This is a genomic window from Methylovorus sp. SPW-M1 (assembly GCF_053848825.1).
The window spans coordinates 1,784,709-2,015,394 of the sequence record NZ_CM132626.1; the positions used below are offsets into that span (position 1 = coordinate 1,784,709).

The 230,686-nt window shown below is 56.5% G+C and carries 212 protein-coding genes, 5 tRNA genes, 1 pseudogene and 1 riboswitch (2 of these 219 only partly in view); of the genes and pseudogenes, 99 read left to right on the forward strand and 119 right to left on the reverse strand.

What is annotated here, in order from left to right; all coding sequences use genetic code 11:
- On the forward strand, positions 1-387 hold the final stretch of the coding sequence (ada, locus tag ACWWD9_RS08360) for a bifunctional DNA-binding transcriptional regulator/O6-methylguanine-DNA methyltransferase Ada (RefSeq protein ID WP_455866753.1). 696 nt of this gene lie to the left of the window's left edge; only the last 387 of its 1,083 coding nucleotides appear in the window; its start codon lies beyond the left edge, outside the window; its stop codon occupies positions 385-387.
- Between the two features lie 114 nt (positions 388-501).
- Positions 502-2,010, forward strand: coding sequence for a polyphosphate:AMP phosphotransferase (gene pap, locus ACWWD9_RS08365; RefSeq protein WP_015829899.1), 1,509 nt, complete (start codon positions 502-504; stop codon positions 2,008-2,010).
- A gap of 53 nt (positions 2,011-2,063) precedes the next feature.
- Here the strand turns inward: pap and ACWWD9_RS08370 are convergent, their stop codons facing one another.
- The gene (locus ACWWD9_RS08370) at positions 2,064-2,717 is read right to left on the reverse strand and encodes a hypothetical protein (RefSeq protein ID WP_455866754.1); all 654 of its coding nucleotides are present in this window, start codon (positions 2,715-2,717) and stop codon (positions 2,064-2,066) included.
- 329 nt (positions 2,718-3,046) lie between these two features.
- Between ACWWD9_RS08370 and ACWWD9_RS08375 the strand changes: the two genes are divergently transcribed.
- From ACWWD9_RS08375 to ACWWD9_RS08390, 4 genes are all read left to right on the forward strand, one after another.
- Positions 3,047-3,358, forward strand: coding sequence for a DUF3301 domain-containing protein (locus ACWWD9_RS08375; RefSeq protein ID WP_455866755.1), 312 nt, complete (start codon positions 3,047-3,049; stop codon positions 3,356-3,358).
- A gap of 12 nt (positions 3,359-3,370) precedes the next feature.
- Complete coding sequence (gene gluQRS / locus ACWWD9_RS08380) at positions 3,371-4,264, forward strand: tRNA glutamyl-Q(34) synthetase GluQRS (RefSeq protein ID WP_455866756.1); 894 nt, start codon at positions 3,371-3,373, stop codon at positions 4,262-4,264.
- A 68-nt stretch (positions 4,265-4,332) separates the two neighbouring features.
- A complete protein-coding gene (hslO, locus tag ACWWD9_RS08385; protein WP_455866757.1) occupies positions 4,333-5,226 on the forward strand; it encodes an Hsp33 family molecular chaperone HslO in 894 nt (297 codons plus the stop codon).
- Between the two features lie 78 nt (positions 5,227-5,304).
- Positions 5,305-5,862 carry a DUF2062 domain-containing protein gene (locus tag ACWWD9_RS08390; RefSeq protein WP_455866758.1) on the forward strand — a complete coding sequence of 186 codons (558 nt, stop codon included), beginning with the start codon at positions 5,305-5,307 and terminating at the stop codon, positions 5,860-5,862.
- Between the two features lie 33 nt (positions 5,863-5,895).
- Here the strand turns inward: ACWWD9_RS08390 and ACWWD9_RS08395 are convergent, their stop codons facing one another.
- On the reverse strand, positions 5,896-6,678 hold the full coding sequence (locus tag ACWWD9_RS08395) for a TrmH family RNA methyltransferase (protein WP_455866759.1): 783 nt from the start codon (positions 6,676-6,678) through the stop codon (positions 5,896-5,898).
- Positions 6,679-6,881: 203 nt separating this feature from the next.
- Here ACWWD9_RS08395 and dhaL point away from each other — a divergent pair, with 203 nt between their 5' ends.
- From dhaL to ACWWD9_RS08435, 8 genes are all read left to right on the forward strand, one after another.
- A complete protein-coding gene (gene dhaL / locus ACWWD9_RS08400; protein ID WP_455866760.1) occupies positions 6,882-7,520 on the forward strand; it encodes a dihydroxyacetone kinase subunit DhaL in 639 nt (212 codons plus the stop codon).
- 52 nt (positions 7,521-7,572) lie between these two features.
- Entirely contained in the window at positions 7,573-8,562 is a 990-nt protein-coding gene (gene dhaK / locus ACWWD9_RS08405; protein ID WP_455866761.1) for a dihydroxyacetone kinase subunit DhaK, read from the forward strand.
- Positions 8,563-8,610: 48 nt separating this feature from the next.
- On the forward strand, positions 8,611-9,288 hold the full coding sequence (rpiA, locus tag ACWWD9_RS08410; protein WP_455866762.1) for a ribose-5-phosphate isomerase RpiA: 678 nt from the start codon (positions 8,611-8,613) through the stop codon (positions 9,286-9,288).
- 153 nt (positions 9,289-9,441) lie between these two features.
- Positions 9,442-9,927, forward strand: coding sequence for a DUF3617 domain-containing protein (locus ACWWD9_RS08415; RefSeq protein WP_455866763.1), 486 nt, complete (start codon positions 9,442-9,444; stop codon positions 9,925-9,927).
- 79 nt (positions 9,928-10,006) lie between these two features.
- A complete protein-coding gene (locus ACWWD9_RS08420; protein ID WP_015829891.1) occupies positions 10,007-10,720 on the forward strand; it encodes a pseudouridine synthase in 714 nt (237 codons plus the stop codon).
- Positions 10,721-10,890: 170 nt separating this feature from the next.
- Positions 10,891-12,516 (forward strand): DEAD/DEAH box helicase, encoded by a 1,626-nt coding sequence (locus ACWWD9_RS08425; protein ID WP_455866764.1) that lies wholly within the window; start codon positions 10,891-10,893, stop codon positions 12,514-12,516.
- Complete coding sequence (locus ACWWD9_RS08430; RefSeq protein ID WP_455866765.1) at positions 12,513-12,986, forward strand: YaiI/YqxD family protein; 474 nt, start codon at positions 12,513-12,515, stop codon at positions 12,984-12,986. Before ACWWD9_RS08425 ends, ACWWD9_RS08430 begins: the two co-directional genes overlap by 4 nt.
- Position 12,987: 1 nt before the next feature.
- A complete protein-coding gene (locus ACWWD9_RS08435; protein ID WP_013441983.1) occupies positions 12,988-13,527 on the forward strand; it encodes a lipocalin family protein in 540 nt (179 codons plus the stop codon).
- 70 nt (positions 13,528-13,597) lie between these two features.
- Here the strand turns inward: ACWWD9_RS08435 and ACWWD9_RS08440 are convergent, their stop codons facing one another.
- The 7 genes from ACWWD9_RS08440 to ACWWD9_RS08470 form a co-directional block, all read right to left on the reverse strand.
- Positions 13,598-14,104 carry a BON domain-containing protein gene (locus tag ACWWD9_RS08440; RefSeq protein ID WP_013441982.1) on the reverse strand — a complete coding sequence of 169 codons (507 nt, stop codon included), beginning with the start codon at positions 14,102-14,104 and terminating at the stop codon, positions 13,598-13,600.
- 191 nt (positions 14,105-14,295) lie between these two features.
- Entirely contained in the window at positions 14,296-14,574 is a 279-nt protein-coding gene (locus ACWWD9_RS08445; protein ID WP_159355786.1) for a hypothetical protein, read from the reverse strand.
- Positions 14,575-14,770: 196 nt separating this feature from the next.
- Positions 14,771-15,112 carry a BON domain-containing protein gene (locus ACWWD9_RS08450; protein ID WP_013441980.1) on the reverse strand — a complete coding sequence of 114 codons (342 nt, stop codon included), beginning with the start codon at positions 15,110-15,112 and terminating at the stop codon, positions 14,771-14,773.
- 292 nt (positions 15,113-15,404) lie between these two features.
- Complete coding sequence (locus ACWWD9_RS08455) at positions 15,405-15,656, reverse strand: hypothetical protein (protein ID WP_455866766.1); 252 nt, start codon at positions 15,654-15,656, stop codon at positions 15,405-15,407.
- 18 nt (positions 15,657-15,674) lie between these two features.
- Entirely contained in the window at positions 15,675-15,908 is a 234-nt protein-coding gene (locus ACWWD9_RS08460) for a BON domain-containing protein (RefSeq protein ID WP_015829884.1), read from the reverse strand.
- Between the two features lie 3 nt (positions 15,909-15,911).
- Entirely contained in the window at positions 15,912-16,427 is a 516-nt protein-coding gene (locus ACWWD9_RS08465; protein ID WP_013441971.1) for a BON domain-containing protein, read from the reverse strand.
- A 204-nt stretch (positions 16,428-16,631) separates the two neighbouring features.
- On the reverse strand, positions 16,632-18,035 hold the full coding sequence (locus tag ACWWD9_RS08470; RefSeq protein WP_455866767.1) for a sensor histidine kinase: 1,404 nt from the start codon (positions 18,033-18,035) through the stop codon (positions 16,632-16,634).
- A gap of 119 nt (positions 18,036-18,154) precedes the next feature.
- Between ACWWD9_RS08470 and ACWWD9_RS08475 the strand changes: the two genes are divergently transcribed.
- The 7 genes from ACWWD9_RS08475 (at position 18,155) to ACWWD9_RS08505 (ending at position 21,609) form a co-directional block, all read left to right on the forward strand.
- A complete protein-coding gene (locus ACWWD9_RS08475) occupies positions 18,155-18,316 on the forward strand; it encodes a DUF1328 domain-containing protein (protein WP_013441969.1) in 162 nt (53 codons plus the stop codon).
- 40 nt (positions 18,317-18,356) lie between these two features.
- Positions 18,357-18,779: a hypothetical protein gene (locus tag ACWWD9_RS08480; RefSeq protein ID WP_013441968.1), complete on the forward strand. Its 423-nt coding sequence runs from the start codon at positions 18,357-18,359 to the stop codon at positions 18,777-18,779.
- 50 nt (positions 18,780-18,829) lie between these two features.
- Positions 18,830-19,387, forward strand: a complete 558-nt coding sequence (locus ACWWD9_RS08485; RefSeq protein ID WP_159355789.1) for a ferritin-like domain-containing protein — start codon at positions 18,830-18,832, stop codon at positions 19,385-19,387.
- A gap of 38 nt (positions 19,388-19,425) precedes the next feature.
- Entirely contained in the window at positions 19,426-20,058 is a 633-nt protein-coding gene (locus tag ACWWD9_RS08490; protein WP_013441966.1) for a response regulator, read from the forward strand.
- 175 nt (positions 20,059-20,233) lie between these two features.
- On the forward strand, positions 20,234-20,623 hold the full coding sequence (locus ACWWD9_RS08495; protein ID WP_013441964.1) for a response regulator: 390 nt from the start codon (positions 20,234-20,236) through the stop codon (positions 20,621-20,623).
- Between the two features lie 120 nt (positions 20,624-20,743).
- Positions 20,744-21,058 (forward strand): DMT family transporter, encoded by a 315-nt coding sequence (locus ACWWD9_RS08500; RefSeq protein WP_455866768.1) that lies wholly within the window; start codon positions 20,744-20,746, stop codon positions 21,056-21,058.
- Between the two features lie 56 nt (positions 21,059-21,114).
- Positions 21,115-21,609 carry a hypothetical protein gene (locus ACWWD9_RS08505; protein WP_455866769.1) on the forward strand — a complete coding sequence of 165 codons (495 nt, stop codon included), beginning with the start codon at positions 21,115-21,117 and terminating at the stop codon, positions 21,607-21,609.
- A 21-nt stretch (positions 21,610-21,630) separates the two neighbouring features.
- Here the strand turns inward: ACWWD9_RS08505 and ACWWD9_RS08510 are convergent, their stop codons facing one another.
- Together ACWWD9_RS08510 and ACWWD9_RS08515 are read right to left on the reverse strand one after the other, a co-directional pair.
- Positions 21,631-22,497, reverse strand: a complete 867-nt coding sequence (locus ACWWD9_RS08510; protein ID WP_455866770.1) for a TraB/GumN family protein — start codon at positions 22,495-22,497, stop codon at positions 21,631-21,633.
- A 144-nt stretch (positions 22,498-22,641) separates the two neighbouring features.
- Complete coding sequence (locus ACWWD9_RS08515) at positions 22,642-24,801, reverse strand: YgiQ family radical SAM protein (protein WP_455866771.1); 2,160 nt, start codon at positions 24,799-24,801, stop codon at positions 22,642-22,644.
- A 120-nt stretch (positions 24,802-24,921) separates the two neighbouring features.
- On the opposite strand from ACWWD9_RS08515, the gene ACWWD9_RS08520 reads away from it, so the two are divergent.
- Positions 24,922-26,172, forward strand: coding sequence for an OmpP1/FadL family transporter (locus ACWWD9_RS08520; protein WP_455866772.1), 1,251 nt, complete (start codon positions 24,922-24,924; stop codon positions 26,170-26,172).
- Positions 26,173-26,291: 119 nt separating this feature from the next.
- Here ACWWD9_RS08520 and ACWWD9_RS08525 read toward each other — a convergent pair whose 3' ends face one another.
- Positions 26,292-27,197: an alpha/beta fold hydrolase gene (locus ACWWD9_RS08525; protein WP_455866773.1), complete on the reverse strand. Its 906-nt coding sequence runs from the start codon at positions 27,195-27,197 to the stop codon at positions 26,292-26,294.
- 203 nt (positions 27,198-27,400) lie between these two features.
- Between ACWWD9_RS08525 and ACWWD9_RS08530 the strand changes: the two genes are divergently transcribed.
- Entirely contained in the window at positions 27,401-28,009 is a 609-nt protein-coding gene (locus ACWWD9_RS08530; protein WP_455866774.1) for a TetR/AcrR family transcriptional regulator, read from the forward strand.
- A gap of 79 nt (positions 28,010-28,088) precedes the next feature.
- On the opposite strand, the gene ACWWD9_RS08535 is transcribed toward ACWWD9_RS08530, so the two are convergent.
- Positions 28,089-29,234 carry a mechanosensitive ion channel protein MscS gene (locus ACWWD9_RS08535; RefSeq protein ID WP_455866775.1) on the reverse strand — a complete coding sequence of 382 codons (1,146 nt, stop codon included), beginning with the start codon at positions 29,232-29,234 and terminating at the stop codon, positions 28,089-28,091.
- 87 nt (positions 29,235-29,321) lie between these two features.
- Positions 29,322-30,932, reverse strand: coding sequence for a sensor domain-containing diguanylate cyclase (locus ACWWD9_RS08540; RefSeq protein WP_455866776.1), 1,611 nt, complete (start codon positions 30,930-30,932; stop codon positions 29,322-29,324).
- Between the two features lie 274 nt (positions 30,933-31,206).
- Between ACWWD9_RS08540 and ACWWD9_RS08545 the strand changes: the two genes are divergently transcribed.
- The 5 genes from ACWWD9_RS08545 to aroA all read left to right on the forward strand — a co-directional run bounded on the left by ACWWD9_RS08545 (position 31,207) and on the right by aroA (position 37,055).
- Positions 31,207-33,213, forward strand: coding sequence for a Cache 3/Cache 2 fusion domain-containing protein (locus ACWWD9_RS08545; RefSeq protein ID WP_455866777.1), 2,007 nt, complete (start codon positions 31,207-31,209; stop codon positions 33,211-33,213).
- A gap of 57 nt (positions 33,214-33,270) precedes the next feature.
- Complete coding sequence (aat, locus tag ACWWD9_RS08550) at positions 33,271-33,966, forward strand: leucyl/phenylalanyl-tRNA--protein transferase (RefSeq protein WP_455866778.1); 696 nt, start codon at positions 33,271-33,273, stop codon at positions 33,964-33,966.
- Positions 33,953-34,696, forward strand: coding sequence for an arginyltransferase (locus ACWWD9_RS08555; protein WP_455866779.1), 744 nt, complete (start codon positions 33,953-33,955; stop codon positions 34,694-34,696). The genes aat and ACWWD9_RS08555 overlap by 14 nt, the downstream gene beginning before the upstream one ends.
- A 183-nt stretch (positions 34,697-34,879) precedes the next feature.
- Positions 34,880-35,746 (forward strand): prephenate dehydrogenase, encoded by an 867-nt coding sequence (locus tag ACWWD9_RS08560; RefSeq protein ID WP_455866780.1) that lies wholly within the window; start codon positions 34,880-34,882, stop codon positions 35,744-35,746.
- A 10-nt stretch (positions 35,747-35,756) separates the two neighbouring features.
- The gene (gene aroA / locus ACWWD9_RS08565) at positions 35,757-37,055 is read left to right on the forward strand and encodes a 3-phosphoshikimate 1-carboxyvinyltransferase (protein ID WP_455866781.1); all 1,299 of its coding nucleotides are present in this window, start codon (positions 35,757-35,759) and stop codon (positions 37,053-37,055) included.
- Positions 37,056-37,078: 23 nt separating this feature from the next.
- On the opposite strand, the gene ACWWD9_RS08570 is transcribed toward aroA, so the two are convergent.
- The gene (locus ACWWD9_RS08570; protein WP_013441949.1) at positions 37,079-37,285 is read right to left on the reverse strand and encodes a DUF2061 domain-containing protein; all 207 of its coding nucleotides are present in this window, start codon (positions 37,283-37,285) and stop codon (positions 37,079-37,081) included.
- Between the two features lie 102 nt (positions 37,286-37,387).
- On the opposite strand from ACWWD9_RS08570, the gene cmk reads away from it, so the two are divergent.
- From cmk to ACWWD9_RS08605, 7 genes are all read left to right on the forward strand, one after another.
- On the forward strand, positions 37,388-38,065 hold the full coding sequence (gene cmk, locus ACWWD9_RS08575; RefSeq protein ID WP_455866782.1) for a (d)CMP kinase: 678 nt from the start codon (positions 37,388-37,390) through the stop codon (positions 38,063-38,065).
- A 106-nt stretch (positions 38,066-38,171) separates the two neighbouring features.
- Positions 38,172-39,878: a 30S ribosomal protein S1 gene (gene rpsA / locus ACWWD9_RS08580; RefSeq protein ID WP_041362646.1), complete on the forward strand. Its 1,707-nt coding sequence runs from the start codon at positions 38,172-38,174 to the stop codon at positions 39,876-39,878.
- A gap of 12 nt (positions 39,879-39,890) precedes the next feature.
- Entirely contained in the window at positions 39,891-40,175 is a 285-nt protein-coding gene (locus ACWWD9_RS08585) for an integration host factor subunit beta (RefSeq protein ID WP_013441946.1), read from the forward strand.
- Between the two features lie 139 nt (positions 40,176-40,314).
- Positions 40,315-40,584, forward strand: a complete 270-nt coding sequence (locus ACWWD9_RS08590) for a LapA family protein (RefSeq protein ID WP_455866783.1) — start codon at positions 40,315-40,317, stop codon at positions 40,582-40,584.
- 4 nt (positions 40,585-40,588) lie between these two features.
- Complete coding sequence (gene lapB, locus ACWWD9_RS08595; protein ID WP_013441944.1) at positions 40,589-41,752, forward strand: lipopolysaccharide assembly protein LapB; 1,164 nt, start codon at positions 40,589-40,591, stop codon at positions 41,750-41,752.
- A complete protein-coding gene (gene pyrF / locus ACWWD9_RS08600) occupies positions 41,753-42,469 on the forward strand; it encodes an orotidine-5'-phosphate decarboxylase (RefSeq protein WP_455866784.1) in 717 nt (238 codons plus the stop codon). It abuts the gene before it with no gap.
- 87 nt (positions 42,470-42,556) lie between these two features.
- Entirely contained in the window at positions 42,557-42,856 is a 300-nt protein-coding gene (locus ACWWD9_RS08605; RefSeq protein WP_041362095.1) for a ComEA family DNA-binding protein, read from the forward strand.
- 103 nt (positions 42,857-42,959) lie between these two features.
- Here the strand turns inward: ACWWD9_RS08605 and metG are convergent, their stop codons facing one another.
- Positions 42,960-45,008, reverse strand: coding sequence for a methionine--tRNA ligase (metG, locus tag ACWWD9_RS08610; protein ID WP_455866785.1), 2,049 nt, complete (start codon positions 45,006-45,008; stop codon positions 42,960-42,962).
- A 133-nt stretch (positions 45,009-45,141) separates the two neighbouring features.
- On the opposite strand from metG, the gene apbC reads away from it, so the two are divergent.
- Together apbC and ACWWD9_RS08620 are read left to right on the forward strand one after the other, a co-directional pair.
- Positions 45,142-46,230, forward strand: coding sequence for an iron-sulfur cluster carrier protein ApbC (gene apbC, locus ACWWD9_RS08615; RefSeq protein ID WP_455866786.1), 1,089 nt, complete (start codon positions 45,142-45,144; stop codon positions 46,228-46,230).
- Between the two features lie 16 nt (positions 46,231-46,246).
- A complete protein-coding gene (locus tag ACWWD9_RS08620) occupies positions 46,247-46,984 on the forward strand; it encodes a class I SAM-dependent methyltransferase (RefSeq protein WP_455866787.1) in 738 nt (245 codons plus the stop codon).
- A 78-nt stretch (positions 46,985-47,062) separates the two neighbouring features.
- On the opposite strand, the gene pgl is transcribed toward ACWWD9_RS08620, so the two are convergent.
- Positions 47,063-47,776 carry a 6-phosphogluconolactonase gene (gene pgl, locus ACWWD9_RS08625; protein WP_455866788.1) on the reverse strand — a complete coding sequence of 238 codons (714 nt, stop codon included), beginning with the start codon at positions 47,774-47,776 and terminating at the stop codon, positions 47,063-47,065.
- Between the two features lie 117 nt (positions 47,777-47,893).
- On the opposite strand from pgl, the gene gnd reads away from it, so the two are divergent.
- The 6 genes and pseudogenes from gnd to ACWWD9_RS08655 all read left to right on the forward strand — a co-directional run bounded on the left by gnd (position 47,894) and on the right by ACWWD9_RS08655 (position 55,776).
- Entirely contained in the window at positions 47,894-48,805 is a 912-nt protein-coding gene (gene gnd, locus ACWWD9_RS08630; protein ID WP_015829859.1) for a phosphogluconate dehydrogenase (NAD(+)-dependent, decarboxylating), read from the forward strand.
- A gap of 154 nt (positions 48,806-48,959) precedes the next feature.
- Positions 48,960-50,438, forward strand: coding sequence for a glucose-6-phosphate dehydrogenase (gene zwf, locus ACWWD9_RS08635; protein ID WP_015829858.1), 1,479 nt, complete (start codon positions 48,960-48,962; stop codon positions 50,436-50,438).
- A 60-nt stretch (positions 50,439-50,498) separates the two neighbouring features.
- A complete protein-coding gene (gene dcd, locus ACWWD9_RS08640) occupies positions 50,499-51,068 on the forward strand; it encodes a dCTP deaminase (protein ID WP_013441934.1) in 570 nt (189 codons plus the stop codon).
- A gap of 256 nt (positions 51,069-51,324) precedes the next feature.
- Positions 51,325-51,423, forward strand: a pseudogene (gene dcd / locus ACWWD9_RS08645) (dCTP deaminase); the annotation flags it as partial.
- A gap of 332 nt (positions 51,424-51,755) precedes the next feature.
- A complete protein-coding gene (locus ACWWD9_RS08650) occupies positions 51,756-52,607 on the forward strand; it encodes a hypothetical protein (RefSeq protein ID WP_455866789.1) in 852 nt (283 codons plus the stop codon).
- On the forward strand, positions 52,597-55,776 hold the full coding sequence (locus ACWWD9_RS08655; protein ID WP_455866790.1) for a DEAD/DEAH box helicase: 3,180 nt from the start codon (positions 52,597-52,599) through the stop codon (positions 55,774-55,776). Before ACWWD9_RS08650 ends, ACWWD9_RS08655 begins: the two co-directional genes overlap by 11 nt.
- A 104-nt stretch (positions 55,777-55,880) precedes the next feature.
- Here ACWWD9_RS08655 and ACWWD9_RS08660 read toward each other — a convergent pair whose 3' ends face one another.
- Together ACWWD9_RS08660 and ACWWD9_RS08665 are read right to left on the reverse strand one after the other, a co-directional pair.
- Positions 55,881-57,032 carry a ribonucleotide-diphosphate reductase subunit beta gene (locus tag ACWWD9_RS08660; protein WP_455866791.1) on the reverse strand — a complete coding sequence of 384 codons (1,152 nt, stop codon included), beginning with the start codon at positions 57,030-57,032 and terminating at the stop codon, positions 55,881-55,883.
- Between the two features lie 98 nt (positions 57,033-57,130).
- The gene (locus tag ACWWD9_RS08665) at positions 57,131-59,944 is read right to left on the reverse strand and encodes a ribonucleoside-diphosphate reductase subunit alpha (RefSeq protein WP_455866792.1); all 2,814 of its coding nucleotides are present in this window, start codon (positions 59,942-59,944) and stop codon (positions 57,131-57,133) included.
- A 144-nt stretch (positions 59,945-60,088) separates the two neighbouring features.
- Positions 60,089-60,345, reverse strand: a riboswitch (cobalamin riboswitch).
- Between the two features lie 213 nt (positions 60,346-60,558).
- Between ACWWD9_RS08665 and ACWWD9_RS08670 the strand changes: the two genes are divergently transcribed.
- Entirely contained in the window at positions 60,559-61,431 is an 873-nt protein-coding gene (locus ACWWD9_RS08670) for an EamA family transporter (protein WP_455866793.1), read from the forward strand.
- 88 nt (positions 61,432-61,519) lie between these two features.
- Here ACWWD9_RS08670 and metE read toward each other — a convergent pair whose 3' ends face one another.
- On the reverse strand, positions 61,520-63,820 hold the full coding sequence (gene metE, locus ACWWD9_RS08675) for a 5-methyltetrahydropteroyltriglutamate--homocysteine S-methyltransferase (RefSeq protein ID WP_455866794.1): 2,301 nt from the start codon (positions 63,818-63,820) through the stop codon (positions 61,520-61,522).
- Positions 63,821-63,918: 98 nt separating this feature from the next.
- Between metE and ACWWD9_RS08680 the strand changes: the two genes are divergently transcribed.
- The gene (locus ACWWD9_RS08680; protein ID WP_013441927.1) at positions 63,919-64,830 is read left to right on the forward strand and encodes a LysR family transcriptional regulator; all 912 of its coding nucleotides are present in this window, start codon (positions 63,919-63,921) and stop codon (positions 64,828-64,830) included.
- A gap of 192 nt (positions 64,831-65,022) precedes the next feature.
- Positions 65,023-65,250 (forward strand): hypothetical protein, encoded by a 228-nt coding sequence (locus ACWWD9_RS08685; RefSeq protein WP_238525864.1) that lies wholly within the window; start codon positions 65,023-65,025, stop codon positions 65,248-65,250.
- 93 nt (positions 65,251-65,343) lie between these two features.
- Here the strand turns inward: ACWWD9_RS08685 and ACWWD9_RS08690 are convergent, their stop codons facing one another.
- From ACWWD9_RS08690 to ACWWD9_RS08730, 9 genes are all read right to left on the reverse strand, one after another.
- Entirely contained in the window at positions 65,344-66,288 is a 945-nt protein-coding gene (locus ACWWD9_RS08690; RefSeq protein ID WP_015829849.1) for an efflux RND transporter periplasmic adaptor subunit, read from the reverse strand.
- Between the two features lie 76 nt (positions 66,289-66,364).
- Complete coding sequence (locus tag ACWWD9_RS08695) at positions 66,365-66,565, reverse strand: DUF1656 domain-containing protein (RefSeq protein ID WP_015829848.1); 201 nt, start codon at positions 66,563-66,565, stop codon at positions 66,365-66,367.
- A 2-nt stretch (positions 66,566-66,567) separates the two neighbouring features.
- Positions 66,568-68,838, reverse strand: a complete 2,271-nt coding sequence (locus tag ACWWD9_RS08700) for an FUSC family protein (protein ID WP_455866795.1) — start codon at positions 68,836-68,838, stop codon at positions 66,568-66,570.
- A complete protein-coding gene (locus ACWWD9_RS08705; protein ID WP_455866796.1) occupies positions 68,835-70,406 on the reverse strand; it encodes an efflux transporter outer membrane subunit in 1,572 nt (523 codons plus the stop codon). Before ACWWD9_RS08705 ends, ACWWD9_RS08700 begins: the two co-directional genes overlap by 4 nt.
- 71 nt (positions 70,407-70,477) lie before the next feature.
- Positions 70,478-70,981, reverse strand: a complete 504-nt coding sequence (locus ACWWD9_RS08710; protein WP_159355819.1) for a MarR family winged helix-turn-helix transcriptional regulator — start codon at positions 70,979-70,981, stop codon at positions 70,478-70,480.
- 222 nt (positions 70,982-71,203) lie between these two features.
- The gene (hrpA, locus tag ACWWD9_RS08715; RefSeq protein WP_455866797.1) at positions 71,204-75,241 is read right to left on the reverse strand and encodes an ATP-dependent RNA helicase HrpA; all 4,038 of its coding nucleotides are present in this window, start codon (positions 75,239-75,241) and stop codon (positions 71,204-71,206) included.
- Positions 75,242-75,295: 54 nt separating this feature from the next.
- The gene (gene pbpC, locus ACWWD9_RS08720) at positions 75,296-77,665 is read right to left on the reverse strand and encodes a penicillin-binding protein 1C (protein ID WP_455866798.1); all 2,370 of its coding nucleotides are present in this window, start codon (positions 77,663-77,665) and stop codon (positions 75,296-75,298) included.
- A gap of 6 nt (positions 77,666-77,671) precedes the next feature.
- Positions 77,672-83,371: an alpha-2-macroglobulin family protein gene (locus ACWWD9_RS08725; RefSeq protein WP_455866799.1), complete on the reverse strand. Its 5,700-nt coding sequence runs from the start codon at positions 83,369-83,371 to the stop codon at positions 77,672-77,674.
- A 108-nt stretch (positions 83,372-83,479) separates the two neighbouring features.
- Positions 83,480-83,929: a hypothetical protein gene (locus ACWWD9_RS08730; RefSeq protein WP_455866800.1), complete on the reverse strand. Its 450-nt coding sequence runs from the start codon at positions 83,927-83,929 to the stop codon at positions 83,480-83,482.
- Positions 83,930-84,108: 179 nt separating this feature from the next.
- On the opposite strand from ACWWD9_RS08730, the gene ACWWD9_RS08735 reads away from it, so the two are divergent.
- A complete protein-coding gene (locus ACWWD9_RS08735) occupies positions 84,109-85,038 on the forward strand; it encodes a YihY/virulence factor BrkB family protein (RefSeq protein WP_159355821.1) in 930 nt (309 codons plus the stop codon).
- On the opposite strand, the gene ACWWD9_RS08740 is transcribed toward ACWWD9_RS08735, so the two are convergent.
- Positions 85,035-85,865: a class I SAM-dependent methyltransferase gene (locus ACWWD9_RS08740; RefSeq protein WP_455866801.1), complete on the reverse strand. Its 831-nt coding sequence runs from the start codon at positions 85,863-85,865 to the stop codon at positions 85,035-85,037. The genes ACWWD9_RS08735 and ACWWD9_RS08740 overlap by 4 nt on opposite strands.
- Before the next feature lie 220 nt (positions 85,866-86,085).
- Here ACWWD9_RS08740 and ACWWD9_RS08745 point away from each other — a divergent pair, with 220 nt between their 5' ends.
- From ACWWD9_RS08745 to ylqF, 5 genes are all read left to right on the forward strand, one after another.
- Positions 86,086-86,967, forward strand: a complete 882-nt coding sequence (locus tag ACWWD9_RS08745) for a DUF6662 family protein (protein WP_013441913.1) — start codon at positions 86,086-86,088, stop codon at positions 86,965-86,967.
- 78 nt (positions 86,968-87,045) lie between these two features.
- Positions 87,046-87,588, forward strand: a complete 543-nt coding sequence (locus ACWWD9_RS08750; protein ID WP_455866802.1) for an FMN-binding protein — start codon at positions 87,046-87,048, stop codon at positions 87,586-87,588.
- Positions 87,563-88,402: an FAD:protein FMN transferase gene (locus tag ACWWD9_RS08755; protein ID WP_455866803.1), complete on the forward strand. Its 840-nt coding sequence runs from the start codon at positions 87,563-87,565 to the stop codon at positions 88,400-88,402. Before ACWWD9_RS08750 ends, ACWWD9_RS08755 begins: the two co-directional genes overlap by 26 nt.
- A 12-nt stretch (positions 88,403-88,414) precedes the next feature.
- Positions 88,415-88,831: a hypothetical protein gene (locus ACWWD9_RS08760; RefSeq protein ID WP_238525359.1), complete on the forward strand. Its 417-nt coding sequence runs from the start codon at positions 88,415-88,417 to the stop codon at positions 88,829-88,831.
- A gap of 73 nt (positions 88,832-88,904) precedes the next feature.
- Positions 88,905-89,861, forward strand: coding sequence for a ribosome biogenesis GTPase YlqF (gene ylqF, locus ACWWD9_RS08765; RefSeq protein ID WP_015829835.1), 957 nt, complete (start codon positions 88,905-88,907; stop codon positions 89,859-89,861).
- A gap of 34 nt (positions 89,862-89,895) precedes the next feature.
- Here the strand turns inward: ylqF and ACWWD9_RS08770 are convergent, their stop codons facing one another.
- The 3 genes from ACWWD9_RS08770 to ACWWD9_RS08780 form a co-directional block, all read right to left on the reverse strand.
- Positions 89,896-91,056: a diguanylate cyclase domain-containing protein gene (locus tag ACWWD9_RS08770; protein WP_455866804.1), complete on the reverse strand. Its 1,161-nt coding sequence runs from the start codon at positions 91,054-91,056 to the stop codon at positions 89,896-89,898.
- A 159-nt stretch (positions 91,057-91,215) separates the two neighbouring features.
- On the reverse strand, positions 91,216-91,665 hold the full coding sequence (locus ACWWD9_RS08775) for an MEKHLA domain-containing protein (protein WP_455868148.1): 450 nt from the start codon (positions 91,663-91,665) through the stop codon (positions 91,216-91,218).
- 30 nt (positions 91,666-91,695) lie between these two features.
- Entirely contained in the window at positions 91,696-92,892 is a 1,197-nt protein-coding gene (locus ACWWD9_RS08780) for a GGDEF domain-containing protein (protein ID WP_455866805.1), read from the reverse strand.
- Between the two features lie 192 nt (positions 92,893-93,084).
- On the opposite strand from ACWWD9_RS08780, the gene ACWWD9_RS08785 reads away from it, so the two are divergent.
- Positions 93,085-95,082, forward strand: a complete 1,998-nt coding sequence (locus ACWWD9_RS08785; protein WP_013441904.1) for a UvrD-helicase domain-containing protein — start codon at positions 93,085-93,087, stop codon at positions 95,080-95,082.
- Between the two features lie 102 nt (positions 95,083-95,184).
- Here ACWWD9_RS08785 and ACWWD9_RS08790 read toward each other — a convergent pair whose 3' ends face one another.
- The 3 genes from ACWWD9_RS08790 to ACWWD9_RS08800 form a co-directional block, all read right to left on the reverse strand.
- Positions 95,185-95,892 (reverse strand): M24 family metallopeptidase, encoded by a 708-nt coding sequence (locus tag ACWWD9_RS08790; RefSeq protein WP_455866806.1) that lies wholly within the window; start codon positions 95,890-95,892, stop codon positions 95,185-95,187.
- 44 nt (positions 95,893-95,936) lie between these two features.
- Positions 95,937-97,019 carry an FAD-binding oxidoreductase gene (locus ACWWD9_RS08795; RefSeq protein ID WP_455866807.1) on the reverse strand — a complete coding sequence of 361 codons (1,083 nt, stop codon included), beginning with the start codon at positions 97,017-97,019 and terminating at the stop codon, positions 95,937-95,939.
- A 250-nt stretch (positions 97,020-97,269) separates the two neighbouring features.
- On the reverse strand, positions 97,270-99,147 hold the full coding sequence (locus tag ACWWD9_RS08800; protein ID WP_455866808.1) for a methanol/ethanol family PQQ-dependent dehydrogenase: 1,878 nt from the start codon (positions 99,145-99,147) through the stop codon (positions 97,270-97,272).
- Positions 99,148-99,392: 245 nt separating this feature from the next.
- Here ACWWD9_RS08800 and pdxR point away from each other — a divergent pair, with 245 nt between their 5' ends.
- The 9 genes from pdxR to ACWWD9_RS08845 all read left to right on the forward strand — a co-directional run bounded on the left by pdxR (position 99,393) and on the right by ACWWD9_RS08845 (position 112,823).
- Positions 99,393-100,826 carry a MocR-like pyridoxine biosynthesis transcription factor PdxR gene (gene pdxR / locus ACWWD9_RS08805; RefSeq protein ID WP_455866809.1) on the forward strand — a complete coding sequence of 478 codons (1,434 nt, stop codon included), beginning with the start codon at positions 99,393-99,395 and terminating at the stop codon, positions 100,824-100,826.
- A 151-nt stretch (positions 100,827-100,977) separates the two neighbouring features.
- Positions 100,978-102,114: an MFS transporter gene (locus ACWWD9_RS08810; protein ID WP_455866810.1), complete on the forward strand. Its 1,137-nt coding sequence runs from the start codon at positions 100,978-100,980 to the stop codon at positions 102,112-102,114.
- Between the two features lie 280 nt (positions 102,115-102,394).
- A complete protein-coding gene (gene kdpF / locus ACWWD9_RS08815; protein WP_041362091.1) occupies positions 102,395-102,484 on the forward strand; it encodes a K(+)-transporting ATPase subunit F in 90 nt (29 codons plus the stop codon).
- The gene (gene kdpA, locus ACWWD9_RS08820; RefSeq protein WP_455866811.1) at positions 102,484-104,292 is read left to right on the forward strand and encodes a potassium-transporting ATPase subunit KdpA; all 1,809 of its coding nucleotides are present in this window, start codon (positions 102,484-102,486) and stop codon (positions 104,290-104,292) included. Before kdpF ends, kdpA begins: the two co-directional genes overlap by 1 nt.
- 38 nt (positions 104,293-104,330) lie before the next feature.
- Positions 104,331-106,406 (forward strand): potassium-transporting ATPase subunit KdpB, encoded by a 2,076-nt coding sequence (gene kdpB / locus ACWWD9_RS08825; RefSeq protein WP_455866812.1) that lies wholly within the window; start codon positions 104,331-104,333, stop codon positions 106,404-106,406.
- A 39-nt stretch (positions 106,407-106,445) separates the two neighbouring features.
- Positions 106,446-107,033, forward strand: a complete 588-nt coding sequence (gene kdpC / locus ACWWD9_RS08830; protein ID WP_455866813.1) for a potassium-transporting ATPase subunit KdpC — start codon at positions 106,446-106,448, stop codon at positions 107,031-107,033.
- Between the two features lie 99 nt (positions 107,034-107,132).
- Complete coding sequence (locus ACWWD9_RS08835) at positions 107,133-109,853, forward strand: DUF4118 domain-containing protein (protein ID WP_455866814.1); 2,721 nt, start codon at positions 107,133-107,135, stop codon at positions 109,851-109,853.
- On the forward strand, positions 109,850-110,551 hold the full coding sequence (locus ACWWD9_RS08840) for a response regulator (RefSeq protein ID WP_455866815.1): 702 nt from the start codon (positions 109,850-109,852) through the stop codon (positions 110,549-110,551). The genes ACWWD9_RS08835 and ACWWD9_RS08840 overlap by 4 nt, the downstream gene beginning before the upstream one ends.
- Positions 110,552-110,762: 211 nt before the next feature.
- Positions 110,763-112,823 carry an AsmA family protein gene (locus ACWWD9_RS08845; protein WP_455866816.1) on the forward strand — a complete coding sequence of 687 codons (2,061 nt, stop codon included), beginning with the start codon at positions 110,763-110,765 and terminating at the stop codon, positions 112,821-112,823.
- A gap of 84 nt (positions 112,824-112,907) precedes the next feature.
- Here ACWWD9_RS08845 and ACWWD9_RS08850 read toward each other — a convergent pair whose 3' ends face one another.
- The gene (locus tag ACWWD9_RS08850) at positions 112,908-114,077 is read right to left on the reverse strand and encodes an MFS transporter (protein ID WP_455866817.1); all 1,170 of its coding nucleotides are present in this window, start codon (positions 114,075-114,077) and stop codon (positions 112,908-112,910) included.
- A 133-nt stretch (positions 114,078-114,210) separates the two neighbouring features.
- Between ACWWD9_RS08850 and ACWWD9_RS08855 the strand changes: the two genes are divergently transcribed.
- Together ACWWD9_RS08855 and ACWWD9_RS08860 are read left to right on the forward strand one after the other, a co-directional pair.
- A complete protein-coding gene (locus ACWWD9_RS08855; RefSeq protein WP_159355833.1) occupies positions 114,211-115,113 on the forward strand; it encodes a LysR family transcriptional regulator in 903 nt (300 codons plus the stop codon).
- A gap of 61 nt (positions 115,114-115,174) precedes the next feature.
- Positions 115,175-117,082, forward strand: a complete 1,908-nt coding sequence (locus ACWWD9_RS08860; RefSeq protein ID WP_455866818.1) for an ATP-binding cassette domain-containing protein — start codon at positions 115,175-115,177, stop codon at positions 117,080-117,082.
- Positions 117,083-117,179: 97 nt separating this feature from the next.
- On the opposite strand, the gene ACWWD9_RS08865 is transcribed toward ACWWD9_RS08860, so the two are convergent.
- From ACWWD9_RS08865 to ACWWD9_RS08890, 6 genes are all read right to left on the reverse strand, one after another.
- A complete protein-coding gene (locus ACWWD9_RS08865) occupies positions 117,180-119,282 on the reverse strand; it encodes a TonB-dependent receptor (protein WP_455866819.1) in 2,103 nt (700 codons plus the stop codon).
- A gap of 214 nt (positions 119,283-119,496) precedes the next feature.
- Entirely contained in the window at positions 119,497-120,219 is a 723-nt protein-coding gene (locus ACWWD9_RS08870) for a PepSY-associated TM helix domain-containing protein (RefSeq protein ID WP_455866820.1), read from the reverse strand.
- A gap of 56 nt (positions 120,220-120,275) precedes the next feature.
- On the reverse strand, positions 120,276-120,779 hold the full coding sequence (locus ACWWD9_RS08875) for a cytochrome b/b6 domain-containing protein (protein WP_455866821.1): 504 nt from the start codon (positions 120,777-120,779) through the stop codon (positions 120,276-120,278).
- Positions 120,780-120,781: 2 nt separating this feature from the next.
- Entirely contained in the window at positions 120,782-121,054 is a 273-nt protein-coding gene (locus tag ACWWD9_RS08880; protein WP_015829818.1) for a PepSY domain-containing protein, read from the reverse strand.
- Positions 121,055-121,068: 14 nt separating this feature from the next.
- Positions 121,069-121,749 carry a Fe2+-dependent dioxygenase gene (locus tag ACWWD9_RS08885; protein ID WP_455866822.1) on the reverse strand — a complete coding sequence of 227 codons (681 nt, stop codon included), beginning with the start codon at positions 121,747-121,749 and terminating at the stop codon, positions 121,069-121,071.
- A gap of 70 nt (positions 121,750-121,819) precedes the next feature.
- On the reverse strand, positions 121,820-124,132 hold the full coding sequence (locus tag ACWWD9_RS08890) for a TonB-dependent receptor (RefSeq protein WP_455866823.1): 2,313 nt from the start codon (positions 124,130-124,132) through the stop codon (positions 121,820-121,822).
- Positions 124,133-124,457: 325 nt separating this feature from the next.
- On the opposite strand from ACWWD9_RS08890, the gene ACWWD9_RS08895 reads away from it, so the two are divergent.
- On the forward strand, positions 124,458-124,634 hold the full coding sequence (locus tag ACWWD9_RS08895) for a PLD nuclease N-terminal domain-containing protein (protein ID WP_083801081.1): 177 nt from the start codon (positions 124,458-124,460) through the stop codon (positions 124,632-124,634).
- A 64-nt stretch (positions 124,635-124,698) separates the two neighbouring features.
- On the opposite strand, the gene ACWWD9_RS08900 is transcribed toward ACWWD9_RS08895, so the two are convergent.
- The 3 genes from ACWWD9_RS08900 to ACWWD9_RS08910 all read right to left on the reverse strand — a co-directional run bounded on the left by ACWWD9_RS08900 (position 124,699) and on the right by ACWWD9_RS08910 (position 127,397).
- Positions 124,699-126,399, reverse strand: coding sequence for a tetratricopeptide repeat protein (locus ACWWD9_RS08900; protein ID WP_455866824.1), 1,701 nt, complete (start codon positions 126,397-126,399; stop codon positions 124,699-124,701).
- Between the two features lie 192 nt (positions 126,400-126,591).
- The gene (locus ACWWD9_RS08905) at positions 126,592-126,894 is read right to left on the reverse strand and encodes a DUF1840 domain-containing protein (protein ID WP_455866825.1); all 303 of its coding nucleotides are present in this window, start codon (positions 126,892-126,894) and stop codon (positions 126,592-126,594) included.
- 101 nt (positions 126,895-126,995) lie between these two features.
- Positions 126,996-127,397 carry a hypothetical protein gene (locus ACWWD9_RS08910; RefSeq protein WP_013441884.1) on the reverse strand — a complete coding sequence of 134 codons (402 nt, stop codon included), beginning with the start codon at positions 127,395-127,397 and terminating at the stop codon, positions 126,996-126,998.
- A gap of 277 nt (positions 127,398-127,674) precedes the next feature.
- On the opposite strand from ACWWD9_RS08910, the gene ACWWD9_RS08915 reads away from it, so the two are divergent.
- Positions 127,675-127,953, forward strand: a complete 279-nt coding sequence (locus ACWWD9_RS08915; protein ID WP_455866826.1) for a hypothetical protein — start codon at positions 127,675-127,677, stop codon at positions 127,951-127,953.
- 99 nt (positions 127,954-128,052) lie between these two features.
- Here the strand turns inward: ACWWD9_RS08915 and ACWWD9_RS08920 are convergent, their stop codons facing one another.
- From ACWWD9_RS08920 to ACWWD9_RS08945, 6 genes are all read right to left on the reverse strand, one after another.
- Complete coding sequence (locus ACWWD9_RS08920) at positions 128,053-128,835, reverse strand: PEP-CTERM sorting domain-containing protein (protein ID WP_455866827.1); 783 nt, start codon at positions 128,833-128,835, stop codon at positions 128,053-128,055.
- Between the two features lie 149 nt (positions 128,836-128,984).
- A complete protein-coding gene (locus ACWWD9_RS08925; protein WP_455866828.1) occupies positions 128,985-129,512 on the reverse strand; it encodes a DUF2380 domain-containing protein in 528 nt (175 codons plus the stop codon).
- A 130-nt stretch (positions 129,513-129,642) separates the two neighbouring features.
- On the reverse strand, positions 129,643-131,001 hold the full coding sequence (gene chrA, locus ACWWD9_RS08930) for a chromate efflux transporter (RefSeq protein ID WP_455866829.1): 1,359 nt from the start codon (positions 130,999-131,001) through the stop codon (positions 129,643-129,645).
- Positions 131,002-131,153: 152 nt separating this feature from the next.
- Positions 131,154-132,824, reverse strand: a complete 1,671-nt coding sequence (locus tag ACWWD9_RS08935) for an ArnT family glycosyltransferase (RefSeq protein ID WP_455866830.1) — start codon at positions 132,822-132,824, stop codon at positions 131,154-131,156.
- Positions 132,825-133,049: 225 nt separating this feature from the next.
- On the reverse strand, positions 133,050-133,418 hold the full coding sequence (locus ACWWD9_RS08940) for a VOC family protein (protein ID WP_455866831.1): 369 nt from the start codon (positions 133,416-133,418) through the stop codon (positions 133,050-133,052).
- Positions 133,419-133,513: 95 nt separating this feature from the next.
- A tRNA-Arg gene (locus ACWWD9_RS08945) sits at positions 133,514-133,589 on the reverse strand.
- A 69-nt stretch (positions 133,590-133,658) separates the two neighbouring features.
- Between ACWWD9_RS08945 and ACWWD9_RS08950 the strand changes: the two genes are divergently transcribed.
- Together ACWWD9_RS08950 and ACWWD9_RS08955 are read left to right on the forward strand one after the other, a co-directional pair.
- On the forward strand, positions 133,659-134,225 hold the full coding sequence (locus ACWWD9_RS08950; protein WP_455866832.1) for a peroxiredoxin: 567 nt from the start codon (positions 133,659-133,661) through the stop codon (positions 134,223-134,225).
- A gap of 36 nt (positions 134,226-134,261) precedes the next feature.
- Positions 134,262-134,489, forward strand: coding sequence for a hypothetical protein (locus ACWWD9_RS08955; protein WP_455866833.1), 228 nt, complete (start codon positions 134,262-134,264; stop codon positions 134,487-134,489).
- 66 nt (positions 134,490-134,555) lie between these two features.
- On the opposite strand, the gene ACWWD9_RS08960 is transcribed toward ACWWD9_RS08955, so the two are convergent.
- Positions 134,556-134,915: a hypothetical protein gene (locus ACWWD9_RS08960; protein WP_455866834.1), complete on the reverse strand. Its 360-nt coding sequence runs from the start codon at positions 134,913-134,915 to the stop codon at positions 134,556-134,558.
- Between the two features lie 288 nt (positions 134,916-135,203).
- On the opposite strand from ACWWD9_RS08960, the gene ACWWD9_RS08965 reads away from it, so the two are divergent.
- Positions 135,204-135,824 (forward strand): lytic transglycosylase domain-containing protein, encoded by a 621-nt coding sequence (locus ACWWD9_RS08965; protein ID WP_455866835.1) that lies wholly within the window; start codon positions 135,204-135,206, stop codon positions 135,822-135,824.
- A 2-nt stretch (positions 135,825-135,826) separates the two neighbouring features.
- Here the strand turns inward: ACWWD9_RS08965 and ACWWD9_RS08970 are convergent, their stop codons facing one another.
- From ACWWD9_RS08970 to gspG, 11 genes are read right to left on the reverse strand one after another with little or no spacing between them, the layout of a single operon-like run.
- Positions 135,827-136,363 carry a type II secretion system protein gene (locus ACWWD9_RS08970; protein WP_455866836.1) on the reverse strand — a complete coding sequence of 179 codons (537 nt, stop codon included), beginning with the start codon at positions 136,361-136,363 and terminating at the stop codon, positions 135,827-135,829.
- A complete protein-coding gene (locus ACWWD9_RS08975; protein ID WP_455866837.1) occupies positions 136,350-136,784 on the reverse strand; it encodes a type II secretion system protein in 435 nt (144 codons plus the stop codon). The genes ACWWD9_RS08970 and ACWWD9_RS08975 overlap by 14 nt, the downstream gene beginning before the upstream one ends.
- Positions 136,759-137,232, reverse strand: a complete 474-nt coding sequence (locus ACWWD9_RS08980; RefSeq protein WP_455866838.1) for a type II secretion system protein — start codon at positions 137,230-137,232, stop codon at positions 136,759-136,761. Before ACWWD9_RS08980 ends, ACWWD9_RS08975 begins: the two co-directional genes overlap by 26 nt.
- The gene (locus tag ACWWD9_RS08985) at positions 137,229-139,244 is read right to left on the reverse strand and encodes a secretin N-terminal domain-containing protein (RefSeq protein WP_455866839.1); all 2,016 of its coding nucleotides are present in this window, start codon (positions 139,242-139,244) and stop codon (positions 137,229-137,231) included. Before ACWWD9_RS08985 ends, ACWWD9_RS08980 begins: the two co-directional genes overlap by 4 nt.
- Positions 139,245-139,272: 28 nt before the next feature.
- The gene (locus tag ACWWD9_RS08990) at positions 139,273-139,875 is read right to left on the reverse strand and encodes a hypothetical protein (RefSeq protein WP_455866840.1); all 603 of its coding nucleotides are present in this window, start codon (positions 139,873-139,875) and stop codon (positions 139,273-139,275) included.
- The gene (locus ACWWD9_RS08995; RefSeq protein ID WP_455866841.1) at positions 139,872-140,423 is read right to left on the reverse strand and encodes a hypothetical protein; all 552 of its coding nucleotides are present in this window, start codon (positions 140,421-140,423) and stop codon (positions 139,872-139,874) included. Before ACWWD9_RS08995 ends, ACWWD9_RS08990 begins: the two co-directional genes overlap by 4 nt.
- Positions 140,420-140,986, reverse strand: a complete 567-nt coding sequence (locus ACWWD9_RS09000; RefSeq protein WP_455866842.1) for a PilN domain-containing protein — start codon at positions 140,984-140,986, stop codon at positions 140,420-140,422. The genes ACWWD9_RS08995 and ACWWD9_RS09000 overlap by 4 nt, the downstream gene beginning before the upstream one ends.
- Position 140,987: 1 nt before the next feature.
- Positions 140,988-141,923 carry a hypothetical protein gene (locus tag ACWWD9_RS09005; protein WP_455866843.1) on the reverse strand — a complete coding sequence of 312 codons (936 nt, stop codon included), beginning with the start codon at positions 141,921-141,923 and terminating at the stop codon, positions 140,988-140,990.
- On the reverse strand, positions 141,901-143,580 hold the full coding sequence (locus ACWWD9_RS09010) for a GspE/PulE family protein (protein WP_455866844.1): 1,680 nt from the start codon (positions 143,578-143,580) through the stop codon (positions 141,901-141,903). Before ACWWD9_RS09010 ends, ACWWD9_RS09005 begins: the two co-directional genes overlap by 23 nt.
- Positions 143,577-144,764 carry a type II secretion system F family protein gene (locus ACWWD9_RS09015; protein ID WP_455866845.1) on the reverse strand — a complete coding sequence of 396 codons (1,188 nt, stop codon included), beginning with the start codon at positions 144,762-144,764 and terminating at the stop codon, positions 143,577-143,579. Before ACWWD9_RS09015 ends, ACWWD9_RS09010 begins: the two co-directional genes overlap by 4 nt.
- A 2-nt stretch (positions 144,765-144,766) precedes the next feature.
- The gene (gene gspG / locus ACWWD9_RS09020) at positions 144,767-145,252 is read right to left on the reverse strand and encodes a type II secretion system major pseudopilin GspG (RefSeq protein ID WP_159355914.1); all 486 of its coding nucleotides are present in this window, start codon (positions 145,250-145,252) and stop codon (positions 144,767-144,769) included.
- Between the two features lie 207 nt (positions 145,253-145,459).
- Here gspG and ACWWD9_RS09025 point away from each other — a divergent pair, with 207 nt between their 5' ends.
- The 3 genes from ACWWD9_RS09025 (at position 145,460) to ACWWD9_RS09035 (ending at position 148,894) form a co-directional block, all read left to right on the forward strand.
- On the forward strand, positions 145,460-146,053 hold the full coding sequence (locus ACWWD9_RS09025) for a hypothetical protein (RefSeq protein ID WP_455866846.1): 594 nt from the start codon (positions 145,460-145,462) through the stop codon (positions 146,051-146,053).
- Between the two features lie 96 nt (positions 146,054-146,149).
- The gene (locus ACWWD9_RS09030) at positions 146,150-148,144 is read left to right on the forward strand and encodes an alkaline phosphatase (protein ID WP_015829791.1); all 1,995 of its coding nucleotides are present in this window, start codon (positions 146,150-146,152) and stop codon (positions 148,142-148,144) included.
- 69 nt (positions 148,145-148,213) lie between these two features.
- Positions 148,214-148,894 (forward strand): FxDxF family PEP-CTERM protein, encoded by a 681-nt coding sequence (locus ACWWD9_RS09035; RefSeq protein WP_015829790.1) that lies wholly within the window; start codon positions 148,214-148,216, stop codon positions 148,892-148,894.
- Positions 148,895-149,063: 169 nt separating this feature from the next.
- Here ACWWD9_RS09035 and ACWWD9_RS09040 read toward each other — a convergent pair whose 3' ends face one another.
- The 6 genes from ACWWD9_RS09040 to ACWWD9_RS09065 form a co-directional block, all read right to left on the reverse strand.
- Positions 149,064-149,285, reverse strand: coding sequence for a hypothetical protein (locus ACWWD9_RS09040; RefSeq protein WP_013441854.1), 222 nt, complete (start codon positions 149,283-149,285; stop codon positions 149,064-149,066).
- Positions 149,286-149,439: 154 nt separating this feature from the next.
- Positions 149,440-149,703 (reverse strand): GIY-YIG nuclease family protein, encoded by a 264-nt coding sequence (locus ACWWD9_RS09045; RefSeq protein ID WP_455866847.1) that lies wholly within the window; start codon positions 149,701-149,703, stop codon positions 149,440-149,442.
- A 105-nt stretch (positions 149,704-149,808) separates the two neighbouring features.
- Positions 149,809-151,380 carry a cryptochrome/photolyase family protein gene (locus ACWWD9_RS09050; protein ID WP_455866848.1) on the reverse strand — a complete coding sequence of 524 codons (1,572 nt, stop codon included), beginning with the start codon at positions 151,378-151,380 and terminating at the stop codon, positions 149,809-149,811.
- The gene (locus ACWWD9_RS09055) at positions 151,377-152,726 is read right to left on the reverse strand and encodes a DASH family cryptochrome (RefSeq protein WP_455866849.1); all 1,350 of its coding nucleotides are present in this window, start codon (positions 152,724-152,726) and stop codon (positions 151,377-151,379) included. Before ACWWD9_RS09055 ends, ACWWD9_RS09050 begins: the two co-directional genes overlap by 4 nt.
- A 252-nt stretch (positions 152,727-152,978) precedes the next feature.
- A complete protein-coding gene (locus tag ACWWD9_RS09060) occupies positions 152,979-153,185 on the reverse strand; it encodes a hypothetical protein (protein ID WP_455866850.1) in 207 nt (68 codons plus the stop codon).
- Positions 153,186-153,239: 54 nt separating this feature from the next.
- Entirely contained in the window at positions 153,240-153,902 is a 663-nt protein-coding gene (locus tag ACWWD9_RS09065; protein ID WP_455866851.1) for a DUF3313 domain-containing protein, read from the reverse strand.
- A 118-nt stretch (positions 153,903-154,020) separates the two neighbouring features.
- On the opposite strand from ACWWD9_RS09065, the gene ACWWD9_RS09070 reads away from it, so the two are divergent.
- Positions 154,021-154,632, forward strand: a complete 612-nt coding sequence (locus ACWWD9_RS09070; RefSeq protein WP_455866852.1) for a TetR/AcrR family transcriptional regulator — start codon at positions 154,021-154,023, stop codon at positions 154,630-154,632.
- A 10-nt stretch (positions 154,633-154,642) separates the two neighbouring features.
- Here ACWWD9_RS09070 and ACWWD9_RS09075 read toward each other — a convergent pair.
- Both ACWWD9_RS09075 and ACWWD9_RS09080 read right to left on the reverse strand, forming a co-directional pair.
- Positions 154,643-154,729, reverse strand: a tRNA-Leu gene (locus ACWWD9_RS09075).
- Between the two features lie 225 nt (positions 154,730-154,954).
- Entirely contained in the window at positions 154,955-156,676 is a 1,722-nt protein-coding gene (locus tag ACWWD9_RS09080; protein ID WP_455866853.1) for a TolC family outer membrane protein, read from the reverse strand.
- A 307-nt stretch (positions 156,677-156,983) separates the two neighbouring features.
- On the opposite strand from ACWWD9_RS09080, the gene ACWWD9_RS09085 reads away from it, so the two are divergent.
- The gene (locus tag ACWWD9_RS09085; RefSeq protein ID WP_013441849.1) at positions 156,984-157,625 is read left to right on the forward strand and encodes a transglutaminase-like cysteine peptidase; all 642 of its coding nucleotides are present in this window, start codon (positions 156,984-156,986) and stop codon (positions 157,623-157,625) included.
- A 26-nt stretch (positions 157,626-157,651) separates the two neighbouring features.
- Positions 157,652-159,586: a bifunctional diguanylate cyclase/phosphodiesterase gene (locus ACWWD9_RS09090; RefSeq protein ID WP_455866854.1), complete on the forward strand. Its 1,935-nt coding sequence runs from the start codon at positions 157,652-157,654 to the stop codon at positions 159,584-159,586.
- A 147-nt stretch (positions 159,587-159,733) separates the two neighbouring features.
- On the opposite strand, the gene ACWWD9_RS09095 is transcribed toward ACWWD9_RS09090, so the two are convergent.
- The 14 genes from ACWWD9_RS09095 to ACWWD9_RS09160 form a co-directional block, all read right to left on the reverse strand.
- Positions 159,734-160,066: a hypothetical protein gene (locus ACWWD9_RS09095; RefSeq protein WP_159355922.1), complete on the reverse strand. Its 333-nt coding sequence runs from the start codon at positions 160,064-160,066 to the stop codon at positions 159,734-159,736.
- 19 nt (positions 160,067-160,085) lie between these two features.
- Complete coding sequence (locus tag ACWWD9_RS09100) at positions 160,086-164,711, reverse strand: retention module-containing protein (RefSeq protein WP_455866855.1); 4,626 nt, start codon at positions 164,709-164,711, stop codon at positions 160,086-160,088.
- Positions 164,712-164,809: 98 nt separating this feature from the next.
- Entirely contained in the window at positions 164,810-165,427 is a 618-nt protein-coding gene (locus ACWWD9_RS09105; protein ID WP_455866856.1) for a LuxR C-terminal-related transcriptional regulator, read from the reverse strand.
- A gap of 7 nt (positions 165,428-165,434) precedes the next feature.
- A complete protein-coding gene (locus ACWWD9_RS09110; RefSeq protein WP_013441844.1) occupies positions 165,435-166,847 on the reverse strand; it encodes an HlyD family type I secretion periplasmic adaptor subunit in 1,413 nt (470 codons plus the stop codon).
- On the reverse strand, positions 166,844-168,997 hold the full coding sequence (locus ACWWD9_RS09115; RefSeq protein ID WP_455868149.1) for a type I secretion system permease/ATPase: 2,154 nt from the start codon (positions 168,995-168,997) through the stop codon (positions 166,844-166,846). The genes ACWWD9_RS09110 and ACWWD9_RS09115 overlap by 4 nt, the downstream gene beginning before the upstream one ends.
- A 170-nt stretch (positions 168,998-169,167) precedes the next feature.
- On the reverse strand, positions 169,168-169,566 hold the full coding sequence (locus tag ACWWD9_RS09120) for a PsiF family protein (protein ID WP_455866857.1): 399 nt from the start codon (positions 169,564-169,566) through the stop codon (positions 169,168-169,170).
- 226 nt (positions 169,567-169,792) lie between these two features.
- Positions 169,793-169,868, reverse strand: a tRNA-Gly gene (locus tag ACWWD9_RS09125).
- 6 nt (positions 169,869-169,874) lie between these two features.
- Positions 169,875-169,948, reverse strand: a tRNA-Cys gene (locus tag ACWWD9_RS09130).
- Between the two features lie 69 nt (positions 169,949-170,017).
- Positions 170,018-170,093: transfer RNA gene (locus ACWWD9_RS09135), tRNA-Gly, on the reverse strand.
- Positions 170,094-170,150: 57 nt separating this feature from the next.
- On the reverse strand, positions 170,151-170,720 hold the full coding sequence (pgsA, locus tag ACWWD9_RS09140; RefSeq protein WP_013441840.1) for a CDP-diacylglycerol--glycerol-3-phosphate 3-phosphatidyltransferase: 570 nt from the start codon (positions 170,718-170,720) through the stop codon (positions 170,151-170,153).
- 42 nt (positions 170,721-170,762) lie between these two features.
- Positions 170,763-172,565 (reverse strand): excinuclease ABC subunit UvrC, encoded by a 1,803-nt coding sequence (gene uvrC / locus ACWWD9_RS09145; protein WP_013441839.1) that lies wholly within the window; start codon positions 172,563-172,565, stop codon positions 170,763-170,765.
- Positions 172,566-172,692: 127 nt separating this feature from the next.
- On the reverse strand, positions 172,693-172,875 hold the full coding sequence (locus tag ACWWD9_RS09150) for a tautomerase family protein (RefSeq protein ID WP_013441838.1): 183 nt from the start codon (positions 172,873-172,875) through the stop codon (positions 172,693-172,695).
- Positions 172,876-172,947: 72 nt separating this feature from the next.
- Positions 172,948-173,949: a cation diffusion facilitator family transporter gene (locus ACWWD9_RS09155; RefSeq protein WP_455866858.1), complete on the reverse strand. Its 1,002-nt coding sequence runs from the start codon at positions 173,947-173,949 to the stop codon at positions 172,948-172,950.
- 118 nt (positions 173,950-174,067) lie between these two features.
- On the reverse strand, positions 174,068-174,367 hold the full coding sequence (locus ACWWD9_RS09160; RefSeq protein ID WP_041362073.1) for an EF-hand domain-containing protein: 300 nt from the start codon (positions 174,365-174,367) through the stop codon (positions 174,068-174,070).
- Between the two features lie 178 nt (positions 174,368-174,545).
- Between ACWWD9_RS09160 and sodC the strand changes: the two genes are divergently transcribed.
- The 4 genes from sodC (at position 174,546) to ACWWD9_RS09180 (ending at position 177,297) form a co-directional block, all read left to right on the forward strand.
- Complete coding sequence (gene sodC / locus ACWWD9_RS09165) at positions 174,546-175,067, forward strand: superoxide dismutase [Cu-Zn] SodC (protein ID WP_455866859.1); 522 nt, start codon at positions 174,546-174,548, stop codon at positions 175,065-175,067.
- A gap of 18 nt (positions 175,068-175,085) precedes the next feature.
- Positions 175,086-175,931: a 23S rRNA (adenine(2030)-N(6))-methyltransferase RlmJ gene (locus tag ACWWD9_RS09170; RefSeq protein WP_455866860.1), complete on the forward strand. Its 846-nt coding sequence runs from the start codon at positions 175,086-175,088 to the stop codon at positions 175,929-175,931.
- Positions 175,932-176,015: 84 nt separating this feature from the next.
- Entirely contained in the window at positions 176,016-176,555 is a 540-nt protein-coding gene (locus tag ACWWD9_RS09175; RefSeq protein WP_455866861.1) for a TIGR00645 family protein, read from the forward strand.
- Positions 176,556-176,661: 106 nt separating this feature from the next.
- Entirely contained in the window at positions 176,662-177,297 is a 636-nt protein-coding gene (locus ACWWD9_RS09180; RefSeq protein WP_013441831.1) for a hypothetical protein, read from the forward strand.
- A gap of 3 nt (positions 177,298-177,300) precedes the next feature.
- On the opposite strand, the gene ACWWD9_RS09185 is transcribed toward ACWWD9_RS09180, so the two are convergent.
- From ACWWD9_RS09185 to ACWWD9_RS09195, 3 genes are all read right to left on the reverse strand, one after another.
- Positions 177,301-177,810 (reverse strand): DUF3016 domain-containing protein, encoded by a 510-nt coding sequence (locus ACWWD9_RS09185; protein WP_455866862.1) that lies wholly within the window; start codon positions 177,808-177,810, stop codon positions 177,301-177,303.
- 134 nt (positions 177,811-177,944) lie between these two features.
- Positions 177,945-180,509, reverse strand: coding sequence for a bifunctional aconitate hydratase 2/2-methylisocitrate dehydratase (gene acnB, locus ACWWD9_RS09190; protein WP_455866863.1), 2,565 nt, complete (start codon positions 180,507-180,509; stop codon positions 177,945-177,947).
- 279 nt (positions 180,510-180,788) lie between these two features.
- Positions 180,789-181,487, reverse strand: coding sequence for a S24 family peptidase (locus ACWWD9_RS09195; protein ID WP_041362071.1), 699 nt, complete (start codon positions 181,485-181,487; stop codon positions 180,789-180,791).
- Positions 181,488-182,160: 673 nt separating this feature from the next.
- Between ACWWD9_RS09195 and ACWWD9_RS09200 the strand changes: the two genes are divergently transcribed.
- On the forward strand, positions 182,161-184,188 hold the full coding sequence (locus ACWWD9_RS09200) for an EAL domain-containing protein (protein WP_455866864.1): 2,028 nt from the start codon (positions 182,161-182,163) through the stop codon (positions 184,186-184,188).
- An 88-nt stretch (positions 184,189-184,276) separates the two neighbouring features.
- Here the strand turns inward: ACWWD9_RS09200 and ACWWD9_RS09205 are convergent, their stop codons facing one another.
- Positions 184,277-184,585 (reverse strand): calcium-binding protein, encoded by a 309-nt coding sequence (locus tag ACWWD9_RS09205; RefSeq protein WP_455866865.1) that lies wholly within the window; start codon positions 184,583-184,585, stop codon positions 184,277-184,279.
- A gap of 328 nt (positions 184,586-184,913) precedes the next feature.
- Between ACWWD9_RS09205 and purB the strand changes: the two genes are divergently transcribed.
- Genes purB through ACWWD9_RS09250 form a run of 9 tightly spaced genes read left to right on the forward strand, consistent with a single transcriptional unit; the run spans position 184,914 to position 191,748 of the window.
- Complete coding sequence (purB, locus tag ACWWD9_RS09210; protein WP_455866866.1) at positions 184,914-186,284, forward strand: adenylosuccinate lyase; 1,371 nt, start codon at positions 184,914-184,916, stop codon at positions 186,282-186,284.
- 11 nt (positions 186,285-186,295) lie between these two features.
- Positions 186,296-187,123, forward strand: coding sequence for an NYN domain-containing protein (locus tag ACWWD9_RS09215; RefSeq protein ID WP_015829764.1), 828 nt, complete (start codon positions 186,296-186,298; stop codon positions 187,121-187,123).
- A complete protein-coding gene (gene wrbA, locus ACWWD9_RS09220; RefSeq protein WP_013441821.1) occupies positions 187,120-187,713 on the forward strand; it encodes an NAD(P)H:quinone oxidoreductase in 594 nt (197 codons plus the stop codon). The genes ACWWD9_RS09215 and wrbA overlap by 4 nt, the downstream gene beginning before the upstream one ends.
- A 42-nt stretch (positions 187,714-187,755) precedes the next feature.
- Positions 187,756-188,469, forward strand: a complete 714-nt coding sequence (locus ACWWD9_RS09225) for a HugZ family pyridoxamine 5'-phosphate oxidase (protein WP_013441820.1) — start codon at positions 187,756-187,758, stop codon at positions 188,467-188,469.
- On the forward strand, positions 188,466-188,855 hold the full coding sequence (locus ACWWD9_RS09230; protein ID WP_013441819.1) for a DUF2069 domain-containing protein: 390 nt from the start codon (positions 188,466-188,468) through the stop codon (positions 188,853-188,855). The genes ACWWD9_RS09225 and ACWWD9_RS09230 overlap by 4 nt, the downstream gene beginning before the upstream one ends.
- 53 nt (positions 188,856-188,908) lie before the next feature.
- On the forward strand, positions 188,909-189,652 hold the full coding sequence (gene surE / locus ACWWD9_RS09235; protein WP_013441818.1) for a 5'/3'-nucleotidase SurE: 744 nt from the start codon (positions 188,909-188,911) through the stop codon (positions 189,650-189,652).
- Between the two features lie 9 nt (positions 189,653-189,661).
- Positions 189,662-190,330, forward strand: a complete 669-nt coding sequence (locus tag ACWWD9_RS09240; RefSeq protein WP_013441817.1) for a protein-L-isoaspartate(D-aspartate) O-methyltransferase — start codon at positions 189,662-189,664, stop codon at positions 190,328-190,330.
- The gene (locus ACWWD9_RS09245) at positions 190,327-191,388 is read left to right on the forward strand and encodes a peptidoglycan DD-metalloendopeptidase family protein (RefSeq protein ID WP_013441816.1); all 1,062 of its coding nucleotides are present in this window, start codon (positions 190,327-190,329) and stop codon (positions 191,386-191,388) included. Before ACWWD9_RS09240 ends, ACWWD9_RS09245 begins: the two co-directional genes overlap by 4 nt.
- A 27-nt stretch (positions 191,389-191,415) precedes the next feature.
- Complete coding sequence (locus tag ACWWD9_RS09250; RefSeq protein WP_455866867.1) at positions 191,416-191,748, forward strand: hypothetical protein; 333 nt, start codon at positions 191,416-191,418, stop codon at positions 191,746-191,748.
- A gap of 94 nt (positions 191,749-191,842) precedes the next feature.
- On the opposite strand, the gene ACWWD9_RS09255 is transcribed toward ACWWD9_RS09250, so the two are convergent.
- The 6 genes from ACWWD9_RS09255 to ACWWD9_RS09280 form a co-directional block, all read right to left on the reverse strand.
- Positions 191,843-192,232: a thioredoxin family protein gene (locus ACWWD9_RS09255; RefSeq protein WP_013441814.1), complete on the reverse strand. Its 390-nt coding sequence runs from the start codon at positions 192,230-192,232 to the stop codon at positions 191,843-191,845.
- 116 nt (positions 192,233-192,348) lie between these two features.
- Positions 192,349-192,948 (reverse strand): nitroreductase family protein, encoded by a 600-nt coding sequence (locus ACWWD9_RS09260; RefSeq protein WP_013441813.1) that lies wholly within the window; start codon positions 192,946-192,948, stop codon positions 192,349-192,351.
- Between the two features lie 65 nt (positions 192,949-193,013).
- The gene (locus tag ACWWD9_RS09265; RefSeq protein WP_013441812.1) at positions 193,014-194,090 is read right to left on the reverse strand and encodes an alkene reductase; all 1,077 of its coding nucleotides are present in this window, start codon (positions 194,088-194,090) and stop codon (positions 193,014-193,016) included.
- Between the two features lie 70 nt (positions 194,091-194,160).
- Positions 194,161-194,736 carry a YceI family protein gene (locus ACWWD9_RS09270; protein ID WP_013441811.1) on the reverse strand — a complete coding sequence of 192 codons (576 nt, stop codon included), beginning with the start codon at positions 194,734-194,736 and terminating at the stop codon, positions 194,161-194,163.
- Between the two features lie 27 nt (positions 194,737-194,763).
- A complete protein-coding gene (locus ACWWD9_RS09275; protein WP_013441810.1) occupies positions 194,764-195,333 on the reverse strand; it encodes a flavodoxin family protein in 570 nt (189 codons plus the stop codon).
- Between the two features lie 57 nt (positions 195,334-195,390).
- A complete protein-coding gene (locus ACWWD9_RS09280) occupies positions 195,391-196,119 on the reverse strand; it encodes a pirin family protein (protein WP_455866868.1) in 729 nt (242 codons plus the stop codon).
- Positions 196,120-196,216: 97 nt separating this feature from the next.
- Between ACWWD9_RS09280 and ACWWD9_RS09285 the strand changes: the two genes are divergently transcribed.
- The 6 genes from ACWWD9_RS09285 to tadA all read left to right on the forward strand — a co-directional run bounded on the left by ACWWD9_RS09285 (position 196,217) and on the right by tadA (position 202,186).
- Positions 196,217-197,119 (forward strand): LysR family transcriptional regulator, encoded by a 903-nt coding sequence (locus tag ACWWD9_RS09285; RefSeq protein ID WP_013441808.1) that lies wholly within the window; start codon positions 196,217-196,219, stop codon positions 197,117-197,119.
- Between the two features lie 114 nt (positions 197,120-197,233).
- Positions 197,234-197,716, forward strand: a complete 483-nt coding sequence (locus tag ACWWD9_RS09290; protein ID WP_013441807.1) for a phosphate-starvation-inducible PsiE family protein — start codon at positions 197,234-197,236, stop codon at positions 197,714-197,716.
- 6 nt (positions 197,717-197,722) lie between these two features.
- Positions 197,723-198,643 carry an AAA family ATPase gene (locus ACWWD9_RS09295; RefSeq protein ID WP_015829755.1) on the forward strand — a complete coding sequence of 307 codons (921 nt, stop codon included), beginning with the start codon at positions 197,723-197,725 and terminating at the stop codon, positions 198,641-198,643.
- A 19-nt stretch (positions 198,644-198,662) separates the two neighbouring features.
- Complete coding sequence (locus tag ACWWD9_RS09300) at positions 198,663-199,640, forward strand: DUF58 domain-containing protein (RefSeq protein ID WP_455866869.1); 978 nt, start codon at positions 198,663-198,665, stop codon at positions 199,638-199,640.
- The gene (locus ACWWD9_RS09305; protein ID WP_455866870.1) at positions 199,637-201,598 is read left to right on the forward strand and encodes a transglutaminase family protein; all 1,962 of its coding nucleotides are present in this window, start codon (positions 199,637-199,639) and stop codon (positions 201,596-201,598) included. Before ACWWD9_RS09300 ends, ACWWD9_RS09305 begins: the two co-directional genes overlap by 4 nt.
- 60 nt (positions 201,599-201,658) lie before the next feature.
- Positions 201,659-202,186: a tRNA adenosine(34) deaminase TadA gene (gene tadA / locus ACWWD9_RS09310; RefSeq protein WP_455866871.1), complete on the forward strand. Its 528-nt coding sequence runs from the start codon at positions 201,659-201,661 to the stop codon at positions 202,184-202,186.
- Positions 202,187-202,302: 116 nt separating this feature from the next.
- Here the strand turns inward: tadA and ACWWD9_RS09315 are convergent, their stop codons facing one another.
- From ACWWD9_RS09315 to ACWWD9_RS09345, 7 genes are all read right to left on the reverse strand, one after another.
- The gene (locus tag ACWWD9_RS09315; RefSeq protein WP_013441802.1) at positions 202,303-202,995 is read right to left on the reverse strand and encodes a Bax inhibitor-1/YccA family protein; all 693 of its coding nucleotides are present in this window, start codon (positions 202,993-202,995) and stop codon (positions 202,303-202,305) included.
- 98 nt (positions 202,996-203,093) lie between these two features.
- Entirely contained in the window at positions 203,094-204,149 is a 1,056-nt protein-coding gene (gene nagZ, locus ACWWD9_RS09320) for a beta-N-acetylhexosaminidase (RefSeq protein ID WP_159355940.1), read from the reverse strand.
- A gap of 24 nt (positions 204,150-204,173) precedes the next feature.
- Entirely contained in the window at positions 204,174-204,884 is a 711-nt protein-coding gene (locus ACWWD9_RS09325) for a queuosine precursor transporter (protein WP_015829750.1), read from the reverse strand.
- A 51-nt stretch (positions 204,885-204,935) separates the two neighbouring features.
- The gene (locus ACWWD9_RS09330; RefSeq protein WP_455866872.1) at positions 204,936-205,724 is read right to left on the reverse strand and encodes an ABC transporter permease; all 789 of its coding nucleotides are present in this window, start codon (positions 205,722-205,724) and stop codon (positions 204,936-204,938) included.
- Positions 205,721-206,641, reverse strand: coding sequence for a nickel ABC transporter permease (gene nikB / locus ACWWD9_RS09335; RefSeq protein ID WP_455866873.1), 921 nt, complete (start codon positions 206,639-206,641; stop codon positions 205,721-205,723). Before nikB ends, ACWWD9_RS09330 begins: the two co-directional genes overlap by 4 nt.
- Entirely contained in the window at positions 206,622-207,116 is a 495-nt protein-coding gene (locus tag ACWWD9_RS09340; protein ID WP_455866874.1) for a L,D-transpeptidase family protein, read from the reverse strand. The genes nikB and ACWWD9_RS09340 overlap by 20 nt, the downstream gene beginning before the upstream one ends.
- Entirely contained in the window at positions 207,106-208,563 is a 1,458-nt protein-coding gene (locus ACWWD9_RS09345; RefSeq protein WP_455866875.1) for an ABC transporter substrate-binding protein, read from the reverse strand. The genes ACWWD9_RS09340 and ACWWD9_RS09345 overlap by 11 nt, the downstream gene beginning before the upstream one ends.
- Positions 208,564-208,753: 190 nt before the next feature.
- On the opposite strand from ACWWD9_RS09345, the gene ACWWD9_RS09350 reads away from it, so the two are divergent.
- Both ACWWD9_RS09350 and ACWWD9_RS09355 read left to right on the forward strand, forming a co-directional pair.
- Complete coding sequence (locus ACWWD9_RS09350; RefSeq protein ID WP_013441795.1) at positions 208,754-209,356, forward strand: cysteine hydrolase; 603 nt, start codon at positions 208,754-208,756, stop codon at positions 209,354-209,356.
- 6 nt (positions 209,357-209,362) lie between these two features.
- Positions 209,363-209,887: a GNAT family N-acetyltransferase gene (locus ACWWD9_RS09355; RefSeq protein WP_015829744.1), complete on the forward strand. Its 525-nt coding sequence runs from the start codon at positions 209,363-209,365 to the stop codon at positions 209,885-209,887.
- A 51-nt stretch (positions 209,888-209,938) separates the two neighbouring features.
- On the opposite strand, the gene rlmD is transcribed toward ACWWD9_RS09355, so the two are convergent.
- Complete coding sequence (gene rlmD / locus ACWWD9_RS09360; protein ID WP_455866876.1) at positions 209,939-211,312, reverse strand: 23S rRNA (uracil(1939)-C(5))-methyltransferase RlmD; 1,374 nt, start codon at positions 211,310-211,312, stop codon at positions 209,939-209,941.
- A 195-nt stretch (positions 211,313-211,507) separates the two neighbouring features.
- Between rlmD and ACWWD9_RS09365 the strand changes: the two genes are divergently transcribed.
- Positions 211,508-212,485, forward strand: coding sequence for a helix-turn-helix domain-containing protein (locus ACWWD9_RS09365; RefSeq protein ID WP_238525349.1), 978 nt, complete (start codon positions 211,508-211,510; stop codon positions 212,483-212,485).
- Between the two features lie 119 nt (positions 212,486-212,604).
- On the opposite strand, the gene aroG is transcribed toward ACWWD9_RS09365, so the two are convergent.
- A complete protein-coding gene (gene aroG, locus ACWWD9_RS09370) occupies positions 212,605-213,687 on the reverse strand; it encodes a 3-deoxy-7-phosphoheptulonate synthase AroG (RefSeq protein ID WP_013441791.1) in 1,083 nt (360 codons plus the stop codon).
- A 327-nt stretch (positions 213,688-214,014) separates the two neighbouring features.
- Here aroG and ACWWD9_RS09375 point away from each other — a divergent pair, with 327 nt between their 5' ends.
- Positions 214,015-214,935, forward strand: coding sequence for a J domain-containing protein (locus tag ACWWD9_RS09375; protein WP_013441790.1), 921 nt, complete (start codon positions 214,015-214,017; stop codon positions 214,933-214,935).
- Here ACWWD9_RS09375 and eutC read toward each other — a convergent pair whose 3' ends face one another.
- The 14 genes from eutC to ACWWD9_RS09445 all read right to left on the reverse strand — a co-directional run.
- Positions 214,936-215,751 carry an ethanolamine ammonia-lyase subunit EutC gene (eutC, locus tag ACWWD9_RS09380; RefSeq protein ID WP_455866877.1) on the reverse strand — a complete coding sequence of 272 codons (816 nt, stop codon included), beginning with the start codon at positions 215,749-215,751 and terminating at the stop codon, positions 214,936-214,938.
- 6 nt (positions 215,752-215,757) lie between these two features.
- Positions 215,758-217,155: an ethanolamine ammonia-lyase subunit EutB gene (locus ACWWD9_RS09385; RefSeq protein ID WP_455866878.1), complete on the reverse strand. Its 1,398-nt coding sequence runs from the start codon at positions 217,153-217,155 to the stop codon at positions 215,758-215,760.
- A 134-nt stretch (positions 217,156-217,289) separates the two neighbouring features.
- Positions 217,290-218,660 (reverse strand): ethanolamine permease, encoded by a 1,371-nt coding sequence (eat, locus tag ACWWD9_RS09390; protein ID WP_455866879.1) that lies wholly within the window; start codon positions 218,658-218,660, stop codon positions 217,290-217,292.
- A 70-nt stretch (positions 218,661-218,730) separates the two neighbouring features.
- Positions 218,731-219,636, reverse strand: coding sequence for a TorF family putative porin (locus tag ACWWD9_RS09395; RefSeq protein ID WP_013441786.1), 906 nt, complete (start codon positions 219,634-219,636; stop codon positions 218,731-218,733).
- Between the two features lie 128 nt (positions 219,637-219,764).
- Complete coding sequence (locus ACWWD9_RS09400; protein ID WP_041369963.1) at positions 219,765-220,172, reverse strand: allophanate hydrolase-related protein; 408 nt, start codon at positions 220,170-220,172, stop codon at positions 219,765-219,767.
- Complete coding sequence (gene atzF, locus ACWWD9_RS09405) at positions 220,169-221,557, reverse strand: allophanate hydrolase (protein ID WP_455866880.1); 1,389 nt, start codon at positions 221,555-221,557, stop codon at positions 220,169-220,171. The genes ACWWD9_RS09400 and atzF overlap by 4 nt, the downstream gene beginning before the upstream one ends.
- Before the next feature lie 3 nt (positions 221,558-221,560).
- On the reverse strand, positions 221,561-225,187 hold the full coding sequence (uca, locus tag ACWWD9_RS09410; protein WP_455866881.1) for an urea carboxylase: 3,627 nt from the start codon (positions 225,185-225,187) through the stop codon (positions 221,561-221,563).
- Positions 225,188-225,329: 142 nt separating this feature from the next.
- Positions 225,330-225,992, reverse strand: coding sequence for an urea amidolyase associated protein UAAP2 (locus tag ACWWD9_RS09415; protein WP_455866882.1), 663 nt, complete (start codon positions 225,990-225,992; stop codon positions 225,330-225,332).
- Entirely contained in the window at positions 225,989-226,717 is a 729-nt protein-coding gene (locus ACWWD9_RS09420; RefSeq protein WP_455866883.1) for an urea amidolyase associated protein UAAP1, read from the reverse strand. Before ACWWD9_RS09420 ends, ACWWD9_RS09415 begins: the two co-directional genes overlap by 4 nt.
- Positions 226,718-226,743: 26 nt before the next feature.
- Positions 226,744-227,217, reverse strand: a complete 474-nt coding sequence (nikR, locus tag ACWWD9_RS09425; protein ID WP_455866884.1) for a nickel-responsive transcriptional regulator NikR — start codon at positions 227,215-227,217, stop codon at positions 226,744-226,746.
- A 97-nt stretch (positions 227,218-227,314) separates the two neighbouring features.
- Positions 227,315-228,679 carry a type III glutamate--ammonia ligase gene (gene glnT, locus ACWWD9_RS09430; protein WP_455866885.1) on the reverse strand — a complete coding sequence of 455 codons (1,365 nt, stop codon included), beginning with the start codon at positions 228,677-228,679 and terminating at the stop codon, positions 227,315-227,317.
- A 63-nt stretch (positions 228,680-228,742) separates the two neighbouring features.
- Positions 228,743-229,513 (reverse strand): creatininase family protein, encoded by a 771-nt coding sequence (locus tag ACWWD9_RS09435; RefSeq protein WP_455866886.1) that lies wholly within the window; start codon positions 229,511-229,513, stop codon positions 228,743-228,745.
- A gap of 4 nt (positions 229,514-229,517) precedes the next feature.
- Entirely contained in the window at positions 229,518-230,432 is a 915-nt protein-coding gene (locus ACWWD9_RS09440) for an ABC transporter ATP-binding protein (RefSeq protein ID WP_013441777.1), read from the reverse strand.
- 6 nt (positions 230,433-230,438) lie between these two features.
- On the reverse strand, positions 230,439-230,686 hold the 3' end of the coding sequence (locus tag ACWWD9_RS09445) for an ABC transporter permease subunit (protein WP_455866887.1). 715 nt of this gene lie beyond the right edge of the window; 248 of the gene's 963 nt are visible here — the last part of the coding sequence; the start codon falls outside the window, past its right edge; the stop codon is at positions 230,439-230,441.

Sequence of the window (230,686 nt, forward strand, 5' to 3'; positions counted from 1 at the left end):
CAGGATTTACGTGCCCGATTCCCCCATGCCAGCGTCGTGGAACAGGATGCTGCGCTGGAGCAGCAGCTGGCATCGGTATTGCGCTTTATCGAGACACCGGCGCTGGGCCTGGATTTACCGCTGGATATTCAGGGCACGGCGTTTCAGCAGCGAGTGTGGCAGGCCTTGCGGGATATACCTCATGGCAGCACCATCAGTTACCGCCAGCTCGCCGAGCGCATAGGCGCGCCCAAGGCCATTCGCGCGGTGGCAAGTGCTTGTGCGGCCAATATGCTGGCAATGGCTATTCCATGTCACCGCGTGGTAGGCAGTGATGGGCGTTTAACCGGCTATCGCTGGGGAATTGCGCGCAAGCAGGAATTATTGAAGCGCGAAGCCAGTCAATGAAGAGGCTTCCATGTCATACGCCTGTCGACTTCGCGGGTATACACTGGAGCCCTTACCCTTAAACACACCGCCATGGCTGCGCACCCATGGCCTTATCACCGGAGCCACTTAGCCATGTTTGAATCCGCCGAAATTGGCCACAAGATAGACCGGGAGGAATACAAGAAACGCCTGCCAGCCCTGCGCGAAGCCCTGCTCGATGCGCAATACGATATGCTGCAAAGCCGCAAATTCCCGGTGATCGTGCTGATCGGTGGCGTCAACGGCGGCGGCAAGGGTGAAACCGCCAACATCCTCAACGAATGGTTTGATCCGCGGCACATCAATACCTTTGCCTTTGGCCCGGCCACCAGTGAGGAAAGCCAGCGCCCGCCCATGTGGCGTTTCTGGCAATCGCTGCCACCGCAGGGCGAAATCGGCATACTGTTTGGCTCCTGGTACAACGACCCCATCACGGATAAATCGCACGGCAAGATCAAGAAAAATGCGCTGGATAAAGCCATTGAAGACATTGTGCGGCTGGAACGCATGCTAACCGATGAAGGCACGCTGCTGATCAAGCTGTGGTTTCACTTGAGCAAGGACCAACAGAAAACCCGGATCAAAAGCCTGCAAAAAGACCCTGCCACGCGCTGGCGCATTACCGACCAGGATATGGCCGAGCTGAAACTCTACGACAAGATCAAGAATGTGAGCGGCCATGTGATCCGCGAGACCAGCACCGCGTTTGCCCCATGGGTGATCGTGGAAGGCTATGACGCCAACTATCGCAATCTGACGGCGGGCCAGGTAATCCTCGAGGCCATACGCAACCGGCTGGATAACAAGCCGCGTCCACCCAGCGCACTGGCAGCGCCCTTCATGCCGCCATTGGACCAGTTACGCATAGTCGACACCCTGAATCTGGATCAGTCGCTGGGCAAGGAAGAATACAGCCTGCAACTGGAAAAAACCCAGGGCAAACTGAACCAGCTGACCCGTCATCCTGCCTTCAGGAAAATTTCGGTGGTGATTGTGTTTGAAGGCGTGGATGCCGCAGGCAAAGGCGGCAGCATACGGCGCATTACCCAGGCGCTGGACGCCCGCAGCTACAACGTGGTGCCGATTGCCGCGCCCACGGAAGAAGAACGCCAGCATCCTTATCTGTGGCGCTTCTGGCGGCATCTGCCCCGCCGTGGGCGCATTACCATTTTTGATCGCAGCTGGTATGGCCGGGTATTGGTGGAGCGCGTGGAAGGTCTGTGCGCCGATGCCGACTGGCAACGCGCCTATGCCGAGATCAATGACTTTGAAGAGCAGATCGCCGACCATAAAACGCTGGTAGTGAAATTCTGGCTGCAAATCAGCCCGGAGGAACAGCTGGCGCGGTTTGAGGCGCGCGAAAAAACCTCCTTCAAGCGCTTCAAGATCACCGAAGAAGACTGGCGCAACCGCAGCAAGTGGGATGCGTACCAGGACGCGGTGTGCGACATGATAGACCGCACCAGCACCGGTCAGTCCCCGTGGACGTTGATCGAGGCGAATGACAAATACTTTGCCCGCATCAAGATACTGAAAACGCTATGCACACGCCTGGAAGCAGCGCTGGAAGATCAGGAGAAAGCAGAAGGCAACAAGAAGTAAACGCGGAATCTGGCGATATCCGGCTGCGGGCCCTTATCGCCCGCAGGCGAGGGCTAACCCAAGACAATATGGTCAAGCGCTTCGGGATCGCCTATCCAGAAGTAATAAAACTCGCGCACCACCACCAGAAACAGGCGACGGGTTTCTTTCATGTCAAACAGGGGCAAGGTGTTGTCCACCGCCAGACGATACAGCTTGGCATCCTGCGCGGGCGCATCGCGCAGTCGCACCAGCAGCAATTTCACCAGTTTGATGCGGGTTTCCACCACGTCCAGCTCGGCGCCTTCCTGGCGTAGCGCATGGCGATAAGCTTTGAGCGGCCAGTTTTCAGCGGTGCTGAACTGGGTTTGATCGAGGCTATCCCACAAGGCTTGCAGGCTCTGCGCCAGCGGCTGCCAGGAAATGGCCGGCGGCGCAAAGCCCGCCTCGGCATTCATGGCCGCCACGGCCTTGATATCTTGAATCCAGAAAGGGAAGTATTCGCGCGCTACCGCCAGCAGGAGCGGCCAATCGGCGCGTGGCAATTGCTCCAGATGCTTTTCGACCACATCCCGGTAAACCATGCTATCCGCAGGCTGGTCTGCGAGATCCGCCGCCAATGCCTGTAAAAAACGTTCGCGATGCTGCAGGGTAGCGGCATCCACGCCTTTGGCTTTCAATAAATTGAGGTAGGCCTGACGGGCCTCTTGCTCACGACTATTGCTCATACATGCACTTGACAATGGAAAGCCTGAATTCTGACGAATCACTATAACTGATAAGCGCTGCAGAATGAAAGGTGCATGCGCGTATGCCACACATCCACACGCTTGGTTACCACGGCTCTTTAAAAGCGGGCTGTCAGCCCCATCTCTAATTTGCTTTTCAGGGCATGGTCTCCGTGCAAAAATGGGCAGGGCCGCCATTCAGTCTGCATGGCAGAATGTCGCAGACACACCTAAAACCTTGTTTACTGTAAAAATAGTCAACCTGGAAAAAATAGTGAAGCTAGAAAAATAGCCAACTTAGAAAAATAACCAACCAAAAAGTCCTGACCGTGGAAATTTTACTGATCGTGATTCTGATCGCCAGCGCCTGGTTCTGGCTGGACAGCATTGGCAGCCGCGAGGCCGCCATCCAGCATGGCAGCGCACTGGTGGATCGTACCAACTTGCAATTGCTGGATGAAACCGTGGCCTGCACGCGCCTGCGCCTGGGCCGAAACAGTCGTGGTCGTGTGCAATTGCTGCGCACCTATGAGTTTGATGTCAGCGCCCATGGCAGTGATCGCATGGCCTGCCAGCTGCAATTGCTGGGGCGTCAGCTTCACTCCTGGCACATTCCGCCCTATCTGCAGGCCGTGCATTAGGTCCTTATCCGCATGCCCTATCGCGGCCGTTTTGCCCCCTCGCCTACCGGGCCTTTGCATTTCGGCTCGCTGATCGCCGCCACGGCGAGCTACCTGCAGGCGCATGCCATGCAGGGCGAATGGCTGGTGCGCATGGAAGACCTCGATACCCCGCGCACGGTACCCGGCGCCGCCGACCATATCCTGCGCACGCTGGAACACTATGGCTTTGAGTGGCACGGGCCCGTGATCTACCAAAGCCAGCGCCAGGAGGCTTATGAAGCCGCGCTGGCCCAGTTGAAAGAGCAAGGCGCCATCTATGGCTGCGGCTGCTCGCGCAAGGAAATTGCCGACTCCGGCCACCACGGTATTGATGGCGTGGTCTACCCCGGTACCTGCCGCGATGGGCTGGCGCCGGGAAAATCCGCCCGCGCATGGCGCATTCGGGTGGGTGATCAGACGATTCGTTTTGAGGATGAAATACAGGGACCACAGGCTCAGCGTCTGGCAAACGACATAGGCGACTTTGTGCTGAAACGCGCTGATGGCCTGTTTGCCTACCAGCTCGCCGTGGTGGTGGATGATGGCTGGCAAGGCATTACGCATGTGCTGCGCGGCGCTGATCTGCTGGATTCCACCCCCAGGCAGATTTTTCTGCAGCAAGTGCTCCAGCTGCCGCAGCCCCGCTATGCGCATGTGCCGGTGGCCACCAATGCCGCAGGCGAAAAACTCAGCAAACAGACATTGGCACCGGCGCTGGAATGGCAGCATGCCAGCGAACAACTCTGGCAGGTATTGCAGTTTTTGCAGCAATCTCCGCCGTATAGCTTGCGACAGGCACCGCTTGCGGAGCTATGGGCCTGGGCCCGTGAGCACTGGCGGCTACAGGCTATCCCGCGCACCCGGCATATCCGCCACCCGATTTAGCCGCTTGCAGCAGTTTGCGCCAGCCTGCTTGCAAAGCACCGGCTAAGCCTCCATGTTAAAATGACACCATGAATACTTTATCTCTCCAGCACCAAGATCTCCTGCACCGCTTCGTTTTCGACAACACGCCGATACGTGGCAATACCGTGCATCTCGACCGTACCCTGCAAAGTGCTCTGCAACACCAGCACTGCCCACCTCTGCTGAGAAGCGCCCTCGGCGAACTGATGGCCGCGAGCGCCCTGCTCTCCGCCACGCTCAAGATGCAAGGTGGCGCACTGGTACTGCAGATTCAGGGCCAAGGCCCGGTCAATCTGCTTGTTGTGGAGTGCACTGCGGAACTTGGGCTGCGCGCCACAGCCAAATGGACAGGCGACCTCGATGGCATGAGCTTTACCGAACTGGTCGGCAATGGCCATTTTGTCATTACCCTGGACCCTAAGGATGGCGGCCAGACCTATCAGGGCATTGTGCCGCTGGAGGGCGACAACATCAGCGAAATCCTGCAGAACTACATGCAGCGTTCGGAGCAGATTGCCACGCGCATCTGGCTGTCCGCCAATGAAAACAGTGCCGCCGGCATGCTGCTGCAAAAGCTGCCAGATCAGCCTGAGCAAGACCTGGATGCCTGGGACCGCATGGGCTTTCTGGCCGACACGGTCAAGCCTGAAGAGCTGCTGGGATTATCCGCCGAGCAAATGTTGCAGCGCCTGTTTCATCAGGAAGATGTGCGGCTGTTTGAGCCGCAGGCGGTGAATTTCCATTGCAGCTGCTCACGCACCAGCGTAGGCAACATGCTGAAAATGCTGGGCCCGCAGGAAGTGGCCGAGATACTGGAGGAACAAAGCACCATTGAAATACATTGTGATTTTTGCAACGCCGAATACACTTTTGACAAGGTCGACACCGAGCAGCTGTTCAGCCCGGACATTGTCATGCCTGCCACGCAAAGCCGCCACTAGGCGGCGTGGCCTGAGCTGGTCATCAAGCTGTCACGAGGGCCGTGCTAATCTGCACACCCTCTCCCCTCAGGCATAAGCATGGCCTTCTCATTCAAGCGCTTCCAGCAGCACATTCCAACCCGGGATACCATTCTGGCTTCACGCTGGCTGAGCCCATTCCGCAAGCAATTGCAGGACAGGCGCTTGTGGCGCCTTGAGCGCAAGGCCGTGGCGCGCGGCGCTGCCATCGGTATTTTCTTTGCCTTCATCATTCCCTTCGGGCAATTTTTCGCCGCCGCGATCACCGCACTGTTCATGCGCGCCAACATCAGTATTGCCATGCTGGCAACACTGGTGACCAACCCATTCACCTTTCCCCCGGTGTACTGGCTGGCGTACAGCATAGGCTCGCTCTTGATCGGCCAGCAGGAGATCGCACCGCTGCTGGAGCATGCCATCGAAGCTGAACCCATGATGGTGGACATGCACTGGATAGACAGCAGCCTGGCCTGGCTGAAAAGCGCGGGCTTGCCGCTGGTGACGGGATTGGCCACGCTGGCCGTGGTCGGCTCCATCGTGACGTATTTTGGGACGCTGGTGATCTGGAAATGGCGGCAGGATCAACGCCGCGCCAAACGTCGCAAACCTGCGGCCTGATAGAACGGGTTTGGTCCAGCCAGACCCCGGAGATTAACCCTGGTTCAGATTCTGCCGCAGACGCTCAAACACACAGATAGATGTTGCCGCGGCTGCGTTGAGTGACTCCACCTGCCCCTGCATGGGGATATGAATCTTGCGGCTGGCCGCTGCTTGCAGTTTGAGGCTGAGGCCTGCGCCTTCATTGCCGATGAGGAATGCCACCGGCTGACGCAGGTTCTGCGCATACAAGGACTCTCCCTGCATGACCGTCGCCAGCGTCTCCCCCGGGAAATTCCCGGTCAGTGCCAACAAGTCCGAGCGCTCCACCACCGGCAGCACAAATTGCGCGCCCTGCCCACCGCGCAGCGCCTTGGGCGACCACGCTTCGGCACAACCTTCTGACAAATAAACCGCCTGCACGCCTGCGGCGGCGGCCGAGCGCAACATGCTGCCCAGATTACCCGGGTCCTGGATATCTTCCAGCATCAGCACAAACTCCAGCGTCTCGGGTAAGGGCAGCTGGGGCGTATCCACCAGTGCAAGAATACCGGTTGGCGTTGTCACCGGCGATAACTCGGCGAACATCAGCGTGGTGACCATCAGGGTGGGGATATCCGCCAGCTCCTGTATCAGGCCATTCACTTCATTGGTGGACTGCCCTTCGGCAATAATCAGCTGGCGCGGTGTACCGAATACCGCCATGTAATCCCGCAGCAGATGCGGGCCATCCAGCAGGGTTTGCCCCAGGCGGCGGCGCTCGCGGGAAGACTCCGCCAGCTTTTTCAGTTGCTTGAAGACAGGGTTGTCGCGCGAGGTAATATGTTTGAAGCTCATGGCAGGTTCCAGAGGGGAATGCCGGCATTTTACCCGATTACGCCAACGGGCCGTAGGCAAGCCCGCGACGAGGTTTGCAAAAGATGGCGTTCGGGGTAATACTTTTGCACCCGGACCTGTCGCCGGCATGGCGCTTGATCATCACCGATCGACACCATCAGCCATCCGGCTACGCCAGCACGAGCCTAAGGAGTATCCAATACGTGAAGACTGATTTCATTCTGGCGGCAATTGATGCCGTCAATTCTGCCATCCTCAGTCATGAGGCTGATATCGAGGGTCTGGACCGCGATATTGGCGATGGCGATCACTACATCAACATCAAGCGCGGCTGTGCAGCCGCCGCTGCCATGCGGCCAGAGCTGGAGAACCTGACTCCGGATGCCGCCCTGCAGAAAATCGGCATGAAAGTGCTATCCAGCATAGGCGGTGCCTCCGGCCCCTTGGTCGCCAGCTTTTTTCTGGAGATGGCCAAAGCCATCAAGCTCAAGCAACCCGTTTCGCTGGCTGATCATGCGGAACTGTTTGCGACTGGCGTTGCTGGCATACAGCATCGTGGCAAAGCCCAGGTCGGCGAAAAGACCATGATGGATGTCCTGATACCCGTATCTGCCCTTTTCACTCAGCTAGCCAGCACGCATGCCGAGCTTGATGCAGACATCCTCAACGCCATCAAGGCTGAAGCAGAAAAAGACATGCTGGCCACACGCGACATGCTGGCGACCAAAGGCCGGGCAGCCGGATTGGGTGAACGCGCCATCGGCCACATCGACCCTGGTGCAAAAAGCTGCCAGGTGATGATCCATGCCGTGTGCGACATGCTGCTGGGCCAGGCCCATTAAGGCATTGCCCTGACTCAAACAATAGCCATTACAAAAAGCAGGAGGAGACCCCATGAAAAAATTCATGAACCAGCCCGACACCATGCTCACCGAGAGCCTGCAAGGGTTTGCGGCTGCGCATGCCGATCTGGTAACACTGCATCTTGAACCCAATTACCTGGTACGTGCCAAAAAAGCCCAGAACAAGGTGGCCGTGATTTCGGGCGGCGGCTCCGGCCACGAGCCGCTGCATAGCGGTCTGCTGGGCTATGGCATGCTGGATGCGGTGTGCCCCGGCTTTGTGTTTACCTCGCCCAGCCCGGACCAGATGCTGGCCGCCGCCGAAGCGGTGGAATGCGGCAAGGGCGTGCTCTTCATCGTCAAAAATTACGCGGGCGATGTCATGAACTTTGAAATGGCGGCAGAAATGTTGTCCTGTGAAAGCGCAACTGTGCTGACCAGCGATGATGTGGCGGTGGAAAACTCCACTTACACCACGGGCCGTCGCGGCGTTGCGGGCACCGTGATCGTGGAAAAAGTGGTTGGCAGCCTGGCTGAAACCGGGGCCGACCTGGCCGCCTGCAAGGCGCTGGGCGACAGGGTCAACCGGCGCACAGCCTCCATGGGCGTTGCGCTCACCAGCTGTACGGTACCGGCCGCAGGCAAACCCACGTTTGAGCTGGGCGAGCAGGAGCTGGAAATGGGCGTTGGCATCCACGGCGAACCCGGCCGCCGCCGCGAAGCGATGCGTCCCGCGGATGACATTGTGGCGGACCTGGTCAAGGCGATACTGCATGACCTGGCCCCCGCCGCCGGCAGTGAAATCCTGCTGCTGGTCAATGGTTTTGCCGCTACACCGCTGATGGAGCTTTATCTCTTGTACAACAGCGCCGCACGTTTGCTGCAATCGCATGGTCTCATCATCAGCCGCTCGCTGGTCGGCAACTACACCACCGCGCTGGATATGGCAGGCGCCTCGATCACCGTGTGCCTGCTTGATGACGAGATCAAGCAGCACTGGGATAGCCCGGTACACACCGCCGCCCTGCGCTGGGGCATGTAACGCCACACTCACGTCCGAATAACCGCTCACGCGAAAAGGAGCAGCATCATGAACGACAAACAACTGGTAGCCGAGCATGCCGCCAGCCTGGTGGAAGACAGCATGATCGTCGGCCTGGGCACTGGCTCCACCGCCAATTACTTCATCGAAGCGCTCAGCCGTCGTCAGCGTGACGAAGGGCTGCGTATCACCACCGTGGCGAGCTCCACCATCAGCGCTATCAAGGCAGCTGAGCATGGATTGCCGCTGCTGGATATATCGCAGCTGGGGCATCTCGATCTGTATGTGGATGGCGCCGATGAAATCACACCGGGTCTGACCCTGCTGAAAGGCCGCGGCCAGGACCTGGTGATGGAAAAACTACTGGCGCGTGCTGCCGAACGCTTTGTGGTGGTGGCGGACAAGAGCAAGCAAGTGAGCCGCATAGGCGAGAAATTCATGATCCCGGTGGAAGTGATGCCAGCTGCCTGGAAGATCGTCCGCCACGCGCTGGAAAAAGCCAACGGCGAAGCCGAGCTACGCCTCAACGCCAGCAAGGATAACGTCGCGGTTACCGCGCACGGCAGCTATGTACTGGATGTGCGCTTCCCCGATTGGCTGGACGATGCCGAGCTGGACATTCTGCTCAATAACACCCCTGGCGTGGTTGAGCATGGCGTATTTCGTGGCCTCGCCAGCCTGGTCCTGATTGCCGACCAGGGACAGGTCGATGTGGTGCATGCATGAAGGCGTTATGCGCCGAGTGAGGCTTAGGGTTGAGGCTGGAGTTTAAGGCTGATTTTTTCTGGAATAACGTTGCTAAGGATGCATGTGCCAAACACTCGATGTTCAATCAAAACCCTTCCGCTAACTTTTGGTTGGCAGCTGGGGGCAGGCCTGATGCTGGGTCTGGTGCTGCTCGCCAGCCACCCCGCGCATGCCGCCGATGCCCTGCGCCCGGGATTATGGGAAACCAGCATCAAGCTCAAGCTGCACAATATGCCGCAGATTCCTGACGAACAGCTGCAGCAGCTGGAAATGCTGGGCATACAGCTGCCGGTGGGCAACCAGCCCATGACCGTGCTGCAATGCCTGACACCCGAGCAAGCCAGGCTGGACAAACCCATCGTACCGGCCAATGACCAGGGCTGCGTCATCCGCAATTACCGCCACGCGGGCAAACAGGTAAATGGGGATGTGGTATGCTCCGGCAGCTTGCAGGGAACCGGCAAGTTCAGCATGCAGGTGCAGAGCGATACGACATTCACGGGCCAATTGACGGCGCAGGGCAACAGCAATGAGCTGGGCCCTATCGACCAGACCACCGACTTCAGTGGCCGCTGGGTACAAGCGGCCTGCAATGCCGATACCCCCACGTTTCCGTAATGTCCGCGCATCACTGCCTATGCGGCATCTGCCCCTTTAACCCTGGCCTTTAACCCGCTTATCACCGAGTCATTATTTCATGCATCTTGAACGTATTCTTCACGCGCAGGGCTTCGGCTCCCGCAAAAACTGCCGCATCCTGATCCGCCACCATGCGGTGACCGTCAATGGCGAACCTTGCGATAACCCCTTTGCCGACTTTGACACGGACAAGCTGGCATTCACGGTAAACGAGGAGCCATGGGAGTACCGTGAAAAGGCTTACCTGATGCTGAACAAGCCCGCCAATTATGAGTGCTCGCACAAGCCGCAGCATCACCCCAGCGTGTTTGCCCTGCTGCCGCACCCGCTGCTCGAGCGCGGCGTGCAATGCATAGGGCGGCTGGATGAAGACACTACTGGCCTGATCCTGCTGTCAGACGATGGTCAGTTCATCCATCGCATGAGCTCGCCCAAGTGGAAAGTGCCCAAAATTTACGAAGTCGGCGCCAAGCATGCGGTGGATGCCGACCAGATCCGCCAATTGCAGGAAGGCGTGCAACTGGTGGATGAGCCCGCCCCTATCGCCGCCCTGGCTTGCGAGCAGATCAGCGATCAGGTGCTACATCTGACACTGGCAGAAGGCAAATACCATCAGGTAAAGCGCATGCTGGCCGCCGTGGGCAATCGCGTGGAAAGCCTGAAGCGCATCCGTATCGGCGAGCTGGTATTGCCAGACGACCTGGCGGAAGGTCAATGGCGCTGGCTGACGGAAAGCGAACTCGCCTCGCTGAATGGCGCCGCACGCGCCTGAGTGACGATCCCGGGCATGGAACCGAATCTCATGCCCGCAAGTCACAGGCATTACCGTATAATGCAGGTTCCTGCGCTTCACCAATGACCGCAGCGTCCCTCACACCACCCCATCTCGTTGCCTGAATTGGTATGCTCACAAAGCAATAGGCAGCTGCAGGAGTTTTAATCTTGTCTACCGTAGTTGAAAACGCCGCTGGCTTTGCCCAGCTCGGCCTTGCCGAACCCATTTTGCGTGCGATTGCCGATGCTGGCTACACCACGCCCACCCCCATTCAATTGCAGGCCATTCCCCAGGTATTAACCGGGGGAGACCTGCTGGCTGGCGCCCAGACCGGCACCGGCAAAACCGCCGGTTTCACCCTGCCGCTGCTGCATCTGCTGCAAGGCCGCCCCGGCAAAAACAAGGCCGGACAGCCACGCTGCCTGATCCTGACGCCCACGCGCGAGCTGGCTGCCCAGGTAGAAGAATCCGTACAAACCTATGGCAAATACCTGCCGCTGAAATCCATGGTGATGTTTGGCGGCGTGGGGATCAACCCGCAGGTCGCCCAGCTGAAAAAGCCGCTGGATATTCTGGTGGCAACCCCTGGCCGCTTGCTGGATCACGCCAACCAGAAAACCGTGGACCTTTCCGCGGTGGAAATCCTGGTGCTGGATGAAGCCGACCGCATGCTGGACATGGGCTTTATCCGCGACATCAAGCGTGTGCTGGCACTGTTGCCAAAACAGCGGCAGAACCTGCTGTTTTCGGCCACCTTCTCCGATGAAATCAAGGCGCTGGCCGATGGCCTGCTGCACAACCCGGGTTTTGTGGAAGTGGCGCGCCGCAATACCGCGTCTGAACTGGTGGAGCAAACCGTGCATCTGGTGCGCCAGAGCCACAAGCGCGACATGGTCAGCCACCTGATCAAGCAGAACAACTGGCAACAGGTGCTGATTTTCACTCGCACCAAGCACGGTGCCAACCGCCTGGCCGACAAACTGGTCAAGGATGGCATTCCCGCTGCCGCCATTCACGGCAACAAGAGCCAGTCCGCCCGTACCAAGGCATTGGCCCAATTCAAGGATGGCAGCCTGCCTGTGCTGGTCGCGACTGACATTGCCGCGCGCGGACTGGATATTGACCAGTTGCCGCAAGTGGTCAACTTTGAGCTGCCGAATGTGGCAGAAGATTATGTGCATCGTATCGGCCGGACTGGCCGTGCAGGCGCGACAGGCGCTGCCGTATCGCTGGTCGATGAAGAAGAAATCAAGCTGCTGAAAGGCATTGAGCGTCTGATCAAGCGCGAAATTCCACGTGTGGAAGTCGAAGGCTTTGTACCATCGCCGGTAGACAAATCAGCCGCCAGCGAAGAGCGCGAGCCACGCGCTCCGCGCCCTCGTCAAGGCCAACCACGTCAGGGCCAGCCACGCCAGAATCAAGCACGCCAAAGCCAACCGCGTGATTCGCAAGCTTCCCCATCGCAACCGCGCCAGCCAAGAGAAAATGCAGCCCGCCCCGGTGGTCAGCCACGCCAGGGCAAACCGGCTGCGGCCAATGCGAATGGCGCACGCAATGGCGCCCAGCCGCAAGGTCAGCGCCGCCCGCAGTCTGGCAAGGCTGGCGGCGCCAATGGCGCCCCGCAAGGCAACCGCAAACCGCAGGCAACTGCTGATGCAGGCAAGCCATTATCTGAAGCAGCCCGTCATCAGGCCCTGCCGCAGACACCGATATTTGCCCCCAAGCCCGGCCCACGCCACATGCCCAAGGGTCCACGTAACGGCAGTGGCGGCGGAGGTGGCCGCGGCCGATGAAGATATGGGTAGACGCCGACGCCTGCCCGGTCGTCATCAAGGAAATACTCTACCGTGCGGCGGAACGCTGCCGTCTGCCCACGGTGTTTGTTGCCAACAAGCTGCTGCGTCTGCCGCCCTCCCCCTATCTGCAAGCCATGCAGGTGCCGGGCGGGTTTGATGTCGCGGACAATGAAATTGTAGACAAGCTGGAAGCAGGCGATCTGGTCATCACGGCCGATATTCCGCTGGCGGCCGCCGTGATCGCCAAGGATGGGCATGCGCTCAACCCACGCGGTGAAATGTATGACAAAGCCAATATCCACGAGCGGCTCAGCATGCGCAATCTCATGGAAACCCTGCGTAGCAGCGGCGTGGAACTCTCAGGCCCTGCCACACTCAACCAGCAGGACAGGCAAGCCTTTGCCGCTTCGCTGGATCGTTTTCTGGCACGCCTGCCGCGCTCTGGAACTTCACCTGAGGAATCATGACATGCTTCATAGACTGTTTGTAATTGCCCTTCTCAGCCTGCTGACCGCGTGTATGGGCGTGCCACCTGGCGCCGAACCTGTTACCAAGGTAGACGCCCAGCGTTATCTGGGGAAATGGTATGAAATCGCCCGCCTTGACCACAGCTTCGAGCGTGGCCTGGAGCAGGTATCTGCCAACTACTCTCCGCGTGAAGATGGCGGCATCAAAGTGATCAACCGTGGCTATGACCCGGAAAAGGCCAAATGGCAGGAAGCCGAAGGCAAAGCCTATTTCCTGAAACCAGCGGATGCGGATGGGCGCTACCCCGGCATGCTGAAAGTATCTTTTTTCGGGCCATTTTATGGGGCTTATAACATTCTGGTGCTGGATCCTGACTATCAGTATGTACTGGTCAGCGGGCCGGATACGTCTTATCTCTGGATACTGTCGCGCACGCCGCAACTCCCGCAAAAAACGCTGGAGCCCCTGCTGGCAAAGGCCAAAAGCCTGGGCTTTGCCACCGACAAGTTGATATATCCGCGTCAGCCGGAGAAGCCATAAGCATCGAATTACACAAGCAATAAAAAAGCCGGAGCATGCCCCGGCTTTTTTTACGCCTTGCGTTTGAATGCTAGCGTTTTACGATCAGGCTATTCTTCACGGATATCACGCCTGTGGTTTCCTTCGCCAGGCGCTCGGCCGTACTCACTTGTGCCTGCGCATCCACAAAACCGCTGAGCAGCACCACGCCACGATGGGTTTCCACACTGATCTGCAATCCCTTGAACCCCTCTTCTTTCAGGATCGCCGCCTTGATACTGGCAGTAATCACGCTGTCATCGGCGATACGTTCCACCTCTTTGTTTTGTTCGGCAGATTTGTAATCCATGTATTCCTGCTGATCCAGCGTGCCGCTTTTGTTGAGGTCAGCCTTGGCAAAATGCGTGGTATTGAACAGGGAGTCCTTGCCCGCTTCTTTTACGCTGAGCACGCCATCCTTGTTCACATCCAGCTTTTTGAAGGCCTCAATCTGGGGATTTTCCGTAATATCGTCGGGCCTGGCCATGGCAGGCAAACTGGCGGCCATGCCTGTGAGCGCCACCGCCATGAGAAGATGTTTCATAAACGCTGTGTTCATACAAACTCCCTTCCATTGCTGATGAATATGCATTCAGTCTACAAGTGCCGCGCGAGCTCAGCCGTCGGCAAGCGCCACTTTTTGATGTCGGCCTCAACCTACAACAGCTTTGTTAACGCCATGCATGTTTGATGCCAGCCCATAAAAAAAAGCGCCCCAGGGGCGCTTTTTGCAATTCAACATCAGACCTGTCAGGCAGTGACTTTTCTCACGCGCGTAAACGCATTGTTTTCAGCCTTGGGCTTGAGGTTGAGAATTTCCTTGTCCGGGCTCGCTTGATGCAGGTAGCTGCGATCAAAGTCATCCTGTCTGATGGTATTGGCCTGGGTATGCGGTGTGATGGCAGATTGCTTGATCTCGGGAGCAAACAAGGACACGCTGCCCACGACGGCAAAAAGAATCAGACTGGATGCGGCAAGGTTCACTAGCCAGTGGTATTGGCCCTGATGAAAATTCTGATGTTGGTTCATGATGCGTCTCCCTGAAATCATGTGGTGAATATGGCTTGCCGGGCTCTCGCTTTAGTAACCATTGTTAAGTTGCGATTGTTGGCTCGTGCAAGTGATAAACCAGTAATGGCATTGTAGGAGTTGGTTCCCTTGCTGTCCGTCCGCCGAGTTCCTGAATTAGCGTAGGAAAACACCTACAACACTCTACTAATCGTTGTTAGTGGTAATTGCAGACCAGCCCGTTGTATACCGCTTTGACGCCCGGCACTGTCACCGCATGGCGGTAAGCGCAGGCGATCTGGTCGTAGCTGCCGAGCTGGCCTTTCAATACAACGATGCAGCGCTTGGATTCCACCTCAATATCAAACCCCTTGAAATACGGATCGGCAGACAAGCGTTGCAAGACCGTGTTGCGAATCTGCTCATCCTGCGTCAATACGACAGGAGGCTCCAGCTCACGGGCTTTGGCAATGTTGTCCGGCATGCGGGCTGGGGGCGAGAGGGTGAAGCTATCAGCAATGTAATCTGACATCGTGAATTCGGCGGACAAGTCATCCATGATTAGCTCTCTTTCTGTTCAAACTTGAGGAAGGGCGCCGGTCTTGCCGGGGGAGCCTTCGCAGAGGGTTAACGAAGTAAGGGCATGATAATCAAGGCTTATGCAAGCAGCAGTCGGCAGCATGCTGATTGTCGTGTCAGTCAGTTCCGACGCGCATATGGGAGAAACTCACAAGCGGAGTTCAGCTGCGTTAACAGGCGCAATCTGGATGGTTTAAGGGAAATAAAAGGTGAGGAAGAACAACTAAGGAGTATTTCATCTGCAAGCATTCATGCCTGCAGACCATGGCCTATCAGATGAGGATGACACCTGTGCTGGGTGGCAACTCTGCCGGTGATTCCTGAGGTGTATGCTCGGTAGGCAGCTCGACGGCATGATGTGTTTCAGGGGAAGCAGCTTCCGCATTCAGGTGAGGTTGTTTGATAAACCATCCCACCATGATGATGCTGGAACTGAAGGCAAAAATGATGACACTGAGGGCGGCCATGTTGATGAGCCGCTCGTGTTTTCTCACCTGTTTCATGTCGAATCGTATGCTATTCATGATGCATGGCAATGCGCGTCACGCATGACGGAGTTGGCAGCCGTTCTGTACCGAGCGCACGCCCGCCACGCCACGCGCGATTGCCATCGCCTCGGCAATATCACCATAGGAAGCAATCTTGCCGCTCAGGTACACCACACCATGGCGTGTTGCCACGCCTATGGTGAGGCCGAGCAAACCCGCCTCTCGCAGCAGGCTGGTTTTTACGCGTAATGTCGTCATCATATCGCCCAGCATGCTAGAGAGGTTCATGATTTAGCCCTTTACAATCAGACTGTTGTGTACGGATTTAACACCTTCGGTACCGGCAGCAATTTCCTTGGCGCGGTCAATCTGGGCTTTGTTTTCAACAAAACCACTCAATTGCACGACGCCATTATGTGTTTCCACAGAAATTTCCAGACCCTTGAAACCTTCATCTTTCAGGATGTTGGCTTTGATCTTGCTGGTGATCACGCTGTCGTTGATAACGCGCTTGGCATTCTTCTGCTGGTCTTTCGACTTGTATTCAGAGTATTCCTTTTGATCCAGCGTTCCATCGCCATCAACATCGGCTGCCTTGAAGTGTTTTTTGGTGAACAGCTTGTCCTTGGAGGCTTCTGCCGGTGTCAGCAGGTCATTGCTGTTGGTATCCAGGTTGCGAAATTCGGTGGCCAGAGGGGTCTGGTCTATGGTGTCTGCGGTGCCAAAGGCAAATGCAGCGGTACTACCAAAACCTACACCGGCGATCAGCGCCAGTGTTGCGATATGGGATGTGCGGATTTTTTTCATGATTTCTCCTTGTTCTTGTCCGGCATCGAAACGAGCCGGAGACAATTTGCCAGCAGGAGCTCTACTGGCATTGGAGGCATGCTACGGGATGCGCGACCTGACAAACAGTCAGCGCTATTCTGTAATTGATGTCAGATGAAGACTACAGCTGGAAAGGCCCGATTGGCGGGCCTGTGCGCGATTCGAGGCAAATGGACAGGCTGATCAGGTCTGATTGATATCCAGAGGGACCAAAGCTCGGGTTAGCATGCCATGACCGGGGGAGGATTGGATTTCCAGATTGCCACCAATCGCCATCACGCGGTGACGCATGCCAGACAGGCCATGAGTGGTGCCGCCACTGACGCTAAGATCCGCACCGACGCCATTATCTTCAATTTCCAGCTTGACGAAGGACAACTCCGCCATCAGGTGAATGGAGACTTTGGTCGCCTTGGCGTATTTGCTGGCGTTGTTCAGGGTTTCCTGCACCACGCGGTAGACAATCAGGCCTATGGTGTCGCCAAACTTGACACTCTCATCCGGCAATACCAGGTTGAGCTCCCATTGACTCCGCTCAGCCATATCGGAAATCAGCGAGCGCAACGCTGCCCAGAAACCAAATGTTGCCAGCATGGAGGGGTGCAGGTCTTGCACTACCTGGCGCTTGAACTGAATGCCCTGATCAATGTAGCGCATGGTTTTGGCAAGCTTGTCTGCCACATCCGGGAATGTGTCGCGGGTTTTGCGCGTCACCCAGGAAATATCCATCTTGGTCGCGGTCAGAATCGAGCCCAGTTCATCGTGCAACTCACGGGCGAGTTTCTCACGCTCACGTTCCACGTCCGACTGATAGCCCAGGGCAAGGGTCCGCAGCAACTGGGTACGCGAATTCAGCTGGCTTTCATAGGTATGGACTTCCTCTTCCAGGCGCTGGCGCAACTTGTCGCGCATGGACATTTCACTCAGTAACTGCCGGATCACCAGTATCACCAACACCAGCAGGACCAGCGAGGTGCCGACGATCGCGATACGGGTATAGAGCACACTGCTGCGACGCTTGACCACCAGCTTGTTAAGCGCATCATTCTGCTGGTTCAGCAGCGTGGTGATATAGCCATTCAGCTTGAGCATATCCTGCGCACCCTGGTCGAGGTCCACAACGCTATTGGCTTCCTTTGTGCGATTGGCATTCGCCAGTGCCATGGTCAGCTTCATTTCCGCAGCTTTTGCTTCCAGCGTGCCGCTCACCGTCATCAGCCAGTCTTTTTCATTATTGACGGGCATGCGACGGCTGTCTTCCGTCACCAGCCCGCGTAGCCTGCGTATATCGAGCCGCGCAGCTGTCACCGCTTCGTTAAAGGTCGTGGCGTAGTTTTCCTTTTTGGTCAGCAGATAGCCACGCTGGGCGCTTTCGGCTTCGGTGGCGCGGTAGCGCAAATCCGACAAGGTGGAAATATTGTTGCGGATGACAAAGATATCCTCCGCCAAGCGGCTGATCGAGACGATCCAGCCATCGGCAATCACCACGGCCAGCAAGGTCAGTGTCATTGCTGCGATCAAGGTAGCCACCACGCGGCCACCCAGCTTTTCAATCACACGTTCCGTCTGGGTCCAGATTTTTTTCATTAAGGTCATATTCGAATTTGTCAGCGCTCTCTTACAAGCGTTTCAGAGTATCCCCTCTCATGGGGAAACGCCCAAGCCATTAAGCTGGAGGCACTATTTAGCCAAGCAAGGAAAACGCAATGCTCAACTATTCTATCGTGTTTTTGGTCATCGCCTTGATTGCAGCCCTCTTTGGGTTCAGTGGAATCGCTGCAGGGGCTGCCGAAATTGCAAAAATCCTCTTCTACATCTTTCTTGTGATCTTTGTTATTTCATTATTAACAGGATTTTTCTCAAAGTAATCAATTATTTCAATTAATTTTTTAAAAGAAGGTAACGATTATGTTCAGCACATCCAAAACACAAGATATCCAACAAAAACTCGAAACAACTGCAGAAGATGTCAAAGATAATGTCACCGACATTGCCGAAGAAGCAAAAGTTGCCACGGCGAAACTGAAAGACAAGCTGCAGGATAAATCCAATGCATCCAAGGATGAAATTCTGGCCTTGCTGGAAAGTGTAAAAGACTTGCTGGAATCCAAGGATCCTGGCGAAAAACTGGAAACGCTGAAAGATCAGCTATCTACCAAGCTCAGTGACTGGAGCAGCACTTTGCGCGGCGAAGTCCAGCAAGCTATTAAAACCGGCGAAACACGCTCCAGGCAGATCGTGCGCAAGCGTACCCTGTTGAGCCTGTCTGTGGTCTTTGGTACGGGTGCCGCCCTTGGCTATCTGCTGGGCAGCCAGCATTCCGAAGACTGAAGCCTATACCGCCAGCCCACATTGCCAGCTAACAGACAAGGAAAGAGATCATGGACGAAGTGACCAATCTGCAAACCGCCGATCAGTTATTCAAACTGGATATGGCCACCATACGCAAGAACGCACGCCAAAGCGTGGAAGATGGCGCAGCGACGGCCGGCTATGAAGCCAACCGCGAAGAGGTCATCCGCCACCTGAATGCGGCACTCGCCACCGAACTGGTGTGCAGCTTGCGTTACAAGCGCCATTACTTTACCGCCAAGGGCCTGAATTCCGAAGGCATAGCCAAGGAATTCAATGTCCATGCGCAAGAAGAACTGGAACATGCCGACCAGATTGCCGCCCGTATCGTGCAGCTCGGTGGCGAGCCTGATTTTTCGCCCGATGGTCTGGCAGGCCGCAGTCATGCAGACTACGTACCCTGCCTCGATTTACGCGAGATGATCAAGGAGAACCTGGTGGCCGAGCGTATCGCTATCGACACCTATCACGAACTCATCCATTATATTGGCGACAAAGACCCGACAACACGCCGCTTGCTGGAAAGCATTCTGGCGACCGAGGAAGAGCACGCCGATGAGTTATCGGATTGGCTGGCCCGCTCCTGATCGTATTAACTTACCCTTAAGAGCAGACATAAAAAATCATGAAAAAAATATTATTGGTGGACGATCACAGCATTGTGCGGCAAGGCCTGCGCAATCTGATCGAACTGGAGTCGGATCTGGAAGTGACAGGTGAAGCTGCCTCCGGCATCGAAGCGATCAAGCTGGTGCGCAGCAATACCTACGACGTGGTGGTGATGGATATCTCCATGCCGGATAAAAACGGGGTGGATACCTTGCACGACCTGAAGCATGTCAATGCTGACCTGCCCGTGTTGATACTGAGTGGCTATGCAGAAGAACAGTATGCACTCAACCTCATGCGGAACGGTTGCAAGGGCTATTTATCAAAAGATGCAGAGCCTGAGGAAATCATCTCGGCGATTCGGGCGATTGCAAATGGCAAACGCTACATTTCATCCGAGCTGGCTGAGCTGATGACCAATGAGCTGAGTCATCCAACGGAAAAGCAGTTACACGAGACCTTGTCAGATCGCGAGTTCCAGGTCTTTTTCAAACTTGCCGGCGGCCTGAGTGCCACCGAAATTGCAGACGAGCTCTGCATCAGCGTGAAAACCGTCAGCACGTACCGGACGCGGATTCTGGAGAAGATGAGCTTGAAAACCAATGCAGATTTGACGTATTACGCCATCAAGAACGGCCTGATTACATGAACTGGAACCACGATCACATCGATATTTTGTCAGCGTTTGTAGGACAAGCGCGGATAGGAGCGATATGGATATTTCATTATCATGCCACGAGTTTAACCATGGAAAACAATCCTTCCAGCAGTATGGATTAACAATGTCTGTAACCAATGCACAACTTTCTACACAGCAGCCCTATATGAGAGTCTTGCTCATTGAAGACTCGGCCTTGTTGCGGGAAACCATTATGGAGACCTTGTCATCATGTGATGGCCTGGTGTTTGATGGGGTCGCCGCCACCCAGTCCGAAGCCTTTAAAATCCTGCGAGACCGCCCATTCGACTTTTTACTGGTCGATATTGAGCTGGCTGAAGGCAATGGGTTTGAGGTGATCCGCATGACGCAGCGCGAAGATTTCCCGTATCCGCGGCCCAAGTACATGATCCTGACCAATCATGCCCATCCGCATTACCGTCAGGAAGCCCAAACCTTGGGCGTGGACTATTTCTTCGACAAATCGATGGACTTTGACAAGGCCATCGATACGCTGGAAGCCGAAGTCAAGAAATTCGTTCCTGAAAACGATTAACCCTGGCGATCAATCGCCGGGCGCTTTGCCTCTCGTTATATAATCCACGCTTTCCACCCGCCACTCGGGGACGACCCTGAGCTGCATTTTTTATTCGGGACGACCCGGCAAAGGGGTCATATGTCCTGGATACTACTCATACTGGCGGGGCTGTTTGAAATCGGCTTCACTACCTGCCTCAAGCTCTCTGATACGTTCAGCAAGCCCTGGCCGACGCTAGGTTTTATCGTCTGCGCCGGGATCAGCTTCTGGCTGCTGATGCAGGCTACGCGCGACATTCCGCTGGGAACCGCTTATGCGGTATGGACGGGGATAGGCGTGCTGGGCACTGTCATCATCGGCATTGTTGCGTTCAACGACCCGCTGAGCCCCCTGCGCCTGTTGTTTCTAGTATTATTGATTGGCGCGATCGTCGGCCTCAAGGCAGTATCCTGAGCCGCCATGACGCGCTGATGGATGCCTGATCAACCTTTCGCTATCGATAGAACATCATGTCACTCGAAATCTGGGAATTACTGAGCTACGTTGTTACCGTGTTTGGCTTGCCGCTGGCGATCTTTTCCTTTGTGCTGGAACAGCGCAAGGAACGCGAAAACGAAGAGGAAGAGGTCTACCAGGAGCTGTCCGACGCCTATACCGATTTTCTCAAGCTGGTGATGGCGAACCCGGACCTCAAGCTGCGCTCACAGAGTGCCAGCCAGGAGCTGAGCGAGGAGCAGCGCGAACGCAAACTGGTACTGTTTGAAATCCTGGTATCGCTGTTTGAACGTGCCTACCTGCTGGCATATGAGGAAAAGATGGTCGGCAAGCAATTGCGGCGCTGGCGCTCGTGGGATGACTACATGCGCGAATGGTGCCGGCGCGATGACTTCCGTAACACCCTGCCCCGCCTGCTACATGGCGAAGACCCGGATTTTGCCGCGTATATCCGCAACCTTGCCCTGCAGGAAACCACGCGCCTGCCTGAAACCACGGTTTCTAATTAATTTCGACTTGAGGGGCATTCCCTACTTGAGGCGTTTCAGCTTGTAACCGGCCTGTTGCAGTTGGGCCAGCAAACCACGCTTGCCCGCCAGATGAGCCGCACCAACGGCGACAAACACCGACTGTTCCCGTGCTTCGGCATCAATGCGCGGCGCCATCAGATCATTTCGATCATCCAGCAATTTGACCCGCAGCTTGGCCCACAGCGCCGGAGGCAGCAGATTGCCGGTCATGCGCGTATCAATATCAGCAATCCTCGCAGGATCGCCTTTCAGATAGGCTTTCACCAGCATCTCGTAATCCCGCTCCTTGTCGCGCTGACTGCGCTTTAGTACCGCTCGCAACATGCCCAGCTGCTCTTGCTGGCTCAGACCGTCCAGCAGGCCGAAGTGCTCTTCCGAGGTTTCCAGGCCTTTGACATCGCGCCCCAGGTCACGGGCTTTGGCATAAAGCTGAATGTCCTGGGTATAGGGCCCCTGCGGCCGCGGCAGATCAAACACCACCGCCAGCAGCCAGGGTTTCATCTGCATGGCCATATTGCCTATGGCATGCACCTCCGCCAGCGCCCTCACCTGCTCCAGCTCCTTGGCAGTCAACAGCTCCTGCAACTGTTGGTCAGGATTGAGATAAACACCTTGATCTTTGGGCGGCAGGGTTTCCATCATGAAGACATCCACCTCGCCCAGCGCCGTTAACACAGCAGGGGCAAAATCATTCACTCGGGCATCGTCGGTATGCACGGTGCCAAACAGATAGCTCACCTTGCCGCCTGGTGCCTGCAGTTGCCACAGCAAGGGGCGATCAGCCGCCTGGGCGGAGACGCCAGCCAGCAGGCTTAGCCCGAGTAGCCATCTGGCAGTGAGGGAAATGGAATACGATGTGAGCGACATAATGAAACACCAGAACCAGAGGTAAACAGACGTCCATTCTCGCATTGATATGGCCTGGGGAGCAGCCTGCATTGCTTTGGGCATTTGCAGGGCAGCGCAAGACACGCACAGTGATTCAGGCGCAGGCCTGAATCACTGGGGGAATCAGCGTGTGGTCTGCTTTTGCTTGAACGGCGTTTGCTTGAACGGGGTTTTCTTGGCAACCAAGGCACGGCCATTCATCTCGGGGCGGCGCGACTTGTTGACCGCAGGCACGATAGGCTGGAACGCAGGCACCAGGTGCTTCTTGCCATTGCCTATCAGGTCTGCCCGGCCCATTTTCTTCAAGGCTTCACGCAGCATCGGCCAGTTGTTGGGGTCGTGGTAGCGGATAAACGCCTTGTGCAGGCGCCGCACGCCACCGGCCTTGGGGATAGGCACCGCTTCACTGTCCGCCGTGACTTTGCGCAGCGGGTTTTTGCCGGAGTGATACATGGCGGTAGCCATCGCCATCGGCGTGGGGGTGAAGGTCTGCACCTGATCCAGCTTGAAGTCGTACTTCTTGAGCCACAGGGCCAGATTCAGCATGTCTTCATCCGTGGTACCAGGATGGGCGGCAATGAAATACGGGATCAGGTATTGCTGTTTGCCCGCTTCCTTGGAGAAGCGTTCAAACATTTCCTTGAACTTGTCATAGGCGCCCATGCCGGGCTTCATCATTTTGGACAGCACGTTTTCTTCGCTGTGCTCGGGCGCAATCTTGAGGTAGCCGCCCACGTGATGCTGCACCAGTTCCTTGACGTATTCAGGGGATGTCACTGCCAGATCGTAGCGCAGGCCGGAGCCAACGAGGATTTTCTTCACGCCCTTGATATTGCGGGCCTTGCGGTAAAGCTGAATCAGCGCCGAATGGTCGGTATTGAGGTTTTCGCAGATCCCGGGATACACACAGGATAGCTTGCGGCAGGATTGCTCGATTTTTTCGCTCTTGCAGGCCATGCGGTACATATTGGCAGTGGGGCCACCCAGATCGGAAATAATGCCAGTAAAGCCTTCGACCTTGTCGCGGATTTCCACAATCTCGTTGAGGATAGATTCCTCAGAGCGGCTTTGAATGATGCGGCCTTCATGCTCGGTAATCGAACAGAAGGTACAGCCGCCAAAGCAGCCACGCATGATGTTGACGGAGAAACGAATCATCTCCCAGGCCGGGATGCGGGCATCCTGATACACCGGGTGCGGCTTGCGCGCGTAGGGCAAGTCGTAAACGTAATCCATTTCTTTGGTCGTCAGTGGAATCGGCGGCGGATTGAGCCAGACTTCACGGTCACCATGGCGCTGCACCAGCGCACGGGCATTGCCGGGGTTGGCTTCCAGATGCAGCACGCGCGAAGCATGGGCATACAAAACCGGATCCTTGATCACCTCTTCATAGGCGGGCAAACGCACCACCTGCTTGCTGCGATCAGCCTTGGGTTTGCGCACAATCTGGATGGCACTCACGCCTTCCGGCAGGGCAGGCTTGGCATCAATCTTGTCGTCGGTTTCGCAACTGGAACCCGCACCCATTTTCATTTCATACGGGTCCACATGCACATCGACCTTGCCGGGGCGATCCAGATTGGTGGATGCAATTTCATCCCAGCCTTCGGGGATACGCTTGCGCAGGAAAGCCGTGCCGCGGATATCGGTGATATCCGCAATCTTGTCGCCCCGCGCAATGCGGTGGCTCAGCTCAACCAGTGCACGTTCGGCATTGCCGTAAAGCAGGATATCGGCCTTGGAATCCACCAGGATGGAGCGTCGCACTTTGTCCGACCAGTAATCGTAATGCGCAATACGGCGCAGGCTGGCTTCAATACTGCCAATCACCAGCGGCACATCGGCATAGGCCTCGCGGCAGCGCTGCGAATAGACCAGCACGGCGCGGTCAGGACGTTTGCCGGCCTCGGCATTGGGCGTGTAAGCGTCATCTGAACGTATCTTGCGATCCGCCGTGTAGCGGTTGACCATGGAGTCCATATTGCCCGCAGTCACGCCGAAATACAGGTTGGGCTTGCCTAAAGTTTTGAAGGCATCGGCCGATAACCAGTCAGGTTGGGCGATAATGCCCACCCGGAAGCCTTGGGCTTCCAGCAGACGTCCTACCAATGCCATACCGAAACTCGGGTGATCAATGTAGGCATCGCCCGTCACCAGAATAATGTCGCAACTATCCCAGCCGCGGGCGTCCATTTCAGCGCGGGTCATGGGGAGTACAGGGGCAGTACCGAAGCGTTTTGCCCAGTACGGGCGATAACTATTGATTAAGCGTGGTGTTTCCATAGTTGACTATTTTACTCTGGAAACAAAAAATCGTCGCGACTGTATAACTATAGGCCCTTGTTTTCGGCCAAACTATCAATTACACGAACACCGGGAAAACCGGGAACAACGGGAAGACAAATGGGAGCATCTCAATTTGCAGGGGGTCGCATAGCGGCCATGGTCATTCTGGCGACATGCAGTCTGCCAGCCTATGCCACCAATGGATTCAACCTGATTGGCTTTGGCGCTGAATCCACTTTAATGGGGGGAGCCGATGTTGCCGTAGCACGCGATCCTTCCGCACTCAACACCAACCCGGCCGGCCTCGCGCAAATTCAGGGGCGCATGTTCAACGGCTTTGCCTCGCTGCTGCGCACCACCGATTTGCGGCATGAAGACCAATGGGGCAATGATGAACACGCCTCCAATCGCTACACGGGCCTGGGCGGCGGTGGCTATGCGCAGTCGCTGGACAGCCTGCCCTGTACGGCAGGCGTGGGTATGTTTGCCCAGGGTGGCGCCGGCGGTGTGTTCAAGAACATCACCACGCCAGCAGGCAATGAAGACAAATTTTCTGCATTGTTTGGCATCGCCAAATTCACGGGCGGCATTGGCTGCCAGGTGACGGATGATCTGGCGCTGGGCGGCAGCTTTGGTCTGGTGTATGCCAGCCTGGAGCAAAACCTCTATGGCAATAGTACCAATGGCATCAAGCTCGAAGACGTTAGCGTCATCCGCCCTACCTTCAAACTGGGTGTGCAATACAAACTCACACCACGCGTTGTGCTGGCAGCTTCCTACACTGGAAAAACCGAATTGCCGATGACAGATGGTGAATTCCGGGTGAATACCCAGGCGCTAGGCGTCGTCACTTATCACGATGCCAGTTTCAAAGGCTTTGCTTTGCCGCGCGAAATTGCGGTCGGTGCGGCCTTTAGGCCCAATGATGACTGGCTGCTCTCGGTCAAGCTGAACTGGATCGAATGGTCAGATGCCCTGACAACCAGTACGCTGCGTGCCACCAATCCCGATAACCCAGCGGCCCCCGACTTGACCCAAACCAATACGCTGGACTGGAAAAATCAGTGGGTGATTGCCACGGGTGCTGCGTATACACTGAATGACCGTACCACGCTTTATGCCGGCTATAACTATGGGCGCAATCCCATTCCTCGTAACAACAGCACACCCTTCATCGCCGGCATTCTGGAGCACCATTACACCGTGGGTGCTGCTTACAAATGGAATGAAGAATGGACAGTCACCGGAGGCGTGGAATACGACGCCCGCATTCGCGTCAAATACAACAACGATGAATTACCCTTTGGCAATTCGGCCCTGAGTAATGAAGCGGTATTTTTCCACTTCATGCTTACGCGCAAGTGGTAACAAAAAAACAAGTGTGAGCGCGGTTGGCATGCACTGGCGCGTGCTGATTAAAACCAGAAGATGCCTTTTGCGAAAGTGATAAAACCGGCCACCTTGCAAAGAAGGTGGCCGGTTTAATTTTAGTGATTCAGAAAGAAATCAGCGGTGTTTACAAATGCATCATGGTATTGAAAGATTGAACCATGGTTTGAATCTGGGTATAGCACCAGCTGAGCATTCTTAAGCTCTTTAAACAAGGTAATGGAACCCTCCGTTGGCAGCATGGTGTCATTACTGCCTGTCACTACCAAGACCGGTTGCTGAATGGCTTTCAGTGTTTTGAATTCAGGGTCGGGGGTGCTAGTCCACACTATTAACGCTTTGCCATGTGCATCTGAAATCTCCTTGCCACTCTCTGGGTCGCGCCCTGCTTGTCTGGCATAAACTCTCGATAAAAATGCAGCCGCCGCCTGTTTGCCTGCATCGCTTTGCGAGAAGAACAAATAGTCACGAGGGTCCTGCACGTTTTCTCTTGAAAAAGCCTCGCCCAACACCTTCATCAAATTATTCCCACCGCCTTGATAGGTAGTCCCGGCAAGGATTACCTTACGTACCAGTTCTGGATGCTGGGCGGCGAGTTCTTGCGCAATAAATCCGCCCAGTGAAAAACCCAATAAGTCCACCTGCTTATAGCCCAGTGCCTGAATAAACGCATAAGCATCCGTCGTCATTTGCGTAATGTTATCGGCCACAACGCCGTTGGTTGAGCCTACCCCTCTGTTGTTGAATACCACCACTGGCCGGTTTTTTGCCAAGGCATTCACGACTGCTGGGTCCCAGGCATCCATGTTGCCAGTAAAGTGCTGAAGGAATATCAGGGGAGTGCCTGCTTTGGGCCCCAGTGTTCGGTATGAGAACTTGACGCCGTTGGCATCCACAAACTTTGTAGTCGCTGTTTCCAATTTATCCTCTGCCAAAGCCGTGCCCGATGGAATGATGGAGATGGCAGCAGAAAAGAGTAAAACTGTTTTTAGTAATTTGTTCATGAATAGGACTCCTGTTTAGCTTAAGTGATAAATGAAGATTTCTTATGTACGATGTTTAGCTGATATAGCGATTGTTTCCACTTCAGCCAGTTAAATTTCATATTAAAATACCAATTGGTATATAAATACTAATGAGCAACATTTGCCATGTCAACAGTTTTTTGTAACAATTGGTATATATTAATTTCATTGCTCTTGAGAAAATGACTGAACAGGAAAAAAAATTGCGTGGTCGTCCCAAACTCTTTAATAACGACCAGGCCCTGGAAAAGGCGTTGGAAGTTTTCTGGAAACGGGGATACGAAGGCGCGTCCATGGCAGAGTTAACTGCTGAACTTGGCATCAACAAACCCAGTTTGTATGCTGCGTTTGGCAACAAGGAAGAATTGTTCAGGCAAGCGCTGGACAAATATGTATCAGGGCCCGCGGCATTTATTGGCGCAGTTGTAAAGGAACCGACGGCACGCATGGTCGCCGAGAGATTTTTATTCGACACCGTGGGATTTCTGGCAAATGACCAGCACCCCAAGGGATGCATGATTGTGCAGGGAGCATTGTCTTGCGGACAAGGTGCCGACATTATCAAAGAGCAGCTGATACGATACAGGCAGCATTATGAAACCTTGCTCAGTGAGCGATTCAAGCAAGCGCAACAGGCAGGTGATCTATCTCCGGAACTGGACCCTGCTGCTTTGGCGAAATATTTAGCTACCCTGCATCAAGGAATGTCAGTCCAGGCCATTAATGGCGCGACACAGGAGGAGTTAACAAACATGGTGAATGTGGCCCTATTGAATTGGCCAAGCAAGTAATTCAGAAAAAATGCATAAGCATCGTTAGCGCACAAAAAAAGGGCTCCCGCGGGAGCCCTTTTCACATTTAGCAATAGCGCTAGTTTTTGGTATTGGGTGTCAATTCAATATCGGTATCAAAGCCAAACAACTGCCCTGCCCAGATAAACACCACCCACACCAGCACGCCGAACGGCAGATAGCCAAAGTAGCCCAGCAAAGGCATTTCGGCAAAAATGTGGATGACATTCACGTAGGGAATCTCATAGATCCAGTAATTCGGATTGGTCTGCAATTCCGGCATGGGATGCGCACTGCCGTAATTCCAGATTTCCCAGAAAAAGCCATTAAAGAGCGATGCTAGCGCCACCAGCAGCAGTGGGTTCCAGTTGCCCTGCGCCAGCGCAGTGAATGGGCTGCTCACCTGCTTGCGTATCAGCTGGCCGCTCAAGATCACCAGCGGGCCTATCCACACCACCCAGAACAAGGGGTAAGGCAGAAATACCATGGCAAAAATCGAGATATAGCCTGCCAGCATCATCAGGTTGCCTGGCAAGGGCAACTTGGGACCATTGCTGTAGCGGTTTGCCAGCTTAGGGCAGGTTTTGAGCAGGGTATACCACTCAAAAATGGCAGGCCACACGGTGGTGTAGGCAATCAGGAACAGCGCAACAATCATGGCATGGCTGAGTTCGGGCATGGTGCCGTTGGGGTAATACCAGTTGGCCAGCACGAAATAATCGTAATACTCGAAGAACAGCCAGCCGAACACCGATACCAAAGCGCTGATCGCCAGGGTCTTGGGTTTGGAGGACAGCAGCGACACCCCGTTATTGCGACTGTAAACCAGCCCATCCAGTGCAAGGATAAAGCCCCACCAGAGAGGGGAAAATGCATAGTAGGCCCATGGGATTACCCTGCCCCACATCAAGCCCAGGAAGACGACGGTAAATGCAAGGCCAATCCAGAACCAGATCGGCAATGCTGCTTTAGGCACGGGCGGCGGTGGCGCGACAGGCTTGAAGCCGAACCATTGAGGAAACAGCAGAAACGCAAGAAATGCCAACTCAACAGCCAGTACAAGCAGAAACACGAGCAGATTGAAACCGGGATCCGGCTGGACGTATTGGGGTGGAAACACACCGAAGCCGGGCGGCAGGTGATCAGGATAGGCGAACCACGCCGCGACTAACGGCAAGGCCAGGCACAACAGGATAGGCCAGATAAAACTCCACTTCTTGGACATTACGAACTTCCCCCTTGGGTTGATGAAACAACATTTTTTTATTTGTCTTGTTTGTTGGCAGCACTGGCGGCCGCGCGCAACCCGCGGTCAGGACGACAGGCTGCGCTTCTTGCGCTGGCGCTTGTGCTCATACATGCGGGTATCCGCCAGATGCTTGAGCACATTCCTGTCCGCACTCTCGCTCACCATGGCGATACCGTAACTGATACCGGAAAAATCAAAGCCCTGAGCATGCACGGTCTGCATGGCTGCATGCAGCTTGGTCTCGATAGAGGTCAGATCGCCGCTGGGAAAGGTAATGGCAAATTCATCACCGCCTATGCGGTGCAGGGCGCCGTATTTCATCAGCTCACTGCGCATGGCGGAAGCAAAGGCGCACAGTAATTCGTCACCACGCTTATGCCCAAAGTTGTCGTTGTAAAACTTGAGGCCATCCATATCCACAAACACCAGAAGACCGCTCTGCGGCAGATGTTCCAGCTCCTTGTCCAGCGCATAGCGGTTGGGCAGGCCGGTCAGGGCGTCGGTGTAGGCAATCTGCAGGTTATGCTCAGACTGGTTGAGGGCGTACTCTTTTTCGTAATGCAACTGGGCAAACTGCCGTGCCAGCACCAACGCCAGCAGGATCATTTCCACCGTCACGGCGAGCAAGCCGATATGCTCGATGTAAATGGTGTAAACCCCTTCCAGCCCGGAGTTGGTAATGGCATAGGAGCCGATCGCGAAAAAAGCCACAATCGCCACCAGGTACATGCGCGCGGTGCGGTTGCCGCGGTATGAGCAGACGATACCTGCCAGCAGGCCATACGACATGATGACGCCGACCCCGTAGCGATCCATCTCCATGGACCAGTTGGGGAACAGCAAGGCGACCAACAGGAATATCCCCAGCAGCCCCAATGACCAGCGCCGCAGGGCATGCAGCTTGCGGTAGATATGGCGTTTGATGCCGAGCAGGCTGGAGACAAACAGAACATAGGCAAAATTGGAAAACAGGATGGGAATACTGACCAGATAGAACCAGTGCACCCCAAACAGATCAGGGGCGACCAGCATGGCCATGCTGTTGTAGACCAGATTGCCGGCAATAAACAGCGCATACATGGTGTCGGTGCGCTGGCCGCGCACATAGCCCAGCACCGAGTAATACACCATCAGAATCAGCATGGCCCCAATGCAAATGAGCACAATCGCATTGCCCGGCTTGATGGCCTGACGATAATCATCCAGCGTATCGATATAGGGCTGCGGCTGGGCCAGGTAAAAGGAAGAGTAAAGCTCGCTGATGATGCGGTAATGACCGGCGGGCAGTTTGATTTCGCGCCCATGGCGCAGCATGAAAGGATTATCCGTCGCCGAGGAAATACCGCCTGTCAGCTTGAGAACCAGATCGCCGTTGTCATCAAACACATAATGGGTAAACCGCTCGATGACACTGGAATTCTTGAAATCAACCACATAGGTGGTATTGCCATCCAGATGGATATCCGACTGGTGCAGGAAGACGCCGCCGGTTTTTTGGGGATGCGGAACCTTGGGCAGGCCGGTTTCCGACATATCGTATTGCAACTGGTAATCCCAGACTTCCGCCGCCTTGTACCAATCCCCCTTCAGCTCTAAGGGAGTTGCCGATGCCGGCATTGCCAGCACGAATAGCCAGATGCATAAGCAGAGGTTTACCACCATGCGAAACGTCATATTTGTTTTATGCAATTTTTTTAAGCCTGACAAACCTTGAATCAAAGCTGAAACTCCCCCTCAGCTCCCTGAACCTAAGGGGCATTAGACCACATCATAATACATAAAACATATCTGACAACGCTCATCGATTTATACCACTGGGTATAGGCTGCCCAGCCTTGTCTGCCAAGCGCTATATTATTTGCGATGGCTTGCCATGGCGGATGTCAGCAGTGATATGATTTGTACAACACTGTGCGTGAATCAATATCAAAATATAGAAATTCACTCCATGAAGAGAATCAGTACCGTACAGAGGTTTCTGCTGCCGATCGCCATACTAATCATTCTGGCGGCGATACTGCAGGCATATTTCGAATACCGGGGCAAACTGGCCACCGTGGAGCAGGATGCCCAATCCCAGACACGGGCCAGCATACAGCTGCTGCAAACCACCGAAAACCTGGTGCATTCCCAAGTGCTCGCCTCCATGCGACTGCTGCGCCAGAACGCGCTTAACCTCGGCCTGCCTGCCATTAACAGCAGTACGGTGCTGAATGGCAAACGCATCCCCAACCTGGTTTTTGGCAATCATCCGCAAACCGGCAATTTCAGTGTGGTGGACGAAGTCACCCGCATCAATGGCGGAACGGCCACGCTGTTTGTCAGGGCGGGAGATGACTTCATCCGTATCTCCACCAATGTACATCAGCTGGATGGCAGCCGGGCCATCGGCACCCTGCTCGACCCCAAGGGCCGCGCTATTGAAGCCCTGCGCGAAGGGAAACCGTTTTATGGCGTGGTGGATATTCTTGGCAATCCCTATATCACCGGCTATGAACCGATGTTTGATGCGGAAGGCAAACTGATCGGCATCTGGTATGTCGGTTTTCAGGCAGATATGGATGCCCTGCGCACTACCATGGAAAACACCCGCTTTCTTGAAACCGGCTTTGCCGCCATGTTGGACAGCCACGAGCATATTCGTTTTCTCTCATCACACATCAAAACCGCTGCGGCCGAGCGCCTGCTCGCCGAGCGGCCTGCCACTTGGCGACTGATCAGCCAGGATATCCCCAGCTGGCGTTTCAAGGTGGTATACGCCTACCCCAAGAAAGAAGCCGCTGTTCAGGGTCTGATCAAGGCACTGTATGTGCTGCTTAGCGGTTTGGTGGGCTTGGGCGTGCTAGCCCTGATTGTGCAATCGCAACTCACGCGCCTGGTGATCAAGCCTATCGGCGGTGACCCTGCGCTGGCGGTAGCCCTGGTGCGCAAGATTGCCAGTGGCAATCTGCAGGATGACGGTCTGACCGGCCAACCCAATACGCTAATTGCCCATATGATCACCATGCGCAACAACTTGCGCCGAATGATGGATACGCTACGTTCCAACAGCGAAAACCTGAGCCTGGCGGCCAGTGTGTTTGAGCATGCGGGGGATGGCATTTTCATTGCCGATGCCCGCCTGTGCATCGTGCAAGTGAACCCGTCTTTTGAAAAAATTACCGGTTTCAGTGCCGAAGAGGCCAAGGGCAAAAACCCGCAGGAGCTGTCATTTGCCATCCATGACCCCAAATCCCTGCTGGAAATGATTTACTGCGTGAAAAAAAATGGCCAGTGGCGTGGCGAATTGCAGAATATCAACAAACGCGGCGAGACCTACCTGATCTCGATTGATGTCTCCAGCGTCGCGAATCAGGATGGCATGATCAGCCATTACGTGGGCACGTTTTCCGACATTACCCTGATGAAACGCCAGCAGGAAAGCCTGCAGCACATGGCCTACCACGATACGCTGACGCAACTTCCCAATCGCGCCCTGTTTGCGGACCGCCTGCGGCAAGCGCTGGCGCGTGTTTCACGCACAGAAGAAACCATCGCGGTGTGCTACATGGATCTGGATGGCTTCAAACCCATCAACGACACTCTGGGGCATGAGGCTGGCGACGACTTGCTGATCAAGCTGTCAGAACGCATCAAGGAAAGTTTGCGCTCCGGCGACACCATCGCCCGCATGGGGGGCGATGAATTTGCCCTGCTGCTGTGCAACCTGCGCTCAGGCGCGGAAGCCCGCGATACACTGGATCGCATTCTGCAGAACATCAAGCAGCCTTTTCAGGTCAAAAACACCGAAGTGCATATCAGCGCGAGCGCAGGCATGTTTTTGAACCCCTCTCCCGATCACGATCTCGACTTTATCCTGAGCCGCGCAGACCATTGCATGTATCTGGCCAAAACCAACAAGGCGCTGGATTTTTATGTGTATGACTCCACCATGGAGCCATTGAGGCCGGTCTGAATCCCCTATGCGTGAAGATTGCCCTGCCGATTCAACACAGTTACCAGACCTATCAGCATGAGTAACGCTTATTACCAGCTTCCCGGTGGCCGCGTGGCGGCGCTGGATATTGACTCGCCCTTCCCTGCCCCCGAACGCGCACTGGCGGAGCCCAACGGGCTGCTGGCGATTGGTGGTGACCTGTCTGCTGAACGGCTGCTGAATGCTTACCGGCAAGGCATTTTCCCCTGGTTTAGCGAAGGCGAACCCGTGCTGTGGTGGAGCCCGAATCCACGCATGGTGCTTTTTCCTGAGGAGCTCAAGGTATCGCGCTCCTTGGAAAAGCGCTTGCGCAAGCCCGACTATGAGGTGCGCTACAACACCTGCTTTCTGCAGGTGATGCGCCGTTGTGCAGAAATCCCGCGCGCGCACCAGGACGGCACATGGATCACCGAAGAAATTGTGGCCGGCTACCATGCCCTGCATCAGATGGGACATGCCATGAGCGCGGAAACCTGGATGGAGGGCGAACTGGTGGGCGGCTTGTATGGCGTGCGACTAGGCGGGATGTTTTATGGCGAATCCATGTTTCATGCCCGAACCGATGCCTCGAAAATAGCCTTTGTGCATCTGGTACGGGATTTGCAGCGGCAAGGAGTAAGAATGATAGACTGCCAGATGAAAACCGCCCATCTGGCCTCGCTCGGCGCCCGCGAGATTCCCCGTGCGGAATTTTTGTCACGCTTGACTGGACTCATTGATGACGCTGCCTAATGACATTCCGCTGCAAAGCATCCAGTTCTACACAACCACTTCATACCCTTGCGGGTATCTGGAGAACCGGTCGGCACAATCGCTGATTGCAGCACCGCACCATCTGATTAACGCCAATATCTATAGCGGTCTCATCCAGCTGGGCTTCCGGCGTAGTGGCAAGTTTGCCTACCGCCCCCAGTGTGGCGAATGCCAGGCCTGCATCCCGGTGCGGCTGCTGGTCGATCAGTTCAAGCCCAACCGTAGCCAGAAGCGCGCATTCAAGCAGCATTTATCGCTGCAAGTGACGATACAAGACCTGCATTTCAGCGAGGAACATTTCCAGCTTTATCAGGCGTATCAGATTGCCCGCCACAGCGGCCAGCAAGATGGCGAATCAGACACGGAAACTGAAACCAAAGACCAGTACCGTAATTTTCTGGTGCAAAGCAACGTCAACAGCAGGCTCATCGAGTTTAGGCAGGACGGCATCATCAAGATGGTCAGCGTGGTGGATATCGTTCACGATGGCATCTCCGCGGTGTATACCTTTTATGATGCCAGCGAGAAAGGCTGCAGCTACGGTACCTTCAATGTCATCTGGCTAAGCGCGTGGTGCCATTCGCTCGAACTGCCGTATCTCTATCTTGGTTACTGGATCAAGCAAAGCCAGAAGATGGCCTACAAACAGAACTTTACCCCGCAGCAGGCCCTGATCAATGGCGATTGGCAGGACATGCACTTTGACTGATGCATTTAAATTGCACAGACTCTGAACTTTTTGCATAGCCCTCGCTCTTATTCAATGTCATCTCCATCGCAAGCGGCATCCCACATGAATTGAGCCTTATGTCGGGATGCCGTTTTTGCATTCAGGCCTCAGCGCTATGCCGCATGTTACAATGCGCGCTTTAATAAACTTCGGCATTTCCCCTTGAACAAGCTGGTCATTTTCGGTGTTGGCCTGATCGGTGGCTCGGTCGCACTGGCCCTTAAACAGGCACAAGCCGTCAGGCACATTGTGGGTATCGGTCGCGATGGCGATCACCTGCAAACCGCCCTGGAACTGGGCGTGATTGATGAGGCACAAACCAGCCTTGCCAGCGCGCTGGACCAGGCGGATATGGTGCTGATTGCCGCGCCTGTCGCCCAGACCTTCTCCATCCTGCAAGCCATTGCCCCGCACTTATCACCAGACACGATCGTCACCGATGCTGGCAGCACCAAGTCTGACATCGTCGCTTATGCCGAAACCGCGCTAGGCGATCGCCACCATCAGTTTGTGCCCGGGCACCCGATTGCCGGCGCTGAGAAAAGTGGTGTCACCGCCGCGCGCGCCGACCTCTTCAGCAAAAAGAATGTAGTTCTCACCCCATTCAGCAACACTAAGGCATCTGATATCGGCAAAGTGCAAGCCATGTGGGAAGCCTGCGGCGCACACGTCATCAAGATGACGGCCGCCGAACATGACCGCATTTTTGCTGCGGTCAGCCATCTGCCACACCTGCTGGCGTTTGCCCTGGTGAATGAACTGGCCAATCGGCCCAATGCCGATCAGCTGTTTGATTTTGCTGCCAGCGGCTTCCGCGATTTCAGCCGCATTGCAGGCAGCCACCCGGAAATGTGGCGCGACATCAGCCTGGCTAATCAGGCTGCCCTGCTCGATGAAATCGATGCTTACCAGGCCCAGCTCAGCCATGTGCGCGAACTGTTGCAGCAACAGGATGGCGCAGGCTTGCAGCAGCTGTTTGAGCGCGCGAGCCATGCTCGCAATGCCTGGGCACGTCATAAAAAATATTGAGGCTATCGTAATGCAGACCCTGGACCTTGCTCCCATTCACCACGCGCATGGCGACATCGTGTTGCCGGGCTCAAAAAGCATTTCCAACCGCTGCCTGTTGCTGGCCGCCCTCGCCGATGGCGTCACTGACATTCGCGACCTGCTGGACTCGGATGACACCGCTCGCATGCTGGAAGCGCTGCAAACCTTGGGCGTGGAGATGAAACAGCTAGCAGCGCATGACTGGCGCATCACGGGCTGCCGTGGGCAATGGCCGGTGCGAAAAGCCGATCTTTTCCTGGGCAATGCCGGTACGGCATTCCGCCCACTGACCGCCGCGCTCGCATTCTCGCAAGGCGAATACCGCCTGTCGGGCGTGCCTCGCATGCATGAGCGGCCCATTGGCGATCTGGTGGATGCCCTCAGGCAAGCCGGGGCCGATATTCAATACGAAGGCAATGCCGGTTTTCCTCCCTTGCAAATTCGTCCTGCACGCATCGCCGGACAGCACACTCTGCAAATACGCGGCAATGTCTCCAGCCAGTTCCTGACTGCATTGCTGATGGCATTGCCACTGCTCAACGAGCAAACACGGATTGAAGTGGTCGGGGAGTTGATCTCGAAACCTTATATCGAAATCACCCTGAATCTGATGGCGAAATTTGGCGTCAAGGTTGAACGCGAAGGCTGGCAGGCATTTACCGTCCCTGCCGCCAGCCAGTACAGCAGCCCTGGCGAACTCTTTGTGGAGGGCGATGCTTCATCGGCGTCTTACTTCCTGGCAGCTGGTGCGATTGCCGGTGGCCCGGTGAAGGTGCATGGCATTGGCCTTGACAGTATTCAGGGCGATGTACGTTTTGTGGATGCCCTGCGCGAAATGGGCGCGGTGATTGAACACGGGGATAACTGGATCAGCGCTTCCGCCCCGGCCTCGGGCAAGCTGAAGGCACTGGATATGGATTGCAACCATATTCCCGATGCCGCCATGACGTTAGCTACCGCCGCGCTGTTTGCCGATGGCACCACCCGCCTGCGCAATATTGCCAGCTGGCGCGTCAAGGAAACGGACCGACTGCATGCCATGGCGACTGAACTGCGCAAGGTAGGCGCGACCGTGGAGGAAGGTCAGGACTACATCTGCATCACACCGCCCGCCAGCCTGACGCCAAACGCGACGATTGATACCTACGATGATCACCGCATGGCGATGTGCTTTTCGCTGGTTGCCCTGGGGCAAACCCCAGTGACGATTAATGACCCTGGGTGTGTTGCCAAGACATTCCCGGATTACTTTGAACGATTTGCCGGCATCAAGGGCGCTGGGGCATAAACATCAAGCCAGCGCCGTTTAAATTAATAGGCGTTATAAAGCTCGATTTCCGGCCCGTTGTTCTGCTCAATACGCTGCCAGACTTTTTCATGGAAAAAGAAAGCAATCGTATTGCAGGCCGGCTCCACAAGCGCAATCGCACTGCCCAGCGCCCAGCTGCCGGTCAAGGCGTACCCCACGGAAAAAGCCACCGTGAAATGGATAATGGCAAAGGTAAATGTTTTGGTCATGATGCGATCCCCTTGAGGTGATAATAGTGTTACGGCATGATCGCGCACGGCATTGAATCAATCCAATTGATTATAAAAACCAGTTTGATAAATTAATTAAATATGACTATTCCCGTAATTGCCATTGATGGCCCCTCCGCTTCCGGCAAAGGTACTGTTGCGCAGCGCGTGGCAGACAAACTCGGCTTTCATTACCTTGACTCTGGCGCGCTTTATCGCATCGTGGCCTACGCAGGCAAGCAATACAACATTGCCTGGAATGAGGGGGAAACACTGGCCGAGATGGCAGCAAAACTTGAAATCCGGTTTGAAGACGGCCAGATTTACCTGAATGGCAACATCATTACTGAAGAAGTAAGGTCTGAAGAAATCAGTCGTGGTGCCTCTGAAGTCGCCGTGCATCCGGCCGTGCGCACGGCCCTGCTGGCCTTGCAACACAGCTTCCGGCAAGCTCCTGGACTGGTGGCAGATGGACGCGACATGGCCACCGTGGTTTTCCCCGATGCCATTGCAAAAGTGTATTTGACAGCCAGTGCTGAGGTACGAGCGGAGAGGCGCTATAAGCAGTTGATGGAAAAAGAAATCCATGCTAATCTACAGGATATTTTGCAGGATTTGCGAAACCGCGATACTCGCGACCAGCAACGCGCTACGGCGCCCTTGCAAAAAACAGATGATGCCATGCTTTTAGTCACTGATCAGCTCTCCATAGACCAGGCGGTTGAAAAAGTTCTCCAGCATTATCGAAAGGCGTCGCAACACCTGACGCCACAAGCGTAAAAGCAAGACCCTTTAATTATGCAGCACCCGTGCTATGAGCCTCGTGGTTCATGGCTTTTTTAACTTTACCCCGCTGCCCGGCGGGTTTAATCAGGTAATTTTATTAATGGCTAACCTTTCCACCCCTACCTTTACCGAAAGCTTTGCAGCTCTTTTCGAAGAAAGCCTGGCTCGCCAGGAAATGCGCTCCGGTGAAGTGATTACTGCAGAAGTAGTTTCCATCGACGACGACTTTGTTATCGTCAACGCCGGCCTCAAGTCGGAAAGCGTCATCGCAACCAGCGAATTCCGTAATGACCGCGGCGAACTCGAAGTGGCTGTTGGCGACTTCGTACAAGTTGCTATCGAAACCCTGGAAGACGGCTACGGTTCAACCAAGCTCTCCCGTGAAAAGGCGAAACGTCTTGCTGCATGGCTGGATCTGGAAAATGCCATGAACGAATCCCGCATCATCAAGGGCATGATCAATGGCCGCGTCAAGGGTGGTCTGACTGTTATGGTTAACAGCATCCGCGCCTTCCTGCCAGGTTCCCTGGTTGATCTGCGCCCTGTTAAAGACACCACACCTTTCGAAGGCAAAGAGTGGGACTTCAAGGTTATCAAGCTGGATCGCAAGCGCAACAACGTTGTGGTATCGCGCCGCGCTGTTCTCGAAGAGAGCATGGGTGCCGATCGCGAAGCTCTGCTGGGCTCACTGAAAGAAGGCGCAGTTGTTAAGGGTATCGTCAAGAACATTACCGATTACGGCGCATTCGTTGACCTGGGCGGTATTGATGGCCTGCTGCACATCACTGATCTGGCATGGCGTCGTGTTAAGCACCCATCCGAAGTGCTGACCGTAGGCGAAGAAGTTGAAGCCAAGATCCTGAAGTTCGATCAAGAAAAGAACCGCGTATCGCTGGGCATCAAGCAACTGGGCGACGACCCATGGGTTGCTCTGACCCGCCGCTACCCAGTAGGCACCCGCCTGTTCGGCAAGGTAACCAACCTGACCGACTACGGCGCATTCGTTGAAATCGAGCCAGGCATTGAAGGTCTGGTACACGTTTCCGAAATGGACTGGACCAACAAGAACGTACATCCTGCCAAGATCGCCCAACTGGGTGACGAAGTAGAAGTCATGATTCTGGAAATCGACGAAGACCGTCGTCGCCTGTCCCTGGGCATGAAGCAATGCCAGGTTAATCCATGGGATGAGTTTGCTGCCACCCACAAGAAGGGTGACAAGGTTAGCGGTCAGATCAAGTCCATCACTGACTTCGGCGTATTCATTGGTTTGCCTGGTGGCATCGACGGCCTGGTTCACCTGTCCGACCTGTCCTGGAATCAAACTGGCGAAGAAGCTATCCGCAACTTCAAGAAGGGTGACGAAGTCGCTGCTGTTGTTCTGGCTATCGACGTTGAAAAAGAGCGTATCTCTCTCGGCGTTAAGCAACTGGACAATGATCCATTCAGCGCTTACACCACCACCAATGACAAGGGTGCCATCGTTACTGGTACCGTGAAGTCTGTGGATGCCAAGGGTGCTGTTATTACCCTGGACGGTGAAGTTGAAGGTTACCTGCGCGCATCTGAAATCGCTCGCGAGAAGATCGAAGACGCTACCACTGCCCTGAAAGAAGGCCAGGAAGTAGAAGCACGCATCCTGAACATTGACCGCAAGAACCGCTCCATCAACCTGTCGATCAAGGCTAAGGACATCGCTGAAGAAGCGGATGCCATGCAGAAGTACAGCAATGATGCTGGCGCTGCAGGCACCACCAACCTGGGCGCATTGCTTAAAGCGAAACTTGACGGCAAAAACAACGAGTAAGGCAGTCACGCCATGACCAAATCTGAGCTGATTGCCAATCTGGCTGCGCGTTTTCCGCAACTGGTGGTCAAGGATGCCGAGCTTTCTGTGAAGGCCATCATTGACTCCATGGCGGATAACCTGGCCAGCGGAGAGCGCATCGAGATAAGAGGGTTCGGTAGTTTCAGTCTGAACTATCGCCCTCCCCGTCTCGGACGCAATCCCAAGACTGGCTCTAAAGTGCAGGTACCTGAAAAATACGTACCCCACTTCAAGGCCGGTAAGGAATTGCGAGAACGCGTAGACCTCGTTGAGTAAAACTTGACGTTACTAGCAGTACAAAAAGCAGCATCTTCGGATGCTGCTTTTTTTTACGCCTCTGATCTTATGACCTGCTCACGTTCCCTTATGTGATTTAAATTCGCCACATCAGACCGGCTTAGGTAAAATCCTTACCATGCGCTATATATATATCCCCTTGGGCACCCTGCTCTTCATCATGTTGCTGGGGTTTGCCCTCAAAAACTCCCAGCCCGCCGAGTTGCATTATTATCTCGGCCTGATTTGGCAGGCTCCACTCTCGCTCATGCTGCTGATCACCTTCTCCATAGGCGTGCTTGCCGGCATCCTTGCCTGCGTCGGCGTGATGATCAAACAAAAGCGTCAGGTCATGAGCCTGCGTAAAGAACTTAAAACACTTAACAAAAGCATCCAGCAGGAACCTTGAATTAATGATGGAATTTGAATATTGGTGGCTATTGGCCCTGCCCCTGTTTTTTGCGTTGGGCTGGGTAGCCGCCCGAGTTGATATCAACCAGCTGCTTTCTGAATCCACCACACTCCCGGCCGCCTATTTCAAAGGCCTGAACTTCCTGATCACCGACCAGCACGACAAAGCCATAGAAGCCTTTGTCGAGGCGGTGGAAGCCAATGCAGACTCTCTGGAACTGCATTTCGCGCTGGGCAGCTTGTTTCGTCGCCGTGGCGAAGTGGATCGGGCGATTCACTTGCACCTCAATCTGCTGGATCGCAAGGAACTGCCCGAACAGCAAAAACTGGCCGTCATGGCAGAGCTGGCTCAGGATTATCTCAAGGCGGGTCTGCTGGACCGTGCGGAAGAACTCTTCAAATCGCTCGATGGCAGCCGCTACAAGCAGCCCGCCTTGCGCTCGCTGCTGGAAATTTATGTACGTGAACGCGAGTGGGAACGCGCCATCAAATGCGCGACCGAACTGGAACGCATCTCAGGCATTCCTTTTCGCAAGGAAATCGCCCAGTACTACTGTGAAATGGCGGTTAAATCCATACTCAACAACGACGCCCACACTGCGCGCTACGAGCTGGATATGGCACTGGATGCCAACAAGGCGTGCGTGCGCGCCACCATCATGCTGGGCGACATGGAAGCCGCCGCGGGAGATCACAAAGCCGCCATTGCCATCTGGAAACGCATTGAATATCAGGATGCAGAGCGCATCAGCCTGGTGGCAGCCAAACTCCTGAAGAGCTACCGCGCCCTGGGCCAGAGTGAAGAAGGCCTGAATCTGCTCGCGAGCTACCTGGAAAGCTACAAGCTGCCCACCCTGCAAACCGTGGTGTATGAAGCCACCATGGCAGAAAAAGGCCCGGAGCCTGCCGCAAAGCTGGCACGTACCGAATTGGCGAGAAAGCCCAGCCTGCAGACATTGGATCAGCTGTTACAGGCCAGAATCGCGCTGGAACCTCAGGATCAGCAAGAGACCTTGTTGATGCAGCAGACCATACGTCGCGCCATTGGCAATCGCAATGTGTATTGCTGCGACCAGTGCGGCTTCAAGGCCAAAAACTACCACTGGCAATGCCCGGCATGCAATGCCTGGGAATCCCTCCCCTCAGAACCGACCGAAGCGTTATAAATGACCACGCCCGATACCAAGATCAACCCCAAGATTGTAGTTGCCCTTGATTACGCCGATGCCCCAAGTGCGCTCGCGCTGGCAAATCAGCTGGACCCCAGCCAATGCCGCCTCAAGGTAGGCAAAGAGCTCTTTACCGCCACAGGCCCGCAGCTGGTGGAAACGCTGGTTGATAAAGGCTATGGCGTATTTCTTGACCTGAAATTCCACGATATCCCCAACACCGTGGCCAAGGCTTGCGAGGCCGCGGCCAGACTCGGCGTATGGATGCTGAATGTGCATGCCTCGGGTGGTCAGCCCATGATGGAAGCTGCCAAAGAAGGCGTCGCCAAAAGCGGGCACCAGCCTTTGCTGATCGCCGTTACTATCCTCACCAGCATGGATCAGCAAGTCATGCAGAGCCTGGGCATTCCAGGCACCTTGCAGGATCAGGTGTTACGGCTTGCCCGCCTCACGCAAGCAGCAGGTCTGGATGGCGTGGTGTGCTCAGCGCAGGAAGCGCCGGTTTTACGCAGCACCCTGGGCGAAAATTTCTGCCTGGTTACCCCTGGCATACGCCCGCGCAATGCCAGTATGGATGATCAATCCCGTGTGGTCACCCCCGCCGATGCATTGCGCCAAGGCTCAAGCTATCTGGTGATTGGTCGCCCCATCACGCGCGCGGCCGATCCGCTGCAAGCCCTCCGTGACATAAATCACGAGATCAGTTTGATTTAAAAAGGTTTTTTTACCGCCAGAGTAAAATCCCATGAGGTCACCACGGCGTGACCGGATTTCGTCAATATCATCATGGGAGTTAAGGTAATGAAAAAGAGTTTGCTTATCGCACTGGCCACCCTTTGCTTTGCGTTGAGTGCGCATGCTGCGGTGAACATCAATACAGCCTCCAAAGAAGAACTGGAAACCGTAAAAGGCATTGGCCCGGCCAAAGCCCAGGCCATCATTGATTACCGCAAGAAAAACGGTAACTTCAAGACAGTCGAAGACCTGAACAATGTCCCCGGTTTTGGCGATAAATCGCTGGCAAAACTCAAAGGACAAGTCTCTGTCGTGGGCAAATCTGCCGCTGGCCCCATTACCACCAAAGAAAAAACCAGCCCTTAAGCATCCCACCCATAAAAAAAGCCCCGAACTTGCGGGGCTTTTTTATTGCGCTAGACATTGGCCTTCGGCCTTTGGAGCCGGCAAAGCAATGTCGCAGCCAGGCTTACTTGACGCGCATGCCTGGCGCGGCGCCACTATCCGGACTCAGGATATAAGGCCCGCCACGCTCATCAGACGCTGCCAGCACCATGCCTTCTGACATGCCAAACTTCATCTTGCGTGGCGCAAGATTGGCCACCATCACCGTCAAGCGGCCTTGCAAGGTGGCTGGGTCATAAGCCGATTTGATCCCGGCAAACACCTGACGTGGTTTTTCTTCGCCAATATCCAGTTCAAGACGCAGCAGCTTCTCGGCGCCTTCGACATGCTCCGCCGTCACAATGCGAGCGATACGCAGATCCACCTTGGCAAAGTCATCAATACTGATGTAGTTGGCTTCAGCAGGCGCGCTGGCTGCAACGGGGGCCGCAACAGCAGGTGCAGCAGCAGGCGTTGCCTGCAGGGATTCTTTATTGGCTTCGATCATGGCTTCTATCTGTTTAGGGTCAATGCGGGTAATCAAATGCTGGTAAGCGGCAATCGCATGGCCTGCTGGCAAGGCATTGTCCACTTGTGTCCAGTCCAGCACGGCAATATTCAGGAAGGCTTCAATCTGGCCTGCCAGCTTGGGCAATACCGGCTTGAGATACAGCGTGAGCAGCCGGAACATTTCCAGCGCAGCCGTACACACCTGATGCAGCTCCGCTTCACGGCCAGCCTGTTTTGCCATATCCCACGGCGCGTGCTCGGCAACATAACCATTGGCTTTGTCAGCCAGCGCCATGATTTCGCGCAGGGCACGGCCGTAGTCGCGCGTGTTGTAGCATTCGGCAATGCTGCTTGCCGCCTGACGCAACTCCGTGATGACAGCGTTATCCGCCAGCGCAGCCAGCTTGCCGTCAAAGCGCTTGCTGATAAAGCCTGCGGTGCGGCTGGCGATATTGATGTATTTTCCGACCAGGTCGCTGTTCACGCGCGCTGTGAAATCGTCCAGATTGAGGTCGATATCTTCCATCGAGCCATTCAGTTTGGCAGCGTAGTAATAGCGCAGGTATTCCGGGTTTTTCACATGCTGCAGATAGCTGCCAGCAGTAATGAAGGTGCCACGTGACTTGGACATTTTTTCGCCATTCACCGTCAAAAAGCCGTGCGCGAAAATCTGCGTCGGCTGGCGATGACCAGAATACTTCAGGGTCGCAGGCCAGAACAGCGCGTGGAAATACAGGATGTCCTTGCCGATGAAATGATAAAGCTCGGTCTTGCTATCGGCTTTCCAGTATTCGTCAAAATCCAGCCCTAAGCGGCTGCACAGATTCTTGAAGCTGGCCATGTAGCCGATAGGCGCATCCAGCCATACATAGAAATACTTGCCAGGCGCATCCGGAATCTCAAAGCCGAAATACGGCGCATCGCGCGAAATATCCCAATCTGACAAGCCAGACGCAAACCACTCACCCATTTTGTTGGCGGCTTCAGCCTGCAAGGTGCCCGAGCGGGTCCACTGCTGCAAAAACTCGCCGCATTCAGAAAGCTTGAAGAAATAGTGCTCGGTTTCCTTGCGCACGGGTGCCGCGCCAGACACGGCAGAGTATGGGTTGATCAGCTCAGTCGGGCTGTACGTCGTGCCACACACTTCGCAGGAATCACCGTATTGATCCTTGGCGTGGCATTTGGGACATTCGCCCTTGATAAAGCGATCCGGCAGGAACATCTGTTTGACCGGGTCAAAGAACTGCTCAATGGTCTTGGTGGCAATCTTGCCGTTTTTCTTGAGCTCCAGGTAGATATTGCTGGCAAGCTCGCGGTTTTCCGGGGCATTGGTCGAGTAGTAGTTATCAAACTCCACCAGAAAACCCGAGAAATCCGCATAGTGTTCGGTGTGCACTTTGGCAATCAGCTGCTCAGGCGTGATGCCTTCTTTTTCAGCGCGCAGCATGATGGGGGTGCCATGCGTGTCATCGGCACAGACATAATGCACGGTATGGCCCTGCATTTTCTGGAAACGCACCCAGATATCGGTCTGGATATACTCAACCAGATGCCCGAGGTGAATGCTGCCGTTGGCATACGGCAAGGCGGAAGTAACCAGGATTTTGCGGGATGATGCGGACATAGTGTTTTTGAAATCGGCCTGAATGCTTGAATAGACCTGCATTTTAACAAATCAGCCCGGCTTTCACATGCGTTAACTTGGCGCATGCGTTAAAATTTGTTCTTTCAGATGCCCACCCGCAGGAAGCTTCGCCATGGCCTTGACCGAATCCGATATCCAGAATGTCCTGAAAACCATCACCGACCCCAATACCGGCAAGGATTACATCAGCAGCAAATCGGCTCGCAATATCCAGCTCAAGGGCAATGACCTGTCACTGGACATCGTGCTGGGCTATCCGGCCAAGAGCGTGATCAGCGAGATCCAAACCCAGGTAAAAAGCGCACTGGAGCATATTCCCGGCATTGGCAGTGTCACCGTCAATGTGGGCAGCCGCATCGTGTCGCATAGCGTACAGCGCGGCGTGCAGCTGCTGCCTGGCGTCAAGAACATCATCGCCGTGGCCTCCGGCAAGGGCGGCGTAGGCAAATCCACCACCGCCGTTAATCTGGCACTCGCTCTGGCCGCCGAAGGCGCAAGCGTGGGGATACTGGATGCTGATATCTACGGCCCATCGCAACCGCAAATGCTGGGCATCAGCGGCCGCCCCGACAGTGCCGATGGCAAGAGCATAGAACCCATGCAGAGCCATGGCATACAAGCCATGTCGATAGGTTTTCTGGTGGATGTGGATACGCCCATGGTCTGGCGCGGCCCCATGGTCACGGGCGCACTGGAGCAACTGCTGCGCGATACCCGCTGGAAAGAACTCGATTATCTTGTCATCGACCTGCCGCCTGGCACTGGCGATATTCAGCTCACGCTCTCGCAAAAAGTCCCGGTTACTGGCGCCATTATCGTGACCACGCCACAGGACATCGCCCTGCTGGATGCTCGCAAGGGGCTGAAAATGTTTGAAAAAGTCGGCATCCCTATCCTCGGCATTGTAGAAAACATGAGCACGCACATTTGCTCAAACTGCGGTCACGAGGAGCATATTTTCGGCGCTGGCGGTGGCGCGGCCATGGGCAAGGATTACAACGTCGACCTGCTCGGCAGCCTGCCGCTGGATATCCGCATCCGCGAACAAGCCGACGGCGGCACACCCACCGTGGTGGCCGACCCCGACAGCAAAATCGCAGCCACTTATCGCAGCATTGCCCGCACCACCGCCATCAAGATCGCCCAGCTGGGGCTGGATCACAGCAGCAAATTCCCCAGCATCGTCATCCAGAATACCTAGCGCATCGGATCGCCTCATGGACAATACGCTCCCCTGCCCGGTTTGCAATAACCAGGCCGCTTTCTTCGATACAGCCGATTTCAATAAATCCTGCGAGGAACGCCGGGGGATAGCGCTGCAACCCACGGGCGTGATGATTCAATACTTTCGATGCCTGGGCTGCGGCTTCTGCTTTGCGCCCGAGTTTGAGCAGTGGACGCTGGAAGACTTCTCCACGCACATCTACAACGAGGATTATGTTGCGGTAGACCCGGACTATCTCAGCATACGGCCGCATGACAATGCTGACCTGCTGTCACGCAACTTCGGCAAGAACAAAGCGCGCATCCGGCATCTGGATTACGGCGGCGGCAATGGCATGATGAGCGAGCTATTGCAGGCCGAAGGCTGGAACTCGAAAAGCTACGACCCCTTCAATGACCCGGACATGCAAATCAGCTCGCTGGGCAAATTCAATTGCATTACCGCGTTTGAGGTATTCGAGCATGTGCCCGATGTCTCCGTGCTAATGCAAAACCTGAATACCTTACTGGAAGACAAGGGCGGCATTCTGTTCAGCACCCTGCTTTCGGATGGTCAGCTAGACGACGGCACACTGGGCTGGTGGTATGCCGCGCCGCGCAACGGGCATATCAGCCTGTTTTCAGCGCAAAGCCTGAAATGGCTGGGCCAGCGCTATGGGCTGCAATTACGCAGCCTCACCAACGGTACGCATCTGTTTTATCGGGATGTATTGCCTGACTGGTTAAGCTAAGAACCCAGCGATTGAAAAAATAAAGCCGGAGTGGCATATGCCCATTCCGGCTTTATTTTTTACTGGCTGCCCTGACGACTAATCCAGCGCAACCCCAAACACATACACATCCACGCCATTCGCTGGCTTGATCACGGTAGCAGGAATCGCCACCCCACTGCGCCAGTTATTCACTGCCTCCTGCTTGCCAGCGCCCGTCACCAGAAAAATCACCGCCCGTGTATGACTCAAACGACGCGCACTGATGGAAACGCGCTCTGCCGGTGGCTTGGGGGAATTGTAGACGGGGAACGCATCCACGCTGTCATCCCACGTATGCCCGGGGAACAGGCTCGCCGTGTGGCCATCTTCGCCCAGACCCAGCAGCACCAAATCAAACTCGCCCAGGCCTTGCAAGGTTTTAGCATACGCAGCGGCACCTTCCACAGGGCCACGCTCAGCGGGAATATCGTGTATCTGATTAGCAGGAATCGCCACATGGTCCAGCCATGCCTGGCGCGCCATCAGGCTGTTGCGCTCGGGGTGATCCGCAGGCAGACAGCGGTCATCGTTATGGTAGACATGCCATTTGCTCCAGTCAGCCTTGGCATGACGCAGCAACTCATACACCTGCTTGGGCGTATTGCCGCCCGCCAGCACAATGGTAAACGCACCGCGTGCAGCTATCGCTTCCTCTGCCAGCGCTAAAATCCGCTGCAGGGTGGCTTCATTAATCGCCTGTTGTGATGTAAATGTGTGCCAACGACTGATTTGTCCATTTAACACTAAACTTTGGGTGGAGTTTTTCGTCATACCTGAAACCTTTGCTATACAATAATGGCCACATACAAGAGCCCATAAAGCGCTCGTATGTAAGTAACATATCTCAACAAGAGATGATGACACATCATCCCGATCAAGGAAAATCAAATGAAAATTGCAATGCTAGGTTTGGGCAAAATGGGCGGCAACATGACACGTCGCCTTCTGAGAAGCGGTATTCAAGTAGTGGGCTTTGACTTCAGCCAGGACACCGTCAATCAGATTGCCTCAGTCAATGGCATGATCCCTTCTACTTCGGTAGAAGATGCTGTTGCAAAACTGGACGGTGAATCTCCTAAAATCGTATGGCTCATGCTGCCAAGCGGCGACCCTACCGAAAATCAGATCAAGGACCTCGTCCCCCTGCTGAACAAAGGCGACATCATCGTCGACGGCGGCAATTCAAATTACAAGCACAGTCAGCGCCGCGGTGCCTGGCTGGCTGAACAAGGCATTGGCTTCATGGACTGTGGCACTTCCGGCGGCATCTGGGGCCTGGAAAACGGCTACTGCCTGATGACCGGCGCTACCCCTGAAGTTGCCAAGGTGCTGGAGCCTGTGATGAAGGCCCTGGCCCACGAAGACCACGGCTGGGCACACGTAGGCCCAGTTGGCTCTGGCCACTTCACCAAGATGATCCACAACGGCATTGAATACGGCATGATGCAAGCCATGGCTGAAGGCCTGGACCTGCTGAAGGGCAAAGAAGAGTTCAACCTGGACCTGGCACAAATCACCGAACTGTGGCGTCATGGTTCCGTGGTCCGCAGCTGGCTCTTGGACCTGACCGCGGAATCCCTGAAGGTTGACCAGACTCTGGAAAACATCGCCCCTTACGTGGCTGACTCCGGTGAAGGCCGCTGGACCGTGGTAGAAGCGGTTGAGCAAGGCGTAGCCGCCCCGGTATTGACCGTGGCACTGCAAGCACGCTTCAGAAGCCAGGACTCCAAGGGCTATAGCTACAAACTGCTGTCCCTGATGCGTAATGCATTTGGCGGCCACGCTGTTAAAACCAAGTAATCGGGTTTAACCAGCAGAACAAAAGGGCATCCGCCACAAGCGGTGCCCTTTTCGTTTTTTTGCAGCATCCCGTTCGCAGTCGGGACAAATCCGCCTCAATCACGGTAAAATCACGCTAATTCATTAATTTGCTATCAACGGAAGCTTTGAACACATGAAACAAATCGATCCTTGTACCCTGGTTCTGTTTGGTGCCAGCGGCAATCTGTCCCGTGTCAAACTCATGCCCGGCCTTTTCCGCCTCGACGCCCTCGGCCGCCTGCCTGAAAAAATGGCAATTCTGTCCGTTGGCCGCAGCGAAGTCAGCCTCGAAGCCTGGCGTGCCGATATCAAGGGCATGCTGGATGCCAAATTCAAAAAGGGCTATGACCAGAAGGTCTTCGAACGTTTCATCGCCCGTAACTTCTACCACGCAAACCCACCGACCGACCCTAATGCCTTCGCCAAGATGAAGGACAAGCTGTCGGACGAAGCCACCTTCCCGCAGAACCTCGCGTTCTTCCTGTCGGTGCGCCCTTCTGACTTTGCGCAAGTGGTAGACCAGCTGGCCGAAGTCGGCCTCACCAATGAAGACAAATACTGGCGCCGTGTGGTGATCGAGAAGCCATTTGGCACCAACCTGCCATCCGCCAAAGAGCTGCAAGCCTCCATCAGCAAGCACCTCAAGGAAAGCCAGATCTACCGTATCGACCACTACCTCGGCAAATCCGCCCTGCAAAACATCCTGCTGCAGCGCTTTGCCAACACCGTGCTTGAGCCGATCTGGAACAGCGAATACATCGACCACGTGCAGATCACCAACACCGAAATGCTGGGCGTGGGCGACCGCACCCAGTTTTACGATGCCACCGGCGCCCTGCGCGACATGATTCAGAGCCACGTGCTGCAAACCCTGGCGCTGACCACCATGGAACAGCCAAAAGACCTGAGCCCCGACGCCGTGCGCGCCGAGAAGATCAAGGTTCTCGAAGCCATCCGCCCGATCCCGGTCAATGATATTGAGCACCACGCCTTCCGCGCCCAATACGCCGCAGGCGAAATCAACGGCGAAAAAGTCCCCGGCTATCTGGAAGAGCTGGGCGACAGCAGCAGCGTGGTCGAAACCTACGCCGCCCTCAAGCTGTTTATCGACAACCCACGCTGGAAAGGTGTGCCGTTCTACATCCGCACCGCCAAGCGCCTGCATGAAGCCGACACCCGCATCTGCATCCGCTTCAAAAAAGCCCCACTGCAAATCGGCAATGGCCAGCATCAAAACTGGCTCATCATCGGTATTCAGCCACGCGAATGCATCAAGCTCGAAATCGAATCCAAGATTCCAGGCCTGGACATCAACACCCGCACCATTGAGCTCGACGCCGCCAACCGTCAGGATGGCGACGAAACCGTAGACGCCTACGAGGCCCTGCTGCTCAACCTGATGGAAGGCGACAACTCGCAATACCTGCACATCAGCGAAGTAGAAGCCCAATGGCGCCTGGTAGACCCCGTGATCGAAGCCTGGGCCAAGGACCGCAAGCCCGTGCACCAATACCCTGCTGGCAGCCGCGACCCAGAAGCCTCCAAGGTCATCTTCGAACACGAAGACCAATTCTGGCGCTACTCCATCCAGCTGGGCGGCGACGCACACTAATCCCTATAACGGCACAAAGCGGAGCCCCGGCTCCGCTTTTTACATATTCAAGAGAACCCTATGAGCATCAAATCCGATAAATGGATACGTCGCATGGCCGAACAGCACGGCATGATCGAGCCCTTCGAGCCCCAGCTGGTCCGCGAACTCAACGGTGAAAAAATCGTCTCCTTCGGCACCTCCAGCTACGGCTACGATATCCGCTGTGCCGACGAATTCCGCGTGTTCACCAACATCAACAGCACCATCGTCGACCCCAAGAATTTCGACCCGCAATCCTTCGTCGAAGTCTCCGGCAAAGGCTACTGCGTCATCCCCCCCAACTCCTTCGCCCTCGCCCGCACCGTGGAGTACTTCCGCATCCCCCGCAGCGTACTCACCGTGTGCCTCGGCAAATCCACCTACGCCCGCTGCGGCATCATCGTCAACGTCACGCCTTTTGAGCCCGAGTGGGAAGGCTACGTGACCCTGGAATTCAGCAACACCACCCCGCTCCCCGCCAAGATTTACGCCGGCGAAGGCTGCGCCCAGGTGCTGTTCTTTGAATCCGATGAAATCTGTGAGACCTCGTATAAGGATCGTGGCGGGAAGTATCAGGGGCAAGTTGGGGTTACATTGCCTAAAATTTGATTGCTGTATATCGGCATAGCTATATCGCCTTCACACATTAAAACGGGAGTCTTTGGCTCCCGTTTTTTTATTGTTATTTGCTGCGGCGGGCTGCACCCTCACATACGCATAACCTTTAATAACGCTCCACGTTATTAAACTTTATTAAGTAAAGATTTAATAAAAACAGCTAACAAAAAGTATCATTGTTGAATGATCCGACAATATCTATCACCTGACAGGAAAAAAGACTTAGTCCGAATGGAGGCATACCCTGGTGCTGTTCTTTGAGTCTGATGAAATCTGCGAGACCTCGTATAAGGATCGTGGTGGGAAGTATCAGGGGCGGACTGGGATTACGTTTCCGAAGATTTGATACGAATTAAACATAGCTCTTTCAACCAATCTAAGTCAAAAAAACGGAAGCAATGGCTTCCATTTTTTTGTTTTGCACTCAGCCATATGTCCTGAGACAATTTTAGTAAATCACTGTTAAGAACCAAGCAAAAAACCTTGGCTTGAGGACTTTTCTTTTTGCAACGCAAAAGCAACGATGATTAAAAGAAACGCCTATATCTAAGTGCAAAATTGATGCTGTTTGGTGACGATATAGTAGTATCTAACAAAACACTTACAATTTTCAGCTTTCGGCCTTAACCAGTCAGGGCCACTTATGAAGTATTAGGGGGTTAAGAGAATGTATATGCAATGGTCTATGGCCTTGATGCCATATCGCTCTGTTGGGAGGCGGTGGTGGTAGACCATTTAGCAGCACTAACCAAGACGGAAACCGCCCTAACAACTTCAGACGGACACCCAATTGATGTTTGGGAGTTGAATGTTGCGGAAGACGCAGAATTCCTGAGCAGTTGGGCTGCTCACTTCCGACAATGCTATTGTTTGGACTCCGAAATCGATGCATTTCGTGCTGGAACGGGGCTATCCCGTGCTGAATATCTGATTCAAATGATCTTCCCTGATAAGAGCGCCGCGCCAGGGCCGTCCATTCGCTCGGGGGATTTCGCTGAGCTTCTTGTTTGTGATTATGTTGAACATCTGCTCGGATACTGGGTGCCTCGAGGGAAATACGCCGAAAAAGCGAGTCGTGACGAATCTATCAAAGGTGTGGACATTCTAGGATTCAAGTTTGTTACTAATGCCCCGTCTCCTAGAGACACTCTTTTAGCTTTTGAGGTCAAGGCCCAACTGACAAACACAGCATACGCAGGTCGGCTACAAACAGCTGTCGATGATTCATCAAAAGATCACTTGCGTCGCGCAACTACGCTAAATGCTACCAAGCAGCGATTAAGACGGTCGGGGCAAGGCGACGATGTATTAAAGGTACAGCGCTTTCAAAACCTATCCGACAACCCGTATATTTACCGCTCTGGTGCAGCTGCACTCCTTTCAGATTCGGCTTACGACGAAGACTCTATCCAATTGACTTCAGTAGCGAATCATCAGAATTCGTCAAACCTAGAGTTGATTGTCATTCGTGGGACTGGACTAATGGCGCTTGCGCACGCCCTTTATGAAAGGGCAGCAAATGAGGCCTGATCGCAATAGTCGCCGTCTGTTCGGCATTACGCGCTCTAAAGGAAAAATGTATGAGTTAGGACTTCCCGAGAATTTCCATATAGCAATTCCTCCAAACACAGAACCTAATGAGTTGCTATCCCTGACGCTAGGAACGTTGGGGGATGTAGCTGCATCCGTGAACCAGCTAGAAAATCTGAATGAATCTCTACCGGAATTTACGATGGAGGAGCTTAACTTCTCCGCCAGCTTTTTCGATGCACTCCTTCAGGCGAAGTTTGCCGAGAACATTTCCGAAGAGATTCTACTCTTGGCAGCCTCTGCGTATTACCTAGCCTTTCGACCAGGCAGTAGCCACGTTCTGGCTAAAGAGCTCGATGAACCTGATGGGAAGTTGTTCCCAATTGATCGACTTTTGAGATGGGTTCTTAACTCTGACTGGCGGGGATATCCCGCCGATGTCCATCCAGTGTTCGAAGGCCATCTTTCGGAAGCTGCACGTTTATTGGCGACACACTTCCACGATGGATCGGGGCAAACAGAGCTTCTGGCTCAACTAAACGAACTCAGAAGACGCGCCTATGATCTGGGAACTGCCTGGGAGCTTCTTCTCATCGATTTAATCGGGGCAATCATCCGCAGAAAACTAGTTGCCTCTTCATGGCTAACTCTTCCTCGATTCACAGGTGTAGAAATAGACCAATGGGCATCAGCCATTAGGAAAGCTCATTTCCCAAAAGAGCTATGGCCGTCGCAAATACTTCTCGGAGAGGCGGGACTCTATTCCGGTTCCTCAGGCGTTATTCAAATGCCAACAAGCGCTGGGAAAACAAGATCAGTAGAGATAATTCTTCGAAGTGGTTTTTTATCAGGACGAGCAAAGCTCGCGGTTGTAGTAGCACCATTCAGAGCGCTGTGTCATGAGATAGGGACGTCACTTCGATCGGCATTCCGAGATGATGGAGTGAAAGTTAATGAGCTTTCTGATGCGTTGCAAATGGACTTTCTCGACGAACTATCTGAGCTCTTTAGGACGGCATTTGGCGGTGACGGCTTAGGAATTAACCTTCCTCAGTCTCAGTACATCCTGGTCCTGACTCCTGAGAAGTTGCTGTTCATACTTCGACAAAGTCATTCGTTGGCAAATGATATCGGAATCGTAATTTATAACGAAGGCCACCAATTCGACTCTGGTGGCAGAGGGATCACATATGAGCTTCTGCTCACTGAAATCAAAACACTCCTTCCAGAAAATGCTCAGACAATTCTGATATCAGCTGTTATCCAGAATGCTGCTGCTATCGGTACATGGCTAATAGGTGATAGCTGTAAGGTAGTCAATGGCAGCGGGTTACTGCCTACGACGAGATCAGTTGCTTATGCCAGCTGGATGGAGCGTATGGGACAGCTAATGTTTTTTGAGTCAGAAACATATACCCAGCCTGACTATTTTGTACCTCGCGTGATCGAGGCTCAAGAGCTAACCAAATTCAAGCGTGAGCGAAAAACGAGGCGATTTCCGTCCAAGGACAGCTCCGGGGATGTTGCACTGTATGTAGGCATTCGATTGGTGTCGCAAGGTGCTGTAGCAATATTTTGCGGACGGAAGGCTACCGCCAGTTCTCTGGCTGTGAGGGCAGTAGAAATATATCAAAGGGACTTTAATCTTCCGTCTCCTGCTCTATCGTCGAACGACGATGAGATTGGGCGCATGAGCAATCTCATCGCAACGCATTTTGGCAACGATTCTGATTTGGCCAAGGCGGCCTTACTCGGAATATTTGTGCATCACGGCACAACCCCTCATGGCATACGTCTGTCAATTGAATATGGGATGCAGCAAGGTCTCATCAATTTCGTAATTTGCACTTCGACGCTTGCTCAAGGTGTAAATTTACCAATTCGCTATTTAGTCGTCACGGGAGTCCAGCAGGGAACCGAGCGAATAAAGGTACGTGACTTCCAGAATTTAATTGGGCGTGCTGGCCGGTCCGGTATGCATACTGAAGGGCTGGTGATCTTTTCTGATCCGGGCATCTACGATCAGAAAAACAATAGAACAGAGCGTTGGAAGTTTAATTCGTCGGTTGAGTTGTTGTCGCCAAGTAGATCTGAAGACACGACCAGCTCGCTACTAGATATTTTAGCCCCGCTACAAAGCACAGATGGGGCGACTCTCCCCCTCACCCCACGGGATCTTTGCAATTTGATTCTGTCAGATGAAGCACAGTGGCTAGGCTGGGCCGAGCAGATCGTCGCAATTAATCCACAATATCAATTCAGGGCTCAGGGATTAGTCGCAGAGCTACGCTACCGGCGGCAGCTCATGTTTGCTCTAGAGAGTTACCTAATGGCGAACCGTGGCAATACTCTTTTTGAAGAGTTCAAGTCGTCTTCGGAGCAGTTGGCGATGTCGACGCTTGCATACTACTTGGCGCCCGAAGATCTTAAGCCTGCAGTTATTACACTATTTGCCACTGTCACAGAGCATATTCAGCGAGAGGCGCCAGTTCCAGAAGCGCAAGCATTTTATTCGAGAACACTGCTTGGTGTTAATGGGGCAAAAACTGTTGAAAGTTGGGTTAATGAAAATCGTGACGAGCTCTTTGCTCTAAACACCAGTGCAGCTTGGCTTCATAAAATCTGGCCTTTATTGGCTCAACAATCTGACGACAAATTCTTTCACAGTGTTGAACCGGATCAGTTGCCGATTCAGCTAGCCTCAAGTTGGCTATTGGGGCAGACGTACTCGGAGATTATTTCTCAGGCAATGAATGTCGAAGGCACAAGAGCTTGGGGAGATAACCGTAGAAGACTAACTGGAATCGATATTGTGGAATTCTGTGAAAGCATTCTTGGATTCCAATGCTCTTTGATTGTGGCCGCGGTTTCACAATTCCTTTTTGGAGAAAATTTTGTAAAGGATTTAAGGGCCGGGCCACTATTGCTTTTCCAAAAATCTTTGAAGTACGGCCTGCCTGACCAGTTATCAATATCAGCTTACGAACTTGGTTTTGCAGATCGTGTAGTTGCTCAGACCCTAGCCGCAGTTGTAAGGAACAACGGCTTTACTGAACCTCACTTTGCCCCGGCCCTTAACGCCCAAACAGATCAAATCAGGCTAACTCTTCAGCAATTTCCCAGTTACTACGAGTCCGTACTCGAAAGTCTAGTGAATCGTGATGAGTGAACCGACTGCCCTATCCTGACCTCTTTAGGATAGTCAAATGTATGTTTCTGGGAATTCCATATCCAGGAAAAGTAAATTTATAACTCCATTATCACTAGTACGCCCTAATCCCAACTCAACGCCCCACCCGTCTGATACTCCGTCACTCTGGTCTCAAAGAAGTTTTTCTCTTTCTTCAAATCCATCATTTCGCTCATCCAGGGGAAGGGATTGCTGGCGCCGGGGTATAGGGCGTCGATGCCGATTTGCTGCATGCGGCGGTTGGCGATAAAGCGGAGGTATTCCTTGAACATGGCGGCGTTGAGGCCGAGCACGCCGCGGGGCATGGTGTCTTCGGCGTAGCGGTATTCCAGCTCCACGGCTTGTTGCATCAGGCGTTTGATTTCTTCGCGGAATTCGGGGGTCCACAGGTGCGGGTTTTCGAGCTTGAGGGTGTTGATGAGGTCGATGCCGAAATTGCAGTGCATGGATTCATCGCGCAGGATGTATTGGTATTGCTCGGCGGCGCCTTGCATTTTGTTCTGGCGGCCGAGGGCGAGTATCTGCACAAAGCCAACGTAGAAAAACAGGCCTTCCATAATGCAAGCGAAGACGATGAGCGAGCGCAGCAGCTGCTGGTCGGCTTGTGTGGTGCCGGTTTTGAATTCGGGGTCGGTCAGGGTGTTGATGAAGGGGATGAGGAAGTCGTCTTTATCGCGGATGCTGGAGACTTCTTGATAGGCGTTGAAGATTTCGCTTTCGTCCAGGCCCAGGCTTTCGACGATGTATTGGTAGGCGTGGGTGTGGATGGCTTCTTCAAAGGCCTGGCGCAGCAGGTATTGGCGGCACTCGGGCGCGGTGATGTGGCGATAGGTGCCGAGCACGATGTTGTTGGCGGCCAATGAATCGGCGGTGGTGAAAAAGCCGAGGTTGCGCTTCACGATCAGGCGTTCGTCTTCGGTGAGCGCGCTGCTGTCTTTCCACTGGGCAATGTCGCGGCTCATGGAGATTTCTTGCGGCATCCAGTGGTTGGCACAGCCTGCCAGGTATTTGTCCCACGCCCAGTGGTATTTGAATGGCACGAGCTGGTTAACGTCGGTTTGGCCGTTGATCACGCGCTTGTCTACCGCTTGCACGCGGCCCGTGGCGCTGGGCTGGTTGGCGGCGGTGTGGGCATTAGCGATGGCGGCGGCAGATGGCATGGCGGGTGCTGCACTTGGGGTAGCGGTTTTCGCGGCAGCAGGGGCAATCAGGATATCTTCTTCAAAATTCAGCATGGTGTTTCCTTAAAATTCAGCGGTGAAGCTGCGACCCACCTTTAGGGCAAGGCACATCATGTGCAGCCAGCGTAGGTGGATCGCAGACGATCAGAGGGTTATTGGCAGGCTTCGCAGTCCGGGTCGTCGATCAGGCATTGCTTGGGCTCAGGCTCGGCGCTGGGGCTAGCCGCCGCTACGGGCAAGCCGGACGACACCGCATTGAGCTCCCCGCCCTGCCCGGTCGATTTCTCGGCCGAGGTCGCACCCAGCGAGCGCAGGTAATACGTGGTTTTAAGGCCACGCAGCCAGGCCAGCAGATAGACGTCATTGAGCTTTTTGCCGGAGGGCGCGGCGAAGTAGAGGTTGAGCGATTGCGCCTGGTCTATCCACTTCTGGCGGCGGGCAGCGGCCTCGACCAGCCACACGGGGTCCACCTCAAAGGCCGTGGCATACAGCTGCTTGAGGTCCGCCGGCACGCGCTCGATGGCGGCCAACGAGCCATCGTAATACTTGATGTCGGCAATCATCACCTCATCCCACAGGCCACGCGCTTTCAGGTCTTGCACCAGTTGCTCGTTCACCACGGTGAATTCACCGGAGAGGTTGGATTTCACATACAGGTTCTGGTATTCCGGCTCTATGCTGGCGGAAACGCCGACGATATTGGAGATGGTCGCCGTGGGCGCAATCGCCACGCAGTTGGAGTTGCGCATGCCCACGCGCTGTATGCGCTGGCGCAGGCTATCCCAATCCAGGGTGCTTGAGCGGTCCACTTCCACCTGGCCGCCACGCGCTTCTGACAGCAGATTGAGCGTATCCAGCGGCAATATGCCTTGATCCCACAGGCTGCCACGGAAGGAGGAATACGCGCCGCGCTCTTCCGCCAGATAGCTGGAGGCGAGGTAGGCGTTGTAGCACACGGCTTCCATGGCGCGGTCGGCAAACTCCACCGCGGCGGATGAGGCATACGGCACGCGCATGGCATGCAAGGCATCCTGAAAGCCCATGATGCCCAGGCCCACCGGGCGGTGACGGTAATTGGAATTGCGCGCCTTGCCCACGGCGTAGAAGTTGATGTCGACCACGTTATCCAGCATGCGCATCGCCACGCGGATAGTCGCAGCCAGCTTGGCCTGGTCCAGCACGTAGCTGTCGCCTTCGGGCTTCAGGTGCGCCATCAGGTTCACCGAGCCCAGGTTGCACACGGCGATTTCCGTTTCGGAGGTGTTCAGCGTGATCTCGGTGCAGAGGTTGGAGCTATGCACCACCCCCACGTGCTGCTGCGGCGAGCGGATATTGCACGGGTCTTTGAAGGTGATCCAGGGATGCCCGGTTTCAAACAGCATGGAGAGCATCTTGCGCCACAGCTGCACGGCGGGCACGCGCTTGAAGAGCTTGATCTCGCCATGGTCGGCGCGGCGCTCGTAGTTGGTATAGGCCGTCTCGAAAGCCTTGCCATACAGATCATGCAGATCCGGCACATCGGATGGTGAGAACAGCGTCCAGTCCGCATTGGCCTGCACGCGCTGCATAAAGAGGTCAGGAATCCAGTTGGCGGTGTTCATGTCGTGCGTGCGGCGGCGGTCGTCGCCGGTGTTCTTGCGCAGGTCCAGAAACTCCTCCAGGTCCAGATGCCAGCTTTCCAGATAGCCACACACCGCGCCCTTGCGCTTGCCGCCCTGATTCACCGCCACGGCGGTATCGTTGACGACTTTCAGGAAAGGAATCACGCCCTGGCTTTTGCCATTGGTGCCCTTGATGCGCGAGCCCAGCGCCCGCACTGGCGTCCAGTCGTTGCCCAGGCCACCGGCAAATTTTTGCAGCAGCGCGTTTTCCTTGATCGCCTGGTAAATGCCATCCAGATCATCGCTCACGGTGGTGAGGTAGCACGACGACAGCTGCGAATGGCGCGTGCCGCTGTTAAACAAGGTTGGGGTGGAGCTCATGAAATCAAAGCTGGACAGCACATGGTAAAACTCGATGGCGCGGCTTTCGCGGTCAATCTCGTTGATCGCCAGGCCCATGGCCACGCGCATGAAAAACACCTGCGGCAGCTCAATGCGGCGCTCTTCAATATGCAAAAAGTAGCGGTCATACAGCGTCTGCAAACCCAGGTAGCCAAACTGCAGATCGCGGTCGGCCACCAGTACGCTGGCAAGACGGCTGAGATCAAACTGCGCCAGGCGTTCATCCAGCAATTCGGCGGCAATGCCGGTCTTGATGTATTGCGGAAAATATTCGGCATAGCGCTGCGCCATGGCGGTATGGCTCACGGCTTCGCCCAGCACCTCGGCACGCACCAGGTCCAGCTGCAAACGGGCGGTGACGTAGTTATAGGCAGGCTCGCGCTCGATCAGGCTGCGTGCGGAGAGAATCAGCGCGCGGCGCACTTCGTCAAACGGCATGCCGTCGTACAGGTCACGCATGGCCTGCTCCACAATCACGGTGGGCTGCACGGCATCACCCAGATTCACGCAGGCCTCGGTCACCATGCTGAGCAGCAACTGCTGATCCAGCGGCACGCGCTTGCCATCCTGCAGCACATGCAGTGTGGGCGCAGGCGCTTGCTGGGCGGCGCGCTCGGCGGCGCGCTTCTCGCGGTACAGCACATAGGCGCGTGCCACGTCATGCTCGCCGGAGCGCATCAGCGCCAGCTCTACCTGATCCTGTATGTCTTCAATGTGGATGGAGCCACCGGCTGGCTTGCGGCGCACCAGGGCAGCCACCACGGTATCGGTCAGCGCCTGCACCTCGGTGCGCATATGGCTGGAAATAGTCGAGTGCTCGCCCGCCACCGCCAAAAATGCCTTGGTCAGCGCAATGGAAATCTTGTCGGCGGCAAACGGCACGGCCGCGCCATCACGGCGTATGACTTGCAAACTGGGGAGTGCAGCATTTAAAACCGGCTGCGCGGTATTGATATCATCCATCTACTTGGCTCCTATCAGGAGCGGGAGTCGGCAACCGACGTACGCAGGCGCAATGACATTGCATTGCCGCTGTACATCCACCACCAGGACCAGCAAGGGAGAAGGCGCAAACCTTCCATCTGCCGAGGACACCCCGCCTCAAACGCGTTGAAAAAATCCACGGCAGGTCTCCTGGCTCCCGGCCTTACGCTTGGCGCCTTCCCGAACCCCGGCAGGTTCAGTGGCTTCAGATGCCTTGCGCTACCAGACTGACATGACGTCAGCCCGATGGCTGGTTACAGTTGCGGGGGCAGCCCCGGCGTTGCATATCGGCGAGAAATATTCTGCAGACACACGCACCGGATTCCCTTTTAACTCGCGGTTTGAATCAAACCTTGAGGACCGTAGTGCTGGCAATGTAACACAATAGGGAGTGGTATCGTCAACAGGGAAATACAAAATATGGGCATAACGCCCTATGTACTCTGTGCGGAATCAAGCTATCGCCGCAAGCTAAAACGCCTGATGGCGCAGGCCCGGGCGACAAATATTTCAATCGCATGACATCCGCCCGCATAATGTCGGTTGTTGCCCTCCCCGGCATTTCATCCCCCAAAAAAAGAAAGTTGTTGTTCGTGGAAATCGCGTTCGTATTTGGCAGGCTGGTGTTTTCCATCCTCGCCAATGTCTATCAGAAAAAACTGTCGCAGCATCCGCTGCACCCCTTCTTCATGGTGGCGACCAGCTATGTGGTGCTGAGCGTGCTGGCGCTGCCGTTGGTGCCTGTGGTGCATGCCGTCGCTCTGCCGCAGGCGTTCTGGGTGAATGTCTTGCTGGCAGCCGTGCTGGATGTGGGTGGCTGGATGTTCATGGTGATGTCGCTCGCCAAAACCGATCTGTCGGTGTTTGGGCCGCTGAATGCTTACAAGGTGGTGATTTCCATGCTGCTCGCCATTGTGTTTCTGGGCGAGGTGCCTACCCTGCAGGGCTTTGCAGGCGTGGCCATCATTGTGGTGGGCAGTTTCTTTCTGATGCCTGCCAACGGTCAGCGCGAGGCCAACCGCATGCTGCTGTTGCTGAAGGAGCGCGGCGTGCAGGCGCGTTTTCTGTCCATATTGCTGTTTTCCATCGGCACGCTGTTCCTGAAAAACGCGGTGACGGATGGCGGGCCGCTGGCCACGCTGGTGTTCTGGTCGCTGCTGGGCTTGCCGCTGGTGATGCTGGCGAATCTGCTGTTTATACCCGCCAGTGTTAAAGAAAGCACCAAAACCTCGCTGTCGCATTTGCCCACGATTGCCAGCATAGGCGTCATGATTTTCATCATGCAGTACTGCACGCTGGTGCTGCTGTCGCACATGCTGGTGGCGTACACGCTGGCGCTGTTTCAGATGAGCATGGTGTTGCAGGTGCTGGTGGGCTATCAGGTGTTCAAGGAAAAAGACATTCTGCGCAAGCTGATCGCCGCCATCGTCATGATGCTGGGTAGCCTGCTGGTGATTAGCGCCTGACCAAGCCGGGCATTAAAAATGCCAACGGCCCACGCATGCATTGATACGTGGGCCGCTGGCAAGGGTTACACGAGCGATAATCCCGAGATCACGCCGCCTTGTGATTGAGCTTCTCGTGGCGGAGCTGACGTGCCGCGGCGACCATGTGTTGCAGGGCGGCAATGGTTTCCGGCCAGCCGCGGGTTTTAAGGCCGCAATCCGGATTCACCCACAAGCGCTCTACCGGGATCACCTCAATCGCACGCTTCAGCAAGGCGGTCATGGCATCCACACTCGGCACCCGCGGCGAGTGGATGTCATACACGCCGGGGCCGATGTCGTTGGGGTAATCAAACTCGCCAAAGCCATCCAGCAGCTCCATCGCCGAGCGCGACGTCTCAATGGTAATCACGTCGGCATCCATCGCGGCAATCGACGGCAGAATGTCGTTGAACTCCGAATAGCACATGTGGGTGTGTATCTGCGTACTGTCTTCCGCCACGCTGGCCGATAGCTTGAATGCCCGCACCGCGCATGCCAGATACTGCTCCCACTTGGCCTGCTGCAAAGGCAGCCCTTCGCGGAAGGCCGGCTCGTCAATCTGGATAATGGCAATGCCGGCCTGTTGCAGATCGGCCACTTCATCGCGTATCGCCAGCGCCAGTTGCAAGGCGGTGGTTTCGCGCGGCTGGTCATCGCGCACAAACGACCATTGCAGCATGGTCACCGGGCCTGTAAGCATGCCCTTGACCGGCTTGCTGGTGAGCGACTGCGCATAGCGGGCCTCCGCCACGGTCATCGCCAGCGGGCGGTGCACATCGCCATAGATAATCGGCGGCTTGACGCAGCGCGAGCCGTAACTCTGCACCCAGCCGTATTGGCTGAAGACATAACCTGCCAGCTGCTCGCCGAAATATTCCACCATGTCGTTGCGCTCGGCTTCGCCGTGCACCAGCACATCCAGATCCAGCGCCAGCTGCTGCTCAATGGCATGGCGGATGTTCTGCTGCATGGCCAGCGTGTAATCCTCCGCACTCAGATCGCCCCGGCGAAACGCCGCCCGGCTGGCGCGTATATCTGCGGTCTGCGGAAAAGAGCCTATGGTGGTAGTCGGCAGCAAAGGCAGCCGCAAGCGCTTTTGCTGCGCCAGGCGCCGCTCGGCAAACGGGCTGCTGCGCTCGGCGGATAACTGCGGCAGATGCTGCAAGCGCTGCTGCACACTCTCGTTATGCACACGTGGCGATGCGCCACGAGAAGCGATGGCCTTGCGTGCGGCCTGAAACTCGGCAGCCACACTATCCACCCCATGATTCAGCGCCTGCTGCAATAGCTGCAACTCACGTAGTTTTTCATCGGCAAACGCCAGCCAGGAGCGTATTTCTGCGTCCATAGACGACTCCTGCACCAGCGAGACTGGCACATGCAATAGCGAGCACGATGGCGCGATCCACAAGCGATCCCCCAGCTGCTGCGCGACCGGCTGCAACAGCTGCAAGGTCTTGTCGAGATCATTGCGCCAGACATTGCGGCCATCCACTACCCCGGCGGAAAGCACCCAGTGACTGGGCAAGGCCGCCAGCCAGGCGGCGAGCTGTTCCGGCGCCCGCACCAGGTCGATATGCAGACCATCCACTGGCAAAGCCGTTACCGCACCCACATAGCGCGCCACGCTTTCAAAATATGTCGTCAGCAGCAGCTTGGGCCTGTGGTCGCGGATGCGGGCATAGGCATCGGCAAACGCCGCCAGCCAGCGCGCATCGAGGTCCAGCGCCAGCACGGGTTCATCGATCTGCACCCAGGCAATGCCGCGCAGCTTGAGCTCGCTCAGCAAAGCGGCATATTGCGCGCACAAGGCTGGCAGCAGGCTCAGGCGGTCAAACCCGGCATCGCGGCTCTTGCCCAGATACAGCCAAGACACCGGGCCCAGCAATACCGGCTTGAGCTCGGCGCCGGTGGTCAGTGCCTGGTCTATCTGCAGCAGAAACCCATGAGCGTTGATGGAAAATTCGGTCTCCGCGCTCAGCTCCGGCACCAGGTAGTGGTAGTTGGTATCAAACCACTTGGTCATCTCCAGCGCGGGTTGCTCGGCATTGCCGCGCGCCATGGCAAAGTAGTCCTGCGCCTGCAATGGCCGCCCGGCAAAGCCAAAGCGCGGCGGCGTGGCGCCAAACAGCACGGTGTGGTCCAGCACATGGTCGTAGCATGAAAAATCATTGACGCTGATAAAGGCCAGGCCGGCGTCTATCTGCTTTTGCCAATGCGTCTCGCGCAGCTGGCGCGCGGTTTGCTCCAGCGCGGCTTCATGGCGGGCTTCTTCGCCGGGCGCGCTTTTCCAGAACGCCTCCAGCGCGACTTTCAGTTCACGGTTGGCCCCGACGCGCGGGTACCCCAGGATATGGGCTTTGATCATGACAACTCACCTCTCAATAACGAAGGCCGCAGTTTGCGTGCTATCATCGAATTAATAAAGCGAGTTTTTTTCCATTAAACTTGAATTAAATTCATATCATGATCGAAATCCGACATCTCAAATCCTTCAAGGCCATTGCCGAAAGCGGCAAGCTGGCGCTGGCCGCCGAGCGCGTTTATCTCACGCAATCGGCGCTCTCGCACCAGATACGCTCGGTGGAGCAGTATTACCAGATCACGCTGTTTCAGCGCACCGCGCATGGCTTGCGCTTTACGCCCGCGGGCGAACGCCTGCTCAAGCTGGCGGATATCGTGCTGGAAGCCACGGCGCAGGCGGAGCGCGATCTGGAGCGGCTGAAGTCCGACCAATCCGGCGAACTGCGCATTGTGCTGGAATGCCACACCTGCTTTGACTGGCTGACGCCGGTGATGGATGCCTTTAGACGTGCCTGGCCGGAGGTGGAGCTGGACCTGGTGGCCGGGTTTCATAGCGATCCCTGGAGCCTGATCAAGGAAGGCAAGGCGGATTTTGTCATTGGCGGCCTGCCGGGCAAGATGAAGATGCTGCAGCATGTGCCGCTTTTCACCTTTGAAATCATGGCGGTATTGCCGACAGACCATCCCCTGCACACCCGCCCTTTTTTGCAGGCCGAGGATTTCAGCGGCAGCACGCTGATCACCTACCCAGTGCCGGAAGAACGCATCGACCTGATACGCGAAGTCCTGCATCCGGCCAATGTGGCGTTTGATCGCCGCACGGCCGAGCTGACTGTCGCCATCATGCAGCTGGTGGCGAGCCGTCGCGGGCTGGCAGCGCTGCCCAGCTGGGGCATACAGAGCTATCTGGAGCACGAGTATGTCATCGCCAAACCGATCACGCGCAAAGGGCTGTGGTCGGAGCTTTACGCCACCGGCAATACCGAAATCATGGCGCGGCCTTATGCGGTGGATCTGGTGCGGATTATCCGCGAAACCTGCCTGGATACGCTGGCAGGCATACGTTTGCTGTGAAACAAACGATTGATTTAATTTAACTAATTAATGCAATCTTAATAATGCAAATGGCAATTTGACCGAACTTAAGCCAAAAGATGGGGTTCTAACCCTGACAAGCAAGCCTGAATGAAAATGACCAAAGGAGAATAATCAATGATGAAATCATGGCCGAGTTCCCTTATTACCATTGCAATGACCGCTGCATTAATGACTGCCTGCTCAAAACCCGAGCCGGCGACCCCGGAAACCGCAGAAGCGCCTGCAGCCACCACCCCGCCACCTGCTGCCGCCCCTGAGAGTGCACCTGCTGCTCCTGCGGCATCAGGCAAGGCAGAACCCGGTGGCTATGTGCCCGCTGAACACGAGAAGGTCGCCCCCGCTCCGGAAGGCACCGAGCCTCACACCGCCGCACCAGACGAGACCAAGACTGAATAAACCTGGGCTCGTGACATAATTTTTTATGTCATCTGGCTGTGAGCAAGCTGCCCCGTGGGTGACCAGGCATTGTGCTGGTCACCCACGTTGCTTTTAGCTTTTTACTTTGGCCGAAGGTCTGGCGCCAGACTGCGTGACTGGTGACCGTGCGACTTTAGAATCTAAGACCAGAGAAGGTTTGACCACCACCGAACACGTCATCCCTGCCACCAGGGTTAAATTCCTGGGTAACTCATCCAGCTGTATCCGCACCGGCACCCGTTGCGACAGGCGCACCCAGTTGAAACTGGGGTTCACATTCGCCAGCAGCCGCACATCGGTGGGGTTGTCGCGGTCGGTAATGCCCATGGCAATGCTTTCCACATGTCCTTGCAGGCGGCGGCCGGTGCCCAGCAACTGGATCTCGGCGGCATCGCCCACATGCACCAGCGGCAGCTTGTGCTCTTCAAAATAGCCGTATACCCAGAACGAATGCTGATCAATGATGGCCAGCTTGGCCGCGCCCACCTGGGCATAATCGCCCGGACGTACCAGCAGGTTGGACACCCAGCCATCCACGGGGGAGCGCACGGTGCTGCGCGTGAGGTCGAGCTGGGCTTTTTCCAGGGTAACCAGCGCAGCCTCGTAGTCGGCTTTGGCGGCCACGGCGCCGAGGTCGGTGTCTTCGCGGTTTTCGCGAGAAATCACTTCATCATCCAGGCTGGCACGGCGCTGTGCCTGATTGCGCTTCATCTGCAGCGCCGCCTTGCGTTGATTCACGATGGCATTGGCTTCGGCCACGGCATGGCGAAAATGCTCAGGATCAATCTGGAACAGCACATCGCCACGATGCACAAACTGGTTATCGCGCACCGCCACCTTCATCACCAGCCCGGCCACATCCGGCGCGATATTCACCACATCGGCCCGTACCCGGCCATCGCGTGTCCAGGGCGAATCCATGTAGCGCACCCACAGCTTTTGGGCGAGAAAGACCGCAGCGGCAGCAAGGGCCAGCGTGATCAGTATCCTGAACAGGCGTTTCAGATAAAATTTCATGGCAAGTTTCCTTCACAAATTCTGCGCGTGATTTCCAAGGCATTAACACCATCGCGCTTCACATTTCCTGCGTTCATCACTGGTAAATCCACAGCCCCAGGCCCGCAAACAGACAACCGAACACCGACAAGCGAAACAGCGCGGGGTACCAGACCAGACGATAAGCGCCGAGCCAGGCAAACATACGGTCCAGCACCAGGGTGCCAACCGCCGCTGCAATAAATGCCAGCAGCAAGGTGGGCACCAGGGCATCGAGCAAGGCAAATTCACGTGGCATGATCAGCGTCCTCCCGCGGGGCTGGTACTCGCAGACATGCTGGGGCCGAACGCCAGTACCGAGGCTTCATCCAGCAGCGTGCTGTGTACAAAATGCAGCGTGGTCAGCAACTGGTGGCGCACATGCAGCGGCATCTCGCTGGCGGCAGTGGGAGCAGCCAGTGCCAGCGCCTGATCAATAGCCCCTGCTGCGTGCGCAATGGCGGCCTTGCCCGGCGCCTCGTAAAGGCTGGCAATCTGCGCAATGGCGTGTTGCAGGGCGCGGGCCATTTCGGCTGGCACATGCGGCAACTGCTCGCGCAGAGCGATCACGGCATGGCCAACCTCCAGCGCTGAAAACAGCCATTCAACCACCACCTGATCCTGCGCCTCGCCTACCCGTTGCACGCTGCCGGAGCGTTGCACCAGATCCCGCGCGCTGGCTTCAAAGCGGGCACGCCGCAGCGGGGTGGACTCGCGGCAGGCAGCCACTACCAGGTTGCGCAAGGCATTGGATACGCGCTGCCGGGACCAGGCGCTGCCGCTGAGGTCGATCAGGCCATACATGGTGCCCGAGACCAGAATCGCCAGCAGATCGGCCACCGCATCGTTAAGAAAAGTCACCGGACTGGCGCTGAAAACGGTGTTGAAGCCGATGTGCAACAGGTAAACCACGGAAGCCCCTGCCCCGATAAACGCGGTAGCAGGCCTGGAACCCAGCCAGCTGGCAAGCAGGATGCCGGGGCTGATGGCAATGATCAGCGTCCAGAAATCATGCGCCTGGGTAAGCCACCAGAAATTGCTGAGATAGGCGAGCACAGTGCCGATGACCGCGCCCGCCATGAAGTGGCGTATGGTTTTGCTGGGCGAAGGACTGTTCGCAAACAGCGTGCTGGTGATGACGCCGATGGTGATGGCCTCTATGCCCGAGCGCCAGTCGGTGAATATCCAGAGCCCGGCCAGTATCAGCAGCGTGATACTGCCGCGCAGCGCGGCCAGCGCCACCGCCAGTGAATCAAAGTGCATCTCCAGTTGGGCAGGCAGCTCGTCTGCATGTCCCTGATCGGGCGCACTGCCGGTGGCAATCGAACCATAGGTGCGGCTATACACATACAGCTCTTCGGCTAGCCGCAGCAGATAGGCGGCCCCGGTATCAAAATCCAGCAGGTCCCTGGTTTGTAATGTGGCTGGCAAGCGATGGCGGGCTGCTTGCAGGCGCAGGCTGAAGTCTTCACGGAAGGCTTTCAGCTTCTGCACAATCGCCAGGGTTTCCTGCTCGGTCTGCGCGCTGCGGTGTTGCACAGTCACCGCGTCTGCCAGCCATTGATACAGCTGCAGCAGGGCCTCGCGCACCTCGGCACGGCTGTTGTTGCGTTGCCGCTGCAACAGCCGACTGAAGGCATGGAAGGTCGTGGAGACTTCCATGAATTCCTTGTTCAGATGACTCAGGCGGTGGCGGTGCCCACGCGATTCATCCGTCTCCAGGCCTGAAGAAGCACGAAAGGATTCCAGACTGAAGATGTCGCCAATGAATCGCAGCATGTGGGCCTGCAAGGTGGCATGTGCCACACCCTCCCGCGCGCTGATGCGCAGCAGGTCGCAAAAGTCGGTGTAGCGCCGACGCACGGTCTGCAGGGTCACATTCCACATGCGTTGCGGAAATACGAGATCACTCACCACCGTGGCGCACAGCAGGCCCACCAGGATTTCGGACAGGCGGGTAACGCCGATATTGAAGGTCAGCTCGGGCGCCAGCGTGGCGGGCAGGCCGACAATGCACAAGGTGTAGCCCGCCAGCACAAAGGCATAAGACTGGTGATTGCGAAAGATGACCGAGCCCGCCGTGCACAGGCCTATCCAGATCGTCATGCACAGCAGAAAAAGCACCCGCTCCTGCGCAAACATGGCGACCAGCAGGAAGGACGCGATAATGCCGAAGATAGTGCCGATCAGCCGGTAATAGCTTTTGGTCAGCACCATGCCGGAGCGAAACTGCATGACGATCGCCACCGTCAGCAGCGCCGTGCGCGGCTGGTCAAACTCCAGGCGCAACGATATCCACACCGCCAGCACACTTGCCAGCAGCACCTTGAATACATAAGCGATGATGGGGGCATCCAGCTTCCACCATTCGCGTGCGCCCAGCGTAGCACCCATGCCCAGCGCGCGTGCCAGTGTCGATATGCCATGTGCCAGACTGCAGGCATAGCGCGCGCAGGCCAGTGCGCACAGGCGTAACTGCACGCGGGTGCGCAGCAAAGGCCGCCTCATGCTGGCGAGTGACCAGGCGTTCATGGTGTGCTCCCTGCCCTGGCGTGTTTCGTGGTATCGGCATGGGAGCTGCTGGCATCGGAGACCGCCTGGCTGGCCTTTTCGTCATTCAGCCCGCCACCCAGCGCCAGCATCAGGCCGGCATGGGCATCCAGCTTGTCGGCTTCCAGTTGCAGCATGGCTTCGCGTTGCGTCAGCACCACCTCATGCGTTGCCAGCACGTGCTCATAATTGGTGAGGCCAGCCTTGTAATGCCTGAGGGCGAGCGCATGGGCTTTTTCAGCCGTGGCCAGCGCTTCCTCGGCATTCTTGATCTCGCGCGCATTGGCATTCAGCAGCACCAGCTGGTTCGAGATGCTTTCCAGCGCTTTCAGCACAGTGGCGTTGTAATGCTCCACGGCCATGTCGTAGCTGGCGGTTTGCGCGCTAAGGTTGGCACGGCGACGGCCGCCATCAAAAATTGGCAGCGAAATGGCCGGGCCCACGCCGGCAATGGCGGCGGCATTGGTGAACAGCTTGCCGAAGCCCAGCGCCTGAAAACCAGCGAATGCCAGCAGATTGATATTGGGGTAAAAATTGGCCTTGGCGCTGGCGATGTATTCACGCGAGGCCTCAATGCGCCAGCGGCTTGCCAGAATATCCGGACGGCGACCAATCAGGTTGGCAGGCAGCTGGTCGGGCAGGCCGATGGCGGCGTCATAGTGCAAGACGGGGCGCTGGATATGTTCACCGGCACCGGGGCCCTGACCAGACAAGGCGGCCAGCTGGTTCTGGATCAGGGCAATGCGTGCCTCAATCTGCTGCACTTTCATGCGCGCCATGGGCAATGGCACTTCGGTTTCGGTGACGGCCAGCTCCGTGGTCAGACCCGCCGACAGCGCCCGGCGGGCAATCGCCACACGGTGCTCCACTTCACGCACATGCTCTTCGGCAATATCGCGCAGCTGGTACTCAAAGCCCAGGCGGATATAGCTCCTCACCACGGCATTCACGAGCTCAAGCTGCACCTGTTGCGTCTCGGCTGCCGACGCATGAGTTTCGTCCAGCGCCGCCGCCCACATGCCCTTCTGTTTGCCCCACAAATCCAGGTCGTAAGCCAGCGATACGGTGGCGCGGTTGTTCCAGTCGGTATGCCCGGCCCAGGGCGCAGGAATGAATTGCAGCTCGGTAAAGCGCTCGCGCGTCATGGTGGTGTCGCCACTCAGGGTAGGCAAGGTCTGCGCGTGCATGCTGTCGGCATACGCCTGTGCCAGCCCTATGCGGGCCTGCGCCGCTTTGAGATCGGGGTTATCGGCAATGGTTCTGGTGACCAGCGCATCCAGCTGGGCATCGTGATAGTCCTGCCACCACGCGGCATTCGGCCATTCAATGCTGGCGGCGCTGATGGCGCTATTGCCGAGATCAAGCTGGTTGGCTTGCACGGTCGTGGCCTGCGGAGTAATGCCGCGCATGCTGACACAGCCAGGCAGTGAGATAAGGCTGCATGCGAGCAACACGGCAAACAGCCGCCGGTATGGCAATGGCTGGCCGTTAACGGCGGCATCAGGGTGCGCTATGGCATGCGCATTTAGCGGTGTTGAGTCAGGCAGCATAGCAGTGAATTAAAAATATGGAACCATAAAGTATGGATTCAAACTAAATGTTCAAAAAAAATGAAAGCAGCTTATTTCATGACATCCACATGCTCGGCCAGGGTTCTGGCATGCGAGATCAGGACATCGCGTTCCGACTTGCTCAGGACATCCATTAAGAGCTTCACCTTGTCTATGTAGTCCGGCATCACTTCGTCCAGCTTTTGCAGGCCAGCCGCACTCAGGCGTATCAGGAATTTGCGCCTGTCATCGTTATTGATCAGCCGCGTGACCAGGCCTTCCCGCTCCAAGCCGTCAATAAAGCCTGTCATGGTGCCTTTGGTGACACCGGCCTTCTCAGCCAGGTCCGAAGGCGATGAAGTGAAGTCTTCCTGACGCATGAGCAATACCAGCACCCACCAGCGGCCTTGCAGCAGATCATGCTTGCCCAGCAACTTGTCCAGCGCATCGGAAATATCCGAAGCGGCCCGCAGCAAGGCGACAAAATCCGAGATGGCCGAAATGTCGGTTTGCGGGTAGCGCTGAACGAACCGTTCCAGGCTTTTGGAGGTAGGAAGTTCTTTGAGAAGTAACATGAGGCCATATTAGTATGGCTCCATATTAAATGCAATAAAAATCTTTTTGCTGCCGAATAATTGGCCGCGGTGAATGATGGCCTTGGCCGCATAAAGGCAATTCACGGGCTATGATGTAAGGAAAAACGGGCGCATGCACAAACCACTTACTTCATGCATAAGCTTTTGCGCCCATGCCTACCAAACTGGAGTCAGAGAGGCATGGGAACGACGGAGAGAAGCTCAGGAAAGATCAGCCCAGGCTTTGTCCAGACGTTTGACCGAGACCGGGAACGGCGTTTTCAGCTCTTGCGCAAACAGGGAAATACGCAGCTCCTCAATCAGCCAGCGATACTCCTGCAAAGCAGGCGGCACCGGCTGGCCGCTCTTGCGCAGGCTGACGACGCGCTCTTCCCAGCGCTGCCAGACCTGTTGCACCGCTTGCCCATTGCGCGTGTCGCGCTCGATGCCGCCGGGGTATTTCTCCAGCCGCAGGCGCAAGCCTTTGAGATAACGCGGCACATGCTGCAGGCGCTCCCATGGCGTCTGGCTGAAAAAGCGCTTGTACAACAGGCGCCCCAGCTGCTCTTCCACTTCTTTTTTGAGGCGTGCCATGGGGCCAGGCAAACTGCCCAGCTTTTGCATCAGCGGCTGGTATTCGGCGGCGATGGCGGCGGCCAGGCGACTGGCGCCCTCCACCACCGCGGGCAGCCGGGTACGGGCACGCTGCTTGAGATTCATGAAGTCGGCATTGCTGCGTGGCAAGTCGTCTTCGCCGATAAAGGCGCGGTCGGCAATCGCCGTCAGCATGTCGTCGCGCAGTTCGTCCGGCGTCATCAGGTTGCGCAGCAGCAAGGCGTATTGGGTAAAGCCCGGCAGGCCTTTCTCCAGCTGCTTCATCTGCTCTTTCAGCTCAAAGCGCATCAGGCGGCGCACGCCGGCACGGTGCGCATCCTCGGCCGCGGTGGGCGTATCAAACAGCTTGACCGCCACACTGTCCTGCTCGTCTTCTATCGCCGGGTAGCCGGTGAGCTGGCGACCATCGCGACTGAAGGTCAGGGTCTTGGGCAGATCGCCAAAGTCCCATTGCTTGAGCCCGCTCTTCTCAATAGAGGGCGAACTGCTGCGGAAAGTGAGCTGGGCAGCCTGCCCCAGCTGCTGCTTCAGCGCGGTCCAGTCGCGGCCCATGCCGAGCTCGCGGCCCTTCTCATCCACCACCCGGAAATTCATGTGCAAGTGCGCAGGCAATGCCTCCACATTCAGCTCATCGGCTGACATCTTGAGCCCGGTGCGCTGCTGGATGTAGGCAATGAGGGCGGGTATCAGGGGCGATGCGCCGATCTGCGCCTGCTCCAGAAAACCCGTCACAAACTCCGGCACCGGCACGCACACGCGGCGTAGCGTCTTGGGCAGGGCTTTGATCAGTGCAGTGAGTTTCTCGCGCAGCATGCCGGGCACCAGCCATTCGCTGGCGGTCGGGTCCAGCTGATTGAGCAGCGCCAGCGGCACGGTGGCGGTCACCCCATCCAGCGGATGCCCGGGTTCAAAGCGGTATTTAAGCGCGATCTCGGTACCATCCAGCAGCATGGTTTCAGGGAACTGCGCTTCGGTGACGCCAGCCGCGCCATGGCGCATCAAGGCATCACGGGTCAGATAAAGCAGACGCGGATTTTCGCGCTCGGCCTCTTCGCGCCACTTTTCAAAGCCCGCACCATTGATGATGCCTGCGGGAATAATCGCGTCGTAAAACGCAAACAATGCGTGCTCATCCACCAGCACATCCTGGCGGCGCGCCTTGTGTTCCAGCTCCTCGATCTCGGCAATCAGGCGGCGGTTGGCCTCAAAAAACGGCGCGCGCGTGTCGAATTCCATATTCGCCAGCGCTTCGCGCACAAATATCTCGCGCGATTCCTGCGGGTTGATCGGCCCGTAATGCACACGCCGCTTGGGGATCACCGTCAGGCCATACAGGCTGACCCGTTCCCACGCCACCACCTGCGCTGGCTTGCGATCCCAGCGCGGATCGGTGTAATGGCTTTGCGTCAGGCTGCGCGCCAACGGCTCTATCCAGTCCGGCTCGATTTTGGCGACGCAACGCGCATACAGCTTGGTGGTTTCCATCAGCTCGGCGGCCATCACCCACTTGGGGCGCTGCTTTTTCAGGGCCGAACCGGGGGCGATATTGAAACGTATGCCACGCGCACCCTGATAGCTTTCCGATTCGCCGTCCTTGAAGCCGATATTGCCCAGCAGGCCAGACAGCAGCGCCCGGTGTATCTGCTCGTAGGAGGCTTCTTTGTCGTTGAGCTTGAACTCCATGTCTTCGGCGATTTCCAGCAGCTGGAAATACAGCTCGCGCCATTCCTTCATGCGCAGGAAAGACAGGAAATTCTGATGGCATTTGCCCAAAAGCTCCTTGTTGGATTTCTTGGTTTTCAGCGCCTCATCGTAAAACGCCCACAGCTTGAGGAAGCTCATGAAATCGGACTGCTCGCCAGCAAACTTGGCGTGCGCCTGATCGGCGGCTTCGCGCTTGTCCATGGGCCGTTCGCGCGGGTCCTGTATCGCCAGCGCACTGGCGATGATCAGCATCTCCTGCAAACAGCTTTCCTTTTTGGCGGCCAGGATCATGCGGCCCACACGCGGGTCCAGCGGCAGGCGCGCCAGCTGGTTGCCCAGCTCGGTAATCTGCCGGTCGGCATCCACCGCACCCAGCTCCTGCAACAGCAGGTAGCCATCAGCAATCAGGCGTGAACTCGGCGCCTCGATAAACGGAAAGTCATTCACATCGCCCAGCCGCAAAGCAGCCATGCGCAGGATCACCGAGGCCAGTGAGGAGCGCAGAATCTCGGGGTCGGTAAACTCGGAACGGTTATTGAAATCCTCTTCGTCGTACAGGCGTACGCAGATACCACTCGACACCCGGCCGCAACGCCCTGCGCGCTGGCGTGCCGCTGCCTGCGAGATTTTCTCGATCTGCAGTTGCTCGACCTTGGCGCGCGCGCTGTAACGGTTGACCCGCGCCAGGCCGGTATCGATCACGTATTTGATACCGGGCACGGTAAGCGAAGTTTCGGCCACATTGGTCGCCAGCACGATACGGCGCGTGCCGCCGGAACGGAAAATCTTCTGCTGGTCTTCAATCGACAGCCGGGCAAACAGCGGCAGGATTTCCACATGCTTAAGCTTGGGCGAGCGGCCCTGGTATTTGCGCAGATGGTCGGCGGTATCGCGGATCTCGCGCTCGCCGGGCAGGAAAACCAGAATATCGCCCTCGCCCAGCCGCATCAGGTCATCGGCCACATCCAGAATCGCTTCTTCCATGGCTTCTTCGGCATCGTCTTCTTCCAGCCAGCGCGATTCCACGCGCGGCTTGCGCTTGATGCCCATGAGGTCCTGCCCCAGCAGTTCCAGATCGTCTTCATCTTCAAGCTCGGGGGGATTTTCCTTGGCACTGAATCCGGCCTTGCCCAGCGGGCGGTAGCGGATTTCCACCGGATAGGTACGGCCGGAGACTTCAATCACCGGCGCGCCCTCAAAGTGGCGCGAGAAGCGGTCGGCATCAATGGTGGCCGAGGTGACAATGACTTTGAGGTCAGGACGCTTGGGCAATAATTGCTTGAGATAGCCCAGCAAGAAATCGATATTCAGGCTGCGTTCGTGCGCCTCATCGATGATGATGGTGTCGTAGGCATTGAGAAAGCGGTCGCCCTGCGTCTCTGCCAGCAAAATACCGTCCGTCATCAGCTTGATATAGCTGCTTTCGGAGAGCTTGTCGTTGAAGCGTACCTTGTAACCCACCGCCTGGCCCAGCGGCGAATTCAGCTCCTGCGCAATGCGCGAGGCCACCGAACGGGCGGCAATGCGGCGCGGCTGGGTATGACCGATGAGACCGCTGACGCCGCGGCCCAGCTCCAGGCAAATCTTGGGCAGCTGGGTGGTTTTACCGGAGCCGGTTTCGCCGCAAACGATCACCACCTGATGTTTCTGTATGGCAGCGGCAATATCGTCCTTTTTGCCGGAAACCGGCAGCTCGGCGGGATAATCCGGCTTGGGTAACCCCGCTTTGCGCGCCTGCAGGCGCGCGACGGAATCGCGCACGCGATTGGCCAGCTCGGCCAGCAGTTTGTCAGGGGATTTCTGCTCAGGTTTCTGCTGATCCAGCTGTGCCCGCACCTGCTGCAAGCGCCGACGCAAAGGAAAACGGTCGGCCAGCATGCATTCCGGTAGCAGTTTCTCCAGCTGGCTAATGACGTGACGGGGGTTGGTGGTGGTATTCATGGCGGTGTTCATAGGTTGGCGCGATTTTAACATGCACGCCCGCTGCCCGGCCGCTCAAGATGGCCGCGCAGGTTTCGCATTCGGCCCGGGCATGGCCTCGCGCAGCATGGCGCCCCGCACTTCAAAGCGTGCCGACTCGCGCAACTTGCCACTGGCATCGTGCAGGCTCAGCACATGGCGACCGGGCATGGGAAACCACGCATAGCGCAGGTCTGTGGTCTGCGGGGTATGGGCGGGCGGTGCATGTTCACCTGCCAACTGGCGCGGCGATCCCAGCTTGACCGGCGCCACCCGTTTGCCATCCAGCCGCCAGTGCCAGCCTGCAGGCAAGGCAGGGGTTGCCTTGAACACCACCCGCTGCTGCGCGGGCGGAATTTCCGGGTCCAGCGCGATAATCGCGCCCTGGCCAGGGTAGGCAATGCTTACCAGCGAATTATCCGCCTGGGCACCCGGCTTATCCTGGCCCAGCTTGCTTGGGCGCATATCATCCCCATCATGGCTCGCCTGCACCAGGGCAAGCTCGGTGCCTTTCAAAAACCACTCCTGCCGGACCGGCTCAATCGCGGGTTGAAAGCGCACCTGTTGCTGCAGCAGCCCGGCTGGCGGCGTGCGCACGACTGGCGCCAGCAAGCGGCCATCGGGATGCCTATGCAGATAATCCATGACGGCACGCCAGACCGGCGCCGCACCGCTTACGCCAGAGACATCATGCATGGGCGCGCCATTGGCATTGCCCACCCACACGCCGACGGTATAGCGTGCCGTGTAGCCCACGCACCAGTTATCGCGCATGTCTTTGCTGGTGCCGGTTTTCACTGCGCTCCAGTAGCGCGTCGCCAGCGCTGAATCCATGCCGAAGGTATGCGCACGGGCATTGTTATCGGCCAGGATGTCACTCACCACATAACTCGCGGCGGGCGAAAACACTTGCATGGGCTTATCGGCCTTGCCTTTGCTGGCGGGGTTGGCCCATTGCATGCGCACCCCGCTGTAACGGCCCTGATTGGCCAGCGCCCGGTAGGCATTGGTGAGATCGAGCAGGCGCACATCAGCCGCGCCCAACGCCAGGCTGTAGCCGTAATAGTCCACCGACTCGGTCAGCGTGCTGAAACGCAATTGCTGCAGACGCGAAAAAAAACGGTCCGGCGTGATATGCAGCAGGCTGCGCACGGCGGGCACATTCAGCGAACTGCCTAGCGCGGTGCGCAGGCTGACCGGGCCCATGAACTGTTTATCGTAATTCTGCGGGATGTAATCGCCATTGCCGGTGCGTATGCGCACCGGGCTATCGTCCAGCAGCGAGGCGGCGGTCAGCGCCCGCATATCCAGCGCCGTGGCATATAAAAACGGCTTGAGCGTAGAGCCCGCCTGGCGCTGTGCCAGCACGCCATCCACCGCGGGCGCGGTCGACAGGGTATCGCTGGAGCCCACCCAGGCCAGCACTTCGCCTGTGCGATTATCCAGCACCAGCACCGCGCCATCCTGCACATTCTGGTTTTCCAGCTGCAGCAGGTTGGCACGTAATTGCCGGGCGGCGTATTGCTGCAAACGCATATCCAGCGTGCTGCTCAGGCGCTGACCCGGCTGCTGCAATAACTGCCGTGCCAGATGCGGCGCCAGATTGGGCATGGCAGGCTCAAATGGCGCCACCAGCTTGAGGCTGGCAAAGCCTTCGAGATCGGCGCAGGCACGTGCCTGCTGCATCTGCTTCAAAAGCTGGCAGGCACGTTCGGCCACACGGGCGGGTTTGGCATTGGGTGCGCGCAGCAGCACGGCAGCGATGGCGGCTTCGCGCGCATCCAGGGCCTCCGGGCCCTTGCCAAACAGGCCCTGGCTCATGGCGGCTACGCCTTGCAGCTCGCCACGAAACGGCACCAGGTTGAGATAGGCTTCGAGGATGTCGGATTTTTTCCAGGCATGGTCCAGTTGCAAGGCATCGGCCGATTGCCCGAGCTTTTGCACCAAGCTGCGGCGGCCGTGCACGGCATCCTGCTCCAGCAGACCTGCCAGCTGCATGGTGATGGTGCTGGCGCCGCGCGTGCGGCTATCCCACAGATTGCGCCAGCTGGCCGAGGCCACCGCCAGCCAGTCTATGCCCGCATGCTGGTAAAAGCGCTGGTCTTCGGAATACAGCAGCGCTTGCAGCAAGGCGGGCGACATGGCTTCCAGCGGTGTCCACTGCAACCGCCGCACCTGATGATCCAGCCGCAATTGCTGCAGCACCTGCCCATCACGCGCCAGCAGCCAGGCATCCGAAGCCCGGTATTGCGCCTTGACCTCGGCATAGCCGGGCACAGCCGCCGCCATACCCGGCAGCAGGCCAAGCAGCAAGCCTAGCGTCGCAAGCAGTGTCCGCTGGTGGATCTGTCGCTGCGGCTTTGTCTTTTGCCCGACCAGGTTGCGCATTGTCGCGGTCTGGGTCATGCGGCCCTAGCGCACATCCAGCTTGGCATTCGGCAGCTGACCAAACACTTCGGGTGCATACATGGCCTCTACCCGCGTTGGCGGCAGGCTGAAGGTGCCGGGGTTATTGAGCCTTACGGTGTATTCGTACCAGAAGTGCCCCTGTGGGGCGAACTCGTAATACGCCCGGAAAAATGCCAACCCACGTTCGGTGTAGCTGGGTGCCAGGCTATCTTCATTGGCCTGGTTTTCACCCGCCTGGGCAATACGCGAATCTCGCGCCGTGTTGCCCAGAATGCTGGCGCCAGCCGGTATCGGATCGGTCAGCACCACCCAGCTGAGATCATGCTGGCTGTCGACATCCACCCGTATACGCATCAGGTCACCGCGACTCCACTGCCCCGGCACTTTCTGCTCAATCGCCGTCACCCGGCGCTGAATGCGGTAGCCATTGCTGGCCGGTTTATCGGGGATAGCCGCCGTCACCAGCAGATTAAGCCAGGGCTTGCCGGTGCCGCTATGCGTCACTTGCAGATTAGAGGTTGGCGCAGATGCCCATGGCAGGAACAGGCTGGCGGCCGTGGCCTGGGCGGGCCAGTCGTAACGTTTTTGCTGCGCGCCCAGCGTGGCTTGCGTCAGCCCGCTAACCGGCTCGGACTCAAATTGCCGACTGAATTTCTGCAAGGCCAGACGGCCCCAGGCATTAGCGAGCGTGGTATGCCAGTGGCCCTTGTGCTGGCGCATGAGCGCACCGCGCAGCATGGCGGGCATATCCGCCTTCCACGCCGGGTCATCCATCAGCAAGGCGGTCAGGCGTGTGGCATTCACTTCGCCATCCACCATGGCCCACCACCATGCGTCATTTTCCTCGCTATCAAAGCTCAGGCGGCCGCCCACGTTCTGCAGGCGATTGTGCAACTCGCGCGACACCTGCTGCAGGCGCTCATCACGCTGGCTGGCATCCGGCACATGGCGCAAGATGGCATACCAGTCGATCAGGCTGGTGGTCGGCATCTGGATGGGCTTGAACTCGAACGCCTCGAGCGAACGGCCATGCACACTGCCGGTATACGACAAAGCCGCCAGCGCCGACAGCCGACGCTCGTTCAGGTAGCGATTACTGCCGCCATACCAGCCATGCGGCTGATTGCGCCCCTCAACAAAATCCAGCAGCGCCGTGCGCATGCCCTGCTCCACCGAGGGCGGCAAGGTCACAGCGTTTTCATAGGCCATGGTCAGCACATAGGCCGTGAGCGCATCACTGCCGTATGCCATGCCGGGGAAATACGCCAGATAGCCCTGCGCATCCTGATAGCCCGCCAGCTGTTTGGCGATGGTTTGCCAGCGCGTGGGGTCCATGAGACCGGTAGCAATCGAGGTCTGCTGCTCCAGGCAGTTGAACGGGTAAGCGTTGAAGTAGCGCTCTATGCCTGCCGTCTGCTGCCCGAGGCTGGCACTGAGCTTGAGCTGCAACCCGCCCTTGCCAAGGATGGCCCCGGCAGGCAAGGTGGTCGGCAGGTTCAAGGGCTGCTCCAGCTGCATGAAGCTGGCCTGCTGCACCGTCACTGGCACACGCGGCAACACCTTTTGCGGAATTTCCAGCCTGTCCAGCGGCTTGCCCTGATCATCCAGCGCTTCTATGGTCCAGCGTTGCGACGTGCTGTTATCCGGTACTTCCACCGGCCAACGCAGCTCCTGCGCCGCCCCGGCAGCCAGCGTCACTGCTTGCGATGTCCACTGTTTTTGCTCGGTGCGCGCATTGAGTTTCAGCGACATCGGCTTGGCGGTGGTGTTACGCAACGTGATGATGGCCTGATAACGATCATTTTCACGCACCATGGGCGGCAGGCCGGAGGTCAGCTGCAAGGCCTGCCGGCTGACGATTTCCGCCTGCCCGGTACCAAAGTAGCCTTGGTCCACATCGGCAATCGCCACCACCTTGAATGCGGTCAAGGCATCATTGACGCGGAAGCGCACCGTCGCCATGCCCTGATTATCAAGCTTGACGCGCGGGTTCCAGTACAGCAGCGTGTTGAACAGCTCGCGCGTGGCGAATTTGCCACCACCTCCGCCCGCAGGCAGCGCTTTCTTGCCATAGTGACGTTTGCCGACGACCTGCATCTGCGCGCTGGCCGTGTTGATGAGGTAGGCCCGCTCGTCCATCATGTTGTCGAGCAGGTTCCAGCTGCTATTGGGAGATAACTCCAGCAAGGCCCTGTCCACTGCCACCAGCGCCACTTCAGCACCTGCGGGCGCCGGTTTGCCATTGGGCAGCCGCACCTTGATCTTGGCGGTGACCATGTCGCGTGGGCGATACTCCTGCTTGTCGGTCTGCACATCGACTTTGAGACGCGCACCATCCGTCCCCACCGCGATATGGGTCAGGCCAAACTTGAAGGCGGGCTTGGCGAGATCAACCAGCGCTGTGGGCTGCGGCATGCCATCGCGCCAGGCCTGCCACCAGTCCACCGGGCTATGCCAGCCCCACTGGAAGAAGCTGTACCACGGCACCTCGGTCAGGCGACCGCGCACCGCCAGCACCGAGACATACACATTCGGCCCCCAGCTGTCTTCAATCGGAATCTCCACCACAGCATTGCGCCGGTACAGCGTTCGCACCATGGTCTTGATGATGCCTTCGCGCTCCACCGCAATCAGCGCCGTGGCCTGATGGAATGGCGTGTGTACCTGCAAACGGGCGGTTTCGCCAACCTTGTATTCGCGTTTTTCCGGGATCACTTCCATGCGGTCCTGATCGCCCTGCGCATACCAGATATCAGCGGCATCGCTCACCCAGAAACCGCTCTCGGCCACCATGTGCCGCCCGGCATCGTCCACCGCGCGTGCCGTCAGGGCTATCCGTCCGCTGCCCTTGATATCCACCTGGCATTGCACCAGGCCCTGAGCATCACTCACGCCCTGGCATAACGTGCCAAGGTCTTCGCTACCCTGCTCGGTTTCGTAGCTGTAAAAACCGCCAAGGATGCGCTTGCGATGCACAAAATCCCACTTGCGCTCGCCGTGCAGGGTGACCTTCACACCTGCTCTGGGTTTGCCTGCGGTATCCAGCACCACGGCCTGCACCTTGCGCCTGGCTTGCATGCCTGCCCAATCCTTCACCTGCAGCCCCAGCGCCAGACTGGCAGGCCAGATATCGGTAGTACCCGACAGCGTCTGTATCTCGCCATTGGGGTCGGTGAAGGTCATTTCCGTCTGCAATTGCAGCGGCTGCCCGGCGGCATTGCCCACAGCAGTCACCGGCACTTGCAGGCGACCGCTGCCCAGGCGGTCCAGCTTGATTGCCTGGCGGTCGAGCACCAGCTTCTGCAGCGGCTCGCCACGCAGCCGCGCACCGAAACTGAAGTCAGGATAGTCAGCAAAAGAGTACTGCCCCGCGTTCAACATGGCGGATACCTGCACCTGCTGGCCACTGGCCGCGCCGCCATTCAGGTAATTGAGCGATAGCCGCACCGGGATGGCACTGGCGCCGGCGTAGCGCATTTTTTCGGACTGCACGCTGCCCTTGTAAGCGGGCAGGCGGAATTCAGACACCCGGAACTGGCCGACATAGTCCCACTGCCCGGCCATCTTGATGCCATAACTGCCGATGGGGGCATCCTCTGGAATCTGCCATTGCGTGGTGGCATCGCCACGTGCATCCCATTCCAGCGGCATATCCACCGAATAATCACCGCCGATCAGTTCCAGCGTCACGCTGTCTGGCAAGGACTCGTTGGGGTAACGGAAGCCGCGGAAATCCTCCATCCGCGCGATATGTTTCATGGACACGGTTTCGCCCGCGCGCAGCATGGTGCGGTCGAGGATGGTCTGCATCTTGAGGCCTTGCTGCGGGGCCCAGGTGCGCACATTAAAGCGCCATGGCTCTATGCCCCTATCCCAGTCGGACTGCACAAAGGAAAAATCTTCGCCCAATTTGGCAGTGGCAAAGTACACCCAGGCGCCGGGGCACTTGTGATGCTCCGGCATGGCCTCAGGGTAGCCCGCAACGCCCTGGGCATCGGTTTTGCCCTGCCAGAAGCGGTGGCCCTGGCAATCCAGCAAGGCAACGTCAGCGCCTGCAACCGGCTTGCCGCTGGAGAGCGAGGTCACCCAGACCAGACTGTTGTCGCGGCCGGTCTTGAGGTGCACCGCCATATCCGTCACCAGCGCCTGGCTGCGCACATACATGGGCTTGGCCTCGCTCAGCAGAGCATTGCCCAGCACCTGGCTGCGAATTTCCACCACGTAAAATCCGGGCTTTTGCAGCGGAATACCGACAACTTCAAACGCCTTGCCATTGGCCGGTCTGGGCATGGCATGTTCCGGCGCAGTATCGTAACGGCCCTCCAGGAAAGACAGTTCGCGCGGATACAACATATCCGTGTAAGGCCTGAATTCTTCGACCGTATCGCCATCGAGCGTGCGCTGTTTCATGCGGGGTGATGGTTTGTTGACTTCACGGGTCTGGCTTTCAAAGCGCCGCAGATCCGCCATCACCTGCAAGGCCACTTCCGGATCCTGCTGGCGCAGCACGCGCATGCCGATGCGGCTTTCCATGTTACGGATGGTGACGGGCAGAACGCCGCCTTCTTTCAGCTCCAGCACGCCAAAATTGGCAGCAAATTTGGCCAGTGGCGGCAGCAGCGCCGTGCGCAGCTTGAGTGGAAAGCTGCTGGCATTGCTCAGCGTGCGGCCGCTGGTATCACGCAGATTCCTGGGCAAGGTCAGCTCATAGGCTGCACCCGGCTTGAATGGGCCTTTGAACAGCACGCTGCTGAGCTGATCCTGCTCTGCCACATGGTAGGAAGACGCCGCGCCGGGACGCTGGGCATTGAGTGCCTTGGCACGCGCGGGGCTGATCTCCATGGGCGCCTGGGATTTGCCCGCGCCGACCAGCCGTATCTGCTCCAGCTGTGCCAGGCTGACCGATTCACTGAAACGCAGCTCGATATCGGACAAAGGCGAGCATGGCGCGTTCGGCTTTTCGCGCGTGCAGCTCAGCTCGGCGCGAAACACCGGCCGCACCTGATAGGTTACCGACTCGCGCTGGGTGGACTTGCCGCCCGACATGCTTTCAATACCGGCATCCCACACCAGCTGCATGCGGCTACCCGGCGCCAGAGGGCGCTGGCAACGCAGACCCAGCGCGGGGGACGACATGTCCAGCTGCAAGGTTTGCAGCGCCGTCTTCAGCTGGGCCGCCGACAATGTGCGCACGGGAATGCGCTCGCTCACGCCCTCCGGGGCGCACCAGGCATGCTGCTCCGCGCTTTGCGGCTTGATGGCAAACGGTGTCTCGACGATGAACACCTGGTCTTCTTCAATCGGGTTGTACGACTCCGGCAGCACATGCTTCAGCCACGGCCCGGCCATGAAAAAACGGAACGGTATCGTCCCGGCATAGGCCTCGCCATCCAGCGACTTGAGATCGCGGCGCGGGGTGAACTGGCACTGCGCACCGGCATCCAGCTTGCCGCTCAGACGATAAACCCAGGTACGGCTATCCTGCCAGCGCCCTTCCCCTGACACCGGGCAGTCAATATCAAATGGAGCCGCCGCTTCCGCATCGCCCAGCTTCACCATGTCCACATTGAAAATCGCGGTGGCCTGATTGACCTTGCGCACCTCGCCCTGCGGTGAGAAATCGCGTACCTCAACCGCGGCAGAGGCCAGCCCGTGCATCAAGAGTCCACTGAGCAGGACAAACATGGAGGAAATTTTCAGCATGAGCAAGGCTCTCCTGGCGAATAGATAACGACAACAAGCTGAGGCTTATTGTCCAGGGTGATGGTGAATTCTGTGTGATGTTAAGACGGGCGCCCCGACATCCAGTGCTTACTTGATCACACAGTCTTCAAGCCCGGTGTTGCCGCCCTTGAACTCAGGCTCGAAATAGAATTTGTGAAAGCGCCATTTGCCCGCTTTGGTTTTCTTCATGACGGCAATGCCGGTGCCGTAATCATGCGTGGTCGGGTCCTGCAGGCCAAAGTGCATGGCAACATGGCGGCCGTTGGCGGCAGCGTGACCGAGGTAGGTGCCGTAGTCCGGCACTTCCAGCTTGAAATCATAACTGGCATAGCTGCCGCGGCTGTGTTCGGGCTTGAGGGTCATGGTGACAGTGCCGGTATAAGCTCCCTCATGTGCATCATCGCCCGTGCATTGGTATACGCCGCTGAAATCCTCGCCGGTGAATTTGCCTGCCGAGGCCTTGGCCTTGGCCTGCGCCTGCAGCGGCACTGCAATGGAAACCAGAAGCATGAGACTAGCCAATGAAAAACGCGACATACCTTCCCCTTTTTTGAAAAATGACGATGATCCTGCATGGCCCCTTGGCCAGCCCCAGGCACAGTGAACGGCACAGTAAAAGCAGCGGAACTCACTGGCGGGTGCATTATCGAATTATCATACCTCTACCTGCATGAATAATCTGTAGCAACCCTCTGTTACCACCATGGGAGTCCTCTTTGCATTCTGTTTTCAAACCATTTGGCTCGGCATTGCGCTATCTCAATTGCATGCGCCAGCTCTTCACCAGTGCCATCGTTGCCTGGTTTGCCCACCGCGCCACCAGCAAGGGCGCGGCCCTGGCGTTTTATACGATTTTTTCGCTCACCCCCATTCTGGTGCTGGTGATTGCCGTAACCGGTTATTTTCTGGGCGAACAAGCCGCCCAGGGCCATGTGATTGAAGAGTTGTCCATGCTGGTCGGCGAAAGCGGTGCACGCGTGATCAGTTCGCTGCTGGCAGCCTCCAGCAACCATACGTCGGGCATGATTGCCTCGGTGGTCGCGGCATTGCTGATTTTCATCGGGGCCACCACGGTATTTGCCGAGCTGAAGGCCAGCCTGGATGAAATCTGGGAAGTGGAGAAAGCCGTCGTCAGCAATAAACATGCATTCAAGCAACTGCTGATCACGCGCCTGACCTCGTTCGGCCTGATCATCATCCTGTCTGCCTTGCTGATGAGCTCATTGCTGGCGAGCGCCGGGCTGGGGCTGATCGAGCATTACGCCAATTATTTCCTGGGGGGCTATCTGGATTTCCTGCTGCAGCACATGGCGATTTTCAAATACATCTCGACCCTGCTGTCGTTTGCGGTGATTACCGCCATGTTTGCCGTGGTCTACAAGATGCTGCCGGATGTGCGGCTGTCGTGGTCGGATGTGGTGGTGGGCGCCGTGCTCACGGCCTTGCTGTTTGGCCTGGGGAAATTGCTGATCGGCATGTATCTGAGCCGCAGCGGCATTTCATCCAGCTTTGGCGCGGCGGGCTCGCTGATCGCGCTGTTGCTGTGGATTTATTACTCCGCGCAGATTTTCTTTTTTGGCGCCGAGGTCACCCGGCAATTTGCCCTCACCTACGGCAGCCTGAAAGAACAAAACGACCAGCCCTAAACCTCCGCTGGCATAAAGCGGGAGCGCAAATCTTCCAGATTGAGCTCCTGCAGTATCTGCTCCAGCCGCTCGCGCGCATTGCGCCGCGGATTATTCTTGTAACGGGCAATGATCAGCTCGTTTTTCATGGAATGCTCCCAGCCGACCAGCTCGGTCACCGTCACCTGATAGCCATGCGCCTCAAGCTGCAGGCAGCGCAGCACATTGGTGATCTGGCTGCCAAATTCGCGGGTATGTATCGGGTGACGCCAGATTTCCGATAGCGGCGTTTTACAAAAGGACTCATTCTTGCGCTTGCGCAGCACCTCGGCCACTTCCGCCTGGCAGCACGGCACCAGCACCATGAATTGCGCCTGCTTTTGCAGACCAAACTGTATCGCATCATCCGTGGCGGTATTGCAGGCATGCAGCGCCGTCACGATTTCCACTTTTGGCGGCAAGGCCGTCGACCGCATGGCGTCTTCCACCGACAAATGATGGAACTGCATGCGCGCGAACCCCAGATCGGACGCCAACTGACGGGATTTTTCCACCAGCTCGGCGCGGGTTTCCACCCCCACCACCTGCCCGGCCGCCTGCTGCTTCATGAAGAGATCGTAAAGAATAAAGCCCAGATAGGATTTACCCGCCCCATGATCCACCAGCATGGGCGAAGGATTGCCCTGCATGACTTCCTGCAGCAAAGGCTCAATGAACTGGTAGAGGTGATACACCTGCTTCAGCTTGCGTCGCGTGTCCTGGTTGAGCTTGCCGTCGCGCGTCAGGATGTGCAGCTCCTTGAGCAGGGCGATGGATTGATTGGGGTGGATTTCTGGAATGAGCGTCATGGCGGCATTTTATCATCCTCTGGTAGCGACTTTATTGACTGTTGTTTGCTTGCAACGCAGCAGGCTTGTCAGCTATTCAAAAAATGTAAATTCACTTGTGCATTCTTGAAAACAAGAACTATTCTCAAATATAATAATACCCATAACTAAATAAGTGTTAATACACAAAATTAAGGTATGCCAACCATACCGCCTCATCATCAAATAGTCAGGAAAAAACATGAATATCAATAGGGTTGTATTATTGGCACTGGGTGCTCTTGTCTTCATTAGCCCGGCAGTGCACGCAGGCGAAGGCAATTTTGGCTGGATTTACACACTGGATTTACAGCCTAAAGGCAGCTATGAGTTTGAGCAGCGCATGCAGTGGAACCATCGCCAGGAAGCTGGGCGTTACGAAGATTTCGATATGCGCAGTGAAATCGAATATGGCCTGTCGGACAATCTGCAAATCGCGGGTTACGTCAATACCAACTACGTCAATGCCAACCAGAATGACCGTTTTGGCGAGACAGCAGGCTCCCGCATTCCCGAAAGCATAGACACATCCAAAAGCTATAGTAAGTTCCGTTATGAGAGTGTGGCTGCGGAACTGATCTGGCGGATTACCAACCCCTATACCGACTGGATTGGCATTGGTGTTTACTTCGAGCCAACCCTGGGCTACGACAACAAATCCTTTGAATATCGCCTGCTGCTGCAAAAAAACCTGATGGATGACAAGCTTATTCTTGCCAGCAACCTGGTCTTTGAAACGGAGCGCGACGAGGTGGCTACCAACACCAATCCGGAAAAAGCATCCCACGCCGACCTGCTGATGGGGGCCAGCTATCGCTTCGCACCCAAATGGTCAGGTGGCCTGGAATACCGCTACCACAATGATTTTTCTGGCTATTTTTACCAGAATGTCACTCAGCACGCTCACTTCATTGGCCCCAACCTGCACTACGGTACCCAGAAATGGTGGGCAACTGTGGCATGGCGCCATCAGCTCAAGTCAGGGTCATGCATGAATGCTGGCGAGTTTGAATGCTCCAGTGGTTATGTGAATGACGACCATGGCCGCGACGAATTCATGTTCAAATTCGGCATTCCCCTTTAATTTCTCATGGGGCAACTGGCTTGCCAGCATGCGTATGCGGGCAAGCCAGCCCATTAACCTGTTAAAGGACAGACCATCATGTCTTCCAATCGCCTGCCACTGGCGCTTTTTGGTGTTTGCCTGGTTGCCTCGCAATCATCGTATGCCGAGGTCTTTTTCACGGCTGAAACCGTGCAAAAAGCGCTATACCCGCACGCCTCCCGCTTTGAGGCTAAAAATCTGAGCCTGACGCCTGAACAAATCAAAAAAGTAGAGGACAGCTCCCCCACCAGCACGCCCATCCCCACGCACCTTTTTGAGGTGTTTGAGGGTGACAGGCATGTGGGCTATCTGGTCATCGACAAGGTATTGGGGCGGCATGAATTCATCACCTATGCAGTCGCCCTCAACCTGGCAGGCGAAGTTCAGGGCATAGAAGTCATGGAGTATCTGGAAAGCTACGGCCAGCAAATCCGCAATGAGAAATGGCGGGCGCAGTTCACTGGCAAAAAGAAAACCGACGCCATCAAGCTCAACGGAGACATACAGAACATTGCCGGGGCCACCTTGTCCTGCAAGCACATTACCGAGGGCATACGCCGCATGCTCACGCTTTATGACGTTGCCATTAGAAAAACATAAACGCGCCACTATCGCGCTAGGTACGATAGTGGAGGTCAGCCTCTGGCTTGAACCCGGCACCGATCCTTCTCCATTATTTGAGACAGCCTATCAGGCCATTCGGCAAGTGCATGCCCTGATGAGCGTACATGACGACCACAGCGATCTTGGCCGCTACCGTCTGGCAAGCGCTGGAGAGCTGATAACGATTCATGCCCATACCCTCCAGGTTCTGGAGTTTGCTGAAACCCTGTGGAGCTTAAGCGATGGCATGTTTGATGTATGCATCGGCGACGTGCTGGCCCGTGCAGCTTATCTGCCGGAAGAATGGATCACCACAATGCCCCAAGATTTTTCACCTCGACAGCCCTTGGAAATCACCCCTCATGAAGATGGGACGGCCAGTCTCAAAAAGCAGGCAAACACGCTGATTGATCTGGGCGGCATCGCCAAAGGCTATGCGGTCGACTTGGCCATTGAAGCTTTACAGGCAATGGGCGTGCCTTCAGCACTGATCAACGCGGGTGGGGATATGCGAATCTATGGCACGACAGAAGCACCGATACACCGCCGGCAGCATCAGATGTATGTACCGCTGGGCTATCTGCACAATCAGGCGCTGGCAACTTCCGGCCAGCCTAGCAATCGTGACACCGCCTTGGACCAGCTGCCGATTGTCGACCCCAATACCCGGGAATGCCTACCCGCGCTCGCCCATCCGATCAGCATAGTGGCGAATACCGCGATGGCGGCTGACGCTCTGACCAAGCTGGCATGGTTAAATGCATTGAATCCAGCCCTGCTGGAGCGCTATCATGCCCGCCTCATCCACTGATTGTGCAAGCTGATGCGTCCCTCCCGATTCACCAAAAAAATACTGTATCCATCCCTGCTCCTGATCGCCATTTCCGGCATTACATGGCTGATCGGGCACTATTTTCTGGAAATCCAGGGTGAATTCGGCCCGGAAAAGCATCCGCTTGAAATCTGGTCGCTGCGTTTACATGGTTTTTTTGCCATGTTTGGCCTGCTCTGCCTCGGCATGTTGCTGGAGCATCATATCAAGACGTATCTCAAGCACCCCAAGCGCTGGTGGACAGGCCTGCCTCTGCTGGCAGTGTGGATATGGCTGGTCATCAGCGGCTATCTGCTTTACTACCTCATCGATGATCAATGGCACAATGCGTTCAGCCTCGGGCACTGGATCGTTGGTCTAATTTCGGTTTTGGCGGCATACTTGCACATTGTTGGCAAAAAATACTAGCCAGCATCCATACATTACATCCTTAAAACCGCACGCTGCCTGGCGTGCGCATCATCATTGGCGGTTCTGAATAATGGCAATACAGTGGTTTCCCGGACATATGACCTCGGCAAAGAAAAAAGCAGCCGAGACCATGGAGCATATCGACATCGTGATCGAGGTGCTGGATGCGCGGGTGCCAGAAGCCAGCCATAACCCCATGATTGAAGAGCTGCGCCTGTTCCGGCAGCGGCCCAACCTCAAGATTCTGAACAAGGCCGACCTGGCCGACCCTGCCGTCACCCAGGCCTGGCTCAATTACTTCAACAAGCAGCCTGGCGTGAAAGCGGTGGCGCTTTCGTGTAAAAAACCGGGGGACGCCGGCAAGATCCCCGGCCTGTGCAAAGCCCTCGCGCCGCACCGCGGTACCAATCTCAAGCCCTTGCGCATGATGATCATGGGCATCCCCAACGTAGGCAAATCTACGCTCATGAATGCGCTGCTGAATCGCCGCATTGCCAAGGTAGGTGACGAGCCCGCCGTGACCAAAAGCCAGCAGCGCTTTGACCTGAACGACCAGATGAGCATCACCGACACCCCCGGCATGATGTGGCCCAAGATTCAGTATGAGTCTGACGGCTATATGCTGGCTGCCAGCCATGCCATTGGCCGCAATGCGGTGATTGATGAAGATGTGGCGGTGTTTTTGGCTGGCCTGCTGCTGGAACGCTACCCCGCCCTGCTCAATGCCCGTTACAAGATAGACGTGAGTGGGATGGATGCAGTGGATGTACTGGAAGCCGTGGCCAAGCGCCGGGCTTACCGGCTGAAAGGCGGTGAGTTTGACATGGAAAAAACCGCCATGGCCTTTCTGGTGGACTACCGCTCCGGCGCCCTGGGCCGTATCAGCCTGGAAACGCCAGATACCCGTCAGCAGATGATGCAGGCGGCAAAGCAGGCCATAGAGGATGCTGCCGAAGAAGCGGCGCAGGCCAAAGCCCGCCAACAGCCACAAGACGGCTCAGCTGAAAACGACAGCCCGGAACACTAAGGTCTCCACTTAACCGCAGGACGCACCTCGCGTATCAATCCTGCGAAAACACCAGGCGGTTCTTGCCGTTTTTCTTCGCCTGATACATGGCACGGTCAGCGGCATCCAGTAACTCATCCGCCTCCTGACCATCCATGGGATAACAGCTGATACCAATGCTGACGCCCAGCAGCTGGTGCTGCCCATCAATGGTAAACGGCTGGTTGATATAGCGAATGATGCGATTGCCCAAACCGCCGATTTCACTGACAGACCGGTAGTTGTGCACCAGCACGACAAACTCATCGCCACCCAGGCGGGCGATAAAATCAGACTCCCGCAAGGCATTCTTGAAACGCTCGGTGGCAAACTTCAGGGCAAGGTCTCCGCCATCATGGCCGTGCCGGTCATTGATTTCCTTGAAGCCATCCAGATCAAGGTAAAACAGCGAAAACGGCTGGCCGCTGCGCTTTGAGAGGAAAATCTGTCGCCGGAAATAGCTTTCGAAGTAGCGGCGATTGGGCAAACCGGTGAGCGAATCATGGTAAGCATCATGACTCATTTCCTCCGCCGTGGTCTGGGAAGTGGACGCGATTTCAAACAGGCGCACTGTTTTGTAATAGGCGCCGGTAAAGAGTCCGATCACGGTCAGCAGCAACAAGGCAGCGCCGCCCATGGTCTGCTTTAGCGCGCGACGGGAGGCATCACTCAACTCGGCTTTGCGACGCTGCAACAGGTCATCGATATCTTCCAGCTCGGTGTCTATCCTGTCCATGATATTGACGCCGATCTTGGCCGAGTTGAGATGGGGGGCATACGCGCCGGAATTTATCTCGGTCTGGATGGAGGCTTCTGTCACCCGCAGCTTGATCTCGACCAGTTTGCTGACATCCTCAAAGCGATGCTTGATGTCCGGCACGTCGATCATTTGCACATTCATGGTGTGGGTGATGCGCTTGATATCAGCCTTGCCCTTGCGATAGTTCTCCAGGAAACGCACATTCTGGGTAAGCAGATAACCGCGCTGCCCGGTCTCGACCTGGACAATCGCCTTGTGCAGCTTGATGGCCTCAATGCGCAGCACGTCAGTCTGCTCGGCCTGCCGCGAAATATGCACCAGATGGATCGCGGCAAACAACAAGCCAGCCAGGGCTGCGCTAAGCAGCACGGACGCCAGGATAAAAGGCCGAATAATCTGTTTTTTATAATCGAGCACGTTAAATTATGTCTACCGTTATGGTTCGATCTGTATCAGCGCACGAATGGCTTACCCGCAGGGAATGTTCCACATATCCATCCCTTGTTGGACAGGGCCTGGTCCAGTGATTCATTAATATCGGCTGCATCCCCCATAAACTTGATGCCACCGACCATGCTAAAGCGCATGCCAGTCGTGTATGCAGGCCGCCTGGCCCCGGTATACCCCCTCTGCATCATGCAGATTCCACACCGTGGCCCGGGTGATCATGAAACGACACCCATCGCCAGTCACCCGCACGCCAGCATAATCATCGACATAGCCATCCCTTGCGACACGTTGCAACAAGGCCGCGCGCGCTTCGCGCACCATGGGCTCGGCAGACAGTCTGGAGGGCAAGTGCACAAAGTGCTCCCAGTCATAGCCAAACAAGGTCTGCGCCTGCAGATTGGCATAGTTGAATATGGGGTCAGCGGCCGTGTCGTGCGAAACGATGGCCACATCGGCTGCGTAAAGCGACTCGGCGAGCAGCGCGTCATTGGGCATGTCGCCCTGCCCTTGGGCAATCAGCGGGCGGCCTGTCAGCCGCAGGTAACTGCTGCACAGCAAATGACTGTGGGCATGCATGAAAGGCGAGTGGATAAAGGCAGACACAGATTACGCTGCCTGCAGATTCAGTCCTGACAGGCTGGAATACGCCACGCCCTGATTACGCCCGGCTTTTTTGGCGGCATACAGGGCCGCATCCGCCGAAGCCAGCAGACTGCGGAAATCATAGCCAGCCAGCCTTGCACAGGTGATGCCTACACTGACGGTAAACTGGAGCGTGACTGGCCCCTGAACAATACGCAGGGACTCAACCGATTGCCGTATGCGCTCGGCACACTGTATGCCTTCCTGCTCGGTGGAGCCTGGCAGCAGCAGGCAGAATTCCTCGCCACCGTAGCGGGCCAGCACATCTTCTTCCCGGGTCTGGGTTTTGATTTGCCGGGTGAGCTGACGCAGCACCTCGTCGCCAACCGGATGGCCCCAGCGGTCATTGATGTGCTTGAAAAGATCAATGTCCAGCAAGAGCATGACCAGGCCGCTGTCATTGCGGCGGCCAAAACTGGCCAGACGCCGTGCCGCCTCTTCCAGACCGCGCCGGTTCAGAATACCGGTCAGCGCATCGTAATGCGCATACTGCTCAAGCTCAGAGGATTTGCGAAAACTCACCATCATCACCAGACCAAAGGTGACCAACATCTGCAGCATGCTGCCAACCAGCAAGGTCAGCACATTCGGTTGCCATCCCATGGGGTGATCAAGAATAGGCCCCTCGGCAAACAGCGCACTGATGCCGCGATACGCCATCAGCAGGGCCATGATAAAGAAAATGACAGCGGTGATCTGGCAGGTGATGCGCTCGGCGGGCGCACGCGCCGGTTTGATGGAAAACTGATACAACAGCCCTGCCGACGCAACATGCAGAAACACGACCCCCATGGAATTGACAAACACCGTAAGCGGCTGGCTCCTGAAGAAACCCAGGGTGAAAACATCCAGCAGCAGCAGGCCACAGACCATCACGAAGGGAAAGTAATAGCGCACCTTTTGTCCGGTATAGCGTCGTATCCCCAGCAGGCGCACCGATTGCCCGAACACCATCAGCGACAGGATCAGCGAAACCCAATGCTGAATGTCATCATAATGGAACATCACAAACATCATGGCAAAGCTGATGGAGAGATTGCCGGCAGCCCAGTATTCCGGGCCGCGGATACCATGAAAACGCATGAAAATAAGCAGTCCTGACATGCAGAATGTCAGCAAGGTAGCCATGACAACCATGGTCTTGAAATCCAAGCCTAACATTACGGATTCATTGTCCTTTTATTGGTTCTTTTTTAGTTAGTTCACACTATGCCACAAGCAATGCTTGCTGGCATCAAAACCCGGTTAAAGCTAAACTTATGCAACTTGGAAATACGCGTGCAACTTGCGAAGCGCGCTGCCTGTCATCAACGGCATCCCCCGATTTTTCCCTGAAACGAATCCACCTGGTGCATGTTAAGCAAACTCAACTCCCCGCAGCGTGAAGCGGTCAAATATCTGGACGGCCCTTTGCTGGTGCTCGCGGGTGCGGGCAGCGGCAAGACCCGCGTTATCACGCAGAAAATCGCCTACCTGATCGAGCAATGCGGCTACCAGCCACGTGAAATCGCCGCCATCACCTTTACCAACAAGGCGGCGCGCGAGATGCAGGAACGCGTGGGGCATTTGCTGGAAGGCAAGTCGGCCAAGGGCCTGACCATTGCCACCTTCCACTCGCTAGGCTTGCAGATGCTGCGGCAGGAGGCTGCCCTGCTCGGCTACAAGCCGCAGTTTTCCATTCTGGACTCTTCCGACAGCTACAAGATACTGGCCGATGTGCTGGCCACCACCGACAAGCAGCTGCTGCGCCGTACGCAATCGCAGATTTCGCAGTGGAAAAACGCCTTTATCAATCCGGACCAGGCCAAGGCCCAGGCGGACGAAGAGCTGACGCACGCCGCCGCCAAGGTCTACCAGCTTTACCAGCAAACCCTCAAGGCCTACCAGGCAGTGGACTTTGATGATCTGATCAAGCTGCCGGTGGAGCTGTTTGAACAGCACCGCGAGGCGCTGGAAAAATGGCAGCGCAAGCTCAAATATCTGCTGATTGATGAATATCAGGATACCAACGCCTGCCAGTACAAGCTGGTCAAGCTGCTGACAGGCGTCGAAGGCCGCTTTACCGCGGTGGGTGACGATGACCAGGCGATTTACGGCTGGCGCGGTGCCGATGTGGAAAATCTGCGGCAGCTGACCGAGGATTTCTCGCGACTCAAGGTGATCAAGCTGGAGCAGAACTACCGCTCCACCGTGCGCATCCTGCGCGCTGCCAACCAGGTGATCGCCAACAACCCCAAGCTGTTTGATAAAAAGCTGTGGAGCGAGCTGGGCACTGGTGACCTCATCCAGGTGAGCGCTGCCCGCGATGAAGACCACGAAGCGGAGTCGGTGGTCATGAAGCTCATGGCACACAAATTCGAGCACCGCACGCAGTTTTCCGATTACGCGATTCTGTATCGCGGCAATCATCAGGCGCGCATTTTCGAGCAGCAATTGCGCAACCACAAGGTGCCTTACACCGTCTCCGGCGGCCAGTCGTTCTTCGACAAGGCCGAGATCAAGGACCTGGTGGCCTATCTGCGGCTGATCGCCAATGAAGACGATGATCCGGCGTTTATCCGCGCCGCCACCACCCCGAAAAAAGGCATAGGCAACACCACGCTGGAACGCCTGGGCGAATATGCCCGCGACCATCACCTGTCGCTGTTTGCCGCCGCATTTGAGGGCGACTTTCAGCGCGAACTGGGCGCCCGCCAGCTGGAAGATTTGCTGACCTTCTGCCAGTACATCAACCGCGTACAGGAGCGCGCCACGCGCGACCCGGCAGGCGAGATGCTGAATGACATGCTAAATGCCATCCAATACGAGGCCTTTCTTTACGACAGTGAAGAACCACGCGCCGCCGAAAGCAAATGGAAAAACGTGCTGGACTTTACCGGCTGGCTCACCAAAAAAGGCAATGAGGACGAGAAAAACCTGCTGGAACTGACGCAGATGATTTCGCTCATGAGCATGCTGGAAGGCCGCGAAAACGGCGAGCCGGACGCGGTCAAACTATCGACGCTGCATGCAGCCAAGGGCCTGGAGTTCGGCCATGTGTTCCTGATCGGCTGTGAAGAAGGCATATTGCCGCACCGCGAGAGCATAGACACCGACCGCATTGAGGAAGAGCGCCGCCTGATGTACGTGGGCATTACCCGTGCGCAGAAGTCGCTGAATATTTCCTGGTGCCGCAAGCGCAAGCGCGCCGGTGAAACCGAGAGCTGCGAACCCAGCCGTTTCATTGCCGAATTGCCGCACGATGACGTCAAGCATTTTGGCATGCCAGCGAGTGACCCGGCTGCCGCCAAGGAAAATGGCCGCGAACGCATGGCACAAATCCGTGCCATGCTGGCCCAGGCCAAGGAATAGGATAAGTCGCTTATGTCGACGCCGCGCCGATGTTCCCTGTCGAGCAAGCGTCAACGTCATCACTTCTGGACAGATAGAACACATGCGGGCGCCGCGCCATTATCACTCTCCAACGAAATACTCATCCCCCAACAACATATCTTCAAAGAATGCGCCAAAAGGCAAGCTAGGGTGGCGGATGTGAATCTCCAGAACCCATAAGAGTGGAGAGGGACTAAAGTCAACGTCGGCCAGCGGACCTTCATATATGGCCGCATGCGGAAAATCCGCAATTCTATGCCCGGAAAGATCCATATTCAGGACCCATCCCCGTTTACTCGCCTCTTCTACCGCAAAGGCATACAACGTTTTCCCTGTCGCCTTTGTCGTCAACCAGCGGTGTCTGACGGCATGAAAAATGGCGCGCGCATCCTCTGCGCATTGACGGTACAAAGGGTGACTGCCAACAACAAATGTATCGCCTCCATCCCCTTCCCATTGCTTCCATACCGGGCCGATATCAATCAAAAAGATATCATCCTGCTTCAGAATAATCCCGGGGTCCGAGGGAGCGCCAAAGGTCTTGATCGTATTGGGGCCAAAACGTACGTATACATCGTGCCACCCTTTCAGCATTTGCATCTCGGCCAGAATATCCTTTGCCATTTCCACCGCGTCCTCTTCCACCATGCCTGGACGAACGGTAGCCGCAATTTTATGGATGGCATCCCGTGTCAGACGACGTACATGCAACATACTTTCGTCATTAAATGAAATACCAGTGGATTCCAATCTCTGCTGTTGCGAAATTGATGCTGATAAAGCACTCATGATTTTTCCTCTCTTTGTAGTAAAACAGCGTGGTTTAAAAATGATTAGATCTGACGGTCTGATAGGTACACCACCAGCCCATCCAATGTGCGATTCAAACGAATCTGGCAAGCCAGGCGATCGCGGGGTTGAGGGCTATCAAGGCTGCTCAAGAGGCGCCTTTCGTTGCGTTCTGGCTGTACCAATTTAGCTATCCACAGCGCATCAACTTCAACCCGGCAGCTTCCACATGCCGCATTCCCGCCACAAACGCCTAGCAGAAGGGCTTGCGAGCGCAAGACTTGCATCAGACTGTCCCCTTCATGAGCCCTGATATCATGGGATTTGCCATTGGGGTGGCACACGGTCAATCCAACACTGGCAACGTCAGCCAACGAAAAAGGCACGCCAGCCGTTTCAAATGCGTCTGCATGAAAGTTGTCACCAGAAAGTCCACAGCTTGCCGTTAACAGAGATTCAGCTTGCTGCACCATAGAAGGCGCACCGCAGGCATATACCTTGGCAGTGGTCAGATCAGGAAAGTCCTTGGCTGCATGTTCCTGTACGAACCCGATCAACCCCGGCCACTCCGGAGCAGGGTCAGTCAGTACCGGGAACCAGGAAAATCTGGTATATCGCTGCGCCAAGTCGTCAAAATAGGCGGCAAGATACAAGTCTGCCGAGGTTCGTCCACCCCAATACAACGTTATTGGCGTATGTTTGTCATGGCTCAAAGCTTGCTCAATCAATGCCTTCAGCGGAGCAATACCAGTACCGGTGGCCAGCATAATGACGTGCTCTGCACCTGCACTCTTCTGCCATACGCACTGACCGTATGGGCCATGCACAACAATGGTTTGTTCTGCCACATGCTTGCCTGCCAGCACATCCAGAAGCCACTCGGAAAAACGACCTTCGGCATGCAACTTGATATGAAATTCCAGCCCCTTGCTGTGCGCATCTGCGCTTGCAAGCGAATAACTACGCTGCACGCCATTAGGCAATTCAAGTTGAACAAACTGCCCGGGCTCATAAACAAAAGCATCTTCGCCAGGCTTCATTTTTATACGCAGCAGAACCACCTGCTGGCTGAGCCTGGCAATGGTTGAGACAACTGCTTTATAAGGAGGAGGGATCGCAGTACTCATGGCGTCATCCGGTATCTAAGATAGCTGCCATCATGCAGTTCAATAACGGCAGTCAACACCACCAGTTTCCGATTTGTGACTGGCCCAGAAATCACTAGCTTATGAATCTCAATGGATTTCCAGCAGTAAAACGCAGGAAAGAAAAGAAGCAGGAATTAAAACGCAACAGACAGGTTGAATAAAAAAACCTCCTTTCTGAATGAAAGGAGGATTCAAACACTATGGAGATGGTTTGATTAAAGAAAATGGATTAAAGCGAGAAAATGTTCAGGGTACCGCCACCGGGGGCGGCATTGAATTTGGTGAGCTCCCGATAGGCACCAGTAGCACCAAGTGCATCCGTATCATTAGTCAGGCCGAGATTCATAGCAACGCCCGCCCAACCACCTATACCCGAGAAAACACCCACGTATTGTTTGCCCTGGTGCCCATAGGTAAAGGCATTGCCAATTACGCCCGAACCTACCTGGTGTCGCCAGAGCTCCTTGCCGCTCTTTGCATCCACGGCTTTAAACCAGCGATCCAGCGTACCGTAAAACACAACATCCCCAGCCGTCGCTAACGCCCCGCCCCACACAGAGAACTTCTCTTTGTTGTACCAAACATTCTTGCCGGTCATTGGGTCATAGGCAGCAAATGCACCCATCACACCATCAGGACCGGGGAACATGGTTAAGGTCGCACCAACCCAAGGCTGGCCCGCGACATACTTCGACTCCACTGGCTCATAGGTCATGCAGAGATGATTAAGCGGGGAGTACATGAGGCCGGTTTGTGGCGAGTAAGCAGCTGGCTGCTGGTCTTTGGTCCCTTGCGCTGCAGGGCAAATCCCCTTGGCGTTATAGTCCTGGTGCGTTGATGCTGCTGCATTCTTTTGCGGCACACCCGACTTCAGGTCAATGCCATTGGACCAGTTAACAAAGGGATGGACTTTTTCCGCCACCAGCAAGGTGCCATCCTTGGCATTGAAGGTGTATGCAAATCCATTCCTGTCATGATGCCAGGCATAGGTTTTTCCTGAGTGCTCAAACAGGATAACTTCATTCACGCCATCATAGTCCCACTCATCATGCGGGGTCATCTGGTAACCCCAGCGCGCCATCCCTGTATCCAGATCACGAGCGAATATCGTCATGGTCCATTTGTTGTCACCAGGGCGAACATCTGCATTCCATACGGATGGATTACCTGTGCCGTAATACACAAGATTGGATTTCGGGTCATAAGGGAACCACCCCCAAATTGAACCACCGCCGTGTTCCCATCCATTTTTTACGGCTTGCGGCTTGAGCCATGTTTTGACGCCCAAATCCTTTTCCGGATACTTCAGTTTGTCTTTGGTTAAGGCTTTAAATGAGCCGCCCTCCTTGTTACCGCCATTGATGTCTTCATATACAGATAGTGCGCTGTAATGGGGATTTTCTTTATTAAATCCGTCGCCTATCAGCACATCGGCATCCGGTCCAGTGCTGTATGCACGCCAAGCCAGAGAGCCATCTTTCAGGTTGTAAGCTGACATATAGCAGCGCACACCGAACTCTGCTCCAGAGCAACCTACCAGAACCTTGTCTTTAATGACATGCGAGGCCGTTGTTGTTGTTGCACCCACTTTGGGGTCCACCACCTTGGCATCCCACACTGGGGCTCCGGTCTTGGCGTCCAGCGCGACGAGTACGCCATTGTTTTGTGTCAGGAGAATCTTGCCATCGCCATATCCCAAGCCGCGGCTCACGTTATCGCAGCAAAGCACCGCCTGTACCGAGGGATCCTGCTTGGGAAAATAAGACCAGATGATCTTTTGGTTATCGTTCAGATCAAGCGCGTAAACATTATTGGGAAAGGCAGTATGAACATACATAACCCCATTAATCACTAACGGCGACCCCTCATGCCCACGGGTAACACCCGTAGCAAAGGTCCAGGTACTCTTAAGGTTTTTTACATTTGCGGCATTCACGCTCTTGAGCGTACTGAACCCCTGGTTATTGTATTGCCCACGCGGATGTATCCAGTTATTTGGATTCTTCATCGCCATTTCCATGTCGGTCTCCGCATGTGCGAGGCAAGGGGTCCATGCCAAGGCTCCAGTCATCACACTAATCGCCAGTCCAATGCTTTTATATTTCATTGCTCTCTCCTTTAAGTTTTTATATTTAGCAACATCAATGTGCAATGCCTGAATGTTGCTCGATCCACTCAACTGCCCGGCCAATGTAATCGCCCACCATTCGAAGCAAATCCACCAGAATTGGATTTCTAGCTGGACCAGTGAGTGAAGTTAACGTAGAGGAAAAAGAAGTTGCTATAGTGCAAACACAAGCCTATGGACAAACCAGCTCAAGAGCTGCTCAGACAGGGACAGGAAAATAAAAAATGTTGAGACCATGGACATTCGTCATCAAACTTGATGCTGAATCCACTATCCCGATTTATCTCCAAATCGTGGATTTCATGATCAATGAAATCAAGGATGGCCGCCTGCAACCGTCAGTTGCACTACCAGGAACACGTGAGCTTGCTGAACGATTGGCTGTTAATCGAAAAACGGTGATGATGGCTTACGATGAACTGATCGCTCAAGGATGGTTACAAACCGAAAAACGCCGGGGCACGTTTGTATCATCCATATTGCCCCTGTTCAAACCAGCATCACAGAACATTCCGAAAACAGATAACAACCACGTGCCCGACAGGGGCCAAGGTCACAAGATTGAGTTCAATGATGGCATCCCGGATTCACGGCTAATTCCTTTCGAAATCATTTCCAAAGCATTCCGGCATGCCCTGCTAACATCGGCAAGATCAAACACTTTAGGATACGGCGATCCACAGGGGAATCTGATACTCCGCAAATCGATTGCCAGCATGCTCACCATGGAGCGGGGGCTGCATATAGATCATGACAACATTTGCATTGTGCGCGGCAGCCAGATGGGCTTGTACATTACGGCAAAAGCCCTGCTTAAACCTGGAGATATTGTCATTACAGAACGCTTGAGTTATGGCCCGGCCCGCCTTGCATTTGAGTCTTGCGGGGCCAGGGTATTAACCGTAGATACAGACCACGATGGCCTGATGGTTGAAAACCTGGACATGTTATGCAAATCACATCCAGTTCGGTTTGTGTACGTGACACCGCACCATCAGTTTCCAACCACTGTAATGATGGCCGCAGATAGGCGTAACCAGCTGCTTGCCCTGGCTCGCAAACATAATTTCAAGATTCTTGAGGATGATTACGACCACGAATTCCACTATGCTCGATTACCCGTTCTGCCAATCGCAAGCCAGGATACCGATGGTTATGTCATCTATATCGGATCACTATCCAAAGTTCTAGCGCCAGGGCTGCGTGTCGGTTATTTGGCAGGTAGCAAGGAATTCATTAAGCAATGTACATCTAATGTCATGATCATTGACCGGCAAGGCAACCCGGTAACTGAACTTGCGGCGGCAGAATTAATGAATAGTGGCGAGTTAAAAAGACATATCAGGCGAACCCTGATTATTTATAACCAGCGACGCTGCCTGTTGGATAATCTTCTCAAACAGAATTTCAGCCATGAATTCAGCTACGTCGCGCCTCAAGGAGGGCTGGCATTCTGGCTAAAATTAAACCCCAGGCTTTCCTATTCAACATTCCTGAAACAGGCAGAACTAAATGGGTTGGCATTCAGCCAAGGTAGCATTTATCAAGCAGACGACCATACAGTAGATGCTATTCGCCTGGGATTTGGAAGTTCGGATGAAAAACAGATGAACTTCGCTTTGGCAAAATTAAAATTATCCATTTCACCGGCTGATTAAATCCCAAACACGGTAAAATTACGCAGTAACAAACTTAAGCCGTTTGAATACCTGATCAAATTGAGGTCTCTGTCATATCCCCCCATGACAGTCAGCCCTCAACTCAATATTTTTTAACACCTTATTAAATTACGCCTCAGGAAGCCACCTTATGGGTCTTTGGATGCTGGCGCTGGCCGCTGGTGCATTTTGTATAGGCATGACCGAATTTCTGCCCATGGGGCTATTGCCGGATATCGCGCGCGATTTGCAGGTATCGATTCCGGCGGCGGGCAATCTGGTCACCGTGTATGCCATGGGCGTGGTCGTAGGCGGCCCGCTGGTGGTGGCGCTCAGCATGCGCTGGCCGCGCAAGGCGACACTGATCGGGCTGATGGGCATATTTACCCTGGGCAATGCCCTGTGTGCGCTGGCCCCCAACTATGAGTTGCTGGCCTTCGCCCGTATCTTCAGCGCCCTCAGCCATGGCTCATTCTTCGGCATAGGCGCGGTGGTGGCCATTTACCTGGCGCCACCGGGGCAGAGCTCGCGCGCACTGGCGCTGATGTTCAGCGGCCTGACGCTGGCCAATGTGCTTGGCGTGCCCTTGGGCACGCTGCTGGGCCAGCTCACCAGCTGGCGTCTGCCGTTCTGGACCGTGGCCGCCTGCGGCCTGGTTGCCATGGCCGCGGTGTGGCGCTTTATCCCCGACATTACCGCCATGCCGCGCGCAAACATCCGCGATGAGATGAAAGCCATGCTGCATCCACAAACCCTGCTGGCGATGGCGATTACAGCGGTGGGCTTTGCTGGCGTCTTTACCATCTTCACCTACATCACGCCCATTCTGGAAGACCAGTCCGGCCTCAGTCCGCACGCCGTCAGCCTGGTGCTGGTGTTGCTGGGTATCGCCGCCACGCTGGGGCTCAATATCGGCGGCAAGATGGCCGACCGCTGGCTGCTGCCGACCATTGCCGGCTCGCTGCTCGGCATGGCGCTGCTCAGCCTGCTGTTTGCCTGGAGCATGCAATTCACGCTGCTGTCCGTCGCCACGGCGTTTATCTGGGGCATGATTGCCTTTGCCGTGGGGCCGGGCTTGCAGACCAATGCCATGCGCCAGGCAGGCGAAGCGCCGCTCATGGCCTCCACCGTCAACCAGAGTGCGTTTAACCTGGGCAATGCCGTCGGCGCATTTCTCGGTGGCGCCGTGATTCATTTTGGCCTGGGCCTGCAAGCGGTGCCTTTGGCCGCCGCCGTGGTCGCCATTGCCGGTTGCCTGCTCACGCTGTTCAGCATGCGCCGCGGCTGATCCCGCCTAGCACTTCCCCTCTAAGCACCGCCTGCGGGCGGTGAGCCAAAACGCTCAGGCACTGGCGCCCTGCTGGTGCATGAGCGCTGCGTTTTTACAGCATTTTTACACCCCTCTCCCGCTTCATTACGCCATCTTTACATCGGCCTCAGTAAGCTCACGCCATTCACTGGATCAGGCTGATGACTCCGATGGACATTTTCAACACCGTGCTGATTCTGCTGTACCTGCTGACCAGTTATCTGGTGGCCGTGTACTGCATTTACCTGGGAGCAAAACCATGAACTGGCTTTATGTACTGAGCGGCGCACTTGCCTTGCTGCTGCTTGCTTATCTGTTATACGCCCTATGCAAACCGGAGAAATTCTGATGAGTGCGAATGCCTTGCTACAAGTGGCGATCTATCTGGCAGCGCTATTGCTGCTGACCAAACCCATGGGCCTGTATCTGCATCGCGCCATGGAAGGCCGCCTGCCGGTGCTGGGGAAACTGCTAGGCCCGCTGGAGCGGCTGCTATATCGCGTCTCGGGGGTAAATCCGCAGCAGGAGATGGGCTGGAAATCCTATACCGTCGCCTTGCTGCTGTTCAATGCCATCGGCATGCTGGCGGTATTTTTGCTGCAACGCTGGCAAGGCAGCCTGCCGCTGAACCCGGCGGGCATGGGCGAGATCAGCCTGGACTCGGCCTTTAACACCGCCGTGAGTTTTGTCACCAATACCAACTGGCAGGGCTATGCCGGTGAAAGCACCATGAGTTATCTCACCCAGATGCTGGCGCTGGCGGTGCAAAACTTCCTCTCCGCCGCCACCGGCATTGCCGTGGTGATCGCGCTGATTCGCGGCTTTGCCCGCCACTTGGTCGCCACCATTGGTAACTTCTGGGTGGATATGACACGCAGCACGCTGTATGTCTTGCTGCCGTTGTCTGTCTTGCTCGCGGTGCTGCTGATGGGCCAGGGCGTGATCCAGAATTTCAGCGCCTACCAGCAGGTGAATACCCTGGAAAGCGTCACCTACAGCCAGCCCGTGCTGGATGCCCAGGGCCAGCCCAAGCTGGATAGCGATGGCAAACCAGCGCAGGAAACCATTACCAGCCATACCCAGACTCTGGCCATGGGCCCGGTAGCATCACAAGAAGCGATCAAGATGCTGGGCACCAATGGCGGTGGCTTTTTCAACGCCAACTCGGCGCATCCGTTTGAAAACCCGACACCGTTCAGCAATTTCCTGCAAATGCTGGCGATTTTCCTGATACCCGCCGGGCTCTGTTACGCCTTTGGCCTGATGGTGGGTGACCGCCGCCAGGGCTGGGCGATCTGGACGGCGATGGCTCTGCTGTTCGTAGCCATGACCGCTGTCAGCCTGTGGGCCGAGCAGGATGGCAACCCCACATTGACAACGCTGGGCGTAGACCAGAGCAGCAGCGCGCTGCAATCCGGCGGCAATATGGAAGGCAAGGAAACCCGCTTTGGCATCACCACCTCGGCCCTGTTTGCCACCATCACCACCGCCGCCTCCTGTGGTGCGGTCAATGCCATGCACGATTCGCTGACCCCCCTGGGCGGGCTGGTACCGCTGTGGCTGATGCAGCTGGGCGAGGTGGTGTTTGGCGGCGTGGGCTCCGGGCTCTACACCATGCTGATCTATGCCGTGATTGCCGTATTTGTGGCCGGGCTGATGATAGGCCGCACACCGGAATACCTGGGCAAAAAAATTGAAATCTTTGAAATGAAAATGTCGGCGGTCATCCTGCTGGTCACGCCCATTCTGGTGCTGGTGGGCACTGCGATCGCCGTGATGCTGCCCGCCGGACTCGCTGGTATTGCCAACCCGGGCGCGCATGGTTTCACCGAGATCCTGTATGCCGTTTCCTCCGCAGCCAATAACAACGGCAGCGCCTTTGCCGGGCTGTCTGCCAACACGCCGTTTTATAACCTGTTGCTGGCGGTGGCGATGGCCGTGGGACGCTTCGGCATCATCATCCCCATTCTGGCGATTGCCGGTGCGCTGGCGGCGAAAAAACGCATCACCCCCGGCCTCGGCACCCTGCCTACACATGGCCCGCTGTTCATTGCCCTGCTGATTGGCACGGTGGTGCTGGTCGGCGCACTGACCTACGTACCCGCGCTGGCGCTGGGACCGGTCATCGAGCATCTGCAAATGGTGGCTGGCCACTAATGGTTATGCCTTCCTACCCTACTGAGGAGTCTTTACGCATGCATTCCCCCAAAGGCCTTTCCATGTTCGATACGCAGCTGATACTGCCTGCCATCGCACTTTCCTTCAAAAAACTGGCGCCGCAGGTGCAATGGCGCAACCCGGTCATGTTCGTCGTTTATCTGGGCAGCATGCTCACCACGCTCATGTTCATCCAGGCGCTGGTGCTTGAGTCGCATGGCAGCCATGGCGAAGCCCCGGCAGGCTTTATCCTGGCGATCAGCATCTGGCTGTGGTTTACCGTGCTATTTGCCAACTTTTCCGAAGCCCTGGCTGAGGGCCGCAGCAAAGCCCAGGCAGCGGCCCTGCGCAGCGCCAAGCAGAATGTGCCCGCAAAAAAACTGGCCAGCGCCTCCCGCCAGGCAGCCATCAGCATCACCGATAGCCAGAGCCTGCGCAAAGGCGACATTGTGCTGGTAGAAGCCGGGGACATGATCCCGGCCGATGGCGAGGTGCTGGAAGGCATTGCCTCGGTGAATGAAGCCGCCATCACGGGTGAATCAGCCCCGGTGATTCGCGAATCCGGCGGCGATTTCAGCGCTGTTACCGGCGGCACCCAGGTGTTGTCGGACTGGCTGGTGGTGCGCATCAGCGTCAATCCCGGCGAGGCTTTTCTGGATCGCATGATCGCCATGGTGGAAGGCGCCAAACGCCAGAAAACCCCCAATGAAATCGCGCTGACCATACTGCTGGTAGCGCTGACCATTGTGTTTCTGCTGGCAACCGTCACCCTGCTGCCGTTCTCTCTCTTCAGCGTGCATGCGGCGGGCGCAGGCGCCCCTGCCAGCATTACCGTGCTGGTCGCGCTCATGGTCTGCCTGATTCCCACCACCATTGCCGGTTTGCTTTCGGCGATTGGCGTGGCGGGCATGAGCCGCATGATGCAGGCCAATGTGATCGCCACCTCGGGCCGCGCAGTGGAGGCGGCTGGCGATGTGGATGTGCTGCTGCTGGACAAGACCGGCACCATCACGCTGGGTAATCGGCAGGCATCCATGTTTCTGCCTGCACCCGGCATAAGCGAGCAACAGCTGGCCGATAGCGCACAGCTGGCTTCGCTGGCCGACGAAACGCCGGAGGGCCGTAGCATTGTCGTGCTGGCAAAAAACCGTTTCGCCCTGCGCGAGCGTGATCTGCAAGGCCTGCAAGCCGAGTTCGTGCCATTTTCCGCACAAACCCGCATGAGCGGCGTCAACCTCGGCGCCAGGCAGATTCGCAAGGGCGCGGCTTCGGCGATTCGCAGCTGGGTGGAATCGCAGGGCGGAAAATTTGCCCATGAGGTCAACCAGATGGTGGACGATATCGCCCGCCGTGGCAGCACCCCGCTGGTGGTGGCCGACGATGCCCGCGTGATGGGCGTGGTTGAGCTGAAAGATGTGGTGAAAGGCGGCATCAAGGAGCGCTTTGCCGAGCTGCGCAACATGGGCATCAAAACCGTGATGATCACCGGCGATAACCGCCTCACGGCCGCCGCCATTGCCGCCGAAGCAGGCGTGGATGACTTTCTGGCCGAAGCCACGCCGGAGGCCAAGCTCAAGCTGATACGCGAGCATCAATCGGCGGGCAAGCTGGTGGCGATGACCGGCGACGGCACCAATGATGCTCCCGCGCTGGCGCAGGCCGATGTTGCTGTCGCCATGAACACCGGCACCCAGGCCGCCAAGGAAGCCGGCAATATGGTGGATCTCGATTCCAACCCGACCAAGCTGATTGAGATCGTGGAGATCGGCAAGCAGATGCTGATGACGCGTGGCTCGCTCACTACCTTCAGCATTGCCAACGATATCGCCAAGTATTTCGCCATCATCCCGGCCGCGTTTGCCAGCACTTATCCGCAGCTCAATACGCTGAATGTCATGCACCTCGCCAGTCCGGAGTCGGCCATTCTATCGGCGGTGATTTTCAATGCGCTGGTCATCATGTTTCTGATTCCGCTTGCGCTGAAAGGCGTGCCTTATCGCGCCGCCAGTGCCGCCAGCCTGCTGCGTGGCAATCTGCTGATCTACGGCGTGGGTGGTGTGGTGGTGCCTTTTGTCGGCATCAAGCTGATCGACCTGTTGCTGCAAATGCTCTAGCCCCATGCCAGGCATTACATTTTTAGAGGAAACATCATCATGAAACAGCATTTACGCCCCGCCCTGTTCCTGTTCATCGGCCTCAGCCTGTTGACCGGACTCGTTTATCCGCTGCTGGTCAGCGCCATTGGCCAGACCGCCTTTGCCCAGCAGGCCGCGGGCTCATTGCTCACGCGCGATGGCGAGATTGTCGGCTCGCGCCTGATCGGCCAGCACTTCAGCAGTCCGGGGTATTTCTGGAGCCGCCCCTCGGCCACCGCGCCTTATCCCAATAATGCTGCGGCCTCGTCCGGCTCCAACCTGGGGCCGCTCAACCCGGCGCTGAGCGATGCCGTCAAACAGCGCGTGGCTGACTTGCAGACCAACCCCGCATCGCCATCAGCGGTGCCGGTCGACCTGGTCACCAGTTCCGCCAGCGGGCTGGACCCGGACATCAGCCCGGCCGCCGCCTACTTTCAGGTGGCGCGTATCGCCCAGGCGCGGCATCTGACAGCGGATCAGGTGAATGCGCTGGTGACGGCGCATATTCAAGGACGTCAGTTCGGCGTGCTGGGCGAGCCACGCGTCAATGTCCTGGAACTCAATCTGGCGCTGGATGCCTTGCAGCCACAGCAGCGGAGTCAATAAGATGGCAGTGCGCGACATGAATACGCACATCCACCCAGGCCCGTCATGCCTTGCATGCTGCTCTGCTGACGCCGCCCCGAAATCGCCTATACTGCGCACATGAGCCATACGCGCCCTGATCCCGATGCGCTGCTGGAAAAACTGCAGCAGGAAGATGCCCGTCAACAACGCGGCAGGCTCAAGATTTTCTTCGGCAGCTGCGCCGGTGTAGGCAAGACCTTCGCCATGCTGACCGCCGCCCATGCCCGCATGCAGGAAGGCGAGGATGTGCTGGTGGGCGTGATCGAAACCCATGGCCGCCGCGACACCGAATCGCGATTGCAAGGCTTGCCGCAACTGCCGCTCAAAAGCCTGAGCTACCGGGATAAAACCCTGCACGAATTTGATCTGGACGCCGCGCTGGCACGCCGCCCCGGCCTGCTGCTAGTGGATGAGCTGGCGCATTCCAACGCCGAGGGCTCCCGCCATCGCAAACGCTGGCAGGATGTGGAAGAACTCTGCTCGGCCGGCATCGACGTCTACACCACGCTTAACGTGCAGCACCTGGAAAGCCTGAATGATGTGGTGGGCCAGATTACCGGCATCCGGGTATCAGAAACGGTGCCGGACAAGGTGTTTGACCTCGCCGATGAGGTGACGCTGGTCGACCTGCCGCCGGAAGAGCTGCTGCAGCGCCTGCAGGAAGGCAAGGTCTATATGTCGCAGCAGGCCGAGCGGGCGCGGCGCCATTTTTTCCGCAAGGGCAATCTCATCGCCCTGCGCGAGATGGCATTGCGCCGCACCGCAGACCGTGTGGATGCGCAAATGCGCGAATATCGTACTGACCAGAGCATCCAGCACGTCTGGCAAACCCATGAGCGCATACTGGTGGGCCTGGGGCCGGGCCCGGAGGCCGAGCAACTGGTGAGAACCGCCGCCCGCCTTGCCATCAGCATGAAAGCCGAATGGCTGGCCGCCTATGTGGAAACGCCCGCCCTGCAAAAGCTCGGGCACGCCGAGCGTCAGGCCATCCTGGACAACCTGCGGCTGGCGCAAACACTGGGCGCGGCTACCACCGCCACCCTGAGCGGCGATGAGGTCAGCACCGTGCTGCTGGACTATGCGCGTAGCCGCAATGTCTCGCGCTTGGTGGTAGGCAAGCCAAGGCGGCCTTTGCTGATGCGCCTGTTCATCCCCAGCGTGACCGATCAACTGGCGAAGGAAGCCACCGATATTGACTTGCATGTGGTGGTACGCCAGCCCAAGCCACGGCACAAGCCAGCACCGCAGCACAGCCTGCAAATGGCAGCCAATGCCCATTTATCCGGCCTGAAAAAACGTGGCTACCTGTGGGCGCTGGCCATCAGTGCCGCCACCTCGGTCATCGCGGGCATGCTGCTGCAATACTTCGAGCTATCAAATGTCATCATGCTCTACCTCCTGGGCGTCATGCTGATCTCGATACGCTATGGCCGTGGCCCCGGCATTCTGGCGTCCATTCTCAGCGTATCGGCGTTTGATTTCTTTTTTGTGCCGCCCAAGCTGTCGTTTACCGTCTCCGACACGCAATACCTGCTGACCTTTGGCATCATGCTGTCGGTGGCGCTGGTCATCAGCAACCTCACCTCCAGCCTGCGCTATCAGGCCGTGATCGCCAATTACCGCGAGCGCCGCAGCCTGGCCTTGTACGAGATTGGCAAGGAGCTGGCCTCCACCATGACCACGCAACATATTGTCGAGGTCAGCGTGCACCATATCGCCAGCCTGTTCCAGAGCCGCGCTGCCATTTTGCTGCCGGATGCCGATGACAAGCTGCGGGCACCGGAAGCGGATGCCGGGCATGGGCATACCCTGGCCGATGTGGATCTCGGCATCGCGCAATGGACCTTTGATCATCAGGAACACGCTGGCCTGGGCACCAATACCCTGCCCTCCAGCCCGGTGCTGTATGTGCCGCTCAAGGCGCCGATGCGCACCCGCGGCGTGCTGGCCATTGTCCCGGAAAACCAGGCGGCCATCTTTTTGCCGGAACAACGCCAGCTGCTGGATACCTTTGCCGCGCAGATTGCCCTGGCGCTGGAGCGCAAGCATTACGTCGAAGTGGCGCGCGATGCGCTGATTTCCATGGAGTCAGAGCGCTTGCGCAATTCGCTGTTGAGTGCAATTTCCCATGACCTGCGCACGCCGCTGACCTCGTTGCTCGGCATCGCCGACCAGCTGCGCCAGGCCCCGGACATGCCCTCTGAGCGGCATGCCCAGCTGGAAACCATGTACGACCAGGCGTTTCGCATGCAGCAACTGGTGGTGAATCTGCTGGACATGGCACGCCTGCAGGCTGGCAGTGTACAACTCAACAGCCAGTGGCAGGTATTGGAGGAGGTGCTGGGCAGCGCACTGCGCGCCATGCATCCGGTCAGCCAGCAGCACCATATTGAGGTCACGCTGCCGCCCGAGCTGCCCCTGCTGCAGTTTGATGCGGTACTGCTGGAACGCGTGTTCTGCAACCTGCTGGACAATGCCTGCAAATACAGTCCGCCGAATACCACCATACGCATTTCTGCCCAGCAGCATCCGGGCGAGGTGTGGGTCACCGTGGCCGATGAAGGCTGGGGCCTGCCAGCCGGGATGGAAACCCAGATATTCCAGAAATTTACCCGCGGCAAAGTCGAGTCGCCGCAACCTGGTGTCGGCCTGGGGCTTTCCATCTGCAAGGCCATCATTCAGGCGCATGGCGGCGCCCTATGGGCAGAAGCGCAACAGCCGCATGGCACACGGTTCATTTTTTCCTTACCATTGGGCGAACCACCCGCACCCCCACTCGCCGAGGAAACGCCCGCATGAGCAGCACGGCCACCATCATCCTGATTGAAGATGAAGTCCAGATTCAGCGCTTTGTCCACGCTGCGCTGGAAGATGCTGGTTTTACCGTGCACAGCACGCCCAGCGGCAAACAAGGGGTGATTGATACCGGCACGCGCAAACCGGATGCCATCATTCTCGACCTCGGCTTGCCGGATATGGATGGCATAGACGTTATTCGCCAGATTCGCAGCTGGAGCAATGTGCCGATGATAGTGCTCTCGGCCCGCACGCAGGAGGCGCAGAAAGTCAGCGCACTGGATGCCGGTGCCGATGATTACCTGACCAAGCCGTTTGGCACGGCCGAGTTGCTGGCACGCATACGCGCCCAGTTACGGCGACATTCGCAGGCGGGCAATGCGGCACAGGAGAGTGTTTTCACCATGGGGGATATTCGGGTGGACCTGGTGAATCGCCAGGTGCATCGCGGCGATGCGCTGGTCAGTCTCACGCCCATCGAGTTCAGGTTATTGGCCACGCTGATCCGCTATGCCGGGCGCGTGGTCACCCAACGCCAGCTCTTGAAGGAAGTCTGGGGCCCCAGCCATATCGAGAGCGGACATTATGTGCGCATCTACATGGGCCATCTGCGCCACAAGCTGGAAGCTGACCCGGCCCAACCGCGCTACCTGCTGACGGAGACCGGTGTGGGCTATCGCCTGCTGGCAGACGGGGACTGAGAGACACGCTGGCTGACTTTGGCTGGCGCTGGCAGATGGGGCAGCGCCTTACCATGGGCATGTGCATGGGATTCACCTTGCTTCTGGCAGCCATTGCGCCCAGACTCGGGCCTGCATTCCATCGCCAGACTTCCCGCCTTGCACCAAACAGCGGTGAACTTGTCGGCGTTTATGCTTTCCATTTAAACATCAACCACTGAATAAGAACCGCATGCCACCGCTATTTTCCCGCCCATTGTTCCGCACCTTCTGGATTACGCTGCTTCTGCTGCTGATTGCACTTGGCGCCTGCGAGCTGGCGGGCTGGCCGTTTCTGCGGGCACCGGCACAACAGTTTCTGAGTGAAAAGCTGGAGCGCAAGATTGTCATCACCGCGCCGTTTGAGCTGCATCTCCTCGGCGGGATTTATCTGCGCGCCGGTGGCCTGAATATCTCCGCGCCGGATGCTTTCAAGGTGCCGCATTTTGTGGATGTGAAAGAAGCCGAACTGCGGCTGCGCTATCGCGATTTGCTCAAGCTCCAACCTGGCGATGCCTACCGCATCAAGAGCCTGCGTGTGCAAGAGATTGATGCCCGCGTGCTGCGCAATCGGGATGGCGTATCCACCTGGCAATTCAAGCAGGATGACCAGGAACCGCCACGGCCCTTCCCGATTTTTGAAAACCTGGTAATTCATAACGGCACGGCAGTCGTGCGCGATGCACTCTCGGAAGCCGATCTGGATCTGCGCTTCAACACGCAGGAAGGCACGGAGCAGACTGCCAGAAAGCCGGCCAGCGCCGCCATGCAATCCAATGTCGATATTGAAGGCAAGCTGCACAAAGAGGCGCTGCGCGGGCATCTGGCCACCAGCGGCTTTTTGCCGATTGCCAGCCTCAAGCAAAACAATGACACGGTGAGCTCCAAAGGCTGGGTGGAGTACGGAGGCCTGCGCGCTGACTTTGATGGGCAGGTGGCGGATGCGCTGGGCGAGCAATCCATCAAGGGCACGCTGACGGTAAAAGGCCCATCGCTGAGCCTGTTTGGCAATCTGGTCAGCACGGTATTGCCCACCACGGCGCCGTTTACCCTGACCACCAGATTGCAAAAGGAAGGTGGCTTGTGGCTGGCCGATGTTACCTCGGCGCATATCGGCAGCAGTGATCTCACGGGCAAATTCAAATATGACCTGCGGCCGACGACGCCGTTACTCACGGGGGATATTCGCGGCAAGCGCTTTGTGCTGGCTGACCTCGGGCCGGCCTTTGGTACCGCCAGCGAAGCAGAGGCCGGTGACAATGCGCCCCGCACCCGCGCCATTCCGGATAAGCCCTTGAACCTGCCCGCGCTGAACAAGATGGATGCCCGCATCAGCATCCTGATGGATTACGTGGACCTGGGCTCGGCTTTCCAGCGGCCGATTGCCCCGCTGAAAGCCACCCTGCAACTGGAAAAAGGCAAGCTGGGCCTGGCCGACATAGACGCCAGCACGGCGGATGGCAGCCTGTCAGGCATGATCTCGGTAGACGCCAGCAAACTGAATGGCCTGGAAGCGGATGTGAAGAAGCTGCCGCCCGAGGCGATTCCGGTCTGGCACGCTGAGCTCGCCTGGAAAAACATTGATCTCTACAAATGGCTGAAAATCTCGCAAACCCAGCGCGAAAACGCGAAAAAGGAAAACAAGCCCGAACCACAGCCTTATCTCACCGGCCGCTTAAACGGCAAAGCCAAACTGGATGGCAAAGGCCAAACCACCGCCGAGCTGCTGGGTTCGCTGGACGGCAATGTCTTCATGACCGTGCGCGATGGCTCGGTCTCGCACCTTATCGTAGAAGCGCTGGGGCTGGATATTGCCCAGGCGCTGGGTGTGATGATCCAGGGCGACAGTCCCGTGCCCCTGCAATGCGCCGTGATCGACATGCAGGCAACGCACGGCATACTCAGCCCCCGCGTCGGCTTGATGGATACGCCAGTGACGCGTGTGCTGACCGATGGCCATATCGACATGGGTAAAGAGCAGCTGGACCTGCGTCTGGTAGCCAAGCCAAAGAACGTATCGCCGCTGACCGTGCGCTCCCCCATCCATGTACAAGGCAGCTTTTTGCAGCCCGAGGTGTCTATCGAAAAAACGCCGATTGCCCTGCGCGTGATTGGTGGCATTGCCCTGGGGCTGATCAATCCACTGGCAGCCATTCTGCCATTTGTCGACCCGGGCAATGGCAAACAGGCAAGCTGCGCCGAGGTCTTGCAGCAGCTCAAGCAGGAAGCTACGCCAGCTAAAACCCAGCATTAAGCAATGCACACAGACAAGGCGCGGTGAATCCGGCAGCCCATGTCAGCTAGAAAAATCCGTCCAACAAGGCCAGGTTTTATTCGTCTACTCTTTTGCCAGCAGCGGCGATGAGCGCCTGTCCAGTGCCGCGCTATAGACTGCGAGCAGCAACCCCACCAGCGCCATCAGCGCACCGGCATAATGCAGTCCCGGCAAGCCATTACCATAGTCAATCACCAAGCCGCCCAGCCAGGCACCGATCGCATTTCCCAGGTTAAAGGCACCAATATTAAGGGCAGCGGCCAGATTAGGCGCAGCACTTGCCTTTTCAAGCACGCGCATCTGCATGGCGGGAACGGTCGCGAACGACACCACCCCTAGCAATCCGACGGCGATTATGGTCATCACCTGAGATTGCATGGCCCATCCAAACCCCAGCAAGCACAACATCAACAAGGCAATAGTGCCGATTAATGTCGGCATCAGCCGTTGATCAGCGGCTTTACCGCCCGCCCAGTTACCTAGTACCAGCCCCACGCCAAATACCAGCAAAATGGGAGAGACCGCCTGCGCGGGAAACCCTGCCAGGCTGGTAAGAACAGGGGTGATATAGGTAAACACAACAAACAGGCCGCCAAAGCCGAAGACTGTCATGCCCAGGCCGAGCATCACCTGGCGTTGCCTGAGCACGCGCAACTCATTGGCAAAGCTTGGGGCAGTGCTGGGGCGGGAATCTCGCGGTAATAGCAGGCCTATCGTCATCACGGCCAGCACGCCAACGACCGTGACCAGCGCAAAGGTTGTGCGCCAACCATAGAGCTGTCCCACCCAAGTGCCCAGTGGCACGCCAAGCACATTCGCGAGGGTGAGTCCAGTAAACATCAGGGCAATGGCTGAAGCCTGCTTTTCACGCGGCACCAGACTGGTGGCCACCACGGAGCCTATGCCGAAGAAAGCCCCATGCGCGAAGGAGGTAACGACACGCGCCAATAGCAGACTCCAATATTCTGGTGCCATGGCACAGGCCAGGTTGCCAATGGTAAAAATCACCATCAGCCACAGTAATACGTGTTTGCGTGCCATGTGGCCAGTAACGCCTATCATCAAAGGGGCACCGATCATTACGCCTAGCGCGTAGCCGCTGACCAGATAGCCCGCCTGCGATAACGTTACTCCCATGTCGCGCCCGACCTCAGGCAATAAGCCCATGATCACGAATTCGGTAATGCCTATTCCGAAAGACCCAATAGTGAGGGCATAAATAGCTAAAGGCATGCTGCATCTCCTGCTTAAACTTGATTAGCAGAATGGTGCGTGAAAACCGGGCCGGCCAGTAGACAGGCAAGATGACAATCTGTTATGAATTCATTTCACAAATCACCCTGCCACTAAATGGTTTACTTCATCCATGAATGTTAATCGCTGGAAAGAAATGCTGGTGTTTGCCCAAGTCGTACAGTCGGGCAGTTTTTCTGCCGCCGCGCGCCAACTGGATTTGACGCCCTCAGCTGTCGCCAAACTGATCGCGCGGCTAGAGCAACGTGTCGCTATCCGCCTGCTCAACCGCACGACGCGGCAACTACACCCGACACCAGAGGGTCAGCTGTTTCATGAGAGCTGCTTAAAGCTGCTGGCCGACATGGAAGAAGCCGAGAACCGTATCGCCCCACAAAACGATGCACCCCGCGGCCATCTTCGGGTAAATGCCTCACTCTCATTCGGTCATCATGTGCTGATCCCCGCCTTGCCTGCGTTTTTCAAATGTTACCCAGAAGTCACTATCGACCTCACCCTGACTGATACATTGATCGACTTGCTGGAAGAACGCACCGACATTGCCATCCGCCACGGCGCACTCAAGGATTCCGGGCTGGTAGCGCGCAAGTTGGGAGATAGTCGGCATTTGCTGGTAGCCACCCCGGCTTATCTTGCGCGCCATGGCACGCCGCAAACGCCTTCTGATCTCGTCCGCCATAACTGCCTCGATTTCAACTTTAGTCATAGTCTGAGTGAGTGGCGCTTTCGCCTGCCCGATGGCAGCCAGCAAAGCGTGGCTGTGCGCGGCAACCTCCAGGCCAATAATGGCGAGACGTTGCTACAAATGGCACTGGCAGATATGGGCATTAGCCGCATGAGTTATTTCCATGTGGCCGAAGCCCTGCGTGTCGGCCGCCTGGTTGAAATTCTTGCTGGTTGCCATGTAGCTGACAGCAAACCATTGCATGCCATCTATCACAGCCGTTGCCATATCCCGGCCCGCATCCGCCTGTTTGTCGATTTTTTAGCCGAGCAACTGCACGGCAAGCTGTAAATTACCGTGGCAAACATCGCCGCAACAGGCGCATGCGCGCTGCAACCTGTTAAAATGCGGCATGCCTTATATCACGCTCGACCAAGCCAGCCTGGCTTATGGACATTACCCTCTTCTTGATCACGCCGATTTTCAGCTGGACCCCGGTGAACGTGTCGGCCTTATTGGCCGCAACGGGGCTGGCAAATCCAGCCTGCTGAAAGTCATTGCTGGAGACAGCAAACTGGACGACGGCACCCTGTGGCGCGCGCCCAATGCGCGTGTGGCCTATGTGCCGCAGGAACCAGTACTGGAGCCGACCCACACCGTATTTGAAGCCGTGGCCGAAGGCCTGGGCGACCTGCAGAAAATTCTGCTGGAATACCATCAGGTATCGCACAGCATGGGCAACCCCGATGCCGACCTCGATCAGCTGATGGCCCGCATGCAAGTCTTGCAACACGAACTCGATGCGCGTCAGGGCTGGCAGTCGCAGAGCAAAGTGGATGCAGCGCTGAGCCGTCTGGAATTAGACCCCGATGCCTTGATCTCCACCCTCTCCGGCGGCTGGCGCAAGCGCGTGGCGCTGGGCCGTGCCCTGGTCGCAGAGCCGGAAGTGCTGCTGCTGGATGAACCGACCAACCACCTGGATTTTGCCGCGATTGAATGGCTTGAAGAACTGCTGCTCGGCTTTCAGGGCAGCGTCTTGTTCATTACCCACGATCGCCGCTTCCTGGATCGTCTGGCGACCCGCATTGTGGAGCTGGACCGCGGCCATCTCACGGATTTTATTGGCAACTACACCCAGTACCTGGTGAAAAAGGAAGAGCTGCTGGCGGTAGAAGCCACGCATGCGGCCAAGTTTGACAAGGTATTGGCGCAGGAAGAAGCCTGGATACGCCAGGGCATCAAGGCACGCCGTACCCGCAATGAAGGTCGCGTGCGACGTCTGGAACAGCTGCGTCTGGAGCGGGCTGCGCGCCGTGAGCGCCAGGGCAACGTCAAGCTGACGCTGGATAGTGGCGAACGCTCGGGCAAGCTGGTGGCCGAGCTGGAGCATGTGAACAAAGCCTATGGCGACAAGGTGCTGGTCAAGGATTTCAGCACGCGCATTCTGCGCGGCGACCGCATCGGCCTGTTGGGCCCGAATGGCGCGGGTAAATCCACCCTGCTCAAGATGATACTGGGCGAGCTGGAACCCGATAGTGGCACCATCCAACGCGGCACCAACCTCAACGTGGCGTATTTTGACCAGATGCGCGAGCAGCTGGATGAGGAAGCCACGCTGGCCGACACCATTAGCCCCGGCTCCGAATTCGTGCAGATCGGCAATGAGCGCAAGCATGTCATCAGTTATCTGGAAGACTTTCTGTTCCCGCCGCAGCGCTCGCGCTCGCCGGTGAAATCGCTCTCCGGTGGCGAGCGCAACCGCCTGTTGCTGGCGCGCCTGTTTGCGCGCCCGGCCAATGTGCTGGTGCTGGACGAACCGACCAACGATCTGGATATCGACACGCTGGAGCTGCTGGAAAACCTGCTGCAGGAGTTTGAAGGCACGCTGTTTCTGGTCAGCCATGATAGAGCCTTCCTGGAAAACACCGTCACCCAGGTGATTGCGTTTGAAGGCCACGGCGTACTGGATGAGTTTGGCGGCGGCTATGACGACTGGTATCGCTACAAGCAACAGCAGGCAGCCAACCTGGCTGCCGAGAAAACCCGGGCTGCCAGCGCGCCCGCCGCTGCAAAATCTGCCGCGGCCAAACCGGCGGCCAATCGCCTCAGCTTCAAGGAAAACCGCGAACTGGAAGAGCTGCCCGGCCGTATTGAGCAGCTGGAAAAGGAACAGGCCGAGATCAATGTATCGCTCGCCAGCCCGGACCTTTACCGCGAAAACCCCGAGCAGGTCAAAACCCTGCAAGCGCGGCTGGATGAGCTGGCTTCAGCCATCGATGCCGCCATGCAGCGCTGGGAAGAGCTGGAAAGCAAGCGTTAAACCCCGCTCCATTTGCAGGCAACAAAAAAGCACATGTGGAAAAGCGTGTGCTTTTTTTATTGGCAGGCCCTCGCGCCTGCCAGAACAGAACACCCGATCAGAAATTGTAGATCAGGGTGGCACGCGCCGCCGTCGGTGAACCCGGCGTGATGTTGTTATTGTTGTGGGCGTACAGGTAATACTCCTTGTTCAGGATATTCTCGATATTGACCTGCAGGCGCAGGTTTTTATCGAGTTTGGCGTAAACCGCGCCGTCAAACCGCGTGTAGCCGGGCAGCTGCACGGTGTTGTCAAACGAGGTGTACATCTCGCTACGGCTGATGGCGCCGAGCGCGACACCCCAGGTTTCATTGATGTCGTAGCGGTTCCATAGGGAGAAGGTATTGCGTGGCGTATTGGGGGCGCTGGCACCGTTGGCGCCGACGCTGGTGGTGTCGACCAGCTCGGCCTTTTGCAGGGTATAGGCGCCAATCACATTCCACTTGTCGGTGATGCGGCCCAGGGCACTCAGTTCAAAGCCCTTGGTATCCTGCCCATCGACCAGCGCTGAGGTGGTTGCACTGGTCGAAACTGCGACATTGGTACGCTCCAGTTTGAAAATGGCCGCATTGATCTCCAGCCCCGGTTTTACTTCCCACTTGGCACCGACTTCGGTGTTCTTGAATTTTTCCGGGTCAAAGGTGCTGGTGACTACTGTCAGCGAGGTCAGCTGGTCGCCTGCGCGTGGCACATAGGACTGGCTGTAACTGGCATACAGCGAGACAGGCTCAACAGGCTTGTAGATCAGGCCCGCACGCGGCGAGAAAAGATCGTCGTCGGATTTGATTTTCTGACCAGATATCTGGTTCTTGAAATCGACATCGAATTTATCCAGACGCGCGCCCACAATCACTTGCCACTGCGGGTTCAGGATAATCTGATCCTGCAGGTAAAACGCGGCCACATCCACCTGGCTGCGGTTGCGGGTTTGCAGGTTGGTAAAGCTAATCGGGCCATTGAATACAGGATTCTGCGCCGACTGCGTCGTGGTCAGTGTGCCGGTGGAGTTGGGTCTGTAGCGCACGTTATCGGTGTCCTGCCGGCCAAGCTCCATGCCGACCAACAGCTTGTGTGTGACCGCGCCCTGCTTGAGGGTATAGAGCAAGTCGGTCTGGTTGAACAGATTTTCGCGCTGGGTATCATCGCGATAGGCCGCCACGGTGTAGTTGCCGCTGGCATCCACTGCACTGTTGGCAAACACGTTCTGGTAATACTTGTCGAAGTCGGAATAGCGCGTCCGGTTTCTCAACAACACGCCGTTGTCAAAGCTGTGCTCGATCAGTGCGCTGTAGTTCTGGGCTTCAATTTCCGTGGGGCTCTTGGCGGCATTGCCGAAGAAATTCGATTCGTTGGTGGCAAAAGGCCGGCCATTTTGTGAAGGAATGCCCCGGTCTGCGGTACGGTGGTCGGTGAAATACTCCGCGCTGAGCACGACCTTGGTTTTCTCAGTTGGGAACAGTGTCACAGTCGGGTTGATGCCGTAACGGCGCAATGACACGCCATCGCGGTAGCTATCGGCATTCTCTACCATCGCATTCAGGCGGAAAGCCGCCGCTTCATTGATGGCCTGCCCGATATCAATGCTGCCGCGACGCTGGTCATATGAACCCGCTTGCAGCGAAATCTCGCGCACGGGATCCCAGCCAGCTTCCTTGCTGACGCGATTAACCACACCCCCAGCGCCGCCACGCCCAAAGATCATGCCATTGGCGCCGCGCAATACTTCCACGCTTTCAATGTTATAAAAATCCCGGTAGTACTGAACATCATCCCTGACGCCATCGAGGAAAAAGTCACCTGTACTGGCATTGCCACGGAATACAACCGTATCGCGATTGCCCTCGCCCTGCGCCATGCCCACTCCCGGAGTGTAGCGTATGGCATCTTCCATGCTGCGGATGGCCTGATCCTTGATTTGCGACTGGCTGACCACGGTCACGGCCTGCGGTACGTCTTTCAGCGGTGTATTGGTTTTGGTGGCCGTGGTGCTGGACTTGGTGACATAGCCATCGGTCTTGGCGGGTTCGGTCACTTTATTGGACGTGACCTCCACTTGCGGCAGAGTCGTGGTGGCTTCTTCTGCATAGGCAATGGCAGGCAATGCCGCCAGCATCAGACAGAGGGTTTTAACGGGAAAGCAAGGAATCGCGTGAGCATGCATATGGGGAAATCTTTACCTGTTGTGATATTGAGAATTGTTTACAATTGTAAATTGTAGTAAAGATTTTCCCCTACTGGCAATCGCTGAATGGATTGCATCGCATTTCTTGCACATGAATAAGTGGCCTTGAACGCAGGCATAAAAAAAGCACACGCCCAAAAATTGTGTGCTTTTTCAGTCAGGCTGGGATACAGCCTGCAAAGGTTAAGCTGCGCTACAACATGCCAAGCGCAGCCCAGATAGTGGCTACCAGTGAAGCGCTAATCAGGCCTGCCATGACCAGACGCGATTGACGCATTTTGGTCCACAGCAATACGCCGGTAATCGAAAGCACGATCATGGCACCTGCGATGGTATCTGCCAGCAACACCCAGGCCACATTGGCCCCCACCCCTTTGTGCATGTTCATGATGTATGCCCAGGCATTGGCATCTTCACGATGAATGGTCGCAAACTGATTCCCGGCAATATACTCGGCGCGAATACGCATTTGCGGCATGCGAAACTCCACTTCCCATTTCGCAGGTTGCGACATGTCGCGCCCCATGAAGCGTGCGTCATGCTCGCCTTTTTCGCGCATCACCGCCCCTTGCGCGCCCTTGTCTTTCTCGCCTTTGCGTGGCTTGCGTTGCAATGGATCATGTTGAATGTCCAGCGCCTGCTGCACAAACGCGGTAAACGCTTTCGCATTTTGCGGATAAGGCTGCGGCATGCTGAGCTGGATTTCACTTTCTTCCATCTGGGCGGCAGGAATTTTCATGACAGCCCGATGGTTGAGCAAAAACCCGGTGGTGCCAAACAAGAGCCCCAATACAGCGCCCCAAAGGCCAAGCCACCCATGGATTTTTCTTAACAGGCGGAGGGTACGGCCGCGTTGTGCGTTTTGTTGTGCGAGTGTTTTTTGCATGGGAAAAATATCAACGAAAAAGAGGTGCATAAACTAACGTGCCCGGCTGCTATCGGGAAGAGGCCGCCAGACGCAGGCGTGGACATTTACATTTTTTTGCGCAGGAGCATGCCTTTAATGAGATTGGTGCGCTGAATGCGGGACATCAGCAACACCGCAGCCACGTGCACAAGCACCAGGACCTGCAGGCAAGAGGACAAATAGCCATGCCAGACAACCGGCCAATCCTCACCCCAAAATGAATCGGTACGGCTTACCCAACCTGTCAGGGCCAGCATGGCGAGCAATAGCCACATCAGATACACCGCCCATTGCCCGAGGGGATTATGCCCCACATGATGCTCCGCCCGTCCATGCATGATGGATTGGATATGCATGCTCAGCTGCCTGCCACCCGGCCAATAAAAGCGTGCGATCTGGACGGAAGTCAACAGGCCATACATGACCCTGGCAACCACCATACTCACCGCGGCATAGCCCAAATTGCGATGCCACTCACCGGTTTCATTAAACCAGTTCACCACGACGATAGCGGCCACCAGCCAGTGGGTCAGCCTCACGAACCAAGGCCAGACAGCCCCGTCACGCAAGCTTAACGCTCCACTTCCGCTTTAATGATGGCGAAGGTTTTCATGTCGAAATAAATCTCGACCTTTTTGCCTTCCTTGTTCCAGCCGTAGATTTCGTAGCAATTGCCATCAATCTTGAATTTCTTGATCTTGTAGCCTTCATCCGCCAATGCTTGTTTCAAGGTATCTTCAGATGCCCACTCCTCTTTGGGGTAAGCAGGACAATTGGCCGCCGCCCAGGCATGCATGGTCGACAACAGCAGAAGAGCACCCAGGCTCCATGTACGTAATTTCATCAAATATTAACTCCTCAGGTATCGGCCCACATCCGGATCAGGTTGTGGTAATTGCCGGTTAATCGTATAACGGCCGCGTTATCCCCCACTTGTTCGCGCAGGGTCGCAATCGCGGCATCCATATCAAACAGCAGTGTGCGCTGGGCATCTTCGCGGATCATGCTTTGTATCCAGAAAAAACTCGCCAGACGCGAGCCCTGGGTAACGGGCCGCACATGATGCAAACTGGTGCCGGGATACAGCACCATATCGCCTGCTGGCAGCTTGACCATCTGGTGACCGTAGGTATCTTCAATCACCAGCTCCCCACCCTCGTAACTCTCCGGGTCGGCAATAAACAAGGTGCAGGAAATATCGGTACGCACGTGCATGCCAGAGATGGCGTGGGTTCTCACCGCATTATCAATATGCGCACCAAAATCCATACCTTCGCGGTATTGATTGAACAATGGCGGATAGATTTTCTTGGGTAATGCTGCAGAGAAAAACAAGGCATTGCGACTAAGCGCCTTGAGCACGATCTGCCGCGCCTGCTCCGCCTCTGCGGAGGTTTCCGGTAGCTGGATATTGCGTTTGACCTGCTCAGACTGGGTGCCGGCGGTGACTTTGCCGTCGGCCCAATTCGCAGAGGCAAGCAGCTTGCGCAATTCAAGCAACTCAGCAGAATTCAGCACCTGGGGGATATGTAATAGCATGATTTCCGCTTAATAGAAAAAGGCCAGGCCATGATACCCATGACCTGACCCACATTCAAACCACAACCACTTAGAACTTGATTTCGGTGGTCAGGATCGCGATACGACGGTTACCAGGAACCACCAAGCCACCGTTGTCATACAAGGCATCGTAGTACTCCTTGTTGAACAGGTTCTTCACATTCAAACGCACCGCCCAGCGCTTCTCTTCATAGCTCACCATTGCATCCCAGCGAGTATAGCCCGGGATACTGTTGGGGCGGAACTCGCCATTCACGAAGGGGCCGACGGCATTGCTTGGCACATAGCCATATCGCTCGCCCTTGGCTTCAAACCCGCCACCAACTCTCCAATTTCCCAGAAAACTGTATGTTGTCCAGAAATTAGCGGTCATCGGTGGGGTATTGCGGGAGCGCTCGCCTTCAAATCGTGGATCCGCGTATGTCACAACACCCGAAACAGGATCAGTATTGTTGGCCACCTTCAGGATGCGTGAATCCATGAATGCAACGCCACCAAACACTTCCCAATTACTGGTAATACGGCCGGCAAGTTCAAACTCCAATCCGTCAGTACGGCGCTTGCGCGTCAAAATCGCAGCGGATGACTCAAGGTCAGTATTCCGCTCCCAGTCCTTGTCTGCGCGGTAGAGAGCAGTACGGAAAGCTAAGTCACCATCAAAGAACAGCCATTTGGCGCCAAGCTCTGTCGTTTTGCTCTTTTCAGCAGGATAAGGGGTAGTAGTCAGTTGATAGAGGTCAGCTGTTGGGCTGAAAGAGTCACTGTAGCTCAAGTAATAATGTGCGGTAGGGGTTGGCTGCCAGGACAAGCCCGTACGATAACTGTTCTCACTATAGGTCAGACTAGAATTGAGATCATCATAGGTTGCCGGGTTAACCGTGGCAGCATTTGTACGCGTAGTACGGAAATAGTCTGCGTCCATGCGATCGCGACGGACACCCAACAGGAGTTTCCAGTCAGGAACAAACTCTATCGAATCCTGAATATAAACTGCCTGGCTATCGCTCTTGAATTTATTCAGGCCTTTATTACCTGTTTGAACTACTGCACTTGAGCGGTAATAAGGATTACCGTTTGCATCAACCAAGCCTTGCAAACTCTGGCGATAGGAGTCTTCGTGCAAATACTCAACCCCGAACAGAACCTCGTGCTTCATTCCGGCTAATTCCAGCTCTGTAGAAAAATCAGACTGCACGGTAAACGTCTGGTAATCCAGTGTACGCGCGATGTTACCGCCGACACTTGCATTGGCAGCAGGCAGCGCCGGACTTGTTCCATTAGGCGGCGTTTTTACCCAATATGCACGTTGATATGAGCCCTGACGAACCTGAGTACGCCATTGTGTCTTTTCGTTAAATTTATGGGTGAAAATAGCCGTGGAAACACGCGTATCACTGTCGTCAAAGTTGGCGTTGGTTCCCCAGAAGGTTCCGTAGTACTGGCTCACAGGCTTGCCGTTGGCAAAACGGATACCGAAATCGGGAACATCGCGGGTTTGGGTATAAATATGATTAAGATACAGCTCGTTATCCGTGCCTATCCCCATCCCCAAACTGAGCGCAATGCCTTTACGGTTCAATTCTGGTCTATCGCCAGCAGCCTTATTCTGGCGAGTGGCTTCCTCGGTACGATCCATGACATTTACGCGCAATGCCACGGTTTCACCCAGTGTCTTGTTAAGATCAGCGGTGTATTGCTGGTAGCCATAATCGCCAAGACTAGCCGAAACTTTATTCGCATCTTCCAGCTTGGCCATTTTGCTGACCTGATTGATCACACCACCTGCCTGCCCACGACCAAAAAGCATCGCAGCTGAACCGCGCAATACATCGACCTGCTCAAGATTGAATGTCTCACGATTGTATTGCGCTGTATCGCGAATACCATCCAGATAAATATCACCAAAAGTATAGAACCCACGCAGCATCATGTTGTCGCCAGCGCGACCACCCTCGCCTGCGTTAAAGGTCAAACCTGAAACGTTACGCAATGCTTCTCGCAAGGAACCAACCTGCTGGTCAGTCATCAGGCTGCGAGTGACAGTAGTAATAGCCTGCGGTACGTCCTGAGGATCCTGCAGCACTTTCCCCACACGGGTCTTGGTTGCCTGATAGCCGTCCTCTTTTGCTTTTTCTTTGGAGGCATTGACGGCAACCTCAGGTAATACCTGCTGCTCTTCAGATGACTTTTCTTTCGAAGCGGCAGCCTCAGGAGAAGCTACATCGGCAGCATAAGCACCTGAACTGAGGAACAAGGCAGCAACAATAGCGCCTAGAGGGAAAATTTGAGATGCAGCACACGGCGAAACCACCGTTTTTGTTTTAGCCAAATGGGACATCATCGGCTCTTTCAACGAACGCATAGAATCAAATCCTAAATATAGTTTTTATAGAGGGGATCGCTGGCTAAATATCGTGGCTTGCAATTTATCGCTAATGATAACGATTACCATTTGTTAAATAAAGTAAAGAGTTGGGACTTGTTGCAGAAACACAACAAAAAACATGTCTAATCCGTGAAGCCCGTCACATATCAAAACAACAGCTTGCGATGCCGTCGTGGCCTAAAAGCCACATAACAGCTGTCCTTTTCTGTCCTACAAGGACATAGGATAGAAGCCGATAGCTACTACACTGGCTTATGCTTATGATGACTGGCACCAACACTTACAAAAAAGGGGAAATAAATTGAGCAGCATCATCGGAATTCTGATTTTGATCGCCGACATTTTTGCCATTATCAAAATTGCGCAAAGTTCAGCGGATACTGTCGCCAAACTGTTGTGGATACTGGGTGTGCTGGTATTCCCGGTCCTGGGTCTGATTGTCTGGTATCTGGCCGGGCCAGGCGGCAAAAAGGTGTAAGCGGATTTGCATGCATAAAAAAAGCCGGGGAATGTTCCCCGGCTTTTTTTATGCTCACCGTTGTTTATATGGCATATCGCAGTGAGACAACCCCTACTTCAAGGATATCGGCGAAGGTGATCGCCATCCAGGCCACGGTCATGGTGACGGCGGCCCCCACCTTGGCGACCTTGGGCTTGATATCAAAAGCGACACAAATACGCTCTTCATTGGAACTGAACGGGATGGTGCGATGAAAGAGTGAAGACGGGAACAGCACAATATCGCCCACTTGCGGCGCAATCACCTTCACCGGGAAATCATCATGCTGGCGTGGGTATTCGTCCCCATCCGTACTGAACTCGATACTGCCATCATGCTCTCCCAGCTTTTCCTTAGGAATTGCCAGGTAAACACAGCCACTGAGCCAGCCGATCTCGTGGATATGCGAGGTGAGATGCCCGCCTTTTTGCATTTTCACGTACCAGGAACTGGTGAACTCGATGTCATCCGGGAAGCCTTCAATCAATTCGCAATCCTGCCCGGCATAGCGCTCACGGAATGCCTGTACTTGCTGTTTGATCAGCTGCGCCAGGGTTTTGAAAGAAGCTTCGGAGCGCTTGAACAGATTGCCCGCCGACTGTATGCCATGATGCAGCCGGCCCTGCTTGCGCTCGGCAATTTCGGTGAGAGTAATATCTTTCAATAGCGCATTCAGCAAACTACTGTCCTGCTCGGCCAGAGGAGCGATGCGGCTATGGAACACATACTCCATGGGCTGCGGGCAAAAGCGATAGGGATCTGGCACGCCAAAGTTGGTTGCGTAATGCGTAGACAAGGTCGCCAGGAAAGGCGAGGCATGGGTATCGCCCATGACCTGGGGCAAACGCGCCTTGAATGCATCAAACTGCTCGGATTTATAAAGGCAGTACAGGATGCGCTCTTGCCAATCACCCAACTGCGAGCGCTCAAAATAAGGTATTGCCTGGGCATATTCACGCGCAAGATATAAAAACTCGGCCAGATTGTAGTTGGCGGCAGCATGCGCTGCATCCAGACTCAAGGCATGCTGATAGGCTTTGACTGCCTCATCCATATTGCCCTGATCGCGCAGTGCCTCACCCAGGTTGTTCCAGGCATCAACATAATCAGGCTGCATGCGCAGCGCCGAGCGGTATGCCGTTACGGCATCGTCCAGCTGTCCATGATCGCGCAATGCGGTGGCGAGATTAAAGTAACCACGCGGGTCTGCATGAATTTCGAGCGCCTTGCGGTAGCTGGCAATGGCATCTTCCATCTTGCCCTGCTTCTGCAACACCGTGCCCAGATTGCCATGTGCTTCATAAAACGTGGGCTGCATGGCCGCCGCTTTACGATAACTGGGGATGGCTTCTTCATAACGCCCCAGGGTTTGCAAGGCAAAGCCCAGATTGAAATAAGCAACTGCAAGATCAGGTTTCAGGGAGATGGCTTTGCGATAGGAAGCAATGGCCTCGTCCATGCGGCCCAAATGCCCCAGTACCACGCCAAGGTTGAAATGTATTTCAGCGATTTTGGGTTCAAGCGCAATCGCACTTCGATAACTGGCTGCTGCATCGGCGTATTTTTGCTGCGACTCCAATGCGATGCCGAGCACATTGTGCAACATCAGCGTCTGTGGATATTGACGCAACATGGATCTCGCCGTCGCCTCCGCCTGCGGCATATGCCCCGCATTCAAAAGCCCGATTAACGCTTGCATCTCACTCTGGCCAGGCTGTCTCGCCTGTTGAAATCCGGTTTTCATCTCTACATTCCCTTGTACTTGCCACGCCAGGCACTGGGTAAACCGTCCAAAGATTAGCGCAATGCCGTCGTTTAGTCTAGACAGTATAGTCTAGTCGTTATAACCGGGTTAATGCTAAGACAAATCGCTTATGAAGGAGGTCGGAAGAAATGAATTTTCAAGGATGAAACAAGGTTGGCGAAATCACGAGAATCAGCGCCACATGACGTTACTTTTATTTTGTTGGGCGGATTCAAATAGCGCAATCAATGGCAGTGCTCGATTCTTGAGACTAACACCCGCGCTCTCACCACCGTCATCTCCATCGTCCGCACCTGCGATCACTTCGGTATCGCCTTCGGTTGCCTGTTTCAATCGTTGCAGGGCTGCAGGCACGTCTTCGGCCAATATCGCCCCGGGCACCGTACCACTGTGCCCGATCACACTCAGAACCTGATGCGCAACCTCGTTGAACATGCTGATATCACTATAACGATCTGTCGAAAAAGTTATCATCCGTCTTTACCTTTTATCTTGTTTTTGTTGATGCACCGCTTGGGCTAATGCGCGCTGCGGTTGGAATGCATGGTTATTGCCTGCTCACGTGAATCCTTGTCTTAGAGGGCGACAGAAGTTGCCGTAACGCGTCGGCGTGGCTTGCCTGTGGTGACGACTTGCGGCCGGGTATTCAATACCAGTTCGCCCGCCACGCTCACTTCCACGGCCACTTTTGAAGCCACAGCACGTGAACTCCACTGCCCCAGCACTTCCATTACATAGGCGCAAGGCATCGCATCCAGATCAATCAATATGCATTTTTGTTTTGCTGCCGCCTCAGGATAAATCCTTAGCAGGCGCGGATCGGTAGCCAAGCGCAGATAGTGCGCCATCTTTTTTTGCACGGCAAACGCATCCAGTTCATCGAGACGTCTTTTTTCGTAAATACCCAAGCGAAACACATTTTCGCAGCTCATTACAAAATCAATGACATCCTCGCGTGCAACCCCGGACTTTGACATGCTAACCCCTAGTAGATATGGATAAAGTAGATGTGGATAAATCAGCCGCCCCATGGCGCGAACCATGCGCGGGACTGGTTGCATAGATTATTGCTTATGCATCGATGCAAGCATGATCGGTCAAGCCCTGATTTTGATGTCAGAAAGCACTGACAGAAGCCCACCGCGTCAATAATTCCTACATGGAATTAAGCCATTAGCGGATGCTGACACCAGGGGCCATCCCTTACCTTGAAGGTGCACCAAGTAATAACTACAAACTACCAAGGAGATCATCATGAAACTTATTGTCAGCATGCTATGCAGCGTAATGCTGCTTGTGAGCAGCACCATTTCGTTCGCAGAATCCACCCAAGGCAACTCCACTACGACGACACCACCAGAACAAATGGAAAAGCCCCACAATGCAGACCATAACGCCAAGCACCCCTCTCAAGATGGCACATCTACCGGCAGTGGCAATGACATTCAAAAGCTGAAAAAGAAATCCGAAACAGAAAGCAAAGCCAACAAGTCGCGCGATATGCAGAAAGAAAACAGTGGCAGCAGCTATTGATCGCTGCGAGTTAATGTGAGATGTAATGCGTAATTAATAAATCGCGTAAATAAAAAAGGCTCCACATGGGAGCCTTTTTTATTTGTACTTACTGCCAGATTACGCTTGCTTGTTAGCCTTGCGACGAGCACTGAAGCCAACAGCTGCAATGCCTGCCATCATCATGGCGTAGGTAGAAGGCTCTGGTACGGCCGAAATGCAGTGCAGAACGTAGTCAGACTGGTTGTTGCATGCACCACTTCCACATGTACCCAATACAGCAGTAAAGGACAGTGCGCTCACCTGCTTGTCACCAAACGGATTGGCAATTGCCCACAGTGCGCCTTCGCCGTAGCTGGCTTCACTGATGTTGCTCACGGTACCAGGACCTGTCCAGGTTGCCGTCTTCAGACCCGTCGCTGTCAGGAAGAAGTCAGACTTGGTACCGTCCAAGAAAGTCGCCGTGATCTTGGCCTTTTCATTCACATCGCCGTACTCAGGACCATCAAACAGCAGACCCAGCGTGATGTTGGTGATGATGATGTTCTTGGTGAACGATACATCGATGCGCTCGCCAATATCGATTTCACCAGCGGTCTTGCCAGAAATACCTACACCGGTGTAGCCGTCCTGGGTTTTCTTCTCGAACTTGCCGCCAACTGCCGTGAAGGTGGCATCAGTGTCAGGGATAAAGTTCTTGAAGGTTTGCGTGCTTTTGCCATCCTTGAAATCCGAACCGAAAATGCTGTTGTCTGGATCACAGACGTAACAGCCATCCTTTGATGTGCTGTATTTGCCATCGCGGTCATGGTTCTCACCCTTGCCATACTTGAAGCTGGTAGCAGAAGCATTCAGGCTGAATACAGCCAGCGCCACCATCAAGCCGATTTTGAATTTATTCATGATTTTCGTTCCCCGTTGTTGAATGATTGTTGGAAGCCATTCTAGGGAACGAGCGATAGGGCGACCATTGTACCGTGGTACACCTGTACTTCAGTACAATACGACCGCGTCAGCCTGACTCGTCGATACGCCCGCAAGCGAGGTATACCTTACTCTGCATTCTCCAGTTTCAATAGCCTGTCTTTGACGACCTGGGCAAGGTTGGCTGCAGTGCGTATGGTCGTGTTGCGATCAGTCCAGGAGCTTTCCAGCTGCGAGGATTTGGACATGAGCACTTGATGGGTTTTGATATCCACCAAGAGCAATCTCGGGTACACAAAGAGATAGGTTGGCTTCAAAGCCACACCAATCAGCAGATAATCTGCCCCACTTCCCTCTGCCAGTTTTGCTGCATTCTCGATGTTGTTATAAAGATAGGTAGCCGACTGGCTTGCCATGGCCGCCTTGATCGCCTCATTCGGCGGGACAAGGTCAATATCCTTCCCGGCAAGCTTTTCATGAAACGCTGACGAGAGCAGCGCTATGCGCTCCAGCTCTTCCGGGGCATTCGGGATATCCGTCATGTCATTCAGCTGAAAATCCAGCGCCATGATCTTGGGACGAGGCTCTGCCTGGGCGCTGCTAACGGAAAGGCTGATGCAACAGCACAAGCCGAGGAAAGTGAAAAAACGCTTCATGTGGGAATACCTTGAGAAGTTACTACGCTAGAAAAACCAGGAAAGAGGTACTTACTCAGGTAGGACTGCACTAGAGAGTATAGGTTGCGCTTAATCGCCACCAAACTCGCTGAAAGCAATATGGAGCAGGTCAGATTGATGCGAGTTTCAGGCACATGCCCAGCAGGCCAGACGCCAGAATCACCGGGATAACGCCAACCTTGAACCGAAAAATAGCCAGCACCGCAGCCAGCGCTAGCAGCAAGGCAACCCAATCCACACCGGCATCCAGCCCTTGCGGCCACATCACGTGATACGCAAAAAACACCGCCAGATTGACTATCACGCCGACCACTGCTGCCGTAATCGCCGAGAGTGGCGCGGTAAATTTCAGCTTGCCATGAGTAGTCTCGATAAACGGCCCGCCCAGCAGAATGAACACAAAGCTAGGCAGAAAGGTAAAGAAGGTCACAATGCCGGCTGCCGCAAACGCAGAAGCCACGGTGGCGCCTGCGCCAAATACCTCGTTTACCCATCCCCCCACAAAGCCGACAAAGGTCACTACCATGATGAGCGGCCCCGGCGTTGTCTCGCCTAATGCCAGGCCATCGATCATCTGCGGGGCGGTGAGCCAGTGATAATGCTCCACAGCGCCCTGATACACATAAGGCAACACCGCGTAGGCACCACCAAAGGTCAACAAAGCCGCCTTGGTAAAAAACCAGCCCATCTGCGTATACGCCCCATGCCAGCCATACGCCGCCATCAGGCCGCCCATAGCCACTAGCCATAGGCCCAAGCCAGTCAGCGCCACCCGCCATAAACTGGCCCAGCTGAAGACAGCATGCGCTGGCGCAGGCGTATGGTCATCTATCAATGCAGGCCCCACACTTCCAGCAGCAGGGCCATGGCCCCCACCCACCTTGAAATACAGCGGAAAATATTTACCGCCCAGATAGCCGATCAGCCCAGCGGAAACAATAATCAACGGGAACGCCAGCTTGAACACAAATATGGCCAGAAACGCCAGCACCGCAATGCTCCATAGCACGCGGTTTTTAAGCGTGCGCAGGCCTATGCGGTAGGCCGCAAACATCACTATCGCCACCACCGCGGGCTTGATTCCATACAACACCCCCGCCACCGCAGGAACAGACCCATACGCCATGTAAATCCAGGCCAGGCCCGTCAATATGAAAAACGATGGCAGTACAAACAAACCACCGGCGACAATTCCGCCCCAGGTACGATGCATCAACCAGCCGATATAGGTGGCCAGCTGCTGCGCTTCCGGGCCGGGCAACACCATGCAGTAATTCAGGGCATGCAAAAAACGCTGGTCGGAAATCCAGCGCTTCTTTTCCACCAGATCGTGGTGCATGATGGCAATCTGCCCCGCCGGCCCGCCAAAACTGATAAAGCCCAACTTGAGCCAATACCAGAAGGCCTGGGCGAGACGAATGGATGGCACAGCAATGTCAGGTGATGATGTCGAAGTGGAGTCGGACATATCCATTATTTGGTCGCTACATACCCAGCAATTCCAGAGAACTCCAAGGCGGGTTTATTAAAGTTCCTGATCATGGCACAAGACGCATACATAGTAAAAGCATCTAAAAACAATAAGTTTACCCTTGTATGCGTTGCCTCTTTAACCCCAGATCAGCACTGACGAGATAGCTTAATCTTGTATAACACCACAGGATCACGCCTGAATGTTTCAGAAAAATAACAAGAGAATTCTTCTTTTGTCGTGATGTCTTTAAAAACAGATTCATTCACCATCAGATTTTCAAATTTCATATCCAACAGTTTTTGGTGCAAATCTTTTGACGAAAGTGAAGCAAAATCCCGGTATCTTCCTGGTCCAAAATGATCTCCCCAAGTCTGATTTTTGGCGTAGTAGATCGCATACTCCATGCCAAATTGATAAGTATTACCTATGGCATGTTCATTCTGATACTGAAGAACCTCGTAGCCAGTGATTCTCTTATTGAGTATGGCTTGACGCTTTTCATCATTCCACGCGACCGACTTTAAGGCAGACTTTATTCCAGGCAATGCATTCACGATAAACAAAACCAGTACAGCAGAAGAGGCTATCTTTATATGTCGGTTCTTCGTATTCTCATCGGTGTTAATAGTGCCGTTTATTATCCGGGTAACGTTCTGGTAGAAAATCATTGCAATAAAAGCGAAACCAGCAGCAGAGAAAACAGCCAGAAAAGGATAAACGGGAAGTAAATAGCGTGGGTAATGTGAAATCAGCATCCAGATTCCCACCGAGTATGACGTAAATATTAGCAAGGACTTCATCTTGCTGTTTGAATATATTTTTTTATTGAGCAGGCTAAATGGTGCAGCCCATAGTAACCATTCAGGCCAGCTTTTTACGTGATCAAGATCAACAAATTGCAGTCTGAAATCTTCTGCATTCCAGTCGTAGAATCCGAATATCTTGCCGCCCATGGGTGCGAATGGATCTCCGGTTACAAGGAAGTTTCGCAGATACCAGTAAGCACATGGTAGCAAGAATATAATCGATACCTTGACGAACACATCCAGACTCACTCTTTTTGCCATCAATATGAAGAAGAAAATAGGCAAAAACATCAGTGCTTGGTACTTTGTGCCTGCGGCAAGCCCCATAAAAAACGCAGAAATATACAGCAGCGCATGATGTTTGGTATTTTCTGTCCAACTATAAAATACTGTGGTTGCGCAAACAATGAACAGGGTTAACCCCATATCAATGTAAGCATTGCCGTAATAGGATTTGGAAAGTTGCAACCAGATGAGTACCGCAACTAATGCATTAAAGGTGCCGAAATGTGGCTTGGCTATTTTATATACGATGATAGCAACCAACCACCCCGCCAATGCATGCAGCAGATGTGGGGCGATATCATCCACCATGATCATGGAAGCAGCATAGATCAGCTCATAATTATAGGGAAACCATGGATATCTTATCCATTCATTTGCGGTTAGTTTTCCCGATAAAATCCATTGCTGGGCATGCGGCAAGTGGTACATCAGCTCATCCCAGGCAACAGGAAGACCCAAAGGCCTGATCAACGTAGGTAAAAGACAGAGAATAATGGCAACAAGGTAAAACTTTCTTGATCCAAAAACAGCCTTGATATTATTAATCGCCTCTCGCCGCTTACTGTTATCTCTTATAAAAAAGAATACATGGATGCAGGATGAGATAACGCCTGCGGAAAATATTAAAAGAAGACTATTTACATTGAGATAACCCAATATGGCGACCAGTTGAATCACTGATATAGAAAATCCTAGCCCCAAGGCGATAATAATAGGATGCTTCATGTCACCCAAGTGCTTAACTGCAGATAATGGACGTACTAAAAGTTCGCCAATACCCCAAAATGACATTACAAATAACATCAGTACAACATAATGATAGATAAAATAATTTGCCATAAATTTTAACGATTGAATTTAAAAACTTTACGTGGAGATGCCGCCAACATACTCCTCATGAAATCCCATGCCCAAGTTGGAGTCAACGATCGGAGATAAACCAGCCTGCGTTTAATCTATATCCTGCCCAATACGCCAGAGAACGCCCGAGGGATCGGTCAGGCAAAAATCGCGCATGCCCCATGATTGCGTCTCCAGTGGCCAAATTTTAACCGCGTATTTTTTCACGACACCGCTATCCTCAATATGGCGCCACCAGGCTTCCACATCCTCGACCAAGATATGCATCATGAAATTTTCAGCAAAGCCTTCTGCACAAAAATCCTGCAACAGAAACCTCACGCCATCGCACTGAAAACAGGCAACACCGCCACCCTCGGAGGTCATGGTAAAGCCCATATCGGTATAAAACCGCTTGGACAAGGCAAAGTCTTTCGAAGGAACGAAGGCTTTGATTTCGCTTATATGCAGTTTGGACATGAACTTACCGAGACTTAGTGAGAGTAATGGAAGAACATACAAATAGCTGTGATGGGTATCTCTTAAACTTGTATGGGCAGTTAGTGCATTGATGCTGGTGCCCTCGACAGGAGTTGAACCTGTGACCCTTCGCTTAGGAGGCGAATGCTCTATCCACTGAGCTACGAGGGCAAGGGCGTTATTTTCGCATAAAAAACGTTGCAGGAAATTTGCAAATACAAAATCGTGGTCAGGCTTGTTATGATGAATATCTTTGTTTCGCGGGCTTTAACAATGAAAATCCTTCTTGCGTCTGCTTTTGTGTTTCTCGGCTTTCTGCTTTATCGCTCATTTGCCATGGCGAGCCCTTTGCCGCAGGTGGGGCAGGCGGCACCGCCTTTTTCGCTCACTGGCATCAAGGGAGACGTGCATGGCCTGAACGATTACCAGGGGAGCTGGCTGGTGCTGTACTTCTACCCCAAGGATGACACGCCGGGCTGCACCAAGGAGGCTTGTAGCTTCCGCGATGACATGGTGCAGCTGGAAAAACTGGGGGCGAAAATTGTGGGGATTAGCGTGGACGATGCCGAGTCGCACGCTAAATTTGCCAAAAAGTACAATCTGCCGTTTCCATTGCTGTCAGATACCGATGGCAAAGTGGCTGCCAGTTATGGCGCCTTAACCAATCTTGGCATCATCAAAATCGCCAAGCGCTATACCTTCCTGATTAATCCTCAGGGCCAGATTGCCAAGGTCTACCAAAGCGTGGATACTTCGCGCCACTCGCAGGAAATTATCGATGATTTGCGCCAGCTCAGCGCGCGGTAACAAATTTGCCCACATCAGCTAAAGGAAGCACCCCTCATGAAAAAAATGCTATTGATTGCCATTCTGGCATCGCTCTCGGCATGTAGCACACCGAACTCCAAGCCTAACCGCGAATGGATCAGCGTGAACTGTAACGGCTTTGCCTCCTGGGATAAATGCAATGAAAAAGCCAAGGCCTATTGCCCAAATGGCTTTGAAATTGGCAGCAAGGAAGAAAGCCTGATCGAGCAGAAACGCATCATGCAGTTTTCCTGCAAGCCTTAACTGGCAGTCTTGAAATGCAAAAGAGCCATCGATGATGGCTCTTTTTTTATGCCTTGCGCTGCTGTTTTATTTTTTGACCGGGGCAGGGACACTGCAGCCACTGTAGGTATTGTCAGGTGTAACCACCAAGGTAGCCTCTAGCCCCTGGATCGTCAGCGTCGATACCCCGTTGCTGAAGGAGCTGCCGGATTTAGCCAGGGCGAACTCGCGCTCAGGCAGGATCACCCAGGCAGTGGCGCCGTTATCCAGCATGCGTACATAGAACTTCCTGTTTTTTTCGCAGACATAGGCGGTTGAGTTAGCCGGTGCCCCTGGCACAGACGCGACCTCATCCCCGCCAAACGGCCAGACTTTCACACTGCTGCACGCACTCAGCATCATGACCACAGAACCAGCTGCCAACCATCGGTAATTCAGATTATTCATAACCCCACCACTACCTTAAAACCAAAGTGTGCCATATTGCCAGTTGCACTCCGGGCTTACAAGCCGGGCACACGAAACGGGAAGATTTGGGGGAGCAAACGAGATTGCGGCCAGCAACAAACAGTCTGCCGGCCGCCGCTTTTGTGAGAAAGCTGATTCATCATAGGGGCCAAGCGCCAGCTCAACAATGAGCGGTGACAAGAATGGTCCAGTGGCGGCAGCCATATTCATTGTGATCGCTCGCTGTGCTGTCATGCGCTGTTCATATCCGGTGGATATGCTGGCCGCATGCCGCATTCACTCACCCTCATCTTTTTGCTTTTGCTGATGGCGCCATGGCGGGCTGAGGCCGATATCTACATGGTGAAAAATGATGCCGACGAGATCGTGCTCAGCAATTTACAGCCGCCCGAAAACGCGTCCAGTTATGAAGTGCTGGTCAGCGAAGATGCATCGCGGCATCCAGCATCGCATGCCAGCCGCCCTTCCCCGCTTTCAAAGGCCAGCTTGCCCTATGCCGCCAGCGTGCAGCAGGCGGCCAAACTGACTGCGATCGAGCCCGCCTTATTGCACGCCATCATGCATGTGGAATCCGGGGGCAATCGGCAGGCACTGTCGCCCCGTGGTGCCGCCGGCTTGATGCAGCTGATGCCCGCCACCGCCAGACGCTATGGCGTGCGGGATCCGCTGGATGCCAGGCAAAATCTGCTGGCCGCGGCCCAATATCTGCAATCGCTCAAACAACAGTTTCATGGCGATATCTCGCTTATGCTCGCCGCCTACAATGCCGGGCCGCAGGCCGTAATACGGCATGGCTACCAGGTGCCGCCGTATGCGGAAACCCAGCGCTATGTGCCCCACGTGCTGCAGCATTATCGCCAGTTGCAGCGCATTTCCAGCATGCCCTAGCTTTAGCGTCGCGTGGCGCCCGCACCTGGCGTGGCGGCCTCCTCCGGCTCCAGCAGTTCCTGCCCGAACACCCACTGGCTATAGCGGCTCGCGCCTTTAAACCCGCGGTCATCCGAGGCAAAGCCCGCCTGTTTGATGGGCTTTTCCGTCGAAAGACTGTAAATGCCGATTATGCGTCCGCGCTGCCTGATCAGGCCCCACTCTGCGCTACCGGTGATCGGGTCATCGTATCGCTTGCGCAGGTGCCGCTTGATGTTGGGGTAGCGTTTGTCCAGCAACAAGTCATCCAGACTGGCCGGGTAGATATTGACACCCGAGGGATTCGCCGCCTGATAACTGGCAATCGCCGCCCGGTACTGATGCCCCACAAACAAGAGCTGCTTTTCCTTTTCGGTACGCAGCTGGTGATGCCAGCGCATGCCCACCGCAGCAAGGCCAACACCGGCAATGGCGATCATCAGCAACAGCCCGATATAGCTGAATCCGCGCTGTTCGCCGCGGCGATATTCGCTGGCCGTAGCTGCCCTACCATTCGGCATAGGCCGTTCCATCGCGTCCATTGCCCGGCGCCCCGCTACGGATGTCATACACCGCCCCCGCACTGCCCGCCTCCACACCATTCACATTCACTTCCGGCGCGATCAGCACCCAGGTCTCGCGTGAACCGGTGATGGGGTCTGGTGGCACGGCGCGCAGATAATGCAGGCTCACCAGTTCCTCCAGCGAGGCCGGATAGCGCTCATGGTCCCCGTAAAACTTGTCGATGGCTTCGCGCATCACATTGAGATCATGCCTTAGTGTGGATTCACGGGCCTTGTCCACACTATGAAAATAGCGTGGCACCGCCACCGCAATCAGCAAGGCGACGATAGTCATCACCACCATCAGTTCGATCAGGGTAAAGCCCTTGAAGCGCTTGCGGCTCGCGCCGTTGCTACCAGTCACGGTACCAGCTTCCATTAATCGCCTGCTGCGGGCTTTTGGAATACACATCGTAAACATCCACGCCTTCGCTGGGCGCATCGGCCTCACTCTGGTAGCTACGCTTGCCCCAGGTGTCTGCCGGGGCCAGTGTCAGATCATGATTGAGAGGGTCGCGTGGAATCTTGCGGATGAAGCGGATGATTTTCCTGTCTGGCCGCGTCTGGTCCTGCACGCCGCGCTCCAGCACATCCAGACTGGGCGGATAGCCGGACTGGTCCAGCCCGCGCTTGACCTTACCTTCGTCATAGGCCAGTTTGTAGGCATCCAGCGCCTCGCGAATCTGCCGCAGGCAGGTGCGCAACTCCGCCTCCTTGTTGCGCTTAAGCGTGAGCTGCAACACCGGCATCGCCGCCGCGGCGAGGATAGACACGATCACCACCGTGACCACCATCTCGATCAGCGTGAATCCAGCGCGGGACTTCATCGCGACAGGTCCACACCTTCCACTGCCGGTTGTGCAGCAGGCGCTGAGACAGCGTTGACGGGCGCCGTGGGCGCCGTCTGGCTGGCATTGGCTGCTGCAGGAGCAGGCTGGGCAATGGCAGCATCTTCAGATGAGACACCAGTGGCATCTGCTGCCACGGCTTCAGAAGTAGACTCCACCGCCGGTCCACTGGCAGCCGGGCTGCCACCGCCAGCAGGCGCTGCCAGCTGTGGCTTGTCCGAAATGCCATTCTCGGTGCCTGACCAGTATTCGGAAATTTCCGCGTCGGGCCGCCGGATGTTGCCCAGAATGCGTGGCGTAATCGCCAGCACGATTTCGGTCTTGTTCTTGCGATCTTCCTGATTGGAAAACAGCCGCCCGAGGATGGGAATATCGCCCAGCGCAGGCAGCTTGCTGGCGTTTTTGCGCTCTTCATCCTGTATCAGCCCGGCCAGTATCTGCATCTCGCCATCCTTCAGCCGCAACAGCGTGCTGGCATTGCGCGTGCCTATGGTATACACCGTGGCGCCATTGCGCGTAGTGGTGCGGTCGCCCAGCGAGCTCACCTCCAGGCCGATCTTGATATTGACGAAATCATCCAGCGTGATGCGCGGCTCCACATCCAGCTTGAGGCCGACATCGATATAGGTCACGTTCTCCGAAATACCGACATTGGCGGTGGAGGTCGTGGTGATAATCGGCACCTTGTCGCCCACCAGAATCTTGGCCTTCTCATTGTTGCGCACGCGTATGCGCGGGTTGGAAATAAGATTGACGTCACCCGTGGTTTTGCGGAAGTTGACCGCCGGGTTGGGCGAGACATCAAAGCGGCTGGAATTCAGATTGAGCAAGCCTTCCAGCGTCAGTGGCGAATCAGTCGCCACGGTAGACGTGACCGCAATACCTGACCCCGCCGTGGAGGTGGTCACGGGAATGCGGCTATTCACCGAAATCTGGTTGGGGTAGGCAATGCCCAGTTCCTGCAGGCGGCTGCGGCTGATTTCCAGCACCTCGATTTCCAGCATGACTTCTGGATCAGCCAGGTCATTCGCCGCCACCAGTTTCTCGGCGATATGAATCACCTCCGGCGTATCACGCATGACGATCATGTTAAGCCGCTCGTCCACCACCACATCCTTGGTCTTGAGCACGGTTTTCAGGGTGGAGGCCACCTGTTTTGCCGAGGCATTGGTCAGGTAAAAGCTGCGTATCATCAGCTCCTTGTAGTCTTTTACCTTCTGCGGCGTATTGGGGAAAATCAGTGCGCTGGTCTCGGTGAGCGCTTTCTTCTGCAGGCCATTGGTCGCCAGCACCATCTCAATGGCATCTTCAATCGAGGCCTTGCGGATATACACCGTGGCCTTGGCATCGGCGCGAATATCCTTGTCCAGAATGAAGTTGATGCCGGTGGCGCGCGACAGCGCCTCGAATACCATCTTGATATTGGCATCGCGAAACTCCAGGCTCACCGGTTTCTGGAATGGCGGCTTGAGGCGTGGCGGCTCCGTCTGCGCCACATCGCGGCTGGCGCGTATGCTGGCCTGCAACTGCTGCGCTTCCTTGTTATCCGGGTTTTCCATCAGGATATTGCGCAATATCGACCAGGCGCCCTCGCTATTCTGGTTGTCCAGCATGGCGCGTGCCTGATCCAGCCGTTTGCTGTGGGCATATTCGCGGGTGATGCTGGCCTTGCCGGCAATCGCCCGCACATTGTTGGGGGCAAGCGCAATCACGCGGTCATACAGGGCGTTGGCTTCAACAAAATGGCCAGCGCTCCGCTGCTTTTCCGCTTCGGTCAGCAATTCCTGCACCGCCTGCTCCTGCGTAATCAATATATCCTTGCGTGGCACGGCGGCCTCGGGCTTGGCCTGCAGGTTTTCCTCTGCGCTGTGTACCCGCGTTTCGGGGGTATCGCCCTTAACCTCGGACTTGGGCCAGGGTGCAAAGGCGCAGGCATTGAGCATGGTCAGCGTTAACAGGCTGCAGAACGTTGAAAGGCGAACAGGTTTCATTGTGGGTTTCATGGATAGGATCGCGTGGCTAGCGGTCGGTCGGTTGATCGTCAGGCGATGGAGCAAGTGCCACCACCGGTTTGGCTGTCTTGCTAAGCACCACGGTGCTGTTCAGGGGCAGATAGGTCAGGTACAAGGCGCGCTGGTCCACACTATCCAGCCGCCATACTTGCTCTATGGTCTGACCTGGGCTGACGCTGAGTACGCGGTTACCGGCGGTCAGAAACACCAGATTGCCGCCGGGCGCATCATCCATCTGCCCCATGTACTGATAGGGCAAGGCAGGCGCCACGGGCTTCACGACCTCGGCCAGCGTGGCTGTGTTCTCATGGCTCGCCTGTGGGGCGACATGCCAGGCATGTGCCTGCCATAAATCCTGACCCGCCTGCGGCATGGCGTGCGCCTGCCGGGCTCGGCTAAGCGCCAGATCGGGCAGGCCCGAGGCCTGGCTTTCGATAAGATTTGACGCCAGTCGCGATGGCGGGGCTGGCGTTAGCCGGGGGCGGGATGCAGCGGTGTGCGGCACCGTCATCTCTTCTACCTCATCCTCCGCATCCACCAGATAGATGGCGAGCAGGGTCAAGGCAAGAGCGCCAGCCAGGGCCCATTGTCTCGGTTGCAACCGCTTCATGTGCCCTCGCCTCGCAACAGCCACACATAGCTCAGTTTCACCTCGGCTTCGTCGTCCTGAATGCCATCGCGCTTGATGCTGATATCGCTCAGGCCCAGCGTGGGAAAGCGCAGCGCCGCCTGGGCAATGAAGGCGCGCAGCGCCCCATAGCGCGCCTTGACCGGCAAAGTGATCTCGTAGCGCTGCAAGGCCGCGTTATCGCGCTGATGCGATAACTTGTAATCCCCCATCACCAGGTCCATACCACTTTCCTGCGCGAGCTGATGCAGCGCACGCAGCAGTTCAGACAGGCTATCCTGCGGTGGGAACTGCGCATAGAACTGCTGCAGTTGCTGGGTTTCGGCCAATACGGGCGCTGGCCTGGCATGGGCTTTGGGTTGCGCCTGCATCCACTCCAGTTGCTCGCGCAGGGTTTGCAGCTTTTGCTGTGCGGGCAGCATTACCAACAGACCAAACAGCATGAGCAATACCATCAGCAGCAGCCCCACCTGCCCGGCTGTTCCCAGCCAGAACCGCAAGGTGTCTATCGTGCGCAGCAACTGCGTCATGGCGCCACCTGCGAGGTTTCAAGTGGTATTGAAATGGGCATGTCATGCCAGGTCGCGATCAGCACCACGCGCCAGGGCTGCTCGGCTTGCTCCTGCTGCTTTTCATGCTTGAGCAGAATGACATGGCTGAATTGCGGCGTGGCTTCCAGGCGTTGCATGTAATCGAACACCGCATCGCGACTGTCCGCTTCGGCGGTGAGCTTGAGTTGGCGTTTGCGCGCATCCGGCTCTATGCCGAGTAGCGCAAAGTCAGGACTGCTGGCTGCCTCCAGCCCGGCAAACAGATCGCCCCATGGAATCTGCAGAAAATCGGCCAGGCTGCGTGCCTGCTGCATGGCGTGCTGGGTGGCAGGCGAAGATGCCTGGCGCGGCTGACGAGACGGCGCCAGCCCGGCCTGTTTGCTGGCCTCGGCCAGCGCCGACTGCACGGTTTCTATCTGATGCTGGATCGCCGCATAACCCTGCCAGCCAATCAGCGCCAGCAGTATGCCCGCCGCGGCCAGCAGGCGTCCCCAGCCCCTTGGCTGGTTATCGGCAATGAAATCCACCCGCAATGCACGCATGCTAGCCACCTACCCATGCCGTAGCAGGCGATGCCAGCTTGCTGATGGACCGCTCATGGCTGAACACCGGCACAGCCTGCCAGCCCATCTCTGCCAGGCTCGTTTGCAAGGCTGGCCACGCAGCGGAATGGGCTGCCGCCAACGCGACATTTACATAGAGCTTGCCTGGCACCAGGGGCGCATCGCCCAGCAACACCATCTCGCGCTCCAACAGGGCTAGCAGCTGCTGTGGCCAATCCTGCGCATGGCTGGCACATGCACTGAGCGCCAGCCAGCCACCATCCCGCATCAGCGCCAGATGGATACGGCCCGCCTCTACCTGCACCAGTCCGCACAGGTCGGGGCTCAGATGGCGGCAGAGCCGATTGTAGAGATGCATCATTGACGGCTGCACCGACACCAGCTGGCAGCCAGCTTGCGCTGCCATGGCGGTGATCGCCTCCAGTAGTGATTGATCCAGAGCGCAGGCAAACTGGTACCCGCCCTGCGGCAGCGGCTCCAGCGCGATATGCCAAGTGGCTGCGGCTTCGCCATACGTTTCCATGAACAAGGCCCGGGCCACCGCCAGACTGGCAGCCTGCGACTGCATGGGCGGCATGGCGGGGAGCAGCTTGTAGCGCAGCCATTGATTGCTGACCACCACCGTGAGCTTGCTCCCGGCAGCCAGCTCCGCCAGCAGCGGTGAACATGCCTGCAGCGCGCGCTGCCAGGGCTGATGCGTCGAATGCTGAGCCGAATGCGGCCCTGGCTCATCTGCCATTGCCATCTCTTGCACGGCATGAGTGCCAACAATCACTTCAGTGCCAGGGAATGGCGTCGCCGCATCCGTCCATTTGCGTTTCCAGCCGGCAAAGCGCCAGGCGCGCTGCGGTTGCGACAGCGTTACCCTGTCCGGCAACAGGCTGAGGCAGTAACTAGGCCGTGATGAAGGTAACACGATTGATTTCTTCCAGTGTGGTTTTGCCCTCGGCCACGGCTTCAACGGCGGCCTGGCGCAATAGGCGCAGGCCCTTGCGGCGTGCGGTGTCCTTGAGCTGGCGTATGGGCTGGCGCGAGACGATCATCTCGCGGATTTCATCATCCAGAATCAACAGCTCCGCCACCGCCATGCGGCCCTTGTAACCGCTACCACGGCAATGGCCGCAACCCTGGCCCTTGCGAAACTGCATGCTGGCGGCCTCGGTCTCGCTGATCATGGAAGCCTGCAGCAGCTCGGCATCCGGCTGGTCATCCACCAGGCAATGCGTGCAATTGAGGCGCACCAGCCGCTGCGCCAGAATGCCATTGAGCGCGGAGACAAAACTGTAGGTATCAACGTCCATATTGATAAAGCGGCCGATGACATCAAACACGTTGTTGGCGTGCACGGTGGTGAATACCAGATGGCCGGTTAAGGCGGACTGCACGGCAATCTGCGCGGTTTCCGAATCGCGGATTTCGCCGACCATGATCTTGTCTGGATCGTGCCGCAAGATGGAGCGCAGGCCGCGGGCAAAGGTCAGGCCTTTTTTCTCATTGACCGGAATCTGCAGCACGCCGGGCAGGTTGTACTCCACCGGGTCTTCGATGGTGATGATCTTGTCGCGGCCGGTATTCACTTCGGAGATGGCCGCATACAGCGTGGTGGTCTTGCCGCTGCCAGTGGGGCCGGTGACCAGCACCATGCCGTAGGGCTCGCGGGCCAGGACGCGAAACTGCTGGCGAGTCAGGGCATCAAGGCCGACATTTTCCAGCGTGAGTCCGCGGGATTGCTCGGTGAGCGACTTGCGATCCAGGATACGCAACACCGCATCTTCGCCATAGACGCTGGGCATGATGGATACGCGCAGATCGACCTCGCGCTGCTGGATATGCACCTTGAAACGGCCATCCTGCGGGATGCGGCGCTCGGCAATATCGAGCTCGGCCATGACCTTGATGCGCGACACGATCTGCTCGGCCATGTCCACGCCCTGTATCTGGCCCACGGCATCCAGCACACCATCAATGCGGTATTTGAGGGCAAGGCCAGTCAGCGTGGTTTCGAGGTGTATATCGCTGGCACCTATCTTCATGGCGTCATACAGCGTGGAATTCACCAGGCGGATCACCGGGCTGCTGTCTTCCGAAATGCGGCTTAAGGAAAGATGCTCTACTCCATCTGCATGTACAGGATGGGCATCGGGCGCCATGTCGCCGCCCAGCACCCGATCCATGGCATTCAGGGTTTCTTCATGGCGCGAGAGAAAGGCACTGACATCGGCATAATGCGCGAGATAGAGCGTGAACGGCTCGTGCACGGTGTCGAGCAGCCAGGCCTGAATATCGCTGGCAAACGGGTCGGCAATCGCAATCAGCAGCTGACCATCTTCACGCCGCAGGGGAATGCATTCGCGGCGATAAGCCTCGGCAAATGGCATGACCTCAAAATCGGTGATGAGCGTGTGCATGGTGCGGTTATCCAGCACCGGGTAATGCAATGCGTGTGACAGCTCGGCGACAAATGCCTCTGGTGCCATGGCGCTCTGGTCTTGCAGCACTTCCATCAGGCGGCGGCTCGACTGCGCCGCCAACTGCCGGGCTGTTCCCAGGGTTTGTGCGCTGATCAGGCTCATTGGATGCTGCCTGCCAGATCAAAAATCGGCATATACAACATCAGCACCACAAAGCCGATGACAAAGCCGATGACCAGCATGAGCAAAGGCTCGAACAGCTTGGTGAACCAGTCGACCCAGCGTGCGGTTTCTTCATCATAGAAAGCGGCAATGCGGCCCATCATTTCGCCCATCATGCCGCTGCGCTCGCCCACCCGCAGCATGCGCAAAGCCACCGGCGTCGACAGTTCGTTTGCTTCCATGGCGGTCGAGATCGCCTGCCCCTGGCGTATCTGCTCGCTGGCCAGCAGCATGCGCTCGCGCAAGGCTGGTGCCAGCAAGCCCGATACCATGCCCAGCGCACTCAGAATGGGAATACCGGCAATCAGCAACATGCCTAGCGAACGATAAAAGCGCGATAACTGGTAAATGCGCATGCGTTCGCCTATGGTCGGCAGGCGCCACAGCCATTGCATCATCGCTGCCCTTACACTGCGCAGACTCAGCAAATAGCCGCCTGCCACCACCAGCCCCACCCCTGCCAGCAAAAGCTGCATGCCATGCGTCTCGATAAAGCCGCCCAGCGCCAGCAAAAGTTGCGACATGAAGGGCATGTCGCCATTCATGTCTTCATAGATATGCGCAAACCGGGGCACCACAAAGCCCATCAAAAACATCACCACCAGGCCGCCGACAATGATCAGCATGACCGGGTAAATCGACGCCGAGATCACCTTCTTTTTGACTTCTTCCACCTGCGATTGATAGGCGATATAGCGCTGCAAGGCTTCCGGCATGCCGCCGGTTTTTTCGCTGGCACGCAGGGCCGCCACATACAAGGGAGGAAATGCCTCCGGGCTTGCCTCCATGGCTTGCGACAAGGGCTGGCCTTCATTCAACAGACGCAGGGTCGCCCGCAGCGTATCGCGCACCTGGGGGCGCTGCTCTTTCTCGGAGAGCGCTTCCATGGCTTCCATCAGGTTAAGCCCGGCTTCAAGCAGGGCCAGCAGCTCCTGACTGAACAGCATGAGGGGGAAACGCTCGCCGCGCAGCCAGGACAGTGTGGTGTTGCGCTCGGCGCTCGCCACAGAAAAAACGGTATAGCCCTGGGCCTTGGCGGCCAGTGCTGCCGCCTTTTCATTGGCCGCCTCCAGACGCAATGAGCGGTATTGTTTGTCGCGCAGTACGCTGAGTTTGTAAAGCATGTCTACCAGCTGACGATGTCAGCCATCTCGTTGGTACCGCCTGGCTGGCCGTCCTTGCCCAGCGAGTAGAGGTCATACTCGCCGTGCTCACCGGGCGATTTGTATTGATAGGCATGGCCCCAGGGATCATCAGGCACAGTTTTTTTAAGATAAGGGCCATCCCAGCGGGCGTCGTTGTCCGGCTTGGCAGTCAGTGCCGCCAGCCCTTGTTCAGTTGAAGGGTAATGCCCGGTATCCAGCCGGTATTGATCCAGCGCTTTTTCCAGGGAATCGAGCTGGGCACGGGTGGCCTTGATTTCAGATTTACCGATCTGTGCAAAATACTTGGGGCCGACATAACCCGCGAGCAGACCGATGATGACCATGACAACCAGCAATTCCAGCAAGGTAAAGCCGGAATGACGGGCGCGCTGCCTGCCAGAATTCTGAATGGGGGCCGCACGCGGGAGATAAGGAGCAAGAGAGGATGTATTCACAGGCCAGATCATAGGCGCTGTTTTTTACAGTAATGTTGCATTTTCAAGACACGGCATACTTTTGTGACAACGGCACTTGCATGTCTGGCGCGGGTTTCATCATTTCGCCGCATTAACATCTTTTAACGTTCATCAATCTGAAATTTTTGCTGCCTATAGTGCACGCACTTGCTGATAGCTCACGCACTTGCTGCAGTCCCGACAAAGAGGAAGATAACAATGCACTACTCCCGCGCCATCATCACCAGTCTTTTATTGGCTCAACTGGCCCTCCCGCAACTGATACAGCCAGCCTTTGCCCACGAAGCCGGGCACGAGCACGCCCAACCGCCCATGAGTTCTGCCCTGCAGGTCAATGGCCCGCTGCCCGCTCTGCCCGCAGGCGTTACCGAGCTCAAGTTCAGCGAAATCTACAAGCTACCTGTGGGCCCGCGCGGTCTGGAGCCATCGGCCAAACTGTTAAGCCTGAATGGCAAACAGGTGCGCCTGCTGGGCTATATGGCCAAGCAGGACGAGGCCACGCCTGGTGTTTTCATTCTCTCGCCATTGCCAGTGCTGATGGGTCATGAGGATGAAAGCTTTGCCGACGACATGCCCGCCACCTCGGTGTTTGTGCATTTGCATGATGCCCGTCAGATCAATGGTTACGTGCCCGGACTCATCAACCTCAGCGGCGTGCTGAGTGTGGGGGAATGGCATGAGGCCGATGGCCGCATTTCCTATGTGCGCCTGCAACTGGATGCCGTGCAAAGCGCCCAGCTGCTGCGACCCGATACCACGGCAGCCCTGCAGTCGCCTTCCGATTTCAAGTAGCCCCTGTTTTTGCGTCACCTGTAATCGCTGTACCTGTCATTTTCTGTTTTTGATGATAGCCAACCCTTTGTATTGATTAATTAGGAGCTTTTTCAAATGAAGTCACCTCGTTTTGCACTTAACTGTGTACGCGCTGTTGTGGCAGCGACGCTGGGCGTTGCTGCCAGCGTCAGTGTTGCCGCCCCTACCGTTACACGCCTGACACCACCGAGCGAACGTTTCGCCACCGGCGTGAATGACCCAAGCGCCCCCATGATTGCCCGCTTTCTGCCAGGTCAGCGTTTTGACTTGCAAGCGACCATCCGTCCAGATGCTGGCGCCACCATCACCGGCTTCCAGTTTGCCGTGGATGGCGTGACTGTGCCTGTGACTGCCAGCACTTCTGGCATCGTCACCACTGGCCTGAATGCTGGCCTGCCTGCCAATACCGCCGTGGTTTCCAAGCGTGCTTACTCCAACACGGTTCCCGGCGTTCACACCCTGACCGTGAAAGCCACACAAAGTGATGGCCAGACCGTCACCGCCACCGGCAGCTTTGAAGTGGTTGGCATTACCAACCAGGGCCGTCCAGCCAAGAACATCATCATCCTGCTGGGTGATGGCATGGGTGCCGCGCACCGCACTGCCGCCCGCATCATGGCCAAGGGTTATGCCCAGGGCAAGGCCAAGGGTCATCTCGCCATGGATACCTTCCCCTACACCGGCATGGTGATGACATCCTCACTGGATACCATCGTCACTGACTCCGCACCTGGCATGGCCAACTATGTGAACGGCAACAAGCAGGCTTCCGGTCAGGAAGGCGTATGGCCAGATGACACTGCCGATGCTTTCGACAACCCACGCATGGAATACCTCTCGGAATACCTGCACCGCACGCAGGGCAAATCGCTGGGTATCGTCACCACTGCCGATGTATTTGATGCCACACCTGCCGCTAACGCCGTACACACCTCCAACCGCGGCAACGGTACCGGCATTGCCGACCAATACCTGGATGACCGCAAGCTGACCGGCCTGACTGTGCTGATGGGTGGCGGCCGCAAGTGGTTCCTGCCTAATGCATCCAACAGCGTCAGCCCGCAACCAGCCAATGGTTCGCAACGCCGCGCTGCCAATGATTACGTGCTGACTAGCGACATCGTCAGCGGCTGGGGTGCTGCCGTCGGTGCCAAGGATCCGGAACGTGATTTGATCAGCGACTTCAGCGCTGCCGGTTACACCTATGTTTCTGACAAATCTGCCCTGCAGAGCGCAGGCGTGCCAGACAAGCTGCTGGGCCTGTTTGCCTACTCCAACATGAACGTGGCGTTTGACAAGATCAACGGCCGTCGTGGTGTATCCAGTGTGGTGAATGACTACGGCTTCCCTGACCAGCCCATGCTGGAAGAGATGACCGACAAGGCCATCAAGGTACTTGCCAAGAATCCCAAGGGTTTCGTGTTGACAGTGGAAGGCGCTTCCATCGACAAGCAGGCGCACTTGATGGATAGCGATCGCTGGATTGAAGAAGTCATCGAGTTTGACCGTGCTGTGCAAGTCGCCAAGAATTTCGCCACTGCCAACCCGGACACGCTGGTGATTGTGACGGCCGACCACGAAACCGGTGGTGCTTCCATCCTGGGTGCATCCAAGGTGACCAATGCCGAATTGCAAGGCAAGGCCAACACCGTGGCCAGCATGCGTAACGAAGTGGTGGGTACTTATCAGGATGCGAAATTTCCCAAGTACACCATCGCGGCTGATGGCTACCCTGCAACCACCGACATCGACAACAAGATGCTGATCGGTTACGGCGCCAATGCTGACCGCTACGAAGCCTGGATTGCCAATGCGCAACCTACGCAGGACAGCCAGCAGCCATTCGTTGGCACCGCACCGCTGAACACCTACCCAGCCAACCCAAGCGTGCGTAATGCCAGCACCGGTTACCTCGTGACTGGTCAGGTATCCGGCGACCAGGCTGTGCACACCGCGACTGACATTCCATTGTCCGCCTTCGGTCGTGGCGCTGCCCTGTTCACTGGCGTGATGGATAACACCGATGTGTTCTTCAAGTTTGGTCAGGCTGCCATCGGCGGCGTGAAGTAAAGAAAGCCCACAACACCGGCGCTGCGGCTCATGCCGTGGCGCCCGGTTTGATGACGAAAGCGAGATACCATGAATTCCGTAAAACTGATAATGAACGCCGCCGTGCTGGGTTTGGCAAGCTTTGCCGCCAACGCCTACGCCGGTTACAACTTCAATTTTGACAACGCCGCCAGTGGCACCTCGGCCAACAATGCTGCGGTAAATCCGTACAGCAATGTGCAATTCCTGAGCGGCTTTGTCACCGCCGATCTGGATGCGGATGGCTTTGAAATTCTGGACCCTAACGGCCAGAACATCCCTGGCTATACACACTGGGAAGCCTATTCGGATAGCGATATCCGCGTACGCAACCCGGAGGAATACGGCCACGGTGCAGCTCCATCGGTCTCCAATGCGCTGGACGCCATGTTCGACCAGGTGCTGATCAGCTTCAGCAGTGCACAAAACCTGTCATCGTTCTCGGTGCAACTGGATAACAGCAACTTTGGTGGCTTCAATTCCTCCATCCTGTTCCTGGATGCGGCTGGCAAAACCATCTCTACCCTGTCTTTCGACCAGTTTGCCAACCCCGGCGCCATCATCACCGGTGGTGCAGTTTCAGGTGTTTACGGCATCGTGCTAGGTGCAGGCAAGCTGTATGACAACCTCACCATCACCACTGTCAGCGCCGTTCCTGAAGCCGAAACCTATGCCATGATGCTGGCAGGTCTGGGCATGATGGGCTTTGTTGCCTCGCGCCGCCGTCGTTAGTCCCTCCTCGCTTCCTACTTGCGGGCACACCACCCGCAAGTGTCACCCACAAAAAAAGCACATCTTCATGTGCTTTTTTTGCGTCTTCAACAAGCCATCGAAACAGCTTGCCAAAAAACCCGGGCAAAACCCACAGGGCTATCGCCTTATGGGGCCTGGGTTTCAGGCATTAGCTCTTCTTGTGGCTTTGGCTGCCCGCTTTCACATGCTGCTCATGCGAGCCGCCGCGGGTGCTGCCTTGCTGGCTCTTGTCAGGGCTGCCAGACTGCTCCTGTTGCTTGTTGGCGCCGCTTTGCGCCCCGCCCTGCTGCTGATTCTTGTGACTTTGCGAACCAGCCTGAGCGTGTTGCTGAGAGGTACCACCACGAGTGCTTCCTTGTTGTGTAGCCATCATAATCTCCTTATTTGGGATGAATGTTAGCGTTACGTAAGGTAACGACTTCATTGTGCAAGCGGTGGGCACGTCTAGCGAGCCAGCGGGTTCTGAAAAGCATGTAGGAGATTGTGTTGGGTGCCAGGCAGGCGATGGCTGATGAAGCGCACTTCTAATCGGCAAAGAAAGCCAGCTTTTCTGCCTTTGCCAGCTTTTTGAGCCTGGCCTCGGCGATGGAGGCCGCTGACCGGTCGGCGTAGGGCTTGCTGGCCAGCATTCTCAGCGGCGGGTTTGCCCGGGTATAGCGCGCGCCCTTGCCCTCGACATGCGCTTTGTAGCGTGCCTCAAGATTGTTGGTGATGCCGGCGTAATAGCTGCCGCCTTTGCACTCCAGCAAATAGAGATGCCAATGCGATGTCGGGTTTTCTTCGCTCACTGATGATCCTTACGCCTTTGCGTTGCCCATGATGGTCGTCATTTGAGTATGTGGGCAAGCCGTGAATTCAAGCCCGCATGGTATAGGAAACAGGCAGCGAATGCTTTACAGGGACTCGATTTGTGCAAGTGACTGTTCCGCCTGCTGGCGCAAGGCCTGCTGGGTCTCGGCGGACATCTGGTCCCAATTGCGATACACCATGCTCAGGCGATGATTGCCGCGCAAACGGGTCTCGTGTCGCGCAAAAAAATCCCAGTAAAGCGCATTGAATGGGCAGGCGCGCTCGCCCGTCTTGACGGACTTGCTGTAGTGGCAACCCTTGCAATGGTCGCCCATGCGGTCAATATACGCCGCGCTGGATACATAGGGCTTGGTGGCAAGCAGGCCGCCATCGGCAAACTGGCTCATGCCCAGGGTGTTGGGTGCTTCCACCCACTCAAAGGCATCAATGTAAATGCCCAGGTACCAGCGATGCAGGGCTTGCGGGTCAAGCCCTGCCAGCAAAGCAAAGTTGCCGATGACCATGAGCCGCTGGATATGGTGGGCATAGGCATGCTGCAATGATTGCGTTATGGCGCTTGCCACACATGCCATGCGGGTCTTTCCGGTCCAGAACCATTCTGGCAGCGGCCTGCTGTGCCCAAGGGCGTTGGCCTCGGTGTACCCGGGCATTTGCGCCCAATACACGCCCCGCACATATTCACGCCAGCCCAGTATCTGCCGGATAAAGCCTTCGGCAGCGGGAAGCGGCACCTTGCCCTGGCGCCAGGCGGCTTCTGCGGCGGCGACTACCTCACGCGGGTTGAGCATTTTCACATTGAGCGCGAACGACAGCAGGGAGTGAAACAGGCGCCAGCCACGTGTGGATAAGGCATCCTGATAATCCCCAAACAAAGGCAAGCCCTGCCTGATAAACACTTCGAGCTGGGTCAGGGCTTCTTCGCGGGAGAGCGGCCAGCGCAAAGCCTCGGCCTGTGCATCGCCAAAATGCGCAGCGCCACTGGCGACGATGGTTTGCCACAGGGCCTGATGATTATGTTGCGGACGCATATCGGCCGGCAATGGCTGGGTGGCAGGCAGAGACTTGCGATTGTCGTGATCAAAATTCCACTGGCCGCCCTCGGGCTGATCGTCGGCTGTCATCAACACCCCATGCTGGCGGCGCTGACTGCGGTAAAAATGCTCCATCAGCCATTGCTTGCGGCCTTTGAATTGCGCGGCGACAGTTTGGCGCGTGGTGTAGAAATGCTCGCTATCCACTATGGTCACGGGCACCGGGCAGGACGCACCCCACGCCGCGAGCAAGTGGTCCAGCCGCCATTCATCCGGCGCCTGATACTGCATTGTACTTGCCTGGTAATGGGCGATCAGCGCCTCCAGATTGGCCGTGAGCTGTTGGCGGTTGGAAGCGTCATCGATGGCGATATAGCGCACGCGATGCCCAGCGCGTTTGAGTTGCTGGGCAAAATGGCGCATGGCGGCGAATATCGCCAGCATCTTTTGCGCATGATGCAGCACATAGTCGGTCTCCTGGCGGATTTCCATCATGACGTAGACCACATCGGGGCTGACATGGGCAAACCAGGAATGCTGTGGATTGAGCTGGTCGCCCAGAATCAAGCGCAAGGTCACGTTTGAATTGGCCTGCCCCGGCAAGGTAGATGCAACAGAGCTCATGTTGCCCTCGCCCATAATGCGCGGTAGCTGCCATCCGCATCGTAATCCTGCGCCTGCTTGTCCGGGTTAAAGCGCCTGCCCTGCCGCGGATCGGTGCCGCGCCCACTCAGGTAGAGCCAGTTGCCCTGATTGCTGTAGACATCGTAATCCAGCAGCTGCGATTCAAACCAGGCCGCGCCGGCACGCCAATCGCAACCCAGGTCATGGATCAGATAACTCGCGACATTCTGCCGCATGCGATTGGAAAGATACCCGGTCGCCGCCAGCTCGCGCATACCGGCATCAATAAACGGCTGCCCGGTTTCGCCACGGCACCACCTGGCAAAGCTGTCCGGATCATGCGTTGGCGCAGGTGCCTCACCCAGACCACGGGCGCGATACAGCTTTTTGCCATGTTTGAAATGCAGCCAGCGAAAATGATCGCGCCACAGCAATTCAAACCACAGCCAATAGGTGCTTTCATTGGCTCCATGCTCCGCCTCAAATGCCTGAATCGCCGCCCAGGCCTGCCGTGCCGACAAGGCACCTGTCGCCAGCCACGGCGACCATTTGCTGGAATAATCGACCCCGATGAGCCCATTGCGAGTGGACTTGTAGCTATGCGGCAACCGCCGTTGGCAATACTGCTGCAGATGCTGCAGGGCCGCCTGCTCACTGCCATCGAACCCCGAAGAGCCTAGCGGGAAAGCAGACCGAGCGTCATACGGCCATGGCTCGCCTGCCATCGCATGATCAGCGCCGTCGCTCGCAACTTCGCTGGGTATCGCATTCAGCAAGGCATGCGATGGCAACGGCGGCAGCTGCTTGATGGACGGCAACGGCCGCGCCGCCTGAACATGCGCGCGCTCTAGCGCATGGCGAAATGTCGTAAAGGTATCTGGCACCGCCTGAGGATCAAACGGCAAATTCTCCGCCGCCACCAGACTCGATTGCCAGATGGTCTGCACATTCACCCCCGCCGCCAGCAATGCAGCGACCACCGCCTGCTCCTCAGGCGCCGCAATCTCCTCGCACACCAGCAACGGGTTGCCGAGGGCGCGCACCAACCGGACCAGTGTATCCACGCTATCCCCGTGTAATGGCACCAGATCACTGCCAAGCGCGCGCAATTGCGCGGCCAGCGCATCCACCGCACTCCTCAGCCAGGCTCGCCGGTGCGGCGCCATCCTGGCAAAGCCCCAGGGCGTCAGGCCACTTTCGGCAGGATCATGCACGAACACAGGCAGCAGCCAGCCGCCAATATCAGCCGCCTGACGCGCGGCCCAGGTCAGCGCAACCTGATCATGCAGACGCAGATCACGTCTAAACCAGAAAATAAGGCCACGCGGCATGCTCTCAGCGGTCATTGTGTTACTCCAGCAGTCCACCAGCGATAAACATAACTGGGCGTGAAGTCGTAATGCAAGGGATGCTGGGATGGTTGGGGCTTGTTCATGGGCTGACCTTGTTCAAGCCCGTATCTTACAAAAATCGCCCCGTCTTACTCCATGACTATCCGTGCCTGCATCCCATGCATCGAAAATGGGTGCACATCCAGCCTGTCATGTGAACACTATGACAGGCTATCTGGCGCAGCATATTCACGCATATCAGGAGCGTTATCGGCGATAAGGGTTATCCGGCGCACGGTCATAACCATTAGGTACACCGTCGCCATCGCGGTCATATGGCCTGTCGCCGCCATCCCTATATCGTTCCCCATGTGCATACCCATGACTGGGCGTATTGCGGTCATAGCTGAGCGAAAGGCAGCCATTCAACATTACGCAAATGGCTAATGTCGCCGTCAATATGATCGTTTTCATTTGCAGTCCTTTCCAGGCATTGATTCATTTACGCGTCGTGGGTTTAGCCCCGACCTAATTCAACTCGCTGAGCAGATCCTCAGCACCTTTGTCTATTCCTGCCTTGGAAGCCGCCAGGGAGCCCAGAGTCGCTTTAATATTCATCGCATTCGGGTATTCCTTGGTGACATAGGCCTTTAATAAGCGATTGGTCAGCGCCTCGTAGACTTCCACCGAGTAGCTTACCGAACCCATCACCATACCCTCCTTGCCGCGCAGCCCCTGAACGATGTTGTAGGGCCCGCCTACCAGATCAAAGCGGAGAACGGTGCTGACTACCGGGGTATTGGTTTCTGCCCCGGTCAAGGTAAGTTTGACTCGCAGCGTCCAGGGTTTTGGGTTGTCAGTCAGACTGAAGCGGCGGCGCAAGACATCAGTGAACTCATCCTGCATGTAAGCCGCGAGAGCCTTCTTGTCCTGCTGAGACATATCCCCAAATTGATGATCTGTCCCGTGGTATACCTCCACCGGCTCAATAATCACGCTGGAAAAATCTTTCCATGCCACCTGGGTTTTGTAGATATAAGGCACCTTGCCCGACGTATCCTCAGGATTGGGTTGTAGGCGTGATGAAGATGACAGATCGCGATAGTTTTTAGGCGTCGAGCTTGCGCAACCAGTAACTCCCATACAAACCATCAGGACGATTGCAGAGGGATATATTTGATGTTTTTTCATGTGTGTTTTCCTAGAAGAATAAACTTAAATTAAAACTGTACGGTACGGTTTAGTATTATCAAGATTATTCTTGGTGTCAAGTTATATGTACAATATGGTTCACTTATAAGGGTCAGGTATGCGGATTCGCACAGAAGCAAGACGTGATTTGATTATTGAAAAAGCCACCGGGCTTTTCAGGGAGATGGGATTTGAGCGCGCCACCATGAGCGAACTCGCGCAACGCTGCGGCGGCTCCAAAGCTACGCTCTATGGTTACTTTCCATCCAAAGAGGAGTTATTTGTTGCTGTGGTCAAAGCATCATCCACCAGCCACCTGTCCGAAGCCGTCACAGCGCTGACTCAACGTAGCGATCAACAACCGATCAAAGACGCGCTAACGCAATTTGGTGAACGCATGCTGTATGTGCTGACAAATGATGAAGACGCCCTTGCGGTCTACCGCATGGTGGTCGCTGAAGCAGGACGCTCTATTGTGGGTGACCTGTTCTTCAGTGCAGGCCCGAATGAATGCATACTCAGTCTGGCCAATTTGTTCGGCGAGGCCATGGCGAATGGGGAGTTACGCAAGAATGACCCGAACATCCTGGCAAAACAGTTTTTAGGTCTGGTTACCGCTGAAACGGACGTGCGACTCTACCAACAGCATCCTGCCCCAGTAACGCTTGAAGAGATACAGCTTATGGTGGCGCGCGCGGTGGATATGTTTCTGCATGGAGCAAGTGCTTAGGGATTATCTATGGTGCCCGGAGCCGGGGTCGAACCGGCACACCATTACTGGCGAGAGATTTTAAGTCTCTTGTGTCTACCAATTTCACCATCCGGGCAGAAGCGAGACGCTAGGGATGCGGACCAGGGGTCCGACGGCGAAGGGCGCTATTCTACCATTCATGCTTGCAGAATTGCCACTCAATATCGCCCGCTTTGAGGGTGTGGCAAGTCCGTTGTTGCCAGGCTTCACGCGCATGCAAAGCAAAAAATGGGGTGAAAGTGAGCCGCCAGATGCTGAAAACCCGACAATGTTGTCGGGTTTTCATGGGTTTGCTTCTGAATTACTTGCTGGTTTCTTTGGTAATCAACCAACGGTTATTGGTTTTTTCCAGTGTCAGATACTTCATCGTATCGTCACTGTATTTGCCAGAGGCATAGTGTTGCATGAAAGAAACCGAGGCTTGGGCCTGGGTACCATCCATGCTGACCTTGAGGTCTTTCAGTTCCACCACAATCGCCCCAGGCGCGGCAAAGCGCTGCTTGCGTTGTTGTAACCAGGCGGCACGGGTGCCTTTTTCAGGAACAAAGCTGTCGGCGTAAAAGCTGATGTAGCGGTTGTAATCCTTGGCTTGCCAGGCAGATGCCCAGTCATTCACCGTGGACTTCACAAGATCCGCTTCGCCGAATTTAACTTCGGCTGGCTTCAGGGGTTCAGTGTTAAGCGGACGGGCCTTGGCAAGCAGGGCTACCTTGTCGATCTTAACCACTTCTGGTGCCACAGCCTGACAGGTGGCATAAGTGTTGTAATCGGTGGGGGTCAGCTCAGGCACGTCGGCGCGTGTCACATTCAGCTTTTTCAGCAGCTCGCCCTGGCTGGCATAAGTGCGGGCGTAGGCGTTATACAGATCGCGCTCGGTGTTGGTGTAGGTGCGGCGTGCCTGGAAGTATTCGTTTTCCGTATCCAGCAAGTCGAGCAGTGTACGTTGACCAATATCGAACTGACGACGATAAGCTTCGCGGGCTTTTTCAATCGAGAGTTGATGCTGGTCGCGGAAATCGAGCTGGCCTTTGAGCTGGCTGATATCGTTGTAGGCGATCACCAGTTGCTGACGGGTATCGACACAGGCCTTGTCGCGCAGGTCTTGCGAAGTGTTCAGCTTTTCAACGGATTGGCTGATAAGCGATTTATCTGTGAGGCCATTGAACAGGTTGAATGTCAGCGTCAATTCCAGATAGTCGGCAGCGGCGGTGCTGTTGCGGCCGTCGGAGCTGACATCCAGGCTCTTTTTGCCTTGCAGGTCCAGCCTTGGGCTGTAGCGCGCCTTTTTGGTTTTGACTTCGTCTTCGGTGGCGATGATGTTTTCAATCGAGGCCAGAAGATCCGGATTCTGGTTATACGCCAGTTTCAATGCATCGGAGGGGCTTTGCTCCACCCCTGCCTTGAAGTAATCCACATCGGACAGGGTATCGGCAGGCAAATCGCCGACCAGACGCTGGAAGCGGGCTGTCACATCGTGCAGGTTGGTGGTTTCGGTCAGCAGATTGGCTTCTGCCAGCGCCAGACGGCCGTTGGCTTGTTCCAGATCCACGCGGCGACCAACACCGGCGCCAACGCGCTCTTCAATCTTGTCGAACAACTGTTTGTGCACGATGTAGTTGTCTTCCGCGTAGGAAACCAGCTGGCGATAGCGCAATACATCGTTATAGGCCTTGACGGTCTCGAGCGCGGTGTTCTGCATGGCGCTCAGAAGCTCGTAGTAGCGCACGCGGGCAGCATGGCCCAGGCGGCTGACTTCATTGCTGGTGGCAAAACCATCGAACAACATCTGCTTCAGTACCAGTTGGGTCTGACGGTCAGGAATGTTGGTGTTGTTGGTGTTGGAAAAGACTTTTTCCTGGGTGCGGATACTGCTGATCAAATCTACCTTGGGAAGAAAACCACCGCGCGCTGCGTTTTGCTCTTGCTCAGCGGCCTTGTAGTTGTGGTATCGGCTCTGCACTTCCGGATTGTTCGTCACGGCGCTTTCGACGATTTCCTGCAGAGTAGATGCTGGTGCTGCCATCCCTGGAGTTGCTGCGGCAATAGCAGCCGCAACAATCATACTTTTATAGATTGCTTTCATTCACTTCACCCCGGCTTGTTATTTAGTTATATTTTATGACCTCAATAATACCTTATCTTTCATCGATAAGTTATTATAGATATGAGGTTTTTCCGGGTGCATGAATTTAAAATTTAAATCACGCACCGAATTTACAATAAAGAAGCGTACGCAATTGTCGTGCCAAACCTTGTAGGCTAGAGTCATCATCGCTCATTCGCTAACATCTCGCGCAAGTCGTCAATGCCTGTGGGTGCTCTGCACGATCATGTGCTTGTTGCTTGGGGTATGGATTCCGGGCATACAGGCGGCTACGGATTTCAGCAAGCTGCGCACACTGGCCGAGCAGCGTTATGGCGACCGGGCCAAAAACACCATCATTGAGCTGGAGGCCCTGCTCAATACCCTGCGAGACGCCCCGGATCAGGAAAAGCTGGAGAAGATCAATCTCTTCGTCAATGACAAAATCCGTCGCTTTGATGATGACATCAACATCTGGGGGCAATCCGATTACTGGGCCACGCCGTTGGAATCCCTGGGCCGCGAGGCTGGCGACTGTGAGGATTACAGCATTGCCAAATACGTCTTTTTGCGCGAGCTGGGCATTCCCAATGAAAAGCTGCGCTTGACCTATGTCCGGGCCAAGATAGGCGGTCCCAACAGCCGCATTTCGCAAGCGCACATGATTTTGAGCTACTACCCCACGCCGAATGCAGAGCCGCTGATTCTGGACAACCTCATCATTTCCATCCGCCCGGCCTCGCGCCGCCCGGATCTGGTACCGATTTTCAGTTTTAACAGCGAAGGGTTGTGGACGGGCACATCGACCACACCAAGTAGCGATTCGTTGAGCCACTTGTCACGCTGGCGCAACGTTCTCGCAAGAATGCAAGCCGATGGTATTGAATAAAAGATCAGGTTAAGGGGGTAACAATTATGTCGTTGATTAAACAGTTATGGATCGCCATCAGTCTGCTGATGCTGCTGGTATTTGCGGCCTGCGTGATTGCAAGCATCGAATCCAGCAAGCACACGCTGGAACAGCAGTTGCAGATGAAGAACATCGACAATGCCACATCGCTCGCACTCTCGCTGTCGCAGATCGACAAGGAGGACCCGGTGAATGTGGCCCTGCTGTTATCCGCCCAGTTTGATAACGGGCATTACCAGCGCATCCGGCTGGTCGACCCTGAAGGCAAGCTGATCACCGAACATTACAACGCTGACATACAACCTCATACCCCCAGCTGGTTTAATCGCGCATTCAGCATTGAGGTGCATCCCGGCGTAGCTCAGGTGCAAAATGGCTGGTCGCAATACGGCACCCTGTCGCTGGAAAGCGATGCCACCTTTGCTTATCAGGCACTATGGAATGGCGCCAAGAAAATGCTGCTGTGGAGCGTGGCCATTGCCCTGCTGGCGGGGGTGCTGGGCTCCTGGCTGCTGCGCATCATTACCCGTCCATTAAGTGAAATGGCCAATATGGCAGAGGCGATTGGCGATCAGCGCTTCATCACCATGACCGAGCCTCGGGTCACCGAATTCAAATCGCTGGCGCAAGCCATGAACCGCTTGTCCAACCGCATCCGCAAAATGCTGAACGAGCAATCGCAGCTGCTGGAACAACTACGCTTTGAAGCCAACTACGAGCCCATCTCCGGGCTGATGAACCGCAAGTATTTCACCAGCCGCGTATCAGCCTATCTGGACAATGAAGACAACTTTGAAGAAGGCGTACTGGTGGTTTCGCATATCGCCGAGCTGGCCGAGATCAATGCCAAGTATGGTGGCACCGGCACCGATCAGATACTCAAGCGCATCGGCCATGCCCTGACCGAGCTGTGCAAACCCGAAAATGGCCTGTTTGCCGGTCGGCTGAGCGGAGCGGATTTTGCCGTGTTCAGCAGCAGTCCGGATAACCGCGAGCTGCTATGCCAGCAGGTGAAGGACACCATCATCTCGGCTGCCGCCATCACCGATAGCTTCCCCGACTTCAGCCCGCGCACCATCGCCAGCCATATTGGCCGATCAGACCAGCTGGATAGCCTGAAAGACCTGCTTGCCGTGATACGCCAGCGCAATGACCTGACGCAATTGCAGCTGGAGATTGACGATCAGGCGCAGCAGTCCAGCTCGCCGCTGAACACCACCCGCACCGAGAGCGAATGGCGTGCGCGCCTGGATAACGCCATCATGTCCAAGCGCCTGCGCCTGGCCAGCTTCCCGGTCATCAGCCCGACCAATACCCTGATTCACAATGAAGGTCCAATGCGCCTGCAACTGGAGCCCAACGGCCCCTGGCTGCCTGCTGCGGAATTCATCGGCTGGGCGATCAAGCTCGACCTGATTACCGAAATGGATGATCTTCTGGTGCAGATTGCCATTGAGGACCTCAAGAATGGCAAGCCAGCCATTGGCCTGAATATCTCCTCACGCGCCGTGAGCAATCCTACCTATCTGGAGCATCTGCATGCCTTGCTGCGGGCCAACCCGGAAGTGGCTGACAGGCTGTGGCTGGAAGTACCGGAAGACGGTGTATTCCGGCACATGGAAGCGTTCCGCAACTTCTGCCTCACGCTCAAGCCGCTGGGCTGCCATATCGGCGTCGAGCACGTGGGTGCGCAAGTGGCACGCCTGGGTGAGCTACACGACCTTGGCCTCAGCTACATCAAGATTGATGCATCGGTTATCCGCCACATCGACAGCAACACTGGCAACCAGGCCTTCCTGAAAGGCCTGTGCCTGATCGTGCATTCGCTGGGCATGATGGCGATTGCCGAAGGCGTGCAAACCAATGAGGAAATCGCCGCCCTGCCCGCGCTGGGCATAGACGGCATGACCGGCCCCGCTATCCAGGCGCCCGCCGTGTAAGCATTACCGGGCGACGAGCAGGCTTGTGCTCAGTCGCCATATGCTCCAGGCCCGCTCACTGGCATCTGCATAATAAAAAACCCCATCCGTAGTGGATGGGGTTTGTTTTTGCTACTTACCCAACGGCAAGAGAGCCGTGCATGGGCATCAGATAACCGGCTTCTCGTCATCCACCAGCAAATCCAGCCCTTTGCCCTGAGTGCGCCAGGATTGACGCTGGATAAGCCGTTTCTGTGCCGCATCCGGAAAGTCAGTGAAGTGAATCACGTCACGCTCGATCAGCAGCAGGATCAGGTCTTCCAGCACACGCGCGAGCTGAATATCACTCTCGCGAAATGCATTCTGATCCTTGAGCGCGTCTTCCAGATACTGCTGATACTCTGGCGACTTGCCATCCACCGACTCCCAGCCTGGGGAATCCATGGCCTCGCGACTCACCGCTTTGATATTGCCAGCCTGATCGCGTAACACGTATGGCATAACGCCCTTTCGGATAAGTTTAGTCGGTAACCAGCTTGTTGTTGGTCACAAGGTTGTTGATGATCGCAGCATCGGTATGGCCTGCCGTGGTCAAATCTACACCAGCCAGCACGATACGCTGGTTCTCGGCGCCGCTGTTGAAGGCCGCACCCACGGTATGGCTGTCACCGGAGAAACCACCAGTGGAGCTGATGTGGATGATGGTATCCGAACCGGATTTTTCAAAATGCAGGTAATTTTGCAGATTGCCTGAATTTTCCCCGGTCAGCAGATCGCGCAGATCCAGCTTGTCACCACCGGATGCCACCGAGGCCTTGTTGAAGTCGGTGATGGTATCCACGGCAGGCGTACCAGGTGTGCCCGCATCGGCCAGATTCCACTTGAAGGTATCCACGCCAGCGCCACCGCTCAGGATATCGTTGCCAGCGCCACCAATCAGGGTGTCATTGCCGTTATCGCCGTAGAGGCGATCATTACCGCCGCCACCGATCAGGATATCGTTGCCATCACGGCCCATGATCAGGTCTGGATGGTTGGAACCGGTGATGGTTTCGCCTGCCGTCGTGCCAACCTGAACATCAGTCTTGTCCACGTTGATGGTCACGGTAGAGCCAGCGGTATCACCATCCTTGTCCTGCAGCACATAGTCCATTTTTTCGGTAATGGCGGAAGACAAACCATCCGGTGCCTTGTACGAATAACTACCGCTGTCCATGTCCACCACAAACTGGCCGCCATGCAGCGTGGTCACAGTGATTTCATGCGTAGTGCTGTTGTAGGTACTGTGATTGGTGCCGACCACTTCGACAAGACCAGTGGCCGCATTGAAGCGGTACTCGGTACCTTCCACCGAGATGCTGCCGACGAAACCGCCGTCGCCGCCTACACCATTCCCTATCATGTTGCCGGTGATCAGTTCACCAGCAGCCTGATTCTGGATAGTGCCTGCCAGCACGGCATCGAGCTGAGTGAAACTGGTGACCAGAATGCCATCCATATTGGTGTTGGTCTGCCCATCGTACGCTACCGGATTCAGGGCATTTACGCTATTGATGTCGCTGCCGACGCCAATCGCATAAGACTTGATCTGGTTGGCTTCCAGGAAGGTTTTCCATGCCAGCTCTTCCTGGGTTTGAATGCCAGCATCCGAGCTATTGGTATTGGTGCCGCCCGTCAGGCTGGTGTTACTGCCACTACCAGTATTGGGTTCACCGTCGGAGATGAAATAAGCCACATTCTGTGCATTGGTCAGCTTGCCTGGATCATCAAATGCATCCATGGCATTGGCCAGAGCGCTGTCGTAATTGGTATTGCCACCGGGGCCCTTGACCAGAATCTGATCCAGCTGTGCCTTGGCTTGATCAATCGTCATCCAGTCCGTACCAACCTGGGCTGCGGTGGTAGAGAATACGACCAGGCTGATGCGGGTATCGCCTAGCGCATCGTACTTGTCTAGCAATACCTTGATGGACTGGATGGCACTGGCCAGCCGCGTAGTGTCACCTACGCCATCATGAGTACGCATACTGCCGGAGATATCGAGCGTAATCAGAAGGTTAGTATTCGTAGTCGAGAGATTGGCCGAAATCGGGTTGGCAACTGGCGAATCATCTTCCACGTTCACGGTCAGGTTGCCCACCGAAGTCACGCCATTCGCAGTGGCGCTGACACCGACATTCAGGGTCAGCACATCTTCCGTCTTGGTATCGGGATGATCGAGCGGACGCAACAGGTTCACGTCGTACTCACCGCCGTTGTTGATGCTAATGGTCAGCACAGGCTGGCCACCGGCAGAACCGGTCAGGGTGCCAGTACCACTGCCAGACCAGGTGATCAGCTGGCCACCGGAGTAATAATCGCCAGTAGGTGCCGTCAGCACGACCGAGGTAATGGCATTGCCATCCGGATCGCTAATGGAAAGCGTGCCATGTGCGCTCGCGCTATTGGTTACATCTACCGTGCCGCTGCTATCTGGCAAGCCACCAGGCAAGCCCTCTTCCGATACGTTGGCAGTTGCCGTGCCAACGACGGGTGGACGGTCATCTGTCGTTCCATTGATGGTAATCGTGAGGTTGGCCGTGGCTGGCGTACCGTCACCATCGTTGATGGTATAGCTGAACACGTCCTTCAAGGACTGGTTGTCATTCAGCGCATTCACCGCCGGATTGGCGTTGTTCAGCGTATAGGTATAGCTGCCATTGGCATTGAGTATCAGTGTGCCGTACTGACCAACAAACGTACCTGTGGTCGTCACTGGATTGGGGTTCACATCCGGGCCAACAGTGTCGTTGTTCAGCACATTGCCTGTGACCTGATTTGGCGATGCATCTTCCTTGATGCTATTGGTGTCATCCACGGCAACCGGAGCACTGTCGGTGATCACGATGTTCAGTGGCGAACTGGTCGATACGTTATTGGCATCGGTCAGCGTCACACCGATGCTGTCGGTCACGCTGGAGTTGCTGCTCTGGATATTTGGATCATAGGTGTAGCTCACCACACCTGTGCTGGCATCGTAGCCGGTCAGCACCAGTGTGCCACGTGGCGTGGTGATGGTGATCGGGTCTGTTGCCAGATTGTTCAGCTGTTGCAGGGTGACCACGTGATCCGTAGTGCCGCTGATGGTAATGCTGCTGATGCCAGCTTCGGCTTCCACCAGGAAGCTGCCTGGGGTAGCGTCAGCGGTTTCCGGCAAGGTAGTACCTTCCACGATCAGCCCAGGTGCGCCGTCAGTATGACCATTGATGGTGATGGTCAGGTTTGCAGTCGCTTCGGTACCGTCACCATCCTTGATGGTGTAGCTGAACACATCCTGCAGGGACTGGTTTTCGTTCAGTGCATTCACGGCCGGGTTGCTATTGTTCAGCGTGTAGGTGTAAGTGCCATTGGCATTGAGTATCAGGGTGCCGTATTGGCCGACAAAGGTACCTGTCGTGGTTACCGGGTTGGGGTTCACATCCGGGCCAACAGTGTCGTTATCCAGCACATTGCCTGTGACCTGATTCGGCGATGCATCTTCCGTGATGCTGTTGGTGTCATCCACGGCAACCGGAGCACTGTCGGTGATCACGATGTTCAGTGGCGAACTGGTCGATAGGTTATTGGCATCGGTCAGCGTCACACCGATGCTGTCGGTCACGCTGGAGTTGCTGCTCTGGATATTTGGATCGTAGGTGTAGCTCACCACACCTGTAGTAGCGTCATAGCCGGTCAGCACCAGTGTGCCGCGTGGTGTGGTGATGGTGATCGGGTCTGTTGCCAGATTGTTCAGCTGTTGCAGAGTCACGACATGATCGGTAGTGCCGCTGATGGTGATGCTGCTGATACCAGCTTCGGCTTCCACCAGGAAGCTGCCTGGGGTAGCGTCGGCGGTTTCAGGCAAGGTCGTGCCTTCCACGATGAGCCCAGGTGGGCTGTCGGTATGGCCATTGATCGTGATGGTCAGATTGGCGGTGGCTTCAGTCCCATCTGCATCGCGGATTGTGTAGCTGAACACATCCTGCAAGCTCTGGTTTTCGTTCAGGGCGTTAACCTTGGGATTTTCGTTATTCAGCGTGTAGGTATAAGTACCATTGGCATTCAGCACCAGCGTGCCGAATTGGCCGACCAAGGTACCGGGATTGATGACAGGATCGGCCTTCACATCGGCACCGATGTTGTCGTTGTTCAATACATTGCCCGTCACCTGATTCGGCGTCGCGTCTTCGGTAATGCTGTTGGTGTCATCCACCGCGGTTGGGCCGGTGTCGGTGATGTTCACATCCAGCGTATCACTGGCGGTCTGGCCATTGACATCAGTCACAGTAATCGGCAGGCTGTCGGTGACCGTCGTGGCGCTGGTCTGCACGTTAGGGTCATAGGTGTAGCTCACCACACCCGTAGTCGCGTTATAGCCCACTACGGTCAGAGTGCCCTTCTGAGTGGTTATCACGATAGGGGTTGTACCGGCATTCGTCAGCTCTGCCAGAGTGATCACCGTCGTGCTACCGGAGGAATTGCCAATTGAAATGCTGGAGAGGCCCGCAGGCGCGGTTACGGTGAAGTCACCAGGCGTAGCGCCATTGGTTTCTGGCAGCGTCATTTCGCCGGGCTCAATACCGTTGTAATCGGTCAGCACAATGGAGGGCGGGCCAGAAGGTGTGGCAGCCGCGCCTTCAGGATCAGAGTAAATGAAGGCTTCGCGCACGAAGTCGATTACAGGAGGCGTACCGACGGGATATTCATAGCTAAGCGGGGTCACGCCTTCGACGATGCGCAGCAGGTTAACGAAGGTAGAGCCGTGCTCATTGCCGGCAGCGCCGATCAGACCAGCCGCCGTTTCTTCCAGCACTTCGTTAATGTCGCGACCTTGTTCGATGGCTTGGATAACAGCCTGTACAGTGGCTTCGCTGACGGCACTTTCTGTGCCCTCAGGGGCGATGAATTCAGCCAGCTCAGGGGTGAATTTCACCGTCTGGTCAGCCGAGATTTCAATTTTCTGGCCTGTGGTCAGGAGGATATCAACGACAACGCCTTGCGCAGTCGTGACGACTTCACCTGGCTGTATGCTGTCGCCCACCTTGAGCATGCGGCGTTCGCCACGTTCATTCACAGCAAATGCATTGCTGCCGCCGTTGATTGCTACTACGGTACCGATCGCTGCCATGGTGTACCTGACCTTTCTACAAAATTACTGATGGAGCGATTAAACCCCATCCCAACATCAAAAAATATTGTACCAAGGTACTAGACCTCGAAATTTCATCAGCCCTGTCGATCATTCAGCATCAGGGCAAGCTGCAAACGGTCTCGTATCGCCAGCCGCTCAAAGATGGCCGTGAGGTGAGCCTTGACCGTGCGCTCGGTAATATCCAGCTCGCGCGCAATGAGTTTGTTGCTAAGGCCTTCTGCTGCCTTGAGTGCTACCTCGCGCTCGCGCGGGGTGAGTTGATCCAGCGTGGCATTGATCTTGGTCTGACTGGAGCCCACCATGGTGCGGCCAACCGTGATCAGGCGCTGCAGGACTTCCGGTCCCAGCCATACGCCGCCCAGCTGCACCACGCGGCGCACCTCGCGCAGCACGTCGGCCGAGCTGTAGGCATGGCAATAGCCTGCGGCACCCTGCTGAAAAGCCGCCACCGCTTCATTGGTATCCGGCGCATTCGCCAGCACCAGCACGCGCGCCTGAGTGAAGCGGCTTAGCAGGCCTGTCACATCCGCCAGCATGCTGGCCGTGCTGTCCGCATTCACATGCAGCCAGATCAAGGCCTGGCCAACATCGGCATTCAATGCGGCAGTTTCCCGGAATACCGCCCCTTCGGGACAAACCTGCTGCCAGTCGGCCAGCAAGCGCCCCCCTGCAGAAATGAAGATATCGCGCATGGTGTTGTTATCGTTCCGTGAAGGCGTATGAGCGGGCCTTGAGCACCGGCTTCAAGAGGTAAGAAAGCACGGTTTTGCGACCGGTCATGATATCCACCTGCGCCACCATGCCAGGAATGATAGGCAGGCCCTTGCCCAGGTTGGAGCGTATGGTTTTGACGCGGACGATGTAAAACGCATTGCCTTTGTCGTCCACCACCGAGTCGGCGGAAATGCTCTCCACCTTGGCATCCAAGGTGCCATAAATGGTGTAGTCATAAGCCGTCAGCTTCACCGTGGCGGGCTGCCCGAAACTGATAAAGGCAATGTCACGCGGCTGAATTTTGGTTTCCAGGATCAGGGCGTCGTCGGTCGGCACGATCTCCATGACCTCTTTGCCGGGCTGGATAACGCCACCCACGGTATTGATAAAGAGCCGGCTCACGGTGCCTTTGACCGGTGACTTCAGCGTGGACTGCACGACCTTGTCATTCAGTGCAACGCTGGTTTCCACCAGGCTGTTGAGCTTGGCGGTGGTATCTGACAGCTCGGTGCGCACCTTGCTGCGGAACGATTGCTGCGCCTCGCTCACCTTGCGCGATGCTTCGGAAATCGCCGCCTCTACCCGGCCGATCTGCGCACGGGCCTGATCGCGGTCACCACGCAAGCGGGCGGTATCGCGCTCCAGACGCAGGAGGTCCACTTCAGAAACCGCGCCGGTACCGAGCAAAGGCTTGGTCACCGCCAGCTCGCGGCTGCTCAGCTCCAGACCGCGCTCGGCCTGCTCCAGCTTGGCCTGTATTTCGGATAACTCACGCTGGCGCTGGGTCAGCTGTTCGCGCGCAATTGCCACCTGCGAGGCCAGCTCGTCCTTGCTGGCGAAATAAAGCGCCTGCTCCTGTGAATACACCGAGGGGTTTTCCTTCATCACCTCCGGTGGTGGCATGAACGCCGTATCGTCCGCCAGCGCGCGCAAGCGTGCCTGCTTGGCCACCAGGGACAGATATTGCGAGCGGTTTTCACGCAGGGAGGAAATGGCGCGCGTTTCATCGATACGCACCAGCGGCGTCCCGACATTGACCGACTGCCCTTCATGCACCAGCAGCGAAGTCACAATGCCGCCGTCCAGTGACTGAATCACCTGCACCTGCTTGGAAGGGATCACCCGGCCTTCACCGCGTGTCACTTCATCCACCTTGGTCAGCGCCGCCCAGATCAGTAGCAGCACGATCACGCCGGCCACCCAGTACAGCACTTTTTTGGCACGCAGGGTTTGCTGTTCCAGCATGGCGAGCTCGGCTTCTTCCTGCCATGACGCATCTTCTTCGGCCTTGGCGGGCGTCCATTTGTCCAGCATCCAGCGCACGGGCTTGCTCAGCAGGCCAATGCGATTGAAAACCCCATGAATGGCACCCAGTGCCTTGAATAAAAGCTGGCTCATGCGGCTTTCCCCACTTTACCGGTACGCAAGGCATCAATGACGAGGTCTTTCTGACCATCCGCCATGATCTTGCCGCCATCTATCACAATAATTCTATCCACCATATCGAACAGCGATGAGCGATGGGTAATCACCAGCAGTGTTCTGCCGCTGGAAGCTTCCGACAGGCGTTTCTTCACCGCCTCTTCACCCGAGTGGTCCATGGCACTGGTCGGCTCATCCAGCAGGTAGATCACCGGGTTGTTGATCACCGCACGGGCAATGCCCACGCCCTGGCGCTGCCCGCCAGACAGCGTATCGCCGCGCTCGCCCACGGGCATGTCAAAGCCTTGCGGATGCGTATTGATGAATTCATCAATGCCACCCACATGCGCGGCATGCAGCACCTGCTCGCCCGTGGCATGCGGAGCGGCAATCGCGATGTTGTCGCGCATGGATCCGTAAAACAGATGGGTGTCCTGCTGCACATACCCAATCGCCCGCCGCAGCTCGGCGGGATCTATCTGGCGTGAATCAATGCCGTCGATCAGGATCGCGCCTGCCGTGGGCTGATAAAGTCCGAGGATCAGTTTCTGGATGGTGGTCTTGCCGGAACCCATGCGGCCCAGGATCGCCACGTGCTCCCCCGCCTTGATCTTGAACGAGACGTTGCGCAACGCGTTGGCATCGGAGCCGGGGTAATTGAAGCTGACATCACGAAACTCGATATCACCATTGAAGCTGGGGCGGGATAGAAAGCGGAAATCCACCGGGCGCTCGACAGGCTTGTTCATGACTTCTTCCAGCGAGGTCAGCGAGGTGGCTGCATTGTGATATTGCGTCATCATGCCTGCCGCCTGCGAGATGGGCGCCAGCGCGCGTGAAGCCAGCATGGTGCAGGCGATCATGCCGCCCATGGTGAGGTCACCATTGATCACCAGATACACGCCCAGCAATACCAGGCCGACAGTGACCAGCTGCTGCAGCCCCATGGCACCATTGTTGATGGAGGCAGACAGCAGCTTGAGCTTGCTGCCGACTTCGGTCAGGTAGGTAGCGGTTTTTTCCCAGCGACGCTGCATCTGGCCTTCGATGCCCAGTGCCTTGACGGTTTCCAGCCCGACCAGGCTTTCAATCAGCGTGGCATTGCGAATGGAGCTGGCGCGGAACATGGTTTCAGACAACTCCTGCATCTTGGTCTGCGCGCTGAAGGAGTACACCAGCAGAATCGCCGCGCCCACCAGTACCGGTATCACCATGGGCCAGGAAATCCAGGCCATGACGCCAATAAAGATCAGGGCAAACGGAATATCAATCAGCGTGGTGATGGTGGCCGAGGTAATGAAGTCGCGCACGGTTTCAAACGCACGCAGGTTGGCGGCAAACGAGCCAACCGAGGTAGGCCGCTGCTCCATGCGCACGCCCAGCACCTGCTCCATGATGCGGGCCGAAAGTTTGATATCCACGCGGTGGCTGGCCCAGTCCAGGAAATAGCCGCGGATGGTACGCAGGGCAAAGTCCGCCAGAATGATCAGGCCTATACCAGCAGCCAGGACCCACAGGGTTTCCACCGAGCGATTAGGCACAATGCGGTCATACACATTCATGGTAAAAATAGGCATGGCCAGCGCAAACATGTTGATCAGCAAGGCGGCCAGCATGATGTCACGGTATACCTTGCTGTTTTCTGCCAGCGTGCCCCAGAACCAGTGGCGCATGCGCACATTACCGACCGTGGGGGCGCGTTTGTCAAACGTGAATTTGGGCTTGGCAACAATGGCGTAGCCGCTGTAGCGCGACAGCAGCTCCTCTTCTGAAATACTGACTTCGGCATCGCCCAACTCGGGGAAGATCATGCGCAGATGCTGGCGCGATTCATCCCAGCCAACCAGCACGCAGGCTTCGTTGTCCTCCAGCAGCAGAATCGCCGGTAAAAACTCGCGACGTATGTCGCCCAGCGGCTTTCTGATCACCGTAGCGACCAGGTTGGCGCGTGCCGCTGTCCGCCGCACCAGGGCTGGCGTCATTTTGCCGTCGCGCAATGGTAGGCCCGCGCTCAGGGCATCCCGCGTAATGGCGACTCCATGAAAACGACACACAATCAACAGGGCTTCAAGCAGACTATCCTTGACCTGCGCTTGTGCCCCTAAAAATTCCTCATCACGATTCATAGTCACACTGTCTTTGCAATAACCCGGCAACTGCACTTGCCGCGGACATACCTTTGTTAATCATGCAAACACGAGGCCTGCGCCAGCATACTCAAGCGCATGGCATCGCCCTTGTACCCGGCTGCGCGCCGCACATGAAAAAAGCCCGATCAGGATCGGGCCGGAATTTATTATTGGGGAGAAGCTGAGAGACAGCTTTTCATGAACGCCTTGCGCGCGTCGCCAGTCAGGGATTTGGCACTGGCATCCGCATTACAGGTTTTCATTTTTTCTTGCTGGGTGGGAGGAGTCGCTTTTGCGCTCAGACAACTCTTCATGAATGCCTTGCGTTCGTCCCCTGCCAGCGATTTGGTGCTGGCATCGGCATTGCAGGTTTTCATCTTGAGCTGCTGCGCTGACATGGGGTCAGCACTGAGGCAGTTTTTCATGAAGGCTTTGCGGGCATCACCAGCCAGGGACTGGCTGCTTGCCTCATCGTTACAGGATTTCATTTTTTCTTGCTGGGTACCGGCGTAAACCGTTGTCATACCCATGCAGATCAAGGCCATGGCGGCCAGTGTATTCTTCATGCTTCCCCCGTTATTGTGTTAGGCGCATTACTGCTGCTGTTTATCACAACACCCCATGCAGTAGTATGCCGTATTGCGGTAGCGATCACCACCGGCATGCGCCTGTGCTTGAATATTAACCGAAGCATGCGGCAATACACAATCGGGATCATGGAGAATGCAACTGCGGGGGAAACGGGGAGCGTAAATGCAAAAAAGGGAAAGCATTTCTGCTTTCCCTTTTACCTGGAGCGGGAAACGAGTCTCGAACTCGCGACCTCAACCTTGGCAAGGTTGCGCTCTACCAACTGAGCTATTCCCGCATGTACTGGAGGCGCGAGCCGGAGTCGAACCGGCCTAAACGGCTTTGCAGGCCGCGGCATAACCGCTTTGCTATCGCGCCATCGCGCCGGAGTTCAATCCGGAGCAAAAAAGGGAAAGCATACATGCGCTGCTTTCCCTTTTTTTAATCTGGAGCGGGAAACGAGTCTCGAACTCGCGACCTCAACCTTGGCAAGGTTGCGCTCTACCAACTGAGCTATTCCCGCATCGAAAGAAGGCGCCATTTTAAGGATTTTCGGGGTTGTGTCAACACCCGCTGCGCCTTATTTTCTCTCTTTCATGCGGGGCCAGGCAGCCTTCAAATAGTAAGCCATTGACAGCAATGTCAAAAATGCCGCGATCCACACCAGCACGGTGCCAACGAGTTGGATATCCAGCCCGGCGATTGGGTCGTGATAAAGCAAAAACAGGATGGCCGCCATCTGCACGGTGGTCTTGAACTTGCCGATTTGCGCCACGGCCACGCTGCTGCCCTCGCCCATGCCCGCCATCCATTCACGCAATGCGCTGATGGCGATTTCACGGCCGATGATAATGAAGGCGATAACTGCGCCTACGCGCTCAAAGTCCACCAGCACCACCAGCGCGGCGGCCACCATCAGCTTGTCGGCCACCGGGTCCAGAAATGCGCCAAAGGCCGAGGTCTGGTTGAGCTTGCGGGCGAGGTAGCCATCAAACCAGTCGGTCAGCGCTGCCAGCGCGAACAGCACCGCTGCGCTGAAGTTGACCCAATGTGCCGGGATCACGCTGACTGGCATATAGAAGATGCCGACAAAAATCGGAATCATCAGGATGCGGGTGACAGTAAGCGTATTGGGTATATTCCAATGCATGAATGGGGTCGCCTTTTTTGCTCAGAGAATGCGTTGTTATTGTTAATGTAATTCGTCGTATATTTTTTGCGCCAGCGCCGGGCTGATGCCTTCCACCTGCGCCAGTTCATCGGCACTGGCATTCTTGACACCATCCAGCCCGCCAAAGCGGGTCAGCAGTCGCTGGCGCCGCTTGGCGCCAATGCCGGCAATGTCTTCCAGGCTGGAGTGCATGCGGGCCTTGCCACGCCGCGCACGGTGGCCGGTAATGGCAAAGCGGTGCGCTTCATCGCGTATCTGCTGCAACAGATGCAAGCCCGGGTGATCATTTCGCAAGCCCACCGGCGTATCGCGATCCGGGAAGAACATCTGCTCCAGACCCGGCTTGCGTTCCTCACCTTTGGCAATGCCCACCAGCTGGATGTCCGGCAAGCCTACTTCATGCATGACTTCCACCGCAACCCCAAGCTGCCCTTTGCCGCCATCAATAAACACCAGATCCGGTAGCAGCCCCTCGCCTGCCGCGACCTTTTTATAGCGGCGCGTCAAGGCGTCGCGCATGGCGGCGTAATCGTCGCCCGGGGTGATGCCTGTGATATTGTAGCGGCGGTATTCCGAATTCTGCATGGCGCCACGGTCAAACACCACGCAGGAGGCAACGGTGGCCTCGCCCATGGTGTGGCTGATATCAAAACATTCAATGCGCTCGGTGCTCTCAGGCAAATCCAGCGCTTCGCGCAGCGCCACCAGACGCGCCTGCTGATTGGCATTGGCGGCGCTACGCTGCTCCAGCGCCAGCTCGGCATTGGTTTGCGCCATTTTCAGCCACACGCGCTTGTCGCCGATGGGATTGGTGTTGATCTTGACCTTGCGCCCTGCCTGCTCGCTCAGCACCTCCTCCAGCTCCGCTGTCTCCATGCCCTCGACCCCGACAATAATCAGCGGCGGCGTATTCTGCGGCATGTAATGCTGTTCCAGAAAAGCTTCAGCCGTCATGCGGGCATCCGCGCCTTCGGCGTTCTTGGGGAAATGGCTCTTGTCACCCAGATGGCGACCGCCACGTATCATCACCAGATTCACACATAGCTGCCCATGCAGCTCGGCGCAGGCAATCACATCAGCATCGCTGATGGTAAAGTCGCTGACGAACTGCTTGGCCTGCACCTGCCGCAGGCTTTGCATGCGGTCACGGTAAACCGCGGCCATCTCGTATTCCTGCTCCTCAGCCGCCTGCATCATCTTGTGGCTGAGCTCATCCATCACCTGCTGTTCACGCCCCTGCAAAAACAGGGTGGCATGGCTGACATCGCGCTGATAATCCTCTTCCGAAATAAAGTTAACGCAGGGTGCGGTGCAGCGCTGAATCTGGTATTGCAGACAGGGACGCGAGCGATTGGCAAACACCGTGTTTTCACAGGTGCGCAGGCGGAAGACTTTTTGCAGCAACTGTATGCTCTCGCGCACCGCCACCGCATTGGGGAACGGGCCAAAATAGCTGTTGCCCTTGCGCTGCGTGCCGCGGTGAAAAGCCAGGCGCGGGAACGCATCGCCGGTCAGCGTGATGTAGGGATAGGACTTGTCATCGCGAAACAGCACGTTGTAACGCGGCATGAAGCTCTTGATGAGATTGTTCTCAAGCAGCAAGGCTTCGGCTTCGGAGCGGGTGACGGTAGTTTCGATGCGCGCAATTTGAGACACCATCATGCGCGTGCGCGGGCTGGGCAGATTCTTCTGAAAATAGGACGACACGCGCTTTTTAAGGTCGCGCGCCTTGCCCACATAGATCACCGCATCTTCAGCGTTGATCATGCGGTATACGCCCGGCAGATTGGGCAGGTTTTTCAGTATGGGTTTAGGGTCAAACATAGATTCAGCTAAGGGCCAGCCTGGATGGGTTAAGCAGAGACAGTTCAGCCCGCATGGACACCAGCGGCGGCGGTCACGCCACCATTAGAGCGGGCGGAACTCACCGCTAGCGGTATGTGCAGGGCAATTACTCGTCTAGCAGTTTCCCGGCGATCGCCCAGTCTTCATATTCCACTTCGTCAAACGTGATGTAGGTATAGCTGGCGGGCTTGTTCGCCACGCGCTCCATGGTCTTGGTCACTTCTTCAGCAATTTTTGCTTTTTGTTCACGGCTCAGTGGGCCGGCATGCTTGATATTGATGTAAGGCATTTTATCCTCCTGTTGCGTGTTGAAGATTTGCGGTGACAGGAGGAAGCCCTCCCGTCCATGGTCAATCCCAGCTCAGGCTGGCTGCCCGGCCTTTTTGGTCAGCCAGCAACCGACCTTGCCAGCATTGAGCGCCGCCACCGTTTCAGGCTGCAAAGTCACATGCTCGATGTCAAAGCGGTCATGCAATAGCGTGCGTATGGCGTTCAACACCTCATGCCATTGCTCCATGTCGTCCAGCACAATATGCGCAGACAAGGCACTCACCTCGGAAGACAGCGACCAGATATGCACGCTGTGGACCTCTTGCACTTCCGGCACGTTCTGCAGGGCGCGCGTCACGTCCTGAATTGAAATATGCGAAGGCACACCTTCCATCAGCACATGCAGCACTTCGCGCAGCAAACGGAAGGTGGAGAACAGGATCAGGGCCGAAATCAGCAGCGACAGTACCGGATCAATCATCATCCAGCCGGTGAAGTAGATGACGGCACCGGCCGCAAGTGCCGCCACGGAGCCCAGCATATCGCCCAGCACATGCAGCAGGGCAGCCTTGTGGTTGACGTTATCCTGATGCTGATGCAGCTGCCTGGCCACCAGCAGATTGACCAGCAGACCGACAAATGCGATGACCATGACCTCCAGGCTATGCACCTGCTGCGGATGTTGCAGGCGCTCGATGGCCTCAAACACGATGGCGCCCACGACCGCCAGCATCACCAGGCAATTCACAAATGCCACAATGATTTCGGCACGCATCAGGCCATAACTGTGCTTTTGCGAGGCGGGCTTGGCCGCAATCCAGGTGCCAAGCCAGGCCAAACCGAGCGCCGCAGAATCGGAAAACATGTGGCCCGCATCGCCCATCAGGGCCAGCGAACCAGAGTACCAGCCCCCTACCGCCTCAACACAGGCGAACGCCAGCGTCAGCAACAAGGGCCATTTCAGGCTGTTACCGGCGTGGGAATGAGAATGCCCATGATGGTGATCATGACGATGTGCATGATCATGATCGTCATGCTCCTCATGATCATGTCCGGGAGCCTGGTGTGCGTGGGTGTGATGGTCGTGTTTCATAGAGTTGCTATGCTAACAGCCTGATATGGCAAATCCAATAACAAAAAGCCTGCAGCAAGGCTGGCCCGGGGCTGCAACGCTAGCTGGACGGTAAAATCACAACGCCAGCAGGTGTGAATCAAGGCGCGGGCGGTGCGCTGATCTCGCCGTCTTTGGCGCGGATACGCGCACGCAATCTATCCTTGGCCGATGCTTTCTCTGCCGGATCAATAAAGCCATCCTGATTGCTGTCTATGCGTTTGAATATTTTTTCAGAAGGCTTGAACTCCGAAGCGCGAAACTCTTGCAGGCTGATGCGGCCGTCGCCATTGGTATCTGCCCGCATGTGGTGCTTTTCCGGAGTCGCACCATCGTCCGCGGCATGCGCCAGAGTCATCAGCAAAACCATAGGAGGGACTATCCAGTAACCGTGTTGCATGCGCCAAATCTCCCAGTGTAATAAAGGGGCCATCCCCAATACGCCCCGCAGGCATAGCATATACCCTAAGACAAACGAACCTGTAGCAATCTGCGTTGACCAATCTACCATGCAATTTTGCCAGCACCAGGCTGCCACCGTCTTATAATATAGCCACTCATCGCCAAGGAGCCCCACCATGAAGATCGTCACCCCCCTGTTAACCGCCCTGTTGCTTTCTAGCCTGCCCGCCCTGGCCGCGGAAAAAATCGTGGTGGTGAATGCCATCAGTGATAATGGCATTGGCAAGATCATTGGCACCGTTAAGCTGAGCGATAGCGAAAAAGGCCTGGTAATCGACCCTGACCTGGGCGACCTCACCCCCGGCGAACACGGCCTGCACATCCACGAAAACCCGAGTTGTGAAGCCGCCGACAAAGATGGCAAGAAAACAGCCGGTCTCGCCGCGGGTGGACATTATGACCCCAACAAAACAGCCAAACATGAAGGTCCGCAAGGCCATGGTCATGCCGGCGACCTGCCTGCCCTGCAAGTGAAGCCTGATGGCAGCGCCACGCAAATACTGATCGCGCCCAATCTCAAGCTTTCCGACGTCATCGGCCGCAGCCTGATGGTGCATGCAGGCGCCGACAATTACAGCGACCAGCCCAAACCCTTGGGCGGTGGTGGCGCACGCGTGGCTTGCGGCATTATTGAATAACAAGGAAACAACAAGCACATGCTGAGTTATCGTCACGCCTTTCACGCCGGCAACCATGCCGACGTGCTTAAACATTTTGTACTCATGCAAGTGCTGCAGTACACCGGCCAGAAGGGCAAGCCCTACTGGTATATCGACACCCATGCCGGGGCTGGAAAGTACGCCCTGGATACCGGCTACGCCACGCAAAACGCTGAATTCGAAAGTGGCATTTCGCGCCTGTGGCAAGCCACCGACCTGCCTGCCCCGCTGGCGGAATATGTGCACCTGATCCGGCAGGAAAATCCGGATGGCAAGCTGCGTCTTTACCCCGGCTCCCCGTCTGTTGCCGAAGCCTGCTTGCGCGAGGAAGACCGCATGCGGCTATTTGAACTGCATCCGAATGACTTCAAGCTATTGCGCCAGACCTTTCAGCATGGCGGACGCAAGGTCATGCTGTTTGCCGAGGATGGATTTGCCGGCATCAAAGCCCTGTTGCCACCACCACCGCGCCGGGCCGTGGTGCTGATAGACCCGCCCTATGAAGAAAAACAGGATTACCAACGCGTGGTAACCGCCCTGCAGGATGCTTTGCAACGTTTTGCCACGGGTACCTACCTCATCTGGTACCCTTTGCTGCAGCGTGCAGAACCCCAGCAGATGATAGAAAAACTCAAGCGTTTGCAATTGGCTAGCTGGCTGCATGTCACGCTCACAGTGCAAAGCCCATCGGAAGAAGGCTTTGGCATGCATGGCAGCGGGCTGTTTATTGTTAACCCCCCATGGACGCTGCCTGCCACACTGCAAGAAACTTTACCCTGGCTGACCGAGTCCCTTAGCCAGGACGACGGTGCCAGCTATACTCTGGAGCATCACATTCCCTGAGAGGATGCAGACTGCATGAGGCCTGTACCCACGCGATTTCAGGCTGCCAGGCCCATACCAATTTTATTTTGACGAGGAACCTTCATGGCGACCGCTAGCAATACCAGTAACACCACCCAAAAGATGCACCCGATGGCGACCATCCTCTTTGGTAGCCGCTGGCTGCAACTACCGCTTTATCTGGGCCTGATCGTGGCTCAAGGCGTGTATGTGTTTCACTTCATGGTCGAGCTTGTGCATCTGGTGCAAAAAGTACCCGACATGCATGAAGCCGACATCATGCTCATCGTACTGGGCCTGATTGATGTGGTCATGATCTCCAACCTGCTCATCATGGTGATTGTCGGCGGCTATGAAACCTTTGTTTCGCGCCTCAATCTCAAAGGCCACCCTGACGAACCCGATTGGCTCTCGCATGTGAATGCCAATCTGCTCAAGGTCAAGCTGGCCACGGCCATCATCGGCATTTCATCGATTCACCTGCTTAAGACGTTTATCAACGCGCCTAATCTCGATGAAAAAACGCTGATCTGGCAAACCATCATCCATATGGCCTTTGTGCTGTCAGCCGTATCGATTGCCTGGATAGACCGCCTGATGACGCACGCAGACAACAAGCACTAAGCAACTGATGTATCTCCTGCAAGCCGCCCACGCGGCTTGCAGTCCATTTGCCGATCAAAAAAAGCGCAGCTGCCGGTAACAGCCGCCACCACGCAAAGGAAGATCCATGACGCCACAGGAAAAAATCGCGTTTGCCGACGACTTTCTCACGCTTTATCTTTCCATGGGCTTGGGCAGCCTGCCCAAACGCGAGATTGATCTGTTTGTGTTTCATGCCCTGATCCAAAGTGCCGAGCACAGGGGCAAATCCAACTACGAACTCGCCAACACCTTTGGCATCTCTGAGACCCGCATCAAGACCCTCAAACTGAATGCCGCCCTGCGTTATAAAGAAATCAATCCACGGGCGATATTGGCACGCGTGGTGGAGCGCCTGATCGCCAGCCAGCAGTTCACCGAACTGAACGAAGGCAAAATTGATATCTCGCTTGAAGACCCGCTGGAGCGACGCGAACTGGAGAACTTCCTGAAAACGCGCGGCCATCATGCCGAATACACCTTGAATCGCGAAGTCTTGCGCATCTCGGCGGCACGTTTGCTGGAACTGATTATGGAACACGCCGAGCGTGCGGGCAGCGAGTTTGACGAGATTATCCGCAGCCAGATCAAGGATCAGGCAGTCTCTGCCCGCATTCTGGCAGGCGCGCCTTCGCTGAAACAAAAACTGGACCGGCTACGCGCTGAAAACCTCAACCTCGCCACCCTCAAGTCACTGATCGCCAAGGCATTCACCCTGTTTTGATGCTTATCTGGGTGGCGAAAATTCGCTCGCCAGCCAGTCATTGATCAGCGCTTTTTCATAGCGCAATGCATCGCTGTCCCGCGCTACTGTCGTCATCTGAAATCCCAGATTGCGCAAGTTTTTCTCGCCCTGCCCAAGGATATGCCCATCAGCATCGCGCCATTCATACTGCAACTTGATACGTGGCGGATACACATCACGCACGATACGCACATCACGCCCCGGGCCACGCCAGGGTTCAAAACTGCCGGCAAGATCAATATCGGTGATGCGGATACTGAGCTGCTGCCCCGCCTGCAAATAGCGCGGGGCCGTGCGCTCGATATATTTCCGTAAAGACGCCAAGGTAGACGCGCTATATCCACCAAAACTGTCATTGCCCGCATCGGTAAACTTCTCGGGCTGAACGAACTCCACCACCACGCCTGCTGGCGGTTCGGCATGCGCATCGCTAACGCCCAACACCAGCAGCGCCATCAGAAGGTATCGCCTGCTTACTCTTTTGAAATTCATGGCATTCCCCCTACCAGGTCACTAAACATAGGACGCTGAAGTACCCCATAAATTCTGGTCCGCGCATAACAAAAAAGCCGCTTTCGCGGCTTTTCTGATTTGACTTCACCAACGTTGACTTCACTAACGTGCTGCTAGATCACCTCGGCAATCGGGATGATCTTTTTGGTGTATTCCGGCATCTGGTCAAAATTGAGGTATTTGTAGATGCTGTCGGCGTTTTTGCTGAGCTTGTCGCCGACAGTTTCGAGATACTCGGCAGGCGTCGGCATGCGGCCCAGACGGGCACACACAGCGGCCAGTTCGGCGGAACCCAGATATACGCGGGCATCCTTGCCCATGCGGTTATCAAAGTTACGTGTACTGGTGGAGAACACGGTGGCTTTGTCGGCCACGCGTGCCTGGTTACCCATGCACAGCGAGCAGCCCGGCACTTCGGTACGCGCACCGGCCACGCCAAAGACGGAATACACGCCTTCGTCGCGCAGCTGGTTTTCGTCCATGCGGGTAGGTGGCGCAATCCACAAGCGAGTGGGTATGCCGCCTGAGCCTTCGAGCACCTTGGCAGCGGCGCGGTAGTGGCCGATGTTGGTCATGCAGCTGCCGATAAACACTTCGTCTATCTTGTCGCCCACCACGGCAGAAAGCGGCTTGATGTCATCAGGATCATTGGGGCAAGCCACCAGCGGTTCCTTGATTTCGTTGAGGTCGATTTCCAGCACGTAAGCGTATTCGGCATCCGCATCCGGCTCCAGCAGGTTAGGGCTGGCGAGCCAGGCTTGCATGGCTTCGATACGGCGTTGCAGGGTGCGGGCGTCGGCATAGCCGTTGTCGATCATGTTTTGCATCAACACGATGTTGGATTGCAGGAACTCAATCACCGGCTCCTTGTTGAGCTTGACGGTGCAGCCATTGGCCGAGCGTTCGGCGGAGGCATCGGCAAACTCGAATGCCTGTTCGACCTTGAGGTCAGGCAGGCCTTCGATTTCCAGAATGCGCCCGTTGAATACATTCTTCTTGCCCTGCTTGCCTACGGTGAGATCACCCTTCTGAATCGCGGCATACGGAATGGCATTCACCAGATCCCGCAAGGTGATGCCGGGCTGCATTTCGCCCTTGAAGCGCACCAGCACAGACTCAGGCATATCCAGCGGCATGGCACCCATGGCAGCGGCAAACGCCACCAGGCCAGAGCCGGCCGGGAAGGAAATACCGATCGGGAAGCGGGTATGCGAATCACCGCCAGTACCGACGGTATCAGGCAGAATCAGACGATTCAGCCAGGAGTGGATCACACCATCACCAGGACGCAGACTCACGCCGCCGCGGCTGGACATGAATTCAGGCAGGCTGTGCTGCAGCTTGATATCCACCGGCTTGGGGTAAGCAGCGGTATGGCAGAAGCTCTGCATCACCAGATCGGCCGAGAAGCCCAGGCAGGCCAGCTCTTTCAGCTCGTCACGGGTCATGGCGCCCGTCGTATCCTGCGAACCCACGGTCGTGATTTTTGGCTCGCAATAGGTACCGGGACGCACGCCCTGACCTTCTGGCAAGCCACAGGCGCGGCCAACCATCTTCTGGGCCAGGGTGTAACCCTTGCCAGTGTCCTTGGGGGCGATGGGCTTGATGAACAGATCAGACGGCGGCAGGCCGAGCAACTGGCGGGCGTTGGTGGTCAGGCCACGGCCGATGATCAAGGGAATACGGCCACCGGCACGGACTTCATCCGGCATGGTCAATGGCGCCAGATCAAAGGTGGAAATCACCTCGCCAGCGGCATTCAGCACTTTGCCATCGTATGGCTTGATGACGATTTCATCGCCGGTATTCATCTGGCCAACATCACATTGGATGGGCAGCGCACCGGAGTCTTCCGCGGTATTGAAGAAAATCGGGGCAATCTTGCCGCCCAGCACAATGCCGCCGCTACGCTTGTTGGGGATATTCGGAATGTTGTCGCCCATCAGCCACTGTACAGAGTTGATAGCCGATTTGCGTGAGGAACCGGTGCCGACCACATCGCCAACATAGGCCAGCGGCAGGCCTTTTTGCTGCAGGTCCAGGATAGTCTGCAAGCCATTGGGCATCTTGTTGACCAGCATGGCCTTGGCATGCAAAGGAATATCCGGACGCGACCAGGCCTCCTGCGCAGGCGACAAGTCATCGGTATTGGTCTCGCCCGGCACCTTGAACACAATGGAGCGAATCTCGGCAGGCAGGGCTGGGCGGTTGGTAAACCACTCGCCCGCTGCCCACGATTCGATCAGCTTTTTGGCATGCGGGTTGCCCGCTTTCATTTTCTCGGCCACATCATGGAAGGCATCAAACATGAGTATGGTCTTGGAGAGCGCCTTGACCGCATCTTCGGCCATCGCGCCATCCAGCAGCTCTACCAGTGCCTGTACGTTGTAACCACCCAGCATGGTCCCCAGCAGCTCAACGGCTTTTGCCGGGCTGACCAATGGCGATGTGGCAGTGCCCTTGGCAATGTCGGCCAGAAAGGCAGCCTTGACGTAGGCAGCCTGGTCTACCCCGGCAGGAATGCGGTTTGCCAGCAACTCGAGCAAGGCATCGGCCTCACCGGCTGGCGGATTCTTCAGCAGGTCAACCAGCTCGGCAACTTGTTCAGCGGTAAGGGGTAAGGGAGGCAAACCGGCATTGGCACGCTCGGCTACATGTTCACGGTAATTTTTCAGCATGGCACTCATTCGAGGATAAGTAATAGATGATGGGATTATACAGTGCGTCGCAAGCCCTATAAATCGTGCAGGCAATCACATGCAAACTATATGCAATAAGTACATGCAATGACTGTGCCTGCCTTGATGCGGCATTCAGATTTTAAAGACGAGCAACATCCCCCCTGCCAGCGTGGCTGCCATGGCTTCAATATGAGACTGCGAGAGGAAACGCCCGGCGCGAATGACCGGGGAGAGACCGTGCCCAGCCGGGGCCATGCCCCAAACTGGTGCCCGCGCTTAGGCTCGGAACTTGCCGAACTTGAAGGGCATGACTTTGCCCACGACTTCAACGTCTTTTGCATTTTCCGCGGAATAGACTTCAATGGGGAAGCCACCGTCATTGTCGTACTTGATGGCAACGCTACCATCGAGGCGCACTTGCACACGCTTGATCGTGATGCGTCCGTGCTGGCGAATGGCGTAAAGCGCATCTCCATCAAATGCATTGCAGCGGATGTCGATGAACACCTCATCACCATCGCTCAACAAGGGCTCCATGCCATCGCCATAAACATGCACCAGCTTGAGGTAGCGCGAAGGCACCCCGCCCAGCCCGGAGTCGGCATTGAGCTCGACCTTTTTAATCAGATGATTTTCATGGATAAGCAGCTGGCTGGACGAAGCATGGTCGGCGCAATAGCGTTCCACGCACAGGCTTTCATCATGAAACACCTCGACCATCTTGGCGCGAGGGACAGATCCAAAAAAATCCGGCCGCGCTTCCAGAAACACACGGATCGCCTCGGAAAGTTCAGGCGGCGGCAGGTATTCATTAAGAATGCCATTGGGCCCGCCCTTGCCATTCACTTGACGTGAAGGCCAGGCTTCTCTTTTTGCCTTGTCTCGGCAGCCGCGAACGGAGTTAGGTAGCCTCACCACCAAATGTTGTGAGAGCAATGCAAGCTCGGATGCGGAAAACCATTGCTTAATGCCCATATGGATTCGTCCCGGTGGATAAAAATGTTGGGAAAATGTTAGGCATGCGTATTTATTTAACTATTTGTTCTATATATTTATTTGTTGGTATTGGTTTTTATTCGTAAAAATTAAGCAGATCGTGTTGACAAGTTGAGAAATATTTCCTAACATTGCCTCACAACCAAAAACGCTTAGATTGCCCAAGGCAAATCAAGCGAAATTAAAACCGCACAGGGGGTGCAATCCGCGTTAGCCCGCGTATATGTGTGATCTATGCCACACATATACCGAGCACGGCCGCTTTCTGATCCCCTGCCATTGACGGTTTTAATCGTTAATTAGATTCATCTCAGCCTGCATATTCTGAGGCTGGGCTGAACGTGGCCTTGCACATCACGATGGCAAGGCAGAACACATCGCCAATGATGTCATGGGTTAAGGGGGCCGCAGCATGCAGATAGACACACGGCAGTTACATGACCGTTGCCTGACCGGCAAACACGCCGTCCTTAGCCTGAATCCATCCCTCATCATACTACCGCCGCATCTGGCTCAAGCCAAAGAGATGCAGGCATTTCATCCGTCTGTTCCCCGCCTCCATTCAGGCAAATATCGAAAACGGCAGCGCTGACATCGCGATGCGCCTCCAGACCTTGATAAACCACATCGCCCATCCCAGTAAAAACAGGCCATGATGAAATCTAACCCACCGCTAGAAATAATCAAGTGCTCCAGAGGCGCCCACATCAGAAAAACCCTGGATGGCATCATTACTAGCTGGGACCAGCGCGCAGAAGATATGTTTGGTTACTCCTCGCTGGAAGTCATCGGCCAACCTTTCAGCGCCCTCTGCACGCAGGAGCAGCAAGCCCAGGAGAAAAGCCGCCTGAACAAGATGCGGGAAAGCCGATGCATCATGCATTTTGAAACCGAGCATGTGCACAAAAATGGCAGCATGCTGCTTATTCTCAATACCCTCACCCCATTGTGGGATCTTCTTGGCAATATCATTGGCGCTTCACGCGTCGTACATGACCTGACTGAAAACAATCGCATCCGCCAGGCGCTCTTCATGGAGCAGCAGCGCTGGCACGCCATGTTGTCCGCTGTGCGCGACGCCGTCATCACCACAGACCAGCGCGGCCGCATCGAGTTTCTGAATGCGGCAGCCGAAAGGCTGCTAGGGCAGGGCTTAAGCCGCATTGGGGGGCAACCCTTGCGTCACTTCATAAGCCTGGCAGACGGCAGCCTGCAGGCCGGGATTGATGAGGCGCTGAACATCAGCATGCGGGAGATGCGCTCGCTGGATATTCCGTTACGCGTACTGGCTGGGAATGCATCCCCCATACTGAAAAGTACCATCAGCCCCCTCAGCCCTGAAGGCCGACAAAAACCCGGTACTATTATCGTTCTGCAAGAGGGGCAGGCCCCGGTAACTGGCCAGCCGGAACTGGACCCGCTAACCGGCATTCACAATCGCACCACGCTCGAAACCCGTCTGCAAGCCGCGCTTGCTTCTGCGCATACGCAGGGCGAGCAGCATATGTTCATGTATCTTGATCTGGACCAGTTCAAGATTGTCAACGATACCTGCGGCCATGCCGTCGGTGACGCCTTGCTCAAGCAGATCGTCAGCATCATCCGCGGCTGCCTCAGCACAGACGCCTTGCTGGCCAGGCTGGGCGGAGATGAGTTTGCCATTCTGCTGTTATGTTGCGATAGCGATGCCGCTGGCAAGATTGCCGATGACATCTGCAACCGGATCGAGGCGTTCCGCTTTGCGCATGAGCAAAAACGCTTTCACGTCAGCGCCAGTATCGGTCTGGTCAGGATAGACCATCAGTGGCAGGACATCAGCGCTCTGCTGCAAATTGCCAACGCTGCCTGCTACACCGCCAAGCAGGAAGGTCGCAACCGCACGCACCTGTATCGCGATACCGACTTCGCCATCAAAAAACATCACGAGGAAATCCAGTGGGTGAACCGGCTGGAACTCGCGCTGGAAGAAAACCGCTTCAGCCTGTATTGCCAGCGCATTCTTCCGCTGAACGAAAACAGTGGCATCCACGGCGAGATCCTGCTGCGCCTGCCGGATGGCAATGGCGGCATGATCCCTGCTGGCGCGTTTATGCCAGCGGCCGAGCGCTTTCATATCACTTCCCGCATTGATCGCTGGGTCACCAAACGCGTGCTGCACTGGCTCATGCAATACGAGCATGTGATCGACCATATTGATGTGCTGTCCGTTAATATTTCCGGGCAATCCATAGGCGATCGGGCCTTTCATGACTACATGCTGGAGCTGATCGTCTCCACGCCTGCCACTTACTCCAAATTATGTTTTGAGATCACCGAAACCGCTGCCATTACCAATCTGGCCGACGCCAATAGTTTTATCGCCTCCATGCGCCGCTTTGGCATTCGTTTTTCACTGGATGATTTTGGCAGTGGCGTATCGTCCTTTGGACACCTCAAGAATCTGGACGTGGATTACCTCAAGATTGATGGCCAGTTCATTCGCGCGATTGATAGCAATGTGATTGATCAGGCCATGGTGCGGTGCATCTGCGAAATTGCCAACGGCACCGGATTGAAGACCATTGCAGAATATGTAGAAACCGTAGAAGTGGAAAACCTGCTGCGCGGCATGGGCATTCACTACACGCAGGGCTATCTGCGCCACAAACCGGCCCCGCTGGATGAGATGCTGAAGCCCTGAGGCTATGAATGAGGAAAGCTTGTCACCAGTGCAAGCTCAAAAGCTGATAAGGGGAACGTAAAAAAAAGCGGTAACCGCTGGGGGCTATCTAGTAGAACGAACGCGAAAATGGCGAGCCACAGCTTTTGCTGTTGGCAGCAGACACCATTTCATCCATCACCAGCTTGTTGAAATCCTTGCCATGCACGGTTTCGATATAGGCACGCACTTCCTCCACCGTTACCATGCCATCATGGTCCTTGTCCATTTTCTGCAGGCGCTCTTCCACCGTGATAAAGGGCGACTCGGCGGCGGCAACCGGAATGGCACAGACGACAAGGGCAAGCCCGGCCAATTTCCACATGTCGATTTTCATGATGTCCATTTTGATTTCACCTTCATTCCCGATTGCATGCATGGCCTTCACCGTCATTTGAAAACCAAAATTTCCATTGACGCCACGCGGATTGCGGCACACGATTGAAACACGCGAGCTGACCGCTAGCTGCTTGTTATTTAACCACATAACCCCTTGCCCGGATACCATCCATGATCATTCCCTTGTATGGCGCTGATCGTTTCAGAAAACATGATGGATCATCCTGTCGCTCAATCTCCATCATGCGAGCCCTAAGCTTCTGACCTCATCATCGGCATGACATTCCAAATATTTCATGATCAGATTTTTGCCCACCCTCGATGTAGGGTAAAATCTTGTTCTTTTTACAATTGAGCAAAGGCTGCTGATGGAACTCACATCACTCAATGCACTTTCACCGCTTGATGGTCGTTATCAAGCCAAACTGGATCCGTTACGCCCTTTTTTCAGCGAATATGCGCTGATCCGGCATCGCGCCCTGGTGGAAGTCGAATGGCTCAAAGCACTGGCGGCTGAGCCTGCGCTGGCAGAAATCGCGCCATTCAGCCCGCAAACCATCCAGGACCTGGATGCTGCCATCGCCAACTTTGGCGAAGTGGAAGCCTCACAGGTCAAGGCGATTGAATCGCGCACCAACCACGACGTCAAAGCCCTCGAATACTGGCTCAAGGAGCAATTCGACGGCAACAGCGAAATCCGCAAGGTCAGCGAATTCATCCACTTCGCCTGTACTTCCGAAGATATCAACAATCTCTCCCATGGCCTGATGCTGAAAGCAGCCCGTGACCAGGTCATGCTGCCCACGCTGGAGCAGATGATCACGCGCCTGACCGAGATTGCCCATGACCTGGCCGATGCGCCCATGCTGTCGCACACACACGGGCAGCCTGCTTCACCCACCACGCTGGGCAAGGAAATTGCCAATGTGGTTTACCGCCTGCGCCGTCAGCACAAGCAGCTGGCCGAGGTGGAAATTCTGGGCAAGATCAATGGCGCCGTCGGCAATTTCAATGCGCACCTGTCGGCATATCCTGACTTTGACTGGGAAAACTTTGCCCAGAAATTTGTCACCGCGCTGGGGCTGACCTACAACCCTTACACCATTCAGATTGAACCGCATGACTACATGGCGGAGCTGTATGACGCCCTGTCGCGCATCAACACTATCCTGATCGATCTGGATCGCGATGTCTGGGGTTACATCTCCCTGGGTTACTTCAAGCAGAAGGTGAAAGAAGGCGAAGTCGGCTCTTCCACCATGCCGCACAAGGTCAACCCGATCGACTTCGAAAACTCCGAGGGCAATCTGGGCCTGGCCAATGCCGTGCTGCGCCATCTGGCAGAAAAACTGCCGATCTCGCGCTGGCAGCGTGACCTCACTGACTCCACCGTGTTGCGCAATATGGGCGTGGCGCTGGGTTACACCCTGCTGGGCTACGATTCCTGCCTCAAAGGCCTTAACAAGTTGGAAGCCAACCGCGCGCGCCTGCTGGAAGACCTGGACAACAACTGGGAAGTGCTGGCAGAGCCAATCCAGACCGTGATGCGCCGTTATGGCATTGCCAACCCTTACGAACAGCTGAAAGCGCTCACGCGCGGCAAGGGTGGTATCAGCAAGGAATCTCTGCAGGCGTTCATTCAGGACCTCGAAATCCCACAGGATGCCAAGCAATTACTGCTCGACATGACCCCCGCCAGTTACATCGGCAAGGCGGTTGAGCTGGCCAAGCGCATTTGATCGAGCATGGCATGATCACCGACCGTAACAATCCACGTCTGGCAGTGCTGATAGACGCGGACAATACCTTCAAGGTGATCGATATCATCGACGAGCTGTTCGAGGAAATTTCCAAGTTTGGCGATGCCAGCGTCCGGCGCATTTATGGTGACTGGACGCAAAACCAGCTGAACCGCTGGAAGGAAATCCTGCCCAAGCACGCCATACAGCCGATACAGCAATACGCTAATACCAAGGGCAAAAACTCCACGGACAGCGCGCTGATCATTGATGCCATGGACCTGCTGTATACCGCCCCGCTCGATGGCTTCTGCATTGTGTCCAGCGATAGCGATTTCACGCGCCTGGCGATCCGTTTTCGTGAATCCGGCAAAATGGTGTACGGCTTTGGTGAGCAAAAAACGCCTGAATCGCTGATGGCGGCCTGCAACCAGTTCATTTACATCGAGATTCTCTCGCAGAACAAGCTGGCAGACAGCGCTGCCATCGAGCCGGAACCAGCAGCGCAGGAGACTGCCAAAACGACCAAGGGCAGAGCAGCAAAGGTTGCACGACCTTCTGCCACCGAGCCTGCCACCGCCCCCGGCATCCGCAAAAGCGCCAAGGAACTGGCGATGGATACCAAGCTGGTGACGCTGATACGTTCTGCGATTGAAGCCCTGTCGGACGATGATGGCTTTGCCCATATGGGCGAAGTCAAAAAACACATCGTGAAAAACTTCTCGGCATTCGACTCGCGCAATTACGGCTATGGCAAGTTCAGCGACCTGATCAAGGCCACCGGCCTGTTTGAAGCCGACACGCAAAAGCAACGCATCAAGGACAAGCGCAAGAAATGAGCGACATACTGGTCTTGTATTACTCACAGGGCGGCGCCGTGCGCGACATGGCGCAACTGATTGCGCGCGGGATTGATAGCGTGCCCGACATGCGGGCGCGATTGCGCACCGTGCCTAAAGTCTCGGCCAATTGCGAGGCAACCGAGCCGGAGATTCCAGCGACTGGCGCCCCCTATGTAGAACTGAAAGATCTGGAAGAATGTGTGGGCCTGGCCCTAGGCAGTCCCACCCGTTTCGGCAATATGGCAGCTCCCATGAAATATTTTCTGGATGGCACGACCAGCCTCTGGCTCAAGGGCGCACTGATCGGCAAACCTGCCGCCGTATTTACTTCCACCGGTTCGCAGCATGGCGGCAACGAAAGCACATTGCTCACCATGATGTTGCCTTTGCTGCACCACGGCATGCTGATAGTCGGCCTGCCCTATTCCGAGCCAGCGCTGGCATCCACCACCAGCGGCGGCACGCCTTACGGTGCCAGCCATATCGGTGGCGCCAGCGATGACCGGCCAATTACCGAAGATGAACGCAAGCTGTGCATTGCCCTGGGCAAGCGCCTGGCCATCACCGCGGCCAAGCTTGTCGCCTGACTCGAACACCATGGCAGCCACTCCGAACACAAAGCCTGACGCATGAACCTCAGTACTGAAGCCCGACAATTTCTGCATCGTTCGCGCAAGGGCGTGCTATCCACGCACTCGGCACGCTTTGCGGGTTACCCGTTTGGCTCCATCGCACCTTTTGTGGTGGACCATACCGGCTGCCCCATCATTTTGATCAGCACGCTGGCCGAGCACACCAAAAATATCCTGCAAAACCCACACGTTTCGCTGATCGTGCTGGATGATGCCGATGACATGCAGGCCAACGCGCGTCTTACCGTGCTAGGCCAAGCGCTGGCGGCTGACAAAACCGATGCCGATCTGCGCGCACGCTATTTGCGTTACTTCCCCCAGGCCGCGGGGTATTTTGATATGCATGATTTTTCGTTTTATCGCATTACGCCGGTGCAAGCGCGCTACATCGCAGGCTTTGGCAAAATGGGCTGGGAAGAAGGCGCCGCGCTCACCACGCCGTTGCCGCCACTGGCACAGCAGGAAACCGGCATCATCGAGCACATGAATGCGGACCACGCCGACAACCTGCGTGCCTATTGCCAGCACTTTCACCAACTTGATACCGAACAGGCCGAGATGATAGGCATAGACAGCCTGGGGTTTGACGTACGCGCCTCCAGCGCACACCAGCCGCCCACCATACTGCGCTTTGAATTCGAGCAAGCCATCCAGGATGCCATGCAAGCACGCCAGGCACTGGTGGCGATGGCAAAGGCGTGCCGCCCATGATCAAAGGTCTGCGACTTGGCGCCAGCATCAGCCTGATTGCCCTGATTTTATTGTGTCTGGCCTGGGAAGGCTGGCTGGCGCCCTTGCGTCCGGGTGGCTCCATGCTCATCTGGAAAGCTGCCTTTCTGCTGCCAGCACTTTTCGGCGTGTTGCGCGGCAAGCGTTACACCTATCAGTGGGCCTGCATGTTTATTCTGTTTTACTTTACCGAAGGCTGTGTACGCGCATGGGCTGATAGCGGATTATCTGCCCAGCTTGCATTGATAGAGGTAGCCCTGACCCTCGTGTTTTTCACCTGCGCGATTTTCTATGCCCGTTTTACCCGCCCCAGCCAGATGGCTACTGCAGCCAATAAAGCAGCAGCACAAGGCCAAACTCAAAGCTGACCAATCACGTTAAGCCTGCCCCAACGCCGTCATTATTCCCTTATAATAATTGCATGAGAATTCTACTATCCAACGACGACGGCTATTTTGCGCCTGGCCTTAGCATTCTGGCCGAGCACATCAGCAAGATCGCCGAAGTCGTCGTGGTCGCCCCCGAGCGCAACCGCAGCGGTGCCAGCAACTCCCTGACACTTGATCGTCCGCTGACCGTGCGCAAGGCGCTTAATGGTTTCTACTACGTCAACGGCACCCCTACCGACTGTGTGCACCTTGCGGTGACCGGCCTGCTGGACCAGCTGCCCGACATGGTGATCTCCGGCATCAATGATGGCGCCAATATGGGCGACGATACGATTTACTCCGGCACGGTGGCCGCCGCCATGGAAGGCTATCTGCTAGGTGTGCCCTCCTTTGCGTTCTCCATGTCGCATCATAATCCAGCGCATTTCGAGACCGCCGCCCGCGTCGCCGTTGAGCTGGTGCAGCATATCCAGAAAAAAGACACGCCGCCGCCCATGCTGCTCAATGTGAATATTCCCGATGTGCCTTACGATGCCCTGCAAGGGCGTGTGATTACCCGCCTGGGCAAGCGCCACAAGGCAGAGCCCGTGATCAAGTCGACTACACCGCGTGGCGAAACCGTGTACTGGGTAGGTGCCGCAGGTGGCGCGCAGGATGCAGGTGATGGCACCGACTTTTATGCGGTGGCCAACAACCGTGTCTCCATGACACCCCTGCAGATTGATCTCACGCACTACAACCAGCTGAGCTCCCTGAAAACCTGGCTAGACTTCTGATCAAGACCCATGAGTAGCGTAATCCGTGGCATAGGCATGACCTCTCTTCGTACGCGTGAGCGCATGCTGGCGCGTCTGCGTGAGCAAGGCATACGCGATGAAGTCACCCTTTCCGCCATGGGCAGCATTGCCCGCCATATTTTTGTCGATGAGGCTTTGTCCTCTCGCGCCTATGAAGATGTGTCCTTGCCTATCGGTTTCGGCCAGACCATCTCCCAACCGTATATCGTCGCCCGCATGACGGAAATCCTGCGTGCTGGCAAACCACTGGGCAACGTGCTTGAAATCGGCACTGGCTGCGGCTATCAGACCGCCGTGCTCTCCAAGGTGGCAAAAGAAGTCTACTCGGTGGAGCGCATACGCCCCCTGCTGATGAAAGCCCGCGGCCACTTGCGCGAGCTGCGCATGAGCAACATCAAGCTCAAGCATGCGGATGGCACCATGGGGCTATCGGAGATGGCACCATTCGATGGCATTATTGTCACAGCGGCTGCCAGCCATGTACCGCAGGAGCTGCTGGAACAGCTGGCGGTAGGCGGACGCATGGTGATCCCGGTGGGCACCGAAGAACAAATCCTCTACCTGATTGAACATGTTGCCACCACCAATGGCAGCGAATACCGGCAAACCAAGCTCGAGCCGGTGAAGTTCGTTCCCCTGCTGGGCGGAACGAATTGAGTGGACATCATCATTTGAGTATACAAGCTGCTTTTTACCGTTATCTGACCCTGGCATGCACACTGGTGCTGGCAGCCTGTGCCGCCAATGAGCCCGCGCCGGTCATCGACCGCCGGCCACCCGCCAGCAAGGCACCTGCCGTAAAACCTGCCAGCTCCGTAGCCACCAGCCAGCCCGGAAAGGATTGGCGCCCGGACCGCTACACCGTGAAAAAAGGCGATACGCTGTTCAGCATTGGCCTGGAGTACGGCTATGACTACAAGGAAATCGCGCAGGCCAATAACATACCGCCGCCTTACATCATCCGTATTGGCCAGCAATTACAGCTGAAGTCGGTGGACAGCAAGGAATCCACAGACACCGCTACAGGAGTGGTCACCGCCCCCCTGGGCAGCGGCGATGGCAACGTCGTAGTCCGTCCCTTGGGCTCGGATGCCCCGCCATCTGCCAGCAGCCCTGCCACCGGGATCCCGGTGCTGAGCGAGCCCAAGGCGTTGCGCGTGCCATACAGCGAGCAAGCCATGCAGGTTGCGCCAGTCAAACCAGCAACGGCAACGCCAGCCGCCACAACGGCGGATGCAGCCAAGGCTCAGGAAGCAAAACCGGCTGAGACTAAACCCGCGGATGCGAAGCCTGCCGAGACGGCTGCCAAAGCAGATGCCGCAGCAACTGGTAATGACGAGGCGCTGGAATGGGTCTGGCCCACCAATGGCAAGGTCATTGGCACCTTCAGCGACACAGGCAGTGGCAAAGGCATTGATATTGCCGGTTCACAAGGGCAGCCCGTGGTAGCAGCCGCCCCTGGCAAGGTGATCTACAGCGGCTCGGACCTGCGTGGTTATGGCAAGCTGGTGATTATCAAGCACAACAAGACCTATCTCTCGGTCTATGCCCACAATAATCAGATTCTGGTGAAAGAGGGCCAGCAGGTCAGCCGCGGCCAGAAAATTGCCGAGATGGGCAACAGCGATACCGACAAGGTCAAGCTGCACTTTGAAATACGCCAGCAAGGCAAATCCGTCGACCCCGCCAAATACCTGCCCGGCAGCAATCCTTAACCGCGATCAAATGGGAGTGTCTGCATTATGAAAACCAGCCAGCCCGAAAAACCGGATTCATTGAAAAGCACGCTGATTGCCGTGTTGAAAATCGGCATCATGCTGCTGGGTATTGTCGGGCTGGCGGTGGAGATTTTTCGCGACAACGGTCTGCTGAAGCAATTATTCACAAAAATGCTGGATTCACCGCTGGGGATATTCTCCATTCCATTGGCACTGCTGGCGCTCTATCTGTTCAACCGCTGGCTGGGCACCGCGACTGACGGCAAAGCCTCCGCCCGTGGCGATCTGCCCATGTACATCATGATGGGCATAGGCGCCTACTTTCTGTATCGCCTGATTACAACCGGAAGTTTATGACCATGACGGCGAACGCCGCTACTGGAATGGCATCGGGTACAGCACATGCTCAAGACATGCTGCACCCGACGCAGATGGATGGAAAATCCGGGAATTACTTGGCGGCCGCTTCTTTTGCCAGGCGGGCGTCTTCTTCCGCCAGATAGGCACGTACCTGCGTCATATCAAAGTCGCGCGTCCATTCGATCAGCTTGTCCAGCGCAGGCGCGCCGATTTCGCCGATTTGTGCATGAATGCCAGCCTGTTCCCGAATCACCAGAATGCCTGGTACTTTTTTCACTTCGAAGTATTCGGCAATCTCGGGCTGATCATCCGTATCCACCATGCCAAACACGATGTCAGGATTTTTCTCGGAAGCCGCGGTGAATACGTCGGTAAAGTTTACGCAAGGCTCACACCATGGCGCCCAGAAATCGACAATGACGATGGCATTGTTGACGATCGTGTCTTTGAAGTTACTGCGGTTTAAGGTTACCACTGCCATGATCCGACCCCTGCTTTTATAGTAAATAGGCTGCGATTCTAGCAGATGAAAAAGCATTCGGGGCACCCAAAGGCGCCCCGAATCGATATCCAGCCTGCGACAGAATCAAGTCCGGCTTAGGCTACCGGCTTGGCCCAGGCACCATCAAAAAAGATATCGCCCAAGGCTTTGCGCGCACGCGGAGCGGTTTCCCGGTCCAGAATATCGCCGGAAAGCGTGGAGACATCCGCGGCATAGCCCACCGAAATCATGGCCATCAATTGAAACTGCTCGGGGATAGCAAAGACTTCGCGCGTTTTTTTCGTGTCAAACCCGCCCATCTGGTGCGCCATCAGGCCGAGTTCTTCCGCCTGCAGGCACAGGTTTTCAGCGGCGGCGCCCGCATCATAGCTGCCCCAGCGGTTTTCCTTGCCATTGTGATCAAACAGCGTATTGGCGGTCACCAGCAACAGCACCGGTGCATTGCGCACCCAGGACTGATTGCCTTCGACCAGACACTCAAACGCTTGCTGCCAGGCGCCGGCATCATGGTTGCGATCCCAGACAATAAAACGCCATGGTTGGTCACCAAAGCAGGATGGTGCCCAGCGGGCGGCTTCGAGCAAACTGATGATCTGCTGGCGGCTGACCGCTTTGGCGGCGTCATACGCGCGTCCGCTCCAGCGGTTCGCGATAATCTCGGCAACAGGGACTTGCGTGGTAGCTGGCTTTTTCATGAATACTCCTTGTTCTGATGGAAATCAGCCCTGATCACGTCAGGGCTGAATGTGGCAATAAGGGCTTAAGCTTGCTGCAATGTCGGGTAATCAGTGTAGCCCTTTTCCGTGCCACCGTAGAAGCTGGCCTGATCCGGCGCATTCAATGGCGCATCCTGGCGGAAGCGTTCCACCAGATCCGGATTTGCCAGGAAAGGTACGCCATAGGCTATGGCATCGGCATGCCCGCTGGCAATGGCCGCGTTGCCTTTCGCTTTGTCATAGGCCAGATTGGCGATGTATGGGCCCTTGAAGTGTTTGCGCAGCACATTGAAATCAAATGGCGCCACTTCGCCGCCGCCCATGCCGCCTTCGACGGCGTGCAGATAGGCAAGACCCAGCGGGCTCAATACTTCGGCTACATGATTGAACAGTGCCTGTGGATTGGAATCCGCCATGTCGTTGAACGGGTTAAGAGGCGAAATACGCACGCCCACCTTGTCAGCACCGGCCACGGCAATCACCGCGTTCACAACTTCCAGCAACAGACGGCTGCGATTTTCCAGGCTGCCACCGTATTGATCCGTGCGCTTGTTGCTGCCATCACGCAGGAACTGATCCAGCAGATACCCATTGGCGGCATGCACCTCTACACCATCAAAGCCGGCTTCCAGCGCATGTTTGGTTGCGGCAGCGTAATCTGCCACGATGCCGGGCAACTCGGCCAGTTCCAGCGCACGTGGCGTGACGAAATCCTGCAGCCCCTGATAGGTAAAGGCCTGTCCGGCAGGCTTGATGGCAGAAGGCGCCACCGGCAAGGCATTGTCTGGCAGCAAGGATGGATGCGAAATACGGCCTACATGCCAGAGTTGCAGAACGATTTTGCCACCTTGGGCATGCACGGCCTGCACCACTTTTTTCCAGCCTTCCACTTGCGCCGGGGTATGGATACCAGGGGTTGCCGGATAACCGTGGGCCATGGCGGAAATAGGCGTGGCTTCGGTGATGATCAATCCAGCACTGGCACGCTGCTGGTAGTAGAGCGCATTGAGGTCAGTTGGCACATTGCCGGTGCCCGCGCGGTTGCGGGTCAGTGGCGCCATGACCATGCGGTTTTTGAGTTGGATGGAACCCAGGCTTACCGGGCTGAATAGATCTGTCATCGAGAGATTCCTTTACGTTTTAAATACAAATGGCGTGCAAGCACGCCAAGGTTAAGAATCAGGAATTAGCTTACTTTTGCTTCACGCCTTCAATCAGCAGATTGACTTCAATATCGTCACCTACCGGGCTGCCCACCTTCTGGCCCCAGGTGTAACCATAATCGGAAGCCTTGATCACAGCGTTTGCTTCGATCCCGGTGCGTTGGCCGCCCCATGGGTCATTGCCATAGCCCAGCACCACGAAGGGGAAGGAAATCTCCTTGGTCACGCCATGCAGAGTGAATTTACCGGTGATCACGCCCTGGGTTTTGCTTTTGGCTTCGACCTTGGTGCTGACAAACTGGATTTCGCTAAAGGCGCCAGCATCCAGATACTCAGGCTTCTGGATATGCTCATCGCGCTTGGCCAGGCCAGTGCTGATGCTGAGTACATTGATGCGGGCATCGACGCTGGAGTTAGCCAGATTATCCGGGTCCAGTTTGATAACGCCCTTGATGTCATTGAAGCTGCCGGCAGTCTTAGAAACCACGTGGCGAATCTTGAAGTTGGCAAAGCTGTGTGCGGTATCGATGTTGTAGGTATCGACAGCAGCAGATGCAACGCCAGCAAAACTTACGAGCGCCAGAGAGGCGATGATGTGTTTCATTGAAATCCCCATTAAAAATGCAAAAAATTAAGAAGCCTGTAAACGCTTGGCTAGCTCGGCTACGCGTTCACCCAGATGTTCGGCAGTCAGCAGATCACTTTGTATAGGCGCCACATCGGCACCCTGGTCGCTATTGGCTTGTGCCATTGCGCCCAGAAAACTGCCCAGTCGATTTAAATCGTTTACTGAGCCCTGACTATGATTATTGCCGGGCAACAGCCCCAGACTGACCCACAGCATGCCATGCTGAGCAGCAAATACGGACAGCTGAATCAGACTATCCAGCTTGTCGCCGCTTTGGCTGGCAGAGGTGGTAAAGCCAGCTGCAAGCTTGTCTTGCCAGCCGCGCTCGTACCAGATCTTGGAGCTCGCTTCCATGAACTCCTTGAACTTGGCCGACACCGAGCCCATGTAAGTCGGACTGCCGAAGATAATGGCATCGGCCCCTGCCAAAAGTTCCCATTGCTGCTGAGCCTCTTCGCTGGTCAGCAAGTGAACTTGCGTGCCGGCGGATTTGCCAGCACCGCGTGCGACGGCCTGGGCCTGGGCGGCGGTGTGGCCGTAGCCACTGTGATACACGATTGCGATGGTTGCCATGATGTGTGCTCCTGATGAGTTAGTTGAGATACAGCTGACGTATTGAGATAAAAGACCTTAGATCGACTGCGTTGCGGGAATGTGATGGGGTGGCAGATCAAACAGCAGCACTTCCGCTTGCGTCAGCGCCCGTAAGTCCAGCCGGGTTTCACCATCCATTCTGATCGCATCCCCTTGCTGCAAATCCTGTCCATTGGCCTGAAGGCTGCCCTGGGCGACTTGCAGGTAATAGCTGCGTCCACTATCCAGCGGCATGTCCAAGGTTACACCCTGATCAAGCACACTGGCGTAGAGATCCACGAACTGGTTGATCTTCAAACTGTTGTCACGGCCCTCGCGTGAGGCAATCAGGCACCAGCGATTATGCTTGGCGGCGAGTGGAAAATGCTTTTCTTCATAGCCGGGTGACAGCCCATCCTGCTCGGGCATCAACCATATTTGCAGCAGATGTGCCTGCGAGGTCTGCGATGCATTGAATTCACTGTGAGAAATACCGCTGCCCGCCGTCATACGCTGCACATCGCCGGCATGGATGGTCGATCCATTTCCCAGGCTGTCTTCATGGCGCAAGTCGCCCTGCAGCATATAGGTGATGATTTCCATATCACGATGGCTGTGCATGCCAAACCCGCGGCCCGGCTCAATCACGTCCTCATTGATCACGCGCAGCACTGAATAACCCATATAGGCGGGGTCGTAATAACTTGAAAACGAAAACGAGTGGTAACTATCCAGCCAACCCAGATTGGCATGTCCCCGTTCCCGGGATTTTCTCAGCTTGATCATGAATGCCTTATTCAATTATATTGAATGACCTGCAGCATATTAAACCTAAGGCCAAGACGAGATTAGCAAATAATTTTGCATATCTCATTCAAAAAATATGAACACCTCTCTCACCATGGATGCACTGGAAGTGCTGGATGCCATTGCGCGCAAAGGCAGCTTTGCAGCGGCAGCAGAATCGCTGTTTCGCGTGCCATCGGCCATCACTTACACGGTGCGCAAGCTGGAAAGTGATCTGGGCATTGCCATTTTTGACCGCAAAGGCCATCGGGCGGAGCTGACAGAAGCAGGCGCCGAGCTGTTGCGAGAAGGCCGACGACTGTTGCAGGCGGCGCAAGAGATTGAGTCCCGCGTTAAGCGCGTGGCCACCGGCGTAGAAACCGAACTGGGCATTGCCTTGAGCGACCTGTTTACTGTGGCCCCGATATACCGGGTGCTGGAAAAGTTCTATGCCCAAGGATTTGGCACGCGCATCCGGCTGATGCGCGAGGTATATGGTGGCAGCTGGGATGCCCTGGTCACTGGCCGTGCCGACATTTCCATAGGCGCACCGGGCGATGGCCCGCCCGGCGGCGGCTACATTACCCACACCATGGGCACGGTGGAGTTCGATTATGCGGTAGCTCCGCATCACCCGCTGGCCGCCCTGCCCGAACCACTGCAAAATCAGGATATCCAGCAATACCGCTCCATCTCCGCTGCCGATAGCTCGCGTGACCTGGCGCCCCGCACCTCCGGCATCCTGCAGGGGCAGGATGTGCTGACGGTATCGGACATGGCATCCAAACTCCTGGCCCAGCAACGCGGTCTGGGAGTGGGCTACCTGCCCCGCACCATGGCCGCAAAGCATGTTGCCAATGGCACGCTGGTGATCAAACAGGTGGCCGAACCCAAGCCTGAGGTGCCCTGTTTTCTTGCCTGGCGCAGCGATGGCGGCAAAGCGCAGGCCTGGCTGATTCGCGAATTTTCCCAACTAGCACTGGATGAACTGCTGATCTAGTGCCAAAATCCATGATGCAGCCTTGGATCAGAACAGTTCAAGGCCGCGCAGGACCAAGAGCATGGCCGGGGGAAGGCCATTTCATCCACCTAATATTCATCAAGAGCTGCCATCATGATCAGAGAAAAACCAGAACAATACGACAAAGTGCATATTCCACGTGAGCTGTATGCTGTTAACCGCTATGCCGTCAAAGCCATGGTCTGGCTCAATGGCTTTGCCCACATCATCATCGGGCTGGCACTGGCCGTGGCCGTGCTGATGTTTACCTGGCTGTTTTATGTGGATGTGCGCGATGCGGCCTCCGCCCACAATCTGGTACATGGCTTTTTGCATGCCCTCGGTACCCTCATGCTGCTGTGGTCCATCTCGGCGCTGATTACTGCAGAGATTCGCTATCTGCGTGGCAGCCAGCTGGAAGTGGAAGCCTTTATCGAAGTTGCCATGATCGTGGTCCTGCGCAAGCTGATCGTCATGCCGGTGGAAGATGGTTCGCTGATCCCTTCCGATGTCGCCCTGTGGGTAGGCGCAGGCCTGATGCTGGGCATCATGTATGTGCTGGTACGCTGGTCCAACAAATTCGGTAAAACCAACTAAACGCCTATGTCCAGCCTGCACCCTGTCGCCGCCCAGATCATTCGTGCCACCTCCAGCATCATTCTGGGCAAGGAGCAGCAGATCAAGCTGGCGCTGGCGTGCATTCTGGCGCGCGGACATCTGCTGATCGAAGACTTGCCCGGCATGGGCAAGACCACGCTTTCGCATACGCTGGCGCAGGTACTGGGCTTGCAGTTCAACCGCGTGCAGTTCACCAGCGACCTGCTGCCGGGTGATGTGCTGGGCATTTCAGTGTATGACCGCAATATCGGCGCCTTCACCTTTCATCCCGGCCCGGTCTTTACCCACGTGCTGCTGGCCGACGAGATCAACCGGGCCACGCCCAAAACCCAGAGCGCGTTGCTGGAAGTGATGGAAGAAGGCCAGGTCACCCTGGAAGGCGAAACGCGCCCGTTGCCAACGCCCTTTTTCGTGATCGCCACACAAAACCCCACCCACCATATCGGGACGTTCCCCCTGCCGGAGTCACAGCTGGACCGCTTCCTGATGCGCATTCGGCTGGGCTACCCTGATCCGCAATCCGAGCGAGCCTTGCTGCAGAACAATGGTGGCCGCGCCCATGTTGGCGAGGTCGAAGCCTGCATCAGCGCGGTCGAGCTGATGGCCTTGCAGGCGGAAGTAGACCATGTGCACCTTTCGGATGCCCTGCTGGATTACCTGCAAGCCCTGCTGCAATACAGCCGGCAAGCGGTGGATTACAGCGCCGGGTTATCGCCACGCGCCGGACTTGCCCTGCGGCAATGCGCGCAAGCCTGGGCGCTCATGCACAACCGCGACTTTGTCATTCCGGAAGATATACAGGCCGTGCTCCCGGGCGTAGCGGGCCACCGTCTGCAATGGGCCGTCGGCATGGAATCCCATGCGGATAGCGGACTGCATTTATTGAACGCGGTCGCCATCCCCTAGCGCGGCCAGCACAACGCCTGTGAGCCGCCCTGCTGCCTTTATCAAATTTTCCCTGAACTGGACACGCTGGCTACGCACTGCCCGCGCTGACGCCCGCCGCGGCCCCGTTCTCACCACCCGCCATATCTACATCCTGCCGACTCGCGCTGGCGTGCTCTACGGCACCATCATCATTGCCATGCTGCTGGGCAGCATCAATTACAGCCTGAGCCTAGGCTTTGTGCTGACCTTTCTTTTGGCTGCGCTGGGCATCGTCTGCATGCTGCATACATGGCGCAATCTCGCCTGGCTGGAAGTCAGCCACTGCCAGGCCAGCCCCGTGTTTGCTGGGGAAGAAACCACACTGGAAATTCGCCTCAAGGAATCCTCCGGCCGCATGCGTCATGCCATTTACGCCTCCTGCGCAGCCTGCCTGCAGCCGCAGAGCACCGACATCCCGCCCAGGCAATCCGGCACGATCACGCTCGCTTACCCCACCACCCGACGCGGCTGGAGCGAACCCGGGCGCCTCACCCTGTTCACCGTGTTTCCCTTAGGCCTGTTGCAGGCATGGTCGTATGCCGATACGGATTGCCGGGTGCTGGTTTACCCGCGCCCGGCAGCGTCTGGCCGCAGCAGTGCCAACAGCACGGATCAGGCAGGCAAAGGCAGTCGGGATAGTCTGTTGGGCGATCAGGATTTTGCCGGACTGCGCCACTATCGTCCGGGCGACTCGCCACGCCGCATCGACTGGAAAGCCTCTTCGCGTGAGCAAGGCATGTACAGCAAGCATTTTCAGGGCGAGCCCGTATCCAGCGTCTGGCTGGACTGGCATGAAACCACAGGGCCCGATGGCGAGGAGCGCATCTGCCAGCTGGTACGCTGGGTGGTGGAAGCGCATCAGGCTGGAGGTCGCTATGGCCTGCGCCTGCCGCAGCTCACGCTGGCGGCGGATCGCGGTGAAGCGCATTACCACCGCTGCTTGCAAGCGCTGGCACTGATGGAGTTGCCCGCATGAGCGTTACCCGCCACGCCCTGCGCAACTTCACGCCGCAACGCCATGATGTGATCTGGCTGCTGCTTTCCCTGCTGGCGGTATGGGGCTTGCACATTGCGCACTTGCCGCTGTGGATCAATGGCCTGATGGCGCTCATCTTCGGCTGGCGCTGGCTGATTGAGTCGCGAGGCTGGTCGCTGCCACGCATGCCGGTATTGCTGCCGCTAACGCTGCTCGGCATTGCCGGCATCGTCGCCAGCTTCGATGGGCTGTTCGGGCGCGATGCCAGCGTCGCCCTGCTCACGCTCATGCTGGGGCTGAAGCTGCTGGAGTCCCGTACCAGCCGTGATTTCATGCTGGTGATCTTCATAGCCTATTTCCTCACCGTCAACGCCTTCCTGTTTGGTCAATCCATGCTGGTCGCGGCTGGCATGCTGATCCCGGTGACGGGCCTGACAGCTGCCCTGATCGGCCTGCAAAAACCGCAGTCGAGCTCAGACCAGGGCCTGCAGTTACGCCTCGCGCTCACCCTGCTGGGGCAGGCCATACCGCTGATGCTGGTGCTGTTTGTGCTGTTCCCGCGCCTGCCGGGGCCGTTGTGGGGCATGCCCAAAGATAGCTACAAGAGCATGACCGGGCTTTCTGACCGCATGCGCCCCGGCGATATCAGCGAGCTGAGCCTGTCTGGTGCCACGGCATTTCGGGTCAGCTTTGTCGGTGCGCCCCCCAGGGCAAGCCAGCTTTACTGGCGCGGTCCGGTGTTCGGCTATTTTGATGGCCGCGAGTGGCGTGCCGACAGGCGTGCGGGGTATCTGCCGCGTGAATCGCTCTCGGTACGTGGAGAACCTGTGCGGTATAGCGTGACGCTGGAACCGCACAACCAGCCATGGATGCTGGTGCTGGACATGCCATCGCAATTGCCCGCAGGCGCCCTGGCGAGCCCGGATCTGCAGATACTGGCGCGTGAACCGGTACGCACCCGCATACGCTATGAAGGTGTATCGCATCTGGACTACACCCTGGCGGATCAACTATCGCCGGTGGCCGAACGCTATCTGCTGCAACTGCCCCAGCAGGGCAACCCCAAGGCACGCGCCCTGGCCGAACAATGGCGCGCACAACTGCCAGACCACCAGGCCATTGTAGATGCCGCGCTACGCATGTTTCGCCAACAGGACTTCTATTACACGCTGACTCCGCCGCCATTGGGCACGAACAGCATCGACGACTTTCTGTTCAACTCACGCCGCGGGTTCTGTGAGCACTATGCCGGGAGCTTTGCCTTTCTGATGCGGGCCGCCGGGATTCCAGCACGGGTGGTCACGGGTTATCAGGGCGGTGAGTTGAATCCGGTGGGCCAGTACATGATCGTGCGTCAATCTGACGCCCATGCCTGGACCGAAGTCTGGCTGCCCAATCGCGGCTGGGTGCGGGTAGACCCGACCGCCGCCGTATCGCCATCGCGCATTGAAGCAGACATCGCCAGCGCCATTAGCGAAAGCGCCAGCCTGCCGCTGCTGGCACGGCGCGATCACCCGCTGCTGCGCAAGCTCTACCTCAACTGGGATGCCATCAACAACGGCTGGAACCAGTGGGTGCTGGGTTACAATCAGCAAAAGCAGGCCGAGTTGCTATCCCGGATTTTTGGCGCATCTTTTCCATTGTCGTTACTCACGGCACTGTTTATCGCGGTTACAGCACTGGTGCTAGGCCTGATCAGCTGGGTACTGCTGCGTGACAAAACAAGGCGCGACCCGCTGCAACAGGTATATGCCAGCTTTCTGCGAAAGATGGCGCGCGCAGGTTTGCAGCAAGCGCCTGAGGAAGGCGCACAGGATTTCAGCCATCGGGCACAACAGCAGTTGCCCCTGCAGGCTGCGCAGATCGCGGCGATTACGGCGCTTTATCTGCAATTGCGTTATGGTCGCCCCTCTAACGCCTCGCTGCAGATGCTGAAGCGCCAGATCAGGAATCTATAAGTATTAACAACTTACAAGTCTATAACAGTTATAACTCACTCATTAGCAAACCATTTACTCATGACGCCGCCAACACCTCTCACCCCAGACGAACAGCTCGCCATCGACCAGGCCTTCATGCAGCAGGCACTGCAGCTGGCGCAAGCCGCCGCTGACGCTGGCGAAGTGCCTGTCGGTGCGCTCGTGGTGCTGGATGGGGCTATTATCGGGCGCGGAATGAATGCCCCCATAGGCCGCCACGACCCCACTGCGCACGCAGAAATCCAGGCCATGCGCGAGGCCGCCGCCGCCATAGGCAACTATAGACTGGTAGGCTGCACGTTATACGTCACGCTGGAACCCTGCGCCATGTGCAGCGGCGCCATACAACACGCCCGCATTGCGCGTCTGGTATACGGCGCCCGCGACCCCAAGACCGGCAGCTGCGGCAGCGTGATTGACCTGATGGCAGAGCCCAGGCTCAACCACCATACCGAGGTGGTAGGCGGCATTCTGGCCGAAGAATGCGGCAGCATGCTGAGCCGCTTTTTCTCCGCCCGCCGTGCCAGCAAAAAAGCGCTATCCAGCAAGCCGGATACTGCTGAATAGCCTGGTTTTGTCAGCAGACATGCTCCAACAAAAACTCAGCTTTCACGTACAACAGACATAAAAAAACCGGCCATTTCGGCCGGTTTGATCCGCTTGCCAGCGATCAAGGCAAATCGTTAGTCACGGTCACCCAATACTGCCATCAGAATCTGCAGCAGGTTGACGAACAGGTTGTAGATATCCAGGTAAATAGCCAGGGTAGCCATCACGTAGTTGGTTTCGCCACCATTCACAATGCGGCTCACGTCATACAGAATGAAGCCCGAGAACAGCAGCACAGCCACGCCAGACAGGGCCAGCGAGAAGGCTGGAATCTGGAAGAACATATTAGCCAGGGAAGCAATGATGAGCAGCACGATGCCGACCATCAGGAACTTGCCCATGAAGCTGAAATCCTTCTTGGTGGTGGTGGCAATACCAGCCAGTGTCAGGAAGATAATGCCGGTGCCGCCTGCGGCAAGACCAATCAGCTGGCCGCCATTACGCAGTTGCAGCGCCACTTGCAGGATAGGGCCAAGCATCACGCCCATGAACAGGGTCAGAGCCAGCAGCAGAATCACACCCAGGCCGCTGTTGCGGTTGGCCTGAATGCCATAGAACAGGCCGAACATGCCAGCCAGTGTGGCCAGCGCGAACATGATGGGGTGCTGGGCAGCCCAGCTGAAATTCATGCTCATGCCGATGAATGCCCCGATCACGGTGGGGATCATGCTGAGTCCGAGTAGCGCGTAAGTATTGCGCAGTACCTTGTTGCTATCGGCAACCAGCACTTCGGAATTACGTGCGATCTCATAATTGCTTTGCATCATTTGCGTTCCTCATCAAAAAATCTGTACTTCAATCAATTGTTAAGACTAAACAAACATCGGTAAAGTTTCAACCTTGGCATGACATTTAGCACGGCCCATCAGGAAGCCTCGGCGAACATGTCATCCTCATGAATGCCGATCTGGCTGATGGTGTGCACTGCCTCGATATACTCGTGGCTTTCGCGCAGGGCCGTCATGTCAGCCGGATGCAGTTTGCCATGCATGCGGGCGAGCCGTGCCAGACTGGGTGCCGAAATATTCCACTGAAGATTTTCAAGCAGCTCATCGGCAAGGTCGGGACGATTGCACAGCAAGGCCATATCACACCCGGCATTCAGTGCGGCCAGCGCACGCTGGGTAACATTGCCCGCCACCACCGCGCCTTCCATCGATAGGTCATCGCTGAAAATCACACCGTTGAACGCCAGACGTTGCCGCAGGACCTTCTGCAGCCAGCGCTCCGAGAAGCCAGCGGGCTTGTCGTCCACCTTGGGGTAGATCACATGCGCAGGCATGATGGCGGGCAGGCCGTCATCAATCATCTGGCGGAAGGGTTGCATGTCGGTAGAGGCAATCTCGTCAAAGCTGCGTTCATCCACCGGAATCGCCACATGGGAATCCGCAGCAATGTAGCCATGGCCGGGGAAATGCTTGCCCACTGCCGCCATGCCACCACGTTTGAGGCCTTGCATCAGCGCATACGCGAGCTCGGCAATGGCCTGTGGCTGCATGTGAAAGGCGCGATCGCCGATCACCTGGCTGACGCCGTAATCCATATCCAGCACTGGCGTAAAACTGAAATCAATGCCATGGGCACGCAGTTCCACGGCCATCAGCCAGCCTGCTTCTTCAGCCAGCTGTTTGGCTTTTTTCGGTTGTTTATCCCAGATTTTGCCGAATTCGCGCATGGGCGGAATGCGGGTAAAGCCTTCGCGGAAACGCTGCACGCGGCCGCCCTCATGGTCCACGCCTATCAGCAAGGGTGGCTGGCGCACGGCATGAATGCTGGCGGTGAGGGCTTTCAGTTGGGCGGGCGACTGGTAGTTGCGGGCGAACAGGATCACCCCACCCACCAGCGGGTGTTGCAAACGGCGGATGTCGGCGGCGTCCAGTTCGGTGCCAACCACATCCAGCATAATCGGGCCTAATGTCATGGTTTGGTTTTCAAGAGCTTGATGTTAAGTGTCGGTTTTCAGGGCAAACGGATTGAAATCGGTATGGCGGTCGTAGTAATCCTCGTTTTCAGCACGCTTGAGCCAGGCCACCACTTTGTATGTCACCGGGGTGAATACGACTTCCACACCGACCTTGGCCACAAATTGCGCCAGCATCACCAGTGGCAGCTTGTCATCGGGGATCACCCCGCTACCGTAAAACGCCAGGGGATAAAACAGCGCAGAATCCACGCCTTCACCGAAGATGGTAGAGCCTATGGTGCGCATCCACAGCCAGCGCCCAGCAGTCATGACTTTCATTTTCGCCATGATGTAGGAATTCACAAACTCGCCTGCAGCAAAGGCCACCAGCGAAGCCAGCGATACGCGCCAGGCCGAGCCGAAGGCCACTTCATAGGCTTCCTGGTTATGCCAGAACGGCGCGGCCGGCAAGGCGACGATCATCCACGCCATGAACGAGGCAAAGGCGAGGCCAGCAAACCCGGCCCAGATGACTTTGCGTGAACGGGAATAGCCGTAAACCTCGGTCAGGATATCGCCAAAAATGAAGGAAATAGGGAAAAACAGCAGGCCCGCGCCGAAGGTCAGCGTGCCCAGCACCGGTACGTCGATCTGCGAAATCTTGGCCGGGCCAATCAGATTGGAGCAGACCAGCACGGTGACAAAAGCAGCCATCATGAGGTCGTAATAGCGGTAGCTACGCGTTGTCTGCACGGGGAAGTAAGTTTTGGAAAGCGATGCCGGAATAGTAGCAGCTTTTTCCGCTTATGCCCGCTTCACATCCCAATGGTCACGCAGGCGATCGCCGAGCAGATTGATAGCCAGCACCAGCGACATCAGGCTGATGCCGGTAGCCAGCACGTAATGCGGCGCCACCAGCAGATAGCGTACTCCATCGCGCAACATGCTGCCCCAGGAGGCCTGTGGTGCCTGCACCCCCAGCCCGAGAAAGGACAGGCTGGCCTCCGCAATCACCAGGCCCGCCATGCTGTAGGTCGCCTCCACCACCAGCGGTGCCGCCAGCAAAGGCAGCATGTGATGCCGCATCAACCGCCACGGACTGGCACCAAGCGCTTCGGAGGCCTGCACGTGCTGGCGTTGGCGTAGCGAGAGCGCCTGCGCGCGGGTCAGGCGCGCATAGCCCACCCACGAGGTCATGCACAAGGCCAACAACAAATTGTTCAGGCCTGGGCCGAGTACGGCGGCAAAGGCAATCGCCAGCAACATGCCGGGGAATGCGAGGAAGATATCGGTGATGCGCATCAGCAGGCGATCCAGCCAGCCGCCATAAAATCCGGCCAGCAGGCCAAGCACGGTGCCTATCGACAAGGTAATCAGCGTAACGGCGCCTACCACCAGCAGCGACACCCCTGCCCCACTCAGCAAACGCGCCAGTATATTGCGGCCAAGATCATCGTAGCCCAGCCAGGCCTGCTGATCGGCAGCGGACAGGATGTGTTCGAGCTGAATATGGTCGGGTTGCAGATCAACGACGGCTGCCAGCATCACGGCCGCCAGCCAGAACAGTATCACCAGTGCAGGCAGTTGCTTCATGACAGGCGCACGCGCGGATCCAGCCGCTGATAGGCAATATCGGTGCAGAGGTTCACCAGCACATAAGTCAGCGCAATCACCAGCACACAGGCCTGGGTCACCGGGTAATCGCGCTTTTCGATGGACTCCACCAGCAAACGGCCCAAACCATCCCAACCAAACACAGTTTCGGTAATCACCGTTCCTGCCAGCAGGCTGCCCATCTGCAGGCCAACCACCGTCACCACCGGCAGCAGGGCAGCACGCAGCGCATGGCGCAGAATCACATGCGACTCGCTCAGGCCTTTGGCCCGGGCGGTGCGGACGAAATCTTCGCTCAGCACTTCCAGCAGGCTGGCGCGTGTCATGCGGGTCAGGATGGCACTCAAGCCAAAGCCCAGTGTCAGGGCGGGCAGGATAATGGCAGAAGCGGGCGTCATGCCACTGATAGGCAGCCAGCCCAGCCACAGGCCAAACAGCAGCATGAGCAAGGGCCCCAGCCAGAAATGCGGCATGGCCGATAATGACAGGCTGAACAAGGTTGCCACGGTATCAGGCCATTGCCGGGCGCGGAGCGCAGCGATGATGCCGAGCGGCAGCCCCACCAGCAGGGCGATCAGCAAGGCCAGCATGGCAAGCCTGAGCGTCGCGGGCAGGCGTTCCGCCAGCAAGCTGCTCACGGCCTGCCCGCTATGAATGGAGCGCCCGAAATCGCCATGGGCAAGATGTTTGAGGTATTGCACGAACTGCACTGGCAAGGACTGATCCAGCCCCAGTTGAGCCCGCAGCTGGGCACGGTCTGCCACGGCGGCAGACTCGCCAAGCATGACATCCACCGGATCGCCCGGCACCAGATGCAACAGCAAAAAAGTCAGCAGCAGCACGCCAAACACGACCGGCAGCACGCCCCACAATCGCTTAATCACGCGCCGTATCATCCTCAAGCCATACGGGTGTTCCCACCGGCACCAGATCAAACAGCGCGATGACATCCGTATTGCGCATGCGCACGCAACCATGCGAAGCCGCCACCCCCATGAGTTCGGTATCGGGTGTGCCGTGAATGTAGATGTAGCGCTGCATGCTATCCACCTGCCCCAGCCGGTTGAAGCCAGGCTCGCAGCCGGAAAGCCAGAGTATGCGGGTCAATATCCAGTCCCGCCCGGGATAGTGGGCGGCCAGCTCAGGCGTCCAGATTTCCCCTGTGGGGCGACGGCCACGAAACACGGTATAAGGCGCTGCGCCGGCGCCTATCTTGGCCCGTACGATATGCGCGCCACGCGGCGTGCATCCGCTATCTTTCTGCTCACCGGGACCATTCAGCGCGGTAGAAACGGCATAGCTCGCCAGCAGTGTGCCGTTATCATCCAGCACATCAAGCTGTTGCTTTTTAAAGGAGATATTAATCTGCATGGTCGTTTTTACTGTTCCGCGTTACCGTGATGAGGCCATCCCAATTACCGTCGGCTGCCAGCGTGTAATGGTACAGGCCACGCCGCATGGCGACAAACTGCCCTTCGTACCAGAGCGGCACATACGGCAGCAGTACATGAATGCGCTGGGTGGCCGCGGGCCAGTCACGCTGGTCTATCAGCGCATCCAGCTCGGCATCATGCAGCCGCCCGCGGTTGGCGCCGAGCGGCGGCACGCTGGCCGAATGAAACGCCAGCCGGTAAATATCCGGCGTACGGATGCCCACCCAATTGAGGCTGTACATCTGAAAATGACCCTGGCGGATATCATCAAAAAACGTGCCCCAGTCCAGGCTGCGTATCTGCAAATCGATACCCGCCTCGCGCATTTGCGCCTGCAGTATGGTGGCAAGCCGCACCCGCTGCGCATCAGTGGAGGTCTTGTAAACCAGTGTGAGCGGCAGGTGCACCCCGGCTTCCTGCAACAGCTGACGCGCCCGTTGCGGATCATGCGCATACGGCGTCAGGCTCGTATTGCCCGCCCAGTGCTCGGGCGGCAAGATGGCACCTGCCAGACGGCTATCCGGCACCAGGGCCAGACGCACGATGGCTGGCCGATCAATGGCATGGGCAATGGCCTGGCGCACCTTGGGGTTGGCGAGTAGTGGGTCTTGCAGATTAAAGCCAATATACGAAAAATTGGCGCCTTGCGTATGTTCCACCTTGAGCGCAGTCTGCTGTTGCAGATACACCAGCAGCTCGGGCGGCAGATCACCCGCCAGCAGGTCAATTTCACCGCGCACCAGTTTCAGCACGCGTACGGTCGGGTCTTTGACCTCTTCAAGCACATAGCGCTGCCCGTCAGACCCGCGTTGCAACACAAGGGGACCGCGCCAGCTCACAAAGGCAAGAGGTCCGCTGCCCACAGGCTGACGACTGAAATCATGCCCGGCGGCAATGAGGTGCGCAGGCAAAACACCGATGATGAGCCGCGCTGGAAATTCCGGGTCTGCCGCATCCAGCGTGAAATCCACCGTATCATCATCCACGGCCCACACCTTGCGAATATGCGAAAACTCGGCAGCCAGCGGGCTGGCGCCAGGCTTGAGCATGGATTCATAGGTCGCGACGACATCATGGGCGGTCATGGCACTGCCATCATGAAATCGCGGCACGGGTTTCAGCAAATGAAAGCGGTAGTGATCAGAGGCCAGTTGTTGCCAGTCGGCCAGCGCCGGTTGCGGGCGGGCATGGGCATCAAAGCGCACCAGGCCCTGGTAAAGCAGGCGATTGACGCGGGCAGAGGCGGCATCCGTCGCCATGCGGGGGTCCAGGTTGACCGGTGCCTGCGCCAGGCCCATGTGCACAACACTGTCGGGGGCAGACGGCGTGCAACTGCTGAGCACCAGCGCCAAGCCCAGCCACCAAGCGCTTAAATACCTATGCAAGCGTCATTCCCTTTCCCGTCATTGTCGATTCCCGCTGCTTGGCATTCTATTACATTTAGGGAGTATTGCTTTTTTATGCGCCTGTAGCAGACTAGCGCGTTGATGCAGGCAACATATCCTGCCGCGCTGCAGTCTGATGGCATGTCGGTCCGCCATGGCGCCGCCCTTTCCCCAATCTTCAGGAGATGAAATGAATCCCAAGCAAACGGCACTGGTACTGATTGAATTTCAGAATGACTTTACGTCCGAAGGCGGCAGCCTGCATGGCGCGGTGAGCGGCGTCATGGCACAGAACAACATGCTGGCAAATACCGTGGATACCGTGAATCAGGCGCGTGCAAAGGGCGTTACCATCGTGCATGTGCCCATCAGTTTTACGCCGGACTACCGTGAGCTGCCCAGCGCGCCTTACGGCATTCTCAAGGGCGTAGTGGATAGCCAGTCATTCCGCAAAGGCACCTGGGGCGCCGAGATAGTGGATGTGCTGACACCTGCTGAAGGCGACATCATCGTGGAAGGCAAGCGGGGCCTGTGCGGGTTTGCCAGTACCAATCTGGACTTTGTCCTGCGTAGTCGCGGCATACAGCACGTAGCACTGGCAGGCTTCCTCACCAATTGCTGTGTGGAGTCCACCATGCGTACCGCTTACGAACTGGGCTACCAGGTGATTACCCTGGGCGATTGCACCGCCACCTTGAGCCCGGAAGAACAGGAGATGGCGATTGCCAAAAACTTCCCCATGTTTTCCGTTCCCATGGATCACAAGGGCTTCCTCGCCACATTACAGGGTTGATGCCATTTGAGTACTCTGCATTTCAGGGTGGCTGACACCGCCGATATTCCCACCCTGGCAGTGCTGGTCAACAGCGCTTATCGCGGTGAATCGAGCCGCCGTGGCTGGACTACCGAGGCTGACATACTGGGCGGGCAACGTACGGATGCCGGGGAATTGTCCGAGCTGATCGCGGCGCCAGCCTCGTATATTCTCCTGGCTGAGCAGGCCGGGCAGATCATCGCCTCCATTCATCTCAAGCAGACGGCGAACCAGTCAGCCTATGTGGGCATGCTGGCGGTGGAGCCGGGCTTGCAGCAGCGCGGCACAGGCCGCGCCCTGCTCACCCACGCCGAGCAAACCGCACGCCAAGGCTGGCAAGCCAACGAGATCTCCATGACGGTAATCACCCTGCGCACCAGCCTGATTGCCTATTACGAGCGTCTGGGCTACCAGCGCACCGGCAAGCTGCAACCCTTCCCCGATGATCCGCGTTACGGCCTGCAAAAAGTACCGGGGCTGATGCTGGAAACGCTGACCAAGCGCTTTTAGCCTAACCAGGCGCCTGGTCTGGAAAGCATGGCCAGACGCAGGTATCCGACGTCAGACGGGCGTCTGGATTTTTTCAAACAGCGCGATCGATTCCACATGCGAGGTATGGGGGAACATATTGATCACGCCCGCAGCCAGCAGGCGATAGCCCTTGAGATTGACCAGTACACCCGCATCTCGCGCCAGCGTCGCCGGATTGCACGAGACATACACGATGCGCTCAGGCCCGGCCACCTTGGGGGCGACTGGCAAGGCACCGTCCTCACCACGGCCGACGTCCGCCAGCGACTTGATCAGCTCCAGTGCGCCATCGCGCGGTGGATCAATCAGCCATTTGTCGAAGTAGCCCAGCGATTGCAGCGCTTCCGGCGTCATCTTGAACAGATCGGCCTCGCGGTATTCCACCTGATCGGCCAAGCCATTCAGACTGGCGCTTTCCACTGCGCGCGCCACCAGCGCGGCGGAGCCTTCCATGCCCAGCACGGTCGCGCCGCTGCGTGCGATAGGCAAAGTAAAGTTGCCCAGGCCACAGAAGAAATCGGCAATACGATCTTGCGGCTGGGCGCCGAGCAATTGCATGCCGCGGCGCAACATGACGCGGTTGATATGCGGGTTTACCTGAGTGAATTCAGTCGGCTTGAACGGATAGGTCAGCTGGAATTCCGGCAGCGAATAAGTCAGTGCCGGACCGTTCAATGGATAAAAAGGCATAACAGTATCCGGCCCCTTGGTCTGGGTCCAGATCTGCACCCCATGCGTATCGGCAAACGCCTTGAGAATGGGACCATCTTCGGGCCGCAATGCCTCGAGTATGCGCAACACCAGCACGGTGGCCTGCTCCCCCACCGCCACTTCAATCTGCGGCAGGCGCTCGCGCACGCTCAGTTGCGCGATCATGTGCTGCAAGGGCACGATCAATGCCGACACGTGCGGAGGCAAGACTTCGCAGCTATCCATATGCGCCACAAAGCTGCTGGCTTTTTCATTGAAGCCAACCAGCACACCGCCTTTTTTCGGCACATGGCGCACGCGCAGGCGTGCCTTGTGACGATAGCCCCATGCCGGGCCGTAGATAGGTGGCAGCATGGTTTCGGCCTTCACCTTGCCGATATGCCAGAGATTGCCTTCCAGCAAACGCTGCTTGGCCGCCACCTGCCCGGAGAAGTCCAGATGTTGCAGGGCACAGCCACCGCAATAGCCAAAATGCGGGCATTTTGGCGTGGTTCTGAGGTTGGATGGCTGCAAGACCTCCACCACATCGGCCACCTCGTAGCTGGATTTGCGGCGATGCGATTTGTAGGTCACCTGCTCGCTCGGCAGCGCGCCGTCAATGAAAATGGTTTTGCCGTCCACATGGGCGACACCGCGCCCTTCCTGATCCAGCGACTCAATAAATGCAATAGTAGAATTTTCCATGGCCCGCATTTTACCGCAGACTGCCTTGCACACGTCATAGATCGATGCATGCACCTTTATTTGGTGAACATGCACCCGGCAGGTGCAGAATCTCCTGTGCCAGCGGACAAATTCCATGCAAACCAATGCATTAAGGCCATTGTCCCCATGGGCATGTTTTTTGCTGAAGTGTTCCTGATCACATTTATTCAGAACAGAGGCCGTATGCAAACTGCATCTCATACTGCACTGAGCACCATGACATCCAGCCTGATACAGCATCAGCAGACCGGGGATTTTGAACATCAGGCCAGCTTGCTGAAGGGCTGGAACCAGGATTACCTGCAACTCTCCGCTGGCGCGTTTGAAGGCTATGTCTCGGAGCTTTACCTGCGTGACATGCATCTGTTTCTCGAATACACCAATCAGGTGCTCTACCAGAGCGGCCACCTCGGCGAGGATGTCATCGCCATCGGCGTTCCATTGCAAAGACCACACGGCATGTTCTGTGGCAGCACCTGCCAGCCTGCCGCTGTGCATCTGTATTCCGGCAACCAGGGCTTTGAATATATTTCCGCCCAGGAGACCCTGGTGGGCGTGCTGACCATCAAGCGCGAAGTCCTGCTGGCGGCGCTCTGCCCCGATGAGCAGGCGCAGCTGATGAATGTCATCAAACAGGCACGCCTGCTGCCTGTGAGCGAAAGCGCCTGGATCAAACTCTGCACGTATCTTTCTGGCACGTTTGAACGCTTGGCGACCACGCCAGAGCTAGCCGACAGCACCGCCTTCCTTGAAAGCGTGCGCATGGCGGGCCTTGAAGTCATTGCCGATTGCCTGCTGCCTGCCGCAGAGGCGATTCATGTCCCTGGGGCAAAATCCTGGAAAATGATTACCGAAGTACGCGAACTGGTGAGCCAGCCGGATACCCAGGCCCTCACCGTCGCGGATTTGTGCCAGAAGCTGGGCACCAGCCGCCGCAGTCTGCAATACCATTTCGAGCAGGCGCTGGATATCAGCCCGATTGCCTTCCTGCGCGCCGAGCGCCTGAATGGCGTGCGCCGCATGCTGAAAACCGCCAACTCGGTGACCGAAGCCGCGACCCACTGGGGCTTCTGGCACTTCGGGCATTTTTCGCAGGAATACAAAAAGATGTTTGGCGAGCTGCCATCGACGACCTTCCGTCGCCTGCACCCACTCAACTAGTATCTCCGCCAAAAAACTAAAGGCTTGATGTGGGGCACCCGCGGGCGTCCATCATCAAGCCTTTTTTATATCGTCGGCATCCGCCCGTGCGGGCATTCACCAAACGTTGAGCTTATGCCTTACTCGGTTTCATCCTGAAATTTGCGGCGGGCACGCACACCGGCGGCCAGCGTATCCAGCAGGGAAACCGTATCATCCCATCCCAGGCAGGCGTCGGTGATTGATTTGCCGTATTCCAGCGTGCAGCCCGGGCTGTGTTCCTGACGGCCTTCGTTGAGGTGCGATTCCACCATCACGCCGATGATACGATCATCGCCACCCGCCAGCTGGCCGGAGACATCCAGCGCCACATCCAGCTGACGTCTGTATTGCTTGAGGCTATTGGCGTGTGAACAATCGATCATCACCTTGGCGGCCAAGCCTGCCGTCGCCAGCTCATGCGCGGCCGCTTCCACGTACGGTGCCTCGTAATTAGGCTCCTTGCCGCCGCGCAGAATCACATGACAATCCTCATTGCCACTGGTTGACACAATCGCGGAATGCCCTTCCTTGGTCACCGACAGGAAATGATGCGGGCTGGCGGCCGCCTTGATCGCATCGACCGCAATGCGGATATTGCCATCGGTGCCATTCTTGAAGCCCACCGGGCACGATAGCCCTGAGGCCAGCTCGCGATGCACCTGCGATTCCGTGGTGCGCGCACCAATCGCGCCCCAGCTCACCAGGTCGGCAGTGTATTGCGGCGTAATGGTGTCGAGGAATTCGGTACCGGCAGGCATGCCCAGCTCATTCACTTCCAAGAGGAAGCGACGGGCAAGTTGCAGGCCTTCGTTGATGCGGAAACTGCCATCGAGATACGGATCGTTGATCAAGCCTTTCCAGCCCACGGTGGTGCGTGGCTTCTCGAAATACACGCGCATGACGATCAGCAGATCGGCCGACAGGCGCTTGCGCTCTTGCAGCAGGCGCTTGGCGTATTCGACGCCAGCATCGTAATCGTGGATGGAACATGGCCCGATGATCACCAGCAGGCGGTCATCGGAGCTGTGCAGGATACGGTGAATGGCAGCGCGGGTTTCGAGGATATTGTCTGTCGTGGCACTCGTGGCCTGCAATTCATCCAGCAGGTCTGACGGTGGGCGCAACTCCTTGATTTCCTTGATACGGACATCATCGGTGGCAAATTTTTGACTAGGACTCATGAATTCTGCAATGCAGCGCAAGGCGCAAACGATGTGCTTGAAGTAAAACGGCTATTATAAGAGCTGTGCAAAAAAAAGTAGATTGATTATTTACACCGTGACGATTTACGCCGCAAATCAGCATTTAAGCCCTCTCCCGTCGACAATCAGCGGAGGGGACATGATAAGTCATTAGTCATAAAGGATTATTGCACCCGCATGACGCTTTGATTATCATGCAACACGGCTTGGGAATAAGCCTTCAAAACGATAAATCGGCATAGACCATGATTAGCTCCACCACGGCGCCGCACGCATTGGGCGGCCACATCATTCAACATCGGGACAATGCGTAAGAAACTGCATACGCATTACGACAACCTCAAGGTCGCGCGCAACGCGCCACCCGAAGTGATTCGTGCGGCCTACAGAACCCTGTCGCAGAAGTACCATCCGGACCGCAATCCAGATAACGCCGAGGCCTCGCGCATCATGGCGCTGATCAACACGTCTTATGAAGTGTTGTCTGATCAGGAAAAACGCAAATCGCATGACCTCTGGATTGCCGAACAGGAAGTGGTAGTTCGGCGGGCACCGCCACCGCCTCCCGAGCAGCCGCGTGCCACCCGGACCGAGCCCCGAACAGAAACACCCGCCCCAAAATCGTCGACCGTTTTTGCAAGCCGTCTACGCCAGAATTGGGCCGTGAAGCATCTTTTGCGCTATGGCCTGCTTTACATTAGCAGCGCCGTCTTTATCTGGACTTTCAGCAGCGACAAGCAGGCCCCGGCGGTTACCATGCCCAAGCAATATGTGGCGAATCCGCCCATGGAGCCCGAGCCCACGCTGGCCGCCAGCAAGCGCGAGCCATTCGCGCCCAATGGTGCGCCGTGGCCGCACAACGCGGGCTATGTGGATGGCTACCCCAAGTTGCGCATGAAGGGGCTATCGACCGTGACCGTGGATAATCGTCAGAACGATGGTGATGTCTTCGTCAAACTGGTCTACCTGGGCGATGACCAGGCATTTCCGGTACGGCAGTTTTTCATTCCCGCCCGCGGAAAATTTACCCTGACCAAGGTCAACCCCGGCAATTACGATATCCGCTACCGCAATCTGCACAATGGCGCCCTGGCAAGATCAGAAGCTTTCAAACTGGAAGAATCAAGCACCACCGATGGCATACAGTTCAGCAAGATCACCATGACGCTGTACAAGGTGGAAAACGGCAATATGCAGACCTACAACCTGACTGACGAAGAGTTCTAGTCAGGCAGATTCCCCCGGCAAACGCGGTGCAGCCTGTACCTCGATTTCCACCGCATCACTTTCATCCTTCAGCGCCACACCCGATAGCTTGAGCCGCATGGATTCGCGCGCCAGCCACAGCAGTTTGCGGGCCGCCGCCGCATACATCAGCCCCTCAGGACGCACATTCGAAATGCAGTTGCGATCTGCATCGTTACGCCCGGTGCGGGGGTCATAGGTCAGGTAAACACCCAGGCTGTCAGGTGAACTCAGGCCCGGACGTTCACCAATCAGCATGGCAACCATGCGGGCATTCAGCAGCTCGCCTATGGTATCGGCAATTGCCACCCGCGCCTGGCGCACCAGCACCACCGGGCCTGTGCTCCAGTCTGGCGGAAAAATCGCCTTGATCTCAGCCAGCAAGCCCTGCACATGCCGCTCCACCGCCAGCGACGACAAGCCGTCACCGACCACGATAAGCAGGTCTATCGGACTGGCGCTGCGCATGGCGAGCAGCTTTTCGCTATCGGCCTCGCTGAGGCGGCGCCCGAGGTCGGGCCGCAGCAGATAGGTGGCGCGATCCGGCGCGCAGCTGTTGACCTGCACAGTATCGTAACCAAGCCCGGTAATGCCGGCTGCCAGTTGATCCATATCCAGTGCCAGATGCACGGCATCGCGCGCCATGGCATGCGACATGCCAAAATCCAGCACTTCCCGCGTGGGCAGGCTGCTGCCGACGCGGCCAAGCGCGATACGCGCGCGGGTAAAGCCCTTCAGCTGTTGCCAGGGGTCATCGGCCAAGGCTTCTGACTTGAGAGGTTGATCGTTTTCGTTCATGAGGGATTACGCCGCACTCAACAGATTCTTGGGCATGTTTTGCAACATGTGATGGCCAGTGCGCACCGGCTGCACCAGACCCTGGGCGTCCATGATGTTCATTTTCATCAGCCACTGTTCGAATTCCGGCGCGGGCTTCAGGCCCAGCACCTTGCGCAGGTACAGCGCATCGTGGAAAGAGGTGGTCTGGTAATTCAGCATGATGTCGTCCGCACCCGGGATGCCCATGATAAAGGTAATGCCCGCCGCGCCCAGCAGCGTCATCAGGGTATCCATGTCGTCCTGATCGGCCTCGGCGTGGTTGGTGTAGCAGACATCGCAACCCAGCGGCAGTCCCAGCAGCTTGCCGCAAAAATGATCTTCCAGCCCGGCGCGGATGATCTGCTTGCCATCGTAGAGGTATTCGGGGCCGATAAAGCCCACTACGGTATTGCTGAGCAAGGGCGAAAAACGGCGCGCCACAGCGTAGGCACGTGCTTCGACAGTCTGCTGGTCCACGCCGAAATTGGCGTTGGCAGACAAGGCCGAGCCCTGCCCGGTTTCAAAATACATGACGTTATTGCCGACCGTGCCGCGCTTGAGCGCCAGTGCCGCATCGTAGGCTTCCTGCAAAATGCCCAGATTGATGCCAAAACTCTGGTTGGCTTTTTCGGTACCGGCAATCGACTGGAATACCAGATCGACCGGCGCGCCCTTTTCCATCACCTGAATCTGATTGGTGACGTGCGTCAGCACGCAGGATTGGGTGGGAATGCCATATTGATTGATGACTTCATCCACCAGGTAATACAGGTCCATCAGCGCCGGGATGCTATCGGTCGCCGGGTTGATGCCTATCACCGCATCGCCGGAGCCATACAGCAGGCCATCCAGCATGGAGGCGGCAATGCCACGCGCATCGTCGGTGGGGTGATTTGGTTGCAAGCGCACCGACAGGCGGCCAGGCAAGCCTATGGTGTTGCGAAAAGCCGTGGTCACATGGCACTTGCGCGCCACCAGAATCAAATCCTGATTGCGCATCAGCTTGCTGACAGCCGCGGCCATTTCCGGGGTAATGCCGGGGGCTACACGTTTCAGCGTGGCGCTATCGGCCATATCAGACAGCAGCCAGTCACGGAAACCACCCACGGTGAGGTGACTGATCTCGGCAAAGGCGGTGGCATCGTGCGTATCCATGATGAGGCGCGTCACCTCATCTTCTTCATACGGCACGACCGCTTCCTGCAGGAACTGGCGCAAGGGAATATCGGCCAGGCACATGCGGGCGGCCATGCGCTCGGCATAGGTCTCCGCGGCCACACCGGCCAGATAATCGCCGGAGCGGGCTGGCGTTGCTTTGGCCAGCACGTCTTTCAAATCGGTAAAGGTATAGTGGACTTGGCCTACGCTATGACTGTATTTCATGGCATGCATCCATTGGGTTGAAGATGGCCGCAGGTGGCATCAAGCTGCCCGCATGCCGTGCCGGAGTCGGCAGACCCCGGCACTGACATTCCTGCGGCCATTGTTACATGACGATCACAAATAACTCTCTGAAACTATACGGCAGTGCCTGCTACCACATTGTCTGACGAAGCATCGCGGTGATGCTGGGTCACACTGTAGTACACATAGGCCAGCGCCATCAGCACAACAAAGATGAACGCCAGCAGCTGGTTATAGTAGATCATGGTCACCAGGCTGACGACGGCCAGACCCAGGGCAATTGCCGGGAATAATGGATAGGCAATCGCGGTGAACGGACGTTCCAGGTTAGGCTCTTTTTTACGCAGCGCAAACAGGCTGATCATGGACATGATGTACATGACAATCGCGCCAAACACCGCCATGGTGATCAGGTTGGCTGTCAGTGTCATGCCGCCGAACTGGATCAGGTCATCACTGAAAATCGCGGCCACGCCCACAACACCACCGGCAATGATGGCACGGTGCGGGGTCTTGAACTTGGGATGCACTTCACCGAAATACTTGGGCATGTAGCCAGCACGGGCCAGGGCAAAAATCTGGCGCGAGTAGCCCAGAATAATGCCGTGGAACGAAGCCACCAGGCCGAACAGGCCAATCCACACCAGCATGTGCAGCCAGCCGCTGTTTTCACCCACGATCATCTTCATCGCCTGTGGCAATGGATCATTGATGTTGGACAGCGTACGCCAGTCACCAGCACCACCGGCAAATACCATCACGCCTATCGCCAGCGCTACCAGCGTCAGAATGCCGGCAATGTAAGCTTTGGGAATGGTGCGCTTAGGATCTTTGGCTTCTTCTGCTGCCATGGCAACGCCTTCAATCGCCAGGAAGAACCAGATCGCAAACGGAATCGCCGCCACAATGCCGGGGATTGCCGCCATGCTGAAGGTGTTCTCGCCAGACCAGCCGTTAGCCACGAAATTGCTGAAAGAGAAGCCAGGCGACACCACGCCCATGAACACCAGCAATTCAATAATGGCCAGAATGGTCACAAACAGCTCAAAGGTCGCCGCAATGCGCACACCGATGATATTGAGGCCGATAAAAATCACATAAGCCCCGGCCGCCATGATCTTGGGATCAACGCCCGGGAACTGCACATTCAGATAGGCACCAATCGCCATGGCAATCGCCGGTGGTGCAAATACAAACTCCACCAGCGTGGCAAAGCCGGCAATAAAGGCCGCCTTGGAGCCCAGGGCACGCCGCGCATAGGCAAAAGGCCCACCCGCGTGTGGAATGGAAGTTGTCAGTTCGGTAAAGCTGAAAATGAAAGTGGTATACATGATCGCGATGAGGATCGCGGTGACCAGAAAGCCCAGCGTACCGGCTTGCGCCCAGCCGTAGCTCCAGCCGAAATATTCACCTGAAATCACCAGGCCAACGGCCAGGCCCCACAGGTGCCATCCGTTCAAAGAGGATTTTAAAGAGGTGCTCATGACAGAACTCCGTATCGAAAATGGACGTGAGAAACCAATACGGCGGCCTCAGCCGCCGTATTGACCAGCATTAGAATGCTCTGGAGATCGAAACGAAGAACTTGTCTTTGGCGATATCCGACTTGGATACCGTGTTTTCCAGACTCAGGAAGTCCTTGTAGGCATCAGGTTCATTGGTACCGGAGTAGAAGGCACCGACAGACCAGCCCTTGTCAAACACTTTGGTAACACCTGCCTTGTAGTAGGTGATATCCAGACCGGTCGAGTTGTTGATCACTTGATGACCGACTTGACCTGTCAGGTTCCAGGTTGGCACCACTTCATAGGCAGCATCCAGCTCGTAGAAATACGAACCCTTGGTGCTACCAGTCACACCAGCGCTCAGATCACCCGCAAAACCACCACCGGTTGGCGAGTTATTGGTATTCCAGCCCCAGTATTCAGTGGCGGTGATACCAGTCTTGAATGTCAGCCACTGATAAGTCAGAGAGCCGTAGATTTCCAGTGTATTCAGGCGATTAGCCTTGGTGGTACCTGCTGGATATGGAACGCCAGTCGATGGATTGACGGTAGGTGGGTTGAAAGCAGAGTCTTCCCAGTCTGCACCTGGGTAGATGTAGTAAATCGCGCCCACATCGTAGCCCACGGCTGTGCTTGGAATGGTGTTACGGAAACCTGCGTACAGGTCAGTTTCCAGGTTGGCGCCTGGCAACCACTTGTCAGATACATTGGAAGCAAAGAAACCCGCATAAAAACCGGACTTGTGGTCTGCTTCAACGCTCAGTTGAGCCGCTGGCTTGCCCCAGGTCTGGGACTGGCCACGGAAGATGTAATCACTGACAAAGCCGATGCTGCTTGGAAAGGTCCAGTCCGACTCCGCTGCAGGAGCAGCAGCTTCGTCAGCAGCAAAAACTGGTGAAGCAAAGCCTGCAGCAAACATCAGGGCAACAAGACTCTTTACAGGTGTATTCAACATCACAATCCCCTTATTTAATGAATGAATAGAGATAAAAAAAACAAACGTCACAATCGCGTGTTGGGTTTGATAATCCTCCTTTGAAAAACATCGCACTATCCCATTTTGGCAAAATAGCCACACCAGTCTCAGACTGTCTCTTTTTTGCACATCCAGGCACGCCAGCCACCGCATGCCGAGATGTCCACGGCATTTTCGGTGGCATAGGCTTCACACAAAAAGCCTTGCACCTGCGAGCCGTCTTCCAGCACCAACGTGCCGAAGCCCAGGGGCGCAGGCACACTGGCGACAAAGGCGCCGTAATTGGTGAGCGGCAGTTGCCAGACTTCCAGGGCAATCGCCGAACCGCCCTCGGTTACCCGCAATAGCCCAGGCCGCTCGGGCGTGAAGCCATTCAGCTTGAACAGCTTGTAATAAGGCGAGGTACGGGTCTTCTCGACGAATTCGCCACCCAGCGCCATCAGTTGCGGGTTGAGTGGCAGGCCGCTCATGTGGGCGCCGCACACAGCGACTTTGATCATGGGGGTATCGCTCATGCGTGAATCTCCTTGCGGGTAAATGAGGTAGCGCCCAGTGCGCGCGCGGCGTCTTCCATGCGGGCGGCGAGCGCCAGCAGAGTAGCGTCATGAAACGCCGGGGCACACAGGGTGACGCCAAATGGCAGGCGGTTGGCCTGGAATCCGGTAGGCACGGCAATCGCCGACAGGTCCAGCAGATTCATGAAATTGGTGTAATAGCCCAAATTGGAATTGGTTTGCACCGGGTCGGCCTCGACTTCGGCAATCGTGTAAATGGTGCCCGCCGTCGGGGTGACGATAATGTCCAGGTCGTCCCACACCTTGGTAGCCTTGCGTTGCAGGGCTTTCAGTTGATAGCCGAAGCTGTAGGCATCGGCGGCGCTGAAGCGTGTCGCACCGCTGATGATCTTGTGCGTGACCGGGTACAGCGCTTCGGGTTTGGCTTCGATGAATTCACGGATAGCTGCGTAGCGCTCGGCCACCCATGGCCCTTCGTAGAGCAGGCGGGCGGTTTGCAAAAACACGGTGAAATCAATCTCCACCGCCACCCCGCCCAGCGCCACCAGTTTGGCAACGGCAGCATCAAACAAGGCGGGCGTTTCCGCATTGCCAAAAAACTGCAGCTGATCGGCACGTGGCACACCAAAGCGGAAACCATGCTCGGGCAAGGGCTTGCCTGCCGTGAGCGCCTCACGCGAATACGGGTCTTCCTCATCAAAGCCCTGGGCGACCTCCAGCACGGTAGCGGCATCCTGTGCCGTCAGCGCAAAGATGGACACGCAATCCAGCGTGCGGCAGGCAGGCACCACGCCACGGGTGCTGAGCAACCCGCAGCTGGGCTTGTGCCCGACCAGATTATTGAATGAGGCCGGTACGCGGCCTGAGCCTGCGGTATCCGTACCCAGGCTGAAACTTGCCAGGCCCAACGCCACCGAAACGGCCGAACCAGAGCTTGAGCCACCGGAAATATAATCCGGGTCTATGCTGTTATGGCAGGCGCCATACGGCGAGCGTACGCCCACCAGGCCAGTGGCAAACTGGTCAAGATTGGTTTTACCCAAGGGAATGGCCCCGGCATCGATCAGCCGCTGCACCACGGTGGCGTGCTGCGCAGGGGTGTAGGCATATTCCGGGCAGGCGGCGGTAGTAGGCACGCCCGCGAGATCAATATTGTCCTTGATGGCAAACGGAAGGCCATACAGCGGCAGGCTGGCAGGGTCGCGCCCTTCCAGCGCCTCGGCGTAAGACAACAGTTGCGCCAGTGGCAGGCGATGAATCCAGATACGGTGCGGGTCTTCCGTACCCATAGCGGCATCCAGCTGCCGTACCAGTTGCGAGGGAGTGAGGCTGCCTGTGCGGTATTGCTCGCGCAGGCTGGTGATTTGCAGATCGAGTGTGGTCATGATTTATTCCGTTGCAATGGCAATGAGGGTCTGGCCGGCACTGACGGGCTTGCCCGGCTGGCACAACACATGGCTGATGGTCCCGGCTGCCGGGGCGACCACGGCGATTTCCATTTTCATGGATTCAATAATCACCAGCGTATCGCCCGCGGCGACCGTATCGCCCACATTCACTGCCACTTGCCACAGATTGCCGGCTACATGGGCGGCCACGGCACGGCAGTCATCGGGCAGCGCGTCTTCCGCCACCGTGCTCGCTGCCGACTCATCATTGCTGTAATTGGCCTGGCCGTTGGCAATCCAGCGCTCGCGCTCGGCATCAAATGCGGCTTGCTGGCGCTCCTTGAACGCGATCATGGTGGCGGCTTCAGCGGCGATCAGCGCGTTGTAATCCTTGAGGCGGAATACCTGCTCTTCCACCTTGAGCTTGAATTTGCCACGTGGGAAATCCTCGCGGATTTGCAGCAACTCTTCCGCGCTGACCGGGTAAAAGCGGATCTGGTCAAAAAAGCGCAGCAGCCAGGGCTTGCCCTGCGGGAAGTCGGCCGTGGCACGCCAGCGGTTCCACATCTGCAAGGTGCGGCCGACAAACTGGTAACCGCCGGGGCCTTCCATGCCATACACGCACATATAGGCGCCGCCAATGCCCACGGCGTTCTCCGGCGTCCAGGTGCGGGCCGGGTTGTATTTGGTGGTTACCAGACGGTGGCGCGGGTCTACCGGCGTGGCGACGGGTGCGCCCAGATACACATCGCCCAGGCCCAGGGTGAGGTAGCTCGCCTCGAACACGATGCGCTTGACGTCCTCAATGCTATCGAGGCCGTTGATGCGACGGATGAACTCGATATTGCTGCCATGGCCGGACTCCACATCGCACCACGGCGCATCCTTGCGCACCGATTGCATGTACTTTTCCACGGCGAGCTGGGTGGCCGCATCGTCCCAGGACAACGGCAGGTGCACGATGCGGGTCGGCACTTCCATTTCATCGATGGCGGGCAATTGCGATTCCAGGGTTTGCAAGGTAGTCAGCAACTGCTCCACCGGCAGGCGCAGGCTATCGTAATGCACCTGCAACGAACGTATGCCGGGCGTGAGATCAATGATGCCGGGCACCTTGGCCTGCTCCAGCGCCTGCATGAGGGCATGCACGCGGAAGCGCAGGTTGAGGTCCAGCACCAGCGGGCCATATTCCACCAGCAGGTATTTGTCACCGGCCTGGCGATACACCACGGCCACGCGCTCTGCCGTCTCAGGCAAGGTGGCCAGAATGGGGGTTTGGGTTTGGGCAATATCGGAGGCGGGCAAGGCCAGTGGCGCAGTGGCGGTCGCCAGATCTGCCAGCATGGCGTTTTGCGCGATTTCCAGCGCACGTGCCTGAGCCTGGGAGAGGCGCACAAAGCGAACCTTGTCGCCCGCTTTCAGTTGGCCCATTTTCCATAGCTCGGCCTGCACAATGGTAGCCGGGCAGACAAAGCCGCCCAGGCTGGGGCCATCCGGCCCCAGGATCACCGGCATATCGCCGGTAAAGTCCACACTGCCAATGGCGTAGGCGTTGTCGTGGATGTTGGAGGGGTGCAAGCCCGCCTCGCCACCATCCGGCCGAGCCCACTGCGGCTTGGGGCCAATGAGGCGGATGCCGGTGGTGTTGGAGTTGTAATGCACTTCCCAGTCGGTGGAGAAGAACATCGCAATATCGTCGTCGGTAAAGAAATCCGGCGCGCCATGCGGGCCATACAGCACCCCAATCTGCCATTCGTGCGTGTATTGCGGACGCAGGGCGGGCGGAATCTCGGTGACGGCGGTTTCCGCCGCAGCCAGCTTGCCCAGATGCAGCACATCGCCCACGCGCAGGGCGCGGCCGCCATGGCCGCCAAACTGGCCCAGGGTAAAGGTGGATTTGCTGCCCAGGTAATCCGGCACATCAAAGCCGCCCTGCACTGCCAGATACGCGCGGCACCCCAGGTCACCCAGCTTGCCGATGACAAGCGTGCTGCCCGCCTTGACGGCATGCGCCTGCCACATGGCAAGCGGCTGGCCATCCAGTGTCAATGCCAGCTCAGGGCCGGTCAAGGCAATCACGGTATCAGTATTGAATTTCAGCGTGGGGCCGATCAGGGTGATTTCCAGGCCCGCCATGCTTTCGGCGTTGCCCACCAGGCGATTGGCAAAGCGGAACGCCAGATGGTCCATGGGGCCGGAAGGCGGCACGCCGATATTCCAGTAACCGGTACGGCCAGGGTAATCCTGTATGGTGCTCATGACGCCGCCATCCAGCACATCCAGCGTATGCGGACGGTAAACAAAGCTATTGAGGTAGCGCGTAGTCTGTTGCCCGGCCGGGAATATGCTGTCGGCCAGCACCTGGCGCAGGTACTCCAGGTTGGTTTCAATGCCGGCAAGGCGGGTCTGGTCGAGCGCGCTTTGCATGGACTGCACCGCGGCGGCGCGGTCACTGGCATGCACCAGCACCTTGACCAGCAAGGGGTCGTAATACGGCGAAACCTCGCTGCCTTGCTCCACCCAGGCATCCACCCGCACATCGGAGGGGAACACCACTTCGGTCAGCACGCCCGAGCTGGGCTGAAACTGCTTGTTGGCATCTTCGGCATACACCCGCACCTGAATGGCATGGCCCTGTGGCTGATGCTGATAGGCCGCGATAAAGTCGCGCTCGCCCGCGGCCAGGCGGATCATCCAGCCCACCAGGTCCACGCCGCTTACCAGCTCGGTCACGCCGTGCTCCACTTGCAGCCGGGTGTTGACCTCCAGAAAGTAAAAGTCGCCGCTGGCATTGTCGTAAACAAATTCCACCGTGCCCGCCGAGCGATAGCCTATGGCACTGGCCAGACGCACCGCTGTCTCGGCCAGTTGCTGGCGTATCGCCTCGCTGATATTGGGCGCCGGGGTTTCCTCTATCACCTTCTGGTTGCGGCGCTGCACCGAGCAATCGCGTTCGCCCAACGCCACCACATGACCTGCGCCATCGCCAAAAATCTGCACTTCAATGTGGCGCGCGGCTTCCACGTATTTTTCCAGATAAAGGCCGGATTCCTTGAAATTGGCGCGTGACAGGCGCTGCACCGAGGCAAAGGCTTCAGCCAGTTCCTCTTCACCCCAGATCAGGCGCATGCCGATGCCGCCGCCACCTGCTGTGCTCTTCAGCATCACCGGGTAGCCTATGCGTGCGGCATGCGTGCGGGCTTCGGCGACATCTGCCAGCAGGCCGGTGCCCGGCAGCAGTGGCACGCCATTGGCCTCGGCCAGCGCGCGGGCGGTGTGCTTGAGACCAAAGTCACGCATCTGTTGGGGAGTGGGGCCGATAAAGGCAATGCCTGCGGCTTCGCAGGCTTCGGCAAAGCCGGGGTTTTCAGACAGAAAGCCATAGCCCGGATGGATGGCTTGTGCACCAGTCTGGTGCGCTGCTTGCAGGATGGCGGGAATATTCAGGTAACTCTCGGCGGCGGGAGCCGGACCGACGCAGACCGCCTCATCCGCCTCCAGCACATGGCGTGCACCGGCATCGGCTTCGGAATAGACGGCTACAGAGCGGACACCAAGCTGCTTGAGGGTACGAATGATGCGGCAAGCGATCTCGCCGCGGTTCGCAATAAGCACTTTATGAAACATGACTAACCTTGTGCGGGCCGTCCCGCTGGGTATAGATCTCACCGGGCCGTCCCGGTGAGCGGTTGATTCAGTTGGCTGACACTAACTGACCGTTGTATCCGTCATTCTCTAGCAGGTTGCATGCCAGCTTCTGCGTGGTGGCCTAGACGGCATCCCATACCAGCAGGCGAACTGGCGTCGGGTTATAGGCGTTGCAGGGGTTATTCAGTTGCGGGCAGTTGGAGATCAGCACCACCACATCCATTTCGGCGCGCATTTCCACGTATTTGCCCGCACCGGAGATGCCATCATCAAACTTGAGATGGCCATCGGCAGTCACCGGCACATTCATGAAGAAATTGATGTTGGCGGTGATGTCGCGCTTGCTCATGTTCCGGTGCGTGGCACAGCCGCAATGGTTGAGCGCATGCATGAAGCTATCGCGGCAGCTGTGCATGGGGCGCTTTTCCAGGGCATAGCGCACGGTGTTACTCTCAGCGGCACAGGCCCCGCCCAGAGTATCGTGGCGGCCGCAGGTATCCGCGGTGATCGTCAGCATGGGCCGACCCTCGCTCGAATACAGTACCGAGCCGGTGGTGAGGTAAAGCTGGCGCTGGCGGGCAATGGTGTCTACCGCGCTGTAGCGCTCTTCGGGATCAGCGGCGCTGTAAAAAAGCGTATCCACCGCCTGGTTGCCTTCCAGGTCCAGAATGCGGAATATCTGGCCTTTCTTCACTTCGGCCATCCAGGGATCGCCGGCATCGCATACCTGGTCCAGCACGGCGTTGTGCGGATCCAATGGGCTTTCGGTCAGCATCTGGCTCATAGGTAATACCTTTCCGTGTTGATAAAGCCGCGGGCGTTTTGCTCACACTGCGTGCGGCACACATCATCGGGCGTGGCAGCCCCGGCATACCAGGCCGTGAGTTTTACCGCAGCCGGTTTGTATTCGGTGGCAGGATCTAGCGGATGCGGCGCGGCGGATAGCACCAGCAGCACATTCATGTCGAAGCGCACATCCACATAATCGCCTGCCTTGCTATGGCCGGTGACAAAGCTCAGCGCTCCGTTGTCATCCGGCACCGCCTTGCTGAAAAAATTGACGTTGGCGACCAGGTCGCGCTTGCCCAGACCGTATTTCGCCAGCTCCACCAGCAGGCCATCCTTGCCGCTGCGGTGCATGGCATTGCGGTGAGTCTGAAACGTGGCCTTGCCATACTGGGCTTCAATCATGGCGGCATCGGTCACGCCGCAGAAGGTATCGTGCCAGCCCACGCTATCGCCAATGATGGAACACATGACGCGGCCCATGTCGGAATAGCAGACATTGCCGGTGGTGAGATACGCCGTATGCTGCGCCTTCAGCGAATCCGGCATGTTGTAGCGTTCCAGCTTGTCTTCCGGGTTGTAAAACAGCGCGGCCAGGTTGGCCCCGCCCTCCAGGTCGGTGATACGCAGCGCAGTGCCTCGGCGTATCAGGCCTGACCAGTGATTGCCGCCGGGGATAGTTTCTTCCCACAGCACGGCAGCAGGTTCAAATACAGCACTCATGCTTTTGTCCTTGTCTCTTTTTCCCGTTATTGCCCCGCCTTGCGGGCCTTGGGCGTCATCGGGTGTAACGGCGGGATGACCGCCCCCATCAGTTGCAGCTTGCCGGTAATCACGCCGCGCAGCGCGATGATCTCATTCGCCACGGCCTGCACGGTGAGCGCCGGGCCTTGTACCAGTATCACTTCCATGGTCTGGTTATCGGCCAGATGCACGTGCAGCGAGCTGATGACTTCATCCAGGTGCTGGTACTGCAAATCCGCAATGGTTTTTTGCAGGCCCCGCGTGCCGTTGTTGTAAAGAATGGTGATGGTTCCCACCATCACCTCATTGCCTTTTTCACGCTTATGCTCGGCCAGATGCTGGCGCAGCATGTCGTTGATGGCTTGCGAACGGCTTTCGAACCCACGCTCAATCACCATGGAATCAAGCTCGGCATGCAGCTCATCCGGCAAGGAGATACTGATGCGATTTACCGGTGCCTTTTTGGTTTTCTCGTTCATGTTTCCTCCTGTGTGACTTGCCGGTTTTGGCGCGACTAAAGGCGCCATCATGGCAGACCGAAGCAGGCCTTGCAGCCTGCCCCGTCAACACCTTGGCTTAGAACATGTAGCTGTAACGATCAATTTCCCACTGGCTCACGGTCAGGTGGTAGGTTTCCCATTCCTGGCTCTTGTAGGTGACAAACTCGTCACGCAACTCCTTGCCCAGGGTTTTTTCCACCAGCGGATCCGCAGCGAATGCCTCAACCGCTTCCTGCAGGGTTTGCGGCAGGAATTGAATGCCACGGCCCATGCGCTCTTCTTCGCTGATGGCGTACAGGTTGTCTTCGTTCGGTGCACCTGGGTCCAGCTGCTCGCGTATGCCTTCCAGACCGGCGGCCAATGCCAGCGTGGCGGCCAGATAAGGGTTCACGGCACCATCCGCATTGCGGGATTCACAACGGCCACCGCCCATGGGCACGCGTACCGAGTTGGTACGGTTGTTGGAGCCGTAGGAGTTGAACACCGGCGCCCAGCTGAAGTAGCTCATGGCACCGCGGCGCACCAGGCGCTTGTAGCTGTTGACCGTAGGCGCAAACGCGGCGCACAGGGCCGGGCCGTGCTTGAGGATACCGGCGATGAACTGGTAGCCCAGCGTGGTCAGGCCCAGGCCGCGTGGATCATCCTTGGGGTCGCAGGCAAACAGGTTCTTGCCGGTCTTGAGGTCGTACAGCGACATGTTGAAGTGCGCACCGGTGCCGGTCTTGTCGGCAAACGGCTTGGGCATCATGGTCGCCAGCAGGCCCTCTTCCTTGGCGTAGTGTTTGGCCATGTAACGGAAGAAGGTGAAGCGGTCGCACATGGTCAGCGCATCGCTGTAGTTGAAGTCAAACTCGAACTGGCTGTTGCCGTCTTCGTGGTCAAACGAATACAGATCCCAGCCCAGGTCGTTGATGGCAGTCGCCATCTTGTCCAGCCAGCCGAAGTTATCCATAAAGCCGCGTACGTCGTAGCAAGGCTTGACCAGCTTGTCATCGGGGTTAGGGATAGACAGCTTGCCATCGGCTTCCTGCTTCAGGAGGTAAATCTCGCACTCAATGCCGAGGTTCATGCCAAAGCCCATTTCAGCGGCCTGTGCCAGGACGTTTTTCAGTGCCACGCGGGTGTTCAGCGCATAGGGCTGGCCCTGAAAGCCATTGTCAGCAGGCATCCAGGCCACTTTTGGTTCCCATGGCAAGGGAATGATATGGTCCAGATCAGGAACCGAGGTCAGTTCATCATCGCTTGGTGCCTGGCCCAGGCCATCCAGCGCGTAGCCGGTGTAGCGCTCGGAGCCAGCGGCCATTTGTGGCAGGTGATCAATCGGCACCACCTTGGCCTTGGGCACGCCGTGGATATCCACGTAAGCGCCTATGCAATACTTGACGCCCTTGGCTTTGAGCTCGTTCTGGATCGTGGCAATTTCTGCAGTCGACTTCGACATATACATACCTTTCAATTAAATCGGATTAGGGTGCTGCGGTTTTGCTGTGCCGGGCCTGACGTCTCAGGCAGCGGCATGGCTGAAATAGGAATGTGGGAGCGGTGGCTGTTCGGCCTGACCGCGGCGTATCAATTCGGATAAATCCTCGACCATCCAGGCAAACCATTCCGCGCCTTTTTCGGCACTGGAAATGCTGGGCTGGCCGGTCACGCCATTCAGGCTGGTGCGATTCACCGGGTGGGCAAACACCAGGTCGTCGGTGCGGTCCGGGTCGTCGGCCAGCGTGAGCTTGTCGGTGCGCACGATGTGCGGGGCTTTTTCCAGCATGAGCGAGGTTTCGGCATCGTTGGCATGCCAGTCATCGCCATCGGCATGGTGGAACTGCTTGACGCGCGGACTCATGGTGGCGGTATTGATCACGGCCACCATCATGTCGTCGTGCTCGCTGCGCAGCATCTCCAGCGCACAGCGCAAGGGCGCGGCGTTAGTAACATGGCTGTTGATGATAAAGAGGCGACGCACACCGCTGTGGTAAGCCCAGTCGCCGATCTCCTTCACCAGATTGATCAGGGTGATGGGGGTGAGGGCGATAGTGCCGGGCCAGCGGCGGCTATGCCCTACCGAGCAGCCGTATGGCATGGTCGGCAGCATGGGCACGCCCGTGCTTTCCGCCACTTCGCGGCAAAGAATATCGGCCAGGATGTAATCCATGCCACAGCCCATGTGCGGGCCGTGCTGTTCGGTGGCGCCTATCGGCAGCATGGCAGTGCCGCTGGCCGCAGCCAGCTTGGCGGGGAGTTCATCCCAGGTAGTTTCAGACCATTGCATCGTCATTTCTTTACTCCACGTTATCGGCAACATTGACGAAGCGAATCATGCGACTGGGCACGGAGACGGCGTCTTCATCCACGGGCTCAGTGGGTGGATGAATCAGCTCTTCCAGCCGCGCCTTGGTGGCAATGAATTCGGGGGTGAACAATTGATCAGGGCTGCGCGGACGTGGCACCGACACCTCAATCAGCTCCTGCACTTCACCCGGATGCGCTTTCAGCACCAGAATGCGGTCTGCCAGCAGGATGGCTTCATCCAGATCATGCGTGATGAACAGGATGGTGATATCAATGTTGCGCCAGATCTCCAGCAGGTGCGTTTGCATCTTGCAGCGGGTCTGCGCATCCAGTGCGCCAAACGGTTCATCCATCAGCAGGATGCGCGGCTGATTGACCAGGGCACGAGCGATGGCCACGCGTTGCTTCATGCCGCCGGAAAGCTCATGCGGATAGGCATTGGCAAATTTCTCCAGGCCCACCAGTTCCAGCCAAAGCGCGACTTCACGCGAGGCTTCTTCAGAGGGCATGCCATTCATTTCCAGGCCGAACATCACGTTCTTTTTTACGCTGAGCCATGGGAACAGGGTGTAGCCCTGAAACACCATGCCGCGATCGCGGCCAGGGCCGGTAACGGGCTTGCCATCCAGCAGCACTTCGCCGCTGGTGTAGCTCTCCAGGCCGGCCAGCGTGCGAATCAGGGTGGACTTGCCACAGCCGGAAGGCCCGATGACGCAGACAAACTCACGGCGGTGCGTCTTGAAGCTGACGTCCTTCAACGCCGTGGTTTCACCCTTGGCGCCGCGATAGACCTTGGTCAGGTTTTTCACCTCCAGGATCACTTCGCGCTGTTTCAGCTTGTCGAAGCGCGCCTTCACGGCTTCGGACTGGGTCAGGTAACTGATTTGATCTGTATTTGCTTGCATGAGGGCCTACTCCTTGTTCGCCGGTTTATCCCAGGGGAAGAGACGCTTGCCCAGGCGGGCCAGCACCATATCCGTGCCGAGACCGATAATGCCGATAATCAAAATGGCGGCGTACACGTTTTCAAAGTGCTCATAGCGTGCCTGCTGCGTGATGAACCAGGTGATGCCGGACGAGGTGCCGATCAGTTCGGCCACGATCAGATAAGTCCAGGCCCAGCCCAGCAGAATGCGCTGATCGCGATACAACTCGGGCA

Coding starts and splice junctions, on each gene's coding strand:
- ACWWD9_RS08910 (WP_013441884.1), bottom strand. CDS start 127,397: ATGTCAAAGTCCGGGGTTGCACGCGAGGATGTCATTGATTTTGTAATG.
- ACWWD9_RS08730 (WP_455866800.1), bottom strand. CDS start 83,929: ATGTCGCGTTTTTCATTGGCTAGTCTCATGCTTCTGGTTTCCATTGCA.
- gluQRS (WP_455866756.1), top strand. CDS start 3,371: ATGCCCTATCGCGGCCGTTTTGCCCCCTCGCCTACCGGGCCTTTGCAT.
- ACWWD9_RS08905 (WP_455866825.1), bottom strand. CDS start 126,894: ATGATAACTTTTTCGACAGATCGTTATAGTGATATCAGCATGTTCAAC.
- rlmD (WP_455866876.1), bottom strand. CDS start 211,312: ATGCGGGCCATGGAAAATTCTACTATTGCATTTATTGAGTCGCTGGAT.
- pbpC (WP_455866798.1), bottom strand. CDS start 77,665: ATGACCCAGACCGCGACAATGCGCAACCTGGTCGGGCAAAAGACAAAG.
- aroG (WP_013441791.1), bottom strand. CDS start 213,687: ATGAGTCCTAGTCAAAAATTTGCCACCGATGATGTCCGTATCAAGGAA.
- hrpA (WP_455866797.1), bottom strand. CDS start 75,241: ATGAATACCACCACCAACCCCCGTCACGTCATTAGCCAGCTGGAGAAA.
- ACWWD9_RS09415 (WP_455866882.1), bottom strand. CDS start 225,992: ATGAGCCAGATGCTGACCGAAAGCCCATTGGATCCGCACAACGCCGTG.
- ACWWD9_RS09180 (WP_013441831.1), top strand. CDS start 176,662: ATGACGCCACAGGAAAAAATCGCGTTTGCCGACGACTTTCTCACGCTT.
- ACWWD9_RS08985 (WP_455866839.1), bottom strand. CDS start 139,244: ATGAAACCTGTTCGCCTTTCAACGTTCTGCAGCCTGTTAACGCTGACC.
- ACWWD9_RS08495 (WP_013441964.1), top strand. CDS start 20,234: ATGAGAGTCTTGCTCATTGAAGACTCGGCCTTGTTGCGGGAAACCATT.
- ACWWD9_RS08810 (WP_455866810.1), top strand. CDS start 100,978: ATGGGTCTTTGGATGCTGGCGCTGGCCGCTGGTGCATTTTGTATAGGC.
- ACWWD9_RS09055 (WP_455866849.1), bottom strand. CDS start 152,726: ATGACCGCTGAGAGCATGCCGCGTGGCCTTATTTTCTGGTTTAGACGT.
- pyrF (WP_455866784.1), top strand. CDS start 41,753: ATGACCACGCCCGATACCAAGATCAACCCCAAGATTGTAGTTGCCCTT.
- ACWWD9_RS08790 (WP_455866806.1), bottom strand. CDS start 95,892: ATGAGTGCTTTATCAGCATCAATTTCGCAACAGCAGAGATTGGAATCC.
- atzF (WP_455866880.1), bottom strand. CDS start 221,557: ATGACCACACTCGATCTGCAAATCACCAGCCTGCGCGAGCAATACCGC.
- ACWWD9_RS09100 (WP_455866855.1), bottom strand. CDS start 164,711: ATGGCAGCGATCGGTACCGTAGTAGCAATCAACGGCGGCAGCAATGCA.
- glnT (WP_455866885.1), bottom strand. CDS start 228,679: ATGTCGAAGTCGACTGCAGAAATTGCCACGATCCAGAACGAGCTCAAA.
- ACWWD9_RS08955 (WP_455866833.1), top strand. CDS start 134,262: ATGAAAAAAATGCTATTGATTGCCATTCTGGCATCGCTCTCGGCATGT.
- ACWWD9_RS09395 (WP_013441786.1), bottom strand. CDS start 219,636: ATGTTGAATACACCTGTAAAGAGTCTTGTTGCCCTGATGTTTGCTGCA.
- ACWWD9_RS09050 (WP_455866848.1), bottom strand. CDS start 151,380: ATGAGCTCTGTTGCATCTACCTTGCCGGGGCAGGCCAATTCAAACGTG.
- gspG (WP_159355914.1), bottom strand. CDS start 145,252: ATGATCTGGCCTGTGAATACATCCTCTCTTGCTCCTTATCTCCCGCGT.
- ACWWD9_RS08515 (WP_455866771.1), bottom strand. CDS start 24,801: ATGGAAACACCACGCTTAATCAATAGTTATCGCCCGTACTGGGCAAAA.
- ACWWD9_RS08900 (WP_455866824.1), bottom strand. CDS start 126,399: ATGAAAACCGGATTTCAACAGGCGAGACAGCCTGGCCAGAGTGAGATG.
- aroA (WP_455866781.1), top strand. CDS start 35,757: ATGCAGACCCTGGACCTTGCTCCCATTCACCACGCGCATGGCGACATC.
- pgsA (WP_013441840.1), bottom strand. CDS start 170,720: ATGCATTGGAATATACCCAATACGCTTACTGTCACCCGCATCCTGATG.
- ACWWD9_RS08980 (WP_455866838.1), bottom strand. CDS start 137,232: ATGAAGTCCCGCGCTGGATTCACGCTGATCGAGATGGTGGTCACGGTG.
- ACWWD9_RS09085 (WP_013441849.1), top strand. CDS start 156,984: ATGTGCTTGTTGCTTGGGGTATGGATTCCGGGCATACAGGCGGCTACG.
- ACWWD9_RS08530 (WP_455866774.1), top strand. CDS start 27,401: ATGACTGAACAGGAAAAAAAATTGCGTGGTCGTCCCAAACTCTTTAAT.
- ACWWD9_RS09230 (WP_013441819.1), top strand. CDS start 188,466: ATGATCAAAGGTCTGCGACTTGGCGCCAGCATCAGCCTGATTGCCCTG.
- ACWWD9_RS08415 (WP_455866763.1), top strand. CDS start 9,442: ATGCTGGGTCTGGTGCTGCTCGCCAGCCACCCCGCGCATGCCGCCGAT.
- ACWWD9_RS08780 (WP_455866805.1), bottom strand. CDS start 92,892: ATGTTAGGCTTGGATTTCAAGACCATGGTTGTCATGGCTACCTTGCTG.
- ACWWD9_RS09375 (WP_013441790.1), top strand. CDS start 214,015: ATGCGTAAGAAACTGCATACGCATTACGACAACCTCAAGGTCGCGCGC.
- ACWWD9_RS09215 (WP_015829764.1), top strand. CDS start 186,296: ATGATCACCGACCGTAACAATCCACGTCTGGCAGTGCTGATAGACGCG.
- ACWWD9_RS08605 (WP_041362095.1), top strand. CDS start 42,557: ATGAAAAAGAGTTTGCTTATCGCACTGGCCACCCTTTGCTTTGCGTTG.
- pdxR (WP_455866809.1), top strand. CDS start 99,393: ATGTTGAGACCATGGACATTCGTCATCAAACTTGATGCTGAATCCACT.
- ACWWD9_RS08440 (WP_013441982.1), bottom strand. CDS start 14,104: ATGAACACAGCGTTTATGAAACATCTTCTCATGGCGGTGGCGCTCACA.
- ACWWD9_RS08960 (WP_455866834.1), bottom strand. CDS start 134,915: ATGAATAATCTGAATTACCGATGGTTGGCAGCTGGTTCTGTGGTCATG.
- ACWWD9_RS08465 (WP_013441971.1), bottom strand. CDS start 16,427: ATGAAAAAAATCCGCACATCCCATATCGCAACACTGGCGCTGATCGCC.
- ACWWD9_RS09000 (WP_455866842.1), bottom strand. CDS start 140,986: ATGCGTGCATTGCGGGTGGATTTCATTGCCGATAACCAGCCAAGGGGC.
- ACWWD9_RS09015 (WP_455866845.1), bottom strand. CDS start 144,764: ATGCTTTACAAACTCAGCGTACTGCGCGACAAACAATACCGCTCATTG.
- ACWWD9_RS08990 (WP_455866840.1), bottom strand. CDS start 139,875: ATGAAGCGGTTGCAACCGAGACAATGGGCCCTGGCTGGCGCTCTTGCC.
- ACWWD9_RS09400 (WP_041369963.1), bottom strand. CDS start 220,172: ATGAGCGATACCCCCATGATCAAAGTCGCTGTGTGCGGCGCCCACATG.
- ACWWD9_RS08690 (WP_015829849.1), bottom strand. CDS start 66,288: ATGAAATTTTATCTGAAACGCCTGTTCAGGATACTGATCACGCTGGCC.
- ACWWD9_RS08710 (WP_159355819.1), bottom strand. CDS start 70,981: ATGTTACTTCTCAAAGAACTTCCTACCTCCAAAAGCCTGGAACGGTTC.
- ACWWD9_RS09150 (WP_013441838.1), bottom strand. CDS start 172,875: ATGCCTTACATCAATATCAAGCATGCCGGCCCACTGAGCCGTGAACAA.
- ACWWD9_RS09035 (WP_015829790.1), top strand. CDS start 148,214: ATGAATTCCGTAAAACTGATAATGAACGCCGCCGTGCTGGGTTTGGCA.
- acnB (WP_455866863.1), bottom strand. CDS start 180,509: ATGCTGAAAAATTACCGTGAACATGTAGCCGAGCGTGCCAATGCCGGT.
- ACWWD9_RS08850 (WP_455866817.1), bottom strand. CDS start 114,077: ATGCCTTTAGCTATTTATGCCCTCACTATTGGGTCTTTCGGAATAGGC.
- apbC (WP_455866786.1), top strand. CDS start 45,142: ATGGCCTTGACCGAATCCGATATCCAGAATGTCCTGAAAACCATCACC.
- eutC (WP_455866877.1), bottom strand. CDS start 215,751: ATGAACGAAAACGATCAACCTCTCAAGTCAGAAGCCTTGGCCGATGAC.
- ACWWD9_RS08585 (WP_013441946.1), top strand. CDS start 39,891: ATGACCAAATCTGAGCTGATTGCCAATCTGGCTGCGCGTTTTCCGCAA.
- ACWWD9_RS08940 (WP_455866831.1), bottom strand. CDS start 133,418: ATGTCCAAACTGCATATAAGCGAAATCAAAGCCTTCGTTCCTTCGAAA.
- ACWWD9_RS09205 (WP_455866865.1), bottom strand. CDS start 184,585: ATGCATGCAATCGGGAATGAAGGTGAAATCAAAATGGACATCATGAAA.
- ACWWD9_RS09095 (WP_159355922.1), bottom strand. CDS start 160,066: ATGCCATACGTGTTACGCGATCAGGCTGGCAATATCAAAGCGGTGAGT.
- ACWWD9_RS08750 (WP_455866802.1), top strand. CDS start 87,046: ATGTCTTCCAATCGCCTGCCACTGGCGCTTTTTGGTGTTTGCCTGGTT.
- ACWWD9_RS09265 (WP_013441812.1), bottom strand. CDS start 194,090: ATGACAGATCTATTCAGCCCGGTAAGCCTGGGTTCCATCCAACTCAAA.
- ACWWD9_RS08395 (WP_455866759.1), bottom strand. CDS start 6,678: ATGAGCTTCAAACATATTACCTCGCGCGACAACCCTGTCTTCAAGCAA.
- ACWWD9_RS08865 (WP_455866819.1), bottom strand. CDS start 119,282: ATGCATGCTCACGCGATTCCTTGCTTTCCCGTTAAAACCCTCTGTCTG.
- chrA (WP_455866829.1), bottom strand. CDS start 131,001: ATGTCCGACTCCACTTCGACATCATCACCTGACATTGCTGTGCCATCC.
- ACWWD9_RS09225 (WP_013441820.1), top strand. CDS start 187,756: ATGAACCTCAGTACTGAAGCCCGACAATTTCTGCATCGTTCGCGCAAG.
- ACWWD9_RS08535 (WP_455866775.1), bottom strand. CDS start 29,234: ATGTCCAAGAAGTGGAGTTTTATCTGGCCTATCCTGTTGTGCCTGGCC.
- ACWWD9_RS09305 (WP_455866870.1), top strand. CDS start 199,637: ATGAGCGTTACCCGCCACGCCCTGCGCAACTTCACGCCGCAACGCCAT.
- ACWWD9_RS09060 (WP_455866850.1), bottom strand. CDS start 153,185: ATGAAAACGATCATATTGACGGCGACATTAGCCATTTGCGTAATGTTG.
- ACWWD9_RS09065 (WP_455866851.1), bottom strand. CDS start 153,902: ATGAAAAAACATCAAATATATCCCTCTGCAATCGTCCTGATGGTTTGT.
- ACWWD9_RS08925 (WP_455866828.1), bottom strand. CDS start 129,512: ATGAAGCGTTTTTTCACTTTCCTCGGCTTGTGCTGTTGCATCAGCCTT.
- eat (WP_455866879.1), bottom strand. CDS start 218,660: ATGAGCACCTCTTTAAAATCCTCTTTGAACGGATGGCACCTGTGGGGC.
- ACWWD9_RS09030 (WP_015829791.1), top strand. CDS start 146,150: ATGAAGTCACCTCGTTTTGCACTTAACTGTGTACGCGCTGTTGTGGCA.
- ACWWD9_RS09080 (WP_455866853.1), bottom strand. CDS start 156,676: ATGGCAGCACCAGCATCTACTCTGCAGGAAATCGTCGAAAGCGCCGTG.
- ACWWD9_RS08935 (WP_455866830.1), bottom strand. CDS start 132,824: ATGAAGCATCCTATTATTATCGCCTTGGGGCTAGGATTTTCTATATCA.
- ACWWD9_RS08500 (WP_455866768.1), top strand. CDS start 20,744: ATGTCCTGGATACTACTCATACTGGCGGGGCTGTTTGAAATCGGCTTC.
- uvrC (WP_013441839.1), bottom strand. CDS start 172,565: ATGTTTGACCCTAAACCCATACTGAAAAACCTGCCCAATCTGCCGGGC.
- ACWWD9_RS09120 (WP_455866857.1), bottom strand. CDS start 169,566: ATGAAGAATACACTGGCCGCCATGGCCTTGATCTGCATGGGTATGACA.
- ACWWD9_RS09285 (WP_013441808.1), top strand. CDS start 196,217: ATGAACACCTCTCTCACCATGGATGCACTGGAAGTGCTGGATGCCATT.
- ACWWD9_RS08885 (WP_455866822.1), bottom strand. CDS start 121,749: ATGCTATTACATATCCCCCAGGTGCTGAATTCTGCTGAGTTGCTTGAA.
- ACWWD9_RS08540 (WP_455866776.1), bottom strand. CDS start 30,932: ATGACGTTTCGCATGGTGGTAAACCTCTGCTTATGCATCTGGCTATTC.
- ACWWD9_RS09090 (WP_455866854.1), top strand. CDS start 157,652: ATGTCGTTGATTAAACAGTTATGGATCGCCATCAGTCTGCTGATGCTG.
- ACWWD9_RS08785 (WP_013441904.1), top strand. CDS start 93,085: ATGTTAAGCAAACTCAACTCCCCGCAGCGTGAAGCGGTCAAATATCTG.
- ACWWD9_RS09110 (WP_013441844.1), bottom strand. CDS start 166,847: ATGAGCCAGCTTTTATTCAAGGCACTGGGTGCCATTCATGGGGTTTTC.
- kdpA (WP_455866811.1), top strand. CDS start 102,484: ATGAGTGCGAATGCCTTGCTACAAGTGGCGATCTATCTGGCAGCGCTA.
- tadA (WP_455866871.1), top strand. CDS start 201,659: ATGACGCCGCCAACACCTCTCACCCCAGACGAACAGCTCGCCATCGAC.
- ACWWD9_RS08420 (WP_015829891.1), top strand. CDS start 10,007: ATGCATCTTGAACGTATTCTTCACGCGCAGGGCTTCGGCTCCCGCAAA.
- purB (WP_455866866.1), top strand. CDS start 184,914: ATGGAACTCACATCACTCAATGCACTTTCACCGCTTGATGGTCGTTAT.
- ACWWD9_RS08650 (WP_455866789.1), top strand. CDS start 51,756: ATGGTCTATGGCCTTGATGCCATATCGCTCTGTTGGGAGGCGGTGGTG.
- ACWWD9_RS08370 (WP_455866754.1), bottom strand. CDS start 2,717: ATGAGCAATAGTCGTGAGCAAGAGGCCCGTCAGGCCTACCTCAATTTA.
- ACWWD9_RS09350 (WP_013441795.1), top strand. CDS start 208,754: ATGAATCCCAAGCAAACGGCACTGGTACTGATTGAATTTCAGAATGAC.
- ACWWD9_RS08660 (WP_455866791.1), bottom strand. CDS start 57,032: ATGCTGAATTTTGAAGAAGATATCCTGATTGCCCCTGCTGCCGCGAAA.
- ACWWD9_RS09295 (WP_015829755.1), top strand. CDS start 197,723: ATGTCCAGCCTGCACCCTGTCGCCGCCCAGATCATTCGTGCCACCTCC.
- ACWWD9_RS09315 (WP_013441802.1), bottom strand. CDS start 202,995: ATGATGCAAAGCAATTATGAGATCGCACGTAATTCCGAAGTGCTGGTT.
- ACWWD9_RS08665 (WP_455866792.1), bottom strand. CDS start 59,944: ATGGATGATATCAATACCGCGCAGCCGGTTTTAAATGCTGCACTCCCC.
- nagZ (WP_159355940.1), bottom strand. CDS start 204,149: ATGACATTAGGCCCGATTATGCTGGATGTGGTTGGCACCGAACTGGAC.
- kdpB (WP_455866812.1), top strand. CDS start 104,331: ATGCATTCCCCCAAAGGCCTTTCCATGTTCGATACGCAGCTGATACTG.
- ACWWD9_RS09170 (WP_455866860.1), top strand. CDS start 175,086: ATGCTGAGTTATCGTCACGCCTTTCACGCCGGCAACCATGCCGACGTG.
- ACWWD9_RS09160 (WP_041362073.1), bottom strand. CDS start 174,367: ATGCAACACGGTTACTGGATAGTCCCTCCTATGGTTTTGCTGATGACT.
- ACWWD9_RS08490 (WP_013441966.1), top strand. CDS start 19,426: ATGAAAAAAATATTATTGGTGGACGATCACAGCATTGTGCGGCAAGGC.
- ylqF (WP_015829835.1), top strand. CDS start 88,905: ATGGCAATACAGTGGTTTCCCGGACATATGACCTCGGCAAAGAAAAAA.
- ACWWD9_RS08950 (WP_455866832.1), top strand. CDS start 133,659: ATGATGAATATCTTTGTTTCGCGGGCTTTAACAATGAAAATCCTTCTT.
- ACWWD9_RS08700 (WP_455866795.1), bottom strand. CDS start 68,838: ATGAACGCCTGGTCACTCGCCAGCATGAGGCGGCCTTTGCTGCGCACC.
- ACWWD9_RS08880 (WP_015829818.1), bottom strand. CDS start 121,054: ATGAAATTACGTACATGGAGCCTGGGTGCTCTTCTGCTGTTGTCGACC.
- ACWWD9_RS08685 (WP_238525864.1), top strand. CDS start 65,023: ATGACTGCCTGCTCAAAACCCGAGCCGGCGACCCCGGAAACCGCAGAA.
- ACWWD9_RS08890 (WP_455866823.1), bottom strand. CDS start 124,132: ATGCGTTCGTTGAAAGAGCCGATGATGTCCCATTTGGCTAAAACAAAA.
- sodC (WP_455866859.1), top strand. CDS start 174,546: ATGAAGATCGTCACCCCCCTGTTAACCGCCCTGTTGCTTTCTAGCCTG.
- ACWWD9_RS09185 (WP_455866862.1), bottom strand. CDS start 177,810: ATGAATTTCAAAAGAGTAAGCAGGCGATACCTTCTGATGGCGCTGCTG.
- ACWWD9_RS08480 (WP_013441968.1), top strand. CDS start 18,357: ATGTTCAGCACATCCAAAACACAAGATATCCAACAAAAACTCGAAACA.
- ACWWD9_RS08485 (WP_159355789.1), top strand. CDS start 18,830: ATGGACGAAGTGACCAATCTGCAAACCGCCGATCAGTTATTCAAACTG.
- ACWWD9_RS08435 (WP_013441983.1), top strand. CDS start 12,988: ATGCTTCATAGACTGTTTGTAATTGCCCTTCTCAGCCTGCTGACCGCG.
- metG (WP_455866785.1), bottom strand. CDS start 45,008: ATGTCCGCATCATCCCGCAAAATCCTGGTTACTTCCGCCTTGCCGTAT.
- rpiA (WP_455866762.1), top strand. CDS start 8,611: ATGAACGACAAACAACTGGTAGCCGAGCATGCCGCCAGCCTGGTGGAA.
- ACWWD9_RS08510 (WP_455866770.1), bottom strand. CDS start 22,497: ATGTCGCTCACATCGTATTCCATTTCCCTCACTGCCAGATGGCTACTC.
- surE (WP_013441818.1), top strand. CDS start 188,909: ATGAGAATTCTACTATCCAACGACGACGGCTATTTTGCGCCTGGCCTT.
- ACWWD9_RS08975 (WP_455866837.1), bottom strand. CDS start 136,784: ATGGAAGCTGGTACCGTGACTGGTAGCAACGGCGCGAGCCGCAAGCGC.
- ACWWD9_RS08725 (WP_455866799.1), bottom strand. CDS start 83,371: ATGCTGAAAATTTCCTCCATGTTTGTCCTGCTCAGTGGACTCTTGATG.
- ACWWD9_RS09440 (WP_013441777.1), bottom strand. CDS start 230,432: ATGCAAGCAAATACAGATCAAATCAGTTACCTGACCCAGTCCGAAGCC.
- lapB (WP_013441944.1), top strand. CDS start 40,589: ATGATGGAATTTGAATATTGGTGGCTATTGGCCCTGCCCCTGTTTTTT.
- ACWWD9_RS08390 (WP_455866758.1), top strand. CDS start 5,305: ATGGCCTTCTCATTCAAGCGCTTCCAGCAGCACATTCCAACCCGGGAT.
- ACWWD9_RS09070 (WP_455866852.1), top strand. CDS start 154,021: ATGCGGATTCGCACAGAAGCAAGACGTGATTTGATTATTGAAAAAGCC.
- ACWWD9_RS09240 (WP_013441817.1), top strand. CDS start 189,662: ATGAGTAGCGTAATCCGTGGCATAGGCATGACCTCTCTTCGTACGCGT.
- uca (WP_455866881.1), bottom strand. CDS start 225,187: ATGTTTCATAAAGTGCTTATTGCGAACCGCGGCGAGATCGCTTGCCGC.
- ACWWD9_RS09255 (WP_013441814.1), bottom strand. CDS start 192,232: ATGGCAGTGGTAACCTTAAACCGCAGTAACTTCAAAGACACGATCGTC.
- ACWWD9_RS09010 (WP_455866844.1), bottom strand. CDS start 143,580: ATGAGCCTGATCAGCGCACAAACCCTGGGAACAGCCCGGCAGTTGGCG.
- ACWWD9_RS08915 (WP_455866826.1), top strand. CDS start 127,675: ATGAAACTTATTGTCAGCATGCTATGCAGCGTAATGCTGCTTGTGAGC.
- ACWWD9_RS08430 (WP_455866765.1), top strand. CDS start 12,513: ATGAAGATATGGGTAGACGCCGACGCCTGCCCGGTCGTCATCAAGGAA.
- wrbA (WP_013441821.1), top strand. CDS start 187,120: ATGAGCGACATACTGGTCTTGTATTACTCACAGGGCGGCGCCGTGCGC.
- ACWWD9_RS08795 (WP_455866807.1), bottom strand. CDS start 97,019: ATGAGTACTGCGATCCCTCCTCCTTATAAAGCAGTTGTCTCAACCATT.
- nikR (WP_455866884.1), bottom strand. CDS start 227,217: ATGAACGAGAAAACCAAAAAGGCACCGGTAAATCGCATCAGTATCTCC.
- kdpF (WP_041362091.1), top strand. CDS start 102,395: ATGAACTGGCTTTATGTACTGAGCGGCGCACTTGCCTTGCTGCTGCTT.
- ACWWD9_RS08995 (WP_455866841.1), bottom strand. CDS start 140,423: ATGACGCAGTTGCTGCGCACGATAGACACCTTGCGGTTCTGGCTGGGA.
- ACWWD9_RS08445 (WP_159355786.1), bottom strand. CDS start 14,574: ATGAACCAACATCAGAATTTTCATCAGGGCCAATACCACTGGCTAGTG.
- ACWWD9_RS08745 (WP_013441913.1), top strand. CDS start 86,086: ATGAATATCAATAGGGTTGTATTATTGGCACTGGGTGCTCTTGTCTTC.
- ACWWD9_RS09025 (WP_455866846.1), top strand. CDS start 145,460: ATGCACTACTCCCGCGCCATCATCACCAGTCTTTTATTGGCTCAACTG.
- ACWWD9_RS09270 (WP_013441811.1), bottom strand. CDS start 194,736: ATGAAACACATCATCGCCTCTCTGGCGCTCGTAAGTTTTGCTGGCGTT.
- ACWWD9_RS08835 (WP_455866814.1), top strand. CDS start 107,133: ATGAGCCATACGCGCCCTGATCCCGATGCGCTGCTGGAAAAACTGCAG.
- ACWWD9_RS09260 (WP_013441813.1), bottom strand. CDS start 192,948: ATGAAAAAGCCAGCTACCACGCAAGTCCCTGTTGCCGAGATTATCGCG.
- ACWWD9_RS08845 (WP_455866816.1), top strand. CDS start 110,763: ATGCCACCGCTATTTTCCCGCCCATTGTTCCGCACCTTCTGGATTACG.
- cmk (WP_455866782.1), top strand. CDS start 37,388: ATGACTATTCCCGTAATTGCCATTGATGGCCCCTCCGCTTCCGGCAAA.
- ACWWD9_RS08545 (WP_455866777.1), top strand. CDS start 31,207: ATGAAGAGAATCAGTACCGTACAGAGGTTTCTGCTGCCGATCGCCATA.
- ACWWD9_RS08705 (WP_455866796.1), bottom strand. CDS start 70,406: ATGCTGCCTGACTCAACACCGCTAAATGCGCATGCCATAGCGCACCCT.
- ACWWD9_RS09385 (WP_455866878.1), bottom strand. CDS start 217,155: ATGAAATACAGTCATAGCGTAGGCCAAGTCCACTATACCTTTACCGAT.
- ACWWD9_RS08505 (WP_455866769.1), top strand. CDS start 21,115: ATGTCACTCGAAATCTGGGAATTACTGAGCTACGTTGTTACCGTGTTT.
- ACWWD9_RS09365 (WP_238525349.1), top strand. CDS start 211,508: ATGCAAACTGCATCTCATACTGCACTGAGCACCATGACATCCAGCCTG.
- ACWWD9_RS08695 (WP_015829848.1), bottom strand. CDS start 66,565: ATGCCACGTGAATTTGCCTTGCTCGATGCCCTGGTGCCCACCTTGCTG.
- ACWWD9_RS08680 (WP_013441927.1), top strand. CDS start 63,919: ATGATCGAAATCCGACATCTCAAATCCTTCAAGGCCATTGCCGAAAGC.
- ACWWD9_RS08760 (WP_238525359.1), top strand. CDS start 88,415: ATGCGTCCCTCCCGATTCACCAAAAAAATACTGTATCCATCCCTGCTC.
- ACWWD9_RS08870 (WP_455866820.1), bottom strand. CDS start 120,219: ATGCACCTCTTTTTCGTTGATATTTTTCCCATGCAAAAAACACTCGCA.
- ACWWD9_RS08520 (WP_455866772.1), top strand. CDS start 24,922: ATGGGAGCATCTCAATTTGCAGGGGGTCGCATAGCGGCCATGGTCATT.
- ACWWD9_RS08800 (WP_455866808.1), bottom strand. CDS start 99,147: ATGAAATATAAAAGCATTGGACTGGCGATTAGTGTGATGACTGGAGCC.
- ACWWD9_RS08775 (WP_455868148.1), bottom strand. CDS start 91,665: ATGCATGCCCACAGTCATTTGCTGTGCAGCAGTTACCTGCGGCTGACA.
- pgl (WP_455866788.1), bottom strand. CDS start 47,776: ATGACGAAAAACTCCACCCAAAGTTTAGTGTTAAATGGACAAATCAGT.
- ACWWD9_RS09250 (WP_455866867.1), top strand. CDS start 191,416: ATGAAAACCAGCCAGCCCGAAAAACCGGATTCATTGAAAAGCACGCTG.
- ACWWD9_RS09115 (WP_455868149.1), bottom strand. CDS start 168,997: ATGAATCGTGATGAGGAATTTTTAGGGGCACAAGCGCAGGTCAAGGAT.
- ACWWD9_RS09420 (WP_455866883.1), bottom strand. CDS start 226,717: ATGAGTGCTGTATTTGAACCTGCTGCCGTGCTGTGGGAAGAAACTATC.
- kdpC (WP_455866813.1), top strand. CDS start 106,446: ATGAAACAGCATTTACGCCCCGCCCTGTTCCTGTTCATCGGCCTCAGC.
- ACWWD9_RS08965 (WP_455866835.1), top strand. CDS start 135,204: ATGCCGCATTCACTCACCCTCATCTTTTTGCTTTTGCTGATGGCGCCA.
- ACWWD9_RS08740 (WP_455866801.1), bottom strand. CDS start 85,865: ATGACGCTCATTCCAGAAATCCACCCCAATCAATCCATCGCCCTGCTC.
- ACWWD9_RS08840 (WP_455866815.1), top strand. CDS start 109,850: ATGAGCAGCACGGCCACCATCATCCTGATTGAAGATGAAGTCCAGATT.
- ACWWD9_RS08590 (WP_455866783.1), top strand. CDS start 40,315: ATGCGCTATATATATATCCCCTTGGGCACCCTGCTCTTCATCATGTTG.
- ACWWD9_RS09105 (WP_455866856.1), bottom strand. CDS start 165,427: ATGCGCGATATCTTCATTTCTGCAGGGGGGCGCTTGCTGGCCGACTGG.
- gnd (WP_015829859.1), top strand. CDS start 47,894: ATGAAAATTGCAATGCTAGGTTTGGGCAAAATGGGCGGCAACATGACA.
- ACWWD9_RS09340 (WP_455866874.1), bottom strand. CDS start 207,116: ATGCAGATTAATATCTCCTTTAAAAAGCAACAGCTTGATGTGCTGGAT.
- ACWWD9_RS08755 (WP_455866803.1), top strand. CDS start 87,563: ATGACGTTGCCATTAGAAAAACATAAACGCGCCACTATCGCGCTAGGT.
- ACWWD9_RS09155 (WP_455866858.1), bottom strand. CDS start 173,949: ATGAAACACGACCATCACACCCACGCACACCAGGCTCCCGGACATGAT.
- ACWWD9_RS09330 (WP_455866872.1), bottom strand. CDS start 205,724: ATGAAGCAACTGCCTGCACTGGTGATACTGTTCTGGCTGGCGGCCGTG.
- ACWWD9_RS08460 (WP_015829884.1), bottom strand. CDS start 15,908: ATGAACCTCTCTAGCATGCTGGGCGATATGATGACGACATTACGCGTA.
- zwf (WP_015829858.1), top strand. CDS start 48,960: ATGAAACAAATCGATCCTTGTACCCTGGTTCTGTTTGGTGCCAGCGGC.
- ACWWD9_RS09280 (WP_455866868.1), bottom strand. CDS start 196,119: ATGATCAAGCTGAGAAAATCCCGGGAACGGGGACATGCCAATCTGGGT.
- ACWWD9_RS08555 (WP_455866779.1), top strand. CDS start 33,953: ATGACGCTGCCTAATGACATTCCGCTGCAAAGCATCCAGTTCTACACA.
- ACWWD9_RS08525 (WP_455866773.1), bottom strand. CDS start 27,197: ATGAACAAATTACTAAAAACAGTTTTACTCTTTTCTGCTGCCATCTCC.
- ACWWD9_RS09435 (WP_455866886.1), bottom strand. CDS start 229,513: ATGACGATGCAATGGTCTGAAACTACCTGGGATGAACTCCCCGCCAAG.
- nikB (WP_455866873.1), bottom strand. CDS start 206,641: ATGATACGGCGCGTGATTAAGCGATTGTGGGGCGTGCTGCCGGTCGTG.
- ACWWD9_RS09040 (WP_013441854.1), bottom strand. CDS start 149,285: ATGGCTACACAACAAGGAAGCACTCGTGGTGGTACCTCTCAGCAACAC.
- pap (WP_015829899.1), top strand. CDS start 502: ATGTTTGAATCCGCCGAAATTGGCCACAAGATAGACCGGGAGGAATAC.
- ACWWD9_RS08655 (WP_455866790.1), top strand. CDS start 52,597: ATGAGGCCTGATCGCAATAGTCGCCGTCTGTTCGGCATTACGCGCTCT.
- ACWWD9_RS09290 (WP_013441807.1), top strand. CDS start 197,234: ATGATCAGAGAAAAACCAGAACAATACGACAAAGTGCATATTCCACGT.
- ACWWD9_RS09200 (WP_455866864.1), top strand. CDS start 182,161: ATGATGAAATCTAACCCACCGCTAGAAATAATCAAGTGCTCCAGAGGC.
- metE (WP_455866794.1), bottom strand. CDS start 63,820: ATGATCAAAGCCCATATCCTGGGGTACCCGCGCGTCGGGGCCAACCGT.
- dhaK (WP_455866761.1), top strand. CDS start 7,573: ATGAAAAAATTCATGAACCAGCCCGACACCATGCTCACCGAGAGCCTG.
- aat (WP_455866778.1), top strand. CDS start 33,271: ATGAGTAACGCTTATTACCAGCTTCCCGGTGGCCGCGTGGCGGCGCTG.
- rpsA (WP_041362646.1), top strand. CDS start 38,172: ATGGCTAACCTTTCCACCCCTACCTTTACCGAAAGCTTTGCAGCTCTT.
- ACWWD9_RS08620 (WP_455866787.1), top strand. CDS start 46,247: ATGGACAATACGCTCCCCTGCCCGGTTTGCAATAACCAGGCCGCTTTC.
- ACWWD9_RS08475 (WP_013441969.1), top strand. CDS start 18,155: ATGCTCAACTATTCTATCGTGTTTTTGGTCATCGCCTTGATTGCAGCC.
- dcd (WP_013441934.1), top strand. CDS start 50,499: ATGAGCATCAAATCCGATAAATGGATACGTCGCATGGCCGAACAGCAC.
- ACWWD9_RS08450 (WP_013441980.1), bottom strand. CDS start 15,112: ATGGATGACTTGTCCGCCGAATTCACGATGTCAGATTACATTGCTGAT.
- ACWWD9_RS08570 (WP_013441949.1), bottom strand. CDS start 37,285: ATGACCAAAACATTTACCTTTGCCATTATCCATTTCACGGTGGCTTTT.
- ACWWD9_RS09275 (WP_013441810.1), bottom strand. CDS start 195,333: ATGGCAACCATCGCAATCGTGTATCACAGTGGCTACGGCCACACCGCC.
- ACWWD9_RS08970 (WP_455866836.1), bottom strand. CDS start 136,363: ATGCCGAATGGTAGGGCAGCTACGGCCAGCGAATATCGCCGCGGCGAA.
- ACWWD9_RS08455 (WP_455866766.1), bottom strand. CDS start 15,656: ATGAATAGCATACGATTCGACATGAAACAGGTGAGAAAACACGAGCGG.
- ACWWD9_RS08920 (WP_455866827.1), bottom strand. CDS start 128,835: ATGAATAAATTCAAAATCGGCTTGATGGTGGCGCTGGCTGTATTCAGC.
- hslO (WP_455866757.1), top strand. CDS start 4,333: ATGAATACTTTATCTCTCCAGCACCAAGATCTCCTGCACCGCTTCGTT.
- ACWWD9_RS08470 (WP_455866767.1), bottom strand. CDS start 18,035: ATGAAAAAAATCTGGACCCAGACGGAACGTGTGATTGAAAAGCTGGGT.
- ACWWD9_RS09175 (WP_455866861.1), top strand. CDS start 176,016: ATGGCGACCGCTAGCAATACCAGTAACACCACCCAAAAGATGCACCCG.
- ACWWD9_RS08860 (WP_455866818.1), top strand. CDS start 115,175: ATGCCTTATATCACGCTCGACCAAGCCAGCCTGGCTTATGGACATTAC.
- ACWWD9_RS08855 (WP_159355833.1), top strand. CDS start 114,211: ATGAATGTTAATCGCTGGAAAGAAATGCTGGTGTTTGCCCAAGTCGTA.
- ACWWD9_RS09195 (WP_041362071.1), bottom strand. CDS start 181,487: ATGGGCATTAAGCAATGGTTTTCCGCATCCGAGCTTGCATTGCTCTCA.